Source organism: Pseudomonas sp. CBC3 (assembly GCF_037967085.1).
Classification (GTDB): Bacteria; Pseudomonadota; Gammaproteobacteria; order Pseudomonadales; family Pseudomonadaceae; genus Stutzerimonas.
The window spans coordinates 399,935-630,620 of the sequence record NZ_JBANEO010000001.1; the positions used below are offsets into that span (position 1 = coordinate 399,935).

Annotated in this window: 187 protein-coding genes, 5 pseudogenes and 1 riboswitch (1 of these 193 only partly in view); of the genes and pseudogenes, 91 read left to right on the plus strand and 101 right to left on the minus strand. The window is 61.5% G+C overall.

Translation table 11 applies throughout. The features are described 5' to 3' along the window. The first annotated feature begins 28 nt into the window (after positions 1–28). Complete coding sequence (locus V6943_RS01885; RefSeq protein ID WP_340552437.1) at positions 29–919, plus strand: metal ABC transporter ATPase; 891 nt, start codon at positions 29–31, stop codon at positions 917–919. A gap of 147 nt (positions 920–1,066) precedes the next feature. Then, positions 1,067–1,894: a hypothetical protein gene (locus V6943_RS01890; protein WP_340552438.1), complete on the plus strand. Its 828-nt coding sequence runs from the start codon at positions 1,067–1,069 to the stop codon at positions 1,892–1,894. A gap of 14 nt (positions 1,895–1,908) precedes the next feature. Here the strand turns inward: V6943_RS01890 and hldE are convergent, their stop codons facing one another. The 3 genes and pseudogenes from hldE to V6943_RS01905 form a co-directional block, all read right to left on the minus strand. Further along, positions 1,909–3,330: a bifunctional D-glycero-beta-D-manno-heptose-7-phosphate kinase/D-glycero-beta-D-manno-heptose 1-phosphate adenylyltransferase HldE gene (gene hldE, locus V6943_RS01895; protein ID WP_340552439.1), complete on the minus strand. Its 1,422-nt coding sequence runs from the start codon at positions 3,328–3,330 to the stop codon at positions 1,909–1,911. Between the two features lie 178 nt (positions 3,331–3,508). Beyond that, positions 3,509–5,320: a lipid A export permease/ATP-binding protein MsbA gene (gene msbA, locus V6943_RS01900; RefSeq protein WP_231752162.1), complete on the minus strand. Its 1,812-nt coding sequence runs from the start codon at positions 5,318–5,320 to the stop codon at positions 3,509–3,511. Positions 5,321–5,581: 261 nt separating this feature from the next. Then, positions 5,582–6,502 (minus strand): annotated as a pseudogene (locus tag V6943_RS01905) (O-antigen ligase family protein); the annotation flags it as partial. Between the two features lie 97 nt (positions 6,503–6,599). Between V6943_RS01905 and V6943_RS01910 the strand changes: the two are divergent. Then, positions 6,600–7,229: a toluene tolerance protein gene (locus V6943_RS01910; protein ID WP_340553011.1), complete on the plus strand. Its 630-nt coding sequence runs from the start codon at positions 6,600–6,602 to the stop codon at positions 7,227–7,229. On the opposite strand, the gene V6943_RS01915 is transcribed toward V6943_RS01910, so the two are convergent. From V6943_RS01915 to glnE, 14 genes and pseudogenes are all read right to left on the minus strand, one after another. After that, positions 7,181–8,302 (minus strand): glycosyltransferase, encoded by a 1,122-nt coding sequence (locus V6943_RS01915; RefSeq protein ID WP_340552440.1) that lies wholly within the window; start codon positions 8,300–8,302, stop codon positions 7,181–7,183. The genes V6943_RS01910 and V6943_RS01915 overlap by 49 nt on opposite strands. Before the next feature lie 30 nt (positions 8,303–8,332). Beyond that, positions 8,333–9,199 carry a DUF6625 family protein gene (locus V6943_RS01920; RefSeq protein WP_445324120.1) on the minus strand — a complete coding sequence of 289 codons (867 nt, stop codon included), beginning with the start codon at positions 9,197–9,199 and terminating at the stop codon, positions 8,333–8,335. Between the two features lie 53 nt (positions 9,200–9,252). Further along, entirely contained in the window at positions 9,253–10,212 is a 960-nt protein-coding gene (locus V6943_RS01925; RefSeq protein WP_340553012.1) for a glycosyltransferase, read from the minus strand. 21 nt (positions 10,213–10,233) lie between these two features. Then, positions 10,234–11,055, minus strand: coding sequence for a hypothetical protein (locus V6943_RS01930; protein ID WP_340552442.1), 822 nt, complete (start codon positions 11,053–11,055; stop codon positions 10,234–10,236). Positions 11,056–11,230: 175 nt separating this feature from the next. Next, positions 11,231–12,349: a glycosyltransferase gene (locus tag V6943_RS01935; protein WP_340552443.1), complete on the minus strand. Its 1,119-nt coding sequence runs from the start codon at positions 12,347–12,349 to the stop codon at positions 11,231–11,233. Continuing rightward, positions 12,303–14,088 (minus strand): annotated as a pseudogene (locus V6943_RS01940) (carbamoyltransferase family protein). The gene V6943_RS01935 and the pseudogene V6943_RS01940 overlap by 47 nt, the downstream one beginning before the upstream one ends. Before the next feature lie 99 nt (positions 14,089–14,187). Further along, positions 14,188–15,627 carry a lipopolysaccharide kinase InaA family protein gene (locus V6943_RS01945; RefSeq protein WP_197444950.1) on the minus strand — a complete coding sequence of 480 codons (1,440 nt, stop codon included), beginning with the start codon at positions 15,625–15,627 and terminating at the stop codon, positions 14,188–14,190. A gap of 112 nt (positions 15,628–15,739) precedes the next feature. After that, positions 15,740–16,477, minus strand: a complete 738-nt coding sequence (locus tag V6943_RS01950) for a lipopolysaccharide kinase InaA family protein (RefSeq protein WP_197444949.1) — start codon at positions 16,475–16,477, stop codon at positions 15,740–15,742. Then, positions 16,474–17,286 (minus strand): lipopolysaccharide core heptose(I) kinase RfaP, encoded by an 813-nt coding sequence (rfaP, locus tag V6943_RS01955; protein WP_197444948.1) that lies wholly within the window; start codon positions 17,284–17,286, stop codon positions 16,474–16,476. Before rfaP ends, V6943_RS01950 begins: the two co-directional genes overlap by 4 nt. After that, entirely contained in the window at positions 17,283–18,404 is a 1,122-nt protein-coding gene (locus V6943_RS01960; RefSeq protein ID WP_197444947.1) for a glycosyltransferase family 4 protein, read from the minus strand. The genes rfaP and V6943_RS01960 overlap by 4 nt, the downstream gene beginning before the upstream one ends. Further along, entirely contained in the window at positions 18,404–19,405 is a 1,002-nt protein-coding gene (gene waaC / locus V6943_RS01965) for a lipopolysaccharide heptosyltransferase I (RefSeq protein ID WP_181099699.1), read from the minus strand. The genes V6943_RS01960 and waaC overlap by 1 nt, the downstream gene beginning before the upstream one ends. Continuing rightward, positions 19,406–20,440 carry a lipopolysaccharide heptosyltransferase II gene (gene waaF / locus V6943_RS01970; protein ID WP_340552445.1) on the minus strand — a complete coding sequence of 345 codons (1,035 nt, stop codon included), beginning with the start codon at positions 20,438–20,440 and terminating at the stop codon, positions 19,406–19,408. It abuts the gene before it with no gap. A gap of 81 nt (positions 20,441–20,521) precedes the next feature. Further along, entirely contained in the window at positions 20,522–21,445 is a 924-nt protein-coding gene (ilvE, locus tag V6943_RS01975; protein WP_131649638.1) for a branched-chain-amino-acid transaminase, read from the minus strand. 45 nt (positions 21,446–21,490) lie between these two features. Beyond that, the gene (gene glnE / locus V6943_RS01980; RefSeq protein ID WP_340552446.1) at positions 21,491–24,436 is read right to left on the minus strand and encodes a bifunctional [glutamate--ammonia ligase]-adenylyl-L-tyrosine phosphorylase/[glutamate--ammonia-ligase] adenylyltransferase; all 2,946 of its coding nucleotides are present in this window, start codon (positions 24,434–24,436) and stop codon (positions 21,491–21,493) included. A 275-nt stretch (positions 24,437–24,711) separates the two neighbouring features. Here glnE and aceE point away from each other — a divergent pair, with 275 nt between their 5' ends. Both aceE and aceF read left to right on the plus strand, forming a co-directional pair. Next, on the plus strand, positions 24,712–27,357 hold the full coding sequence (aceE, locus tag V6943_RS01985; protein ID WP_131649636.1) for a pyruvate dehydrogenase (acetyl-transferring), homodimeric type: 2,646 nt from the start codon (positions 24,712–24,714) through the stop codon (positions 27,355–27,357). 27 nt (positions 27,358–27,384) lie between these two features. Beyond that, on the plus strand, positions 27,385–29,382 hold the full coding sequence (aceF, locus tag V6943_RS01990; RefSeq protein ID WP_340552447.1) for a dihydrolipoyllysine-residue acetyltransferase: 1,998 nt from the start codon (positions 27,385–27,387) through the stop codon (positions 29,380–29,382). 117 nt (positions 29,383–29,499) lie between these two features. On the opposite strand, the gene V6943_RS01995 is transcribed toward aceF, so the two are convergent. After that, the gene (locus tag V6943_RS01995) at positions 29,500–30,027 is read right to left on the minus strand and encodes a hypothetical protein (protein ID WP_197444942.1); all 528 of its coding nucleotides are present in this window, start codon (positions 30,025–30,027) and stop codon (positions 29,500–29,502) included. A 109-nt stretch (positions 30,028–30,136) separates the two neighbouring features. Between V6943_RS01995 and V6943_RS02000 the strand changes: the two genes are divergently transcribed. Next, the gene (locus V6943_RS02000) at positions 30,137–32,806 is read left to right on the plus strand and encodes a putative bifunctional diguanylate cyclase/phosphodiesterase (RefSeq protein WP_197444941.1); all 2,670 of its coding nucleotides are present in this window, start codon (positions 30,137–30,139) and stop codon (positions 32,804–32,806) included. A 98-nt stretch (positions 32,807–32,904) separates the two neighbouring features. Further along, positions 32,905–33,552 (plus strand): peptide-methionine (S)-S-oxide reductase MsrA, encoded by a 648-nt coding sequence (gene msrA, locus V6943_RS02005; RefSeq protein ID WP_340552448.1) that lies wholly within the window; start codon positions 32,905–32,907, stop codon positions 33,550–33,552. 408 nt (positions 33,553–33,960) lie between these two features. Here msrA and V6943_RS02010 read toward each other — a convergent pair whose 3' ends face one another. From V6943_RS02010 to bioB, 9 genes are all read right to left on the minus strand, one after another. Continuing rightward, complete coding sequence (locus tag V6943_RS02010) at positions 33,961–35,739, minus strand: acyl-CoA dehydrogenase C-terminal domain-containing protein (RefSeq protein ID WP_340552449.1); 1,779 nt, start codon at positions 35,737–35,739, stop codon at positions 33,961–33,963. Between the two features lie 156 nt (positions 35,740–35,895). Beyond that, positions 35,896–37,200, minus strand: coding sequence for a GGDEF domain-containing protein (locus V6943_RS02015; RefSeq protein WP_340552450.1), 1,305 nt, complete (start codon positions 37,198–37,200; stop codon positions 35,896–35,898). A gap of 288 nt (positions 37,201–37,488) precedes the next feature. Beyond that, the gene (locus V6943_RS02020) at positions 37,489–39,294 is read right to left on the minus strand and encodes a phenylacyl-CoA dehydrogenase (RefSeq protein WP_340552451.1); all 1,806 of its coding nucleotides are present in this window, start codon (positions 39,292–39,294) and stop codon (positions 37,489–37,491) included. Between the two features lie 322 nt (positions 39,295–39,616). After that, positions 39,617–39,871, minus strand: a complete 255-nt coding sequence (locus V6943_RS02025; protein WP_131649628.1) for a hypothetical protein — start codon at positions 39,869–39,871, stop codon at positions 39,617–39,619. A gap of 90 nt (positions 39,872–39,961) precedes the next feature. After that, the gene (bioD, locus tag V6943_RS02030; RefSeq protein ID WP_340552452.1) at positions 39,962–40,651 is read right to left on the minus strand and encodes a dethiobiotin synthase; all 690 of its coding nucleotides are present in this window, start codon (positions 40,649–40,651) and stop codon (positions 39,962–39,964) included. A gap of 1 nt (position 40,652) precedes the next feature. Further along, positions 40,653–41,474: a malonyl-ACP O-methyltransferase BioC gene (gene bioC / locus V6943_RS02035; RefSeq protein WP_340552453.1), complete on the minus strand. Its 822-nt coding sequence runs from the start codon at positions 41,472–41,474 to the stop codon at positions 40,653–40,655. Then, the gene (locus V6943_RS02040; RefSeq protein ID WP_340552454.1) at positions 41,471–42,193 is read right to left on the minus strand and encodes an alpha/beta fold hydrolase; all 723 of its coding nucleotides are present in this window, start codon (positions 42,191–42,193) and stop codon (positions 41,471–41,473) included. The genes bioC and V6943_RS02040 overlap by 4 nt, the downstream gene beginning before the upstream one ends. After that, the gene (gene bioF / locus V6943_RS02045) at positions 42,186–43,367 is read right to left on the minus strand and encodes an 8-amino-7-oxononanoate synthase (protein WP_340552455.1); all 1,182 of its coding nucleotides are present in this window, start codon (positions 43,365–43,367) and stop codon (positions 42,186–42,188) included. The genes V6943_RS02040 and bioF overlap by 8 nt, the downstream gene beginning before the upstream one ends. An 84-nt stretch (positions 43,368–43,451) precedes the next feature. Then, the gene (gene bioB, locus V6943_RS02050; protein ID WP_340552456.1) at positions 43,452–44,507 is read right to left on the minus strand and encodes a biotin synthase BioB; all 1,056 of its coding nucleotides are present in this window, start codon (positions 44,505–44,507) and stop codon (positions 43,452–43,454) included. A 93-nt stretch (positions 44,508–44,600) separates the two neighbouring features. Here bioB and V6943_RS02055 point away from each other — a divergent pair, with 93 nt between their 5' ends. Further along, positions 44,601–45,311 carry a ComF family protein gene (locus tag V6943_RS02055; RefSeq protein ID WP_340552457.1) on the plus strand — a complete coding sequence of 237 codons (711 nt, stop codon included), beginning with the start codon at positions 44,601–44,603 and terminating at the stop codon, positions 45,309–45,311. A gap of 179 nt (positions 45,312–45,490) precedes the next feature. After that, positions 45,491–46,465, plus strand: a complete 975-nt coding sequence (locus V6943_RS02060) for a serine/threonine protein kinase (RefSeq protein WP_340552458.1) — start codon at positions 45,491–45,493, stop codon at positions 46,463–46,465. A gap of 339 nt (positions 46,466–46,804) precedes the next feature. On the opposite strand, the gene V6943_RS02065 is transcribed toward V6943_RS02060, so the two are convergent. Further along, on the minus strand, positions 46,805–47,644 hold the full coding sequence (locus V6943_RS02065) for a 23S rRNA (adenine(2030)-N(6))-methyltransferase RlmJ (RefSeq protein WP_340552459.1): 840 nt from the start codon (positions 47,642–47,644) through the stop codon (positions 46,805–46,807). Positions 47,645–47,775: 131 nt separating this feature from the next. On the opposite strand from V6943_RS02065, the gene V6943_RS02070 reads away from it, so the two are divergent. Beyond that, positions 47,776–48,819: an NAD(P)H-dependent flavin oxidoreductase gene (locus V6943_RS02070; protein ID WP_340552460.1), complete on the plus strand. Its 1,044-nt coding sequence runs from the start codon at positions 47,776–47,778 to the stop codon at positions 48,817–48,819. A gap of 88 nt (positions 48,820–48,907) precedes the next feature. Beyond that, entirely contained in the window at positions 48,908–49,402 is a 495-nt protein-coding gene (locus tag V6943_RS02075; protein WP_340552461.1) for a sterol desaturase family protein, read from the plus strand. 145 nt (positions 49,403–49,547) lie between these two features. On the opposite strand, the gene V6943_RS02080 is transcribed toward V6943_RS02075, so the two are convergent. The 5 genes from V6943_RS02080 to fni are packed head-to-tail and all read right to left on the minus strand — an operon-like array spanning position 49,548 to position 55,514. Next, positions 49,548–50,474, minus strand: coding sequence for a phytoene/squalene synthase family protein (locus V6943_RS02080; RefSeq protein WP_340552462.1), 927 nt, complete (start codon positions 50,472–50,474; stop codon positions 49,548–49,550). After that, the gene (locus V6943_RS02085) at positions 50,471–51,976 is read right to left on the minus strand and encodes a phytoene desaturase (protein WP_340552463.1); all 1,506 of its coding nucleotides are present in this window, start codon (positions 51,974–51,976) and stop codon (positions 50,471–50,473) included. The genes V6943_RS02080 and V6943_RS02085 overlap by 4 nt, the downstream gene beginning before the upstream one ends. Next, positions 51,973–53,136, minus strand: a complete 1,164-nt coding sequence (gene crtY, locus V6943_RS02090; protein ID WP_340552464.1) for a lycopene beta-cyclase CrtY — start codon at positions 53,134–53,136, stop codon at positions 51,973–51,975. The genes V6943_RS02085 and crtY overlap by 4 nt, the downstream gene beginning before the upstream one ends. Further along, positions 53,129–54,418, minus strand: a complete 1,290-nt coding sequence (locus V6943_RS02095; protein ID WP_340552465.1) for a glycosyltransferase — start codon at positions 54,416–54,418, stop codon at positions 53,129–53,131. The genes crtY and V6943_RS02095 overlap by 8 nt, the downstream gene beginning before the upstream one ends. A 46-nt stretch (positions 54,419–54,464) precedes the next feature. Next, positions 54,465–55,514, minus strand: a complete 1,050-nt coding sequence (gene fni, locus V6943_RS02100) for a type 2 isopentenyl-diphosphate Delta-isomerase (protein ID WP_340552466.1) — start codon at positions 55,512–55,514, stop codon at positions 54,465–54,467. Positions 55,515–55,629: 115 nt separating this feature from the next. Between fni and V6943_RS02105 the strand changes: the two genes are divergently transcribed. From V6943_RS02105 to V6943_RS02175, 15 genes and pseudogenes are all read left to right on the plus strand, one after another. After that, positions 55,630–56,532, plus strand: coding sequence for a polyprenyl synthetase family protein (locus tag V6943_RS02105; protein ID WP_181099655.1), 903 nt, complete (start codon positions 55,630–55,632; stop codon positions 56,530–56,532). Between the two features lie 118 nt (positions 56,533–56,650). Further along, positions 56,651–58,453, plus strand: coding sequence for an acyl-CoA dehydrogenase C-terminal domain-containing protein (locus tag V6943_RS02110; protein WP_181099653.1), 1,803 nt, complete (start codon positions 56,651–56,653; stop codon positions 58,451–58,453). Between the two features lie 234 nt (positions 58,454–58,687). Beyond that, positions 58,688–60,433: a potassium/proton antiporter gene (locus V6943_RS02115; protein WP_131649610.1), complete on the plus strand. Its 1,746-nt coding sequence runs from the start codon at positions 58,688–58,690 to the stop codon at positions 60,431–60,433. Between the two features lie 109 nt (positions 60,434–60,542). After that, positions 60,543–63,833: a mechanosensitive channel MscK gene (gene mscK, locus V6943_RS02120; RefSeq protein WP_340552467.1), complete on the plus strand. Its 3,291-nt coding sequence runs from the start codon at positions 60,543–60,545 to the stop codon at positions 63,831–63,833. A gap of 84 nt (positions 63,834–63,917) precedes the next feature. After that, on the plus strand, positions 63,918–65,378 hold the full coding sequence (gene selO, locus V6943_RS02125) for a protein adenylyltransferase SelO (RefSeq protein WP_340552468.1): 1,461 nt from the start codon (positions 63,918–63,920) through the stop codon (positions 65,376–65,378). A 283-nt stretch (positions 65,379–65,661) separates the two neighbouring features. Next, positions 65,662–66,180 carry an Hcp family type VI secretion system effector gene (locus V6943_RS02130; protein WP_003284174.1) on the plus strand — a complete coding sequence of 173 codons (519 nt, stop codon included), beginning with the start codon at positions 65,662–65,664 and terminating at the stop codon, positions 66,178–66,180. 190 nt (positions 66,181–66,370) lie between these two features. Beyond that, positions 66,371–68,533, plus strand: coding sequence for a type VI secretion system Vgr family protein (gene tssI / locus V6943_RS02135; protein ID WP_340552469.1), 2,163 nt, complete (start codon positions 66,371–66,373; stop codon positions 68,531–68,533). Then, on the plus strand, positions 68,530–69,330 hold the full coding sequence (locus V6943_RS02140; RefSeq protein WP_340552470.1) for a DUF4123 domain-containing protein: 801 nt from the start codon (positions 68,530–68,532) through the stop codon (positions 69,328–69,330). The genes tssI and V6943_RS02140 overlap by 4 nt, the downstream gene beginning before the upstream one ends. Continuing rightward, complete coding sequence (locus V6943_RS02145) at positions 69,327–73,136, plus strand: toxin VasX (RefSeq protein WP_340552471.1); 3,810 nt, start codon at positions 69,327–69,329, stop codon at positions 73,134–73,136. The genes V6943_RS02140 and V6943_RS02145 overlap by 4 nt, the downstream gene beginning before the upstream one ends. 18 nt (positions 73,137–73,154) lie before the next feature. Continuing rightward, positions 73,155–74,222: a hypothetical protein gene (locus tag V6943_RS02150; RefSeq protein WP_340552472.1), complete on the plus strand. Its 1,068-nt coding sequence runs from the start codon at positions 73,155–73,157 to the stop codon at positions 74,220–74,222. A gap of 260 nt (positions 74,223–74,482) precedes the next feature. Next, complete coding sequence (locus V6943_RS02155) at positions 74,483–74,659, plus strand: hypothetical protein (RefSeq protein WP_340552473.1); 177 nt, start codon at positions 74,483–74,485, stop codon at positions 74,657–74,659. Next, positions 74,646–75,563, plus strand: coding sequence for a hypothetical protein (locus V6943_RS02160; protein ID WP_340552474.1), 918 nt, complete (start codon positions 74,646–74,648; stop codon positions 75,561–75,563). Before V6943_RS02155 ends, V6943_RS02160 begins: the two co-directional genes overlap by 14 nt. Positions 75,564–76,212: 649 nt before the next feature. Then, a pseudogene (locus V6943_RS02165) lies at positions 76,213–76,460 on the plus strand (transposase); the annotation flags it as partial. Between the two features lie 299 nt (positions 76,461–76,759). Next, entirely contained in the window at positions 76,760–78,631 is a 1,872-nt protein-coding gene (locus tag V6943_RS02170) for a di-heme-cytochrome C peroxidase (RefSeq protein ID WP_340552475.1), read from the plus strand. A 56-nt stretch (positions 78,632–78,687) separates the two neighbouring features. Then, on the plus strand, positions 78,688–79,836 hold the full coding sequence (locus tag V6943_RS02175; RefSeq protein WP_340552476.1) for a catalase family protein: 1,149 nt from the start codon (positions 78,688–78,690) through the stop codon (positions 79,834–79,836). A gap of 37 nt (positions 79,837–79,873) precedes the next feature. Here V6943_RS02175 and V6943_RS02180 read toward each other — a convergent pair whose 3' ends face one another. The 7 genes from V6943_RS02180 to V6943_RS02210 form a co-directional block, all read right to left on the minus strand. After that, positions 79,874–81,070 (minus strand): hybrid sensor histidine kinase/response regulator, encoded by a 1,197-nt coding sequence (locus V6943_RS02180; RefSeq protein ID WP_340552477.1) that lies wholly within the window; start codon positions 81,068–81,070, stop codon positions 79,874–79,876. Positions 81,071–81,073: 3 nt separating this feature from the next. Next, positions 81,074–81,676, minus strand: a complete 603-nt coding sequence (locus V6943_RS02185) for a chemotaxis protein CheB (RefSeq protein WP_340552478.1) — start codon at positions 81,674–81,676, stop codon at positions 81,074–81,076. Next, positions 81,673–82,491, minus strand: coding sequence for a CheR family methyltransferase (locus V6943_RS02190; protein WP_131649598.1), 819 nt, complete (start codon positions 82,489–82,491; stop codon positions 81,673–81,675). The genes V6943_RS02185 and V6943_RS02190 overlap by 4 nt, the downstream gene beginning before the upstream one ends. Position 82,492: 1 nt before the next feature. Continuing rightward, the gene (locus tag V6943_RS02195) at positions 82,493–86,005 is read right to left on the minus strand and encodes a response regulator (protein ID WP_340552479.1); all 3,513 of its coding nucleotides are present in this window, start codon (positions 86,003–86,005) and stop codon (positions 82,493–82,495) included. Between the two features lie 386 nt (positions 86,006–86,391). After that, complete coding sequence (locus tag V6943_RS02200; protein WP_131649596.1) at positions 86,392–86,550, minus strand: YqaE/Pmp3 family membrane protein; 159 nt, start codon at positions 86,548–86,550, stop codon at positions 86,392–86,394. 387 nt (positions 86,551–86,937) lie between these two features. Then, positions 86,938–87,159, minus strand: coding sequence for a hypothetical protein (locus V6943_RS02205; protein ID WP_131649595.1), 222 nt, complete (start codon positions 87,157–87,159; stop codon positions 86,938–86,940). Continuing rightward, complete coding sequence (locus tag V6943_RS02210) at positions 87,159–87,992, minus strand: MBL fold metallo-hydrolase (RefSeq protein ID WP_340552480.1); 834 nt, start codon at positions 87,990–87,992, stop codon at positions 87,159–87,161. Before V6943_RS02210 ends, V6943_RS02205 begins: the two co-directional genes overlap by 1 nt. A 213-nt stretch (positions 87,993–88,205) precedes the next feature. Between V6943_RS02210 and V6943_RS02215 the strand changes: the two genes are divergently transcribed. From V6943_RS02215 to V6943_RS02225, 3 genes are read left to right on the plus strand one after another with little or no spacing between them, the layout of a single operon-like run. Beyond that, positions 88,206–89,582 (plus strand): NfeD family protein, encoded by a 1,377-nt coding sequence (locus tag V6943_RS02215; protein ID WP_340552481.1) that lies wholly within the window; start codon positions 88,206–88,208, stop codon positions 89,580–89,582. Between the two features lie 3 nt (positions 89,583–89,585). Then, on the plus strand, positions 89,586–90,347 hold the full coding sequence (locus V6943_RS02220; protein WP_445324102.1) for a slipin family protein: 762 nt from the start codon (positions 89,586–89,588) through the stop codon (positions 90,345–90,347). 14 nt (positions 90,348–90,361) lie between these two features. Further along, positions 90,362–90,859 carry an LEA type 2 family protein gene (locus tag V6943_RS02225; protein ID WP_340553014.1) on the plus strand — a complete coding sequence of 166 codons (498 nt, stop codon included), beginning with the start codon at positions 90,362–90,364 and terminating at the stop codon, positions 90,857–90,859. Positions 90,860–91,019: 160 nt separating this feature from the next. Here V6943_RS02225 and treF read toward each other — a convergent pair whose 3' ends face one another. Next, positions 91,020–92,645: an alpha,alpha-trehalase TreF gene (treF, locus tag V6943_RS02230; RefSeq protein WP_340552482.1), complete on the minus strand. Its 1,626-nt coding sequence runs from the start codon at positions 92,643–92,645 to the stop codon at positions 91,020–91,022. After that, positions 92,642–93,409, minus strand: coding sequence for an SDR family NAD(P)-dependent oxidoreductase (locus tag V6943_RS02235; protein WP_340552483.1), 768 nt, complete (start codon positions 93,407–93,409; stop codon positions 92,642–92,644). Before V6943_RS02235 ends, treF begins: the two co-directional genes overlap by 4 nt. 190 nt (positions 93,410–93,599) lie before the next feature. Here V6943_RS02235 and rarD point away from each other — a divergent pair, with 190 nt between their 5' ends. Next, positions 93,600–94,493: an EamA family transporter RarD gene (gene rarD / locus V6943_RS02240; RefSeq protein WP_340552484.1), complete on the plus strand. Its 894-nt coding sequence runs from the start codon at positions 93,600–93,602 to the stop codon at positions 94,491–94,493. A 29-nt stretch (positions 94,494–94,522) separates the two neighbouring features. On the opposite strand, the gene V6943_RS02245 is transcribed toward rarD, so the two are convergent. Continuing rightward, on the minus strand, positions 94,523–95,041 hold the full coding sequence (locus V6943_RS02245; protein ID WP_340552485.1) for a glycine cleavage system protein R: 519 nt from the start codon (positions 95,039–95,041) through the stop codon (positions 94,523–94,525). A 274-nt stretch (positions 95,042–95,315) separates the two neighbouring features. Between V6943_RS02245 and V6943_RS02250 the strand changes: the two genes are divergently transcribed. From V6943_RS02250 to V6943_RS02285, 8 genes are all read left to right on the plus strand, one after another. After that, entirely contained in the window at positions 95,316–97,496 is a 2,181-nt protein-coding gene (locus tag V6943_RS02250) for a malate synthase G (RefSeq protein ID WP_340552486.1), read from the plus strand. A 188-nt stretch (positions 97,497–97,684) separates the two neighbouring features. After that, the gene (locus V6943_RS02255; protein WP_340552487.1) at positions 97,685–99,619 is read left to right on the plus strand and encodes a putative nucleotidyltransferase substrate binding domain-containing protein; all 1,935 of its coding nucleotides are present in this window, start codon (positions 97,685–97,687) and stop codon (positions 99,617–99,619) included. Beyond that, a complete protein-coding gene (locus V6943_RS02260) occupies positions 99,616–100,320 on the plus strand; it encodes a 3'-5' exonuclease (RefSeq protein WP_340552488.1) in 705 nt (234 codons plus the stop codon). Before V6943_RS02255 ends, V6943_RS02260 begins: the two co-directional genes overlap by 4 nt. Before the next feature lie 131 nt (positions 100,321–100,451). After that, positions 100,452–100,970, plus strand: coding sequence for an RNA polymerase sigma factor (locus tag V6943_RS02265; RefSeq protein WP_340552489.1), 519 nt, complete (start codon positions 100,452–100,454; stop codon positions 100,968–100,970). Beyond that, positions 100,967–101,953, plus strand: a complete 987-nt coding sequence (locus tag V6943_RS02270; protein WP_340552490.1) for a FecR family protein — start codon at positions 100,967–100,969, stop codon at positions 101,951–101,953. The genes V6943_RS02265 and V6943_RS02270 overlap by 4 nt, the downstream gene beginning before the upstream one ends. A 127-nt stretch (positions 101,954–102,080) precedes the next feature. Continuing rightward, positions 102,081–104,540 (plus strand): TonB-dependent siderophore receptor, encoded by a 2,460-nt coding sequence (locus tag V6943_RS02275; protein WP_340552491.1) that lies wholly within the window; start codon positions 102,081–102,083, stop codon positions 104,538–104,540. Positions 104,541–104,601: 61 nt separating this feature from the next. Further along, positions 104,602–105,723 (plus strand): PepSY-associated TM helix domain-containing protein, encoded by a 1,122-nt coding sequence (locus V6943_RS02280; RefSeq protein WP_340552492.1) that lies wholly within the window; start codon positions 104,602–104,604, stop codon positions 105,721–105,723. Continuing rightward, positions 105,720–105,935 carry a hypothetical protein gene (locus tag V6943_RS02285; RefSeq protein ID WP_340552493.1) on the plus strand — a complete coding sequence of 72 codons (216 nt, stop codon included), beginning with the start codon at positions 105,720–105,722 and terminating at the stop codon, positions 105,933–105,935. Before V6943_RS02280 ends, V6943_RS02285 begins: the two co-directional genes overlap by 4 nt. Positions 105,936–105,970: 35 nt before the next feature. Here the strand turns inward: V6943_RS02285 and V6943_RS02290 are convergent, their stop codons facing one another. The 4 genes from V6943_RS02290 to rloA2 all read right to left on the minus strand — a co-directional run bounded on the left by V6943_RS02290 (position 105,971) and on the right by rloA2 (position 109,790). After that, positions 105,971–106,492: a hypothetical protein gene (locus V6943_RS02290; RefSeq protein WP_340552494.1), complete on the minus strand. Its 522-nt coding sequence runs from the start codon at positions 106,490–106,492 to the stop codon at positions 105,971–105,973. 100 nt (positions 106,493–106,592) lie between these two features. Further along, on the minus strand, positions 106,593–108,362 hold the full coding sequence (locus V6943_RS02295; protein WP_181099607.1) for a sodium:solute symporter family protein: 1,770 nt from the start codon (positions 108,360–108,362) through the stop codon (positions 106,593–106,595). A 6-nt stretch (positions 108,363–108,368) separates the two neighbouring features. Then, on the minus strand, positions 108,369–108,632 hold the full coding sequence (locus V6943_RS02300) for a DUF4212 domain-containing protein (RefSeq protein WP_045163945.1): 264 nt from the start codon (positions 108,630–108,632) through the stop codon (positions 108,369–108,371). Between the two features lie 648 nt (positions 108,633–109,280). Beyond that, positions 109,281–109,790, minus strand: a complete 510-nt coding sequence (gene rloA2, locus V6943_RS02305; RefSeq protein ID WP_340552495.1) for a retropepsin-like aspartic peptidase RloA2 — start codon at positions 109,788–109,790, stop codon at positions 109,281–109,283. A gap of 182 nt (positions 109,791–109,972) precedes the next feature. Between rloA2 and dbpA the strand changes: the two genes are divergently transcribed. After that, positions 109,973–111,352 carry an ATP-dependent RNA helicase DbpA gene (dbpA, locus tag V6943_RS02310; RefSeq protein ID WP_181099605.1) on the plus strand — a complete coding sequence of 460 codons (1,380 nt, stop codon included), beginning with the start codon at positions 109,973–109,975 and terminating at the stop codon, positions 111,350–111,352. Between the two features lie 71 nt (positions 111,353–111,423). Here dbpA and V6943_RS02315 read toward each other — a convergent pair whose 3' ends face one another. Continuing rightward, entirely contained in the window at positions 111,424–112,902 is a 1,479-nt protein-coding gene (locus tag V6943_RS02315) for a PhoX family protein (protein ID WP_131649572.1), read from the minus strand. A gap of 195 nt (positions 112,903–113,097) precedes the next feature. Here V6943_RS02315 and yccS point away from each other — a divergent pair, with 195 nt between their 5' ends. Further along, positions 113,098–115,284 (plus strand): YccS family putative transporter, encoded by a 2,187-nt coding sequence (gene yccS, locus V6943_RS02320; RefSeq protein WP_131649571.1) that lies wholly within the window; start codon positions 113,098–113,100, stop codon positions 115,282–115,284. Here the strand turns inward: yccS and V6943_RS02325 are convergent. Further along, on the minus strand, positions 115,275–116,033 hold the full coding sequence (locus V6943_RS02325) for a substrate-binding periplasmic protein (RefSeq protein ID WP_340552496.1): 759 nt from the start codon (positions 116,031–116,033) through the stop codon (positions 115,275–115,277). The genes yccS and V6943_RS02325 overlap by 10 nt on opposite strands. A gap of 152 nt (positions 116,034–116,185) precedes the next feature. Between V6943_RS02325 and V6943_RS02330 the strand changes: the two genes are divergently transcribed. Continuing rightward, a complete protein-coding gene (locus tag V6943_RS02330) occupies positions 116,186–117,370 on the plus strand; it encodes a BaiN/RdsA family NAD(P)/FAD-dependent oxidoreductase (RefSeq protein ID WP_131649569.1) in 1,185 nt (394 codons plus the stop codon). A gap of 31 nt (positions 117,371–117,401) precedes the next feature. Here V6943_RS02330 and V6943_RS02335 read toward each other — a convergent pair whose 3' ends face one another. From V6943_RS02335 to V6943_RS02355, 5 genes are all read right to left on the minus strand, one after another. After that, entirely contained in the window at positions 117,402–117,590 is a 189-nt protein-coding gene (locus V6943_RS02335) for a hypothetical protein (protein WP_131649568.1), read from the minus strand. Positions 117,591–117,647: 57 nt separating this feature from the next. After that, the gene (locus V6943_RS02340; RefSeq protein WP_131649567.1) at positions 117,648–118,022 is read right to left on the minus strand and encodes a hypothetical protein; all 375 of its coding nucleotides are present in this window, start codon (positions 118,020–118,022) and stop codon (positions 117,648–117,650) included. Between the two features lie 320 nt (positions 118,023–118,342). Further along, a complete protein-coding gene (locus V6943_RS02345; protein WP_131649566.1) occupies positions 118,343–118,816 on the minus strand; it encodes a hemerythrin domain-containing protein in 474 nt (157 codons plus the stop codon). A 128-nt stretch (positions 118,817–118,944) separates the two neighbouring features. Beyond that, the gene (locus tag V6943_RS02350; RefSeq protein ID WP_197444910.1) at positions 118,945–119,223 is read right to left on the minus strand and encodes a DUF3509 domain-containing protein; all 279 of its coding nucleotides are present in this window, start codon (positions 119,221–119,223) and stop codon (positions 118,945–118,947) included. Between the two features lie 202 nt (positions 119,224–119,425). Next, the gene (locus tag V6943_RS02355) at positions 119,426–120,046 is read right to left on the minus strand and encodes a class I SAM-dependent methyltransferase (RefSeq protein ID WP_340552497.1); all 621 of its coding nucleotides are present in this window, start codon (positions 120,044–120,046) and stop codon (positions 119,426–119,428) included. Between the two features lie 241 nt (positions 120,047–120,287). Here V6943_RS02355 and V6943_RS02360 point away from each other — a divergent pair, with 241 nt between their 5' ends. After that, positions 120,288–120,665 (plus strand): response regulator, encoded by a 378-nt coding sequence (locus tag V6943_RS02360; RefSeq protein WP_340552498.1) that lies wholly within the window; start codon positions 120,288–120,290, stop codon positions 120,663–120,665. 247 nt (positions 120,666–120,912) lie between these two features. Here V6943_RS02360 and fba read toward each other — a convergent pair whose 3' ends face one another. The 7 genes from fba to V6943_RS02395 all read right to left on the minus strand — a co-directional run bounded on the left by fba (position 120,913) and on the right by V6943_RS02395 (position 128,243). After that, a complete protein-coding gene (gene fba, locus V6943_RS02365; RefSeq protein WP_340552499.1) occupies positions 120,913–121,977 on the minus strand; it encodes a class II fructose-bisphosphate aldolase in 1,065 nt (354 codons plus the stop codon). A gap of 183 nt (positions 121,978–122,160) precedes the next feature. Next, the gene (locus V6943_RS02370; RefSeq protein ID WP_340552500.1) at positions 122,161–122,493 is read right to left on the minus strand and encodes an MliC family protein; all 333 of its coding nucleotides are present in this window, start codon (positions 122,491–122,493) and stop codon (positions 122,161–122,163) included. A gap of 27 nt (positions 122,494–122,520) precedes the next feature. After that, positions 122,521–122,715, minus strand: coding sequence for a hypothetical protein (locus V6943_RS02375; protein WP_131649561.1), 195 nt, complete (start codon positions 122,713–122,715; stop codon positions 122,521–122,523). 91 nt (positions 122,716–122,806) lie between these two features. Then, a complete protein-coding gene (locus V6943_RS02380) occupies positions 122,807–123,970 on the minus strand; it encodes a phosphoglycerate kinase (protein ID WP_340552501.1) in 1,164 nt (387 codons plus the stop codon). 49 nt (positions 123,971–124,019) lie between these two features. Next, positions 124,020–125,066, minus strand: a complete 1,047-nt coding sequence (epd, locus tag V6943_RS02385; protein WP_340552502.1) for an erythrose-4-phosphate dehydrogenase — start codon at positions 125,064–125,066, stop codon at positions 124,020–124,022. 166 nt (positions 125,067–125,232) lie between these two features. Further along, positions 125,233–127,230, minus strand: coding sequence for a transketolase (gene tkt, locus V6943_RS02390; protein WP_340552503.1), 1,998 nt, complete (start codon positions 127,228–127,230; stop codon positions 125,233–125,235). 92 nt (positions 127,231–127,322) lie between these two features. Further along, a complete protein-coding gene (locus V6943_RS02395) occupies positions 127,323–128,243 on the minus strand; it encodes a LysR substrate-binding domain-containing protein (RefSeq protein ID WP_340552504.1) in 921 nt (306 codons plus the stop codon). Between the two features lie 164 nt (positions 128,244–128,407). Between V6943_RS02395 and V6943_RS02400 the strand changes: the two genes are divergently transcribed. From V6943_RS02400 to V6943_RS02435, 8 genes and pseudogenes are all read left to right on the plus strand, one after another. After that, complete coding sequence (locus V6943_RS02400; RefSeq protein WP_340552505.1) at positions 128,408–129,304, plus strand: TauD/TfdA family dioxygenase; 897 nt, start codon at positions 128,408–128,410, stop codon at positions 129,302–129,304. Continuing rightward, complete coding sequence (locus V6943_RS02405; protein ID WP_340552506.1) at positions 129,301–129,903, plus strand: LysE family translocator; 603 nt, start codon at positions 129,301–129,303, stop codon at positions 129,901–129,903. Before V6943_RS02400 ends, V6943_RS02405 begins: the two co-directional genes overlap by 4 nt. A 79-nt stretch (positions 129,904–129,982) precedes the next feature. Beyond that, the gene (locus V6943_RS02410) at positions 129,983–130,984 is read left to right on the plus strand and encodes an ArsR/SmtB family transcription factor (RefSeq protein WP_340552507.1); all 1,002 of its coding nucleotides are present in this window, start codon (positions 129,983–129,985) and stop codon (positions 130,982–130,984) included. A 14-nt stretch (positions 130,985–130,998) separates the two neighbouring features. Beyond that, the gene (gene metK / locus V6943_RS02415; protein WP_340552508.1) at positions 130,999–132,189 is read left to right on the plus strand and encodes a methionine adenosyltransferase; all 1,191 of its coding nucleotides are present in this window, start codon (positions 130,999–131,001) and stop codon (positions 132,187–132,189) included. Positions 132,190–132,390: 201 nt separating this feature from the next. Beyond that, positions 132,391–134,301 (plus strand): PAAR domain-containing protein, encoded by a 1,911-nt coding sequence (locus V6943_RS02420; protein WP_340552509.1) that lies wholly within the window; start codon positions 132,391–132,393, stop codon positions 134,299–134,301. 2 nt (positions 134,302–134,303) lie between these two features. Continuing rightward, entirely contained in the window at positions 134,304–134,942 is a 639-nt protein-coding gene (locus V6943_RS02425; protein ID WP_340552510.1) for a DUF2931 family protein, read from the plus strand. A 14-nt stretch (positions 134,943–134,956) separates the two neighbouring features. After that, positions 134,957–135,603: pseudogene (locus tag V6943_RS02430) on the plus strand (DUF2931 family protein). After that, complete coding sequence (locus tag V6943_RS02435) at positions 135,597–136,253, plus strand: DUF2931 family protein (protein ID WP_340552511.1); 657 nt, start codon at positions 135,597–135,599, stop codon at positions 136,251–136,253. Before V6943_RS02430 ends, V6943_RS02435 begins: the two are co-directional and overlap by 7 nt. A 71-nt stretch (positions 136,254–136,324) precedes the next feature. On the opposite strand, the gene V6943_RS02440 is transcribed toward V6943_RS02435, so the two are convergent. From V6943_RS02440 to V6943_RS02450, 3 genes are all read right to left on the minus strand, one after another. Further along, positions 136,325–136,894 carry a DUF2780 domain-containing protein gene (locus V6943_RS02440; protein ID WP_340552512.1) on the minus strand — a complete coding sequence of 190 codons (570 nt, stop codon included), beginning with the start codon at positions 136,892–136,894 and terminating at the stop codon, positions 136,325–136,327. Positions 136,895–136,959: 65 nt separating this feature from the next. Next, positions 136,960–137,721 (minus strand): ABC transporter permease, encoded by a 762-nt coding sequence (locus V6943_RS02445; RefSeq protein WP_340552513.1) that lies wholly within the window; start codon positions 137,719–137,721, stop codon positions 136,960–136,962. Then, positions 137,718–138,647 (minus strand): ATP-binding cassette domain-containing protein, encoded by a 930-nt coding sequence (locus V6943_RS02450; protein WP_181099571.1) that lies wholly within the window; start codon positions 138,645–138,647, stop codon positions 137,718–137,720. The genes V6943_RS02445 and V6943_RS02450 overlap by 4 nt, the downstream gene beginning before the upstream one ends. Positions 138,648–138,997: 350 nt before the next feature. On the opposite strand from V6943_RS02450, the gene ligB reads away from it, so the two are divergent. Together ligB and V6943_RS02460 are read left to right on the plus strand one after the other, a co-directional pair. Continuing rightward, positions 138,998–140,668, plus strand: coding sequence for an NAD-dependent DNA ligase LigB (gene ligB, locus V6943_RS02455; RefSeq protein ID WP_340552514.1), 1,671 nt, complete (start codon positions 138,998–139,000; stop codon positions 140,666–140,668). Positions 140,669–140,723: 55 nt separating this feature from the next. Then, positions 140,724–141,101: a DUF1090 family protein gene (locus V6943_RS02460; RefSeq protein ID WP_340552515.1), complete on the plus strand. Its 378-nt coding sequence runs from the start codon at positions 140,724–140,726 to the stop codon at positions 141,099–141,101. A 29-nt stretch (positions 141,102–141,130) separates the two neighbouring features. On the opposite strand, the gene V6943_RS02465 is transcribed toward V6943_RS02460, so the two are convergent. Further along, entirely contained in the window at positions 141,131–141,577 is a 447-nt protein-coding gene (locus tag V6943_RS02465; protein ID WP_197444896.1) for a c-type cytochrome, read from the minus strand. Positions 141,578–141,644: 67 nt separating this feature from the next. Further along, positions 141,645–142,079 carry a hypothetical protein gene (locus V6943_RS02470; protein WP_181099560.1) on the minus strand — a complete coding sequence of 145 codons (435 nt, stop codon included), beginning with the start codon at positions 142,077–142,079 and terminating at the stop codon, positions 141,645–141,647. A 239-nt stretch (positions 142,080–142,318) separates the two neighbouring features. Continuing rightward, positions 142,319–142,469: riboswitch (S-adenosyl-L-homocysteine riboswitch) on the plus strand. A gap of 22 nt (positions 142,470–142,491) precedes the next feature. Here V6943_RS02470 and ahcY point away from each other — a divergent pair. The 3 genes from ahcY to V6943_RS02485 all read left to right on the plus strand — a co-directional run bounded on the left by ahcY (position 142,492) and on the right by V6943_RS02485 (position 146,889). Further along, positions 142,492–143,901, plus strand: coding sequence for an adenosylhomocysteinase (ahcY, locus tag V6943_RS02475; protein WP_197444895.1), 1,410 nt, complete (start codon positions 142,492–142,494; stop codon positions 143,899–143,901). Positions 143,902–143,986: 85 nt separating this feature from the next. Continuing rightward, entirely contained in the window at positions 143,987–144,838 is an 852-nt protein-coding gene (metF, locus tag V6943_RS02480; RefSeq protein ID WP_197444894.1) for a methylenetetrahydrofolate reductase [NAD(P)H], read from the plus strand. Between the two features lie 236 nt (positions 144,839–145,074). Then, the gene (locus tag V6943_RS02485; protein ID WP_181099555.1) at positions 145,075–146,889 is read left to right on the plus strand and encodes a DEAD/DEAH box helicase; all 1,815 of its coding nucleotides are present in this window, start codon (positions 145,075–145,077) and stop codon (positions 146,887–146,889) included. A gap of 99 nt (positions 146,890–146,988) precedes the next feature. Here the strand turns inward: V6943_RS02485 and adeC are convergent, their stop codons facing one another. The 5 genes from adeC to V6943_RS02510 all read right to left on the minus strand — a co-directional run bounded on the left by adeC (position 146,989) and on the right by V6943_RS02510 (position 154,088). Beyond that, the gene (adeC, locus tag V6943_RS02490; RefSeq protein WP_340552516.1) at positions 146,989–148,416 is read right to left on the minus strand and encodes an AdeC/AdeK/OprM family multidrug efflux complex outer membrane factor; all 1,428 of its coding nucleotides are present in this window, start codon (positions 148,414–148,416) and stop codon (positions 146,989–146,991) included. After that, a complete protein-coding gene (locus V6943_RS02495; protein WP_340552517.1) occupies positions 148,413–151,550 on the minus strand; it encodes an efflux RND transporter permease subunit in 3,138 nt (1,045 codons plus the stop codon). The genes adeC and V6943_RS02495 overlap by 4 nt, the downstream gene beginning before the upstream one ends. 24 nt (positions 151,551–151,574) lie before the next feature. Then, positions 151,575–152,702 (minus strand): efflux RND transporter periplasmic adaptor subunit, encoded by a 1,128-nt coding sequence (locus V6943_RS02500; protein ID WP_340552518.1) that lies wholly within the window; start codon positions 152,700–152,702, stop codon positions 151,575–151,577. Positions 152,703–152,935: 233 nt separating this feature from the next. Beyond that, positions 152,936–153,511 carry a YceI family protein gene (locus tag V6943_RS02505; RefSeq protein ID WP_340552519.1) on the minus strand — a complete coding sequence of 192 codons (576 nt, stop codon included), beginning with the start codon at positions 153,509–153,511 and terminating at the stop codon, positions 152,936–152,938. A gap of 22 nt (positions 153,512–153,533) precedes the next feature. After that, on the minus strand, positions 153,534–154,088 hold the full coding sequence (locus tag V6943_RS02510; protein ID WP_340552520.1) for a cytochrome b: 555 nt from the start codon (positions 154,086–154,088) through the stop codon (positions 153,534–153,536). Between the two features lie 167 nt (positions 154,089–154,255). Here V6943_RS02510 and V6943_RS02515 point away from each other — a divergent pair, with 167 nt between their 5' ends. After that, on the plus strand, positions 154,256–155,662 hold the full coding sequence (locus tag V6943_RS02515) for an adenosylmethionine--8-amino-7-oxononanoate transaminase (RefSeq protein ID WP_340552521.1): 1,407 nt from the start codon (positions 154,256–154,258) through the stop codon (positions 155,660–155,662). Between the two features lie 97 nt (positions 155,663–155,759). After that, positions 155,760–156,476: a 16S rRNA (uracil(1498)-N(3))-methyltransferase gene (locus V6943_RS02520; protein ID WP_340552522.1), complete on the plus strand. Its 717-nt coding sequence runs from the start codon at positions 155,760–155,762 to the stop codon at positions 156,474–156,476. Positions 156,477–156,549: 73 nt separating this feature from the next. Here V6943_RS02520 and V6943_RS02525 read toward each other — a convergent pair whose 3' ends face one another. The 8 genes from V6943_RS02525 to pilG all read right to left on the minus strand — a co-directional run bounded on the left by V6943_RS02525 (position 156,550) and on the right by pilG (position 169,681). Then, positions 156,550–157,020 carry a chemotaxis protein CheW gene (locus tag V6943_RS02525; RefSeq protein WP_131649533.1) on the minus strand — a complete coding sequence of 157 codons (471 nt, stop codon included), beginning with the start codon at positions 157,018–157,020 and terminating at the stop codon, positions 156,550–156,552. Continuing rightward, entirely contained in the window at positions 157,017–158,069 is a 1,053-nt protein-coding gene (locus V6943_RS02530) for a chemotaxis protein CheB (protein WP_181099544.1), read from the minus strand. The genes V6943_RS02525 and V6943_RS02530 overlap by 4 nt, the downstream gene beginning before the upstream one ends. Beyond that, positions 158,062–165,225 (minus strand): Hpt domain-containing protein, encoded by a 7,164-nt coding sequence (locus V6943_RS02535; RefSeq protein WP_340553015.1) that lies wholly within the window; start codon positions 165,223–165,225, stop codon positions 158,062–158,064. The genes V6943_RS02530 and V6943_RS02535 overlap by 8 nt, the downstream gene beginning before the upstream one ends. Before the next feature lie 11 nt (positions 165,226–165,236). Then, positions 165,237–166,103: a CheR family methyltransferase gene (locus V6943_RS02540; RefSeq protein ID WP_131649531.1), complete on the minus strand. Its 867-nt coding sequence runs from the start codon at positions 166,101–166,103 to the stop codon at positions 165,237–165,239. Positions 166,104–166,162: 59 nt separating this feature from the next. After that, positions 166,163–168,211: a methyl-accepting chemotaxis protein gene (locus tag V6943_RS02545; RefSeq protein ID WP_131649530.1), complete on the minus strand. Its 2,049-nt coding sequence runs from the start codon at positions 168,209–168,211 to the stop codon at positions 166,163–166,165. Between the two features lie 78 nt (positions 168,212–168,289). Next, positions 168,290–168,826, minus strand: coding sequence for a chemotaxis protein CheW (locus V6943_RS02550; RefSeq protein ID WP_340552523.1), 537 nt, complete (start codon positions 168,824–168,826; stop codon positions 168,290–168,292). Between the two features lie 38 nt (positions 168,827–168,864). Further along, a complete protein-coding gene (gene pilH, locus V6943_RS02555) occupies positions 168,865–169,230 on the minus strand; it encodes a twitching motility response regulator PilH (protein ID WP_045163991.1) in 366 nt (121 codons plus the stop codon). Between the two features lie 43 nt (positions 169,231–169,273). After that, entirely contained in the window at positions 169,274–169,681 is a 408-nt protein-coding gene (gene pilG / locus V6943_RS02560) for a twitching motility response regulator PilG (RefSeq protein ID WP_131649528.1), read from the minus strand. Positions 169,682–169,916: 235 nt separating this feature from the next. Here pilG and gshB point away from each other — a divergent pair, with 235 nt between their 5' ends. From gshB to V6943_RS02595, 7 genes are all read left to right on the plus strand, one after another. Further along, the gene (gshB, locus tag V6943_RS02565; protein WP_181099542.1) at positions 169,917–170,867 is read left to right on the plus strand and encodes a glutathione synthase; all 951 of its coding nucleotides are present in this window, start codon (positions 169,917–169,919) and stop codon (positions 170,865–170,867) included. A gap of 159 nt (positions 170,868–171,026) precedes the next feature. Beyond that, entirely contained in the window at positions 171,027–171,926 is a 900-nt protein-coding gene (locus V6943_RS02570) for an energy transducer TonB (RefSeq protein WP_340552524.1), read from the plus strand. Between the two features lie 135 nt (positions 171,927–172,061). Beyond that, positions 172,062–172,631 carry a YqgE/AlgH family protein gene (locus V6943_RS02575; RefSeq protein WP_131649525.1) on the plus strand — a complete coding sequence of 190 codons (570 nt, stop codon included), beginning with the start codon at positions 172,062–172,064 and terminating at the stop codon, positions 172,629–172,631. Beyond that, positions 172,628–173,056 (plus strand): Holliday junction resolvase RuvX, encoded by a 429-nt coding sequence (ruvX, locus tag V6943_RS02580; RefSeq protein ID WP_340552525.1) that lies wholly within the window; start codon positions 172,628–172,630, stop codon positions 173,054–173,056. The genes V6943_RS02575 and ruvX overlap by 4 nt, the downstream gene beginning before the upstream one ends. A gap of 20 nt (positions 173,057–173,076) precedes the next feature. Beyond that, the gene (pyrR, locus tag V6943_RS02585; RefSeq protein WP_181099538.1) at positions 173,077–173,589 is read left to right on the plus strand and encodes a bifunctional pyr operon transcriptional regulator/uracil phosphoribosyltransferase PyrR; all 513 of its coding nucleotides are present in this window, start codon (positions 173,077–173,079) and stop codon (positions 173,587–173,589) included. Between the two features lie 8 nt (positions 173,590–173,597). Next, positions 173,598–174,614: an aspartate carbamoyltransferase catalytic subunit gene (locus V6943_RS02590; protein WP_181099536.1), complete on the plus strand. Its 1,017-nt coding sequence runs from the start codon at positions 173,598–173,600 to the stop codon at positions 174,612–174,614. Then, positions 174,614–175,885 (plus strand): dihydroorotase, encoded by a 1,272-nt coding sequence (locus V6943_RS02595; protein WP_340552526.1) that lies wholly within the window; start codon positions 174,614–174,616, stop codon positions 175,883–175,885. The genes V6943_RS02590 and V6943_RS02595 overlap by 1 nt, the downstream gene beginning before the upstream one ends. 46 nt (positions 175,886–175,931) lie before the next feature. Here the strand turns inward: V6943_RS02595 and V6943_RS02600 are convergent, their stop codons facing one another. After that, entirely contained in the window at positions 175,932–176,330 is a 399-nt protein-coding gene (locus tag V6943_RS02600) for an NINE protein (protein WP_131649520.1), read from the minus strand. 162 nt (positions 176,331–176,492) lie between these two features. Here V6943_RS02600 and V6943_RS02605 point away from each other — a divergent pair, with 162 nt between their 5' ends. Both V6943_RS02605 and V6943_RS02610 read left to right on the plus strand, forming a co-directional pair. Then, positions 176,493–177,704: a putative DNA modification/repair radical SAM protein gene (locus tag V6943_RS02605; RefSeq protein ID WP_340552527.1), complete on the plus strand. Its 1,212-nt coding sequence runs from the start codon at positions 176,493–176,495 to the stop codon at positions 177,702–177,704. After that, positions 177,704–178,555 carry a TIGR03915 family putative DNA repair protein gene (locus V6943_RS02610; protein WP_340552528.1) on the plus strand — a complete coding sequence of 284 codons (852 nt, stop codon included), beginning with the start codon at positions 177,704–177,706 and terminating at the stop codon, positions 178,553–178,555. Before V6943_RS02605 ends, V6943_RS02610 begins: the two co-directional genes overlap by 1 nt. Positions 178,556–178,664: 109 nt before the next feature. Here the strand turns inward: V6943_RS02610 and V6943_RS02615 are convergent, their stop codons facing one another. Both V6943_RS02615 and pilT read right to left on the minus strand, forming a co-directional pair. Next, entirely contained in the window at positions 178,665–179,810 is a 1,146-nt protein-coding gene (locus V6943_RS02615; RefSeq protein ID WP_340552529.1) for a PilT/PilU family type 4a pilus ATPase, read from the minus strand. A gap of 86 nt (positions 179,811–179,896) precedes the next feature. Further along, entirely contained in the window at positions 179,897–180,931 is a 1,035-nt protein-coding gene (gene pilT, locus V6943_RS02620) for a type IV pilus twitching motility protein PilT (RefSeq protein WP_014851216.1), read from the minus strand. Positions 180,932–180,997: 66 nt separating this feature from the next. On the opposite strand from pilT, the gene V6943_RS02625 reads away from it, so the two are divergent. From V6943_RS02625 to V6943_RS02670, 10 genes are all read left to right on the plus strand, one after another. Next, positions 180,998–181,711 (plus strand): YggS family pyridoxal phosphate-dependent enzyme, encoded by a 714-nt coding sequence (locus tag V6943_RS02625; RefSeq protein WP_340552530.1) that lies wholly within the window; start codon positions 180,998–181,000, stop codon positions 181,709–181,711. Positions 181,712–181,723: 12 nt separating this feature from the next. Continuing rightward, positions 181,724–182,551, plus strand: a complete 828-nt coding sequence (gene proC / locus V6943_RS02630) for a pyrroline-5-carboxylate reductase (protein ID WP_181099526.1) — start codon at positions 181,724–181,726, stop codon at positions 182,549–182,551. A 9-nt stretch (positions 182,552–182,560) separates the two neighbouring features. Beyond that, positions 182,561–183,151 (plus strand): YggT family protein, encoded by a 591-nt coding sequence (locus V6943_RS02635; protein ID WP_197444891.1) that lies wholly within the window; start codon positions 182,561–182,563, stop codon positions 183,149–183,151. Positions 183,152–183,270: 119 nt separating this feature from the next. Beyond that, positions 183,271–185,232 carry a dynamin-like GTPase family protein gene (locus V6943_RS02640; RefSeq protein ID WP_340552531.1) on the plus strand — a complete coding sequence of 654 codons (1,962 nt, stop codon included), beginning with the start codon at positions 183,271–183,273 and terminating at the stop codon, positions 185,230–185,232. 79 nt (positions 185,233–185,311) lie between these two features. Then, entirely contained in the window at positions 185,312–186,451 is a 1,140-nt protein-coding gene (gene metX, locus V6943_RS02645) for a homoserine O-succinyltransferase MetX (protein WP_197444889.1), read from the plus strand. Positions 186,452–186,460: 9 nt separating this feature from the next. Beyond that, complete coding sequence (metW, locus tag V6943_RS02650) at positions 186,461–187,060, plus strand: methionine biosynthesis protein MetW (RefSeq protein ID WP_181099518.1); 600 nt, start codon at positions 186,461–186,463, stop codon at positions 187,058–187,060. Positions 187,061–187,086: 26 nt separating this feature from the next. Beyond that, positions 187,087–187,509: a DUF4426 domain-containing protein gene (locus tag V6943_RS02655; protein WP_181099516.1), complete on the plus strand. Its 423-nt coding sequence runs from the start codon at positions 187,087–187,089 to the stop codon at positions 187,507–187,509. After that, on the plus strand, positions 187,506–188,102 hold the full coding sequence (rdgB, locus tag V6943_RS02660; protein WP_197444888.1) for an RdgB/HAM1 family non-canonical purine NTP pyrophosphatase: 597 nt from the start codon (positions 187,506–187,508) through the stop codon (positions 188,100–188,102). The genes V6943_RS02655 and rdgB overlap by 4 nt, the downstream gene beginning before the upstream one ends. Next, positions 188,099–189,310, plus strand: a complete 1,212-nt coding sequence (gene hemW / locus V6943_RS02665; RefSeq protein ID WP_340552532.1) for a radical SAM family heme chaperone HemW — start codon at positions 188,099–188,101, stop codon at positions 189,308–189,310. Before rdgB ends, hemW begins: the two co-directional genes overlap by 4 nt. A 9-nt stretch (positions 189,311–189,319) precedes the next feature. Beyond that, the gene (locus V6943_RS02670; RefSeq protein ID WP_131649508.1) at positions 189,320–189,643 is read left to right on the plus strand and encodes a DUF3392 domain-containing protein; all 324 of its coding nucleotides are present in this window, start codon (positions 189,320–189,322) and stop codon (positions 189,641–189,643) included. A 682-nt stretch (positions 189,644–190,325) separates the two neighbouring features. On the opposite strand, the gene V6943_RS02675 is transcribed toward V6943_RS02670, so the two are convergent. The 5 genes from V6943_RS02675 to V6943_RS02695 form a co-directional block, all read right to left on the minus strand. Next, on the minus strand, positions 190,326–191,663 hold the full coding sequence (locus V6943_RS02675) for a DUF1329 domain-containing protein (protein ID WP_181099514.1): 1,338 nt from the start codon (positions 191,661–191,663) through the stop codon (positions 190,326–190,328). Between the two features lie 154 nt (positions 191,664–191,817). After that, a complete protein-coding gene (gene trmB, locus V6943_RS02680; protein WP_219232631.1) occupies positions 191,818–192,489 on the minus strand; it encodes a tRNA (guanosine(46)-N7)-methyltransferase TrmB in 672 nt (223 codons plus the stop codon). 100 nt (positions 192,490–192,589) lie between these two features. Further along, the gene (locus V6943_RS02685; protein WP_340552533.1) at positions 192,590–193,384 is read right to left on the minus strand and encodes a thiazole synthase; all 795 of its coding nucleotides are present in this window, start codon (positions 193,382–193,384) and stop codon (positions 192,590–192,592) included. A gap of 83 nt (positions 193,385–193,467) precedes the next feature. Next, positions 193,468–193,668 (minus strand): sulfur carrier protein ThiS, encoded by a 201-nt coding sequence (gene thiS, locus V6943_RS02690; protein WP_131649504.1) that lies wholly within the window; start codon positions 193,666–193,668, stop codon positions 193,468–193,470. Between the two features lie 102 nt (positions 193,669–193,770). Beyond that, entirely contained in the window at positions 193,771–194,145 is a 375-nt protein-coding gene (locus V6943_RS02695; protein WP_131649503.1) for a DUF423 domain-containing protein, read from the minus strand. A 71-nt stretch (positions 194,146–194,216) separates the two neighbouring features. Here V6943_RS02695 and mtgA point away from each other — a divergent pair, with 71 nt between their 5' ends. Next, a complete protein-coding gene (mtgA, locus tag V6943_RS02700; protein WP_131650022.1) occupies positions 194,217–194,927 on the plus strand; it encodes a monofunctional biosynthetic peptidoglycan transglycosylase in 711 nt (236 codons plus the stop codon). 180 nt (positions 194,928–195,107) lie between these two features. Next, positions 195,108–197,663, plus strand: coding sequence for a hybrid sensor histidine kinase/response regulator (locus V6943_RS02705; protein WP_340552534.1), 2,556 nt, complete (start codon positions 195,108–195,110; stop codon positions 197,661–197,663). A gap of 83 nt (positions 197,664–197,746) precedes the next feature. On the opposite strand, the gene rpoH is transcribed toward V6943_RS02705, so the two are convergent. The 4 genes from rpoH to ftsY form a co-directional block, all read right to left on the minus strand. Further along, positions 197,747–198,601 carry an RNA polymerase sigma factor RpoH gene (gene rpoH / locus V6943_RS02710; protein ID WP_131649501.1) on the minus strand — a complete coding sequence of 285 codons (855 nt, stop codon included), beginning with the start codon at positions 198,599–198,601 and terminating at the stop codon, positions 197,747–197,749. Between the two features lie 111 nt (positions 198,602–198,712). Continuing rightward, positions 198,713–199,723, minus strand: coding sequence for a permease-like cell division protein FtsX (gene ftsX, locus V6943_RS02715; RefSeq protein ID WP_340552535.1), 1,011 nt, complete (start codon positions 199,721–199,723; stop codon positions 198,713–198,715). Further along, positions 199,720–200,391: a cell division ATP-binding protein FtsE gene (gene ftsE, locus V6943_RS02720; RefSeq protein WP_131649499.1), complete on the minus strand. Its 672-nt coding sequence runs from the start codon at positions 200,389–200,391 to the stop codon at positions 199,720–199,722. The genes ftsX and ftsE overlap by 4 nt, the downstream gene beginning before the upstream one ends. After that, positions 200,388–201,695, minus strand: a complete 1,308-nt coding sequence (gene ftsY, locus V6943_RS02725; RefSeq protein ID WP_340552536.1) for a signal recognition particle-docking protein FtsY — start codon at positions 201,693–201,695, stop codon at positions 200,388–200,390. The genes ftsE and ftsY overlap by 4 nt, the downstream gene beginning before the upstream one ends. Before the next feature lie 236 nt (positions 201,696–201,931). On the opposite strand from ftsY, the gene V6943_RS02730 reads away from it, so the two are divergent. From V6943_RS02730 to V6943_RS02745, 4 genes are read left to right on the plus strand one after another with little or no spacing between them, the layout of a single operon-like run. Further along, on the plus strand, positions 201,932–203,287 hold the full coding sequence (locus V6943_RS02730; protein WP_340552537.1) for a M16 family metallopeptidase: 1,356 nt from the start codon (positions 201,932–201,934) through the stop codon (positions 203,285–203,287). After that, the gene (locus tag V6943_RS02735; RefSeq protein ID WP_131649496.1) at positions 203,280–204,812 is read left to right on the plus strand and encodes a M16 family metallopeptidase; all 1,533 of its coding nucleotides are present in this window, start codon (positions 203,280–203,282) and stop codon (positions 204,810–204,812) included. The genes V6943_RS02730 and V6943_RS02735 overlap by 8 nt, the downstream gene beginning before the upstream one ends. Continuing rightward, positions 204,812–205,405 carry a 16S rRNA (guanine(966)-N(2))-methyltransferase RsmD gene (gene rsmD / locus V6943_RS02740; protein WP_131649495.1) on the plus strand — a complete coding sequence of 198 codons (594 nt, stop codon included), beginning with the start codon at positions 204,812–204,814 and terminating at the stop codon, positions 205,403–205,405. The genes V6943_RS02735 and rsmD overlap by 1 nt, the downstream gene beginning before the upstream one ends. 37 nt (positions 205,406–205,442) lie before the next feature. Next, positions 205,443–206,462, plus strand: a complete 1,020-nt coding sequence (locus V6943_RS02745; protein WP_131649494.1) for a hydrolase — start codon at positions 205,443–205,445, stop codon at positions 206,460–206,462. Positions 206,463–206,488: 26 nt separating this feature from the next. Here V6943_RS02745 and V6943_RS02750 read toward each other — a convergent pair whose 3' ends face one another. From V6943_RS02750 to V6943_RS02780, 7 genes are all read right to left on the minus strand, one after another. Next, a complete protein-coding gene (locus V6943_RS02750) occupies positions 206,489–207,496 on the minus strand; it encodes a glycosyl hydrolase family 8 (RefSeq protein ID WP_340552538.1) in 1,008 nt (335 codons plus the stop codon). 16 nt (positions 207,497–207,512) lie between these two features. Continuing rightward, the gene (gene bcsD / locus V6943_RS02755) at positions 207,513–207,983 is read right to left on the minus strand and encodes a cellulose biosynthesis protein BcsD (protein WP_131649492.1); all 471 of its coding nucleotides are present in this window, start codon (positions 207,981–207,983) and stop codon (positions 207,513–207,515) included. Then, a complete protein-coding gene (locus V6943_RS02760) occupies positions 207,980–212,032 on the minus strand; it encodes a cellulose biosynthesis protein BcsC (protein WP_340552539.1) in 4,053 nt (1,350 codons plus the stop codon). Before V6943_RS02760 ends, bcsD begins: the two co-directional genes overlap by 4 nt. Further along, complete coding sequence (bcsA, locus tag V6943_RS02765; RefSeq protein ID WP_340552540.1) at positions 212,029–216,408, minus strand: UDP-forming cellulose synthase catalytic subunit; 4,380 nt, start codon at positions 216,406–216,408, stop codon at positions 212,029–212,031. Before bcsA ends, V6943_RS02760 begins: the two co-directional genes overlap by 4 nt. A 15-nt stretch (positions 216,409–216,423) precedes the next feature. After that, positions 216,424–217,209, minus strand: a complete 786-nt coding sequence (gene bcsQ, locus V6943_RS02770; protein ID WP_131649489.1) for a cellulose biosynthesis protein BcsQ — start codon at positions 217,207–217,209, stop codon at positions 216,424–216,426. Continuing rightward, positions 217,200–217,655, minus strand: coding sequence for a hypothetical protein (locus tag V6943_RS02775; RefSeq protein WP_131649488.1), 456 nt, complete (start codon positions 217,653–217,655; stop codon positions 217,200–217,202). The genes bcsQ and V6943_RS02775 overlap by 10 nt, the downstream gene beginning before the upstream one ends. 184 nt (positions 217,656–217,839) lie before the next feature. Continuing rightward, on the minus strand, positions 217,840–218,502 hold the full coding sequence (locus V6943_RS02780) for a TetR/AcrR family transcriptional regulator (RefSeq protein WP_131649487.1): 663 nt from the start codon (positions 218,500–218,502) through the stop codon (positions 217,840–217,842). A gap of 129 nt (positions 218,503–218,631) precedes the next feature. Here V6943_RS02780 and V6943_RS02785 point away from each other — a divergent pair, with 129 nt between their 5' ends. From V6943_RS02785 to V6943_RS02805, 5 genes are all read left to right on the plus strand, one after another. After that, positions 218,632–220,062 (plus strand): coniferyl aldehyde dehydrogenase, encoded by a 1,431-nt coding sequence (locus V6943_RS02785; protein ID WP_131649486.1) that lies wholly within the window; start codon positions 218,632–218,634, stop codon positions 220,060–220,062. Between the two features lie 11 nt (positions 220,063–220,073). Continuing rightward, the gene (locus V6943_RS02790) at positions 220,074–220,601 is read left to right on the plus strand and encodes a twin-arginine translocation pathway signal protein (RefSeq protein WP_131649485.1); all 528 of its coding nucleotides are present in this window, start codon (positions 220,074–220,076) and stop codon (positions 220,599–220,601) included. 32 nt (positions 220,602–220,633) lie between these two features. Next, complete coding sequence (locus V6943_RS02795) at positions 220,634–222,229, plus strand: GMC family oxidoreductase (protein WP_340552541.1); 1,596 nt, start codon at positions 220,634–220,636, stop codon at positions 222,227–222,229. Positions 222,230–222,323: 94 nt separating this feature from the next. Further along, positions 222,324–222,806, plus strand: coding sequence for a pantetheine-phosphate adenylyltransferase (gene coaD, locus V6943_RS02800; protein WP_131649483.1), 483 nt, complete (start codon positions 222,324–222,326; stop codon positions 222,804–222,806). A 137-nt stretch (positions 222,807–222,943) separates the two neighbouring features. After that, entirely contained in the window at positions 222,944–223,195 is a 252-nt protein-coding gene (locus V6943_RS02805; RefSeq protein ID WP_131649482.1) for a YfhL family 4Fe-4S dicluster ferredoxin, read from the plus strand. A gap of 119 nt (positions 223,196–223,314) precedes the next feature. Here the strand turns inward: V6943_RS02805 and V6943_RS02810 are convergent, their stop codons facing one another. Both V6943_RS02810 and mutM read right to left on the minus strand, forming a co-directional pair. Then, positions 223,315–223,656 carry a multidrug transporter gene (locus tag V6943_RS02810; RefSeq protein WP_131649481.1) on the minus strand — a complete coding sequence of 114 codons (342 nt, stop codon included), beginning with the start codon at positions 223,654–223,656 and terminating at the stop codon, positions 223,315–223,317. A gap of 112 nt (positions 223,657–223,768) precedes the next feature. Beyond that, the gene (gene mutM, locus V6943_RS02815; RefSeq protein WP_340552542.1) at positions 223,769–224,581 is read right to left on the minus strand and encodes a bifunctional DNA-formamidopyrimidine glycosylase/DNA-(apurinic or apyrimidinic site) lyase; all 813 of its coding nucleotides are present in this window, start codon (positions 224,579–224,581) and stop codon (positions 223,769–223,771) included. 180 nt (positions 224,582–224,761) lie between these two features. Between mutM and V6943_RS02820 the strand changes: the two genes are divergently transcribed. Together V6943_RS02820 and V6943_RS02825 are read left to right on the plus strand one after the other, a co-directional pair. Next, positions 224,762–225,301, plus strand: coding sequence for a type 1 glutamine amidotransferase domain-containing protein (locus V6943_RS02820; protein ID WP_340552543.1), 540 nt, complete (start codon positions 224,762–224,764; stop codon positions 225,299–225,301). Positions 225,302–225,647: 346 nt separating this feature from the next. Further along, positions 225,648–226,844 (plus strand): class I SAM-dependent rRNA methyltransferase, encoded by a 1,197-nt coding sequence (locus V6943_RS02825; protein WP_340552544.1) that lies wholly within the window; start codon positions 225,648–225,650, stop codon positions 226,842–226,844. A gap of 206 nt (positions 226,845–227,050) precedes the next feature. Here V6943_RS02825 and V6943_RS20345 read toward each other — a convergent pair. Continuing rightward, positions 227,051–227,123: pseudogene (locus V6943_RS20345) on the minus strand (sigma 54-interacting transcriptional regulator); the annotation flags it as partial. 440 nt (positions 227,124–227,563) lie between these two features. On the opposite strand from V6943_RS20345, the gene ilvD reads away from it, so the two are divergent. Further along, on the plus strand, positions 227,564–229,402 hold the full coding sequence (gene ilvD / locus V6943_RS02835; protein WP_340552546.1) for a dihydroxy-acid dehydratase: 1,839 nt from the start codon (positions 227,564–227,566) through the stop codon (positions 229,400–229,402). Between the two features lie 332 nt (positions 229,403–229,734). Then, a protein-coding gene (locus V6943_RS02840; protein WP_181099471.1) for a nucleobase:cation symporter-2 family protein crosses the window boundary here: on the plus strand, positions 229,735–230,686 show its 5' portion. It continues 590 nt past the right edge of the window; only the first 952 of its 1,542 coding nucleotides appear in the window; its start codon is at positions 229,735–229,737; the stop codon falls past the right edge of the window.

Genomic DNA, 230,686 nt, shown 5'->3' on the forward strand with positions numbered 1-230,686 from the left:
TACGGCCGCCTACGTCAGGAGGAGCCGAATGCCGCGCGTGTTGATCCGCAAGAACCCGAGCACGTTCAAAACCCTGCCATTGCTCGTCGAGGCCAGCCCCGAAGGCTTGCGGTACCAGAGCCTCGGGCGGCCGCTCAATTTCAGCGAGATGCTCGAGCGCCGCCGCCCCGTGGTCGTTGACGATCCGAGCCGCTTCGATATCGAACTGGCCAACCTCGGAGTGTCGGTACGCCTAACGCTTTGCTGGCAGGGGCGGGAGTATTGGGTACTGGTGCGCCAGCAACGCCAGGACCGCGGCGACGTCGTGCTCAAGTTGATTTCCGGTTACGTGCCAGCTCATGAGCTCAGCCTGCCGCTGCTGACCGCGATTCACGAAGTCGCTGAAGAATGCCTGCTGGAAACGCCCGAAGGCTGGCTCGCCGGGCGGTTTGGCGATACCTGGCTGCCCGCACCTTACCAAGGCAGCCTGCGTTATCGCGAGGCGGTGCATTTCAATCTGGCTTCGTTATCCGGCTCGGCCAAACCGGTGCAATGCGGCCAGATGACCTTGATGGAACGCCCGCGGGCCTATGTCCATCTGCCAACCGCTTCCCTGCAGTTGATCTATGACATGCGCCTCGATCTGCCAAAGGAAACCCGCGAACTCAGCCTGTTTCATGTCGACGAGCGGCTCGAGGGCGACAAGCTGGTCGCCCAACTGGACCGTAGCCGGCCCGACCTCTATCTGGTCCCGCTGCATGAAGGCCAGCCGCAGGAGCAGCTCTTGCAACTGCGCAACGGCCAACTCACCACGCTAGGCACGCGGGGACTATGGCTAGCCGAGAGCTTTACGCAGCAGGAGGGCTGGGTGGTTCGCGATGAGCGCATCCGCTGGAGGGAATGGTGTCATTCAATAATTTCCAGTGGAACAGCAGGCTGAAAAATCAATTGAAAACTCAGTAAACAGAAGCCCTGCTGATTGTATTTTCACCGTCCGTCGTGCCAAAGGTACGATTTGTTTATTTCGTTACGTATACTTCCATTTCGCCATCACTACATATACGCGCTACGCTTCCAAGGATAGAACATGCGAAAAGCCGCCCGGCTCGCTGGCAAGTTTCCCCTTCAAGTCAATCTGGGTGCGATCAGACTCTTCACTGCGCAGGCACCTTCCACCGAGCTAAAAGCCGCCCTACAGCGTGCTTTTCGTGAATTGGCTTCCAACAATCGTTCGCGGTCAACCCTTGAGGTCCAGCATCCCGAAAACCGCCTGTTCATCAAAAGCTCGCGCCTTACCGGCTTTCAGTCACGTCTGCGTACGACGCTTGGTATTGAACGACGAAAGGGCGGATTGGATTGGGAAGTTGCCGAACTGCTTAACACCATCAGAGCGGAAGAGTTACAAGCGCCGACTGCCCGGCTTCTGGGTTTTGCCTACCGCAAGCAGCTTGGCTTGGTAAGTAATGTCTCGCTGATATTCGAGTTTTTGGAACATTATCTTCCTAGCCATCAGTGGCTAGGACAGCAGGATCCGGTGCCCTTTCTGAGGAACTGCTTCACACTGTTCCGCGAGCTGCATGAGAAGCGGATTTATCATCTCGATTTGTGGGCGGGCAACGTCATGATCAATTCCCGCCATGAAACACTTCGAGTCATCGACTTCGAAAATTGCCTACATGGAGCCACTGAACACGAACCTGAAGTGCTGGGCTTCATGTACGGCCATTTTTTTCAGCGAGAAATCAACCAGTATGTCGACGAGCCCACCTATGACCGCCTGGTCGACGAGGTCATGCCCAAGCTCTGTATTGATCCGGCTCGCTTCAGGCACACCTATGTCATCAGCAAGCATGAGAAGATCGGCCGCAAGGAGCGTCGCCTACTACACAGCCACGGCGTGCTAGTAACAGGCTGACCGATGCCTGGCTATCAACGAGTACGTATTTTCTCGACGATCGCCGTGGTCGAGCTGTTCTCGACCAGCCCCAGCACCTTCACCTCCCCGCCATAGGCGGTGACCAGATCCGCCCCGACCACCTGATCCACGCCGTAGTCGCCGCCCTTGACCAGCACGTCCGGTCTGACCTTGGCGAGCAGCTTTTCCGGCGTGTCTTCGGCGAAGCAAACGACCCAGTCGACAGCACCGAGGCCTGCCAGCACGGCCATGCGCCGATCGACCGAATTGATCGGCCGGCCCGGCCCCTTCAGGCGACTCACCGAGCCGTCATCGTTGACCGCAACGACCAGTCGATCGCCCTGCGCGCGGGCCTGCTCCAGATAGGTCACATGACCGGCGTGCAGAATGTCGAAGCAGCCGTTGGTGAAAACGATCTTCTCGCCTTCGGCGCGGGCGTCCTCGATCGCGGTGAGAAGTTGCTCGAGCGTCATCACCCCGCGCTCTGAACCCTCCTCGCGCTGCACGGCACGGCGCAGCTCAGGCGCACTGATGCAGGCGGTGCCCAGCTTGCCAACCACGATACCGGCGGCCAGATTGGCCAACGCCACGGCCTGCGGCAGCTCCTCCCCCGCAGCGATGGCTGCCGCCAGGGTCGAAATGACGGTATCGCCAGCTCCGGTGACATCGAACACCTCACGTGCGCGCGCCGGCAAATGCAACGGAGAGTGCTCCGGACGCAGCAGCGTCATGCCATGCTCGCCTCGGGTTACGAGCAACGCATCAAGCTCCAGCTGTTGCATGAGCTCAGCGCCCTTGGCCACCAGTTCGACTTCGTCAGCGCATCGCCCAACGATGGCCTCGAACTCGCCGAGATTCGGCGTAATCAGCGAGGCGCCACGATAGATTTCGAAATCCTTGCCCTTGGGATCGGCCAGCACCGGAATGCCACGGCGGCGAGCAGCCTCGATCAGCGCCTGATGATTCTTCAGCGCGCCCTTGCCGTAATCGGACAGCACCAGCACTTTGGCGCCAGCCAGCAATCCTTCGACATCCTCGAGCAATGCTCCCGCATCGGTTTCGAAGGCTTCCTCGAAGTCCATGCGCAGCAGTTGCTGATGGCGGCTCATCACCCGCAGCTTGACGATGGTCGGCTGATGCTCGATGCACTGGAAATGCACTTGCACACCGGCTGCCGCCAGACTGTCGGCCAGACTTTGGCACGCTTCATCTTCACCGGTCACCCCCACCAGCGCAGCCGGAGCGCCCAGCGCCGCGATGTTCAGCGCGACGTTGGCCGCACCACCGGGACGGTCCTCGATCTGCTCGACCTTGACCACCGGCACCGGCGCCTCCGGCGAAATCCGCGACGTGCCGCCATGCCAGTAGCGATCGAGCATGACATCGCCCACTACCAGAACGGGGGCTTGGTCGAAACGGGGCATGGACAGTTTCATGAGGGCTCCGGGGCGGAAGAAAAAACGCTGCAAAGCATAGCAGCATGGGACTGGCGAATTCTTGCCGTAAACACAGGGAGAGCATGGCGATTGCAGAGCGTTGCGGACCTGCGGCGCAGTGAACCGGCCGAACCTGACAGACCTTGGCCTGCGTCATTCGGCAGGTCCACCGTTCAGCCTAGGCCTCATCCTTGAACTGTGTTGCGTGCAACCTGGCATAGGCGCCATTGGCCACAAGCAATTCGGCATGCGTGCCACGCTCGACGATACGCCCCTGCTCCATCACCAAAATGAGATCGGCCTTTTCGATGGTACTCAGGCGGTGCGCTATCACCAGCGTGGTGCGCCCCGTCATCGCATGATCCAGCGCACCCTGGATGTGCCGCTCGGATTCGGTGTCCAGCGCCGAGGTCGCCTCGTCCAGAATCAGTACCGGCGCGTTCTTCAACAGCGCACGGGCGATGGCCAAGCGCTGACGCTGGCCGCCGGACAGCAGTACGCCATTTTCTCCAACTTGGGTCTGGTAACCCTCAGGCATCTGCTCAATGAATTCATCGGCGTAGGCGTCGCGGGCCGCACGCTGGATATCTTCCAGCGGTGCGCCGGCCAGATCGCCATAGGCGATGTTATTGGCAACCGTGTCGTTGAACAGCGTGACCTGCTGAGTGACCAACGCGATATGCCGGCGCAGATTGCGCAGCCTGTAACTTTGAATATCCGCTCCATCCAGCAAAATCTGCCCTTGATCATGGTGATAGAAGCGAGGAATCAGATTCGCCAGGGTCGACTTGCCGCTGCCAGATCGTCCGACCAGCGCCACCATCTGCCCCGGCTCCACCGAGAAATTGATATCATGCAGCACCTGCTTATCGGTGCCGGGATAAACGAAACTCAGGCCACTGACGTCGAGACGCCCATTGACCCGATCACGCTCAAGCGTACCGCTATCGATTTCCTGGGCCTCGTCCAACTGTTCGAAAATGCTCTCTGCACCAGCCACACCCTTTTGAATCGTCGAACTGACTTCCGAAAGCTGCCGGATCGGTTTTGGCAACAGACCCGCCAGCGTGATGTAGGCCACCAGATCGCCCGCCGATGCATCCCCGCGCAACAACAGAACCAAGAACATTAGCAGCGCCATCGCACTGTAGATAACCAACTGCAGGGTTGGCGTATAGACCGCGTTAGTCTTGACCATGCGCAGCTGCTTGGCGGTGTTATCCGTGCTGGCGCCGAAGAAGCGATGCTGCTCGTAGCTCTCGCCGCCAAAACTGCGCACGACTCGGTAGCCCTGAATGGTTTCGGAAGCGACATGGGTGACATCACCCATCGCGACCTGAATCTTCTTGCTCTGCTTGCGGAATTTCTTGCTGGCGCTGGAAACCATGACACCAATGACGGGAAGAATCGCCACCATCACCATGGTCAGCTTCCAGTTCATCCAAAGCAGCGTGCCAAATAGGAAAATGACTGTCATGCCTTCTCGCACCACAACCTTGATCGCATCGGTCGCTGCACCGGTGACCATCGTCACGTTATAGGTGATACGCGAAATCAGATGGCCGGAGTTGTGGCTGTCGAAGTAGCGATTGGGCAGCGTCAGCAGGTTGTTGAACAGCGCGACGCGCAAGTCATGAACCAGGCCCAGCGAAACCTTGGCTAGAAAATAATTGCCGAAAAATGAGCCAATGCCCTGCATCAACGCAATGAGCACGATCAACAACGGCACGGCCTGCAGGAGCTTCAGCTCGGCCAGCCATTCCAGCTCTTTCAGGTGAGGCACCTGGGCGAAAAAGCTAGCATCCGGGTTATTCAATCCATCGACGAAGAACTTGAGGATGTAGCCCAGCATCGGCTGGGTGGAGGCGAAAAGGAGGAAGCCGAGAAGGCTGATTGCGAATAGCCCCCAATAGGGGAGCACGTAGCGCAGCAACCTCAGGTAGATGCTTAGACTTGAAGCCGTGTCGGCCTTCAGGGGTGAGCCACTCATAGGAGAATGCAACTCATATGTCGAAGGGCGGAAATGGTAGCACAGTGAGGTAGCCGACCCTGCCCTCAGCCCCAGCGCTAGACCCACCGGCAGCCAAGTCAAGAACCACTCGGGGCGAGGAGAGTCCCACAGGTTCGCGCCATCGAACAATAGCGCCATTGTGCTGAACAACAGCATACCCAACAACACGCTACCAAGAGTCGTTGACCGCTCCTGTATCGCGATGACAAAGCTGCGACCCCAGATTGCCAACCAAAGCACGAGACCGGGAAGTCCAAGCTCTAAAGCCACATGGGTAAACAGGTTATGAGTATGGTCGAACATGCGCCCCAAGGCTTCGACTTGGTACTCGCTCCCCAACCCTAAACCCAGCCAGGGCCGATCAGCGACCATTCCTAGGCTTGCAGCGAAGATTTCGGGGCGATAAGAGGTGCCTCTAGCGACCACATAGTTGCCAAATAACCAGTAACCGACGGCAGCCACCAAAAGTAGCAAGACGGCCGCGATCAAACCGGCCCGTCCAACCCGCCAAACAGGCATCAACAGCACACTGGCCAGCAGGGCAACCCATACACCACGGCTCTGTGTCATCACGATGAACGTAAAAAGCGCCAACAAACCGGCCGCCCAGACCACCCGCAGCGCAGTCCGCCTGGGTGGCAAACAGAACCACCAGATCAGCGCCATGCCAAATACATAGCCGCCAATAATCGGATGATCGAGCAGGCCGAACCCCTGCGCCCGCCATGCCCAGGGCTTCGCCTCGAGCCCATAGCGCTGTATCAACGCGGCCAGCGCAGCAAGTGCCAGACCGAAACCAGCCCACCGCAGGACAGAGACGACACGCGATGGTGTCTGCCCTAGGCAAACCAAACCCAGTAGGAAAAACAGCACATAAAACAGTCGTTTGGCTTCGCGCGCAGGCTCCTCGGCAGCACTCCAGAACACGCTGATTGCAGCCCACGCGACCAATGCAAACAATGCCGCCACAAGCGGCTTTTCCTGCCGCCAGAGGTCGAGTAGCAATGCGCGATAAGACCAGGACGACCAGATAGCTGGAATCCAGAACAGAACAATCAAGCCTTGTTGGTAAAGCTTAGCCGTCGAAATCCACGTTATACCAAGCAAAAACCAGAGCAAACCCAGCGTCAGCCAGGCCAGCCCTATGCGACGGCTATCCATATTACCCCTTCGGAAAACAGCAAAATGCGCCAGTATCAGCGATGTTAGAATGCACGCCCTGCTCGACGTTCGTACACTGCTTAAGGCCCTCTCCACAATGCACGTAAGCCAATTATGCCAGCGAGACTTGCAACAGCTCACCCATAATGCGGCCGTTCTCGAGGCGGATGGCCTGGGCCCTAAAGTCCTGCAGCTTGAGAACGGTCAGTTTCTAAAAATCTTTCGTCGTAAGCGCTGGCTATCCTCAGCACTTTTACGTCCTTACTCGCGCCGCTTCGCCAATAACGCCGAACGCCTCCAGGCTCTTGGCATCGCCACGCTGAGCGTCCAGGCGCTATACGAGCTTCCCGACAAGTCGGCCAGCGCGGTGCTCTACGCCCCGCTGCCAGGCAATTCGCTAACTCAGCTCGCCAAGCAGCCTGAATTCAGCTGGACGCCGATCTTGCCTGAACTGATCCGCTTCGTACGCGAGTTGCACCGCAAGGGCATCTACTTCCGCTCGCTGCATCTGGGCAATATCGTCCTCACCCCGCACGGTTCGCTGGGGCTGATCGATATCGCCGACATGCGCTTCCTGGGTCGATCGCTACCTAATCACATGATCCGACGCAACCTGGCGCACTTCAGCCGATACTTGGAACGTGAAAAATTTCAGAACGCCTTTCCGTTTTCGCAGTTCTACGATGCTCTGACCGGGTCCGAGTCTTCGGTCAGCAGTTCCGCGTAACTGTTGCAGAACTGCTCCCAGGCGACCTCCGGTGCGAGCTGATGATCCTGCTCACCGGCGAGTGATCGCCGATCCGAATCGAGTACGTGCTCAATAGCCGCGACCCAGCCGGACACATCGTTCGGCGGGACGTAAATGCCTCTGAGCCCCAACTGCTCGACGAAGACTGGCAGATCACTGGCCACAACCGGCACATGCGCCATCACCGCTTCCTGCAAAACCAAACCCAACCCCTCGCTGCGGGACGGGATCAACATCACGTCGAACGCCTGGTACAGCTGTGCAGCGTCCTGGCGATGCCCCGCCAGCGTCACCATTCGCTCCAGGCCCAGGCACCGGATACGTGACTCTAGTTCCGATCGCTGCTCCCCGTCGCCCACAAGCACCAGGTGGATGTCCGTCCGCGTGCGCGACAACTCTCTCAGTACATCGAGCAACGGCAGAAAGCCCTTTTCCTCGACCAGCCGTCCGACCGCGCCCAAGACAATGCATGCGCTATCAACGCCCAACCTCATCCTGGCTTCGTCGCGGGAAATCAGTGCCTGCTTGAATGTGTGCGGATTCATCGCTGTTCGCGTAGCGGATACTGTTCTCCCCAGCTTCGCGCCCAGGGATTCGGCGAGCGCCTCGGACACCGCGACCAGTTTCAGGCGAGGCGCGGCAATCGTGCCGAACAACCTCGAATCGCTCCGGCGTATGCGGCTCTGCCCGTGGAACACTACAACGACCTGGAGCTCCGGGTTCAGTCTTGCCACCACCGGAATGATCAGCCGCGCCACGCCAATGCCATCGAGCAACAACGCTTTTGGACTGACCCGCTCGATCTCGCGGGCGAGGCGCCGCTGCAGCCACCACTGCAAGAGCTTCCAGACACCTCGGCCTTTGAGCGCCTTCGCGCTCAACCGCCAATGCAGCGTTTGCCCACAACCCGGATCCCTCGCAGCCTCTCGGCCCATCAGCATCCAGGTGTGGACCTCACTCTTATCAGCCACGAGGGAAAGGATCTGCTCATGCACCTGATGGATCGAGGCATGCGCCTTGCCGGAAGACCACACGATACTGACGATGCTCAAGCCGAGTACTCCAGCATGATGGCTCCGGGATTAAAGCGAGTCATCGGTACCCGCTCTCCGCTCGGTAGCGGCAAACACGCCGTCAGGCGTGCGAAACCCTTGCTCGGTAACGCACCACGATGGCCTAGCGGCGAGATCCTGAGGTTGCATCAGCAAATCCGGGGAACGGCCGGACCACTTGGCGTTCTTCCAGGTTATGAAGTGGAAATAGGGGAAATCTCGCGCACCATCCCGGTTGTTGGTCAGCCGCCCATCGTTCCATATCCAGCAGTCGGGGAAATCGAAGCCACCGCTGAGCCATGGAACCCGCGCGTGCGGCGTGCTGAACGCCTCGTTGAATTCACTGCATCGACGCCACGGATTGAAGCGATCGGCCACCCGCCGAAGCGCCTCGGGCCAGTTTTTTCGTCGAATGAACAATCGACTGAATGCCGCTTCGTCGAATGCGCGGTGCTCGGGATTTTCGAAACAGGCCTGCCAGCCGGGAACGCGCATGAACGCTTGGCGCATGCGCTCGTTATTGCGCAGCAAACACAAATGCCCCGAAACGCGACGTGCGTGGGTAGACAGTAGATCGTATCGTGCGAGCCGCTCCTCGGAAAAATAGCCGCGCAGGTCACCGTAGACGAGATCGATATCGCTGAACCCCCAGAAGCCGAAGCCATCCAGATACTCGGCGTGGATATGCCCTAACGCAGGCTTGATATCGCAGAGCTTGTAAGGATTGGTCGGCTTGAAGCATATGCCCAGACGCTCGCTGACCAATTGACAGTAGTCAGCAAACGAAATCGGTACGATCCGTACGTTATCCGGAAGGTCGTCTGGCGTTCCGCAATCGCTGAAAAAGAGCCAGTCGATATCGGCGTTCCGCTTGCAGGTCTGCAGGAAAAACGGCATCCAGAACGGCCATCGGCCGAAATAGGGAATCAGCAAGCGAATACGTGATTGATTCACTTTAGCCTCCAGTACAGGCGCAGTCGATCCCACAGGCCCATCGGCGGGCGGTCCCGCAACGGCTTATCCAACGACTGGACGATACGCTGCCCGATGCGCGAGAAACTGTACTCCCGCTCCGCCAAGGCCCGACCCGCAGAAGCGATGCGCGCCGCCAGGTCGGGATCCGAACGCAACATCACCAGCTTGCTTCGCAGCTCATCGACACTGCGGTAAAGCACCAGGTTTTCCATATCGACGAAACCCAGCGCCTTGTTTTCCGCTTCGCCCTGATCCCACGCCAGCAATACACAACCGCAAGCCATAGCCTCGAAGTTCTTGATCATGTATTCGCCCATGCCGACGTCGGCACTGACGAAGAAGCGAATACGATTGAGGGTATTGCAATAGTCTTCGCCGGAATTGGTGCGTGTAACGACCAGATCTTCGACTTTTGCCAGCTCATCGAGTAACGCCTTGCGCTCGCTATAGGCGCCGCTTTTGGTGCTGCCGACGAAGGCCAGCTCGATATCTCGCTCCTGCCTCAGATCGCGCAGCGATGTCTGGTCGTAACCCTTGGGGACGAAGACTGCATCGAAACCTTCCTGGCGAAGCCGCTCGCTGACCATGAAACCAGAGCTGATTACACGCACCCACGGCAAGCGCCGATAGTGTGCGCTGAACTTCCCGGTGTATTTGCAGGTGATGTAGTTCTGATAAGCGTCGTGCTCCAGTATCACCAGATTCGGCACACTGCGAATGAAGCCAACTTGCCGAATCTCCTGCTTGAAGCGCACGAAGAACACAATGCGGTTATACCCTTGCGGGTTTACGCTCTCGGCGAAGTAGCGCTTCAAATTGGCCTGTTCATTACGACTCAGCCACCGAGTGTCGCATTCACAATTTTGCGCAATACTTTCATACAAGCGGTCAAGCATGACGCGCTGTTCTTTTTGCACAAGTAGCAGAACTTTCAGCATTGGACGGTCTTCCATAAATCAGCCAAGCGTACCGCCCTGCCGATACCGTAGTTTGTCGAACTGCGAGCGCAAACGCGCCATCGGCAGCACGAAACGACTCTCTCGACGACCCATGGAATGCTTGGATGAGAAAGTTTCCTCGACCAACTCCCCACTCAGTCGAACCCGAGATGCCCGCATGTCAAGTGTGCGCACCAAAGCGCCAGCCTGGCCCACGGAGAAACGCAGCAACCGTTCGGCATGCAGACCACGCTGCTCCTGCAGACAGAAAGAAATCATAAGCTCTGCACGACGACCGTAAGCGGCATAGACGTCACGACCGCAAACAGCAAAACGATCGTTCAGACCGTTCCACCATTGCCAATGGGGGATGTAGACCGCGCGGCGGTCTGATGCACAGGCGTTGAGCACGAACCTGGGCAGGGCATCGTGATAGAGCAGATCGGGACGTACGAAAAGCACGACGTCAGGATCAAACCCATCGACCAGCGCAGTTACCGCATGCAAAGAGTTCAACTGATGTATCAGGTTGGACAAGGATTTGAAATCGTCCCGCCATACATCTCCGTGTTGCTTGATCTCGTCGAAATCCCAGCGTTTCAGGCAGGCGCCAGCTTCCTCAAGGCGACCGTCCATACGAGCGAAAGGCAGATAATTGGACTCGCCAATGAAACCGTTCTCCCCAGACCTCGGGTTATTGACCAGCTGGGGCTCGTAAAGGTGGTAGTAAGACCGCACCTGCGCATTGCCTGGCAGGTGCTGATAGATGTTCTGCTCAATAGAGGGAAAGCAAATGGAACTGTTGCGGGGAATACCGAAAAATGCGACTGCTATTTTCATGCATTATTCAACGCGTAAGGCCGCATACTGCGCAGCGCTAGATCCATACTCAACGGCACGTTGCAGGCACAGTCGCAGATCTGGCTATACGCTGGCGAAGTTAAAGAAGCATGGCGCTGCCGTCTAGTAACTTTCGATTGTTTGAAACCTCGGTCAGCAGGCGTGCAATTGTCGATCATCCGTGAAAGAACCCTTTCGACAATATCGCATTGAAATCACGCTGCGCACGTGCATCGGAAAAATGTTCAGTGAGATGCTCGAGAGTTGTGGCTGCCGGTCGGGCCAAACCAGCATCCGGTTGTGCCGCTGCCACCAACTCAGCAGCTAACGCATCGCTGTCCCCCAAAGGAAATACCTTTCCGATGCCCTCCACCACTTCACGCCCACCGCCACAATCGGTGCAGACCACCGGCAGCCCTGCCGCCATGGCTTCAAGCAGCACCATGCCGAATGGCTCGTGGTCAGAGGTCAACGCAAAGAGATCGAACGCTTTGAAGTAGCGCCTACCATGCCGCACTTGTCCGAGAAGTCGCACCTGATCTGCGATATTCAGGTCCTTGGCCAGTTGGCGAAGCGGCACTTCCAACCGGCCGCTACCCATGATCACGAGCAGGCTGCCGGCGGGCAGTTGTGGCAATGCCTGGGCGAAGCCTCGTATCAGGGTGGCCTGATCCTTGTCGGGGTGCAGGCGGCCGGCGTTGCCAACTACCCAGGCATCCGGAGGCAACCGCAGCGCCGTACGGGCATCGAGGCGGGAGACCTGCTCGGCCTGCACGGCGGCGACGTCGATGCGATTGTAAAGGGTTTCGATACGCGCGCTTTCCCAGCTGGGAAGACCAGCACGCATCTCGTCACGCACCGCATTGGAAACGCCGAGCAACAGCAAGCGGGCACGGAAGCGATTGACGAACCAACGTCGCATGGGCCGGCTATAAACGCCGAAGGCATGATGTACGCCAACCACCGGCAGCCCGGTCGCCAGCAACGCAATGTAGATCGGTTTGAACCGATGAGCGATGCATAACCGATAATCTCGCTTGGCCGCGATGCTGCGAAGCCGGCGCATGGCACCGACTTTGAGCCCACGCACATCCTTGCTGTCGTAGCCGAGAAAGATCACCTCATCCGAAGCCGAACCGTGAATGACCTCGTCGCTCGGCGACCCGGTCAGGTAGACGGTACAGACCTTGTACGGCGTGCCTGTGAAAAGCGCGGCGTACTGACGCGCACAATCCAGAAACGGGCCGTCATAGCCATGGCAGAACTGCAAAACCCATGGATCGGACGCTGTCATGCCAGCTTGTCGCCTTTCACAACCAATATATCTTCCATGATCAAATACTGCAGATCCGACCCATAGAACATATTCAATGCATCGGTCGGCGAACAGATCATCGGCTCACCGCGGCGGTTGAGCGACGTATTGAGCGAGACGCCATTACCAGTCAATTTTTCCAGCTCGACCATCAGGTCATACCAGCGCGGGTTGTACTCGCGTTTGAGCACCTGGGCGCGAGAGGTGCCGTCTTCGTGGACGACTTCGCTGACGCGTTCTTTCCACTCTTCATTGACTTCGAAGGTGAAAGTCATGAACGGGCTGGGATGGTCAACCTTTAGCATCTGCTCAGCCACGGTATCGAGCATTGAGGGGCAGAATGGGCGCCAGCGCTCGCGGAACTTGATCTGTTCGTTGATCCGGTCAGCCACGCCCGGAATGCTCGGGCAGCCGATGATGGAGCGCCCACCCAGGGCGCGCGGACCGAATTCCATGCGACCCTGGAACCAGGCCACCGGATTGCCATCGACCATGATTCTGGCGATGCGCTCGGGCACGTCGTCAATCTTCTGCCACACCGGCTGGCTGGGGTGGCGCGCACAGGCGGCAATCACGTCCTCGTTGGTATAGGACGGGCCGAGATAGACATGCTCCATCTTCTCCACCGGCACGCCACGCTGGTGCGAGACGTAGGCGGCAGCGCCGACCGCGGTGCCAGCATCACCGGACGCGGGCTGGACGAACAGTTCCTTCACCTCGGGGCGGGCGATGATCTTCTGGTTGAGCTTGACGTTCAGCGCGCAGCCGCCGGCGAAGGCCATCTTACCGGTCTGCTTGATGATGTCGCCCAGGTAGTAGTCCATCATCTCCAGCGCCAGCTTCTCGAACAGCGCCTGCATGCTGGCGGCGTAATGGATGTAGGGATCGTCGGCGATGTCGCCTTCGCGCTTGGGACCGAGCCAGTCGATCAGCTTGGGCGAGAAGTAGAAGCCCTTGCCCTTTTCCTTGTAGCGACGGAAACCGATGACGTTGGCGTAGTCGGTGTTGATGGTCAGTTCGCCGTTCTCGAATTTCGCCAGACGGGAAAAATCGTACTTAGCCGCATCGCCGTAGGGCGCCATACCCATGACCTTGAACTCGCCGTCGAGCATCTCGAAGCCGAGGTATTCCGTGATCGCACCGTACAGGCCGCCCAGCGAATCCGGATCGTAGAATTCCTTGATCTTGTGGATCTTGCCGTTCTCGCCCCAGCCGAAGAAGGTGGTGGCGTACTCGCCCTTGCCGTCGATGCCGAGGATGGCGGTCTTCTCGGTGAAGCCGGAGCAATGGTAGGCGCTGGAGGCATGGGCCAGGTGATGTTCGACCGGCTGCAGCTTGACCTTCTTCAGGTCGAAGCCGAGCTGCTGCAGGCACCACTGGATGCGCTTCTTATAGCGGTGATAGCGGCGATTGCCCATGAGGATAGCGTCCAGCGCGCGGTCCGGCGCATACCAGTAGCGCTTGGCGTAGTGCCAACGGGCCTTCTCAAAGATGCTGATGGGCGCGAACGGAATCGCCACCACATCGACATCGCTCGGCTTGATCCCGGCCTGCTCCAGGCAGAACTTGGCCGACTCGTAGGGCATGCGATTCTTGGCATGCTTGTCGCGCACGAAGCGCTCTTCTTCGACGGCCGCAATCAGCTTGCCGTCGACATACAGGGCGGCGGAAGGATCATGACTGAGGGCGCCGGAAAGGCCGAGAATCGTCAATGACACGGTTGGAAGCCTCTTAAAAGCAGCTTGAAGCTTGAAGCCGGAAGCTCGAAGCAACAGCGAATATGTCTAGTTCAACCCCGGAGGGCTTTTCTTCCAGCTTCAAGCTTCTGGCTTCAAGCTGTCCTTCGGTAAACGTGCATCCAGTAACCGACATAGCGCTGAGTCGGCTGGCCAGTTGCGCAGAAACCGCGCACGGTCCTTGGCATAGGCGCGGGCGAAGCGGGTATCGCTACTATGTTGCTGCGCAGCGTCCAGGTCGATCAGCGCCCAGCGACCCTGCTCCCAGAACAGGTTGGTGCCTTTCATATCGCCATGGCTGATGCGCTCGCGCAGCATGGCTTCGAATAGCTGATCCAGCGCCACCAATTCGGACTCGGGCGGTGAACTGGAGAGATACGGCTGGAAACGAGCGATTATATCCTCGCCTGCGCTGTATTCGGTAACTAGGTAACTGCGGCGGCGCAGGCCCAGCCAACGCAACTCCAGCATCGCCAGCGGCCGGGGCGTGGCGATGCCGAGAAATGCCAGGCGATTGCCTTCTATCCAGCTGTGCCAAGCGCGGCTCGGCCGCCAGCAACGCCGCAGCCAGTGCGCCAGTCCTTTGATGTTGTAGCGTTTGATGACCAGTTGCCGTCCAGACTGCTCGGCCAGGGCCACGGTCGAACTACCGCCCAGTTTCAGCGCCCGTCCTGCTTCGACAGCCTCATCCGGCGCAGCCAGCAGCTCACGCAGCGCCGGCTCATCCTCACGGCGCAGGACACGCAATTGACCGAGGCTGCGGCTTACGCTGAATAAGGAACAATCACGCCCGAGCTTGCCAAGGTAATCGCGCAACCGCCAACGCCGAACGCTGGCGATTTCTCGCAGCAAGGCTTCCAGCGGCAGCGCATGCTCGCCGTTGACCAAGACGTAATGCACAAGCAACGCCTCGATATGCGGTTCGAGGCTGGCAGGCAGCTGGGCAAAGAAGACGCCAAGGTTCGCCAGCACTTTGTCACGATCAAGCGGTTGGCCCGGTGTCTGCGCCTGCACGCCGCCGCCATCGATGAGATACAGCCGCCCCTCATGGCGCAACAGGTTGTCCAGGTGCAGGTCGCTCTGCCACAGGCCGCGGGAATGCAAGCGCGCCACAGCGCCCAGCGCTTCACCCAGCACCGCCTGCTGCGCATCGGATAACAGCGGCTGTTGCGCCACATCGCGCCAGGCCTGTTCGAGGCTTTCGGCATCGGTGAGGAAGTCGAACAGCAGCCAACCGCCCTGCCCTGCCGCGAACCCCTCGACGAGCAAAGCGGGTGTGGTCATCCCCTGCTCGGCCAGTAACCGTGCGCCTCGCCGCTCACGCTCGAAGTGGCGCTCGGCCTTGCCACCGACCAGCAGTTTGGCCAGCACGTCACGGCCCTGCCATTGCGCCTTGGCGACATAGCGTTGCCCTGGCAATACGCGCATCCACCGCTGCAACGTCAGCTCGCCAGCGGGTAGCGTCACGTTCAAGGGCAAAGCCGGCGAGCGCCCGGCTCGTGCGAGTTCCGTCAGATTCATGAACGCGCGCCCTTGCTTTGCCGATGACTGGCAATACGCTCCAACAAGGAATCGATGACCGGAGCACGGGCATCCTTCTTGAGATAGGCCTCGGCGGGGTTCAGCTCGGCTCTCATTCACGCCCCTCGAAGTACTTGAGCACCTGGTCAATCAACGCGCGGTCAGCCGATACCAGACGCGGGCGTTGCTGGTATTGCAGGTAGAAACGCAGCCGCTGAGTGCGGCTCAGGTGATGCTTGGCGACTTTATCCAGGCAGGCCAGATCCTTGACGATGCGTCGGCGCAGCAGCGGCCCCCGCCAAAAGTCGCCGGACGGACAATCGATCAGAAACAGCTCACCGGCGCCGTTGACCAGCAGGTTGCGCCACTTCAGATCGTTATGGGCGAAGCGATGGTCGTGCAGGGTACGGGTCGCAGATGCCACCTGCCGGCTGATGCGCTCGACCCAGCTCCGGTCGCCCAGGCGTGGGTCGTTGCCTTTGGCCAGCGCCGCCATGTCCAAGGTATCTGGTACTTCCAGGGTGATCAGCGCGCCGCGCGCGAATGCACCAGCGCGGCGTTCCATACCCCAGGCCACCAGCGGCGCCACGGGTATGCCCCAGCGCTCGAAATGCTTGAGGTTTTGCCATTCAGCCTTGACCCGCGGGCGCCCCAGGTAGCGTCGCAGATTCTTACCCGCTGCCCAGTAGCGCTTGATGTAGTAGCGCAGGCCGTCGTATTCGACGCGGATCACCTCGGAGAGCGGGTCGCGCGCGATCGGCTCGCCTTCAAGCGCAAAAACCGTATCCAGACTGGCAAACGCGTGTGCCGCGCCGGCCGTAATGTCGCCGACGACCCGCCAGCCACTCATTGAGCACCCTGCGCGTACTTGCGCTCATAACGGCTTTGAAGCCTGTCCGCCTTGCTTTCCAGCCAACGCAGCAACGGGGCCTCGTCACGCAGAGCCTCGCGCAGCGGACGCTGGAAATAGATCTGCAGAAAACGTAGTTTGTCGCGACGGGTCAGGCCAATGCCCAATGCCGAAAAATATAGCCCGGCCAGATCCTTGTTGCGCCAGCGCCGTGGCGTTTCGCTGCGAGTCTGGGCGCGGTGCAGATCGATCAGCGACAGACGAAAATCCAGGGCCATTACTGGCTTGTCGGTGTGCAGCAGGAAGTGACAGATATAGAAGTCCCGATGATTGACCCCGGCGCGATGCATGGTGCCGGCCATGTGCGCGACTTCGGCGATCAGTGCACGCTTGAGCGGCGGCTCAGGCGGATTCTGCAGCCAATCGGCGCTGTAATCCTCGAGGCTGATCGTCGGCGCCAGCTCCTCGGTGATGATGAAGGAGTGCTGCGCCGCAGGATTTCCACCACGCTCGCCATAAGCCACCGCGGTCATGGTCGGCACGCCCGCTTGATGCAGTCGCTGAATGGCCCGCCACTCTTGCCCGGCGCCCAGTACTGGCGCCTTGGCAGTGCTCAGGTTCTTGAAAATCTCGCCCCAGCCGATCCCGCGGTGGATCTTGACGAAATACCCACGCCCATCGACCTCGGTACGCAAGGTGCGGCGGCCTTCCAGTTCGCGGTAGACCTGGCCCTGCAATTGTTCGACGGCCTCGAACGGGTCACGCCCCGCCCAGAGCGTTTTGAAGGGCTCAGCAAGAATCAGTTTCATGGGCGTTCTGCCAGAATCACGTCGGCCGCCTTCTGCGGCATCGAGTAGAGGTCCGCGGTCTCGGCATAAGCCAACGCATTTTCTGCCCAGCGCCTGCGCTGCTCATCATCAGCCAGCATGTCGGCCAGCAAACGATCTAGATCATCCTGCTTGAACGGGCTCGGCACAACGCGCCCGCAGTCGGCATCTGCGATGTAATGCGCGTAACCGCAGACATCGGTTACCAGCACAGCTAACCCGGCGACCAGCGCCTCCAGCAGCACGGTGCCGGTGTTCTCGTTGTAGGCGGGATGGATCAGCAGGTCGGCGCCCAGAAGAAAACGCGGGATATCGCTGCGACCCTTGAGAAACTCGATCTGCGCAGAAATGCCCAACGTCTTGGCCTGGAGCTGGAAGGTCTTGGGGTCGTCCTGGCCGATAACGAACAGACGAGTGCGCTTTTTCAAGTCGCGAGGGAGTGAAGCCACGGCCTTAAGGCTGCGGTCGAGGCCCTTGGTCTTGAAGCCGGAGCCGATCTGCACCAGCAACAACTCGTCGTACTGCAGTTCGAATTCCTCGCGAAACTCGGCGCGGATTTCTGCGGCGTTGACCGGCGCACGGCGATCCTGAGCAATACCCGGCGGCAACAAATGAAAGCGCTCTGCCGGCGTCGCGTAGTGTTTGACGAATAACGGCTGCTGCACTTCAGAGATCATCAAGATTTCGGTCTTCGACTGTGGCGCAAACACCGCACGCTCGTATTCGGCGAAATGCTTGTAGCGCCCCCAGCGGCGATAGATCGGGTTGCGCAGGGTTTGCGCCTTGTCTTCGAAACAGGGGTCGGCCGCGTAGTAGACGTCCAAACCGGGCATCTTGTTGAAACCGATGACCCGGTCCACCGGGCGCTTCGCCAGATCCTTCTCGACCCAGGCCGTGAAGCGCTCATTGCGCGCGTGATTGAAGAGGGCCTTGACCGGCGCGATCAATACTTCGAAGCCGTCCGGCACCTCGCCTTCCCAGATCATCGCATAGACCCGGATGCCATGGCCGCGACGCTGGCACTCGAGCGCGATGCGCATGAAGTCCCGCTGCAGTCCGCCGAAAGGAAAATACTTGTAAAGAATGAAGGCCAACTGCATCAGTGCATCCCCGATGACCGCAACAGGGCCTTGAGTTCGCTTGCGACGCGCTCGGGCGAGAGGTCGTCGAAGCAGGGTTTATGACGATCGCCTTTGCCGGCATTCGGGCCGCTGGCGCACAGATGTACTTGCGAGCGCCCGTACGCACCGACACGGCCAGGGAGCGTTGGGCCGTAAAGCGAGATGCTCGGCACGTCCAGCGCCGCCGCGAGGTGACCGAGGCCTGTATCGACCGCAACACAGGCCCGCGCACCGGCAACGACCTTGGCAATTCCGCCGAGATTCAGCCGGGGCAGTACCGACACGCCAGCCAAGCCATCAGCGATGCGCTCGGCACGCGCTTTTTCGTCTGCATTGCCCCACGGCAGACGGATCGCCCAACCGAATTCGCTCATCCGCTCGGCCAGTTCGCGCCAGTACTGCTCCGGCCAATGCTTGCTCGGCCAGGTGGTGCCATGCAGGAACAATAAATAGGGGGCCTCGCCCGGCGTCGCCAGCTGGTTACGATCCAGGCCGTAGTCGGCGATCGTCTCGGGCACGGGATAACCGAGCGATTGGGCGAACAATTGGCGTACCCGCTCCAGAGCGTGCTGGTCACGCGGCACAGCGTAGCGGCGATCATAAAAGCGCGAGGCCAGCGGTTCACGTGCAGAGTCACGATCCAGACCGGCAATCGGCGCCTTGACGTAACGTGTCATCCAGGCACTTTTAAGCAAACCCTGGGCATCGATGACTAGATCGTAGCGGGCCTCGCGCAGGCGCGCCTTGAACCGCCGCCACTCACCGGAACGAAGCGTCTGCAGAGGCTGCTTGCGCCAACGGCGAATCGCCACAGGGATGACCTGTGCCACCGCCGGATGCCAGGCGGGGATTTCGGCGAAGCCCTCTTCCACCACCCAATCGAACTGGATGCCGGGAACCGCGCGCTGTGCATCGGTCACCGCCGGGAGCGTATGCACCACGTCGCCTAGCGACGAGGTCTTGATCAGCAACACCCTCACTCAGCGCACCTCGATCGGCTGAGGAATCAGGCGATCCAGCGCCTCGTTCACCCTATTCGGCTCGAGCTCGCGCATGCAGTTGTTGTGGCCGAAGCGGCAGGTGCGCTCGAAACAAGGGCTACAGTCCAGGCCCAGGCGGACGACCTCGACCTGCTCGGACAATGGCGGTGTGAAGGCGGGAGACGTGGAGCCATAGATCGACACCAGCGGGCGGGCGAGCGCGGCGGCCACATGCATCAGCCCTGAATCATTGGAAACCACGGCTTCGGCACAGGACAGCAGATCGATCGCCTCGGCCAAGCTGGTTTCACCCGCGAGGTTCAGCGCCTCTTCGCGCAATCCGGGAATCAGTCGCTGACGGATATCTTCGCCCACGGCGTGATCGTTCTTCGAACCGAACAGCCAGACCTGCCAGCCTTCGCGAATCTTCGCTTCGGCCACCTTGGCGAAATGCTCGGCTGGCCAGCGCTTGGATTCGCCGAACTCGGCGCCTGGACACAGCGCCAGTACCGGCCGATCCATGCGCAGACCAAAGCGTGCCAGCGCCGCATCACGGCTCTCGCTGTCGATGCGCAGCGACGGGTTCGGATAGGGCTTGGGCAGCTCGGCGCCCGGCTCGAAGGCCAGCGCCATGAAGCGCTCGATCATCAACGGATAGCGCTGCTTGTCTAGCTTGCGGATATCGTTGAGCAACCCGAAGCGCATCTCGCCGCGCCAGCCGGTACGCTTGGGAATGCCGGCGAAAAACGGCACCAGTGCCGATTTCAGCGAGTTGGGCAGCAGGATCGCCTGCTCATACTGGCCACGCAGGCTCTGTGCGACCTTGCGCCGGGTCGTCATGTCGAGCACGCCGTGGCCGAGCGGGAAGCTCAGGGCCTGGCGGACCTCGGGCATGCGCTCAAGGATCGGACGACTCCACTCCGGCGCCAGTACGTCGACCTGGCAATCGGGATGGCGCTGTTTCAGGCAGATGAACAGCGTCTGCGCCATCACCATGTCGCCGACCCAGCTGGGACCTACGATCAGAATATTCATAAGCTGGAAGCCATAAGCTTGAAGCTGGCAGCCAGTGCGGGAGTGGTCTTCACTTCCAGCTTCTGGCTTCCAGCTTGCGGCTTACTTGACCAATGTCCGCCATTCGGCATGCGCATCGGTCTTGCCGGACACCAGATCGAAGTAAGCCTTCTGGATGCGCTCGGTGACCGGACCACGGCGGCCGATGCCGATGTTGCGGCCATCGACTTCGCGAATCGGCGTGACTTCAGCGGCGGTGCCGGTGAAGAAGGCTTCGTCGGCGATATAGACCTCGTCGCGGGTGATGCGTTTTTCCACCACCTTGATGCCCAGCTCGTCGGCCAGGGTCAGCACGGTGCCGCGGGTGATGCCGTTGAGGCAGGCGGTGACTTCAGGGGTGTAGATCACGCCGTCTTTGATGATGAAGATGTTCTCGCCCGAGCCCTCGGCGACGTAGCCTTCCGGATCGAGCATCAGCGCCTCGTCGGCGCCGCCGGAGATGGCTTCCTGCAGCGCCAGCATCGAGTTGATGTAGGCGCCGTTGGACTTGGCGCGGGTCATGCTGATGTTTACGTGGTGACGAGTGAAGGAGCTGGTGCGGACCTTGATGCCCTTTTCCAGTGCCTCGTCGCCCATGTAGGCACCCCAGTGCCAGGCGGCGACGATCACGTGGACCTTCAGGCCGCTGGCGCGCAGGCCCATGCCTTCGGATCCGTAGAAGACCATCGGACGGATGTACGCGCTTTCCAGATTGTTCTCACGAACCGCGGCGCGAGTCGCCTCGTTAATCTCTTCTTTCGAGTACGGCATCTTCATGTTCATGATGTGCGCCGAATCGAACAGGCGATCGGTATGCGCCTGCAGGCGGAAAATCGCGGTGCCAGCCGGCGTATCGTAGGCGCGCACCCCTTCGAAGACGCCCATGCCGTAATGCAGGGTGTGAGTCAGCACATGGGTGGTCGCGTCGCGCCACTGAACCATCTCACCGTCATACCAGATCACGCCATCACGATCGGCCATCGACATTGTTGCCACCTCGGAATTCGATAAATGCTCTGTTTGCAGACGAGTTCAGCTGAGCCCCAGCTCGCGCCAAAAGCGCATCACCGCGCGACGCTCGTCATGGAATTGGTCCCCACTCACCACACCGGGAAGCTTCTGCAGTGATTGCCGGTGAGCCACTGCTCGGTAGGCCTTGTAGGCGTCCTGCAGCAACCGAACCTCATCGCCGGTCATCAACCCGGCCTGCTCCAACCCGTCGAGAATGCGGATGTTATCGGTATAGCGCAGCAGTTGCGGATGCTGGTGCGACCACGCCAAAGCCGCGTATTGCACCATAAATTCGATATCCACGATACCACCGGCGTCGTGCTTGAGATCGAACGCGCCCTCTGCCTCGAAGGCCTTGTCAGCCATGCCGGCCTGAGTCGTGCGCGTGCCGAGGTTGTCGCGCATCTTGCTGCGCATCTCGCTGACCTCACGGCGCAGCTGTTCTAGATCACGCGGCCGTGCCAGTACGGCCGCGCGCACCCGCTCGAAATCTTCAGCCAACTGAGAGCAGCCAACCAACACTCGCGCACGAACCAAGGCTTGGTGCTCCCAGGTCCAGGCTTCCTGAGTCTGATAGCGCTCGAAGGCGCCCAACGAGCTCACCAATAATCCGGAAGCGCCGGATGGCCGCAGCCGCATGTCGACTTCATAGAGCTGCCCGGAGGTGGTCTGGGTGGTCAGCAGATGAATGATGCGCTGGCCGAGACGAGTGAAGAATTGCGCGCCATCGATGGGCTTGGCACCGTCGGTTTCGGCATTGGGATCACCGTCGTGGATAAACACCAGATCCAGATCAGAGCTATGGCCGAGCTCGATGCCGCCAACTTTGCCGTAACCGATGATGACGAACGACGGATCGCAGGGCGTGCCGTCAACCCGCTGCGGCTGGCCGTGACGTGCCACCGTGTGCCGCCAGGCAAGGGCCAGCACTTGTTCGAGGGTCGCTTCGGCGAGCCACGTCAAATAGTCGCTGACTTTCATCAGGGGCAAGGTGCCGGCGATCTCCGAAGCCGCCACGCGCAGCCGGTGCGCCAGCTTGAAGTGCCGCAGCGCCTCCATCTGCTGCTCCAGGTCGTCTTCCGGAATCCGCGCCAGACGCTCATGCAGCTCGGCGGCCAACTCCGGCGCCTGCGGCGGACGGAACAGTCGCCCGGCGTTGAGCAGCTCATCGAGCAGCAGCGGAAAACGCGCGATCTGCTCGGCGATCCAGGGGCTGCCCGCGCAAAGTTCCAGCAATCGCTCCAATGCATTGGGGTTTTCTGTCAGCAACACCAGGTAAGCCGAGCGCCGCGCGACCGCCTCAACCAGCGGCAGCACGCGCTCCAGCACCAGGTCCGGATCATCCTGCTCGACCGCCTGCGCCAACAGCCGTGGGATAAATGCATCCAGCCGCTCACGACCCAGGCGCTGCATGGTTCGCACCTGCTGGGCGCTACGTAGCGCGGCGAGGCGCTGGCAAGCAGCCTGACCGTCTCGGAACCCGGCGTCGGTCAGCTGGCGACAAGCGAACTCCTCGTCCCAGTCCTGCTCCCAAAGCGGCAGCCACTCGCCGCCGACCAATGCCTCGCCTTCGGCATTTTCATCCTCGTCAGGGTCAGCGATGACCTGGCGGAAATGCCAGTCGATTCGGTCGCGCCAATGCAGCAGGCGTTCATGAAAAGCCGCCCAGTTGTCGAAGCCGAGCATGAACGCCACGCGGCTGCGGTCGGTCTGGCTGTCCGGCAGCATCTGCGTCTGGCGATCATCGATGGCCTGCAGCGCATGCTCGGTGTAACGCAGAAATTCATACCCTTCGCGCAATTCCTCGACAGCTGCGTGTGGCAGATAGCCCTGTCCGGCCAGGGTTGCCAGCACTTTCAGTAACGGGCGCTGCTGCAGGCTCAGATCGCGTCCGCCATGTATCAGCTGGAAGGCCTGGGCGATGAACTCCACTTCGCGAATGCCACCAGAACCCAACTTGATATTTGCCGCCACGCCCTTGCGACGCACCTCCTGCTGGATGAGCTGCTTCATGCTCCGCAACGCGTCGATGGCCGAGAAGTCCAGGTAACGCCGATAAACGAACGGGCGCAGCATGTCGAGCAGCTCCTTGCCCGCCACCTGATCACCCGCAACGACCCGCGCCTTGATCATGGCGTAACGCTCCCAGTCGCGACCCTGGTCCTGGTAGTACTGTTCAAGCGCATTGAAGTTCAACACCAGCGCGCCGGACGAGCCGTACGGCCGCAAGCGCATGTCCACCCGGAAGACAAAGCCATCGACGGTCGGCGCATCCAGCGCTTTGATCAGACGCTGGCCGAGGCGGAGAAAAAACTCGTGGTTATCCAGCGAACGTTTGGCGCCCACGGTTTCTCCACCCTCGGGATAGCCGAAAATCAGATCTATATCGGAAGAAAGGTTGAGTTCGTGCGCACCCAGCTTGCCCATCCCAAGGACGACCATCTGTTGCGCCTGACCACTGCGCCGGCCGGTCGGCGCCCCGAACTGCTCGCTGTGACGCGCATACAGCCACTGGTAAGCCAGGTCGACGCAGGCGTCGGCCATGTCGGACAGATCGCCACAGGTTTCAGCCAGATCCGCCTGACGGGTCACGTCACGCCAGATGATTCGTACCTGCTGACGATTGCGAAAACGCCGCAGCAGCCTCGCCAGACTGTCCTCGCCTTCGCAGCCGGCGAGCGCCTCGGCGAGCATCGCGCGCATTTCACCGGCCCGCAGCGAGCGCTCCAATAGCCCCGACTCGGCCAGCCCCAGCAGCATTTCGTGATCTCGGCTAACCTGCTCGGTGACGAAGTCACTGGCTGCACAGACTCTGCCGAATGCCTCGCGGCGTTCCGTCGGCCATTTGCCGAAGCGCTCGCCAGCCTGCTCCGACGAGCCGCGCAACGCCGAGAGGAACGTCTCCTCGGCACGGTTGACCAATGGCAGTAGCGGCGTCGGCAATGCAACCAGCGGTGGCAGACTCATGTAAGGTTCCTTTACGCCGTGGTCGGCAGCAGGACAGCGAAAGCGCCAGGCTAGAGCCTTTGAGCGCGAGCCAGCCCGTCAAACCGAGTCGTCGCGGTTGTAGTTTTACTACGAAAGAATGTCATAGGGGGCTGAAACAGTCGCAGTTTTGTAGTAAAACTACAGAGCCCGGCTCTACCCCCGGCAAACATCCAAGAACATAAACGCACCGGCTCACGAAGCCGGCAGCGAAGCAGGCAACCGATTCTGGAAGCCTTTCCGCCCTGGAGCAAGCCATGCAAGATCTCGATCCCGTCGAAACCCAGGAATGGCTGGACGCCCTCGAGTCAGTACTCGATCGCGAAGGTGAAGACCGCGCCCACTACCTGATGACCCGGATGGGTGAATTGGCCACCCGTAGCGGCACACCCCTGCCCTACGGCATCACCACGCCCTACCGCAACACCATCCCCGTCACCCGTGAAGCGAAGATGCCCGGCGACCTGTTCATGGAGCGCCGTATTCGCTCCCTGGTCCGCTGGAACGCGCTGGCGATGGTGATGCGCGCGAACCTGAAGGACCCTGACCTGGGTGGACACATCTCCACCTTCGCTTCCAGCGCGACCCTGTACGACATCGGCTTCAACTATTTCTTCCAGGCCCCGACCGAGGAGCATGGCGGCGACCTGATTTACTACCAGGGCCACGCCTCTCCCGGCATCTACGCCCGCGCCTTCCTCGAAGGCCGCCTGACCGAAGATCAGATGCTGAATTTCCGCCAGGAAGTGGACGGCAACGGCCTGTCGAGCTACCCGCACCCGCACCTGATGCCGGACTTCTGGCAGTTCCCGACCGTTTCCATGGGTCTGGGCCCGATCACCGCGATCTACCAGGCGCGCTTCATGAAGTACCTGGAAAACCGCGGCTTCATTCCGAAAGGCAAGCAGCGCGTCTGGTGCTTCATCGGCGACGGCGAATGCGACGAGCCGGAAACCCTCGGCGCGATCTCCCTGGCCGGACGCGAGAATCTCGACAACCTGGTGTTCGTCATCAACTGCAACCTGCAGCGCTTGGACGGCCCGGTTCGCGGTAACAGCAAGATCATTCAAGAACTGGAAGGCGTGTTCAAAGGCGCCAACTGGAACGTCAACAAGGTCGTCTGGGGCCGCCTGTGGGATCCGCTGTTCGCTGCCGACGAAGATGGCCGCATGCAGCGCCGCATGGACGAAGCGATCGACGGCGAGTATCAGAACTACAAGGCCAAAGACGGCGCCTACGTGCGCAAGCACTTCTTCGGTGCCGACCCTGAGCTGCTCAAGCGCGTCGAGAAGATGTCCGACGAGGAAGTCTGGAAGCTCAACCGCGGCGGCCACGATCCCTACAAGGTCTATGCGGCCTATCACCAGGCGGTCAACCACAAGGGCCAGCCGACGGTCATCCTGGCCAAGACCATCAAGGGTTACGGCACCGGTGCCGGTGAGGCGAAGAACATCGCCCACAACACCAAGAAAGTCGATATCGACAGCCTGAAGATGTTCCGCGACCGCTTCGACATTCCAGTCAACGACTCACAACTCGAAGAGCTGCCGTTCTACCGTCCGGCCGAAGACAGCGCGGAAATGCGCTATCTGCGCAAGTGCCGCGAGAAGCTCGGTGGACATCTGCCGCAGCGCCGGCCGAAGAGCTTCAGCATTCCGACGCCTCCGCTGGAAACACTCAAGGCCGTACTCGACGGTTCCGGCGAGCGCGAAATCTCCACCACCATGGCGTTCGGTCGAATCCTTTCGCAGCTGGTCAAGGACAAGGATCTGGGCAAGCGCATCGTGCCAATCCTTGCCGACGAAGCCCGTACCTTCGGCATGGAAGGCATGTTCCGTCAGTTGGGTATCTACTCCCCGGTAGGGCAGCTGTACGAGCCAGTCGACCGCGATCAGGTGATGTACTACCGCGAAGAGAAAGACGGCCAGATCCTGCAGGAAGGTCTCAACGAAGCCGGCGCCTTCTCCTCGTTCATCGCGGCGGGCACCGCCTATAGCAACTACAACCAGCCGATGCTGCCGGTCTACATCTTCTACTCGATGTTCGGCTTCCAGCGTATCGGCGACTTGGCCTGGGCGGCCGGTGATGCGCAGACGCGCGGCTTCCTGTTGGGCGGTACCGCCGGACGCACCACGCTGAACGGCGAAGGCCTGCAGCACGAGGACGGCCATAGCCACATCCTCGCCAGCACCATCCCCAACTGCCGCAGCTATGACCCTACCTACGGCTACGAGCTGGCGGTGATCATGCATTACGGCATGCACGAGATGATGGAGCAGCAGAAGAGCGTCTACTACTACATCACCGTGATGAACGAGAACTACCAGCAGCCGGCCATGCCGCAGGGTGTAGAGGACGGCATCATCAAGGGCATGTACCTGCTCGAGGAAGCCAAGGGCGACTTCAAGCATCGCGTGCAGCTACTAGGCTGCGGCACCATCCTGCGCGAAGTACGCGCCGCAGTGGACATGCTGGCGAAGATAGGCGTGGGCGCCGACGTCTGGAGCGTCACCAGCTTCAACGAGCTGCGCCGCGATGGCCTGGCCGTGGACCGCTGGAACCGTCTGCATCCGACAGAAGAACCGCGCAAGACCTACGTCGAGCAGTGCCTGGAAGGTCGCGAAGGTCCGGTGATCGCCTCGACCGACTACATGAAGCTGTTCGCCGATCAGATCCGTCAGTGGGTGCCGTCGCGCGAGTACGAGGTGCTGGGCACCGACGGCTTCGGTCGCAGCGATTCGCGCGCCAAGCTGCGCGACTTCTTCGAAGTGGATCGCCGCTGGGTTGCTCTCGCCGCACTCAAGGCACTCGCTGATCGCGGCGCCATCGAACGCAAGGTCGTGGCCGAGGCCATCATCGAGTTCGGTATCGACCCCGATAAGCGCAATCCGCTGGATTGCTGATGCAGCGTGCGCACAGGAGAACCTATTGTGAGTGAAACCATACGCGTACCCGACATCGGCAGCGGTGAGGGTGAAGTAATCGAGTTGTTCGTCAAGGTCGGCGACCGTATCGAAGCCGACCAGAGCATCCTGACGCTCGAATCCGACAAGGCCAGCATGGAAATTCCCGCGCCCAAGGCTGGCGTGGTGAAGAGCCTGAAGGTCAAGATGGGTGATCGGTTGAAGGAAGGCGACGAGCTACTGGAGCTGGAAAGCGAAGGTAGCGAAGAAGCTGCAGCTCCGACTGAAAAGGCCGACGAGCCTGCCGGCGCCGTCAGCGGTGGCCCGGCCGACGAGACTGAAGCACCGACACCGCCGGGTGACGTAAATGCTTCGGCCTCGGCGGAGGAAGGCGAATCCCAAGAAATCAAGGTGCCGGACATCGGCTCCTCGGGCAAAGCCAGCGTGATCGAAATCTCGGTCAAGGCCGGCGATACCATCGAGGCCGAGCAAGCGCTGATCACCCTGGAGTCCGACAAGGCCAGCATGGAGATTCCGTCTCCGGCGGCGGGCGTCGTCGAGAGTATTTCGGTCAAGGTGGGCGACGAAGTCGGCACTGGCGATCTGATCCTGATCCTCAAGGGCGCGGCAACCAGCAAGCCTGCAACTGCAGCCAGCGCGCCGGCGGAAAAGCCCAAGGCGCAGCAATCGGAAGCAGCTGAAGAGTCAGCGGCCGAGCCGGCCGGCGAATCCGTGGAAGAGGTCCGCATTCCGGACATTGGCTCCAGCGGCGCCGCCAATGTCATCGAAGTCATGGTGAAAGCCGGTGACAGCGTCGAGGCGGATCAATCGCTGATCACGCTCGAGTCTGACAAGGCCAGCATGGAAATCCCGGCGCCCAAGGCCGGTGTCGTGGAGTCGCTGTCGATCAAGGTCGGCGACGAAGCCAAGACCGGCGACCTGATCCTGACACTGAAAGTGAAAGGCGCCGCGCCGGCGAAGAAACCCGAGGCCAAACGCGAGGAAGCGGCACCGCAGCAGCAGGCTGTCGCGCCGAACAAGCAGGGCGTGCCAGAAGCCCAGGCGGCCGCAACGGCGCCGCCCGTAGTAAGCGGACCAAGCAAGGCCGGCACAAAGGTGCACGCCGGCCCAGCGGTACGCATGACCGCGCGCGAATTCGGTGTCGAGTTGGCCGATGTCCAGGGCACCGGGCCGAAGGGACGAATTCTCAAGGAAGACGTCCAGGCCTACGTCAAGAACATGATGAGCAAGGCCAAGCAGGCGCCGGTAGAAGGCGCTACGGGCGGAGCGGGTATTCCGCCGATCCCGACCATTGACTTCAGCCGCTTCGGTGAAGTCGAGGAAGTGCCAATGACCCGCCTGATGCAGGTCGGCGCCGCCAACCTGCACCGCAGCTGGCTCAACGTGCCGCACGTGACCCAGTTCGAATCGGCTGACATCACCGAGCTGGAGGCCTTCCGCGTCGCGCAGAAAGCAATCGCGGAAAAGGCCGGCGTCAAGCTGACCGTACTGCCGTTGCTGCTCAAGGCCTGCGCGCACCTGCTCAAGGAACTGCCGGAATTCAATGCCTCGCTAGCCCCCAGCGGCAAGGCAGTGATCCGCAAGAAGTACGTGCATGTAGGCTTCGCCGTCGACACGCCGGATGGCTTGATGGTCCCGGTGATTCGCAACGTCGATCAAAAGAGCCTGCTGCAACTGGCAGGCGAAGCGGCGGAGTTGGCCGAAAAGGCGCGCAACAAGAAGCTTTCACCGGATGCCATGCAGGGCGCCTGCTTCACCATTTCCAGCCTCGGCCACATTGGCGGTACCGGCTTCACGCCGATCGTCAACGCGCCGGAAGTGGCGATCCTGGGTGTCAGCAAGGCAACCATGCAGCCGGTATGGGACGGCAGTGCGTTCCAGCCGCGCCTGATGCTGCCGCTTTCGCTGTCCTATGATCACCGCGTGATCAACGGTGCCGCGGCGGCGCGCTTCACCAAGCGTCTGTCCGAGCTGCTGGCGGACATCCGCACGATGCTGCTGTGATCGTGTGAGTCGAAACAGCCCTGCCATCCGGCGGGGCCGTTCCTTCAAGCTCAGCGCCGAAGCCTCAAGCCCCGAAAGCTTGGGGCTTTTTGTTTTCTACTGCGGCGTTGACGGTTCCTATCCTTTTTGCAGATTGCGGAACAGGAAAGACAAGGCTTTTGCCAGTTCTTCAGCCCCGGCGGGATCACGCAATATGGTCAACCAGGGGTCCCCATCGGCCGGGCTGGTAAAGACGCAAACAATCCCTTGTGGCGGGCATTGATAGCGTAAATAAGGGTCCATTCCGAACACCGAAAAGCTGCTGTTGCGCACAGCGATGTTGCCGGACGCATCTCGCCGCTCTTCGCGGATGCGTAATTCACCCGGCGCGCCCACGCTCAGGCGATAGGACAGATCCTGCGGATTGGCCTGCCCAACCTGATACGCGGCCTTTAGCCCGTGGGTTTCAAGCAAGGCATTGCTATGCGCAAGCAGGGCTTTTCGCTCATCCGATGTAAGATAGAGCGCCTTCAGCTCGGCCAGGTAATTGGCCGATTCATCCGAGCTCAAGGCGGGTGATTCATCAGCTTGCAGCGATACGCTGGTAGTCAGAAGAAGTGAGATCAGCAGTAACTTCGAAAGCCGACTTGTCAGTCCCTGTCGCATGATGCACCCTTGCCGTAATTTAATATTATTTAGCCATCGCCACCGCAAAAATGCTGTCAACAACGGCTAGCGAAGCGGCTCCCGCAGCATACTGGAAGCAAACCGCTCGATGAAAATACATACCGATGCCGCCAGCCGTTTGGCGACCGAGGTTGTGACGCAGTTGCCAGTGCCTTCCAGGCTCGGGATGCTGCGTTTCGAGCGTTTGAACGAGTCCAGCTGGGCGTTGCTCTATCTGGATCCCGCTTGCGAACGTCACCTGGGCCAACCGGCGCACGAGTTATGCTCGCTGATCGACTCACCGTACGCCAGCCTGATGGAACCGGCGACGCGCCTGCACATGCATGACGTCGTCCAAGCACAGCTAAGCGCCCAAGGCCACTACTCCATTCGTTATTGCGTGCATGCGGCGATCGGCTCGCTGGAGCTGCTGGAAATCGGCGAGCCGTGCCAACAGTATGGTCGGGAATTGCTGCGCGGCTACCTGATCGTCGAAGCCTGCTCAGCTGAAGCGACTCCGCAGCTGCAAGACTCCATGCTCAAGCTCTCGGCGGACCTTTATCAGAAAACCTCCGATGTGCATCTAGAGCATCTGATTCGCTCACGCGCGCAACAGAGCCTGATCGTGCGCTTGGCACGGCACCGCTACAACTCGGCCAACCCCCAGCTCGAAGCGGCACAGCTGATCACCCAGGCCGCCAGCGAAGCCTATGGGATCGCCCGAGCGGCGATCTGGCACCTGAACGGTGACCAGCTCGAAGCCGTCGCCATATATCGACGCGACAACGACAGCTACGAGCACCCTCCCACGCTGGATATCGCTGTGTGCCCCCGCTACCTGGAGGCGCTGCACAGCGGTCGAGCGCTCGACGTAGCCAATGTCAACGAAGACCCCCGCACCCGGGAACTCACCGAAAGCCTTTTCAGGCCGCGAAGTATCATTTCCATATTGGATGCGACCATTCGGGTTGGCGGTGAGGTCATTGGCGTGCTCTGTCTGGAGCATTCGGGCAATGCGCGCAACTGGCATGCCGATGAGGTGGCTTTCGTCGGCGAACTGGCCGATCAATACGCGCAGGTGCTGGCCAACCAGCAAAGACTTAGCGCCACCCATACACTGCATCTGTTCAAGCGCGCAGTAGAGCAAAGCGCAAGCGCCTTCATTTTGGTCGACAAGAACGGCGTGGTCGATTACGTCAATCCGAGCTTCACCGCCATCACCCAATTTGCCGCAGAGGAAGTTCGCGGACGTCGCCTCACGGAACTGACCGCACTGGAAAACCTCGGCGAATTGCTTTTCGACACCTCATCCAATCTGGCGAAAAGCAATAGCTGGCAAGGCGAGTTTCGCAGCCGACGCAAGGATCTCGAGCCGTACTGGGGCCAGCTCTCGATCTCTAAGGTGTATGGCGAAAACGGCGAGCTGACCCACTACATCGGCATCTACGAAGACATCACCCATAGCAAGTTGGCGCAGCAACACATCGAACGCTTGGCCTATACCGACAACCTGACCAGCCTCGGCAATCGCCCCTTCTTCATTCGCAGCATCGAAGAGCGCTTCGCCAACGACAAGACTCCGCAGCTGTGCCTGCTGCTGGTGGACATCGACAATTTCAAGCGCATCAATGACAGCCTTGGCCACCAGACCGGCGATAAGCTGCTGGCCAGCCTCGCGCGGCGCCTGCGCAATAGCCTGAGCCGCGATAGCGTGCTGGCCCGCTTCGCCAGCAATGAATTCGCACTCCTGCTCGACGGCATGGACCTCGAAGAAGGCCAGCACCTGGCCAATCAGGTGCTGCGTATTTTGGAAAAGCCGTTGTTCGTCGACAAGCAGCTGATCAGCGTCAGCGGCTCCCTGGGTCTGGCCTGCGCCCCGCTGCACGGCCACGATCCAGAAACCCTGATGAAACACGCCGGCCAGGCCCTGCACAAAGCCAAGGCCAACGGTAAGAATCAGGTGCAGGTATTCACCGAAGCCCTGCATGCCGAGGCCAACTACAAGCTGTTCGTGGAAAACAATCTGCGCCGCGCGCTGGCGCAGAACGAGCTCGAAGTTTTCTACCAACCCAAGCTTTGCCTGCGGACCGGGCGACTGCAAGGGCTGGAAGCGCTGCTGCGCTGGAATCACCCGGAAAAGGGCATGATCCGCCCGGATCAGTTCATCAGCGTTGCCGAAGAAACCGGGCTGATCATCCCGATTGGCAAGTGGGTCGCGCGCGAGGCCTGCCGGATGGGCATAAAGCTCGCGGCGCTGGGCATCGGCGCGCCGCAGATGGCGATAAACCTTTCGCCGAAACAGTTCTCCGACCCTGACCTGGTTGACTCGATTGCCGCCATTCTTTCCGAAGAGCAGCTGCCTCCAGGTTGCCTGGAACTGGAGCTGACCGAAAGCCTATTGCTCGAAGCTACCGAGGAGACACGCCAGCAGCTGATTGGCCTGAAGGCGCTCGGTGTAACGCTGGCGATGGATGACTTCGGCACCGGCTACTCATCGTTGAGCTATCTGAAGAAGTTTCCCATCGACGTCATCAAGATCGATCGAAGCTTCATCAAGGACATTCCCGGCAACCAGGACGATATCGAAATCACTTCTGCGGTGATCGCCATGGCCCGCAACCTCAATCTGAAAGTCGTCGCCGAAGGCATCGAAACCACCGAGCAGCTGACGTTTCTGCGCCATCAGCGTTGCGATATCGGCCAGGGCTACCTATTCGACAAACCCATACCCGGCACCCAGCTCGTCGGCTCGCTCAGCCGTTATCCGCACTGGATCTGAGCCTTTCGTCAGCGTACAGACTGGCGGCAGCGTTTTGGTATTGTCCGCTTGATAGCCTAGGCTCCCAGCAGCTCCTTACTCCAGGCTCGAGGATCATCATGACTCTGCGCTCACAAATTCTTGTTCAAAAACAGGCGCTACCCGATGCCGGACAGGCGCTACCCGGACGTGCCACCGCGGTTCCGGTACCCCAGGCGCATTTCGTCAACGGCAACCCGCTACAGCCACCCTTCCCGGCCCACTTGCAGCAGGCACTGTTCGCCATGGGCTGCTTCTGGGGGGCGGAGCGGCGGTTCTGGGAGCAATTTGGCGTCCGGACCACCGCGGTGGGCTATGCCGGAGGCCACACGCCAAACCCCACGTATGAAGAAGTCTGCTCCGGCCTCACCGGGCACACCGAGGCCGTGCTGGTCGTTTTTGACCCACAGCAAATCAGTTACCGCGAACTGCTCAAGCTATTCTGGGAGGCGCACAATCCGACCCAAGGCATGCGGCAGGGCAACGATATTGGCACCCAGTATCGATCAGCGATCTACTGCCTCGACGAAGCCCAACTGAACGAAGCGCGTGCCAGCGAGGAGCGTTTCCAGGCAGAGTTGACCAGGCATGGGCTTGGCGGCATCACCACGGAGATTGCTGAAGCCCCTGCGTTCTATTACGCCGAGGCTTATCACCAGCAATATCTGGCGAAGAATCCGGGCGGTTACTGTGGGCTGGGTAGCACTGGCGTCTGCATGCCACTCTGAGATTCAAGCATTAATGCCTGAGCGTCACGCAGCATTGCTCGGGCGATGCTTCTTGCCAGTCTTTACGAAAGGCTTCTGCCAAAAAAGAAACCCCGCCGAAGCGGGGCCTTTGCAGACTGAATCCTGACATCCGTGACTTGCGCCTTCCTGGCGTCGTTCCGCTACGCTTCCGTGTTTTCTGTGCGCTTCCCTACGCGGCGTCCATAGCGCAAAAGACTACCGTTCAGCCGAATAAACCTGTAGTAGCCATCTGCACCGCGATTTGTAAGCAAAGACTTACAGAAAACCCTTGCCTAGGTCACTCTGTAAGCTATTGACTACAAACGATGCGGAACTATGACTTGCGTAGTGGCGCCTTGTTCCCAGAGCTGGCTAATTAATTTCATTGTGCCTTTACGGGTTAAGCGTTCAGAACTGCGCTGCGTCGAGCAGATAGAGCGAGTCGCTCCCCGCCCGGACCGATGCGCTCAATGAATGAATACGAGGCAATAAGCGCGCGAAGAAGAAACGTGCCGTGCCAAGCTTGCTGGCATAGAAATCGTCCTGCCCTTCCTTGCCTGATGCTGCACCAGCCATGCGAGCCCACATATAGGCGTACGCGGTGTAGCCGAACACATGCAGATATTCGACCGAGGCGGCACCTATTTCATTAGGGTTGCGCTTGGCGCTATCGAGGACGAACGCAGTGAGCTCATCGAGGTTTTCCAGCGCTGCCTTGAGCGGCGCCACGAATTCGTCCAACTCGGCGCTCGTGGTAGAGCAGTAGCTTCGAATCTCTTCTGCAAAAGCGTTGTAGAGCTCACCGCCGCTGCTTACAACCTTGCGGCCCAGCAGATCCAGCGCCTGGATACCGTTGGTGCCCTCGTAGATCTGAGTGATACGGCAGTCGCGCACCAGCTGCTCCTGGCCCCACTCGCGAATGAAGCCATGACCGCCGAATATCTGCTGGCCATGCACCGTGGTTTCCAATCCCATGTCTGTGAGGAACGCCTTGGCCACCGGCGTCAGCAGCGCAACCTGCGCTTCGGCGCGCTGACGCGCCTCGGCATCCTCGCTGAACTTGGCGATATCCAGCTGCAACGCAACGTAGCTGGAGAATGCGCGGCCACCCTCGTTCAGCGCCTTCATTGTCAGTAGCATGCGCCGAACGTCCGGGTGCACGATGATCGGATCGGCCACCTTGTCCTGCGCGACAGGGCCGGTCGGAGCGCGGCTCTGCACGCGCTCACGCGCATATTCGATGGCGCTCTGGTAGGAACGCTCGCCGGTCGCCAAGCCCTGGATGCCGACGCCCAGCCGCTCGTAATTCATCATGGTGAACATCGCCGCCAGGCCCTTGTTCGGCTCGCCGACCATCCAGCCGGTCGCACCGTCGAAGTTCATCACGCAGGTCGCCGAAGCCTGGATGCCCATCTTGTGCTCGATGGAACCGCAAGAAAGCGAATTGCGCTCGCCCAGCGAACCGTCCCCATTGACCATGACCTTGGGAACGAGAAACAGCGAGATACCACGCGAGCCGGTCGGCGCATCCGGCAGCTTAGCCAATACCAAGTGGATGATGTTCTCGGTCAGGTCGTGCTCGCCGCCGGTGATGAAAATCTTGGTACCGCTGACCTTGTAGCTGCCATCAGCCTGCGGCTCGGCCTTGGTGCGGATGATGCCCAGATCAGTACCGGCATGCGGCTCTGTCAGGCACATCGAGCCGGCCCAGGTTCCGGCATACATGTTCGGCAGATACTTCTGTTTCAGCTCTTCGCTGGCGTGGGCGTAGACCGACAAGCAGGCGCCAGAGGTCAGCATCGGATAGAGGCCGAACGCCAAGCTAGCGGAGTTCATCATTTCTTCGACCTGAGCCGAGATCGCCTTGGGCATGCCCATACCGCCGTAGGCCGGGTCGCCACCCACGCCGACCCAGCCACCTTCGGCATACAGGCGATAGGCTTCGGGATAACCGGCCGGCGTGCTGACCGCGCCATCGGTCCAGTGACAGCCTTCCTCGTCGCCGCTGCGGTTGAGCGGGGCGATGGTATTGGCGGTGATCTTGCCCGCCTCCTCAAGAATGGCATCGGCGGTTTCCGCGTCCACGACCTCAGCCAGCGCTGGCAACGTCTGCCAGAGCTTCGGGGCATCGAAGACTTCATTCAGGACGAATCGCATATCGCGCAACGGTGCTTTGTAATCAGCCATGGGAGAGACCTCGCAGAAAACATGACGCCGGGCCGGTTGGCCGCAGGAGTTTTGCGAGTCTAACTGAAGACCAATCGGCGCCCGAAGCGTCTTAAAGTGACCGACTGGTTCTCATGCTGGCGCCATTGAGGTGGCGTGATTGCGTCGCCACGGCCGCTAGGTATCAGCGGCCGAACGCTTTGCCGTCCGTACCGCGCCACGCCGATTCTCGCCATGCGAGCGAATGCAGTTGCGCCCTGCACTCTTGGCGCTATAAAGCGCCTGATCAGCGCTTTTGATAACTTCCTCCGGGCTGCGCTGCGTGATCAGCCGCTCGGCCACGCCAATGCTGATGGTCACCGAGACTGACGCCGCCGAACTGGCACCACGACGCTGCCGCCCTCGCTCCGCATCCTTTGGCCGATTCGACTTATCCCGTAGCTGCAATGGATAGTCCTCGACCGCCTGCCGGACGGCCTCCAGATGCACCAGACAGTGCTCCAGATCGCGGCCCGGAAACACCAGCGCGAACTCTTCGCCGCCGTAACGATAGGCACGCCCGCCGCCGCCCACCTTGCGCAACCGGCTCGCAACCAGTCGCAGCACCTGGTCGCCGACGTCATGGCCATGGGTGTCATTGAACGCTTTGAAGCGATCCACATCGGCCATGGCGATGACGTAATTGCGCCCCAGCCGCTGTAGCCGTTCGTTGAGCGCCCGGCGCCCGGGAAGGCCGGTCAGCTCGTCACGAAACGCCATCTGGTAGGCCTCCTGCGCGATCGCTACCACCAGCATCAACATCAGCAGGCTACTCATAACATTGAGCGTGCCCGGCCGACTGAACACCTGCGGCAGCATCAGCAGTAACCCGATCAGCGCGACGAACTGAGCCGCATGCACCGGACGCGGACGCCGCAGGTATTGCACCAGCAAGCCAGTCAGCGCCACCAGAAAACCCGGATAGGCCAGTTGGATCAGTGACAACCAGTCCGTCTGCAGGGAGGGCCAACGAATCTCTACCAACCAGTCGAGCGTGGCCTCGGGGAACCGTCGCGCCAAGGCCAGCGCCAACACCGACACGGCAAACAGCACAGCGAGGCGCGCCAAACCGTCTTGCAGCAGATGAGCACGTTCACGCCACAGCGCGTAGAGCCCGTAAAGCGCAGGCGACAGCAGGCTGCAGAGATGAAACGTCAATGCGGCTTCCGGCAATAACGCGCCTGTAAGCCGGTAATGATCGACCTGGGTATCCAGCAAAAAATAGACGAGATAGACCACCAACAACAGAAAGCCCTCGCGGACCCGGGCATAGGCGATACAGAACGCGCCACCGAGCAATAGCAGAACAGTCGGCAGTACGTTGAACAGCGATGTGAAAAACTCGTTGAGATTCGTCTGTCGCGCAGCGATCAGCGAGCCGAATAGCAAGGCCAGCGGTGCATACAGATGACTAACAAGGCGTGCAGCATTCAGGCGAGGCACGACGGCTCCGGCAGATGGTCGCGAGAACCAGGCATTGTGCCATTAACTCGATCAGGCGATCACCTCAGATCGAGCGTGAGCACCTTTTGCTCGGATTGAAAGGCCACCGGCGAAGCAGTGATTCAAGTAACGACGGTAGCGCGTCACGCGGCTATCGGTGGTCTATCCGATCGCTCCACGGCACGCCTTCATAACGACTGCCTTATAAAGGCGAAACCCCGCGATTAGCGGGGTTCGTCATCAGTCTGAGTCCACTGCCAAGGCAACGGATCTCAGCTCAGCACAACCTTAGTACGCCAGCTCGAAGTGAGCCTCGTCCATATCCATCAGGTTGTCAGCACCGGACAGCATGGTTTCGATGTGGGTGCGAGTGCGCGGCAGGATGCGCTGGAAGTAGAAGCGCGCCGTCTGCACCTTGGCGGTGTAGAAACCATCGCTGTCTTCGCCGGCTGCGATCTTCTCGGACGCCAGGCGCGCCATGTCGGCCCAGAAGTAGGCCAGGCAGGCGTAACCGCAGTACATCAGGTAATCCACCGAAGCGGCACCGACTTCTTCGCGGTTTTTCATCGCAGCCATGCCGACCTTCATGGTCAGATCGCCCCACTCCTTGTTCAGCTTAGCCAGCGGCTCGACGAACTGCTTGATCGACTCGTTGCCTTCGTTGGCCTGGCAGAACTTGTGCACGACCTTGGTGAAGCCCTTCAGCGCTTCGCCCTGGGTCATCAGCACCTTGCGGCCCAGCAGGTCGAGTGCCTGGATGCCGGTAGTACCTTCGTACAAGCAGGAGATACGGCTGTCACGTACGTTCTGCTCCATGCCCCATTCGGCGATGAAGCCGTGGCCACCGTAAATCTGCACGCCGTGGTTGGCGGCTTCGAAGCCCACTTCGGTCATGAACGCCTTGGCGATCGGAGTGAGGAACGCCAGCATTGCATCTGCGGCCTTGCGCTGCTCCTCGTCCTGACTGCGCTGAGTGATGTCGACCTGCTTGGCGGCGAAATAGAGCATCGCGCGGTTACCTTCGGCGAATGCCTTCATGGTCAGCAGCATGCGGCGCACGTCCGGATGGACGATGATCGGGTCAGCGGCTTTCTCGGGCGCCTTGGGACCAGTCAGCGAACGCATCTGCAGACGCTCGCGAGCGTACTTGATGCCACCTTGGAAACCGATCTCGGCATGGGCCAGGCCCTGCAGAGCGGTGCCCAGACGCGCGGTGTTCATAAAGGTGAACATGCAGTTCAGGCCCTTGTTCGGCGGGCCGATCAGGAAGCCGGTAGCGCTGTCGAAGTTCATCACACAAGTGGCGTTGCCATGGATGCCCATCTTGTGTTCGAGCGAGCCACAAGACACGCCGTTGCGCTCACCGATGCCGCCGTCGGCGCTCGGCATGAACTTGGGCACGATGAACAGCGAAATGCCCTTGGTGCCTTGCGGCGCATCGGGCAGACGGGCCAGTACGATATGGACGATGTTGTCGGCCATGTCGTGCTCGCCCGCGGAGATGAAGATCTTGGTGCCGCTGATCTTGTAGCTGCCGTCGGCCTGAGGCTCGGCCTTGGTGCGCAGCATGCCCAGGTCAGTGCCGCAATGCGGCTCGGTCAGACACATGGTGCCGGTCCACTCGCCGGATACCAGCTTGGTCAGATAGGTGGCCTGCTGCTCGGGCGTGCCGTGGGCGTGCAGGGTGTTCATCGCGCCATGGGACAGGCCGGGGTACATGCCCCAGGACCAGTTGGCTTCACCGACCATCTCGCTGATGGCCATGCCCAGCGACTCCGGCAGGCCCTGACCGCCATGCTCGACGTCGTGGGCCAGGCTCGGCCAGCCGCCTTCGACGAACTGCTGGTAGGCCTCCTTGAAGCCGGTCGGCGTTTTTACGCCCGACTCGCTCCAGGTGCAGCCTTCGAGGTCACCGACGCGATTCAGCGGGGCGATGACCTGCTCACAGAACTTGGCGCCTTCGTCGAGAATGGCATTGACCATGTCCGGGGTGGCGTCTTCACAACCCGGAAGGCTCTGATAGTGCGCTTCGTAGCCGAGCAGTTCGTCACGTACGAAACGGATATCGCGCAAGGGGGCCTTGTAATCAGGCATAGCGTAAACCTCAGCGGTGGGCTCTTTGATTCAGGTGACCAACCGGCCACTCTTGGTTTGGATAGTGACCGCCACATGGCAGGTCAAACAGGCGTTTGAAACATACGTTTCGCCCTGCGCGATGTCAAGCAGGGGCCAGAACGCCGTTGGTCGGAGCGCCCTACTAATGAGAGTCTAGAAAGAGATGGCCCGTAGGGGCTGTCCATTGCTTGGTCATTTCAAACAAACGACAAGAAACGCCATACCGCGCAGCAACACGGCTCACAGCGAAACAGCAACAGCCCGAGGATGGAAGGATTTCGGAGAGACCGACCGGAGGGAGTCAGGCTTTGGTATTAATTAAAGTGCCAAGCACTTCATCTGCGCTCTGCAACATCCGTGCGCCGGCTTTCGCCGCGTGCTCGCTGACCTTCATCTGGATCAGCTGCTCGGTCAGCTCGACGGCATCGGCGACTGTTTGAGAATTTTCGGCAACCGGCAACGTATCGGCGGCGATCGCAGCGCCGGCATCATCGACGCGCTGCTGGCCGGCCTGGAAAGCGGCCAGACCGGAAGAGAGAAGATTGGAGATCTGCATGTGCGACTTCCAGGCAGTCAATTCGCCATCATTGAAGCAGAGCTGAAGCTCAGCCGCCAGTAACGCATCGTTATAAGCGGACCTGAAGCATCAACAAGCCGGGATGAGCGGCCCGATATCCAGATAGCGCGCAACCTCGGCGGGACACGCCTCGGATAGGTGCGGCACCCGCCCGAGGCAAGGCGCCGGCAACCGCTCGGTCAGCGTGGCGAGGTTTTCCTCCAGCCGCGACGTTGCCGGATCGACGATGTTGGCAACCCAGCCCGCCAACCGTAACCCGTCGCGCTCAATGGCCTCGGCCGTGAGCAAAGCGTGATTGATGCAGCCCAGGCGAACCCCGACGACTAGGATCACCGGCAATCCCAGCTGCACAGCGAGATCGGACAGACTTTCGCGACCGGCCAGCGGCACGCGCCAACCGCCGGCGCCTTCCACCAGCGAGAATTGTGCCTGCAACGCCAATATCTGCCGAACCGGCTTCGCGAGCGCCGCCACGCTTAATTCGACAGCGGCTTCGCGCGCGGCCAGATGCGGCGCAATGGCCGGCTCGAAGGCGAACGGATTGACCTCCTCGTAGCGCAGCGGCAGCGTGCATTCGCCGAGCAACGCCAGCGCGTCGCTGTTGCGCAACCCATCAACGGACATCTCGCACCCCGACGCCACCGGCTTCGCCGCAGCCGTGCTGAGCCCCGCCAGCCGCGCCGCATGTAGCAGCCCGGCGGCGACGGTGGTCTTGCCGACTTCGGTATCGGTACCGGTGACGAAAAAAACCGCGGTCATCTCAGAAATCCTTGCGCAACACGCCGTATACCACCTGATAGGTCGCCGGCAGCCCGCTCGGTGTGCGGAACTGCTCGTACGCATCAATCAATGCGCGAATGCGCGCCCGGCCGGTAAGACGGCCGGAACGACCGGGATTCAGATTGTGCGCACCGAGCGCCTTGAGCTCATGGGTCAGCTGACGCAGCTCGGCGAAGTGCAGCACCTGGGGCTCGACATCGAGCCGGTCCAGCTGCAATCCACTGGCGGCGCAGAGCTGCTGGTAAACCTCCAGGGAACGAAAGCGATTGACGTGGGTAAAACCGTCCACTGCTTGCCAGCTGTCACGCAGCTCCTGCAGGGTGCCGCTGCACAGACTGGTAAAGGCCAGAACGCCGTCTGGACGCAGCACCCTTTTCGCCTCGCTCAGTACGGCGGAAAAATCTTCACACCATTGCAGCGCCAGACTGGAAAAGACCAGATCGACCGATGCATCTCGCAGCGGCAGGCATTCGGCATCGCCGGCAATGAACGCAGCCGCACCGCCTTGAGGCCGTGCATGGCGCAACATACCTTCGGCGATATCCAGCGCGACACCTTCGCTTGTAGAAAAGCGACTCGCCAAAACCCTCGAAAAGTAACCGGTGCCTGCACCCAGATCGAGCCAGCGCGAGGGTTGCAGATCAGTCGGCAACCGTTCGATCAATGCGCTGCCGACGGTGCGCTGCAGCTCGGCCACGGCGTCATAGCTAGCGGCGGCACGGGAGAATGATGCGGCGACCTGGCGTTTGTCCGGCAGGCCGGATGCGGCATTGGCAGGCGCCACCGCAACCCATTCACTCATACAGCGCTGCCTCTGATAAATACCACCATCTCCGCCGCGACATCATCAGCGCGCTCCAAAGCCAGCGCATGGCTCGCGCCTGGAATCATTCTGGTCTCTATTCCGGGCATCCAGCGCCGCAACGCATCGCAGGCGGCCGCCGGAACCAGTGCGTCACCATCGGCGAACAGATGCAGCTGGCGACCAAAATAACCATGCAGGGCCGCGCGCCCATCCAGCTCCGCCAACAACTGCAGGCCGGCGTCCAGCACGGCCGGCGCAGACTCCGACTGGCTGACCAGCAGCTGGCGCGCCAGCGTTCGCGGATCATAACCACCACGGCTGCACAGCGAACGGAAGCGCTTGAGGGTTTCATCTGGATCGAGCCGGAACGCCTCGTGAAAGGCATCGAAGATCGCCGGCTCCATGCCTTCCGGCCATTGTGGGCGGGCGCGGAAGCAGGGGTTACTGGCGATGGTGATCAACCCGCGGCAGGTATCCAGGCGTCGCGCTGCCAGCTGAGCGGCGAGCATGCCGCCCAGCGACCAGCCGGCCAGCCAGCTGTCGTGTGGCACACGCCGGTCGAGCTCATCGAGCCAGGCACTGGTGTCAACCAGCTCGGGCAAGGGTTCGATGATCACATCGAGATCCGGTGCGAGCTCGGTCAGTGCCTCGCACAAAGGCTGCAACGCAGCCGGGCCGAACGCCCATCCGGGCAGCAAAATCAGCTGATCACGCATCCGCTTCAGGCTCCTCGGCCAATCGATTCCAGCATTCGGCCAGGATATCCAGCAGTCGTTCCACCTGCGCCTCGCTGTGCAACGCACTGAAGGTCACGCGCAGCCGCGCACTGCCGACCGGCACGGTGGGCGGCCTGATCGCGCCGACCAGAATGCCGCGCGCCTTGAGCGCAGCGGACAATGCCAGGGCCCGCTCGCTGCTGCCGACCAGAATCGGCTGGATCGGCGTCGGGCTGTCCATCAGAGTCAGGCCGATGTCGGCGGCGCCCTGGCGGAAGCGGGCGATCAGCCGGTTTAGGTGCTCACGGCGCCAGCCTTCACGGCGCAGCAATTCGAGACTCGTGAGCGTTGCACAGGCGACGGCCGGTGGCTGGCTAGTCGTATAGATGTAGGGCCGAGCGAACTGGATCAGCGTCTCGATCAGCTCCTCGCTGCCGGCAACGAAAGCGCCCGCCGTACCGAAGGCCTTGCCTAGGGTGCCGACCAGAACCTGCACGTCATCGATGCCCAGCCCGAAATGTTCGACGATGCCGCTGCCGGTTTTGCCCAGCGGGCCGAAACCGTGGGCGTCATCGACCATCACCCAGGCATCGCGGCGCTTGGCCTCAGCGCACAGCGTCGGCAGGTCGGCCAGATCGCCGTCCATGCTGAACACACCATCGGTGACCACCAGCGTATTACCGCTAGCCTTCTCTAGTCGCTTGGCCAGGCTAGCCGTATCGTTGTGCAGGTATCGGGAAAAACGCGCGCCGGACAGCAGGCCGGCATCGAGCAGCGAAGCATGGTTGAGGCGATCCTCCAGCACCGTATCGCCCTGCCCCACCAACGCCGTGACAGCTGCAAGATTGGCCATATAGCCAGTGGAAAACAGCAGCGCACGCGGCCGTCCGGTGAATTCTGCCAGCGCCTCTTCCAACTCGTGATGCGGCGTGCTGTGGCCGATCACCAGATGCGAGGCGCCACCGCCGACGCCCCATTTCGCCGCGCCCTGCTGCATCGCGGCGATCACCTCGGGGTGATTCGCAAGCCCCAGATAGTCATTGGAACAGAAAGCCAGCAGCCGCTCGCCATCGACGGTCGCTTCCGGCTGCTGCGGTGTTTCCAGCAAGGGTCGTTGGCGGTAAAGATGCTCGGCACGGCGGGCCGCGAGGCGGGATTGCAGGTCAAAGGACATGAATAAGCTCGAAGCTGGAGGCCTGAAGCTGGAAGCGGCGCCGAATCGCTTCACGCTTCCGGCTTAAGGCTTCCAGCTCCGTGTTTATACGACCGCGTTATAGAACAGCTTCGAATCGCGCTGCTCGACCAGCGCCTGCTCGATGGCGGCCTGATGCACTTCGTCATCGTGCTCCTCACGCGCTTCGGGCTGGATGCCCAGGCGCTTGAACAGCAGCATGTCCTTGTCGGCCTGCGGGTTGCCGGTGGTCAGCAGCTTTTCGCCGTAGAAAATCGAGTTGGCGCCGGCGAGGAAGGCCAGGGCCTGCATCTGCTCGTTCATCTGCTCGCGACCAGCCGACAGGCGCACGTGGGACTTGGGCATCATGATCCGCGCCACGGCGAGCATGCGAATGAAGTCGAAGGGATCGACGTCCTGCTCCTCGGCCAGCGGCGTGCCTTTCACTTTGACCAGCATGTTGATCGGTACCGATTCAGGATGCTCCGGCAGGTTGGCCAGTTGGATCAGCAGGCCGGCGCGGTCGTCCAGCGATTCACCCATGCCGAGGATGCCACCCGAGCAAATCTTCATTCCCGACTCGCGCACGTAGCTCAGCGTCTCCAGACGGTCGGCGTAGGTGCGGGTGGTGATGATATTGCCGTAGAACTCAGGCGAGGTGTCGAGGTTGTGGTTGTAATAGTCCAGACCCGCCGCTGCCAGTGCTTTGGTCTGTTCCTGATCGAGCTTGCCGAGGGTCATGCAGGTTTCCAACCCCAGGGCTTTCACGCCCTCGACCATTTTCAATACGTAGGGCATGTCCTTGGCGGATGGATGCTTCCAGGCCGCGCCCATGCAGAAGCGCGTCGAACCGATAGCTTTGGCCTCAGCCGCGGCATCCAACACCTTTTGCACTTCCATCAGTTTTTCTTTATCAAGGCCGGTGTTGTAGTGGCCCGACTGCGGGCAATACTTACAGTCTTCCGGGCAGGCGCCAGTTTTGATCGACAACAATGTCGAAACCTGGACGCGGTTGGCATCGAAGTGCTGGCGATGCACGCCCTGAGCCTGGAAGATCAGGTCGTTGAACGGTTGTTCAAAGAGCGCCTTGACTTCGGCGAGGCTCCAGTCGTGACGGGTAACGGAAGCGGCGGTGGCGCTCATGGGCATTCCTTGTAATTAATAGCGGCTCGGCGGCCTGGCACGGATGCGAAATGGTTAGCCAAGGCGATGTGGCTGTCAACCTGGAAAGGAATCATGGTTTACGACTGGTTAAAGTATGAGCACTACTGCCAACTTTGCGATGAACGCTGCGAAGCCGACCAATCGCTGTGCGCGCCCTGCGAAGCCGATTTGCCTTGGCTCGACGGGCAGTGCTCGATCTGCGCACTGCCGCTACCGGCGTCAGGCCTGATCTGTGGCGACTGCCTCAAACGCTCACCCGCCTTCGATCACGTCGCAGTGCCCTGGCGCTTCGCCTTTCCCGTAGACAGCCTGATCACCCGCTTCAAGCACCAGTCACGCTGGCCGCTGGGGAGATTGCTGGCGGAGCAGCTGACTCGCCATCTGCAACACGCCTACGCCGAAGGTCTGCCGCGTCCCGACGTGCTTCTGCCGGTCCCGCTGGCGCGCAAGCGGCTGCGAAAGCGAGGTTTCAATCAGGCGAAAATGATCGCCGACTGGCTGAGCCCGGCACTGGCGGTCCCGGTCGATATGCAACTGCTGCAACGGGTTCAGGACACTCAATCGCAACAACAACTCGACGCTGCGAGCCGGCGCCGAAATTTGCGACAAGCGTTTCGCCTGGCTGACCAAGAGAGACTCGCCGGACGTCACATCGCAATCGTCGACGACGTACTTACTACCGGCGCCACTGCCGAAGCACTGGCTCGTCTGTTGAAACGCGCCGGCGCTGTGCGAGTCGATGTGTATTGTCTGGCGCGCACGCCGAAGCCGGGGGATACCTGAAACCACGAGCGGAGCGAGCCATGCGCGCGAACCCAGGCTCCGCATGTTTCGTCCTACATGGCACCGCTTTCACGGACAGCCCCTCCCGGCGATTGCGCCAGCCTAGACTTGCGGCAAGCCATGCGGTTGTTTAAAAGCCCGGGTGCAATACACTGACCGGCCCATTCGCGGAGCCGACCATGAGCCATCCCTTCGACACACTCACGCCCGACCTTGTGCTCGATGCCGTGGAAAGTGCCGGCTTCATCAGCGATGCGCGCGTGCTAGCGTTGAACAGCTATGAAAACCGGGTCTATCAGGTGGGCATCGAAGATGACGCACCTCTGGTCGCGAAGTTCTACCGCCCGGGCCGTTGGAGCAACGAGGCGATCCTCGAAGAGCATCAGTTTTCCATGGAACTGGCTGACCGAGAGATACCCGTGGTGGCGCCATTGGAGCGCAACGGCAAAACACTGTTCGAGCATGCCGGCTTTCGCTTCGCACTCTTCCCTCGTCGCGGAGGACGCGCGCCGGAGCCGGGTAATCTCGATCAGCTCTATCGCCTCGGCCAATTACTCGGCCGCATGCACGCGGTCAGTGCCAGCCGTCCGTTCGAACATCGCGAAACGCTAAACGCCCGACACTTCGGACACGAATCGCTGGCGACCTTGCTCGAAGGCAGCTCCGTGCCTAAAAGCCTGCTGCCGGCCTACGAGTCGGTGGCACGCGATCTGTTGAAGCGCGTCGATGAGGTCTTCAACCGCACCGAATTCCAGCCGATCCGCCTGCACGGCGACTGCCACCCCGGCAACATCCTCGCCCGCGACGACGCTTTCCATCTGGTCGATCTGGACGATTGCCGCATGGGCCCATCGGTGCAGGATATCTGGATGATGCTTGCCGGTGAGCGTCACGAGCGGCTCGGGCAACTGTCCGAGTTGGTTGACGGCTACAACGAATTCCATGATTTCGCGCCACGCGAACTACCGCTGATCGAAGCCCTTCGCGCTCTGCGCTTGCTGCACTACAGCGCCTGGCTGGCACGCCGCTGGGACGATCCGGCCTTTCCGATGAGCTTTCCGTGGTTTGGCACGGAGCGCTATTGGGGCGATCAGGTGCTGATTCTGCGTGAGCAGATGTCCGCGCTGCAGGAAGAGCCGTTGAAGTTGTTTTAGCGGGAAGCTGGGCGCACCGTAGGGTTGGGCCGGGCGGCGTCCCGCTTCAACCCACCGAGGCAAGTACGACCTCGTCTTTGGTGGGCTGAAGCCCACCCTACCAAACTGAGTGACTTCCGTAGGGTGTGCTTTAGCGCACCAGATTCACAGACGGCAGCTACGCCGCGGTCAGGCCTCTTCGATCAACCAGTCCGGAACCCGGACGGTGTTCCGCTTCAGTCCACCGAGGCAAAGCACCCGCCTCGTCCTTGGTGGGCTGAAGCCCACCCTACTAGGCTGAGTGACTTCCGTAGGGTGTGCTTTAGCGCACCAGATTCACAGACGGCAGCTACGCCGCGGTCAGGCCTCTTCGATCAACCAGTCCAGCCGCCAGCCGCCCTCGCTCTGCTCCAGCAACTTGGCCAGCCAGGGCAATAGCTCACGCAATTCTTCTTCCAGCCCCCACGGTGGGTTGGCGATGGCCAGGCCCGACCCGTTCAGCCGCAGCGCCTCATCGGTGGGGTGGACGAACAGTTCGGCGCGCAACAGTTTTGGCGCACCGCTACGCGACAGATCCTGATAGAAACGCCTGAGTTGGCGTTCATCCTTGATCGGATACCAGATCACGCCAATGGTCTGGCGCATGCGGCCGAGCGCTTCGGACAGTGCTTGGACACAGCGACTCAGCTCATCGGCCTTCTCGAATGGCGGATCGATCAGCAACACGACGCGCTTTTCCGCGGTCGGCATCAACGCTCGCGGCACATGCCAGCCTTCGCCCAAATGCACCGCTACGCGGCGGTCGCCGGCCATGTTGTCTTTCAGCAGGCGGCCATCTTCGGGGTGTTTCTCGTTGAGCTGCAGACGATCCTGCGGGCGCGTCAGCTGTCGCGCCAGTTCTGGCGAGCCGGGGTAGTAACGCACGGCGCCGTCAGGGTTGAGTGCACGAATCACATCCAGATAAGGCATCGCCATCGCCGGGACATTCTCGGCCTGCCACAGCCGCGCGATGCCCTGCAGCCATTCGCCGGTACGGCTGGCCTGGTCGCCCGCCAGGTCATACAGACCGACGCCAGCGTGGCTGTCGAGATAGGCAAAAGGCGCGTCCTTGCGCGCCAGCAAGGCAAACAGCCGGGACAATACGAGATGTTTGAAGACGTCGGCGTGATTGCCGGCGTGAAAAGCGTGGCGGTAGTTCATCGGGCACTCCTGAAGAGCGCACAGTCTAACTGCGCAGCGACCTGTTTCGCAGGGGGCGCGATACGCCATGCAAAACGACGACAGATGGCTGCTACAGTGGCAACTCCGCCAGCCAGCGCATAGGACCTTCGATGGATATACGCGACCTCTTCCAGATCACGCTGCCAGTCATCCAGGCACCGATGGCCGGATCGCAGAACCATCAGCTCGCTGCAGCGGTATCCGAGGCTGGCGGGCTCGGCTCGATTCCCGCCGGCATGCTCAATGCCGAGACCCTGGATGCCGAACTGACAGCCATGGCCGCGCTGACGCGCAAGCCCTACAACGTTAACTTCTTCTGTCATCAGACGCCGATAGCCGATCCCGCACGCAACGAAGCCTGGCTGGCGCTGCTGGCGCCGTTTCTCGAAGAGCTGCAAATCGACCCGGCGAGCATCCCCAACGGAGCCACGCGCCAACCCTTCGACGCGGCGATGGCCGAGGTGGTCGAGCGGCACCGCCCGCCTGTTGTCAGCTTCCATTTCGGGCTGCCTGCTCACGAGTTACTGCAGCGCGTACAGGCCACCGGCGCGAAGATCCTATCCAGCGCCACGACGCTTGAAGAAGGCCGCTGGCTGCAGGAACAGGGTGTGGATGCGGTGATCGCCCAGGGCGTCGAAGCAGGCGGTCATCGCGGCATCTTTCTCAGCGAAGATATCGACGGCCAGATCGGCACCTTCGCCTTGTTGCCGCGGCTGGTTGGCGCGCTGGACATACCGGTGATCGCAGCCGGAGGGATCGCCGATGCGCGCGGTGTCGCTGCCGCGCAAACGCTCGGCGCGGCAGGCGTGCAGATCGGCACCGCCTATCTGCTGTGTGACGAGAGCCGCGCCAGTCCCTTGCACCGTCAGGCATTGCAGAGTCCCGCCGCGCAGCACACCGTGCTGACCACGCTGTTCACCGGGCGCCCAGCGCGCAGCATGGTCAATCGGATCATTCGCGAACTGGGGCCTCGGCCCGCTGCGGTGCCGGCGTTTCCGCTGGCAGGCAACGCGATCAGTGCGCTGCGGGCCAAGACCGAAAGCCTGGGGATCGATCATTTCTCGCCGCTCTGGGCGGGGCAGAACACCAGCGGCTGCCGTGCCGTTCCGGCGATGCAACTGACCGAGGCGCTGGGGGCCGGCTGGCACCGTTGAGACAGGCCACTGCCAAGCGTCGGCGCCGCACCGGCCGGCGCTGCCCAACGAGTAGACTGGTGCAATCTGCAAAGCGAACGGATCGGATATGACCGTGCTGACCAATACATTGGTATTTCTCGCCACCTTGGCCGGCATGGAGCTGTTCGCCTGGGGGGCGCACAAGTATGTGATGCACGGCTGGGGCTGGGGCTGGCACAAGTCCCACCACGAGCCGCGCAGTGGCTGGTTCGAGAAGAATGACCTGTACGCTGTGGTGTTCGCTGGCGTCGCGATCGTGCTGATCGCGCTCGGCACCGCCGGCTACGGCCCGCTGGAGTGGATTGGCGCCGGCATGACCGCGTACGGCCTGCTGTATTTCGTTGCCCATGACGGGCTGGTTCATCACCGTTGGCCGCTACGCTACGTGCCGCGCAACGGCTACCTCAAGCGCCTTTACCAGGCTCATCGTTTGCACCATGCAGTGGAAGGCAAGGAACGCTGCGTATCCTTCGGCTTCCTTTACGCGCCGCCAGTCGCCGTGCTGAAACAGCAATTGCGCGAATTGCATGACGGACCACTGCGCAAAACAAGCCGCCACTGAAATCGTAGCGAGCGATGGCCAGGCAAGGCGAAGACACTCAGGGCGCGCTGAGAAAACGGAGTTTACGTGCTGCAAATGAGCACTCCGAAGTTGCTTTCAACGCCGCCTAGCCTAGGGCCAGCAGGTTTCAACGGTTGCTTGTAGGCTAGCGCGGACGTCGCCACAAAGAAGCAGGACGCGGCCTGACCGGCATCCGCCGCGAGGCCAGCGCCAGCACGCCACCGCCGAGCAGAAATTGCAGCTTCTGCACCTTGCTAGTCGAGACCCGCGTATCCCAAGCCGCCGCACCGCGCGCTTTCACTTCGATGCCGATCTGCCGGTAAACGCCATGGGCGGTAGCGATCGACCAGGCCGAGCGCAATGGCAGGTCGCGCAACCCCTGGGACGCGGACTGGTAGTAGGGCTCGGCCAGATCGATCAGCCGCGCCGCCAGCATCGCCAACGCAGGCCGGTGCCGTGGCTGGTCGATTTCGTCACTAGGAATTCCCGCTTCGGCCAACCAGTCAGCCGGCAGATAGATACGCCCGATCTGAGCATCTTCGACGATATCGCGGGCGATGTTGGTCAGCTGAAACGCCAGCCCCAGATCGCAGGCGCGACCCAGGGTCGGCTCGGCTTCGGCGCCCATCACCTTGGCCATCATCAGGCCCACCACGCCGGCGACGCGATAGCAGTAGAGCAGCGTGTCGTCGAGGGTCTGGTACTGATAGTCCTGCACATCCATGCGAAAGCCCGCCAGATGCTCCAGCGGGTATTCCCTGGGAATTTGATGACGCTGAATCACCTGCTGGAACGCGGCGAATGCCGGATCGCTCATCGGTTCGCCTGTGTATGCGCGTTCGGTGAGATCCACCAGTTCGGCCAATCGCGCCTCGCCGGTCGAGCGATCACCTTCGACCTGACCATGCCCCAGCGTCTGACCGTCAATCACGTCATCGCAGTGACGGCACCAGGCGTAGAGCATCACCGCGCTCTGGCGGGTGCGCTCGTCGAACAGTCTCGCCGCCGCAGCAAAGCTCTTGGACCCGACGTTGATCGCTTGCGTCGAGTGGTCGATGACCTGATCGTTCATCCGGCAAAGTCCTCAATCATCAATCCGGCTGTAGCTTTGGCCGAGCCCACCACGCCGGGTACGCCTGCGCCGGGATGGGTGCCGGCACCGACGATGTAAAGGTTGGGAACCACGTCATCGCGGTTGTGCGGCCGGAACCAGGCGCTCTGGGTGAGGATTGGCTCCAGCGAGAACGCTGAGCCAAGATGCGCGTTTAGCTCGTCACGGAAATCGTGCGGCGTGAAGATCCGGTGCGTGACCAGATCCTCGCGCAGGCCCGGAATGTAGTGACGCTCGAGGTATTCGAAGATGCGGTCGCGGTACTTCGGCCCCTCCACCGCCCAGTCGATATCGGCCGTGCCTAGGTGCGGCACCGGGGCCAGCACGTAATGACTGGCGCAGCCTTCCGGTGCCAGCGACGGGTCGGTCACACAGGGTGCATGCAGGTATAGGGAAAAGTCGTCGGCCAGGGTTTCGCGTTTGAAAATTTCGTCGATCAACTCTCGGTAGCGCGGACCGAAGCACACGGTGTGATGCTGCAGGTGCTCATGGCGGCGCTTGAGGCCGAAATGGATGACGAACAGCGACATCGAGAAACGCTTGCCGCTCAGCCGCTGCGCCTCGTCACGTCCGCGCTGCTCGTGGCCCAATAACTGCTTGTAGGTATTCACCACATCGGCGTTCGACGCCACAGCATCGGTCTCGAAGCGGCGGCCATCCTGGGTCACCACGGCCTTTGCTCGCCCTCCTACCAGTTCGATGCGAGCGACCTCGGCGTTCAGCTCCAGCGTGCCACCCATATCCTCGAACAGCCGGACCATGCCCTGCACCAGCGCACCAGTGCCACCACGCGGAAACCAGACGCCGCCCTGGCGCTCCAGCGCATGGATCAGCGTGTAGATCGACGATGTTTCGAATGGGTTGCCGCCCACCAGCAGAGAGTGAAAGGACAGGGCCTGCCGCAGCCGGTCGTTCTCCACAAAGCTCGACACCATGCTGTACACGTTGCGCCAGGCCTGCAGCTTGGCCAACTGCGGGGCGACGCCGATCATGCTGCGAAACGACAGAAAGGGCACGGTTCCCAGCTTGACGTAGCCTTCCTCGTACACTGCACGGGAATAGGCGAGGAAGCGTCGGTATCCGGCGACATCCTTGGGGTTCAACGCATGGATTTGCCTGTCCAGCTCCGCCTGGTCATTGACGTAATCGAAGCTGTAGCCGTCTTCCCAGCACAGCCGGTAGAACGGGCTGACCGGCAGCAGCTCGACATAGTCGGCCATGCGCTTGCCCGCGCCGGTGAACAATTCTTCGAGGGCCTGCGGGTCGGTGATCACCGTCGGGCCGGCATCGAAGGTAAAACCCTGGTCGTGATAGACGTAGGCGCGGCCGCCCGGCTTGTCGCGTTTCTCCAGCAGTGTGGTCTGTACGCCGCTACGCTGCAGGCGGATCGCCAGCGCCAGGCCGCCAAATCCGGCGCCGATCACCACGGCCCGCTTGGGTACATCGCCTGCTGGCTCGTTCATCGCTTGTCCTTGTGAAGATTACGGGCGGCCAGCGCGTGCAGCGCCTCGCCCACCGGTACGGGAGGTTTGCCCGAGACGATGCGCAAGCGGTCCCAGGTGGTCAGGGTCGCAGCGTAGAAGCGCTGGATCAGCGGTTCGCGCAGGCGGTAAAAGCGCTGCATTACCGCCCAACGGCGATCGGCCGGGCCAGCCAGAAACAACATGCGATTGAGCAGGCGGAAGAATCCGCGCTGGCGCCATTGCGCCATTGAGTAGTCGCGAATCGCAGAAAACAAACCGCCAGCATCCCAGCGATCCAGCGCGACCAGGTGATCGGCCAAGCGCACCGCATCGGGCAACGAGTAGCCAGTGGTGGGGTGAAACAGCGCCGCCGACAACCCGCTTTGCGGCACACCATGCGCCTCGTCCCAGAACGCCGGCAGATCACCGGACAGCACGATGGGCAACACGCCCTGCTCCTCGCGCAGCCGCTCAGCGATGCGCCAGCCTTTTGCGTCGGCGTAGCGCTCGATGTTGTCGCGTAAGGTGTCGAGTGCGACGGCATCGCCGTCGGCGTAATAGGTGTCCTCGATCAGCAGGTGATCAGCGCTGAGCGGCAGGACGTAGACGAACCGGTAGCCGTCCTGCTGTGCGACGCTGGCATCCATAATGATCGGATGTTGCAGGCCATGGGGTTCATGTAGGCGCAGCTCCTGACCGAGGAACTTCTGAAAGCCCAGCGCCAGCTGGGCGGTCCGGCGCGCGCCGCGCCCATCGATTACCGCGCCGGCTTGCAGGGTGACCCCCGACGCCAGGCGCACCCGTTGTGGCTCAACTTCGGCGACGTCTGTACCCAGACGCACGCGGTCGCCCAGTTCGGCCATCAGGTGCTGATGAAAGCGCCGCGAAAAGATGCTCGCGTAACCGCTGTCCAGCCGCCGCTGAAGGTTGGGAAAGATCACCTCATAAGCCGGCCAGCGATTGTCCACGAGCGGCTCCAACCAGGCCTGTTGCGCGGGCGTCAGGTCGTGTTGGTGAAAGGACCAGGTGTGGTTGCCGCCCAAGGTTTCGCCCTGTTCCAGAATCAGCAGACGCAGGTCCGGACGCTGCTGCTGCAACCGCAGCGCCAACAGCCCGTTGGCCAGACCGCCGCCGACGAGGATCAGGTCCGCATCAGCCATGCTCGGCTCCCTGCACTGCCGGCCACTTAATGCCGAGTGACCGTTCAATCAGCAGCGCCGCTCGCGGCGCACCCCCGGCGGCGCGAATCTCCTCGCCCAGACCTCGCGCACGCTGGGCAAAACCGGGCTCGCGCAACAATCGGCGTAGCGCCTGCACGATACCTCGGCGGCTAGCCAGGCGCGGATCGAGCTTCAGCCCCACGCCCGCATGGACTATCCGCGCAGCAACGCCGGGTTGATCGAAGGCGATCGGTAGCGCCAGGCTCGGCACACCGGCTTCCAGCGCGTCGAGCGCTGTGTTCAACCCTGCATGGGTGATCAGCGCATCGGCCCGCGCCAGCACCGCACGCTGCGGCGCGAAGTCGGTGACCCAGCTGGCGCCGGTCTGTCGCAACTTTTTTTCCTGCCGCACATCGAGGCGGCCGCAGTGGACGATCAGCAGTTGCACCTCGAGCTCGCGGCAGGCCTCGGCAATGCGCGTGAACAGCCCGAAGCGATCACCTTGCAAAGTGCCGAGGGAAGCGAACACAAACGGCAGTCCGCTCACGACGGATAAGTCCAGCGCAGGTTCTTCGGTCAACGCCGAACGCAGCGGGCCGACACCATGAAAGTGGTCTGGCAATCCAATACGCGGGAAGTCGAAGCCGGTGGTGGTCTGACTCAGCTGCAGCAAGGGCGACAGGCATTCATCGAGGCGCTGGCGCGGCGACAGACCGAACTCGGCGGCATAGCGCGCGATCACTGCGGCATGGGCTCGCGTCGCCCGATCGTAAACGCGGCTGCTGTGGTGGTTCAGCTGCTCGCCCCAGGCCGTGGCCCGGTAACGCCAGGGCATCACCGGCAGCGGCACAAACGCTTCGCGGTTGACCGGCAGCGCACAGGCCACCGAGACGAACGGCAGCCCGAGATGCTCAGCCACCAACCCACCAGCAGGCTCCATCTGATCGGCGATGATGGCGTCGGCGCCGATGGCGCGCAGCACCGCTGGCGCCTCTCGACAGTACATTTCGGTCGCGGCGGCCATATCTGCGATGACCCGACGTATGCCCCAAGGGCCGCCAGGACGTGCCGCCCGCTCGATCACTGCCGTGAGCGAGCCAGGCCGATGCGAGCCGACACCGACCTCGGCAAAGCCCAGCTGTGAATGGCGCAACGCGGCAGCGACATCCGCCTGCTGCACGACCGTCACTCGATGCCCGCGAGCAAGCAATTCGGCGGCGATGGCCTCCATCGCGCGCAAATGACTATAGAAAGGCGGTGTGATCACCGCGAAGTGCGTCATCGGAACGCACCTTGCCGGCTGCGAGTGGCCGATCGCTGCGTTCGCATCAGGCGCTAGACGGATCGAAGGCTGGCAACAGCGGCGCCTGCAATAAAGCCGCAAGGTCAGCCGAACCGGTGCAAAAGCAGGCGATGCGCAGCTGCTGGATGAGAACCTGAAAATGCTCGACGACCGCTTGTGGCCCGAGCAGCGCTGCGTCCAGCACGCCGGCTGCCTGGCCAACCAGATCAGCACCGAGGCGAATCGCCTTGGCCGCATCAATGCCGTCACGAATGCCGCCCGACGCGATCAGATGCGCATCCGGACAGGCTCGACGCACCGACGCGATAGCCTGTGCGCTGGGAATTCCCCAACCGGCAAACGCCTGGGCTATGGCGCGCTGTTGTGGATCCAGGGTGCGTTCGGCCTCAACCGCAGCCCAGCTGGTGCCGCCCGCACCGGCTACATCAATGACCGACACGCCTGCATCGAGCAATCGCTGCGCCACGCTCGGAGAAATCCCAGCGCCCACTTCCTTGGCCACCAGCGGAACCGTAAGCCGCGCTGCCAGTGCCTGGATCGCGCTCAACACGCCGCGCCAGTTCCGGTCACCACCCATCTGTACCGCTTCCTGCAATGGATTGAGATGAATGATCAGCGCGTCCGCTTCGATCATCTCCACCGCACGCTGCGCCTCGTCCAACCCATAGCCGGCCACCAGCTGCGCAGCGCCGAAATTCGCCAGCAGCGGAATGGACGGTGCCAGCTGCCTCAATTGCCGCGTCAGCCCTTGATCCGCTCCGGTTTCCAGCGCAATGCGCTGCGAACCGACTGCTAGCGCGATGCCCAGCGCCTCGGCAGCTTCGGCCAGATTACGGTTGATTTGCGCGGCTCGCGCTGCGCCACCGGTCATTGAGCTGATCAGCAAGGGCGCTGCAAGATCGCGTCCAAAAAGCGAACTGCGGATATCGATGTCGTTCAGACACAACTCAGGCATAGCGCAGTGCTCGAATCTTAGTGCGGCGAAGCCGGTATCCGCCTTGGAACAGGCGCGGCGCGGATCTAGAACGATATCCAGGTGTTCGTTTTTGCGTTCCGCGAAAAGATCTTTGCTCATGCAACCGCCTCGCTCGTGACCTTATGTTGACGGACGTGGTCATTAAAAGTGCCAAAACCTGTACAACCAAATCATATTTGTCTAAGTATTCCGAAGAACAATATAGGAGGTCGTCATGGCCACCGTTATGCCCAACTCGCAATTCGACCTCGAGCGAACGCTCAGCGCATTGCGTGCACAGGTCAACGACCGGCTGGCTATATGGCTGCCTCATTGCCCGCTTGAAGACGCCATCGGCACCGCAATGCGTGCCGGCAGCCTGGCGCCGGGCAAACGCATTCGTCCATTGCTGCTGCTTCTGGCTCTCAAAGATCTGCAATATGAAGGATCAGTGGAGTCAGCGCTCGATCTCGGCTGCGCCCTGGAAATGGTGCATGCCGCCTCGCTGTTTCTGGACGACATGCCCTGTATGGATGACGCCGAGCTGCGCCGGGGCCAGCCGACCATCCACAGGCAGTTCGGCGAGGACGTCGCTGTCCTCGGCTCGGTGGCGCTGCTCAGCCAGGCCTTCGGCATAGCAGCCTCCGTCGAAGGCATCGACCCAGCGACACGCACCCGGCTGGTTCGCTTGCTCGCGACGGCGACCGGTGCGCAGGGGCTGGTTCGCGGGCAGTACCAAGATCTGCGAGAAGGTTTGCGAAACCGACCACTCGAAGCCATCGCTCATAGCAATCGACTGAAAACCTGCCCGTTGTTTACCGCTGCGGTGGAATTCGCAGTCCTGCTGGGAGGCGCCAGCGACAGCTGTACACGGCATCTGAACGGTTTCGCCACGGAGCTCGGCATGGCGTTCCAACTGCTCGATGACTTGGCCGACGGGCTTAGCCCGCAGCACAGCGGCAAGGATGCCGGTAAAGATCACGGCAAGAGCACAATGGTCACGCTGCTAGGTCCAGAAGTGGCCCGACAGCATGTCGAAAGGCACCTGACCCGCGCGGGACAGCACCTGATCGATGCCGATATTGGCGATGGCTATCTAGCGCGGCTGCTGGACTATATCGACGTCCGGCCACGCTGAAGCGACATCCGCAAGCCCCGCCACAGACCGCTGTGTCGTTTCATCACTCGAATGTATGGTGCTAGGCAGCCATCTCGCCGTCTCCTTAGACTCCGGCCCATAAAACGGAGGACACCCCATGCCCGAGATGCTGCTTTGCCCACGCAACCTCGCCTTCGAGCTCTACGAAGTGCTCGATGCCGAAGCGCTGACCCGACGCGAACGCTTCGCCGACCACAGCCGCGACACCTTCGACGCCGCCGTGGGTACCGCCCGCCAGATCGCGGAAAAGTATTTCGCCCCGCACAACCGCAAGTCCGACGAGAACGAGCCGCTCTACCAGAACGGCGAGGCGGTGTTGATTCCGGAGGTCAAGCCGGCGGTGGATGCCTTCATCGAGGCCGGATTCCACAACGCCCAGCGCAGCTTCGAGGACAGCGGCATGCAGCTGCCGAACCTGCTGTCGCGGGCCTGCTTCGCGCATTTCCAGTCCGCCAACATCGCCACCAGTTCCTACCCAATGCTGACCATGGGCGCGGCGCATCTGATCGAAACCTTCGGCTCGGACGAACAAAAGCAACGTTTCCTGCAGCCGATGATCGAGGGCCGCTTCTTCGGCACTATGGCGCTCACCGAGCCGCACGCTGGGTCGTCGCTGTCGGATATCCGCACCCGCGCCGAACCAGCCGGCGACGGCACCTATCGCCTCAAGGGCAACAAGATCTTCATTTCCGGCGGCGATCACCCGCTGTCGGAGAACATCGTGCACATGGTGCTGGCCAAACTGCCGGACGCCCCGGCCGGGGTAAAGGGCATCAGCCTGTTCATCGTGCCGAAGTTTCTGGTCAACAACGATGGCAGCCTCGGCCCGCGCAACGACGTGCTGCTTGCCGGGTTGTTCCACAAGATGGGCTGGCGCGGCACCACCAGCACGGCGCTGAACTTTGGGGATAACGGCAACTGCGTCGGTTACCTCGTGGGCGAGCCGCACAAGGGCCTCGCCTATATGTTCCAGATGATGAACGAGGCGCGCATCGGCGTTGGCATGGGCGCCATCATGCTCGGCTATGCCGGCTATCTGTACTCACTGAACTACGCGCGAGAACGTCCGCAGGGCCGACTGCCGGACGGCAAAGACCCCGCCTCGATGCAGGTGTCGATCATCGAGCACACCGACATCAAGCGCATGCTGCTGACGCAGAAAGCCTACGTCGAGGGCGCCTTCGATCTGGGCCTGTATGCCGCGCGGCTAGTGGACGACGAGCACACCGCCGAAAGTGAGGAAGAACGGCGCAACTCCGCCGAGCTGCTCGACCTGCTCACCCCCATCGTCAAATCCTGGCCGTCGGAGTTCTGCCTGAAGGCCAATGAACTGGCGATTCAGATCCTCGGCGGCCACGGCTATACCCGCGAATATCCGGTCGAACAGTACTACCGCGATAATCGTCTGAACCCGATTCATGAAGGCACCCACGGCATTCAGTCTCTGGATCTGCTGGGCCGCAAGCTGATGCAGAACAAGGGCGCCGGCCTGCGCCAGTTGCTTGGGCTGATCCAGAACTGCTGCGCACGCGCCGCCGAATATCCATCGCTGGAGCCGTTGATCGAACCGTTGCAACAGCTGGTTGCGCGCCTGACAGCGGTAACCCAGGCACTGCTGGGCGACCTGATAGCCGGCAAGGTCAATCTGGCGCTGGCCAACTCCGCGCTGTACCTGAAGGTCTTCGGTCACACCGTGATCGGCTGGCGCTGGTTGGAGCAGGCGATTCACGCCGAACAGGGGCTTGCGGCAGGCAATCCGTCCGACGGCGACTTCTACAAAGGCAAGCTGCAGGCCGCACGCTACTTCCTGACCTGGGAAGTGCCAGGTTGCCAGCACGAGCTGAGCCTGCTGGACGCGCGCGACGATACCTGCCTGGCGATGAACGACAGCTGGTTCTAGGTCGATTACCGTTACCGGCGCACCGCACTGGGCGGTGTCGCCGAAGCTCTAGCGACCATTCCGATAAACCGAGACAGAGCTTCAAAGCCAGCCGCCACCATCACGGAACGCTCGATGAATGCCTCTTAGCACAAGGGGCATTTTTTTTGACAGCCCGTCAAATCATCGGGTTAGAATCGCTGGCATGTCCCGTGCATAAACTGCCGGGAAACTCGCTTTCCTCGGAGACCACACTTGGACGTCGGCAACATCAACCACCTTTTTTTCGTCGGTGCCCTGTTGGTTGCTGCCAGTATCCTGATGAGCTCTTTGTCCGCGCGCCTGGGCGTGCCGATCCTGGTCATCGTCCTCGGTGTCGGCATGCTGGCTGGAGTCGATGGTATCGGCGGCATCGTCTTTGAGGACTACCGGCTCGCCTTCATCATCAGCAACCTGGCACTCGCGGTGATTCTGCTCGACGGCGGCATGCGAACCCGCAAGGCCACCTTTCGCGTCGCGCTCTGGCCGTCGATGTCGCTGGCCACGCTCGGGGTGGCGATCACCGCCGGCCTGACGGGCGTAGCGGCCGCCTGGCTGTTCGACCTGCGCCTGATCGAGGGCCTGTTGATCGGCGCCATCGTCGGCTCCACAGATGCTGCGGTGGTGTTCAACCTGCTCAACGGCAAAGGCCTCAACGAACGCGTCGGGCCGACACTGGAAATCGAATCGGGCACCAACGACCCGATGGCGATGTTCCTCACCGTAACCCTGATCGGAATGATCGCGTCGGGGCAAACCTCATTCAGCTGGACCGTTCTGGTCAGCCTGATCCAACAGTTCGGCATCGGCATTCTGCTTGGCCTGACCGGTGGTTGGCTGTTGCAGCAGCTGATCAACCGCCTCTCCGTAGCCGATGGCCTTTATCCACTGCTCGCGGTCAGTGGCGGCATCATGATTTACGCCTTATCCGGCGCGGCGGGCGGCAGCGGGATCATGGCGGTATACGTCTGCGGTTTGCTGCTGGGCAACCGTCCGATTCGCAACCGCTACGGCATTCTGCATATGTTCGACGGCTTGGCCTGGCTCAGCCAGATCGGTATGTTCCTCGTACTCGGCCTGCTGTTGACACCCAGCGAACTGCTGCCCATCGCCGTTCCCGCCCTGCTGCTGTCGCTGTGGATGATCCTGTTCGCTCGGCCGCTCTCGGTGTTCATCGGCCTGCTGCCGTTCAAGAGCTTCAACCTGCGCGAGCGGATGTTCATTTCCTGGATCGGCCTGCGCGGCGCGGTGCCGGTCATTCTAGCCGTATTCCCGCTGGTCGCCGGCCTGGACAATGCGCAGCTGTTCTTCAATGTGGCGTTTTTCATCGTGCTGGTCTCGCTGCTGTTGCAGGGCACCACGCTCGGCTGGGCGGCCAAGAAGGCCAAGGTCGAGGTTCCGCCTTCACCATCGCCGATTTCACGTACCGGTCTGCAAGTCCACCCCACCAGCCAGTGGGAGCTTTTCATCTATCGTCTGAGCGCCAGCAAATGGTGTGTCGGCGCGGCCCTGCGCGAACTGAAGATGCCCGAAGGGACGCGGATTGCCGCGCTGTTCCGTGGCAGGGCGCTGCTGCACCCGTCCGGCAGTACGCGCCTGCAGGTCGATGACATCCTTTGCGTCATCGGCCATGAAGAAGATCTGCCGGCACTCGGCAAACTGTTCAGCCAGGCGCCGCAACGGGGCCGCGACATGCGGTTCTTCGGTGACTTCATTCTCGAAAGCGAAGCCGAAATGGGCGCTCTCGCTGCGCTGTATGGCTTGAAGCTGGGTGATGTCGATGAGCATCAACAGATAGGCCGCTTCATTACCGAGCGCGTCGGCGGCAAACCGGTCATTGGCGACTATATCGAGTGGAGCGGCCTGACCTGGACCATTGCCGCCATGGAACAGGGGGAAGTCCGCAAGGTCGGACTGAGGTTCCCGGAAGGCGAAAAACCAGGCCCGTCGCTGCAGTTCTGACGAGGCGCCTGGGTCGCGGTCAGGATGGCGGGACGTTCCGATCTATGGACTCGCCGCGGCCATCCGCAGCCCTTAGACTCCGCGCTCGTTCTTCATTTCGATAGTACCCATGGCCTCATTGCGTAACTTGCTGCTGGCGACACTGCTCCTTATCGCCCCGCCCCTTCTCCACGCCGCCCCGACCATCCCAGGGCTTACGGGCAATCAGAGCGCCGGGGAAGAGGCGAAACCCGCGCAACCGAGCAACGATGAACCCGCCAGCCGGTTCGCCGACCAGGCGAGCCAGGCGCAGCAGCGGCTGACCGAACTCAAGGCCGAGCTAGCCAGCGCGCCGAAAGAAATTGCCGAGGCGCAACGTGAGCTGAGCAAGCTCAAGGGCAGCGACACCAGCGAACTGGCGTCGAAGCTGGCCAAGCAGAGCGTCCCTGAACTCGAACAGCGACTGAGCGAACGCGTCGACGAACTCTCGGCCTGGCAAACGGCCCTGACGTCGGCCAATAGCATGATCATCAGCGCGCAGACTCGTCCGGAGCGTGCCCAGGCCGATATCAGCAAATTTCAGACGCGCATCGACGAAATCAACAACCTCCTCAAGACGGGCCGTGAGAGCGGCAAACCCCTGTCCGACGAGCGTCGCGAGCTGCTCAACGCAGAGAAATCGGCGCTCAGTGCGCAGATCGAATTACGTCGCAACGAGCTGGCCAGTAACAGCCTGCTGCAGGACTTGGGCATTGCTCGCCGCGACCTGCTGTCCGAGCGCATCGCGCGCGCCGAACAGGAAACCATGGCGCTGCAGACGGCGATCAACAACAAACGCCGTGAGGAATCGGAGCAGACCGTCGCCGAATTCTCGCTAAAGGCCGAGAAAGCCGGCTCGGACAAACTGCTACCGGCCGAGAGCGCGGAGAACCGCAAACTTTCTGGTTATCTGCTACGCGCCACCGAGCGCCTCAACGACCTGACCCAGGAAAATCTGCAGACTCGCCAGCAGCTCGATACGCTCAATCAGGCCGATCAGGCGCTGGAAGAGCAGATCGCCGTGCTCGAAGGCAGCCTGTTGCTGTCGAAGGTTCTCTACCAGCAAAAGCAGGCGCTGCCACAGCTGAGCCTGAACAAGAACCTGGCGGATGAAATCGCCGATATCCGTCTTTATCAATTCGAGCTGAATCAGCGTCGCGAGCTCAGCGGTAACGTCGAGGCGTATGTCGAACAACAGCTCGCCAGCCAGCCTCCCGACGAGGTAACGCCGGAGCTGCGCAGCGCGCTGCTGGAGCTCGTGCGCACCCGTGGGGAGCTGCTCGATCGACTCAATCACGTGCTCAACGCGCTGCTAAGTGAGTCGATCACACTGCAGCTGAATCAGCGCCAGCTACAAACCAAGGCCCAGGCGCTGAGCGAAACGCTGGACGAGCAGATGTTCTGGATCCCGAGCAATAAGCCGCTGGATCTGGACTGGTTCAAGAACATACCGACCCTGCTCGATCGCCAGTTGCGTGCGATGCCCTGGGGGTCCGCGTTCGACGCGCTCGGCGCCGGACTGGTGGAGCGGCCACTGTTCTTCGTGCCACTGCTGCTGGTGATCGGCGCGCTGCTGTGGCGCCGCAATGCCATAAACGCCAAGCTCGACTCGCTCAGTGCGGACATCGGCCATTTCCGCAACGACAGTCAGTTGCATACACCGCTGGCGCTGATGCTGAACCTTCTATTGGCGCTGCCCGGTGCGCTGTTTCTGGCGCTGTGTGGGTATTTGCTACAGATGGACGGGCGCGGTCAGAACATCAGCCTCGGCGCCGCTTTCTATCAGATGGCGCAGGCCTGGCTCGTGTTCTACAGCGCCTATCGCATGCTCTCGCCCAACCGTGTTGCCGAAACGCATTTCGGTTGGTTCCAGCCGCAGGTAGCCTTCCTGCGCAACGAAATCCGCCGGCTGGGGCTAGTGGTCATGGCGCTGGTGGCGGTCGTGGCGATCGCCGAGCATCAGCCGGGAAGCCTGGTGGATGACGTGATCGGCATCGTGGTCGTCATCACCTGCTACGCACTGATGAGCTGGAGACTGACACGCCTGCTGCTCAAAGGCCCATCGAGCCAGAACGCACCGCCGGTTCGCCGCTTCATAGGCCTGCTGTTCAGCATGCTGCCATTGGCGCTGATCGTGGTGGTGGGCCTGGGGTACTACTACACCGCGTTGAAATTGACCGGCCGGCTGATCGACACGCTCTATCTCTTGCTGGCCTGGGTCGTTGTCGAGGCAGCGCTGATCCGTGGTCTTACGGTGGCTGCGCGGCGTCTGGCATACAAGCGCGCGGTCGCCAGGCGAGAAGCGAATCCCGATGAAACGACCACGCCCCACGAAGACGCCGCCGAGCCCGGTCTGGCGATCGACCAGGTCAACCAACAATCCCTGCGCCTGACCCGGCTGGCCATGTTCGGCCTGTTCTTCGTCGTGCTGTACTGGGTCTGGGCCGACCTTATCAGCGTGGTGTCGTATCTCGATAACGTCACCTTGTATGAATTCACCAGCGGCAGCGGTGAGACCGCCACTACCTCGGCCATCACGCTCAACAATCTAATCGGCGCACTGGCCACGGTGGTCATAACTTTCGCGCTGGCGCGAAATCTGCCAGGGCTTCTCGAGGTCCTGGTGCTGTCCCGAATGCGCCTCGCGCAGGGCAGCGCCTATGCCACCGGCACCTTGCTTTCATACACGTTGGTCGGCATCGGCATCGTCACGACGCTTTCGACGCTAGGCGTGAGCTGGGACAAGCTGCAATGGCTGGTCGCTGCCTTGTCAGTGGGGCTGGGTTTCGGCCTGCAGGAGATCTTCGCCAACTTCGTTTCGGGCCTGATCATTCTGTTCGAAAAGCCGGTCCGCATCGGTGACGTGGTGACCATCGGCCACCTGTCCGGGACCGTCAGCCGCATCCGCATTCGGGCGACGACCATCACCGATTTCGACAACAAGGAAATCATCGTCCCGAACAAGACCTTCGTGACCGACCAGTTGGTCAACTGGTCGCTCAACGACACCGTTACCCGGGTCACCATTCGCATCGGCGTACAGTTCGGTTCCGATCTGGAGGTGGTTCGCAGCCTGTTGTTCCAGGCGGCTCGAGAAAATCCTCGCGTACTCAAGGAGCCCGAGCCACAGGTGTTCTTCCTCAACTTCGGCGAGAGCCGGCTGGAGCATGAGCTGCGCCTGCATGTGCGCGACCTCGCCGACCGCAACCCGGTAATCGACGAGATAAACCGCTGGCTCGACCAGGAATTCCGCACGCGCGGGATCGTAATCGCCTTCCGGCAGCTGGATGTACACCTGAAGAACCCGCCGCCAGCGCTGGAAATCCGGCGGGTCGATAAGGACCAAAATCTCATCGACACACCTGTCAGCGGTCAGCCCTGAGGAACACCCCGACAGACGCGACCTCCAAAATTCAAATGCGCTCGCCCGGCGGGCGCTATCTTTCAAGACAGCGCCGGAGCCAACGTGAAAACCCTCACCGAGCTGCATTTCGATAACCGCTTCGCCCGACTCGGCGACATATTCTCCACCAAGGTGACGCCCCAGCCCCTGGCCGAACCGCGCCTGGTAGTGGCCAGCGAGGCAGCAATGAGGCTGCTCGATCTCGACCCAGCGGTGGCGGACGACCCGCTGTTCACCGAATTGTTCTCCGGCCACAAGCTCTGGAGCACCGCCGAGCCGCGAGCGATGGTCTATTCCGGTCATCAATTCGGCAGCTACAACCCGCAGCTAGGCGACGGTCGCGGCTTATTGCTGGGCGAGGTGGTCAACGATGCCGGCGAGCAGTGGGACTTGCACCTCAAGGGCGCCGGCCTCACGCCTTACTCGCGCATGGGCGATGGTCGCGCCGTACTGCGCTCTTCGATCCGCGAATTTCTCGCCAGCGAGCATCTTCATGCCTTGGGCATTCCCAGCTCACGCGCGCTGTGCGTGACCGGCTCGGATACGCCGGTCTATCGCGAGCGCCAGGAGCGCGGCGCGATGCTGCTGCGCCTGGCGCCCAGCCATGTACGCTTCGGCCATTTCGAATTTTTCTACTACACCAAGCAGCACGACGAACTGAAGCAGCTGCTCGATCACGTCGTCGAATCTCACTTCGCCGATTGCCTGGAACATCCGGAGCCCTACCACTCCTTCTTCCGCGAGGTGCTGCAGCGCACCGCCGAGCTGATCGCCCGCTGGCAGGCCTATGGCTTCTGTCATGGCGTGATGAATACCGACAACATGTCGATCTTGGGCATCACCTTCGATTTCGGTCCCTACGCTTTTCTCGACGACTTCGATGCGCGCTTCATCTGCAACCATTCCGACCACACCGGCCGTTATTCCTACGAGAATCAAGTGCCCATCGCGCACTGGAATCTCGCCGCGCTGGCCCAAGCGCTGACGCCGTTCATCGCCATCGAGCAGCTACGCGAGACGATGGATCTGTTCCTGCCGATCTACGAAGCTGCCTGGCTCGACCTGATGCGCCTGCGGCTGGGCCTGCAGACCGCTGACGACAGCGACAAAGAGCTGGTGCAGCGCCTGCTGCAGCTGATGCAGAGCAGTGCCATCGACTACACAAACTTCTTCCGCGAACTCGGCGAGAGCCCAGCGGAACAGGCCTTGGCTCGCCTGCGTGAGGACTTCATCGATATCAAATCGTTCGACGAGTGGGCTGCAAGCTATCGCAAGCGCACCGAAAGCGAGGATGGCGACCAGCAGGCGCGGCGGACGCGCATGCAAGCCGTCAATCCCAAGTACATCCTGCGCAACTACTTGGCCCAGCAGGCAATCGACGCTGCGGAAGCTGGCGACTACGGTCCGGTGCGTGAGCTGCATGCGGTACTCAGCCGCCCCTTCAATGAGCAACCGGGCATGGAGCACTACGCCAAGCGCCCGCCGGAATGGGGTAAGCATCTGGAAATCAGCTGCTCGTCGTGAGCATGGCGTTGCGCAATATGCTGCGCAGAAGTTCGCTCACCACCCTGATCCCCTCGGCCTCGCGGCCCGTAAACGCTGGGCTGGCGCGCATCTGTGCCAAACCTTGCACAGCGCCGGCAGAAAGTTGCTCAACTTAATGTGAGCCGTCCCGCAGACCAGATCGGGCGCTTGCGATGTGGAGCAATTAACTCTTTGATATGTAAAGAGTTCCCATAACCTGGCACGCGACTTGTACTTCTTTGCCTGCCATTCCGGCATTCAACAAAGGCAAAGGAGAGCACTCATGCCAACACCCGCGTATCTGTCCCTCGAAGGCACCAAGCAAGGCCTGATCACCGCAGGCACTTTCACCGAGGACTCGGTCGGCAATATCTTCCAGGAAGGACATGAAGACCAGATCCTGGTGCAGGCTTTCCAGCACCAGGTCATCATTCCGCGCGATCCACAGTCCGGTCAGCCCACCGGCCAGCGTGTACACAAGCCGCTGATGATCACCAAGGTGTTCGACAAGTCGTCGCCGCTGATTTTCAACGCCCTGACCTCCGGCGAGCGCCTGAACAAGTGCCGCCTGGAGTGGTACCGCACCTCCTCCACCGGTACCCAGGAGCATTACTACACCATCGAACTGGAAGACGCGGTGATCGTCGACGTGCAGTCGCGCATGCCCAACTGCCAAGACCCGAACATGTCCCACTTCACCCATCTGGAAGACGTGTACTTCACCTACCGCAAGATCGTCTGGACCCACGAAGTCTCTGGCACTTCCGGCTCTGACGACTGGCGCACCCCAATCGCTGGCTAACGCGATCGCGGCAAAGCAGGCTTCGGTCGGGCACACCCCGGCTGAAGCCTTTTTGCGAAACAGTAGCGGAAATTCGGATCGCGGCGTCGCAATGCGCGACTCAGCGCACCGCAATGCCGCCAGCGCGTGGTACATCAAGCCCCCGCATGCGCCCTGGCGCACACCATGGACGGATCCAGGAGGAACAAGGATGTTCGCCCCCGCCAACCAGAAGCACTTTTCCCTGCACATCGAAGGCACCGAGCATGACCTTCAAGTGCTTGAGTTCAGCGGCCGAGAAGCCATCAGCCAGCCCTACCGCTTCGAGCTGGAGCTGGTCAGCGAGCGGCCCGACTTGGATCTGGAAAGCCTGTTGCACCAATCCGCGTTTCTGGCATTCACAGCGGATGGCGCCGGCATCCACGGCCAGATCCACCGCGCCGCACAGGGCGAATCCGGCAAACGCCTGACTCGCTATCGGTTGGTCATCGTTCCGAAGCTCGCCTATCTGGCGCACCGGACCAACCAGCGCATTTTTCATCATCTGTCGGTCCCGCAGATCATCGCTCTGGTGCTGGAAGAGCACGGCATTCTCGCCGGCGACGGCCACCGTTTCGACCTTGGCCCAGTGATTTACCCTGCGCGTGACTACTGCGTTCAGTACGACGAAACCGACCTGCACTTCATCCAGCGTCTGTGTGAGGAAGAAGGCATTCACTACCACTTCCGGCACAGCGAAGCCGGCCACATGCTGGTATTCGGCGATGACCAGACGGTGTTCCCGAAACTTGCATCAGTCGCTTACCAGCAGGACAGCGGGCTGGTTGCCGACGCGCCGGTCATCAAACGCTTCGGTGTACGCATCGAGACCCGCACCGGCCGCGTCACCCGCCGCGATTACGACTTCGAGAAACCCCGTCTGACACTGGAAGCTGCCGTTCGAAGCGACGCCCAGCCTGACCTGGAGGATTACGACTATCCCGGCCGCTTCGTCGATCGCGAGCGCGGTAAGCAACTGTCTCAGCGTGTTCTGGAACGGCACCGCCACGATTTCGAACTGGCCGACGGCGAAAGCGATCAACCGCTGTTGGTCAGTGGTCACTTCCTCCCGCTCAGCGAGCACCCGCGTAGTGACTGGAATCAGCTGTGGCTGATCACCGAAGTACTGCATGAGGGCAAGCAACCGCAGGTACTGGAGGAGTCAGCCACCGACGCGTCACGCCCGCACGCACCACCCCCCTCTCCCCTTGGGGGAAAGGGCTGGGGTGAGGGGCTAGGGAGCATTGCCCAACGTTTCGGAGCAGACGCCTTCACCCAAGGCTACCGCAACCATTTCACCGCCACGCCTTGGGCCGTCCCCTTCCGCCCAGCGCTCAAACATCCCAAGTCCCGCATTCTCGGCAGCCAGAGCGCAGTCGTCACCGGCCCCGCCGGCGAAGAAATCCACTGCGACGGTTACGGCCGTGTAAAAGTCCAGTTTCACTGGGATCGCGAGGGCCAAGCCGATGACAAGACGAGCTGTTGGCTGCGTGTATCTTCCAGCTGGGCGGGCGACCGCTACGGCGGCATCGCCATCCCTCGTATCGGCATGGAGGTGCTGGTCACCTTCCTCGAAGGCGACCCCGACCAACCGCTGATCACCGGCTGCCTGTATCACAAGGAAAATGCCGTTCCCTACGACCTCCCAGCGAACAAGACCCGCAGCCTGTTCAAGACCCTCAGCTCGCCCGGTGGCGACGGGTACAACGAATTGCGCATCGAGGATCGCAAAGGCCAGGAGCAAATTTACCTTCATGCCCAGCGCGACTGGGATCAAAACATCAGGCACGACCAGAAAATCCGCGTCGGCCACGAACGCCACGACACCGTCGAGGCCAATAGCCACAGCGAATTCAAAGCCGAAGAACACCGCACCACCCACGCCGACCGCCGCAGCGAAGTCAAAGCCAACGACCACCTGACCGTCGGCAACAACCAGCACGTGAAAATCGGCACCGGCCAGTTCGTCGAGGCGGGTCAGGAAATCCATCTTTCCAGCGGCCTGAAAGTCATTCTCGAAGCCGGCAGCGAACTCACCTTCAAAGCCGCCGGCAGCTTTATCAAACTCGATGCGAGCGGCATCACGATGGTTGGGCCTTTGATCAGAATGAACTCGGGCGGGAGTCCGGGCGCAGGCTCAGGCGCGGCGCCGGTGTTGCCTGGACAGGCGATGCCAGCGGATGCAGATGTGCCAGGCGCACTGCTCAAACAGCGCCTGCGTGAAGAGCTGCCCCTCGTCGAGCTCTGCCAAAAGCCCAAGGGCGGAACGCCTTTGCAATGCCCGCTTACCGACTGCCCATGCCGCAAGGCCATGAATGCCGGGGGCAGCGCATGATGACCGGCCAATGGCTTCTGCTTGAGCGCACGGAGCAACTGCTGCCCGAGCTCTACCGCCTGGGTGAAGCCCCTGACCCGATTCGCTTGTTCGATGACACCGAACTGGCCGAATGTGAGGAAGAAAGTCCTCTTTTGATCAACGCACAGACCAACCCACCCGTGCTGGCCGCCGCACAAAGCCAGCCGAAGGCTTGGCCAGGTTTACTGCTGGAAACAGCAGGCCCAACTGAAGAACTGCTGACCCATCTGCGACAAATCCTATTTATCCGCTTCGACCAGGAACGCCGCGGCGTATTGCGCTACTCCAGACAGCGTACTGCAAGCTATTTCTTTCCAGCCTGTGACCACGAAACACGTCCCACCTGGCTGGGTCCGATACAGCGGCTGAGCTGGTATGGCGGAACCTGGCATGACTGCGCCGATGGCCGTGAGGCCTGGCATCACATCGAAAATCAACAAGCAACGATCTGGCAAGCAGGCGCCATTACGTACGAACAGCGTCTTAGCGCCATGCAGGAGCAAGCTCTGCAACGCCAACGAGGCGAGCACTTTCTCTACCAATGGTGGAAGCAACAGAGCGGAATTCACTTCGAAACGGCCTGGAACTACTTGGCTGGAGGGATGCAGGCCGGCTTCGCTTCCGCCGAGTCGCTGAGCACCTACCTCAATCTGCGCTACGCCAGTCCGCAGGTCGCCCCGCCCGCCACGCTACCGGGCAGCACGGATCAGGAACGCCTCGACGCCCTCGCCCAGCATCTGGCGACGAGCACGACAGACAAGGAAAGCACCGCATGAGCAACAACGTATGCGCCCTGAGCAACGGCGCCGCCTGCGAGGCCGGCAAGCTCATCGTCCAGGTAGTGGGTAAGGACCACCCGAACACCCAGAAGTTGGTCATCTACGACGAAACCAACGCCACCCAACTGGAGTGGCTGACCCAGCAGGACAAACCGGAAATCCAGACCAGTAACACCTTCAGCAGCGTGCTGCACGTATGGGACTGGGAGAGTCAACCCAAGCGCAACCTGTGGCTAGAAATCGCGGCGATCGAAGGCGGGCCGATCCGCCTGCCACTGCATGAGGATATGCGCGTAACGCCTCGCCAACCCGAGCACGCCACCCAGTGGAACCAGATCGTGCCCGTCGTACCCATGGCGGCATTGCCGGGCAGTAAGAGCCGCTATGACCTCGGTACGCCGGTAAGCCTGCGCAGCGGCTATTTGTATGTGTTCTATCGGAACGGGCTCTGGCGTGAATTGGAAGTGCGCGTCAAGGACGACAAAACCACCTACCACGACGTTCACGTAGCGCGTTATCGGCTAGGCAAGACGTTCAAGGGCGGGCCGCGCATAGCCACCGGTCAAGCCTTGGACGACATCTGGTTACCAGCGCAGTGGAACGACACCCAGCGCAGCGATGTGCAACTGTGTTTCTCCGAGGTACAACTCAGCGCCGCTCGTCTCAAACGCCTGGAGTCGGATAAGGGTTTACGCAGACAGCGCTGCCAAAGCCCGGACTTGCGGGTGTCACAGCGGGGGTTCAAGCGCCTATTCGAGGGGCAGCCAGGCGGAAAGGAGATGCTCGAGGCCTTTGCCGCATTCGATGTCCGCGACTACGCCAACCAGAACGCCGTGGGCAAGGCGCGAGTGGTGCGTCTTAACCTCGAGATCAACGCGTTCCCGGTATGCGTGGCAGCACCTCAGCGTGCGCGTGAGCCAGGGTATGAGCGGTTGCTGAATCACCCGGGCCGCTATATCTGCGACCTCAGCGGGCAGTTCCCGGTGCAGAGCAAACAAGCCGCGCAAACCTACCTCGACAGCTGTGAACAGGGCGTACCGCAAAACGCTACTCGCTTGCTCGAACTCGAGGCCTGGAGCGACTGCCTGGCGACGCTCGTCCACGCCAAGCGGCCGGCCGGTAGCGATAAAGGCCCCCCTCCGAATGGCGCGGCGCTCTGGCAGGCCCAAGAGGCGAAAACCGATGTGCTGAGCACGGCGCGTAGTCGGCAGCTCTGTGCCGTATTGCTGGATGACGCCATGCACCGCATGCGCCACCTGCTGTCGCGAATCACTCGTCTACAAGACACCCTGGCGCTGTGCGCACAGCGAGCGATGCTGCACACCAACCACGGCAGTGCCTTGCTGCTGCAACAATTGGTCGTGCCGCAGAGCCTGCAGGGACAGCGCAACCCTTTGCACCGGGCGCTGGAAAAGATCAACGAACAAGGCAAGCGGGACATCAACCGCTACACCGCAACGCCAGAGCGCATCATGCTGTGGCGCGAGCTCGCCTACATGCAGGACTGCCTGAGCGAATACCTCGACAAAGCCGACTACCAGCAAACCCTCGCCGACCACCTGAGCCTGGATGGCTTCGACTATCTGGCCGCCTCGTTCGCCGTGACCGACCTGCTGGCGGCGCTCGCCGCCAGCCCTGCGCAGTACGATCCGCTGGCAGTGAACAGCGATCTGACCGATGCCCTCAAGGGCTACAGCCTTTACAACCCGAAGGCCAGCCAAGGGCAGATATTTCTCAGCAAGCTGGCCAACAACCCCCAGCACCCCTTGCATGGCATGCTCTGGCCGACCGAGGATCTGGATGCCCTTTACGCCCCCTACAAGACGCCGGCAAAGGAAGAAAACCAGGGTGACGGGCGTTTTCGGGCCACGGAACTGGCCCAGTTCGAAACCCGGGGCGTGCCCGCGGCCAAGCCGGGCGACACACTGGATGCCAGCGTGCTGATCGGCCTGATGGCCTCCGGTAGCCTGAACAGTAGCCTGACCGTACAGCTCAAGGCGGGGGCCAGTGCCCTGGTCAGCATCTATGAGCGGTTACATGGCGCCATCGATACCGCCCAGGCAGCGGTGGACAATGCCAGCGAAGCGCTGAGGCCCGTGCAGGCAGATGCCAAGGCCAGCGCCCGTACGCACGCGCAAGCCAGCCAGGCGTATGAACAGCAGCGCACTGCGCTCGCCGGCCAGGGCCGACGCATCAATGTGACCCTGCACGGCCGGGGGCTGGGGCTGCTGCGCAGCACCATGCCGCAGTTTTTGGAGGGGGCCGTGTTTGTCCGCCGCGGCCGAGTCAACGTGCGGGAACACTACGTGTTCGGCCTGGAAGACCTGCCGAGCGTGCCCACGACTCGCGCCACGCGCTTCTATGGGGAATACCTGGATGCCGACGGCAAGCTGCTGGCGACCACCAATGGCCGCCAGGCTGCCCGTGCCGGCCTCGAGCAGACTACCGATCATGTACTGGTGGCCATCCCCCGCAACAGCGCCACCGCGCGCATGATCAGCGCCTTGAACCAGCAGTTCCAGCAGGCCAACCGGGCCGCCGCCGAGGCGCAGGTCACCCAGGCCCGCCTAGTGCGTGCCGAGGGCGTGCTGCAGGAGGCGGTCGATGAGCTCTCTGCCCGCAGCGGCTCCAGGGCCTACCGGGCGCTCAACTCCACGCCCTTTTCTGCCGGGGTGCTGATGCTGGAGCTTTGGAATGTACGGGCGGAGTGGAATTCATATCAGGCGAATCTGCAGGAGAAAGGCCAAGCAAGAGCTCGCTGGGGAGTTAGAGGTGCACTCCTTGATACGGTAATAGCCATGGAGGCACTGACCGTCAAATTCGTCAGCAATCAGTCCATTCTGGCTTCGGCGCGCAGGGTGCTGTTTACCGTTTCCGGCGAGGCTGCCGGTCGCATATGGGGCTCCACGCTCGGGCCGAAGTTCGCCAAGCAACTTACCGGCCGCCTGATTGGCCAGACTATTGCGGGTTTTATTTTCCTCGGCCTTAACCTGTACGACGCCTGGTACGCCTGGCAATGGGGCGACGAGGCCATGTGGGGCTATCTGCTGATGGCCGGTGGCAGCGCGGTGGGGGTGGCCGCCGGCTTGTTCCCCGTCACGCCGGTGCTGGGCCTGACGCCATTGGGCTGGGTGGCCCTGATCATGATCGTCGCGGGCGCCGGGGTGGCCTATTGGCTCAGCAGCAGCCCAGTCGAGGACTGGATGGCCAACGGCCCATTCGGCACCGGCGATAAGGCCGCCACCGCGCACCTGCGCGATCCGCAGGAGGCCTTCTATCGTCTGCTCGGCCTGTTCGCCGGCATCCGTATCCAGGTCGGCCCCAACCCTGACTACGAATCCGGGGCCAAGCTGGATGTCAATGCGGTTTTGCCGCATAGCATCCGCACCGCCACTACCCTGGTGCGTATCGAGAGCAACCTGCCAGGGCTGGTCGCGCAACTGGGCAGCCTCAACCTCAAGAGCGAGGTGCGCCTGCGCACCACCACCTCCGCCTCCAGCCACGGCGGCAACGTCGAGACATCGCGGGTTGGCGCCGTCACCAGACCCGTGGCCCAGCGGCTCTGGCCCAACGCTCTGGAGCTCTATTTCAATACGCCAGCAGCCCAACAACATACGGGCCTGGGTTACCTTCATCGCACCAGCTACAGCTGGGCGGTAAAGGCGCAGTTTCGCCTGACCGACTCACGCGGCAAAACCTGGTACTTTCCGGCCCCCTCACCCAAAACACTGGTAGCGGCGAGCGAAGCGAACAGACAACCAGACTTCAGCAACAACGAGCAACCCTTCTGGGCCAGCGAATAAGCTTTGGATACCCCATACGTGACACAAGACAACGCCTACTACGCCAGCACGGCCTATAGCCCGGCCAGCATTCCCGACCAGCCGCCGTCGCGCGAACGCTCCTGGTTGCGCAAGCTCGGCGGCAGCCGCCTCCCCTGGGGCCGCACCCAGGAGGTGGCGCCGGAAAGCATCATGACCGACCCCACCCCCAAGAGCATGCGCTTCTGGGAAGAGTTCGATAAGAAGCGGGAAGAAGAAAAAGCGCTGGGTACCTATAAGAAAAGGCCCATGGAAGGTCTCGATCTGCATTGGGTTTATGACCACGAGCGTTATCGTTATGCGGTCTTATCCAAGCGCTCGCATTTCTGGCTGTATCTATGTGGGGGGGGGCGTTTTCTATTTTATTTAGGGTCAATTCTTACTTTATTTGTTTATCTCGCCGAGCTGAGCATCGTAAAGAACGTATCTTGGTTAGAAACTACGATTTCCTTTATTCCAACAGTGCTAGTGTGTCCCGGTATTCCACTAGCTTGCTGGGGGCTCGGCTCTTTAGTGATCAACCACTTCCCCCACCTATGGTTCAAGCCCTCTCGCGGCCCCCTCTGGGAGCTCAACCGGCGTACCGGCCTGGTCACCCTGTTCGACTACGACAATAACGGTGAGTACAAGAAGAACGGCACCGTCGGCGAGATCACCGCGCCCTTCCACGAGTTCGACGCCTACCTCGCCACCTCGCCGGACCGCCAGGGCCTGCCGATGAACTTTCTTTACCTGGCCCACCGCTACCGCGACATCACCATCAATTTCGCCTCCCTGATGTCGCCGGACCGTATCCCGCAGCCGCCTTTGGCCCTGTGGGACTTTTTCCAGAACTACATGGATGCCAGCCGTCCCCTGCCGGAACTGCCCTGCTTCGAGAAATGCCGCCACCTCGACCCGGTATCCGCCGAGCATGACCGCCAGACGGGCCGCAACCCGCGCTACTGGATCGACATGGACGACGAGACCTTCGCCGAAAAACTCCGGGAGATGGAGGGCCGCATTCGCCTGATCGACACCATGCGCCGACCCAACCTGATGGCGCGGTATGTGGAGTATGTCGATTGATGCTCCCAGCAACCTGCCGGATCTACTGACCCATATGGGTAAAAAGTATCGAGACCCGCTGGCGTCTACGCACTAGCGAAATACGATACTGCGGCAATGGCGAGCCATACCCACCAAGGTTAGTGTGTAACACCCGAGCCGGTGGACCATCAGGTACTGCCCGAAAGCCGCGAGGTCTACCTGATACGCCTCCAGCACGCCGCTGGAGCGGCGATCCGTGCGATACCAGCGCTCATCACGAATGGCAGGTACGGGCACAATTGCGCCTGGCGCTGGATACCGGTGAAAAAGACTGCCGGCCCGGCGCACTCCTCTGGCTATTCCCAGCACCGCCGATCAGAAACAGCAAGGTGTATGCAACCAAGGCACCAGCCGCAAACTTCAACCAGACCGACGTTCCGTTCTGGGCCGATGAGAAGACCCATGCCGAATCCTGAACCATTTTACCGCCCCGGTGCCTACAACCCGGAACAGACTCCTGACCAGCCGCCAGCGGAAAAACAACCCTGGCTACGCCGCTTTGGCAGCGTGCGCCTGCCCTGGGGGGGTACTCAGGACATGCTCCCGTCATGTGTACTGATAAATATCAAACCAGCCGATTTACGTTATCAGGAGGAGCTCGACAGGATTAGAGACGGACAGAGAAGTCGTGGCGAATATATACCCAAACCGTTTGAGCATATTGACCTTCACGACCGACTGAATAACGAGAAAATTCGCCACGCTCAGGCCCCAGCAAGCTCTAAATTCTGGCTTTACATGCAGATACTTGGAAAGGGTTTCTCGTATATATTAATCCCACTCATGCTGTTATCAGCATTAGTGGTAACTGACTACTCAAGCAATGAGTGGAAAACAGACATTTTAGATATGCTTCTGGGACTTAGCACATATCTATTTCTGCCATTACTGAGCCTCTGGGGTCTAGGCTGGCTTGTAATCAATCACTTCCCCAAACTCTGGATCAAACCCTCCAGAGGCCCACTCTGGGAATTTAACCGCCGTACCGGGCTGGTCACCGTCTTCGATTACGACAATAACGGCGAATACAAGAAGAACGGCACCATCGGCGAAAAGGTCGCGCCCTTCTACGAGTTCGATGCCTATATCACCACTACACCGGATCGTCAGGGCCTGCCTAACAACGTGCTGTGCATCGTCCATCGCTATCGGGATATCTGGATCAATATGGCCAACTTCGTCGGTGCCAGCGGCAGCACCTCCGTGCCCTGCGCACTCTGGGACTACCTGCAGAACTTATATGGATATCAGCAAACCTCTGCCGGACACCCCGGAGCTGGAAGCCTTCCGCCACCTCGACCCCACTACCGCCGAACATGATCACCAAACCAACCGTGAACCCCGCTACTGGCGCGATATGGACGATGAAACTTTCAAGGCCAAGGTGCGCGAAATGAACGAACGCATCCCCCAGATCGACACCTTCAGTCGTCCCAACCTGATGGCGCTGCATGTGAGCTATAGGGGTTGAACAACAGCCGAAAATAAATCTGTCCTCTTTCCGCTACCTGCCTGGCGCTTCTCCCCAGTCCACGAAGGGCTACACGCGTTTTATAACGCCCGAGAACGCATGCGCCGCCGCTATCGAAGGGTGAGGTCGGCAGATGGTACGTGCTCGGTTGGTACCTTTACCAAATGATCACCCTATGGACGTTGCCCTTTCATCTCACCGAATGGGACGTCGGTCGGGTCAGGCGCATGCACCAGCAGAATATCCCCGAAGCCATGCCCGCCTGGTCGCAGCCCTACCATCCGATCAATGGGCCAGGCCCGAGGAACTGCAAGGCCAGAGCCGGCAGGTGGCGGCCCTAAGCCAACGCGACCCGCAGCGCTCGATCATCGATATCTTTGCCGAGGTGCAACGAAGCCCCTCCCCTGCCCGTACGGATTGATCCTGGGCACCCGCGATGGCCCAATCGATGGGCATACACAAGGTAGGGCGGTGAACGAGCGCCCCAAAGACAGACATATCGAAGTGCTCGGCCGAGAGCGGGGTCGTCGTTGGAGCGTCGAGGAAAAGGTCACCATAGTTCGCAAGAGCCTGGAGCCGGGGCAAAGCGTTTCCGTCGTGGCTCGGCGCAACGGCACCAACCCCAACCAGTTATTTCAACGGCGCAAGCTTTATCAGGACGGCAACCTGTCGACGGTCAGTGCCGGTGAGGCTGAGGTACGGCTTCGAAGATGGCCGATGCGATGAAGCAGATCCGCGAGCTGCAATGCGCCGTAGAGTCGCCCAGCAGAGATTAGAAATTTTCAGCCCTTTCAAGACCTCCCGTAGAGATGCGGTAGAACCCTCCGGAGAAAATTGAACCATTACACGCTGGCAAGCCTGAGCCAGCGCTCAGAACCGCCCGGCAAAGGCCCAGCCGGATGACGTACTCTTTTAGCAGATCGAAACCAGCAAGCTCCATATTTCGCGCCCAAACATAAGAACGCTACGGACGGCCTGGCATATTGCTATTAAGCCAAGGGATTGGCATAAAGCGTGACTGCCTTAACTACATGGATGTTCACCCATGCAACTGCTCCGCCGCGCCCTGCTCGGGCTTTTATTGCTAGTAGCCTTGTTCGCGGGCATTGGCGCGTATTTTGTTGCCTACCCTAACCTGCCCGCTTACCAACAGCCCGAGCAGCTTCACTATCTCAACCAGTGGAGCGAGGCAGATCGGCAGACCTTTTACTACACGCCGCAAGGCACACAAGTTAAGGGCTTAAGGTACGAATGGTTTCAAGCGCTTGAAAAGCCATTCGGACGAGGAAAGCTCGCCGCGCCGGACTATCTGGCCAGGTTCGGTTTTCTTGTGGACCCGCAGCAGCAACCCTCCCCACGCAATCCGGCCAACCTTCCCGTTGGCTTTGCGCGACACGAAGACAGCGAAACCGGTATCGCTTATCTCGATATAAGTTGTGCAGCGTGCCATACGGGTGAGCTGCGCCACCGTGGCCAGGCCATCCGTATCGATGGCGGAGCGGCACTACACTCGCTTGCCTCGACGGTACCCACATTGCGTGGTGGAGCGTTCGGCCAAGCGCTGGGAATGAGCATGGCCGCAACTTACTACAATCCGCTCAAGTTCAAACGGTTCGCGCTTGAAGTCCTGGGCGATAACTATGCAAGCGACCGCGAACAACTGCGTATCGACTTCAAGCGGGTGCTGGATCGGTTGCTCAGCACAGCTTTCAACGACTGGCATCGAGGCCTGTATCCAACAGAAGAGGGTTTCGGTCGTACCGATGCATTCGGACGTATCGCCAATACTGTGTTTGGCGATGCAATCGATGCGGATAACTATCGGGTCGCCAACGCACCGGTCAGCTATCCGCAGGTATGGGATATCTGGAAGTTCGACTGGGTTCAGTGGAACGGCTCAGCCATGCAGCCAATGGCGCGCAATATCGGCGAAGCATTAGGCGTAGGCGCGCCGCTGCGTCTGCTGCATGAAGATGGCAGCCCATTAACGCTCGACGAACGCTACCCATCGAGCGTTCGGGTGCACGACCTTGATAAGTTGGAGCAGACGCTCAAACGCCTGCAGCCGCCGCGCTGGCCCGAAGAGGTGTTGGGCAAGGTTGATATCGAAAAGGCCAGTCTCGGCCGAGCACTGTTCGAGGAAAATTGCGCCTATTGCCACGCAGCCGCTCCCAAGCCCGTGGGCGAGCGCTTTGCTGCAAGCAGGGACCCCGAATGGCGTATGCGAATCGTACCAACCGACGTCATAGGCACCGACCCCACCACCGCCGACAATATTGCTGACCATCGCTTCGATGTCAGCCAATTAGGCTGGACGCAGGACGAGCTGAAAGCACTAGATGTCAGGCTCTTTAGCGCCTCGTCAGGGGAAGTGGACCTACAAAAGATATCCAGTGCAAAAGGGCTGGCTTACATCACGGCCTATGTCGAACAGCGCGCATACCGTGACGCCGGTATTCATCCGGACGAGCGCGCGAGCATGGACGGGTTCGGACTACCTATCGGCGTCCAGGAGATACGCGGTTATAAAGCCCGCCCCCTCAATGGCATCTGGGCCACACCGCCTTTTCTGCATAACGGTTCGGTCGCGAACCTGTTCGAATTGTTGTCGCCAGTGGCCGAACGGCAGGATCAGTTTTGGGTGGGCACCTTCGAATACGACACCAAGCGCCTCGGTTTTGAAACCGGTGCTTTTCCCGGTGGCTTCCTGCTCGACACCTCGATTACCGGCAACAGCAACCGTGGCCATGAGTTTCGTGCTGGCTGCCGCGGGCAGGGTGTCATCGGGCGCGCCCTGCTACCTCACGAACGCTGGGCTCTGATCGAGTACCTGAAAGTGCTGGGCGACGATCGGTTCGAGCCGCACCTACAAGATCTGCCAGCCAAAGCATGGGCACCGGGCCCCAACTGCGGGTAACGCCACGGACCGCAGCGCTGCTGCTCCCATACTGGAACGATCAAAGGGACTTCACCATGCTCAAAAAATTCTGGCTCTGTCTGGGCGACTGGCTCGGCAAAATCCTATTGTTGGCTCTGGCCGTAGGCCTCGGCGGCTGGCTGATCGGCAGCCTGTTCTATAGCTGGAAATTTTCCGGCCCGGTGTCACTCGAGGAACAGATTCCTGTCACCGAAAAAGCGGACACGCAGGCCATTATTGCTGACGCAATCCGGGTCGTCGAACAGCACCGGGACAACACTCGGGTGCTGCGCGACGCGCACGCCAAAGCGCATGGTTGCCTCAGGGCGGAGGTTTCCGTCCGCGGGGACATCGACAGCGACCTACAGCATGGCGTCTTCAGCCAACCCGGACATAGCTGGCAGGCCTGGGTAAGGCTTTCGAACGGCAATGCTTATCCTCAGTTCGATCGCGTTCGTGATGCGCGAGGCATGGCGATAAAGTTGCTCGACGTACCGGGACAGAAGTTGACAGCGAACCCGGCTCACGCCGCTGAGCAGGATTTCGTCATGTTTAATCACCCCGCATTCTTCGTCCGCGACGTAGCCGAATACCGGAGCAATTTCGCTGCTCAGGCCGAGGGCAAGAAAGTGCTGGCATTCTTCCCAGGCTGGGATCCCCGTCACTGGGAAATCCGCCATCTGGCGATTGCGCTGAAAACCCTATCGCCAGCGCCCGACAGCCCTGTGGCGACCACCTACAACTCGGTGGCGCCGTTCAAGCTTGGACCGCTGAATATCAAATACCGAGTGATACCTGCGCCGGAGAACTGCCCGGCTTACCAATTACCCGAACAGAACCGCGACCTACCCAACTTCTTGCGCAACGCGCTCTACCAGCAGCTTTCGCTCGACCAGACGCCCGCCTGCTTTACCTTGCAGGTACAACGGCAGAACGCCGATTTCTACATGCCTATCGAGGATCCCAGCGTTGAGTGGGACGAGGCGATCTCCGCTTTTGAGTCCGTCGCGGATATCCGCCTTCTCGCTCAGGATTTCGACAGTCCGGCGCAGAATATCGACTGTGACAATCTGTCCTTCAACCCCTGGCATTCGCTACCTGAGCACCGGCCAATAGGCGGCATCAACCGCTTGAGGAAAGCAGTGTACGAAGCCGTTAGCGCGTACCGTCTGGACCGCAACGGCGCGCTCCGAGCTGTCTACTAGTACCGCAGCTTGGAGTTGAATGGGCGTTGGGCCGGCTTTAGGCCTCATCGCTCAACGGCAGCAAGACTCTAAATAGCGCGCCATTGCCCTCTTCGCTTTCGACCTGAATGCGACCGTCATGCGCCTTGACGATCTGTTCGGCAATAAACAGCCCAAGCCCCAGTCCGGCGCTGCTTTCGCTGCCTTCGGCGCGTTCGAACTGGCAGAAGATTCTTTCGAGACTCTTCTGGCTGATGCCGATGCCCTGATCGCGCACTTCGATACAGGCAGTCACCGGAGTCGCGCTGACGTTGACCTGCACAGGCTTGCCGGCGCCGTAGCGCATTGCGTTAGTCAGCAGGTTCGCCAGCACCTGTTCGATGCGGAATTCGTCCCAGACGCCGACGATCGGCTCCGGTCGCTGAAACAGCAGCGTGCAACCGCTGGCTTCCATCTGCGGCGCGAAATTCTCGACGACGCTAGCGACCAGCTTGCCCAGATCGAGGCGGTCGGGGCGGATCGACAGTTTGCCGGTGCGAATGCGCGAGACATCGAGCATGTCGTCGATCAGACGGATCAGGCTGCGGATCTGCCGCTCGTCCTTGTCGACCATCTGCCGCAGCTTGTCGTCGCTGAACGCGGCGAAATTGTTCCGCCCCAGCTGCAGCTTGCGCAGCTGGACTTCGAGAATGAGGGTATTGAGGGGCGTTTTCAGCTCGTGGGAGACGATCGACATGAAGTCGTCGCGCATGCGCACGGCGTCTTCTAGTTCGGCCTTGGTGCTGCGTAGCTGATCGAGCAACACTTCCTGCTCGCGGCGGCTGCGCTCGAGCGCTTCGAGCTGACGCGCCATCCGCTTGCGGTTGCGGTAGAGATCGACGAATACACTGACTTTGCTACGAACCGCATGGGTATCGAGCGGCTTGTGCATGAAATCCACCGCGCCGCTCTCGTAGCCCTTGAAGGCGTAATTGAGTTCGCGCCCGGCGGCGCTGACGAACACGATAGGGATCTGCTTGGTGCGCTCGGTACCGCGCATCATCTCCGCCAGCTGGAAACCATCCATGCCAGGCATCTGCACGTCGAGAATAGCCAGTGCGAACTCATGCTGAAGCAACAGTTCGAGTGCCTGTTCCGCCGATTCGGCCTGATGCACGCGAACCCCCGGGTTCCTGAGAATGGCATCCAGTGCCAGCAGGTTTTCCGGCAGGTCATCGACGATCAGTAGGTTCGCTTCATCGGTATGGTCGGGCATGGGTCACTCCAGTTCACGCAACAGTCGATGAATATCGCGCAAGGGCAAAATGTAATCCGGCGCAAAGCGCTGGAGTGCGGCCAAAGGCATGGTCTGAACCTCGGCTTCGCCAGGGTCCTGAACGATGGTCATGCCGCCGGCCCGCTTGATCGCTTCGAGGCCTGCCGCGCCGTCTTCGTTGGCGCCGGTCAGCAGGATACCGGCAACGCGCTCGCCCCAGGCATCGGCGGCCGATTCGAACAAGACATCGATCGAGGGACGAGAAAAGTGCATCGCCTCGTCCTGGCTGAGCGATAGCGTCAGGTCCGCTTCCACCAGCAGGTGATAGCCGGGCGCGGCGAAATACAGCGTCGCTCCGCACACCGGCTCCTTGTCGTCCGCTTCCTTGACCCGCAGCGCGGTCTTACGCTGGAAGATCTCGACCAGTTGTGTCGGCCCGTACGGCGGCACGTGCTGGACCATCAGCAGCGGCTGGCGAAAGTCTCTCGGCAGGCCGTCAACCAAGGCACTGAGCGCAGCCAGACCGCCCGCCGAGGCGCCGATCACTATGGCATCGATGGCCCGCGCAGGTGATTTGCCTGAAACATCTCGGGTCGCGAACGTCATAGCTTGCGGAAGATCCGTTGTGGCTTGTCGAACGCCTCGTAACGGTCGGCATGACCGGAGAACTCGACGGTTTCCTTGCTACCCAGGCCGAGAAAGCCGCGATGGCAGAGGGATTCGTGGAACAGGCCAAAGGCCCGATCCTGCAGCGGCTTGTTGAAGTAGATCAGCACGTTGCGGCAGGAAATCAACTGGGTCTCGGCGAAGACGCTGTCGGTCGCCAGGCTATGGTCGGCAAAGGTCACCTGGTCCTTCAAGGTCTTGTCCATGATCGCCGAGTCGTAGGCGGCCGTGTAGTAATCGCTGAGGCTGCGCTTGCCGCCGGCGCGCTGGTAGTTGGTCGTGTACTGCTGCATGTCGCCAATATCGAAGATACCCTGGCGTGCCTGTTCCAGCGACCGTGGGTTGATATCGGTGGCGTAGAGAATGGTGCGTTCCAGCAGGCCCTCCTCCCTGAGCAGGATCGCCATCGAGTAGACCTCTTCGCCGGTGCTGCAGCCGGCGATCCAGATCTTCAGCGACGGGTAGGTGCGCAGCACCGGGACCACCTGCTCGCGCAGCGCCAGGTAATAACTCGGGTCGCGGAACATCTCGCTGACCGGGATCGTGAGGAACTGCAAGAGCTCCATGAAGGCTTGCGGATCGTAGAGAATCTTGCGCTGCAGCTCTGAGATGCTTTCGCATTGCATCTGCTTCAATGCCAGCAGCACCCGGCGCTTGAGCGAAGCGCCGGAATAGTCGCGGAAATCGTAGCTGTAGCGCAGATAGATGGCTTCGATCAGCAGCTTCAGCTCGATGGCCTGATTGCGGTGAGGCATGTCACAACAGCTCCACTTTAGGTAGCCATACACGAATCAGCGAGAACAGGCGATCAAGCTCGATTGGCTTGGCCAGGTAGTCGTTGGCCCCGGCGCGCAAGCAGCGGTCCTGATCGTTGTTCATCGCTTTAGCGGTGACCGCGATGATCGGCAGCTTGGCGAAGCGCGAATCCTTGCGGATCTCCTGCATCGCGGTAAAACCGTCCATCTCCGGCATCATGATGTCCATCAACACCAGATCGATATCGGTCACACTCTGCAATTGAGCGATGGCCTCGTGACCGTTGCGGGCGATCTCGATCAGCGCGCCCTTCTGTTCCAGCGCACTGGTCAGTGCGAAGACGTTACGCACATCGTCGTCGACCACCAGAATCTTGCGTCCCTCGAAGGCCTTCTCGCGGCTGCGCACGCTTTTCAGCATCTTCTGCCGCTCCGGCGCCATGTCCGATTCGACCTTGTGCAGGAACAGCGTGACTTCGTCGAGCAGCCGCTCCGGCGACCGAGCGCCCTTGATGATGATCGAGCGCGAGTATTTCATCAGCGACGCTTCTTCATCGCGCGTCAGGTTGCGCCCGGTGTAGACGATGACTGGCGGGAAGGAGCAGATGTCCTCGTGAGCCATGCGCTCGAGCAGTTCATGGCCATCCATGTCCGGCAGCTTGAGGTCGATGATCATGCAGTCGTAGAGCGTCGAGCGCAGCAGTTCGAGAGCCTTCGCGCCGAACTCCACCGCCGTGATCTCCACATCGATATCTTCGATCAGCCGCGACACGCTTTCACGCTGGCGGGCGTCGTCCTCGACCAGCAGGATGCGCTTGACCTTCTGCGCCAGCTTCGCTTCCAGCCGGCCGAATACTTTCTTGAGGTCGTCGCGGGTGGTGGGTTTAGTGGCGTAGCCGATGGCGCCCATTTGCAGGGCGGCCTCCTTGCGGTCTTCCACGGACACGATATGCACCGGGATATGCCGCGTGACAGGATTCTCCTTGAGCCGCTCAAGCACGGTCAGACCGGAATGATCGGGCAGTCGCATGTCCAGCAAGATGGCATCAGGGCGGTACTGCACGGCAGTGTCGAAACCGTGATCGGCGCTCTGCGCGATCAGACAGCTGTACTTCAGCTCGTGCGCGAGGTCGCGGAGAATGCAGGCGAACTGCGGCTCGTCTTCGATCACCAGCACCGAGCGTCCGAATGGAAGGGCGTCACGGTCGTCGGCCAGAGCCGGCACGCTCGGCTCCTGCGCGCGTAGCGGCGCGGCCGGCGAAGGCACGGCCTGGACAAGCGCCATGGACATCGATGCGGCAGACGCTTCGATCGGCGCGGCGGCAGGCAATTCCGGCTCCTGAACAGCCACCGGGGCGCTGTAGTTTTCTGGGACGATCAGCGTGAACAGGCTGCCTGCGCCCGGCTCGCTGCTCACCTCGATGGTGCCGCCCAGCAATTGGGCGAGTTCGCGAGAAATCGACAGGCCCAGGCCAGTGCCGCCATAGCGGCGATTAGTGGTGCCGTCGGCCTGACGGAACGCCTCGAAGATCACATCCTGCTGATCGACCGGAATGCCGATCCCCGAATCACGCACGGCGAAGGCGACCTGACCATCGCCATGGCGCATCACATGCAGCTCCACCGAGCCCTTCTCGGTGAATTTGAAGGCATTCGACAGCAGGTTCTTGAGAATCTGCTCCAGTCGCTGTCGGTCCGTGTAGAGGCTCGATGGCAAGTCTTCGGCCAGTTCGACCTGGAACTGCAGCGACTTTTCCAGCGCCTGCGCGAGAAACAGGCTCTTCAGCCCGTCGATCATGCGTGTCAGAACGAGCAGCTCAGGCCGCACGTCGAGCTTGCCGGCTTCAACTTTGGAGATGTCGAGAATGTCGTTGATCAGGTTGAGCAGATCGTTGCCTGCCGAATAGATCGAGCGCGCGAACTGCACCTGATCGTCGCTCAGATTGCCTTCGGGATTATCGGACAGCAGCTTGGCGAGAATCAGTGAGCTGTTGAGCGGCGTGCGCAGCTCGTGCGACATGTTGGCGAGGAATTCCGACTTGTAGCGACTGGCGCGCTGCAGCTCGTCGGCACGCTCTTCGAGCATCAGCTGCACTTCATGCAGGCGATTGTTCTTCAGATCCATCTCATCGCGCTGACGCGCCAGCTCTTCGGAATGCTCGGCGAGCTGCTCGTTGGTCTGTTCCAGTTCGGCCTGCTGCTCTTCCATGTGCGCCTGCGATTCACGCAGGGCGTTGGATTGCTCTTCGAGCTCCTCATTGGCGGCGCGCAGTTCTTCCTGTTGCACCTGCAGTTCTTCGTTGAGCTGCTGGGTCTCGGCCAGCATACGCTGCAGGCGCTGGCGATAGCGCGCGGCCTCGATGGCCGAACCGATGCTTTCGCTGACGCGCCGCAGTAACTCGCTGTCTTCTTCGTGCAGGGGCCGCAGGAAGCCGATCTCCAATACGGCATTGAGCATGCCGCTGTCTTCCACGGGAACGATCAATACCGATCTGGCGTCGGTGTTGCCCAACGCCGAAGTGACCTTCATATAACCGGGCGGCACGCTGTCGAGCGCCATCGCCCTACGCTCCAGCGCCGTTTGTCCGACCAGCCCTTCGCCGATTTCCAGCGTCCGGTCACCGTGCAGCTTGTCCTTGTCCCAGCCGAACTCCGCGACCCGCTGCAGCTTGCCGTCCTGCGTCACGTAGAGCGCTCCGACCGCCACGTCGAGGTAACGCGAGAGGAAGCTCAGAACGTTCTGCCCCAGCGTCGGCAGCGCCTGCTCACCGATCATCGACTCGCTGAGCTGGGTCTGGCCGGTGCGGTACCAGGCCTGCTTCTCCAGCGCCGCGGCATGCGCCTGTTGTTGCTCCAGTGATTTGGCATAGCTGTCCGACAGATTGATCAGGTCGCGGCGCCCGAAGTAAACCAGCAGGCCACTGAACACCAGGCTGAACAGCAGAAAACCGCCGATCAGAACCGTAGTGACCACTTCCGACGTGTCGGTAAGCTCGGTGCGAGTCTGACGTTCATAGGCAATGAAGTCGTTGAGCAGCCGACGCTGCTCCTCCTTTAGGTCCAGCCCGCGCTTGCTGCGTACGTACTCGGTCACGGGCTCGTTCCGTGCACGACGCTCAATGGCTTCTTCGGCATATCCGAGCCACTGTCCATGAAGTTGCTTCATACGCTCGACACGACCCAATTGCACCGGGGTATCGCTCGCGTACTCCTCGAGCCGGTTCATCAGGTCGACGAATGCGGGCAGCTCTTTTCGGTAAGGCTCGAGAAAAATCTCCTCGCCGGCGATGAGATAGCCACGCATGGAGGCTTCCATATCGCCTGCGACTTTCAGCATGTCGTGCGCGTAGGCAACGCCATGAACCGAGCGCTCGACCCAATGGCTGACGTTCAACAGGTAATAGACGATGGCGCTGAAGAAGAATGCGCTGAGAAATCCGAAACCAAGGGGCACGGCCACATTGCGGTTGAGGATGCGCCTGAAGTTTTCTCGATTGATGAAAGAGTCGCCCATTTGGTTTCCTTCCCGGGTGCTGGCGCGATGACCGATACCCACAGCAGCGCGGGCAGCTGCGTCGCTAGCAAGCGAACGCTCCACATCCCGTCAAGTTCAAAGGTGATTCGCGCGAGATAGGCTCACGCAGCAAGTCGACCGGGGACTTTACACCGCTGCGGTTGCGAGCACAAAAAACCCGGCTGAATGGCCGGGTTCAGACCGTCCTGCGGGGCAAGGGTTCGTTTCACTCGCGCCAGAACGATTCATCCGGCCCGTAATAACTCCCGAGTCGGCTCTCGCTGGAGGTTGTTCGACGTAACCAGGCGACGCGGAAGGCGCGCCCTTGAGGACGAAGCGTCCGGCGCCTGCGCCAAGCTGAGCCGGACCGTTCTACCGCAACGCCATCAGCGCCGCGCGATAATCCAGACCGCGTGGATGATGCCTGGAATGTAGCCCAACAGCGTCAGCAGGATATTCAGCCAAAAGGCTCCACCGAAGCCGACTTGTAGAAACACCCCCAAAGGAGGCAGAAGTATCGCGATGATGATTCGGATCAGGTCCATGTGTGTCCCCTCGGGTCTGTGCAGGCTGAAAGCTCACTTGAATCGACCTGATCACGCCTTGGGGGTTCCTTCGGTCTCCGGCGCACAAGCGCAGCAGCAAGCGGAGGGAACGGCAACCGCCGTCGATGGACAGCGGTTGTCAGAACCGAGTGCGGCCGTTTGAGCCGCAGGGGCGCCTACAGGCACCGATAGGGAAGAAACGCAACAGGCGGCGTGGTTGGCCAATCGTTGCGATACGCATCACCTTGTGGGCGGTACGCATTGCCAAACGGCTTCGCTTAGCCTGCTAACTATTACAGAAGCGGCGCAGGCGCTCCATACGCAGAAAGTCGAATCCTTGCGAATGGGCTGGAACTGGCTCCATTTCCATCTGCCAGCGGATCAAGGTCAGTCCTCGGTCGGCGGCGCTCCAGATCGGTCTCGGCGTTTGCGACGAATGTTGATCCACGACAGAACGGCCAGCGCCACCATCAAGCCAGCCATGTTGAAGTTGCCTACCAGCATGTAGCCCAGCCCCGCGATTGTGCAGGTCACCAGTCCGACCCAGCGGACGTACTTCATCATGGCGCCTACCGGTCCGCCCAAGCGCTCTTCGTCATGTCGCGACATCAACCCTGCCTCGCGCGCATGCGTTCCAGTTCCTTGGCGTCGTGGCTGCAGAACAGCGTCACCTCGCCCTTGTGTTCCAGCGACAAGGTCCAGAGTCGATGCTGATTGGACAGGCGCGCCGGACGGTCGACTTCCATCATGCGCTGGTACAAACGCAGGCCCGGCGTGCAGTAACGCTCGGTCTGACCCACTTCGTCGCGGTAGAAATAGGCGTCACCGGCGTGCAACAGCCAGCCGTTGTCGGTCTGCAGCGCGACGCCTGCATGGCCGTGGGTATGGCCGGTCAGCGGGATGAGCAAAAGCTCTGGCGGCAGCCCGCGCAGCTCTTTGACGGCCTGGAAACCGAACCAGTTCTCGCCGCCTGGCTCGTAGAACTGCCAGTTGCGCACCTCGTCCCATTGCCGATGACGGTAGCGCCGATGGCCAATGAAGCTGTGGGTCGAGCGCGCCGCATCCATTTCACGCTGCAGCACGTGGACCTGGGCCTCGGGGAAATCCTCGAGGCCACCGGCGTGATCGAAATCCAGATGAGTAAGCAGGATGTGCCGAACGTCTTCGGGCTTGAAACCAAGCTGGCGCACCTGCTCGAGCGCCGTGAAGCGACGCTCGAACTTGATGTTGTTGAAGGCGATGAAGAACTGGCTGAGGCGCTTGCGCGGCTCCAGCACATCGCAGCTGCCAAAGCCGGTGTCGACCAGCACCAACCCGTGCTGCTCGGTCTCGATCAACAGGCAGTGACAGACCAGGCTGGCGGTCAGCCCATCGCTGAAACCATCGAACAGCTTGCCGCCCACCGGGCACATGCAGCCGCAGTTGAGATGGTGAATACGCATGGAAGACTCCTCATGGAGCGGGCCGGCGCGGCAAACCCGCGCGGATATCAGCCTCGGTTGAATTGTGAGGCCCGATGGCGCCCGAGAGTTCAGACGCCGGTCTCTTGCGGACGATCCGACGTCGTGACGGGAACCTCGCGTCAACTGGACTACCCTCTCTGGTAGTGCCGCGATACCTCGTCGCGCCATCGTCGATTCGGGAGGATCACGCCGATGCGACGCCCCATTGATCGATTGGCCTGGCTGCTGACGCTCCTGACAATATGGCTGGGTATCGTCGGGACGACGCTGGCTGCGGCTCCGGTGACGGTGCTGCGGGTCGACGGCGTGATCGGTCCGGCCAGCGCCGACTACATCACCAGCGGCATACAGCGCGCCGCGCAAACCAATGCGCAGCTGTTGGTGCTGGAGCTGGACACACCCGGCGGGCTGGACAGCTCGATGCGCGCCATCATCAAGGAAATCCTCGCCAGCCCCGTTCCGATCGCTACCTATGTCACGCCCAGTGGTTCGCGCGCGGCCAGCGCCGGCACCTATATGCTCTACGCCAGCCATATCGCCGCGATGGCCCCGGGCACCAACCTCGGCGCCGCCACGCCGGTGCAGATCGGCGGCTCGCCAGGCAGCCCGTCCGAGCAGCCGCCAGACGCCGAAAAGCCTGATTCCACCGACGGCGGCGATGCCATGAGCCGCAAGCAGGTCAACGACGCCGCTGCGTATATCCGTGGCCTGGCGCAGCTGCGCGGGCGCAATGCTGAATGGGCGGAACAGGCGGTGCGCGAGGCGGTGAGCCTGTCGGCCAGCGAGGCACTGGAGCTTAAGGTGGTCGATTACGTTGCCACCGATCTGGATGACCTGCTCGGCAAACTCGACGGCAAAACTATCCAGACCAGCGCTGGCGAGCGAAGGCTACAGACCGCCAACGCAACGCTCGATCACTACGAACCGGACTGGCGGGTGCGCTTGCTGGCCGTAATCACCAACCCCAGCGTGGCGCTGATCCTGATGATGATCGGCATCTACGGATTGATATTCGAATTCTCCAATCCGGGCACGACCGGCGGTGGCGTGATCGGCGGCATCTGCCTGCTGCTGGCGTTGTATTCCTTGCAGCTGCTGCCGGTGAACTACGCCGGGGTAGCGCTGATTCTGCTGGGCCTGGGCTTCATGATCGCCGAGGCGTTCGCGCCCAGTTTCGGCGTGCTCGGCCTGGGCGGTGTCGCCGCATTCGTCACCGGCTCGGTAATCCTGATCGATACCGAGGTGCCGGGCTACGGTATTCCCCTGACCTTGATCGGCACCCTGGCGGTGGTCAGCGCGCTGCTGGTGTTCGCCATCGTCAGCATGGCGCTCAAGGCGCGCCGGCAGCGCGTGGTCAGCGGTGATGCCGAGCTGATCGGTAGCCTGGCGCCGATCAGCCGCGTTCAGGCGGCCGACCCGGCTTGCGGCTGGGTGCTGCTGCAGGGCGAGCATTGGCAGGTCCGCAGCGCGGCTCCCTTGCATCTGGGTCAACAAGTCCGTGTCGTGGCGAGACACGGGCTGCAACTGGACGTCACCGCGGCCGACGCGCCGCCAATCGAGGAGAGGTGAACCATGGGTTTTGAAATGAGCTTCATCGCGGTGCTAGTGCTGTTTTTCGCGCTGCTCGCATCGACCTTCCGCATCTTGCGCGAATACGAGCGTGGCGTGGTGTTCCAGCTAGGGCGCTTTTGGAAGGTCAAGGGGCCGGGGCTGATCATGGTCATTCCCGGCATCCAGCAGATGGTCCGGGTCGATCTGCGCACCCTGGTGCTGGACGTGCCGACGCAGGACGTGATCTCGCGCGATAACGTCTCGGTCAAGGTCAATGCGGTGGTTTACTACCGCGTGCTGGATGCCGAGAAGGCCATCATTCAGGTAGAGGATTACCATTCGGCAACCAGCCAGCTGGCCCAGACCACCCTGCGCGCCGTGCTCGGCAAGCACGATCTGGACGACATGCTGGCCGAGCGCGAACAACTCAACAACGACATCCAGCAAGTGCTCGATGCGCAGACCGACGCCTGGGGCATCAAGGTGGCCAACGTCGAGATCAAGCACGTGGATCTGGACGAATCGATGATCCGCGCCATCGCCCGCCAGGCCGAGGCGGAACGTGAGCGGCGGGCCAAGGTCATTCATGCTGAGGGCGAGCTGCAGGCGTCGGAAAAACTGATGCAGGCTGCAGAGATGCTTGGCCGCCAGCAGGGCGCGATGCAGTTGCGCTATATGCAGACCCTGAGCAACATCGCTGGCGACAAGAACTCGACTATCGTCTTCCCGCTGCCCATGGAGCTGTTGCAGGGTCTGGGCAATCTCACCAAGAAACCCGAGTGAACCACCCTATGCGCATGCGCCGAATCGTACCCGTTACTGCCTTGCTGTCGGTCCTCATGCTCGTGCTTAGCCTGGCCGGCTGCGCGGCGCTCAGTCCGCGCGACCCGCTCAACGTCCAGGTAGCCGGTATCCAGCCGCTGCCCGGTGAGGGTTTGGAGCTGCGCATGGCGGTCAAGCTGCGAGTGCAGAACCCCAACGACATGGCGCTGGAGTACAACGGCGTGGCGCTCGATCTGGAAATCAACGGTCGACGCCTGGCCAGCGGTGTCAGCGATGAGCGCGGCAGCGTGCCACGCTTCGGCGAAACCGTACTGACCGTTCCGGTGACCATTTCGGCGTTCTCCGCCGCGCGACAAGCGCTGGGGCTGGCCGAGGACATCGGCATGGAGGAGGTGCCCTACGTGCTGCGCGGCAAGCTCGCCGGTGGGCTTTTCGGTACGCAGCGGTTCGTCGAGAAGGGGACGCTGGATCTGTCGGGGGCGCTGGCTAATCCCTATCGACGGGCGCCCTGACATTCAGGTCGGCTACAAAACAAAACCCACCGCACCGTTTTTGTTGGCGGCGCGCCCTCGCGACCAATGTAGGCGCCAGCCTACTAACAGAATCAGAGCGTCGAGGCCGAGCCTGAGCCCGCACCGAACCTCACGGCGAACTAGGTCGCCGCTTTAGTCTTCAGCCTGTATCTCCCGCCGAACTGGCCCACTCCGGCCGGCACTGCCCCGCCCGACAACGATGGACTTCGTGGGTCGGGTCTTCTTGCATCAGCTTGCGGGTCACGCCATTGGTCCAGCCGAAACCGTCCTGCAGAGGATATTCCCCACCGGTCGCATGTTCGACGCAAGGCCGCAGCACATACTTTTCCACCAGTTTGCTTTCCCGTTCGAAGAGGTGCGAGACAATGCTCAGCCAGCGCTCTTCGATTTGCAGCGCCAGCGCCTCGTGACCGTAGGCTTGCAACCCACGAATCCCCATCCACTGCAGCGGCGCCCAGCCGTTGGGGCGGTCCCATTGCTCGCCGCTGTCGCCAATCTCGGTCGTTGACAGCCCGCCCGGCGCGAGCAGCCGTTCGCGCACGATGTCGGCAACGCGCGCCGCCTGTTCGGCGCTGGCCAGTTGCACGAACAGCGGCGTCAACGTCGCGGCTGTGAGGTTGCCGCGCGGTTTCTGCAGCGTCCAGTCGTAATCGAAATAGGCGCCGCTCTGCTCGCTCCACAGGTAGCGATCGATAGCCTGCAGGCGCGCCTCGGCACGTTGGCGGAATTCCTCGGCGCAGCCGTGCTGCTTCATGTCACTCAGGCGGGCGATCTGCCGTTCGAGCTTGTAGAGAAAGCAGTTGAGGTCCACCGGAATGATGTTTGTGGTGCGAATGCTCGATAACCGCTGCGGGTCGCCCAGCCAGCGCGAACTGAAATCCCAGCCCGATTCGGCGCCGGCGCGCAGGTCGCGGTAGACCTCATGCGCCGGCCGGCTCGATGAGCGCGCGGTCTCGACGTCTTCGAGGTAGGACTCCTCGCGTGGCGTGTCACGGTCATCCCAGTAACGGTTGAGTACGCTGCCATCGGCCAGGCAGACGCAGCGCCGATGCGCCTCACCGGGGCGCAGATGTTCGCCACCCTCGGTCCAGAAGGCATATTCCTTGCGCAGCTGTGGCAGGTAATCGCTGGCGCGATGCACGCCGGTGTCTTCGAACAGATCGATCATCAGCGCGAACACCGGCGGCTGCGAACGGCTCAGGTAATAGGAGCGATTGCCGTTGGGCACATGGCCGTACGTGTCGATCAGGTAGGCGAAGTTGTCTGCCATCGAACGCAGCAGCTCGCAATGCCCACTCTCGTCCAGGCCGAGCATGGTGAAGTAGGAATCCCAGTAATACAGCTCGGTAAAACGCCCGCCCGGCACTACGTAGTCGTGCGGCAGCGGCAGCAGTGACGAGAATTCCGGGTGCTGGCGTGGATGGCGGGTCAGAACAGGCCAGAGCCGATCGATGTGCTCGCTCAGACTGTCGTTGGGGTTGGCGACGAACTCGCTCGCCGGCAATTCGAACACGCTGAAGTGCTCGCGCACAAAGGCGCGCAGATCGAAATCGGGAGCGCCGGAGCGTGCGCGATAGGCCTCAAGAATGCGCTCGGGATGCTGGCGCGGCGCGCAGTCGACGAAGGTCTTGCTGTCGGGGAACACGCGCTGCGTCTGCACCGCCACGAAGAGTTCCTGATAACGATCCGCCGGGGTCAGGGTATCGGCGGCGGAGACCGCATGCGTGTCGTAATCGAAGGGGCCTTTGTGATCGATATCGGTCATTGCTCGCTGTAATTCCATAGCAGCCCGCCGTCTATCACCAGCGTGGTGCCAGTGATGTAATCGGCCTCGTCGGAGGCAAGGAAAGCCACCGCGCCCGCCACATCGCGTGGCTGGCCGAGGCGGCCGGAGGGGATGTTTTCCAGCAGGCCGGCGAGTTTTTCCGGCTGGTTCATCAGCGAGCGATTAATCGGCGTCTCGATCGCACCCGGCGCGACGTTATTAACGGTGATACCCAACGGCGCCAGTTCGATCGCCAGGTTGCGCATGAGCATTTTCAAACCGCCCTTGCTGGCGCAATAACTGGTGAAGTTGGGGAATGGCAACTCCTCGTGAACCGAGCTGTTGTTGATGATGCGCCCGCCCCGCCCTGCGTCGCGCAGGTATCGCGCAAACGCCTGAGCAGTAAAGAACGGCCCGCGCAGATTGACATTCAGTACCTGGTCGTAATCGGCCTCGCTGGCATCGAGAAAGGCGGCATGCTTCTGCACCCCGGCATTATTGACGAGGATATCCAGGCGGCCCATCTGCTCGACCGCTTGCTCGACCAACCGCTGACATTCGGCGACCACGCCGACATCGGCAGAGATGAAGCAGGCACGCCGGCCTTGCGCGCGGATATGTTCGAGGGTCTCCCGAACGTCGTCGTCATCGTGCCGTCCGTTGATGACCAGATCGGCCCCCGCCTCCGCCAGGCGTACGGCGATACCGCGACCGATGCCCTGCGAGCCACCGGTAACCAATGCAACCTTGTCGTGCAAATTCATCGCAGACCTCATGTGGCTATCGGAGCGCAACGACGCCCCTGAGTCGTTCAGGTGAGACGGGTTGCGGTCGGCTGCGTTCAACCTGTGTGTTTGCCAATTGCTTCAACGGCGCGACCATCGCAGCGGCAGACAAAGGGCCTGCCGCAGGCGCAAAATGTCCGGCTCTCCGTTGCTCCGTTACAGGACCACCATGGCCACCGCCGATCTGCGTAAAGGGTATTTGCTGGGTCTGACGACCTTCTGCATCTGGGGCATGTTCCCGCTCTACTTCAAATCCATCGAGCAGTACGCGGCGCTCGAGATCGTTACCCAGCGCGCCATCTGGTCGGCGGTGTTCGGCACGCTGGTGCTCATGCTCTGGCGGCATCCGGGCTGGTGGCAGGAGCTGCTGGCGCATCCGCGCCGAATCGGCGTGCTGATGATTTCCAGTGTATTGATCGCGACCAACTGGCTGATCTACGTGTGGGCGGTCAACAACGATCACATGCTCGAGGCGAGCCTGGGCTACTACATCAACCCACTGGTAAACGTACTGCTCGGCTTGATCGTGCTGCGTGAACGACTGCGTCCGCTGCAGTGGCTTGCCGTCGCCATGGCGGCGACCGGCGTGCTGCTGCAGCTGGTCACGCTCGGCGACTTTCCTGTGGTCGCGATCGTGCTGGCGCTGAGCTTTGGCAGCTACGGCCTGTTGCGCAAGCAGGCGCCGGTGGCGGCGCTGCCTGGTCTGGTGGTGGAAACCTGGCTGCTGCTGCCGGTCGCCCTGATCTGGCTGTTTTTCTTTGGCAGCGGGCCGACCACCGAATGGTCGTTCTGGACCGAACCCCAGGCACTGTGGCTGGTAGCAGCCGGCCCGGTCACCCTGCTGCCGCTGTTGTGCTTCAACGCCGCGGCACGTCATCTGCCCTATTCGACCCTCGGATTTTTGCAGTACATCACTCCGACACTGTTGCTGATCCTCGCGGTGTGGGTGTTCAACGAGCCCTTCCCTGCCGACCGCCAAGTGGCGTTCATCTGCATCTGGGCCGGGCTGGCGGTGTACAGCTATGACGCCTGGCGGCTGATGCGCAGGAGCGTTGAAGCCTGAGGCGACGCATGCGCCCGTGTAGTTAGCGGTCAGTCCGCCGACTGCAATTTCAGCTCCACCATCAGATCGTCGGCCAGGGTTTCCAGGTGCTGCTGCAACGCTTCCAGCGACAGCTCGGTCGGCACCGCCAGGCGCGCATCGGCATGAAATAGCAATTCGTTGGTCATCGGCGCGGGCAACACATCGGTGTCCAGGCTTTCCAGGTTGACGCCGTGCCCCGCCAGCAGTCGGGTGATGTCGCGAACGATGCCGGGACGATCATTGCCCACCAGTTGCAATTGGATCATCCGCCAGCTGCGCTCGGGCTCTTCGCCGCTGTGCGCGAACACCACGCGGATGCCTTGATGCTCCAGCTGCTGCAACGCGGCGATCAGGTCGGCATGCGCTTCGGCCGGCACCGCAACCCGTAGAATCCCGGCGAACTGCCCGGCCATGCGCGACATGCGGCTCTCCAACCAGTTGCCGCCATGCCCAGCGATGCAATTGGCGATACGTTCGACCAGCCCCGGCTGATCTTCGGCGATGACTGTCAGGACGAGATGGTCCATGTCTGGCTCCTCTTCAGTTGGTTCGTGCGCTACCGGCGAATGCCCAGTGCGCCTGAGCGTGAGTCGTGCACCCATGGAGCCCGGTTCCATAGGTATAGAACAAGGTGCCGGTTTCGCCGCTTTAGCACGGCCAAAATGATCTCTAATGCCGAGCCGTCGACCTGGGCTGACCAAGCGCAACGAACTGCTTTTCCGAACGGCTTCCTGTAGTATCCGCCGACCCGGACTACAAGAAGAATCGTCCGAAGATTTGAAGAACCAAGTGAGGCGAGTAATGACTGAGCGCGTTCAAGTCGGTGGCCTGCAGGTCGCCAAAGTCCTGTATGACTTCGTCAACAACGAAGCGATCCCCGGTACTGGCGTCGACGCCGCGGCCTTCTGGGCCGGCGCCGACAGCGTCATCCATGATCTGGCGCCGAAAAACCGCGCTCTGCTGGCCAAGCGTGACGCACTGCAGGCGAAAATCGACGCCTGGCACCAGGCTCGCGCCGGTCAGACTCACGACTTCGCCGCCTACAAGACCTTCCTGCAGGAAATCGGCTACCTGCTGCCCGAAGCCAAAGACTTCCAGGCCACCACCCAGAACGTCGACGAAGAAATCACCCGCATGGCCGGCCCGCAGCTAGTGGTGCCGATCATGAACGCACGCTTCGCGCTGAACGCAGCCAACGCCCGCTGGGGTTCGCTGTACGACGCCTTGTACGGTACCGACGCCATCTCCGAAGAAGATGGCGCCACTAAAGGCCCAGGCTACAACGAGATTCGCGGCAACAAGGTCATCGCCTACGCCCGCGCCTTCCTCGATGAAGCCGCAGCACTGGAAAGCGGCTCGCATGCAGACTCCACCGGCTACCGCATCGAAGGCGGCAAGCTGGTCGTCGCCCTGAAAGACGGCAGCACCACCGGCCTGAAAGACCCGCAGCTGCTGCTCGGCTTCCAGGGCGACGCCAGCGCGCCGATCGCCGTACTGCTCAAGCACAACGGCATCCATTTCGAGATCCAGATCGACCCGGCCAGCCCCATCGGCCAGACCGACGCCGCCGGCGTGAAAGACATCCTGATGGAAGCGGCGCTGACCACCATCATGGATTGCGAAGACTCCATCGCCGCCGTCGATGCGGACGACAAGACCATCGTCTACCGTAACTGGCTCGGCCTGATGAAGGGCGATCTGGTCGAGGAGCTGGAAAAAGGCGGCAAGCGCATCACCCGCGCGATGAACCCCGACCGCGTGTACAGCAAGGCCGATGGCAGCGGCGAGCTGACCCTGCATGGCCGCTCCTTGCTGTTCATCCGTAACGTCGGTCACCTGATGACCAACGACGCCATCCTCGACAAGGAGGGCAACGAAGTGCCGGAAGGCATCATGGACGGCCTGTTCACCAGCCTCGCCGCCATGCACAACCTCAAGGACAACACGACCCGCAAGAATACCCGCACCGGCTCGGTCTACATCGTCAAGCCGAAGATGCACGGCCCGGAAGAAGTGGCCTTCGCTACCGAGCTGTTCGGTCGCGTCGAGGACGTGCTCAAGCTGCCACGCAACACCCTGAAGGTCGGCATCATGGACGAGGAGCGTCGCACCTCGATCAACCTCAAGGCCTGCATCAAGGAAGCGCGCGAGCGCGTGGTGTTCATCAACACCGGCTTCCTAGACCGCACCGGCGACGAGATCCACACCTCCATGGAATCCGGCCCGGTGGTACGCAAGGCCGCGATGAAAGGCGAGAAGTGGATCAGCTCCTACGAGGACAACAACGTCGACGTCGGTCTGGCCTGCGGCCTGCAGGGCAAAGCGCAGATCGGCAAGGGCATGTGGGCCATGCCCGACCTGATGGCCGGCATGCTGGAGCAAAAGATCGGCCACCCGATGGCCGGCGCCAACACTGCCTGGGTCCCCTCGCCGACCGCCGCCACCCTGCACGCCATGCACTACCACAAGGTCGACGTGTTCGCCCGTCAGGCCGAACTGGCCAAGCGCAGCAAGGCCTCGGTGGACGACATCCTGACCATCCCGCTGGCCAAAGAAACCAACTGGAGCGACGAGGAAAAGCGCAACGAGCTGGACAACAACTCGCAAGGCATCCTCGGCTACATGGTGCGCTGGGTCGAACAGGGCGTCGGTTGCTCCAAGGTCCCGGACATCAACGATGTCGCGCTGATGGAAGACCGCGCCACCCTGCGCATCTCCAGCCAGCACGTGGCCAACTGGATGCGCCACGGCGTGGTCACCCAGGAACAGGTCGTCGAAAGCCTCAAGCGCATGGCGCCGGTGGTTGACCGCCAGAACGAAGGCGACCCGCTGTACCGCCCGATGGCGCCGAACTTCGACGACAGCGTGGCCTTCCAGGCCGCGCTGGAGCTGGTTCTCGAAGGCACCAAGCAGCCCAACGGCTACACCGAGCCGGTCCTGCACCGCCGCCGCCGCGAATTCAAGGCCAAGAACGGCCTGTAACTCGCAAGCCCGCACCAAAGAAACCGCCTTCTGGGCGGTTTCTTTTTGCATGAGAAAACCAGCAACACCCTCATCGAATCAGCCGACGCCCGCAGCCCGCTGCTTCCCCTCGGCGACTAGACTTACGTCCAATGTGCCCTTCCGGACGCACAGCCCACCATTGGCCGCTTGAAAAATGGAAGCGAACCATGAGCAAAGCCGATGCCTTCGCCGAGGCAGGCAAGACTGCCGTGCTGCAGAACATTCACGGGACCATGGAATTTCTGCGCAAGTATCCGCCGTTCAATCAGATGGAACCGGGTCACCTCGCCTATCTGGTCGAAAACTGCCAGCTGCGCTTCTACAGTGAAGGCGACTGCATCATTTCGCCCGATGATGGCATCGTCGAGCACTTCTATATCGTCAAGCAGGGTCGCGTTCACGGCCAGCGACCGCATTCCAGCAAGTGCGGCACCGAAACCACCTTCGAAGTGATCCTCGGCGAATGCTTCCCGATGGCCGCGCTGATGGGTGAGCGCGCAACCCGCACCGGTCATTTCGCCGCCGAGGACACTTTCTGTTTTCTGCTGAACAAGCCGGCCTTCATCAAGCTGGTGTCCAAATCCGCCGCGTTTCGCGACTTCGCCATGCGCGGCGTGAGTAGCTTGCTGGATCTGGTCAACCAGCAGGCGCAGATGCGTGCGGTGGAAAATCTCGGATCTCAATATTCGCTGGAAACCGGAATCGGTGAGCTGGCCTTGCATCATCCCGTTTCCTGCCTGCCCTCGATGCCGCTGAATGAAGCGGTCGCCCTGATGCATGAACACAATGTCGGCAGCATCGTGGTGACCGACGCGGACCTCCACCCCCAGGGCATCTTTACGCTACGCGATCTGCGCCGCGTTATCGGTACCGGCACGATCGATCTGTCGATGCCGATCGCCCAGTTCATGACGCATGACCCGTTCCATCTGCCGCCGGACGCATCTGCATTCGACGCTGCGATTGCCATGACCGAGCGGCACATCGGCCATATCTGTGTGGTGGAGAACGGCTTGCTGCGCGGCGTCATTTCCGAGCGCGATCTGTTCTCGCTGCAGCGCGTCGATCTTGTTCATCTGGCGCAGGCCATTTCTCATGCCGATAGCGTCGAGACGCTGGTGATCATTCGCAGCCGTATTCAGCAATTGGTGGACAACATGCTGGCGCACGGCGCCTCGTCCACCCAGATCACCCGCATCATCACGCTGCTCAACGATCACTCGGTCTGCCGGGTGATCGAGCTGGCCATCGACGCGCTGGGCAATCCAGGCGTCCCCTTTACTTGGCTGTGTTTCGGCAGCGAGGGCCGGCGCGAGCAGACGCTGCATACCGACCAGGACAACGGCATTCTTTTCGAAGCCGAGGACGCGGCTGAAGCCGCACATATCCGTGGACGACTGCTGCCGCTCGCCGAGCGCATCAACCAGGACCTCGGCACCTGCGGCTTTACCCTGTGCAAGGGCAACATCATGGCTGGCAACCCGCAGCTGTGTTTGTCGCGGCAGGAGTGGCGTCGGCGCTTCAGCTCGTTCATCCGAGAGTCGACGCCAGAGAACCTGCTCGGCAGTACCATCTTCTTCGACCTGAGAGCGGTCTGCGGCTCCAGCGATGGCTGTGAGCGGCTGCGCAGCGACCTGCTCGACGAGATTGCAGAAAATCGGCTGTTTCAGCGGATGATGGCCGAAAATGCGTTGCGTCACCGACCACCAGTAGGCCGGTTCCGTGACTTCGTCATGACCCGCAAAGGCGACGGCAAGGCGACGCTGGATCTCAAGGTGCAGGGCCTGACGCCCTTCGTCGATGGTGCCCGGCTGCTGGCGTTGGCCAATGGTATCGCCAGCACCAATACGCTCGACCGGCTGCGGCAGCTGGTGGAAAAGCAGGTCATCGACGAAAAAGACGGCGCAGCTTACGAAGAGGCCTACCATTTCATCCAGCAGACGCGCATGCAGCAACACCAGCAGCAGGCACGCGAGGGGCGGCCATATTCCAACCGGCTCGACCCTGACACCCTGAACCACCTAGACCGTCGTATCCTGCGCGAATCCTTCCGTCAGGCCCAGCGCCTGCAGAGCAGCCTGACCCTGCGTTATCAGTTATGAACATGCCTTGGTTCAACATGCGTGGTCCGGTATTGGACCTTGAACAGCTGCAGCGACGCGACCGGCTACCCGTGCCGGCGACGCCCGCTACCTGCCCACTCAGTGAAACGCGTCTGGTGGTGCTGGACCTGGAAACCAGCGGGCTGGATATGCGCCGCGACATCGTTCTGTCCATTGGCGCGGTTGTCATCGAGAACGGCGGTATCGACCTGGGCCAGCAGTTCGAGTCGACGTTGCTGCGACCGGCTCAGAAAATCAGCGAGAGCGTACTGATTCACGGCATCGCGCCGAGCGAGTTGGAAGCCGGCGAAGATCCCGCCGAAGCGTTGCTGGATTTCATGGAGTTCGTCGCTGACAGCCCGATTCTGGCGTTTCATGCCGGTTTCGATCAGCGCATGCTGGCTCGCGCGCTCAAGCAGACGCTCGGCCACAAATTGCGTCATCCGTTTCTCGACGTGGCCGAACTCGCGCCGATGCTGTGTCACGACAATCGACCGCGACAGAACGGGCTGGATGACTGGTGCAGTCGTTTCGGCCTGCAAGTGCTGCAGCGTCACCATGCCAGCGCCGACGCGCTCGTAACGGCCGAGCTGGCGCTGATCCTGCTCAGTAAGGCGCGCCGGCAAGGACTGGATAGCTTGGCGGCGCTGAATCAGCGGCTGACTAATTGGCGTCGGCGCCAACAGGCGCAATTGATGTAGCACCGCCGCACACGAATCTCTCCGGATCCGCCGCGTAACCGATAGCCAGTCGTTGCACCGATGACGGCAACTTGCGATCATGCTGCGAATAGTTCTCGTTACCGGCCAATCCAGGCCTCGGAGCGTTCGTCTTGTCGGCGGGTGAATCGTCCAATCAACTTTTTGTAGGCACGCTATATCGCGACCACCGTGATTGGCTGCTCAGCTGGCTGCGGCGCTACCAGACCTGCCCGCATCGCGCCGAGGACATGAGCCAGGATGCCTTTCTGCGTCTGCTCAAACGCAATGACCTGGGTGAGGTTCGCGAGCCACGTGCGCTGCTGGCGACGATTGCCCGCGGCCTGCTGATCGACCATTTCCGCCGCAATGCGCTGGAGCGCGCCTACCTCGATGAACTGGCGCTCCAGCCTGAAGAAACGCAACCCAGCGCCGAGGAGCAGCTGCAGATCATCGAGGCGCTGCGCGAGGTGAATGCGCTACTGGGTCACCTGTCCGCGAAGGCGCGCGCGGCGTTCTTCTACAACCGCTTGGACGGCCTGACACATGCCGAGATAGCCCAGCGCCTCGGCGTGTCGGTCCCGCGCGTACGACAGTATCTGGCCCAGGCGCTGCGCCAGTGTTACATCGCCGTCTACGGCGAGCCGACATGAGCTCGGACCGCACACCGGTATCGGCCCGTGTTCTCGATGAGGCTATCGCCTGGCAATTGCGCCTGGGGGACCACGCGGCGAGCATGCAGCTCGACGCCGAACTCCAGCGCTGGCTGAACCAAAGCGCCGAGCATGCCAAGGCTTGGGCGCAGCTGGGGGGTATCGATCGGCGTCTGGGAACGATCAACTCGCCAAGCGCCAGGCGCGCCCTGCAGCGCAATGCCGCGACCAAACGGCAGCATGCCGTTAGCCGCACGCTTCTGGGGTTGGTCTTGCTCGGCTCACTAGGTATCGGCCTTGCGCTTCAGGCGCGCCCGCTGCCGGTCTGGCTCGCCGACGCAAGCACCGGCGCAGGCGAGCAGCACAGCCTTACGCTGGATGACAACAGCCGCATCCAGCTGAACAGCCGCAGCGCACTGGACATCCACTTCGACGAGCGGCGACGCGGACTGTTCCTGCATCAGGGAGAAGTGCTAGTGGAAACGGCGCCGGGAAGCGACCCGCGACCGTTCATCGTGGAAACCGCACAGGGCGACCTTCGAGCGCTGGGTACGCGCTTCATCGTTCGCCGCGAAGGCAATGCCACTCGGCTGATCGTGCTGCGCTCGGCGGTCGCCGCGCATCCAGACGACGGGCAAACGGGCCGCACCATAGGCGCTGGCGAACAGGTGCTGATGCATCGCAATCGCCTCGGAGAAAGTTCGGCCGCACCCATCGCAGCAGATGCCTGGAGCCACGGCATGCTGGTGGTCGATGACCTGCCGCTGGGCGAACTGCTGAAAAAATTGGGCGAATACCGCCGCGGTTATCTCGGTCTCGATCCGAGCCTCGAGTCCCTGCGCATCAGCGGCAGCTTTCCGCTGCATGACACCGACCGGGCCCTGGCGGCCCTTCCGCCCAGCCTTCCGGTGCGGATCGAACGCCACACCGACTGGTGGATAAAGGTGGTCCCGGCCGAGCCGGCGACTGTCCCCAGCAAGTAGCCCATGGCATCCACGCCAGATGCGTGGATGCCCGAACGAAAAAATTCTTATTTGCCCCTATCACTTTTTCGTTCTGCTTCGGCTTGGTGAATGACTGAGACACATTCCTATTCGGGAGCAATTCACAATGCCGTCACTGACTCCGCTGTTTCGCCCCAGCCTGCTGGCCATTGCCATCGCGTTCGCGCCTTCGCCGCTGCTGGCGCAATCTGCCGTCGACGGTGCCGTTGTCCGTGACGAAACGCGCGATTACTCACTCCCTACCGCGCCCCTTGCCACCACGCTCAACCGTATTGCCGCAGAGGCCGGGCTGGTGCTGAGCATTGATCCGGCACTGACCCGCGACCGCATGGCCGAACCGGTACAAGGCCGCTTCGATAGCCAGGGCGCGCTGCGAGAAGCCCTGCGGGGCACCGGTCTGGAGCTGCGCCAGAGTGCGGCGGGGAGCTATAGCTTGCAGCGCACGCCAGCCGGCGCAAGCGCCGCAGTCGTGCTGCCAGAGATTTATGTCAGCGGTGAAAGAAACTTCGAAACGGCCTGGGGGCCAACCGATGGCTACGTGGCCAGGCGCACGGCCGCCGGGAGCAAAACCGACACACCGATTCTGGAAATGCCCCGCTCGATTTCGGTCATCACCCGCGAACAGCTCGATGACCGCCAGAATCTGAACCTCAACGATGCACTGCGCTATACCGCAGGGGTCATGAGCAGTGGCTACGGCTCCGATACGCGTACCGACTGGCTGAAAGTGCGCGGCTTCGTCCCAACTCAGTTTCTTGATGGCCTGCCGCTACCGGTTGGCTCTTTCGCTAACCCCAAGATCGAACCCTGGAATCTGGAACGTATCGCGGTGCTGCGCGGCCCGGCGTCTTCCGTCTACGGCCAGACGCCGCCCGGCGGCATGCTGGACATGGTCAGCCGCCGCCCCGAGGCCGAGCGCAGCCACGAGATCGAGTTGCAGGCAGGTAGCAACGAGCACAAACAGATCAGCTTCGATACCACGGGAGCGCTCGACGAGGACGCTCGATTTCTGTATCGGCTCAGCGGCACGGTGCGCGACAGCGACACCGCTATCGACCACATTCCCGACAAGCGCTACAACCTGGCACCCAGCCTGACGTGGAACATTGGCGATGACACGCATCTGACCTTCATCTCGCAGTACACCCGCGACGATACCGGCATTACGGGCCAGTTCCTGCCGCTACAAGGCACCAAGCTGCCCTCGCCGGCCGGCAAGATTTCACATCACAAAAACCTCGGCGAGCCGGATTGGGATTTCTACGACCGCACCTACTACGCGCTGGGCTATGCGTTCGATCACCGCTTCAACGATGTCTGGCAGTTCCGTCAGAACCTCCGCTACACCAAGAGCGATCTTGAATTCCAGGCCGTGAACGTCGGCACCTTCAACACAGTCGATGCCGCCGGAAACGTCAATCGTGAAGCTGGCATCGTCAATGAGGATGTCAGCCAGTTCGCGGTGGACAACAATTTCCAGGCCGATTTTCAGACCGGCGCGCTATCTCATACGCTGCTGCTCGGTCTCGATCACCAACGCTCAAACACGAATTACCAGTGGCTCTACGGCGGCTCCTATCTCTATGACCAGAACGGCAACATCATTGGAACCAACGTGCCGCCAATTAACGTCAACAACCCGGTGTACGGCCAAGACATGTCCAATGTCAGCTACTTCGCGCTGCAGGACTTCAACCAGAAGATTCGCCAGACTGGCCTCTACATCCAAGACCAGATCGCTCTCGACAACTGGCGCCTGACGCTTGGCGGACGCCAGGATTGGATTCACGTCAGCACCAAGTTCAACAACCTGAGCGGCATCACCGACACCCAGCGGGACACCGCCTTCAGCGGCAACGCGGGTCTGAGCTACGTTTTCGACAACGGCCTGACGCCTTACGTCTCCTACACCGAATCGTTTCAGCCTGCCCAGGGCGCCAACGTCAACAGCACAAACTCTTTTGAACCGACCGAAGGCCGTCAGTACGAGGTCGGTATCAAGTATCAGCCAACCGGGATCAACGCCCTGTTTACCGCCGCGGTCTTCGATCTGCAGCAGCAGAACGTCAACGTCACCGAAGGCAGCATCACCCGTCAGATTGGCGAGCTGCAAGTACGTGGCCTGGAGCTGGAGGCGACTGCGGATGTAACCGAAAGCCTGAAACTGGTGGGTTCGTACACCTACATGGACACGGAAATTATCAAGGGGGCGGACGACGGCAACCGCATGCAGCAGGTTCCGCGTAATCAGGCAACCGCCTGGGCCGACTACACCTGGCGCAACGGGCTGCTAGACGGATTCGGCATTGGCGCCGGGGTCCGCTATGTCGGCGATACCTACGGCAATACGGCCAATACCTATCTCGGCCATGTTGGCTCCTACACCGTTTACGACGCGTCCCTGCACTACGATCTGGGGCGCCTGGACAGCGGCTTAAATGGCCTCTCGGTTGCACTCGACGCGAAGAACATCTTTAACAAAGACTATTTGTCCACCTGTGACGGCTTCTGGTGTTACTACGGCGACGAACGCAACGTGGTCGCCAGCATCAACTACCAGTGGTAATCCACTGAAAGGCAGAAACAAGGGCTGCTCCGATGAGCGGCCCTTCGCATTCGGAAGAGTTATGAAAAGCACCACCATCCGCCGCTGGTCCTTCGTCCACACGTGGACCAGCCTGATCTGCACCCTGTTCCTGTTGCTGCTGGCCATCACCGGCTTGCCGCTGATCTTTCATCACGAGCTGGAACACCTGCTAGGCGAAGCGCCGGAGTTGCGGGAAATGCCCGCCGATACGCCACACCTCGACCTGCAGCAGCTGGTCGCCGCAGCCAAGCAGCATCGACCGGACGAAGTGGTGCAGTACCTGGGATGGGAAGCGGATGAGCCGTCCGGTGTGGTCGCCATCATGGCCGCGACCGCCGGCACCGAGCCGAACAGTTCCTACACATTCATGCTCGACGCCCGAAGCGGTGAGGCGGTGGCGATGCCGGCGGCCAATGGCGGCATCATGATGTTTTTCTTGCGCATGCATGTGGACATGTTCGCCGGTCTGCCGGGCAAGCTGCTGCTGGCGTTCATGGGCGTGTTGTTCGTAACCGCGATCGTTTCGGGCGTGGTGCTCTATGCACCCTTCATGCGTCGGCTGCGCTTCGCCGAGGTGCGTCACGACCGCTCGCGGCGCACCCGCTGGCTGGACCTGCACAACCTGATCGGCATCGTCACCCTGACTTGGGCATTGGTGGTCGGCGTCACCGGCGTGATCACCGCAACGGCGGACCTGTTGATCGCCGCCTGGCGCAATGAATCGCTCGCCGCCATGATCGAGCCCTATCGCGATGCGCCGCCGCTCGAGCGCCGAGCGCCCGCAAGCGATCTGCTGACCATCGCCGGAAGGGCCGCGCCGGGCATGGTGCCGGACTTCATCGCCTTTCCCGGCACACGCTTCTCCAGCGAGCATCACTACGCGGTGTTCATGGTCGGTGCCACGCACCTGACCTCGCACCTGTGGACACCAGTCCTGATCGATGCGCAGACGCTCCAGGTCACCGCGGTTGGCAGCCGCCCCTGGTATATGGATGCGCTGTCGCTGTCCTCGCCGCTGCACTTCGGCGACTACGGCGGACGGCCAATGCAGATTCTCTGGGCGGTGCTGGACGTGCTGACGATCATCGTACTCGGCAGTGGGCTCTACCTATGGCGGGTACGACGCCGCGGCGCGACAACGACGCGCGAGGTGACGGCATGAGTTGGCGCCAATCGACTTTCCTGCTGCCCAGCCTCATCGCCCTGCTCGGTATGGCCGGACTATTCGCCGCGCTGTTGGGTGATGGCTGGTGGGATACCTTGGCCTGGCTCGGGTTGGGCGCGCAGGCGGGACTGGGGCTGTGGCCCCTGCTACCCGGCCGCGGAAGCCGAACCGGTAGCGAAAGGATCACCCCGCCGCGCCAGCAGCCCTGACCGCTATAGCAGGCGGCATCGCTGGCATGGAGTGATCAGGAGTGATCGGCTGTGCAAACGGCCTGGTAAAGCGGCGCAGCCACGTCCAGTTCGGTCATGGTTTCAAACTTCGCCTGACCTTCCTCATTCAGCCGGAACATCACCTTCTCGGTGCAAAGCGCCTGGTAATTCGCGCTTTTCACCGTAGACATCAGATGGTGCTTTTCAAAGCGATACAGGGTGAAACGAGCGATGGGACCCTTGCTGGTCTCTTCGATCTGCGCGTTCGCGCCATCGAGTACCGTATAGACCAGTGGCATCGGAAACTTGATGGTCCAGGGGCGCCAGAACATCTCGCCTTGTTCACTCGATACCACAACGGAGCCCTGCGGCAGGCGCGCTTGCTTGGTATCGAACCAGGTGTATTCGTAATGGATGGTGTAGCCGAGCATGCCCAGACCGGCGAACGCCGGGATGATCCACTTCGGCAGTCGTTTACGAGTCAGGCTGCGCAGCAGCAGCGCGACCCCCGCACCCGCCACTGCGGCGACGATTGCAGCGATTAGATGCCAGATCATATGAATCTTCCTTAAATAAAGTCGGGCTTCCAAATGGAAGCCCGACTTATATCTCAACCATGGGCCAGATTCTAAACCCAACTTCTGGTCGAACTGTTACTTAGTGATCAAGCGCAACGCCAGCACCTTTCGGAGTACGAACGCTTTCCACCAGATCCTGGATTTCCTGCGGCGGAGCCTCAGTGGCCATAGACACAGCGTAAGCAACTGCGAAGTTCAGTACCGCTCCGATGGCGCCGAAGGCCTGCGGAGAGATGCCGAATATCCAGTTGTCAGGCGTGTTGGCGATGGACGCAGTGCCTGGGATGAAGAACCAGCCCAGGTACAGGAAGATGTACACGCTAGTGCTCACCAGACCAACCAGCATGCCAGCAACGGCACCCTTGCTGTTCACGCGCTTGGAGAAGATCCCCATCATCAGCGCTGGGAACAGGCTCGCTGCAGCAAGACCGAACGCTAGCGCCACCACCTGTGCCGCGAAGCCCGGCGGGTTCAGCCCCAGCCAGGTAGCCAGGATGATTGCTGCGGTCATGGATAGACGCGCCGCCATCATCTCGTTCTTCTCGCTGATCTTCGGATTGATGATCGTCTTGATCAAGTCGTGACTGATGGCAGAAGAGATTGCCAGCAGCAAGCCCGCTGCTGTCGACAAGGCTGCCGCGATGGCACCCGCAGCGATCAGACCGATAACCCAGCCCGGCAGGTTGGCGATTTCCGGGTTGGCCAGCACGATGATGTCGTTGTTGACGACCAGCTCGTTACCGTTCCAACCACGCTCTTGGGCAGTGGGGGCGAAGGTAGCGTTGGTGTCGTTGTACATCTGGATACGACCATCGCTGTTCTTGTCTTCCCAAGTGATCAGACCGGTTTGTTCCCACGTCTGGATCCAGCCCGGACGCGCTTCGTACTGAATCGCTTCAGCCTGCGGGCCTTCCGGATAGATGGTATCGACAAGGTTCAGACGAGCCATGGACGCAACGGCCGGAGCAGTCAGGTACAAGAGGGCGATGAAGATCAGCGTCCAGCCAGCCGACCAGCGAGCATCAGCTACTTTCGGTACGGTGAAGAAGCGGATGATGACGTGCGGCAGACCAGCGGTACCGATCATCAGCGACAGGGTGAACAGGAACATGTTCAGCTTGTTGTCGACATCAGCAGTGTAGGCAGCGAAGCCCAGGTCCTGAACGACAGTATCCAGCTTGTCCAGCAGCGGCATACCGGATTCGACGTGAGTGCCGAACATGCCGAACATCGGGATCGGGTTGCCAGTCAGTTGCATGGCAATGAACACGGCCGGAATGGTGTACGCGATGATCAGCACCACGTACTGCGCCACCTGGGTATAAGTAATGCCCTTCATGCCACCGAATACCGCATAGGCGAACACGATCGCAGCGGCAATCCAGATACCGGCGGAGTTGCTCACTTCGAGGAAGCGGGAGAAGGCCACGCCAGCACCGGACATCTGGCCGATTACATAAGTGACGGAGATCAGAATCAGGCAGATAACCGCGACCAGGCGCGCGCCTCGGCTGTAGAAGCGATCACCGATGAAGTCAGGTACGGTGAACTTGCCGAATTTGCGCAGATAGGGCGCCAGCAACATTGCCAGCAGCACGTAGCCACCGGTCCAACCCATCAGGTAGACCGAAGTGGCATAACCACCGGAAGCGATGATCCCCGCCATGGAGATGAACGAAGCCGCAGACATCCAGTCAGCCGCTGTCGCCATACCGTTTGTTACAGGATGGACGCCACCGCCAGCTACATAGAACTCTTTGGTCGATCCAGCTCGGGCCCACACCGCAATCCCTATATATAGGAGAAAGGATGCGCCCACGAACAACATGTTAATCCAATATTGACTCATTCTGGCTTACTCCTCGACCCCAAATTCCTTGTCCAGTTTGTTCAACCGCCACGCGTAGTGGAAGATGATCAAAATGAACGTAATGATGGAACCTTGCTGAGCGAACCAGAACCCCAGATCTGTTCCGCCGACCGGTATACCGGACAGCAACGGGCGCAAGAGGATAGCAAAGCCATATGAGACGAGAGCCCAAACCACAAGGCTCCATGTTATGAGGCGAACGTTCGCCTTCCAGTACGCAGCAGCATTTTCTTTATCGGCGTCGGCCATTGACGTTCTCCGTCTTATTTTTATTACGAGTGAGAGGAACCACATCGTGAATCTAGCAAGGATGGGTTCTGAAAAGAAAGCCCCGACTTTAGTCTGACGAACGCTACCGAATGCCATCTAAACCGCTGAATTACGGCATTCCGTACAGGCTTTCATAGCTGAACAAACTGTCGCTCGATAGCGTTCAATCCTCGACGTGACAGTCCGACGCTCGATGTCCCGCTACGACCGGGGATAAACCAGCCCCCCTTGCCAACGCGAACAGCACCCGGTCACCCCCGGCGGCTCGAAACTACCAACCTTTAATCGAACATAAAAGCGCGCCAATCATTCCTGCTCTTGATTACATCCAATCAAAGCAGCATGAATAATCAGATATGAACTTCAATACGTTAAATTTAAAATCTAATACAAGCCTTAAATCCAGACACTTAAATTAAGAATCATATTAATCAAATGAAATAAACAATTTAATATCGAAAACAAAATCCAGCCTTCCGACAATGCAACGCATAGTTATGGCTATTCTGTTTTTTAAGCTTTGCACTTAAAGAAAGGCGGACAAATGCAATTCAGAACGTGTTCCCTGACAACTACTCATCAGCTCGTTCTTACGCATATCCGCCATCAGATGCATGTGCATGCGTCTTAGCAGGTCGGTCGCCCTGCCGTGTACTTATCGGCCGGATCGATCGCGGCGTTCAGGTCGCGGATGGTTTGGGCCCCGATCAGTAGCGGATAGCTGAAGTGGGTACGATCGGTGAGATTCACCTCAGCCTCGCGCAGCTGGTCGCCGATGCACAGCTGCATGCCAATGAGTGGCCGCTCCGCACGTGGCGGCTCGCTGTTCGGATCGACCTCAACGCCCTCTTCGGCGCGGGTTTTGATCTGACTGATGCCAATCAGCGGCTGTTCATAAATGGTGTCATCAGCGCCATCGACGGCCAGACGGAAGCGCACCCAGTCCTCACCGTCACGCTGGAACTGCTCGATGTCGCGCGCTGACAGCGATGCGGTCATAGCCCCGGTGTCCATTTTGGCTGGCAGGGTCTTGCCGATTTCTTCGATCTTGATGTGTTCGTAACGCCCATAAAGAGTGGGTTCGGCCGCGAACGCCGGAAGCGCCAACAGACCTGCAAGGAAAAGAACGCGAGACAAAAACAACCTCCTGGAACGAGTCATGGACAAGCTATCGATCGACCACTCGCTGGCTGGGTTCCGTTTGCTTGTCCTACAAAACGTTTCGCCGCGATGGCGGGCCGCCTCGGTGGCACGCTTGATCTCCGCGTGAGCCAGCGGCCTGATAGACTGCAGGCCGATCCCCGCCGAAGACTTTCCCCGTGCCCAGTACCGCATTTTCTTCCCTGCCTCTTTCCGCTGCCATGCTGGCCAACCTTGAGGCCCTCGGTTACAGCGAGATGACCGCGATCCAGGCCCAGAGCCTGCCCGTGATGCTCAAGGGCATGGACCTCATCGCTCAGGCCAAGACCGGCAGCGGCAAGACCGCCGCCTTCGGCATCGCCCTGCTCGAACCACTCAATCCGCGCTACTTCGGTTGTCAGGCTTTAGTGCTTTGCCCGACCCGCGAGCTGGCCGATCAGGTTGCCAAGGAACTGCGCCGGCTGGCGCGCGCGGCGGACAACATCAAGATCCTCACGCTCTGTGGCGGCGTCTCCATCGGCCCGCAGATCGGCTCGCTGGAGCACGGCGCTCACGTCATCGTCGGCACCCCTGGACGTATTCAGGAGCACCTGAAAAAGGGCACGCTGAAACTCGACGGCCTGAACACCCTGGTGCTCGACGAGGCCGATCGCATGCTCGACATGGGCTTTTACGACGCCATCGCGGAGATCATCGAGCAGACGCCAAGCAAGCGGCAAACGCTGCTGTTCTCGGCGACCTATCCTTCAGGCATCAAGCAGCTTTCGGCCACCTTCATGCGCGACCCGCAGCAGGTGAAGGCCGAGGCGCTGCATGACGATTCACAGATCGAACAGCGCTTCTACGAAATCGATGCGGATGACCGAATGGACGCCGTGGTGCGTGTGCTCGCCAGCTTCCGCCCGGAAACCTGCGTCGCCTTCTGCTTTACCAAGCAGCAATGCCAGGAGCTGGTGGAACAGCTCACGGCCAAGGGCATCTCCGCCATGGCGCTCAATGGTGACCTGGAACAACGCGACCGCGATCAGGTGCTGGCGATGTTCGCCAACCGCAGCCTGTCGGTGCTGGTGGCCACCGACGTTGCCGCGCGCGGCCTGGACATCGACGCGCTGGACATGGTGATCAACGTCGAGCTGGCGCGCGATTCGGAAATACATATTCACCGCGTCGGGCGCACCGGACGCGCCGGCAAAAAAGGGATCGCAATCAGCCTGGTGGCGCCCGCCGAAGCCCATCGCGCCCGCGCCATCGAAGAGCGGCAGAAAGCGTCGCTCAACTGGCAGCCGCTGAGCGACCTGAAAGCGCAGCCCGGCGAGCCGCTGCGACCGCCGATGGTGACGCTCTGCATCGGCGCGGGACGCAAGGACAAGTTGCGCCCTGGCGACATTCTGGGTGCGCTGACTGGCGATGCGGGCATCCCCGGCACCCAGGTCGGCAAGATCGCGATCTTCGATTTCCAGGCGTTTGTCGCCGTCGAGCGCGACGTCGCCAAACAGGCGTTGAATCGCCTCAACGCTGGGAAGATCAAAGGGCGGTCGTTGAAAGTCAGACAGCTTTAAGCCGGAAGCCGGAAGCAAGCAGCTCTGACTTCCAGCTTCCGGCTTCAAGCTTTCAGCTTCAGCTGCCTCTCTTACAACGACCCGCGCGCCCAGGGACCCCAGATGGCGAAGGTGATGCCCGGGGTCTGGATGTTGACGAACAAATAGCGCCCGGTCGGATCGAAGCACGCCCCGCAGAATTCCCTGTTGCGGTAGTCGCCCCCTGAGACCTGCTTACCCGTCGCCGCGGCTTGCACATCATCGAACACCACGTTGTTCTTGGCGAAGATGTAAGCCTCGCCCGCCGTGGTCAGACCCAGCAGCCGCTCACCGAAGCCGAACGCATCCTGCACGCCACCGCCATCTTCACAGAGCAGCAAACCGCCGCGCGGGCTGACGGTGATGTTGTCCGGGTTGTTGGCGATTTCGGCATCGGTGGACGCGAAAATGCAGGTCAGACGATCACTGACCAGATCGTGCATCCATACCGCGCCGCGACCATAGCCAGCGCGACCCTGGGCGTCGGTGCCGGCGCTGGTGTCGACGATGAACAGCTTGCCTTCGCTGTACCAGATGCCTTCGCCGCGGCTCATGCTCAGGCCGCCGGCCTGGCGTGCCTGGGCATAGGGGCCGCTTCCTTCAGGCTGCGGATCAAGGTCAGGATTCGACACTTCGACCCATTCCAGCTGGTAGCTGTCGCCCTGCTTCGGCGCGTGCAGATCGACCAACGCGCGATTACGGACGCGTGCCGCCTGCAGGATGCCTCCGGCCGCCAGTGAGCCGGGTTGCTGGCTGGCATCGGTGGGAATGTAGCGATAGTAACCGGAGCGATTGCGGGAATCTTCGGTCAGGTAGACGTAGCTGTTGCGGGGATCCACGGCCACCGCCTCGTGGGCGAAGCGGCCCATCTGCACGATCGGCTGGCCGGTGGTCAGCGCAGGGTCGGCGGTGACTTCGAACACATAACCGTGGGCACGGCCACCGACGCTGCGGTAATCCTCGGTGGTTTCCTCACATGACAGCCAAGTGCCCCACGGCGTTACGCCGCCAGCGCAATTGGTGCGCGTGCCGCCAAGGCTCGGCATGGTGCGTACCGCATCGTCGATGCCATGGGAGAAATACAGATTGGTGGTGCCGCCGGCGGGACGCTGGCCGTTGGCAAGGGTAATGCCGTCGTAGATTCCATCGGCCTCGATCAGCTTGCCGGTGCCGGCTTCATGGTTGCGCACCAGAACAATCTCCGGGCCGTTGTGCCCGCGACGGACGTCGATAACGCCCATGCCGTCATGCGAACCGGGCACCGGCTGGCCGTTTTCCATCAGATCGCCGGTCCAGGAGAAGCTCCTGTACTGGAAGCCATCGGGTAGCTGCAGCAGTTCCAGACCCGTGCTCAGATCCTTGGTGGGGCGCAGCGGGCCGTAGCTGCTGCGGACCAGGCCAGCACCGCGGCCCTGCGCATTGCGCGCGGCAAAAGCTTCCAGGGTCCCGAGAAACGGCGTGGTGGCGACTACGGCGGCGATAGCGCCACCCTTGAGCAGGCTGCGGCGGCTGGCATCATGTTCACGGTTCATGCGTTGTCCTCTTTTATCGTAATGGGTGGAGGGGCCGCATGAATAAAGCCAGCGAAATACGGCAGAACCATGACCAAGCGATGGCGTTCCGGTGATGCGGGACGGACGGACGGACGGTATAAGCTTTGCCATGGTCGCCGTGACGTCCGAACGCTTCGGGCGTCCAAATAGCTTCTCAGTCGGGTCCGAACGTCCATGCGCTCACCATCGCTCAGCCATTCCCTACGCCGCCTCTGGGCGCTGGAGAAATTCGGCTACAGCCTGCGCGTGCTGATTGCGCTGGCCGGCAGCATGGGCCTGAGCTGGCACCTCGGGCAGCCGTCGATGGCCATCCCGCTGTTTCTCGGCGTGATTGCCAGCGCTCTGGCTGAAACCGACGACAGCTGGTTCGGTCGGCTCTCGGCTTTAATGGTCACGCTGCTGTGTTTCAGCGTCGCCGCCGCCTCGGTGCAGTTGCTATTCCCGTACCCGCCGCTGTTCGTCGGCGGCATGGCCGTGGCTGCATTCGTGCTGGTGATGCTGGGCGCGCTGGGCGAGCGCTACGCGACCATTGCCCAGGCCACGCTGATTCTGTCCATTTACAGCATGATCGCCGCTGATCAGCGCGACGGTGCTGATCTCGACTCCTGGCGAGGACCCTTGCTGCTGCTCGCAGGGGCGACTTGGTACGGATTGCTGTCGGTGCTCTGGAACGCCCTGTTCTCGCATCAGCCGGTGCAACAGAGCCTGGCCAGGCTGTATCGGGAACTGGGTCAGTATTTCAAGCTCAAGGCCACGCTGTTCGAGCCGGTGCGCCAACTCGATGTGGAGGAGCGCCGCCTGCAGTTGGCGCAGCAGAACTGTCGGGTGGTCAGCGCGCTGAATGCCACCAAGGAAACCCTACTGCACCGCCTCGGTAACGGTCGTCCTGGCGTCAAGATCAGCCATTACCTCAAACTCTATTTCCTCGCCCAGGACCTGCACGAGCGCGTCAGCTCCTCGCACTATCCCTACCAGGCGCTGGCCGAGGCCTTCTTCCACAGCGACGTGCTGTTCCGCTGCGGCAGGCTGCTGCGCCTGCAGGGCATCGCCTGCGCCGAACTGGCCAAGGTCATTCAGCTGCGCCAGCCTTTTCGCTACAGCGAAGCCAATGCCCAGGCACTGGGCGATCTGGAATCGTCGCTGGAACACTTGCGCATGCAGAGCAATCCGGCCTGGCGCGGGCTGTTGCGCTCGCTGCGAGCGCTGTCGAGCAACCTGTCGACAATGCAGCGCCAACTCGCCAGTGCCAGCAACCCCGATGCCCTGGAAGGCGAACAGGACAGCAGCCTGCTGGACCGCGAGCCGCAATCGTTACGCGACGCCCTCGCCCGCATCCGCTTGCAGCTGACGCCCACCTCGCTGCTGTTCCGTCATGCCTTGCGCATGAGCCTGGCATTGGTGTGCGGCTACGCGGTGCTGCACGCGATCCACCCGGAACAGGGTTACTGGGTGCTGCTGACGACGGTGTTCGTCTGCCAGCCGAACTACGGCGCGACACGGATCAAGCTGGTGCAGCGCGTGACCGGCACTATGCTCGGGCTGGTGGTGGGCTGGGCGCTGTTCGATCTGTTCCCGAGCCAGCAGATCCAGGCGCTGTTCGCCGTGGTCGCCGGCGTGGTGTTCTTCGCCACACGTAGCAGCCGCTATACCCTGGCGACGGCGGCGATCACCTTGCTGGTACTGTTCTGCTTCAACCAGGTCGGCGACGGCTACGGGCTGATCTGGCCGCGGCTGGTCGATACCCTGCTGGGCAGCCTGATCGCCGCGGCGGCAGTGTTCCTGATTCTTCCGGACTGGCAGGGTCGCCGGCTCAATCGGATGGTTGCCAATACCCTCAGCCGCAGCGCGGATTACCTGCGTCAGATCATGCGCCAGTACGAGAGCGGCAAACGCGACGATCTGGCGTACCGGCTGGCCCGACGCAACGCGCATAACGCTGATGCCGCGCTGTCGACCACGCTGTCGAACATGCTGCTGGAGCCCGGCCATTTCCGAAAGGATGCCGAGACCGGCTTTCGCTTTCTGATTCTCTCCCACACGCTGCTCAACTATCTGTCAGGGCTGGGCGCACACCGCGAAAGCCTGCCCGACGATGCCCGCGACGACATGCTCGAACGTGCGGCGCAGCAACTGGCGAGCAGCCTCGACGAGCTGGCGACGGCCCTGCAAACCAACCAGCCAGTGGCGGTCTACAGCGATGAGGAAGAAGCGCTCGCGCAACAGCTCGAACAGGCCTCCGAGGACCAGGACGATGCACACCGTCTGCTACAGACCCAGCTGGGTCTGATCTGCCGCCAGCTCGCGCCGCTGCGCAGTATGGCCAGCCACCTGGTGCGCCAGGCGCCGCCGGCTCAGGGCTGAGGCAACGCTTCGGGCGCAGGCAGCCCATGGCGGAGAAAGATCGCCGCATAGCTGCCTTCTTTTTCCATCGCCGCGATCTCGCGATTGAACGCTGCGAGGATCGCCGCCTGCTGCGGATGGCTGTTGCGTACCGCCAGCGACAAATCGCGCAGGCTGAATTCACCCGGCACGAACGACAAGGCGTCGCTTACCTGCTTCAGTTCGCGGCGGAAATGGAACAGGGCGGTGCGCTCATCTTCCAGCGTCAGATCGACGCGCCCGACCAGCAGCATCCTCGCCGCCTGCACGAAGTTCGCGACGTACCCCTTGTTCAGGCACGAATCGTTTTCCAGCTCCTCGCTATAGCCATAGCCGCGGCTCAGCGCAACGGGATAGACCGCAAGACTGGCGAGGCCGTCATAGCGAATGTCACTGTCGCGTCGCTGCACCCAACGCATGCGATTGGTCAAAAAAGGCTGTGAGCGGCGCACATAATCAGCTCGGTTGAGGGCCGGCCAACCATTGACCATGTCGTAGCTGCCAGTCTTCAGCCCCAGCAGAGCGCGCTCCCAGGGCACCTCGATGTATTCGATCCGGTAGCCCGCACGGCCAAGCGCAGTGCGGATGAGCTCGACCGACAAACCATCCTCGGGCAGACGTCGATCCGTATAAGGCGGCCAAGCGTTGCCAGCCAGACGCAGCACGTCGGCCGAAAGGGACGTGCTCGCCAGCAGCAATGCCAACCATAGAAGACGGCTTGAATCTTTCATGGACTTCTCGCCCCTCATAGCGAAGCGCCATTACTCATAGCAAAGCACACGGTGAACCGATTGCCATGTTCGTCTCGTCGGCTGTCCCAAGCCCAGGCTGCAGTAGCCCGGCGGCAGGAGTACCATCTCGCGTTTTCGAGTCGAGGTGAGCGGTGTTGCAAACGGATGTGGTGGTAATTGGCGCGGGGGCTGCCGGACTGATGTGCGCTTTCACGGCGGCGGCACGCGGCCGCCGCGTTCTGCTGCTCGACCATGCCAACAAGGCCGGCAAGAAAATTCTCATGTCCGGCGGCGGACGCTGCAATTTCACCAATATGTACACCGAGCCGGCCAACTTCCTCTCCGGCAATCCGCATTTCTGCAAATCCGCTCTGGCGCGTTATACCCAATGGGATTTCATCGAGATGGTCAGCCGTCATGGCGTGCCCTATCACGAGAAAAAACTCGGTCAGCTGTTTTGCGACAACAAGGCCAGCGACATCCTCGACATGTTGCTCGAGGAGTGCCGACAAGCGGGCGTCGACCTTCACCTGAATACGAGCGTGCAGTCGGTCGAACGCAACGAGGACGGCTATCGGTTGCAAAGCGATGCCGGCGAACTGGCCTGCCAATCGTTGGTGATCGCGACAGGCGGGCTGTCGATTCCGACGCTCGGCGCCAGCGGTTTCGGCTATCAGATTGCGCGTCAGTTCGGCCACAGCGTACTGCCGACTCGCGCCGGCCTGGTGCCATTCACCATCACCGAACCGCAGCTCAAGGGGATGTGCGAAGCCCTGTCGGGCACCTCGGTCGAGGATTGCCTGGTCAGCTGCAACGGCCAGAGTTTCAAGGAAAACATCCTGTTCACCCATCGCGGACTTTCCGGGCCGGCGATTCTGCAGATTTCCTCGTACTGGCAGCCGGGCGATGTCATCGAAATCAACCTGTTGCCGCACCTGAACCTCGTCGACTGGCTGGACGAACAGCGCCGTGAACGCCCCAATACCGAGTTGAAAACGCTGCTCGGCGAGCTGTTCACACGCAAGATGGCGGGGCTGCTGGCCGAGCATTGGTTCATTTCCAGGCCGCTGAAGCAGTACAGCCCGGCTGAACTCGAAGACGTGGCGGAAAAGCTCGGCAACTGGCAACTGGTCCCGGCCGGCACCGAAGGCTATCGCACCGCGGAGGTGACATTGGGTGGCGTCGACACGCGCGAAGTGTCGTCGAAGACCATGGAGTCGCAGAAGGCACCGGGCTTGTACTTCGTGGGTGAAGTGCTGGATGTTACCGGCCATCTCGGCGGTTTCAATTTCCAATGGGCCTGGGCATCCGGCTATGCGGCGGCCCAGTACGTGTAGCAGCTCGCTCAGCCGCAGCGTACGAGCCCTGTCATTCGTTGGCCATATTCGAAGGTGGCGAAATCTCGCGCGGCCCGGCCGGGTCGGTGGCCGTGTTCTGGTATTCCTGTTGATTTTCGCTGGTGTTATCCATTGCCGACGGCTCTTCGTCCGGCGAGCAGGCGCTCAGCATCAGCGCAACAGGTAGCGCAGCGGCGACGGCGATATATTTCGTCTTCATCCAAACCTCCAGCAGAGCGCCTCGCCAAGCTCGCGAGGCGCCGTTGAATTTAAAATCTTACTGGGACGCACCCGTACCGGTGCCGGTGGGATTGGGCGCGGTGCCGGCACCCGACTCGGTGCCCAGACCGCTGCCGTTGTCGGCCGGTGCGGTGTTCATGCCATCCGAATTACCCGTTCCAGTTGTGACGCCGGTTCCGGTGCCGGTTTCCGCGCCGGCGCCCGTACCGGTTCCGGTAGTGCCCGGCCCTGCACCCGTTCCAGCGCCAGTTCCGGTAGCAGGCGGTGTGGCAGCTGGCGGCGTAGTTGCAGGAGCCGCAGGCTGCTCGGTTGCAGGTGGCGGCGGGGTCTGTTCGCGCTCAAGATCCTCATCCGGGCCGCAGCCGACCAGCAGCAGACCTAGAACAGGGGCAGACAAGTAAGCAAGACGCATGGATAACCCTCCAGAAAGATGAAAGCCGACTAACAAGCCGGAGATAGGACAAATCAATCCTTCTGAAACTGACCTTTCACAAGGAGGAGAGTGCCCACGCAACCCCGCAGACTGGGCGTCAACCGCTCAACGGTATCGGTCCTGCCATGCATATCCAGCACGCTAGCGTATAAAACGAAGGCTCTGATTGATCTCAGTCGATGCTTTGCGGCCGTTCGGCCTGGCTATCGAGCCGATACGTCAACCGGCGCGACAGTTACCTGCGCGCCGGTTGGGTGTGAACAATGTGCCGAGGCGTTGCGCCCCCGGTACGAAATACGTCAAGCCGCTTTGCTGGCAACGAATTCCTTCTTCAGGCGGTCTCGGAGTTCGCTCATCTGCTTACCCATCTCTTCCAGCCTGGCCTCGTCGAACAGCTCGCGCGCCTGGGGAAACATTTCCGATTCCTCTTCCTCGATGTGATGCTCGAGCAGCTCCTTGCACACTTTCGCGCGGCCGGAGAACTCAACGCTCCCCGGATCGGTCACCTTGAGATCAGGCAGCACGAGGGAATCCACAGCGCGGTGCTCCTCCTTGGCCTCGTAATACATTTTCAGCTCTTCCTTTCCACCCGCTTCCTTATAGGCCGGGTAGAGAATCTGCTCTTCGAGCTGGGTGTGGATGGTCACTTCCATCTCAAGTTTTTGCAGCAGGTCGGTACGAGTCTTTACCGCACGCTCTGTGCTCTCGGTCAGGCGCGTCAGGATGTCCTTCACTCGTTCGTGGTCTTCAATCAACAGGTCAATGGCATTCATGTGGGATTCCTCATCACTTAAACGGCTTGCTGCACCCGGACTCTTCTGATCCGGTAGGTTCGCCTGCGCCAGATCGCGCAGTGCTTATCCGAAGGTGGGCCCACTACACGGCGGGCCCAACGATCGGTTCAGGCGTAATCGTAGGTCGGCAGCCCAGTGCGGCTCTGGCTCTGCAACCGGGCGATGGCAGGCGACATGCCAGCCTCCAGCGCCAGGTCGCGGCGGATCGAGCTGATGACCCATTCCAGCTGAATATTGGTCTGGGTCTGACCCTTGGAAAGAGCGCGCTTGATGATGTCCCGATCATCGTTACGCAGCGTCAAGAGAAGCCCCCCATCCGGACGAGGGGTGGTGAGTACTTCGAACTCAGGAAACGCGGCAGAGAGAGTTTTTTCAGCGGCGATCATTATTGTGTACTCCGGTTATGGTCCAGCTTCCTTAACTAGAGCAGCGTTCATGCCAACCGGGACAGATCACGAAACCCACGAAATTCAGTGACTTGCGTCACATAATAGCGTTTTGGATGCATGCAAAACGCATGAAGCCAAGCTTCACGACATGCATTCTGCGTTACGGATGAACAACCGCCGCTTGCCGCTGTCCGCCACTTCAGCCCTTGCGCCAGACGCTGGCAAGCCACGGTTGCCGTTCGCGAGGCAGACCTGCCGGCCGGTAATAATGATCGAGCTCGATGAAGCCCGCCGACTGCAGCAATTCCCGCCAGGCTGGCCAGTCATACCAAGTGCCATAACGCGCACCGCTCCAGCCCTCCTGATTGTTGCCGCGCGGATTGGAGGTGAACAGCACGCCACCGCCGCGAAGCGCGGCATGCAACTTCAACAGAACCGTGCTGATTTCACGGCTGGGAAGATGAAACAGCACCGCATTGGCAAAGATGCCGTCGAACGCTTCGGCGGGCAGGTCCAGCTGCAGGAAGTCCTGGTGCAGCACCTCGCAACCGCTATCGACCCGCGCCATGCGCACGAAGGGTTCAGCGCCGTCCAACCCGACGGCGATATGGCCGAGCGATGTGAATGTCCTGAGGTCTCGCCCCGGACCGCAACCCAGGTCGAGAATGCGAAAAGGCGGTTCGCCGTGGATGTTTCGCAACAATGCATCGATATTCTGGCTGACGTCGTGGTCGCGCGTGCCCTCGCGAAACGCCTCGGCATTGGCACGATAGTCATCCAACGTCCGATCAGCGATGGTCCGGGTGTCTTCATTGGTCATGGTGGGCTTCCGAAGTAACTGACATGAGCCGTGGGCTTCTCCAATAGAGGTTCGTACCATAGTTCAGTACTCTGCTGGGCATGCACCGACAAACACTCGACTGGATCAGCCGATTGCCAGTGCACTCATGAACTTGCGGAGCGCCGTCGTGCTCCAAGTGCTCGTCTCGCGCCGGAACCATCACTGGCCTGACACAAAATACGTTCACAAGCTATTTTCACAAGAATCGAGAATCACCCCGATGAGCCAAGCACCAACCAAAGTTGTCCTGCTCGTTGAGGACGAACCCCACATTCTCGGCCTGTTGTCTGACTATCTAGCAGGGGAAGGCTACAAGGTTCTGGAGGCGGCGGATTCCGCCCGAGCTTTCGAGATTTTGGCAACCAAACCGCGACTGGACCTGCTGGTAACCGATTTCAGACTGCCCGGTGGAGTTTCAGGCGTGATGATCGCGGAACCGGCAATCAAGTTGCGGCCCGATCTGAAAGTCATCTTCATCAGCGGTTATCCGATCGAAATCCACGAGTCAGGAAGCCCCATCGCCCGCTCCGCTCCGATCATCGCAAAGCCCTTCTCGCTCGATAATCTGCACAGCCAGATTCAGCAACTATTGGACTAAGGATTCTCCATCTAACGCTCAGCGTAGCCGGTGTCTGAGTCGTACTCCAAAGACAAGTGCGCCTGGTAGTACCGGGCAAGGCAAAAGCTTCGCCCCGGGGGCGGGCCTCCCGCAAACCTCATAAGAGGCGCGACCCGCGACAATTGCGTCGGCCGGTACAACGCTTAACAAACAAAACCCCGCCAAGGCGGGGTTTGTTATTTCGAGCCCACTTCAAGCGGGCCCTTGTTCAGTCGTTAGCGCCGACTCAGTTGACCTTGGGGTCCAACTCGCCGGAAGCATAACGCTGGAACATGCCTTCCAGGGAGATCGGCTTGATCTTCGAGGCATTGCCAGCGGTGCCGAAGGCTTCGTAGCGCAGAATGCAGATGTCACGCATGGCCGCGACGGTCTTGGCCAGGTACTTGCGCGGATCGAATTCGGCGGGGTTCTTCGCCATGAACTCGCGGATCGCACCGGTGGATGCCAGGCGTAGGTCGGTGTCGATATTGACCTTGCGCACGCCATATTTGATGCCTTCGACGATTTCCTCGACCGGCACGCCGTAGGTTTCCTTGATGTCACCACCGTACTCATTGATGATTTTCAGCCACTCCTGCGGAACGGAGGAGGAGCCGTGCATCACCAGGTGCGTATCGGGAATGCGCTGGTGGATTTCCTTGATGCGCTGGATCGACAGCGTGTCGCCAGTCGGCGGCTTGGTGAACTTGTAGGCACCGTGGCTGGTGCCGATGGCGATGGCCAGGGCGTCCACCTTGGTCTTCTTCACGAAATCGGCGGCTTCTTCCGGATCGGTCAGCAGCTGGCTGTGATCCAGGGTGCCTTCGGCACCGACGCCGTCTTCTTCACCGGCCATGCCGGTTTCCAGGCTACCCAGGCAGCCCAGTTCGCCTTCCACCGATACGCCGCAGGCGTGGGAAAAAGCAACGGTCTGCTGAGTGACACGCACGTTGTATTCGTAATCGGACGGCGTCTTGCCGTCTTCACGCAACGAGCCGTCCATCATTACCGAGCTGAAGCCCAGCTGGATCGAGCGCTGGCAGATATCCGGGCTCGTGCCGTGGTCCTGGTGCATGCACACCGGGATATGCGGGAATTCTTCGAGCGCCGCCAGGATCAGGTGGCGCAGGAAGGGGGCGCCAGCGTATTTGCGGGCACCGGCAGAAGCCTGGACGATCACCGGGGAGTCGGTCTTATCGGCCGCTTCCATGATGGCTCGCATCTGCTCGAGGTTGTTCACGTTGAAGGCCGGCACGCCGTAGCCGAACTCGGCGGCGTGGTCGAGCATCTGGCGCATGCTGATGAGTGCCATGTTTTCCTTTCTCCCGGTTTGGGTCGTTTATTCGTTTAAAGCCTGCCGCAGGGGCGGGCGCTGTTCAAGCACCGCGCGGTAAGGCGCGGCATTGTAGTGGCGGACGGCTCAAAAACCATCAGTTCTGGCGAAACGCCGCAAATCGCTCCATGCCGACCCGCTGCGTAGGGGCGTCTCGGCATCTCAAATGGTGATCAGCGAAGCGCTGCAGCCATGGGCCAGCAGCTTGTCGTCGGCGGTCCGAAAGACCAACGCCTGGTTGCCTTTGTCGTGGAAAGCCACCACACCGTCGCTATAGAAAGCACCACGAGTGGCAGGTTCCTTGCGCAGCCGGTGAACCTGCTCGCTATCGCCGATCTTCAGCTCCATCGTTTGGCGACTGTCATCGGCGTAGCGCCAGGCGATGTTCTGTTGGCTCTGGCATTTCCAGCGAACGAAGGGTGCGTCGGGGCCGGACTGCCAGTGACCGCAACCACCGAGCAGCAGTGCGGCAAACGGGATATACAGGCCTTTCATCGCTTCTCCTTGCTTGGCTGCATCGGCTCAGGGGCAATCCTGAACGTCCGCAGCGGTTCCAGCGGTTGGATCGCCGGTGCTTTGCATCTGCACCCGCTGATCGTTCTGTGCAGTGGGACTTTCGATTGGTGGCGGGTCGATCACTTCGCAAAGCGAATCCGGCGCGCCACCGGCACAACCGGCCAAGCCAAGACAGCAAACAGCTAGAGCGGCATAACGCATGGTAAGTCTCCATTCCGTGCTCAGACAAAACAGAGACCTCATCAAGCTCCAGGGGTTGCCTTGGTGTTTCGCTTGTTATGCCTGACGAGCGCTACTGTGCGGCTCGCTGCTCGAGGATTTCCACCGCGGGGAGCACCTTACCCTCGACGAATTCGAGGAAGGCGCCGCCGCCGGTGGAGATGTAGGAAATCTTCTCGCTCACACCATATTTGTCGATGGCCGCCAGGGTGTCACCGCCGCCCGCGATGGAGAATGCCGGGCTTTCAGCGATGGCCTCGGCCAGCACCTTGGTGCCGTTGCCGAACTGATCGAACTCGAATACCCCAACCGGGCCGTTCCAGAGAATGGTTTTCGAGGACTTGAGCAGCTCGGCGAAATTGGCCGCGGTCTGCGGGCCGATGTCCAGAATCATGTCGTCGTCGGACACATCGGCAGCGGCTTTTACCGTGGCCTCGGCGTCCTCGGCGAAGGCCTTGGCTACCACCACGTCCACCGGCAGCGGCACGCTGACTTTGGCCGCGATGGCCTTGGCGGTGTCCACCAGATCGGCTTCATACAGCGACTTGCCCACCGGGAAGCCCGCTGCGGCCAGGAAGGTATTGGCGATGCCGCCACCGACGATCAGCTGGTCGCACACCTGGCTCAGGCTGTTCAATACATCGAGCTTGGTCGAGACCTTGGAACCGGCAACGATGGCGGCCATCGGCTTGGCCGGGCTCTTCAGCGCCTTGCCCAGCGCATCGAGTTCAGCGGCCAGCAGCGGACCGGCACAGGCGACCTTGGCGAATTTGGCCACGCCATGGGTCGAGCCCTGGGCGCGGTGAGCGGTGCCGAAGGCGTCCATCACGAAGACGTCGCACAGTGCCGCGTACTTTTGCGCCAGCTCGTCGGTGTTCTTCTTCTCACCCTGGTTGAAGCGCACATTTTCCAGCAGCACCAGCTCACCGGCCTTGACCTCGACGCCGTCGAGGTAATCGCGGACCAGCGGGACTTCGCGGTTCAGCGCCTTGCTCAAATAGTCGGCGACCGGCTTGAGACTGTCTTCCCCGCTGAACACGCCCTCCTCCGGGCGGCCCAGGTGCGAGCAGACCAGCACCGCCGCGCCCTTTTCCAGCGCCAGCTTGATGGTCGGCAGCGAGGCCAGGATGCGCGCATCGCTTTTCACCGCGCCGTCCTTCACCGGCACGTTGAGGTCTTCGCGGATCAGCACGCGCTTACCCTGCAGGTCGAGGTCGTTCATCTTCAAAACGGTCATGTCGATCTTCCTTAAAAGTACGAAACAGCGAAATTCAAGACGCGGCCCGCTAGGGGCGATGAGCCACGCGCAGATAGTGTTCGGCGACGTCCAGCATACGGTTGGCGAATCCCCATTCGTTGTCGAACCAGGCCAGCAGATTCACCAGCCGCGGCCCGGAGGCTCGCGTCAGGCTGCCATCGACGATCGCCGAATGCGGGTCGTGATTGAAGTCGCAGCTGGCATGGGGCAGCTCGGTGTACGCCAGCAATCCCTTCAACGGGCCGGATTCGGCGGCCTCGCGCAGCACCCGGTTGATCGCCTGGGCGTCCGTGTCACGGGACGTCTGCAGGGTGATATCCAGGCAGGACACATTCACCGTCGGCACCCGAACGGCTTTGGCCTGAATCCGTCCAGAGAGTTCCGGCAGCAGCCGTTCGATTCCCTTGGCCAATCCGGTGGACACCGGAATCACAGACTGGAAGGCCGAGCGCGTGCGGCGCAGGTCGTCGTGGTGGTAGGCGTCGATCACCGGCTGGTCGTTCATCGCCGAGTGGATGGTAGTGATGGAGGCGTACTCGATGCCCACCGCGTCGTTGAGCAGTTTCAGCAACGGCACACCGCAGTTGGTGGTGCAGGAGGCATTTGAAACCAGCCGTTCGGCGCCGGTCAGCTGCGTGTGGTTGATGCCCATCACTACGGTGGCATCGACATCCGCAGCACCCGTCATCGGCTGGGAAAACAGCACGCGCGGCACGCCGGCATCGAGAAAACGCTGGCCGCTGGCTCGGGTGTTGTAGGCGCCCGAACATTCCAACACCAGGTCCACGCCCAGCACCGACCAGTCGATAGCCTCCGGCGTAGACTCACGCAGCACCTTCACGCAGTCGCCATTGAGGTGCAGACAGTCCCCGTCCACGCTCACCTCGCCGGGAAAGCGCCCATGGGTGGAGTCGAAGCGGGTCAGGTATTCCAGGCTGGCCATGTCGGCCAGGTCGTTGAGGGCAACGATCTGAAAATCGAATGCGGCATCACGTTCGTAGAAGGCGCGCAGCACACAACGGCCGATACGGCCGTAGCCGTTAAGCGCGATGCGGTAAGAGGGAGTTCGGGACATTCGCGGCTCGTCTCTGGGCGAGCTGGGAGCTGGAGCCGGAAGCTGGAAGTACTCATGCCGCTGGCACTTCCACCATCCAGCCGTAACCTCTCAGCTGCTGTGATCCCTTAAGCCTGATCCGGCTGCTTTTATTCAAGCCTCCAGCTTCAGGCTTCCAGCTGACTCGTTAGTCTTCCAACAGCTCTTCGGCAACCGCGAGAACGTTATCGACGGTAAAGCCGAATTCCTCGAACAGCTGGCCGGCCGGGGCCGACTCGCCGTAGGTGGTCATGCCGATGATTTGGCCTTCGAGGCCGACGTACTTGTACCAGTAGTCCGCATGCGCCGCCTCGATGGCGATGCGCGCGCCGACTTCCACCGGCAACACCTGCTGCCTGTAGGCCGCATCCTGGGCGTCGAACACGCTGGTGCAAGGCATGGAAACCACGCGCACCTGACGGCCTTGGGCGGCCAGCTTGTCGGCGGCTTCGACCGCAAGGCTGACTTCCGAACCGGTGGCGATCAGGATCAGCTCCGGCTCGCCTTCGCAGTTCTTCAGGATGTAGCCGCCGCGGGCGATGGCTGCCTCGGTTTCGTTGTCGCGTACGTGATAGGGCAGGTTCTGGCGCGAGAAGATCAGCGCGCTCGGGCCGTCCTTGCGCTCGACGGCGTGCTTCCAGGCGACCGCGGATTCGACGGTGTCGGCCGGGCGCCAGGTGTCCAGATTCGGCGTGGTGCGCAGACTGGTCAGTTGTTCGATCGGCTGGTGAGTCGGGCCGTCTTCACCGAGACCGATGGAGTCGTGGGTGAAGACGTAGATCACCCGCTGCTTCATCAGCGCCGACATGCGCACCGCGTTGCGCGCGTATTCCATGAACATCAGGAACGTCGCGCCGTAGGGGATCAGGCCGCCGTGCAGGGCGACGCCGTTCATGATGGCGGCCATGCCGAACTCGCGCACGCCGTAGTACATGTAGTTGCCCGAAGCGTCCTCGGCGACCACCGGCTTGCAGCCCTTCCACAGGGTCAGGTTGGAGCCGGCCAGGTCCGCCGAGCCGCCGAGCAGTTCCGGCAGCAGCGGGCCGAAGGCGTTCAGGCAGTTCTGGCTGGCCTTGCGGCTGGCAATGGTCTCGCCCTTGGTGGCCACTTCGCGGATGAATTCGCTGGCTTTCTCGGCGAAGTCGGCGGGCAGTTCGCCGGCCATGCGCCGCTTGAATTCAGCGGCCAGCGCCGGGAATTCAGTTTCGTAGGCGGCGAAGCGCTTGTTCCATTCGTTTTCGGCGTCGGCGCCCTTCTGCTTGGCATCCCACTCGGCGTAGATCTCGGCGGGAATTTCGAACGGGCCATGCTTCCAGCCCAGCGCTTCGCGGGTCAGGGCGATTTCGGCGTCGCCAAGCGCGGCACCGTGGGATTCTTCCTTGCCCTGCTTGTTCGGCGAGCCAAAGCCGATGATGGTCTTGCAGCAGATCAGCGTCGGACGGTCGCTCTTGCGCGCGGTCTCGATGGCCATCTGAATTTCGTCGGCGTCGTGACCGTCGACATTGCGGATCACCTGCCAGCCGTAAGCCTCGAAGCGGCGCGGGGTATCGTCGGTGAACCAGCCATGCACTTCGCCATCGATGGAGATGCCGTTGTCGTCGTAGAACGCGGTGAGCTTGTTCAGCCCCAGGGTGCCGGCCAGCGAGCAGACCTCATGGGAGACGCCTTCCATCAGGCAGCCATCGCCGAGGAACACGTAGGTGTTGTGGTCGACGATTTCATGGCCGGGCTGGTTGAACTGCGCCGCCATGACCTTCTCCGCCAGAGCGAAGCCCACGGCGTTGGCCAGACCCTGACCGAGCGGGCCGGTGGTGGTCTCGACGCCGGCGGTGTAGCCGAACTCGGGATGGCCAGGGGTCTTGCTGTGCAGCTGACGGAAATTCTTCAGGTCGTCGATGGACAGGTCGTAGCCGGTCAGGTGCAGCAGCGAATAGATCAGCATCGAGCCGTGACCGTTGGACAGCACGAAACGGTCACGGTCGGCCCACAAAGGGTTGGTCGGGCTGTGTTTCAGGTGGTCGCGCCAGAGCACTTCGGCGATGTCCGCCATGCCCATCGGGGCACCGGGATGGCCGCTGTTGGCTTTCTGCACAGCATCCATGCTGAGGGCGCGGATGGCATTGGCTCGCTCACGACGGCTGGGCATCGCTGAATCTCCTGCGGGGGTAGTACGTGAAAAAGGCCGCCATTTTCCCCTTTCGCGGGATGGGGGGCAATGACTGATGCGCGCTGCGCGTTCTAGTCGAGCAGACTGACGCCACAGCTTCCGGCATCCGGCAGATGCCGTAGCAGGTAATCCTTCATCCGAGTGAGCGTTTCCGGGGTTTCGCCGGTCACCGGCCAGACCAGATAGTAGCTATCGCCGGAGCGCACCGCCTGCTCGAACGGCAGCGCCAGCGTGCCCTTGTGCAGCTCCGCACCGACCAAGGCGAGATCGCCGATGGAGACGCCATGCCCCTGCGCTGCGGCGGAGATGCCCAGTTCCAGCGTGTCGAACAGCTTGCCCTGCTGCCACGCGATCACGTCGATCAGCCCGACCCGCTGCAGCCAGCGCCGCCAGTCGCGGCAGTCACGCGAGGGATGGATCAACTCGGCGGACGCCAGCTGGGACGCGGTCCAGCATCCGTCACCGAGGATGTCCGGTGAACACACGGGCACCAGCCATTCATCGAACAACTTCACGCGGTTCCAGTCAGCCGGGAAACCGCCGTGTCCGAGCAGAATCGCGCAATCGAACGGCTCGTTATGAAAATCCACCGCGTCCAGGTCCATCCAGGCACTGGTGAGCTGTACCTGATTCTGCGGGTGGGCTAGCTGGAATGTTTCCAGCGCACCCAGCAACCAGCGCATGGTCAGCGTCGACGGGGCCTTCAGCCGGAGCGCGTTCTGCTGTCGATTGACCGCGATGCAGGCGTTTTCGATGGTGCGAAAGCCCACCTTGAGTTCCTGCGCCAGCATCCGCCCCGTGTCGGTCAGCGCCAGCTTGGAGCCGCGCCGGTCGAAGAGCTGACAACCGAGGTTCTCCTCGAGTGCCTTCACATGCCGGCTGACCGCGCTCTGCGTGATGCACAGGCTTTCAGCCGCCTGGGTGAACGAGCCGAATCGCGCCGCCACTTCGAAAGCTCGCAGCGCATACAGGGGAGGCATCCGCACTGTCATGCCGCCCCACTCCGGCATGAGTAAAACTCATGACAGCCGGCCCTTTTTTCCATTTTTCAACCCTCCGAACCCCACCAATACTGCGCCAGCAGCCGAGCCAACAGTGCGATGGCTTCGGCTCACAAGCGTGGCGTATGCCGTAGAAAACCGCAGGGAAGAATGACATGTCCAATCGCAACTTTGACCTACTTTTGTCTGCCGCCATCCGTAACGGGGGACTGGGCCAGGAGCAGATTGCGCAGATTCTCGATTTCAAGGTGTTCGGCAACCCGCAGGGTTTTCTACGGCTGCAAGGCATGGAGATAGGCGATATCCCGCCGACACCTCAATCCCGCGCCGACGTGCACAAGCCGGACGAGCGCAGCGAAAAGCTGCTGCTGCAAGCCACCGCCCTGCTGGGTGACCCGATCGGCTACGTGCAGGAATCCGGCGGCTGCATCGTCAACAACCTCTTCCCGCAGCCGACACAATCGCGCGCCGCCAGCTCGGACAGCTTCGATACCGAGCTCGACCTGCATACCGAAAACGCCTTTCATGCGATCCAGCCGGACTACCTGCTACTGCTTTGCCTGCGCCAGGATCCTACAGCGCAAGCCATTACCTACATCGCTTCGGTCGATCGCATCCTTAAGCACCTGAGCTACGAGCAGCAGGCTTTCTTTCTCAACGAGCCCTACAACTTTTTCTCTGATTACGGCCCAACCGAGAAGAACCAGCGCATCGACATCAATAAACATCAGACCGTGCTGTACGGCGACCCCGATGCGCCCTTCTTTCGCTTCGATCCCCAGTTCATGGTGGCCTACAGCGACCGCGCGCAGCACTCGCTCGATGCGTTGCGCCGCATCGCCTGGGACGTCGTCGAGCCGGTACGGCTAGCCCGCGGCGATCTGCTGATCATCGACAATCGACGCACCGCGCACGCGCGCAGCCCCTTCCCAGCCCGCTTCGATGGCAGCGACCGCTGGATGCAGCGCACCTTCGCCAGCTGCAACCTGGCTTTCTACACCGAAAAATTGGGCCGCCAATCACGCATCTTCGAGCTGGTGACCGAGCTATGAGCGCCACTTACTTAGCCTTTGCCGCCGCGGTCACCTTGCTGATCGCCTCCCCAGGGCCAGTGGTCGCGCTGGTCATCGCCGATGCGCGGCGCAGCTGGCCGGCCTGGACCATTCTCGGCGGCGTGCTCTCTGCTCAGCTTCTGTTGATCGCCGCCCTGGTACTGATCTATCTGGCGCTCGATCTGAAGCCGGCCATTCTTGAATGGGGCCAGGTACTCGGTGGCCTCTATCTGATCTGGCTCGGCGCGGATGGCCTGTGTGGCGGCGATGACGAAAAACCGAAACAGGGGCGGCCACACGCGCATTACTTCTGGCGTGCGATGGCGGTAGGCTTGTCGAACCCCAAGGACATCCTGTTCTTTCTCGCGTTTCTGCCGGGGTTCATTCTTCCCGCGCAACCCTTCGCGCCCCAGGCCGCAGCACTGATCATCATCTGGGCATTGGTCGATGTGTCCATTCTGGTCGCCTACAGCCTGGTATCACGTCGCCTGTCCAGTCACGACAAACTGCAGCGGGTACTCGACCTGCTACCGAGCTTCTTCCTGCTCGGCCTCGGGTTGGTGTCGTGCGCAATGGGCATTAACAGCCTGGTGAGCTGAACAGCCGGCTTGTCCAATATCAAAACTTTTTGATACTGCCATTGCTGGACGAAAAACGACCGACTAGACTGCGCGACTTATGAGCCTGCGCATCCCCCGGATTTCCTTCGACGACAGCGATCAGCTCGCCGCCCTGTGCAAGGCCGGCGGCGACTCGTTGCGGCTGAATGTGTTGCGGGCGCTGGCCAGCGATTCGTTCGGCGTACTGGAGCTGGCGCAGATCTTCGCCACCGGCCAGTCCGGCATCAGCCATCACCTCAAGGTGCTGAGCCAGGCCGGTCTGCTGGCGACACGACGTGAAGGCAACGCCATCTTCTATCGTCGCAGCCTGCCCCAAGGCGAATCTCTCGGCGGCAAGCTGCATGCCGCCCTGCTGGAGGAAGTCGATCAACTGATGTTGCCAGTCGACGTGCAGGCTCGGATTAGCGCGGTGCATGCCCAGCGCAGCGCCGCCAGCGAAGACTTTTTCACGCGCATGGCTGGCAGCTTCCAGGCACGCCAGGATTTGATCGCCGGACTGCCGCAATACCGCGATAGCGTGGTGGCGCTGCTCGATGCACTGAACTTCGCGCCGACTGCGACCGCGCTGGAAGTCGGCCCCGGCGATGGCAGTTTTCTACCGGAGCTGGCCGCACGCTTCGCGCGGGTGGTCGCTGTCGACAACAGCCCGGCGATGCTCGAACTGGCGCGCACACGTTGCGAAGAAGAGGCGCTGGACAACGTCGAATTGAAACTCGCCGATGCTTTACAGGACGAATGCCCATCGGCCGATTGCGTCGTGTTGAACATGGTTCTGCATCACCTGGCCGCGCCGGGTGATGCACTCAAGCAACTGGCGCGGCTGGTGAACGCGGGCGGCAGCCTGCTGCTCACCGAGCTGTGCAGCCACAATCAGAGTTGGGCCAGGAAGGCCTGCGGCGATCTCTGGTTGGGCTTCGAACAGGACGATCTGGCCCGTTGGGCCGATGCCGCGGGGCTCACGCCCGGCGAGAGCCTCTACATTGGCTTGAAGAACGGTTTTCAGATCCAGGCCCGGTACTTTTCCCGGCCCGCCACTGACAGCCGACTCACCCACCGGTAATTAGGAACCGATAGATGAGCGAATATTCGATTTTCACCTCCGAGTCCGTGTCCGAAGGGCACCCGGACAAGATCGCCGACCAGATTTCCGATGCGGTGCTGGACGCAATCATCGCCGAAGACAAGCACGCCCGCGTGGCCTGTGAAACCCTGGTCAAGACCGGTGTGGCGATCGTCGCCGGCGAAGTCACCACCAGCGCCTGGGTCGACCTCGAGCAGCTGGTGCGCGACGTCATCATCGACATCGGCTACAACAGCTCGGAAGTCGGCTTCGATGGCGCCACCTGCGGCATCATCAACATCATCGGCAAGCAGTCGGTGGATATCGCCCAGGGTGTCGACCGCTCCAAGCCTGAAGACCAGGGCGCCGGCGACCAGGGCCTGATGTTCGGCTACGCCAGCAACGAAACCGATGTACTGATGCCGGCCCCGATCCGCTTCTCCCACGCCCTGGTCGAGCGCCAGGCCGAAGCGCGCAAGAACGGCCTGCTGCCGTGGCTGCGCCCGGATGCCAAGAGCCAGGTCACCTGCCGTTACGAAGGCGGTAAAGTCGTAGGCATCGACGCCATCGTCCTCTCCACCCAGCACAACCCCGAGGTCAAGCATTCCGACCTCAAGGAAGCGGTGATGGAGTTGATCGTCAAGCACGTCATCCCGGCCGAATTGCTGCACAAGGACACTCAGTTCCACATCAACCCGACCGGCCAGTTCATCATCGGCGGCCCGGTAGGTGACTGCGGCCTGACCGGGCGCAAGATTATCGTCGACACCTACGGCGGCATGGCCCGTCACGGCGGCGGAGCCTTCTCCGGCAAGGACCCGTCCAAGGTCGACCGTTCGGCGGCCTACGCCGGCCGCTACGTGGCCAAGAACATCGTCGCCGCAGGCCTCGCCGAGCGCTGCGAAATCCAGGTCTCCTACGCCATCGGCGTGGCCCAGCCGACCTCGATCTCGATCAACACCTTCGGCACCGGCAAGCTCAGCGACGAGAAGATCGTAGCCCTGGTCCGCGAGCATTTCGATCTGCGTCCCTACGCGATCACTACCATGCTCGACCTGCTGCACCCGATGTACAAGGCTACCGCGGCCTACGGTCACTTCGGTCGCGATCCTTATGAAATGACAGTCGGTGGCGACACCTTCACCGCATTCACCTGGGAAAAGACCGACAAGGCCGACGCACTGCGCGCGGCTGCCGGACTGTAAAGCAGCGGCAAGCTGTAGGCCTCATGCTGCAAGAAAGCCCCGCCAGCCCTGTGCTGTACGGGGCTTTCTTTTTTCGCTGCGCAAGTTCTGGCACGGCCGGGGCACAGGCTGCGAACCAGCCCATAAAAAATAGAGCGTCGTTTGCGCTCGCTATTGCCTTGCGGCAAGGTGCCGGCTCGCATACCGATAAGGAGATTGGTCATGTCCGGCAAACCTGCCGCCCGCCTCGGTGATCCTACGGCCTGCCCAAAGACTGGGCACGGTAATAACCCCATCGCCACCGGCTCACCCGACGTATTGTTCGATAGCTTGCCCGCCGCTCGCCTGGGTGATGCCACTGGTTGTGGTAGTGCGCTATCGGGCAACCTCATCCCCGGCGTGTTGATCAACGGCAAACCGGCCGCCACGCTAGGCAGCGTGGGCGCTCACGGCGACGTGATCGTTGGCGGCTCCGGAACTGTCGTCATCGGCAACGCTTCAGTCTCGGCACCTTTTACACCGCCTGCACCCCTGAACCTTCAGCCAGCAGCGCAAGCCCAGGCCTTCGATACGACCACATCGCTGCGCTCACCGCATCCGCCGCAACCGACTCCAAGCCAGGCCCGAGCGCTGGAGCAAGCAGCTCCTGGCCGCGATGCTCCGCAAGGCCTGGAAGAAGAGGAGGAAGAGGAAGAACTCGACCGCCGCCAGGCCGTCACCCTGCGGATCGGCGTGTTCTTCGACGGCACCGGCAACAACGCCAGCAATAGCGCTATTGGCGCGCAGTGCCGAGCCTCGGATATCGGCTTCGGCGAAGAAGAAGCGTTGGCGATCGTGCAGCGCTGCGAAGCTCACCAGCTCGATCCGGATAGCAGCTATGGGAACGATGTAAGCAATATTTGGCGCTTGTATGACTTGTATCGGGACGATTCCGGCCAGCCATTACCTTCGGATGCAGAAAATGCGAGCCTGCGTGTCTATGTGACGGGCATCGGCACTACAAGCGGAGAACCCGATACTCTTCCTGGCCTGGTGTTCGGACGCGGTGCTACAGGTGTACTCGCTAAGGTCGATGAAGGCCTGGCCTTGCTCGAAAAGGCAATGATCCGTTTCAGTGAGGAAAATCCCGAAGCGATACTGGTCAAGTTGGAGCTCGATATCTTTGGCTTCAGCCGCGGTGCCGCAGCCGCTCGGCATTTTGCCAATCAGATACTCAAGCGCGACCAAGGGCCGCTAGGCCAAGTGCACCGTGCCGGCAAACTGGGCCTGAAACCCGACGTCGACTGGGGCAGTGATGTCCTCATTAACTTCATCGGACTGTTCGACACCGTAGCGGCGCTGGGTTATTGGGACGACTGGGGCAACCCGGGTGACGCCGTTAATAGCGGCATCGATCTCTACCTCGCACCCGATGCCGCTCGGCAAGTGGTGCATCTGGTCGCACGCGACGAGTACAGGCGCAACTTCGCTCTCAATCAGGTCTCGCCGCCACATAAAGAAATCGTTTTGCCCGGTGCCCACTCGGACCTGGGCGGCGGCTACCAGGAGCAGGCCAGCGAGCGACTCTACCTGACCCGCCCGCGACGTAACCGGGTTCGCCTGGATAGCGACCCCTACCGCACTCCGGCCTACCAAGAAGCGCAGCGCGATGTCGTACTTGCCCGCGATGCCGATCTTATCGACCCGCAGGATCGCACGGCCAGGCTGGACGTGGATGTCTGGGAACAGCTGCCGCCTTTTGGCAGCCGCGACGACAAGATGAAGTACGTACTGGCCGCACCCCGCCTGGAGCGCACGGTTTACGGGCATCTTTCGCGGGTGTATTTGAGGGTCATGCATGTGCTGGCGACGGAGGCCGGTGTTCCGCTCGACTTCATCGACGAACACGACAGCAGGCTTTCTCTGCCCGCCGAGCTTTTATGTATCAAAGACAAGCTTCTGGCCTCGGCCAGAAGCGGCAACGGCGCGCTTGATGCCGAAGAGGAACGTTTGCTGCGCCAGCGCTACATCCACCTGTCTGCCAACTGGAACGCCACCTTAGGACGCGGGAGCAGCCGGTTCGAAGTGCTTTTTGTAAACGCCCCCGGCAAGCGTGAACGGACCCGCCATGCCGACACGCCTTTGGAGAAATAACGTTGAGAGCGTCAGTGTTTGTTCTGTTTTTCCTATTACTTGGTGGCTGCGCTGGCGCCGACAATAATCCAGGCGACTTGCCCTACAAATACTGGCGCCTTGGTTTCCTGGCTCCGGACTATATGGAGGTCTGGGTTGAAACCGCCCACGCTGAAGATATTCGCGGTAAAACTTTTTTCCATGTAGGTAGCGGAATAGTTGCCGTTCGGACTCCGCCAGAAGAAAAAGGCAATCCTGCAGGTTGGGGCAAACGCTTCGGCTGGGGCGCCGGCCGCCACGTCAATGGTGCCGATCTACCCAGGCGCATCTACGTGCGTTGGCAATCCATGGCCGAGCCACAGACCTACCGGGTAATCCTTGATATTCCTGAACGAGCGCGGCAGTTGATGAGCGAACGCCTCGCCCCTCCCTGCCCCGCCAGCGAATACCGCGAAGCCCTCACCTTGGGGCTTGCTCCCGGCGGTGTGGTCAGGGGCTGGGTCATGAGTACCTGCGGCCGGCCCATCGAAGTGCTGCGAGCCCAGGCGGAAATCGAGCCCAAGGGGCCTTACGAAGGAACCTCCCAGGGAAGCCACCGGCCGCTTTCGGAAACGTCCAAAGCCTATATTGAAAAACACGGCATCCCCTACGGATCATGGTGAGCAGGCAGGCGATCATGACGGCACACCGGCTATCGCTCATCGCCATCTTCCTGCTGCTTGACGGCTGCGCCGGTTCCGAAAGAAATCCCGACAACCTGCCCTACAAATATTGGCGCCTGGGCTTTCTCGCTCCGGACCATATGGAAGTCTGGGTGGAAACCGCCAATGTGGAAGATATTCGCGAACACAAATTCTTCCACGTAGGCAGCGGCATAGCTGCCGTTCGCACGCCATCTGAAGGCAAAGGAAATGCTGCCGGATGGGGCAAACGCTTCGGCTGGGGCGCGGGCCGCCACGTTAACGGGGCGGACCTGCCCAAGCGCATCTATGTACGCTGGCAGTCGCTCGCTGAGCCACAAACCTACCGGGTCACCCTTGAGATTCCGCTGCACGCACGGCAATTGATGAGTGAGCGGCTCGATCCGCCTTGCCGCACCAGTGACTACCGCCATGCCCTGGCGCTGGGGCTGGCCCCTGGCGGTGTGGTAAGAGGCTGGGTAATGAGCACCTGCGGTGGTCCCATCGAGATTCTACGCGCTCAGGCGGAAATCGAGCCCAAAGGGCCATCCCAAGGCAAGACCGAGGGCCGATACGCACTGCCGTTAGAGCCTGAATCCAAAGCCTACATAGAAAACACGGCATTCCTTACGGATCATGGTGAGCCTGATCATGCGCGGCCTACCGCTCACCCTTGCTCTTCTGCTTCTCTCCAGTTGCGCCAACCCCGACCAGTACGCCGGCAACCTGCCCTATCCTTATTGGCGCCTGGGCTTTCTTGCTCCGGACTATATGGAAGTCTGGGTGGAAACCGCCGATGTGGAAGATGTCCACGGCAACCGCTTTTATCGTATGGGTGGTGGGACGGCATCGATCGCCAAACCAGCAGATGACAGCGGGAACGCCGCAGGCTGGCGTAGCAATTTAGGCTGGGGCGCGGGCCGCCACGTTAACGGAGCCGAGCTACCCAGGCGCATCTATGTACGCTGGCAGTCGCTCGCGGAGCCACAAACCTACCGGGTCACTCTTGAGATTCCTGAGCGTGCGCGGCAATTGATGAGTGAGCGGCTCGACCCGCCCTGCCGCACCAGTGACTACCGCCATGCTCTGGCGCTGGGGCTCGCCCCTGGCGGTGTGGTCAAGGGCTGGGTGATGAGTACCTGCGGCGGGCCCATCGAAGTGCTGCGGGCTCAGGCGGAAATCGAGCTCAAAGGACCATCCCAAGGCAAGACCGGCGGTCGGTACGCATTGCCGTTAGAGCCTGAATCCAAAGCCTACATAGAAAAACACGGCATCCCTTACGGCTCTTGGTAGCTCACACTCTGTGGAACGAAAAAGCCCCGCCGGCAATGCCAAGCGGGGCTTTTTACCCTGGCGGATGCGAATCAGGCGCCGCCGACGCCCCAGATGCCGCTCAGGCTCTGCAACAGCGAGCCGCCCACTCCTTGACTGCCCAAATACTGCAGCAGAATCGGCGCGAACTGACTAACCATGCCGGCATCCATGCCCAGCGCGGAGAATGCCTGGTTGACGTCGCCCAGACTCTGCACGTTGTCCACCGCGGCGGCCGTCTGCGCATTGACACCGGTATCCGACTGACCCAGCAGTCCAGTCAGCGCACCCAGTTGGCCGAGCTGATCCAGCCCGCTGTCGCCGGTGAGTTTGTCGATCCCCGGCACGGATTTGGCCAGCTGGGCGTAATCGTCGCTGCCCAACTGCTGTTTTGCCAGCTGCAACAGCGCACCGCTGCCGCCCAATGCCTGGGTGGGCGTGACGTCCAGCTCGTCGAGCTGACCGATAAGGTTAAGCGCCTGGCCCTGCGACGAGTTCTGCGTGGCGCCGTTGCCGGTGATGCCCGAAACCGCCCGAGCGGCCTCGCCAAGATCGAAGGCGGTGGCCGAGCCGGCAGCCAGACTGAGAGCGACCAGAGCGGCGAAAGAAGGAATGAATTTCATGTTTGCCTCGAAATGAAGGGGGCATCGCCATGTTACCGGCGATGCGGGTCGGTAAGCGTTGCGAGTCAGTTCTTCAGCCGGTAACCCGTCCGGAATATCCACCACACGGCCAGCAGACAGGCCACGAGAAAGCCACAGATCATCGCCAGGCTGATGCCGACGCCAATGTCAGAGACACCGTAGAAGCTCCAACGGAAACCGCTGATCAGGTAGACCACCGGATTGAACAGGGTGATCTTCTGCCACAGCGGCGGCAGCATCTCGATCGAATAGAAGCTGCCGCCGAGAAAGGCCAACGGCATGACGATCAGCGACGGCACGATCTGCAGCTTTTCCCAGCCGTCAGCCCAGATGCCGATGATGAAGCCGAACAGACAAAAGGTCACCGCCGTGAGCACCAGAAATAGCGCCATCATCAGCGGATGCTGGATCTGATAATCGACGAACAGCCGCGCGGTGACCAGAATCACCAAGCCAAGAATGATGGACTTGGTCGCAGCCGCGCCGACGTAGCCGATGACGATCTCCAGATAGGAAACCGGCGCCGACAGGACCTCATAGATGGTCCCGGAATAGCGCGGCATGTAGATGCCAAACGAGGCATTGGAAACACTCTCCGTAAGCAGCGCCATCATGATCAGGCCGGGAATGATGAAAGCACCGTACGGGATACCGTGCATGGCTTCCATCCGCGAACCAATCGCCGAGCCGAACACCACGAAGTACAGCGAAGTGGAGATGACCGGCGTGGCGATGCTCTGCAGCAACGTACGCCAGGTGCGCGCCAGCTCAAATAAGTAAATGGCGCGGATTGCATGGAAGTTCATGTGCGGCTTCCCTTTACCAGGTTGACGAAGATTTCTTCCAGCGAGCTCTGACTCGATTGCAGATCCTTGAAATCGATCCCGTGTGCCGCGAGACGCCTGAGCAGATCGGCGATGCCGGTGTCCTCGTGCTGGGCATCGAAGGTAAAGACCAGTTCGTTGCCGCCGTCGATCAACTCCAGCGGATATCCAGCCAGCTCCGCCGGGATTTCTGCCAGCGGCCGTTGCAGATGCAGCGTCAACTGCTTCTTGCCGAGCTTGTGCATCAGGACGTGCTTGTCCTCGACCAGAATGATCTCGCCCCGGCTGATCACGCCGATGCGATCGGCCATTTCCTCCGCCTCTTCGATGTAGTGCGTGGTGAGGATGATGGTCACGCCGCGCTCACGCAGACCGCGAACCATCTCCCACATGTCCCGGCGCAGCTCGACATCGACGCCTGCGGTGGGCTCGTCGAGAAAAAGAATACTCGGCTCGTGGGACAGCGCCTTGGCGATCATCACCCGGCGCTTCATGCCGCCGGACAGCTCGATGATGCGCGCGCTTTTCTTGTCCCACAGCGACAGGTCGCGCAGCAGCTTTTCCAGATAGGCATCGTCCGGCGCCTTGCCGAACAGGCCGCGGGAGAAGCGCACCGTGGCCCAGACACTCTCGAAGCCTTCGTTGAACAATTCCTGCGGAACCAGACCGATCTTCGAGCGGGCTTGGCGGTAATCGCCAATGATGTCGTAACCATCGACGAGCACCCGCCCGCTACCGGGATTGACGATGCCGCAGATGATGCTGATCAACGTGGTCTTGCCCGCTCCGTTGGGCCCGAGCAGGGCGAAGATTTCGCCCTTGCGAATGTGCAGATCGATCTGCTTGAGCGCCGGATGCCCGGACGCATAAGTCTTGCTCAGCTGTTCGATGGAGATCACGGGTTGCACGGACTGATAACTCCATAAGGATTGACCGGCAATTGTAAGCGCAACTGGTTAGCTCGCTCATTAACCAGATGCTGCGTGGGCTGCGAGGTGATCGCCGGCAGCGTCTGACAGCCATCATAGACAGGAGCCGGACTGGCGAAACCGCGCCATATCGCGCTGCGGACCCACACATTGGAGTGACTTGCGGCACGGTTTGATCGGCCGAGGTCCGACTGCCGAAGACTTTAAGCAGAAATTGTTTACCATGCGCCAGCACCGCCGCCGAGCACAGCGCGACCACGATCTAGTGAGTTGCCAGCCATGCCAAGCGGCTTACCCTGCATTTTTCAATCGAGCAAGGATGCTCCGCCATGTCACGCCTGATCGCGTTAACCCTGCTTCTTTTGACGTCCGCCGTACAGGCCAACTGTCCGGACTGGTCCGAATCACGGGCCACCAACGAGCTCACTGCGCTGACCCAGCAGCTTCGGCTATGGGACGACGCCTATCACGGGCGTGGCATCTCGCTGGTGGACGATGAGCTCTACGACCAATCCCGCAGTCGGTTAAGGGCATGGCAAGCCTGCTTTCCGGGGATCGCCACGGACGCTTCGGATCCGCTGGCCAATAGCGCCGGCCCCATTGAGCACCCCGTTGCTCAGACGGGGCTCACCAAACTGGCCGACGCGGCCTCGGTGCTGGCCTGGATCGAAGCGCGCAACGGCTTGTGGATCCAACCGAAAGTCGATGGCGTCGCGGTCACGTTGCACTACCGGAACGGCCGCCTCGTCCAAGCCATCAGTCGCGGCGATGGCAGCCATGGCCAAGACTGGACCGAGCGGGCCCGGCAACTACCAGCGATACCGCAAAGCCTGGCGAGCGATGGCGAGCTGATTCTGCAAGGCGAGCTTTACTGGCGTCTCGATGCGCATATCCAGATGCAGGCTGGCGGTGTCGGCGCGCGCGGCAAAATTTCCGGCGCCATGGCACGCCAGACCATCGACGACAGCATTGCGGCGCAGATTGGGCTGTTCGTTTGGGACTGGCCGAACGGGCCGGCACGGATGCAGACGCGCCTAGAGGGGCTCTCAGCCCTTGGCTTCAAAGCAAGCGCGGAACTGACCCAGCCAATCGGCGACCTGGCGCAAGCCGAGCGTTGGCGTAATCGCTGGTACCGTTACCCGCTGCCCTTCGCTACCGATGGCGTCGTGCTGCGCCAGGGCACGCGGCCGAACGGCACACGTTGGCAAGCTCAACCGCCGCACTGGGCGGCCGCCTGGAAATATCCGCTTCGCACCGCCCTGGCGCAGGTTCGGCAGGTGCAGTTCACGATCGGCCGCAGCGGCCGAATCACGCCGATTCTGCAGATCGAGCCGGTCCGGCTGGATGATCGCCACATCACCCGCGTCAGCCTCGGCTCCCTCGAACGCTGGCGTGCGGACGACATTCAGCCTGGCGATCAGGTCGCGATCAAGCTCGCCGGACTGACGATTCCACAGCTGGATTCAGTCGTCTTGCGTGCGCAACAGCGGCAGGTGATCAAGGCGCCCGACCCCGCCAACTACCACTGGCAAAGCTGCTGGAACGCCAGCCCTGGCTGCGATCAGCAGTTCGTTGCCCGACTCGCCTGGCTGAGCGGCAAAAAGGGCCTGGACCTGCCGCGCCTTGGGCCGGGCACATGGAAGGCGCTGGTCGATGCAGGCGCGCTTCACGAACTGCTCGGCTGGCTCGATCTCGACGAGGCCGATCTTCATCGGATCCCTGGCATCGGCAAAACCAGCGCCGAAGCACTGATGGCCAGTTATCGACTCGCGCGCGAACGCCCATTCGCCGCCTGGCTGCGAGCAATCGGTCTACCGCCAAGCGGCGGTGCTTTCATCGAGACGGATTGGGAAACCCTCGCGGCCCGAAGCACCGCACAATGGCAGGCCGAGCCCGGAATCGGCGTCACCCGCGCCAACCAGTTGCATGCATTTTTCCGGGAGCCGGAAGTCGTCAAACTGCGTGATCGGCTACGCAACGCCGGGATAGCCGGTTTCTGACGGCACTTAGCCGGCTCGACTCAGTCAGAAGATCAACAATAAGAAAGGAGTTCCCATGTTCCGGCGAAGCATTCTCTCGCTGCTGCTCTTCGGCCTTTGCACTACGCAGCCATCCATTGCAGCACCGCAACCGGCGGAAGCCTGCCGTGACGCGCGCAAAATCCTTGGCGAGCAGATTCAGGATGCCCGCCTCAAGGGCGAGGACGCTCATCGCCGGGCGCTCGAAGAGCGCGTGACGAGCCTTAATGAACGCTGCCGCGGCATGGTCCCGATCCAACCCAACCATGCAGAGGTGGAACGGGCGACTCGACTAGCCAGCGAGCGGGAAGCGCAGCTGCGCGAAGCGCTCGGAACGGGTGATGCGCAAATGATTGAACTGCATAAACGACGCCTGGATCAGGCTCGGGAAGAGCTCGAAGCGGCCAAGCGCTGAATGCAAAAGAGGCCTGATCAAGGCCCGTATCAATACGCACGAAACTCCTTGTGGCAAGCCTCGCAGGCATCCTCCACACGCTGAAAAGCCGGCGTGACGCTCTCGGTGGTCAGCGGCTTCTGAGCCGTCGCGGCGACCAGCGCGGCGGTATGCGCTTCCAGCTCGCGGGCCAGTTGATTGAAACGCTCTTGCTTGTGCCAGACGTCCTCGCGAGCATCGCTCTGCTCTTCCTTGACCTCCGGATAATGCTGCCAGGGTTGCCGCGACAGCTCGTCCAGCTTTGCCGCGCCGCTGGTAAAGCTCTGCGAATCGAACGGCAGCCGGCCTCGCAGCATGCCGCCAAGGTCTTCCTTGGTATCGAGCATCTGCTGATAAATGGCCTTGCGCTTGCCGAGCGGCGAGTCGGGATCGATGCGATCACAGCCGGCCAATGCGAAAACGGCGACCAGCAACACACTCAACGGGATCAGCTTCATGGTTCAACCACTCGAAACACGACGGCTGGCGATTATCCCCGCAAGCGGCTGTTTCACCAAACGTCCGCTACTGCGACCATTCACCGCCCGCGCTTTCGCAGTCGATCTTGGCCTGCGCGCGATCAGTCGATTCGTAGTTGTATGTCACGATGCGCGCGTCTTCAGGCAGGGTCGTTGGCGCTGGCGAGCCGTCCGCCTGCGTACCAGTGGCGCGTTCGTTGGCCAGCGTCTCCGGCGTGATCGCTGCGGTGCATACACCGAAATGGCCAGACGGGCAGCTGTCGCGGATTTCACGCTGGGAATTCTTAACCGCCTCGGTGTCACTGCAAACCCAGTCAAGGGCTTCAACATCCAGCCCCTGGAATTCGAAGCACTTTTCGGTGACCACCGGCGGCGGCACGGCGCCCGAGGTTTCGGCTTTGACATAACAGGAATTGGCCGCCACTGGCAGGCTCAACGCAGCGATAGATGCAAGCAGAACAGAACGGAACAAGAGGTTCATGTTGGCAGCTCCTGTAGATCGTCGCCCGGCGAGGCTCACCGAACCTTCAGGTTCGACCACCGTGGTCCTGATGGAGTTCGGCAAACGGACGGCGCATCGGCGCGCGAGCCATGTATCGAATCGCGCTATGGGGCCAAGAACCCCGCCAGCATGCGCCGCGCCGGGCTTGGGATTACTCGCGGTCGCGGCTATAATCGCCGGGTTTCACGCGGTCGACACTGTTCGACCGTGCCCGCCACCTGTCCGAGGGGCGCTGCAGCAGGTTTTGATAACTGTTTGGATCTTGCAAGCCACGCTGTTTACCTGGCGCGCCGCAGCAGATCCAATCAAGCATCACCTGTCAGGCTCGGATGGGGCGTTAACCATACGCATCAACGGCGCCCATTCGCACAAAACGAATGGAGAACTCTTCATGAGCGCTGTCATGACGCCTGCCGGTTTCACTGATTTCAAGGTCGCCGACATTTCTTTGGCTGACTGGGGTCGCCGCGAGATCATCATCGCCGAATCGGAAATGCCCGCACTGATGGGCCTGCGCCGCAAGTACGCCGGCGAGCAGCCGCTCAAAGGCGCGAAGATCCTCGGCTGCATCCACATGACCATCCAGACTGCCGTACTGATCGAGACGCTAACCGCCCTTGGCGCCGAAGTACGCTGGTCCAGCTGCAATATCTTCTCTACCCAGGACCAGGCCGCTGCAGCCATCGCCGCCGCCGGCATCCCGGTATTCGCCTGGAAAGGCGAGACCGAAGAAGAATACGAATGGTGCATCGAGCAGACCATCCTCAAGGACGGCCAGCCTTGGGACGCCAACATGATCCTCGACGACGGCGGCGATTTGACCCAGATCCTGCACGATAAATTTCCGCAGGCGCTCGAGCGCATCCACGGCGTTACTGAGGAAACCACCACTGGCGTGCATCGCCTGCAGGACATGCTGAAGAAAGGCACCCTGAAGATCCCGGCGATCAACGTCAACGACTCGGTCACCAAGAGCAAGAACGACAACAAGTACGGCTGCCGTCACAGCCTCAACGACGCCATCAAGCGTGCCACCGACCATCTGCTGTCGGGCAAGCAGGCGCTGGTGATCGGCTACGGTGACGTAGGCAAGGGCTCGGCGCAGTCGCTGCGCCAGGAAGGCATGATCGTCAAGGTCTCGGAAGTCGACCCGATCTGCGCCATGCAGGCCTGCATGGACGGCTTCGAGCTGGTCTCCCCGTATAACAACGGCATCAATGACGGCACCGACGCCTGTATCGACGCCGCTCTGCTGGGCAAGATCGACCTGATCGTCACCACGACCGGCAACGCCAACGTCTGCGACGCGGGCATGCTCAAGGCGCTGAAGAAGCGCGCCGTGGTCTGCAACATCGGTCACTTCGACAACGAGATCGACACCGCCTTCATGCGCAAGAACTGGGCCTGGGAAGAGGTCAAGCCGCAGGTGCACAAGATCCACCGCACCGGCGCCGGCAGCTTCGATGCACAGAACGACGACTACCTGATCCTGCTCGCCGAAGGCCGCCTGGTGAACCTGGGCAACGCCACCGGTCACCCGAGCCGCATCATGGACGGCTCCTTCGCCAACCAGGTGCTGGCGCAAATCCACCTGTTCAACGAGAAGTTCGCCGACCTGCCGGTCGTGGAAAAGACCAAGAACGTCACCGTCATGGTCCTGCCGAAGAAGCTCGACGAGGAAGTCGCGGCTGAAATGGTCCGTGGCTTCGGCGGGGTGATCACCCAGCTGACGCCGAAGCAGGCCGAGTACATCGGCGTCGAGGTTGAAGGGCCGTTCAAGCCGGACAGCTATCGGTATTAATAGCTGGAAGTTGGAAGCCAGAAGTAGTCGGGGAGTTCCCGCTGCTTTGGCTTCCAGCTTCAGGCTTCAAGCTTGGTAAAAATAAATGACTTCTCTGAATCGCCCCTCCATCAGCTTCGAGTTCTTCCCCACCAAGACCGAAGCCGGGCATGAAAAACTGTTGGCCACCGCACGGCGACTGGCCGAGTACAAGCCGGACTTCTTCTCCTGCACCTATGGCGCTGGCGGCTCGACCCGCGATCGCACGCTGAACACCGTATTGCAGCTCGACGGCGAGGTGAAGGTGCCGACGGCGCCGCACCTGTCCTGCGTGGGCGACAGCAAGCAGGAGCTGCGCGAGCTGCTGAATCTCTACAAGGAAGCAGGCATCAAACGCATCGTCGCGCTACGGGGCGACCTGCCGTCGGGCATGGGCATGGCCAGCGGCGAGCTGCGCTACGCCAACGAACTGGTGGAATTCATTCGCGCCGAAACGGGCGATCACTTCCACATCGAAATCGCTGCCTACCCGGAGATGCATCCGCAGGCGCGCAATTTCGAGGACGACCTGGCCAACTTCGTGCGCAAGGCCAAGGCCGGCGCGAGCAGTGCCATTACCCAGTACTTCTTCAACGCTGACTGCTACTTCTACTTCGTCGAGCGGGTGCGCAAGCTGGGTGTGGAGACGCCGATCGTGCCGGGCATCATGCCGATCACCAACTACAGCAAACTGGCGCGCTTCTCCGACGCCTGCGGCGCGGAAATCCCGCGCTGGGTGCGCAAGCAGCTGGAGTCCTATGGTGATGACATGCCCAGCATCCAGGCCTTCGGCGAGCAGGTCATCAGCGAGATGTCCGAGAAGCTGCTCGCTGGCGGCGCGCCGGGTCTGCACTTCTACACGCTGAACCAGGCCGAGCCGAGCCTGGCGATCTGGGACAACCTCGGGCTGTCCCGCTGATCACTTCGCCAGCTCCCTGCGAAACAGGGAGCTGGCCAATGAACCTGCGAACTGCCACACTGTCCCACCAATGCGGCGTTAACAAGCTCTGTTATACTCCGCGTTTCCGCCAGGCTTACGTCCGGATGTCGGCATTCTCCCAAATGCGACAGGACCGGACGGGATCGCACGCCAGTCGCGATTCGGGCCAGGCATGACCATCCCGGGGCTTCGCCCTCTACAAGACAGGATTACTCATGTCCTTTGCTTCCCTCGGTCTCTCCGAGGCTTTAGCCGGTGCCGTCGAGGCCGCTGGCTATACCCAGCCTACACCAGTGCAACAGCGGGCCATTCCCGCCGTGTTGCAAGGACGCGACCTGATGGTCGCCGCACAGACAGGCACCGGTAAGACCGGTGGGTTCGCCCTTCCTGTACTCGAATTGCTGTTTCCCGGCGGTCATCCAGACCGGGAACACCGCCACGGACCGCGCCAACCCCGCGTGCTGGTGCTGACACCGACCCGCGAACTCGCCGCGCAGGTGCACGACAGTTTCAAGGTCTACGCCCGCGATCTGCCGCTGAAAAGCGCAGTAATCTTCGGTGGCGTCGGCATGAATCCGCAGGTCCAGGCTATCGCCAAGGGCCTCGACGTGCTCGTGGCTTGCCCGGGCCGCCTGCTCGATCTGGCCAACCAGAAGGCCGTTGATCTCGGCCACGTGGAAATCCTCGTCCTCGATGAAGCCGACCGCATGCTCGACATGGGCTTCATCCATGACGTCAAGAAGGTGCTGGCCAAGCTGCCCGCCAAGCGGCAGAACCTGCTGTTCTCGGCAACCTTCTCCAAGGACATCACCGACCTGGCCGGCAAGCTGCTGCACGAGCCGGAGCGCATCGAGGTCACGCCGCCGAATACCACGGTCGAGCGCATCGAGCAGCGCGTGTTCCGCATCGCCTCCAGCCACAAGCGCGCGCTGCTTGCGCACCTGATCACTCAGGGCGCCTGGGAACAGGTGCTGGTGTTCACCCGTACCAAGCATGGCGCCAACCGCCTTGCCGAATACCTCGACAAGCACGGTCTGCCGGCTGTCGCGATTCACGGCAACAAGAGCCAGAACGCTAGGACCAAGGCACTGGCTGACTTCAAAGCCAATCAGGTAAGAATTCTGGTCGCCACCGATATCGCCGCTCGCGGCCTGGATATCGATCAGCTACCACATGTGGTCAACTTCGAGCTGCCCAACGTCGAGGAGGACTATGTCCACCGCATCGGCCGTACCGGCCGTGCCGGACGCAGCGGTGAGGCTATTTCGCTGGTCGCGCCGGACGAGGAAAAGCTGCTCAAGGGCATCGAGCGGATGACCAAGCAGAGGATTCCGGATGGCGACCTGATGGGCTTCGACGCGAGCACCATCGAGGCGGAAAAACCCGAAGTGCGCGAAGCGCGTCAGCCGCGACCAGCACGCAGCGGCGAGCGCAAGCCGCGTGCAGCCAAGGCGGCCGAAACCAGTGCTGAGCCAAAAGACCGTGAGCGCAACCGCCGCGGTCGGAACAAACCGCGCAACGCCAATGCCAGCCAAGGCTCGGCGACAGCAGAGGCCGCCACTACACCGGCCAATCGTCCTCCGCGCCTGCCCAGTGACCGTGATCCAGAAGTGTTTCTCGATGACGATCTGGACAACTTCGGCAATCGCGTCGATTACGTCAGCCCTTACCAGAACAAACAGGGCCGTGGCCGCCGCCCGGGCGCTCCCGCGCAACCCGGCACCGGCCAACCTCGTGCTGCGGCAGGGCCGCGCGGCGGCGGTGCGGGCTCGCCAGGCGCCGCCAGCAAAGGCAAACGGAAGCCAGGCCAACCCCGCGGCGAAGGTCAACCACGACGCAAGAACGAAGGACGTCGGATCGACAACGATAGCCGTGCCCGTCAGGATGTCGCGGCCAAGCCGAAGGAAAAGCAGCCAGTGATCATCCATAAGGAATCGAAACTCGATCGATTGCCAAGCGTGGAGCAACTGGATCAGCTTCCGACAAAGCCCCGCGGCGAGAAGCCCGCGTTGCTGACCCGCAATCGCTGATTCGGGACGCTAAACAAGAACGCCGCCCTTCGGGGCGGCGTTCTTGTTTGTACAGCGGTGGGTAGGTGTCCGGCGGGCGCTGGCGCCCACCGAAGACGATCAGCCTTCGCCGGGAATCGGCTCGGCTTGCACGTCCCAACCGCCACCCAATGCCTTGAACAGATTGACCTCGCTGATCATCTGCGCCAGACGATCAGCGATGTACTGCTGCTGCACGTCGAACAGCTGGCGCTGAGCGTCGAGCAAGGTCAGGTAGCTATCCACGCCGGTGCGGTAACGTCGTTCCGCCAGGCGGAAATAATCTTCACTGGTATCCAGCAAGTCACGTTGAGCCTGGACCTGACGGGTATAGGTCGCCTGGGCGGCCAAGCCATCGGACACCTCACGAAATGCGGTCTGGATGGCCGTCTCGTACTGTGCAACCTGGATGTTACGGCTGATTTCCGCGTAATCGAGATTGGCGCGCAACTGCCCGGCATTGAAGATGGGCACACTGATGCTCGGCGAGAACGTCCAATAGCTGGAGCCACCATCAAACAAGCCGGATAGCTCGCTGCTCGCCGTACCCGCCGCGCCGGTCAGGCTGATACGCGGAAAAAACGCCGCTCGGGCCGCGCCAATATTCGCATTTGCCGCCCTGAGCTGACGCTCGGCCTGAATGATGTCGGGACGCTTGTAGAGCAGGTCGGAAGGCAGGCCGATTGGCAGCACCGCCAGTTGCTCGCGTTCCAGATCGCCGGCAGCCGGAAGGCCGACGGGAATGTTCTGACCGAGAAGCAGGGTCAGCGCGTTACGGTCCTGAGCGACCTGGCGGGTGTACTGTTCGATGCGCACCCGCGCCGTATCCACCGCACTGCGGGCCTGGCTGAGCTCAAGCGCCGAAGCGACGCCCACATCGAAGCTGTGCTGCGTCAATCCGAGGCTCTGCTCGTAGGTCTTCAGCGTGTCGCGGCTGACCTGAAGCAGGGCCTGATCAGCCTGCAGGGTCAACCAGGCGTTGGCGACACTGGCGATCAGGCTGATCTGCGTGCTGCGCTGCGCCGCTTCGGTCGCGAAGTATTCCTGCAGCGCCTGCTCACGCAGGCTGTCGAGACGGCCAAACAGATCCAGCTCCCAGGAGACGCCGAACGTCGCGCTGTACTGACTGCTGATGCCGCTCTGCCCGGTCTGGTTGAGATCGCCAGGTGTACGGGTGCGACTGCCGCTACCGTCGGCACTTACCAGCGGCAGCAGATCGGCGCGCTGGATGCGATACAACGCGCGATAAGCGTCGACGTTAAGTGCCGCGACCCGTAGATCACGGTTATTTCCCAGCGCCACTTCGATCAGCTGGCGCAGCGCGGGATCGCGGAAAAACGCTTCCCAGCCCAGATTGATCTGCTCCTGGGTCGCAGCAGATGTGCCCTCATAGGCTTCGCCTTCCGGCCAGCTGGCCGCCGTGGGCGCATCAGGGCGCTGATATTCGGGAATCAACGAGCAACCACTAAGCGCTGTCAGCAGTGCCAGGGCCAATACCGACTTGTTCATTGCGCATCTCCCTTCGGTTCTTCAGTAGCGTTTTTTTTACGCTCGCCCAGTGAAGACACCAGAACATAGAACAGCGGCACCCAGAAAATGACCAGCACCGTAGCCGTCACCATGCCGCCGATGACACCCGTACCGATAGCATGCGAACTGCCAGCGCCCGCACCGCTCGCCAACGCCAGCGGTACCACGCCAAGGGTGAAGGCCAGCGAGGTCATGATGATTGGGCGCAGGCGCATGCGGCATGCCTGGACCGCCGCATCGAAGCGACTCATGCCTTGTTCGTGCAGATCCTTGGCGAACTCGACGATCAGAATCGCGTTCTTCGCGGTCAGACCGATGGTCGTCAGCAGACCCACCTGAAAGAACACGTCATTGGACAAACCGCGGCCCAGGGTCGCAAGCAGTGCGCCGATGACACCCAGCGGGACCACCAGCATCACCGCGAACGGAATCGACCAGCTTTCATAGAGCGCCGCCAGACAGAGGAACACCACCAGCAGCGACAGCGCGTAGAGCGCCGGCGCCTGATCGCCGGACAGGCGCTCCTCATAGGACAGTCCCGTCCAGGACACACCTACGCCTGACGGTAGCTGTTGCGCGAGGCGCTCGACCTCGGCCATCGCGTCACCCGTACTGTAACCCGGGGCCGCCTCACCGAGGATCTCCATCGCCGAAACGCCGTTGTAGCGCGACAGCTTGGGAGAGCCATAAACCCATTTGCCGCTACCGAACGCGCTGAACGGCACCATTTCGCCTTGATCGTTGCGCACGAACCACTTGTCAAAGTCCTCCGGCCCCATGCGCGAAGGCGCCGCGCCCTGCATGTAGACCTTCTTCACCCGACCGCGATCGATGAAGTCGTTGACATAGCTCGACCCCCAGCCAATCGACAGTGCGCTGTTGATCTGGTCCAGGGAGATACCCAGCGTCCGGGCCTTCTCGTCATCGATCAGCAGCTGATACTGCGGCTCGTCGTTCAGGCCGTTCGGGCGTACCGCCTGCAGCACGGGGCTCTGCGCAGCCATCCCGAGGAACTGATTGCGCGCAGCCATCAGGGCTTCATGACCAAGGCCGGCACGGTCCTGGAGGAAGAAGTTGAAGCCGGTGGCATTGCCGAGCTCCATGACCGCAGGCGGCGCGAAGGCGAACACCTGTGCATCACGATAAATGGCGAAATGCTGCTGGGCGCGCTGCGCCAGAGCGAAGACGCTGTCCTCGGCGTCCGGACGCTCGTCCCAGGGCTTGAGTCCGATGAACGCCAATGCCGAATTCTGGCCGCGGCCGGCGAAGTTGAAGCCGGTGACGGTAAACACCGAGTTGACCACTTCACTTTCTTCGGTCAGCAGGTATTCGCGCATCGCATCGACGGTCTGCTGGGTACGCTCGGCGGTCGAGCCCACCGGCGTCTGCACCTGGGCAAACAGCACGCCCTGATCTTCGTCCGGCAGGAACGCGCTGGGCAGACGACTGAACAGCACCGCCAGCGCCGCAACGATGACCAGATACAGAATGATGAAGGGAATCTTGCGCTTCAGTACCGCAACGACTCCCTTCTCGTAGCGATTCACGCCGCGATCGAAGGTGCGGTTGAACCAACCGAAGAAGCCGCGCTTTTCGTGATGATGGCCCTTCTCGATCGGCTTGAGCATGGTCGCGCAAAGCGCTGGAGTGAAAATCAGCGCAACCAGTACCGACAGGGTCATCGCGGAGGCGATGGTGATCGAGAACTGTCGGTAGATGACGCCCGTAGAGCCGCCAAAGAAGGCCATCGGCAGGAACACGGCCGAAAGGACCAGACCGATACCGATCAGCGCGCCCTGGATCTGGCCCATGGATTTGCGTGTCGCTTCCAGCGGCGACAGCCCCTCCTCGGCCATTACCCGTTCGACGTTTTCCACCACGACGATGGCGTCGTCCACCAACAGGCCGATCGCCAAAACCATGGCGAACATGGTCAGGGTATTAACGCTGAAGCCGAACACTGCCAGCAGGCCGAACGTACCCAGCAGTACCACCGGCACCGCCAGCGTCGGAATCAACGTCGCGCGGAAATTCTGCAGGAACAGATACATCACCAGGAACACCAGCACGATGGCTTCGAACAGGGTGTGCACCACGTTGGTAATGGACGTCGAGACTACCGGGGACGTGTCGTACGGATAGACGATTTCCATCCCTGCGGGGAAGAACGGCTGCAAGTCACTGATGGTCTGGCGCACCGCTTTGGCGGTATCCAGCGCGTTGGCGCCGGTGGCCAGTTTGATGCCGATACCGGCAGCCGGCATGCCGTTATAAAGCGCGGTGATGGCGGCGCGCTCGGCGCCCAGCTCGACTCTGGCAACGTCTTTCAGGCGAACCTGAGAACCGTCGCCGTTGACCTTCAGCAGAATTTCGCGGAACTGCTCGGGCGTTTGCAGCCGTGTCTTGCCGATGATGGTAGCGCTCAGTTGCTGCCCGGGAACCGCCGGCAATCCACCAAATTGACCGGCGGAGACCTGTACGTTCTGGGTGCGGATCGCATTGGCGACGTCGGTCGGCGTGAGCTGGAAGTTGTTCAGCTTGGCCGGATCCAGCCAGATGCGCATGGCGTACTGCGAACCGAACACCTGGAAGTCGCCTACACCATTGGTACGCGACAAGGGGTCCTGGATGTTGGAGACGATATAGTCGGCCAGGTCGCTCTGGTTCATGCTGCCGTCCGCCGAGACGACGCCGACCACCATCAGGAAGTTTCGAACGGCCTTGGTTACGCGGATGCCCTGTTGCTGCACTTCCTGCGGCAGCAGGGGCGTGGCGAGCTGCAGCTTGTTCTGCACCTGAACCTGGGCGATGTCCGGATCGGTGCCCTGGTTGAAGGTAATGGTGATCGTCATGCTGCCGTCGGAGTTGCTCTCCGAGGAGATGTAGCGCAGACCGTCGATACCGTTCATCTGCTGTTCGATGACCTGCACCACGGTGTCTTGGACCGTCTGTGCCGAGGCGCCGGGATAGCTCACGGAAATGCCGACCGCAGGTGGAGCAATGCTGGGGTACTGGTTGACCGGAAGACCCAGGATCGCCAGCCCCCCGGCGAGCATGATCACCAGGGCAATTACCCAGGCGAAGATGGGACGATCGATAAAGAATCTGGACATTAGGTGATAATCCTTGGCTCAGCCTTACTGGGCTTGTGGCTGGGCAGACGCAACGTTTGAAGCTGGCACGACTTTGACTTCGATACCAGGCTGAATGAACTGCAGCCCCTCGGTTATCAGGCGATCACCGGCATTCAACCCTTCATTGATCAACCAGCGATTACCAACGGTACGAGAAGCCACGACCTGGCGGAGCTCGACCTTGTTGTCCGCGTTGACGACCAGTGCCGTCGCATTGCCATTGGGCGTACGGGTAATGCCCTGCTGCGGCGCCAGGATGGCTTCGCTTTTCACCCCAGCGACCAGCTGCGCATGGACGAACATGCCGGGCAGCAGCACTTTGTCGGGGTTTGGGAACACGGCGCGAAGCACCACGGAACCGGTGCCGGCATCCACGGATACTTCAGAAAATTCGAGCGTGCCTTCGTGGCTGTACTCGGTGCCGTCTTCCAGCGTCAGCGTCACCTTGGCGGCGTTCTCACCGGCTTTTTCCAAGCGGCCTTCCGCCAGATCGCGGCGCAGATTGAGCAGTTCCCGGGCCGGCTGGGTCACATCGACATAGATTGGATCCAGTTGCTGGATGATCGCCATCTCCTGAGCCTGGCCATTATTCACCAGCGCACCCTCAGTAACAGCCGAGCGGCCTATGCGTCCCGAAATCGGTGCCAGCACCTTTGTATAGCGCAGATTGATGCGCGCCTGTTCCAGATTGGCTTCGGCTTGCAGGCTGGCCGCCCGCGCCTCGTCGTAGGCCTGCTTGCTCACCGCTTGCTCTTCGACCAGCAACGCGTAGCGATCGGATAGCGACTTGGCAGAGGCCAGGCTGGCCTGGGCACTCTTGTATGCAGCCTGATAGACCGAATCATCGATCTGGTAGAGCTGCTGTCCGGCCTTGACGTCACGGCCCTCGGTGAACAAGCGCTTCTGAATGATCCCATCTACCTGAGGTCGAACTTCAGCGATACGATAGGGTTGAGCCCGACCGGGCAGCTCGGTAGTCAGCGCAAAAGATTCCGCCTCGAGCGTCACCACTCCGACTTGAGGCGTCTCCTGCGCGGCAGGTGCCGCAGCCTGTTCGTCCTGGCAGCCTACGAGCAGTGTTGCCACGGCGAAAAGAGAGATCAGTGCAGCGCTGGCCGACTTGATGGACATTGGGAACCTCGTTGAACAGGCAAACCAGGGAAGCGGGCGCCCCTGGGCCAGATAATGATGGCAGAATGCGGCGAATATACTTACATGCACGACTGTTTGTAAATAGCGATAGTGCTTTAACCCCGGCTACAGCAGCCCATACAAGTTACCTGTAACCTGCTTCTGGCCGCCCCGCACGCTGGCCGGAAAAGCAAAACGCCGGCTTGCGCCGGCGTTGGTTTACACGCGCTCTATTACTGACGAACACCTTCGACCGAGATGATCAGATCCACGGTCTGCGATGCCGGACCCAGGTCCATCTTGATGTCGAAATCTTTCAGTTTCAAGGTCGTGGCACCTTCGAAACCCGCGCGATAGCCGCCCCATGGATCCTTACCTTCACCAATGAACTTGGCAGCGATCACGACCGGCTTGGTCACGCCATTAAGGGTCAGGTCGCCCGTGATATCGGCAGTACCTTCGCCAGTCGACTTCACCGAAGTGGACTCGAAGGTCGCGGTCGGGTGCTCGGAGACATTGAGGAAGTCTTCGCTGCGCAGGTGCTTGTCGCGCTCGGCATGGTTCGAGTCGACGCTGGCGGTCTGCAGAGTCACCTCGACCTTGCTGGCTTCCGGCTGCGCGGCATCGAAGCTGAAGCTGCCCTCGAAATCCTTGAAGGTGCCCCATAGCCAGCTGTAGCCAAGGTGGCTGATTTTGAAATTGACGAAGGCATGCTGGCCTTCCTTATCGATCACATAGTCGGCGGCCATCGCCTGTCCGGCGAAAAGCATCGAACCCAGGGCAAGTGCAGCAAAGGTTTTCTTGAGCATAGGAATTCTCCTTTGAGTGAGATTAGTCATCGGCGCGGCCGAACATCCGTTTCAGAGTCGGATCGCGATCGATGAAGTGGTGCTTGATTGCCGCCAGGGCATGCAGACCGGAAAAGATCAGCAGGCCCCAGGCCAGATATTCATGAACCAGGCCGGCGATATCCTCCTGTTTCGGAATCGAAGTGATCAGCGCCGGCACCTCGAACCAACCGAATACTCCGATTGGTCGCCCATCGGCAGTGGAAATCAGGTAACCGGAAATCATCAGGGCGAACAAACCGATATAGAGGACGCCATGTCCCAACTTCGTCGCAAGACGTGTCATACGGCCATGGCTCTGCAACGGAGCGGGGCCGTCGCTGACGAATCGCCAGATGACCCGAACCACCATCAGAGCAAGCAGCAATAGTCCGACACTTTTGTGAATATCCGGAGCGGTGCGGTACCAGCTGCTGTAATAGGTCAGCCCGACCATCCAGTAACCCAACGCGAACAATCCAACCATGGCAATCGCAACCAGCCAATGCAGCAGGATGCTGACGAGGCCATAGTTGGTGGATGAGTTTCGCCATTGCATCGACGGGTCTCCGGAATTGAGGTGAGACAAGCCTAACGAGTAACCGATCGAAGTAGAGCGTATTTTTTCGTTGCAAAATATCGAACGGGTTGATGTTTCCCACCGCCTCCCTAAAGCCGGCATTACTTCTGCTAGGCTGCGCCGTCTCACCTGTACGAGGAACGATGATGAGCCTGAACGACAGCTGGATGCAGCGCGACCTTGCCGTTCTCTGGCACCCCTGCACCCAGATGAAGGATCACGAACAGCTGCCCCTGATTCCGATCCGGCGCGGCGATGGCGTCTGGCTGGAAGACTTCGACGGCAAGCGCTACCTCGACGCGGTCAGCTCCTGGTGGGTCAACGTGTTCGGCCACGCCAACCAGCGCATCAATCAGCGCATCAAGGATCAACTCGACCAGTTGGAGCACGTGATGCTCGCCGGGTTCAGCCATCAACCGGTGGTCGAACTGTCCGAGCGACTGGTACAGATCACGCCGCCTGGCCTCGATCGAGTGTTCTACACCGACAACGGCTCGACCGGCATCGAGGTGGCGCTCAAGATGAGCTTCCACTACTGGCGCAACAGTGGGCAGCCGAACAAGCAGCGCTTCGTCACCCTGACCAACAGTTACCACGGCGAAACCGTTGCGGCGATGTCCGTGGGCGACGTCGCGCTGTTCACCGACACTTATAAACCGCTGCTGCTGGACACCTTCAAGGTACCAAGCCCCGACTGCTATCTGCGCCCCGACGGCATGAGCTGGGAAGAACATTCACGCAACATGTTCGCGCACATGGAGCAGACCCTGGCCGATCATCACCGTGAAATCGCGGCGGTGATAGTCGAACCGCTGATTCAGGGCGCGGGCGGCATGCGTATGTACCATCCGATCTATCTGCAGCTGCTGCGCGACGCTTGCGATCGCTACGATGTGCACCTGATCCACGATGAGATCGCCGTCGGCTTCGGACGCACCGGAACCATGTTTGCCTGCGAACAGGCCGGCATCACGCCCGACTTCTTGTGCCTGTCCAAGGCGCTCACCGGCGGCTACCTGCCGATGGCCGCCGTGCTGACCACCGACAAGTTGTATCAGGCGTTCTACGACGATTACTCGACGCTGCGCGCCTTCCTCCATTCGCATACCTACACTGGCAACCCCCTGGCTTGCGCCGCGGCGCTGGCGACCCTGGATATTTTCGAGCAGGACCGGGTGATCGAAGCGAACAAAACGCTGGCGGCGCGCATGGCAACGGCCACCGCGCACCTGGCCGATCACCCGCAGGTTGCTGAAGTCAGACAGACCGGCATGGCCGTGGCTATCGAGATGGTCGCCGACAAAGCCAGCAAGACGCCCTATCCGTGGCAGGAACGTCGCGGCCTCAAGGTCTACCAGCACGCTCTGCAGCGCGGCGCCCTGCTGCGCCCACTCGGTAGCGTCGTGTACTTCCTGCCGCCCTACACCATCACCGAAGAGCAGATCGACTTCCTCGCAGAAGTCGCCACCGAGGGCATCGACATAGCCACTCGGGCCTCGGTCAGAGTGGCCGTGGCGCCCGGCGCTCCTGCGAACTTTCACGATCCGGGCTGACAGCAGCGACAAGCCCGAGTGGCAAGCCAAGCACTGCGAGCAGGACGGCAGATGCTTTAAACTTGCCGCTCCCAACTTACCGCTCGCAGCTGCTCTCATGCGCCTATCCCGCTTCTTCGTCGACACCCCGCTCTCCCTCGGCCAGCACGAACTGCCCGAGGCCCAGGCCCATTACATCGGTCGGGTGCTGCGCCTCTCGCCGGGCGCGGCCGTGCAATTATTCGACGGCAGCGGCCGGGAGTATCAAGGCGTACTGGTCGAGGTGGGCAAGAAGCAGGTGCGGGTAGAGCTGCATGAACAACTCGTCGGTTTACCCGAATCGCGACTGCGGATTCACCTTGGCCAAGGCCTGTCGCGTGGCGAGCGGATGGACTGGGCGATCCAGAAGGCCATCGAATTGGGCGTCGCGGAAATCACCCCTATTGTCAGCGAGCGCTGCGAAGTGCGGCTGAAAGATGAGCGGGCCGACAAGCGCCTGGCTCACTGGCGCCAGATCGCCATCAGCGCTTGCGAACAGTGTGGGCGCTCGGTCATTCCAGTGATCCATCCACCCGCGCCACTTGCACAATGGCTCGCCGTGGAGGCCGAGCTGAAGCTGGTCCTGCATCCTGTCGCCGAACCACTGGCAAGCCATGAACAGCCAGACTCTCTGGCATTTCTGATCGGCCCTGAGGGGGGACTGAGCGATACGGAAGTCGAGCAGGCGCGCGCTGCCGGGTTCCATCCTGCCCGCCTCGGCCCCCGCGTGCTGCGCACCGAAACCGCACCGGTCGTCGCCCTGAGCGTAGCGCAGCAGTTGTGGGGGGATTTTTAAGCTGCAGCTGCAAGCTGTTCAGCGCCATCTACTTGAAGCTCACGGCTTGAAGCTCACCGCTGCTTTTATAGCGTCAGACCAACCCCGCATCAGCCAGCTTCTGCTCCAGCGCGACCAGGTCCGGAATTCTCGCCTGTACGTCGCCGAGGTTCACCACGTCCAGCTCCAGCGGAGCCGGCACGATGTCCGAACGCGCCAGGCTCGGGTCAACCTTGACCGAGCGAGGGATGCCCTGCACCAGCAACGCAATGAATCTCACATGATCACGTCCGCCCACGGCGTTGAGTACCGCCACCCGAGCCCGCGATCCCGTTTCCGGTTGGCCATCGGACGCCGCCTCGAACGATAGTAGCGGCAGAGTCAAATCTCGCCACGACACCTGTCCGAGAAACCAGGCCGGGGCGTCCTGGGCTGGCTGCGGCGCGCGATAAGGGATCAGCTCGGCAACGGCGACGTTAGGTAACAGTAGCGTCCGGTCGGCCAGTGGCACCAAAAGACCGGTGATGCTGGCGGGCGTATCCTGAGCGATAGCGGATTGACTCATAAGTTATCCATTTGCAAAGCCGCAACGGGCGGGCGAGCCTGCTGCAAAAAATGATTGACCAGCGCTTGGGCCAGTTCGCGTGGGTCGCCGCTGAACGAGCTGTAGCCGCCTTCGCGAAGGCTGTCCGGCATGCTGGAGCAAACGCAGGAATCGGCACGCTGGGTCCAGACACGGCCACCCTGACGTAGTACATAAGCCGCCGCGGCGTTGCCATCGCTGCCCATGCCGCTAAAGGCGATCACGCCGCAACGGCTGCCGAACTGCTGCGCCAGATTGAGCATCATCTGATCGATGGAAGGGCTGTAGGGCTCGGGCCAGCTACGGCCACTGAGCAGCATGGCGCCATCCCTGTCGAAACCCATTTCCTGACCGATGGGCGCTACCACGACTTCGCCGCAGCGAATCGAGTCGCGCTGCCGGCTCTGGTTGACGCTCCATTGGCTGTGCCGTCCGACTACTTGCGACAGTGCCGACTCGAAACTGGCCTCGATGTGCTGGGCGTAGACGAAACCAACGGGCAAGCCTGCCGGTAGCGCATCGAGAAAGGCCTTTACCGCCTCAGGTCCACCTAACGAAGCCGCCAGCAACCAGACCTCTTGGGCCGGTTGGCCCGCTACCGGATTGGCATTTGCCAAGGCCGCGGGTAATTCCAGGCAAGCGGGACGCTCCGCATCCCCACGCAGCCCTTCAAGACGAGGGCCGACGACCCTCGACGGATCACCGACAAGTCGCTTCAGCTTGCCGAACAAGCGCCGCTCCCAACGCGGATAGTGCTCGGAATGACGCTCTGGCGCATGGCCTTCGCCGAACAGTACTGGACAACTGTCCCGCTCGAGCAGGGCGTTGACCAGCGGCGAATCTTCCGTCTGCGCCAGATCAACCAGCCACAAATCGGCTTCCACCGCTGTCAGGTCCGCATCTTCCAGCCGTGCTGGATCGCTGTTCAGCACCACTTGGTATCCGTTGGCACTCAAGGCTTGCTGCAGCACATGGCGCTGCAACGAAGTATCGGCGATCACGCCGATGCGTGCCGCGGTAACGTCACTCATGACGCGTGACCAGTTGCTGGATGGCCTCGAGTAGCAGGGATTCCTGATACGGCTTGCCCAGATACTCGTTTACACCGATGCCCATTGCTCGATCCCTGTGCTTTTCACCGGTTCGCGAGGTAATCATGATGATCGGCAGATCCTTCAGCTGCTCATCGTGACGCACCAGGGTCGCCACTTCGAAACCGTCCATCCGCGGCATTTCGATGTCCAGCAGCATGATGTCCGGCTTGCGTTCCTGCAGCTGCGTGATCGCATCGACACCATCCTTGGCAGTCATGACGTTCATGCCGTTGCGCTCGAGCAAGCGGCTGGTGACCTTGCGCACGGTAACCGAGTCGTCGACGACCATGACCAGCGTCGGTCGATCGACTTCGGTCTCGACCGGCTCGTCATTGCTCAGCAACCGAAGCGGTTGTTGCTGCGTGAGCAGATGCGCATGCAACACACGGATGGTCGCGAGCAAGTCGAGAATCACCACCACGCGACCATCACCCAGAATGGTCGCACCGGAGATGCCCGGAACCGTGGCGAATTGCGGGCCAAGACTCTTCACCACGATCTCGCGGGAGCCGGCGAGGCTATCGACCTGTACCGCCACGCTGTGCTCGTTCGAGCGCACCAGAATCACCGGGAGAGGCAGGCTCTGACCAACCAGCTTGGGTCGCTGTCCGTTATTCAGCAGCTCGCCGAGATAACGCAGCTCGTATGTCTGACCTGCGTACTCGAAGCGCGACGCGCCCGGCTGGTAGTAGGCCTCCAGCTCGTATGGCGACACACGCACGATACCCTCGATCGTGTTCAGCGGGATTGCATAAAGGTCTTCGCCGGAATACACCATCAGCGCCCGGTTGACCGATACGGTGAATGGCAGGCGGATCAGAAAGCGCGTGCCACTGCCAAGCGTCGACTCGATGCTCATGGAGCCGCCGAGCTGTTTGACTTCCGAGTGCACCACGTCCATGCCGACACCGCGGCCGGATATCTGCGTTACCTGTTCGGCAGTGGAGAACCCTGCCTCGAGGATGAACTGCAGGATCTCATGGTCCGACAGATCATTACCGGGCACCATCAGGCCCCGCTCCAACGCCTTGCGTCGCACGGCTTCCAGATTGATACCCGCGCCATCGTCGCTCAGCGAGAGAACGATGTCGCCGCCTTCGCGCGTCAGATCCAGACGGATGTTGCCCTGTTCGGGCTTGCCTGCGGCCGCGCGCTTAACCGCGGTTTCGATACCGTGATCTACGGCGTTACGCAGCATGTGCTCAAGCGGCGCAACGATCCGCTCGAGAACGCTGCGGTCCATCTCCCCCGTTGCGTTGCCGACGTGGAATTCAACCTGCTTGCCCAGTTCACCGGCGACCTGCCGAACGATTCGACGCAAGCGCGGCACCAGTCGGTCGAAGGGCACCATGCGAGTGCGCATGAGTCCTTCCTGGAGTTCCGTATTTACCCGTGCCTGCTGCAGCAGCAAGGTTTCAGCATCGCGATTACGCGCGGCCAGGGTTTCCTTTAGATCCAGCAAGTCGGAAGCCGACTCGAACAAGGCGCGGGAGAGCTGCTGGAGCTGCGAGTGGCGGTCCATTTCAAGCGGATCGAAATCGTCGTAGCCCGCGCGCTCTGCCTCGGCCTGATAACGGCTGAGAATTTGCGCCTGGGTTTCGGTATCCAACCGCCGCAGCTGATCGCGAACCCGCTCGATGGTGGCTTCCATTTCGCTCAGCGTGAAACCGACGTCACTGACTTGCTGCTCGACCCGACCGCGGAAAATGGATGTTTCGCCGGCCAGGTTGACTAGCCCTTCGAGAAGCTCGGCCGGTACTTTGACCAGTTCCTGCGGCGCGCGACGTGATGCGGCATCCAGCGCCGCCTGTTCGGCCTTGCGGACGAACGGCAGTACCTTGGCTGGTGCATTGGTTGTCGGCGCCTGCACGCTGGCGGCGACGATCGGTGTTTCGAGCACGATAACCGAGGACTGCGGCTGATCTTCTTCAACACCTTCCGGCATTTGCTCAGTGAAAACGACGTCAGGCTCGCTCGACAACCGCGAACGCATCGATTCGACTTCCTTGAGCAACCCGTCGTAGCCGCCCTGTACATCAAGAAACAAGTTGTCCGTCCAGGACTCGCCCTGCAGCTGCGCCTCACCGAGCCTGTGCTCCAGGTCGTGCGCCATATCACCCAGGCGACCTTGAGCCGCCAGCCGCGCGCCACCCTTCAGCGTGTGTAGAACGCGCATCATGTCGGCCAAGGGCGCTACGCCATCACGCGTGGCTTCCCAGCGTCCCAGGGCGGACTCCATCTCTTCCAGCAGCTCATCGGCTTCTTCGACGAAGATATCCAGAATCTCGGCTTCGGCGGCGTCCTGAGCCGAGGTCAAGGAGACACTGCTGGGCATGCTTAATTGCTCTTCCGGGTTCGCCCGGAAGCGCCGGATCGTTTCAATCAGATCCAACCCGCTCGGCAGTTCGCGATAGGCACGCACCGCATCGAGCATCGCCGCCAACCGGTCGTGGCAACTCTGCAGCAAAGTGAACAGGGACGGACTTGCCCGGTAACTACCGGCGCACAGCCCCTCGTATAGATACTCCAGCTCATGCGCAAGATCACCGATCTCACGGATGTCCGCCATTCGCGCGCCACCTTTGAGGGTGTGCAGATCCCGTTGTAGCGCTTCGACTTCGTACGTATTGTCGACGTCCTCCATCCAGCGCTGTAGCGATGCTCCGGCGCGTTCGATGATGTCGAAGCCTTCCTCCAGGAAGATCTCCGCCAGCTCAGGGTCACGCTCTTCCCAACTCTCTGCTGCTGTCTTGACGGGCTCCGCCATCTCTGTCGGCACCTGTTCCTCGGCAGTCTCGAACTGCTCGGGGTCCAGCTCATTGGCCGCGAGTTGCAACGCGTCCTCGTCCGAAATTTCGGGTTCGAAAGCGAAGGCTTCGTCCGATGGAGCTTCGGTTTCAACCTGACCGATATCCATGTCGGCCGTCGCATCGGTCCGATCCGCCGGCTCACTGGCCGAAAGCAGGAAGCCATCCGCGGGGAGTTCCGGCAGCTGATCCTCACCCGTGACTACCAGTTCTTCGCGCGTGAAAGCACCACTTTCGAACGTCGGCGTAACGCCTTGCCGATAGGCTCGAATATGCCCGATTAGCTCCGCAGCGGCGTCCATCGGCCTGCGTGCTTGCAGTTGTTCCAACTGCACCGCCAGATGATCGTGACTGCGCTGCAGCAGCGCGGCAAGATCGTCCGCATACACGTAGCGACCATCCGAAAGCCCTTCATAGAGGGTTTCAAGCTCATGGGCCAAATCGCCGATCGGACGGATCTCAGCCATCCGCGCGCCACCCTTGAGGGTGTGCAGATCTCGCAATAGAGCAGATAGTGCCAATTGGTTAGTGGGGGTACCCAGCAAGCGCTCCAGCGCACCACCGGCACTTTCGAGCAGGTCGACCGCCTCATCGAGGAAGATGTCGACCATTTCCTCATTCAGGTCGTCCTCAACCAAGGATGTGTCGAGAGGCCAGGCTTCAGCTTCAGCTTCAGCTTCAGCTTCAGCTTCGGCAATATGCTCGGCGGCACTCTCGATAGCGGAAGGCGAGGCGGCGGCTTCCACTTGCATGTCATCAGCAGGGATTTCGTATGCGTGCGGGTCGATCGCCTCGGCGAGCAATTCTTCGAGACGGGCGACCAGTTCAGGCTGACCGGTAACCTGCAGACCGGCGGCAACCTGATCCATCATGCCAACCAGCGCCTCGTGAGCCTGCTCGACGTCATCAAAGAAGCGCCCGCTGATCGCGAGACGACCATCCTGTACTACGGCATACAGATTCAGCAGCACCTGACATAGCGCATCGATCTGCGGCAAGTCGGCCATTTGCGCACCACGGCCGAGCGTCGTCAGCTCTTCGAGCAGCGCAGTTAACTCTTGGCGCTCGGCAGGATGCTCGCGCCAGCGCTGCAACAGGTCTTCGGCATCCAGCAGGATGTTCATGCCTTCCGAGAGAAAGAGCGAGATCATGCCCGGATCCCGCGGCTCGCCCTGATCGTTGTCACCACGCTCGCTGGCAGCGTCCAGCCGAGCCTGATGCTGCGCATGGACTCGGGTGATGAACTCACTGGCCCCATCGATGGGCGCCAGCGGGTCGCGCTCAAGGTTCTCCAGCCCATGACGCAACAGCTGCTCCGCAGCGTGCAGCAATTCCGCCTCGGCCAGATCCATTGGAATCAGGTTGGCCTTGAACTCCTTAACCATTTTTTCCAGTGGAGTGGCAATCTCCGCCACTGGCAAGATCCCGGCCATGTGCGCGCTACCCTTGAGGGTATGCAATGCTCGCTGCAAAGCGTCGGTGACCGGCTGAGGCAGGCGTTGCGCACAGTCGGCGAGGAAGTCGACCAGCGTACCGAGATGGGCTTCCGCCTCGTTACGAAAGATCTCCAGCAACTGCGGATCGAGCATTTCTTTAGCTGCAGATTCCGGAGCCGGTGACTCATCGAGCGCTACGCCACCCTGCGGACCAGGGTCGATCGGCTGACCCTTAGCGAGCGCGTGGGCGTCGGCCGCTAACCGATCGACATCGTCGCGCTGACGCTGTGCCTTCGCTGCAAATTCTTCGACCAGCGCCGGCATCAGCGCGACCACATCGGCCACAAGTTTCTTCACGGGCTCACTGGCGTCGATGCTTCGGTCGAGAACTCGATTGAGCAGATTTTCCACCGACCAGGCGAGCTCGCCGATGATCAGTGCACGCACCATGCGTCCGCTGCCCTTGAGGGTATGGAAGGCTCTCCGCACTTCACCGAGCGCGCTCTTTTCGGTGGTATCGACGCACCAGCGTGGCAGGTGCTCGTCGATGGTTTCGAGCACTTCGGCTGCTTCCTCGATGAAGACTTCGAGCAGGTCTTCGTCGACCGGCTCCTCATCCTCAGGCGGTGGCAGCAAGCTTGGCGGAACGTTCTGTGCCGGAGGATTGATCGAGACGACCGGCGCAGCCATGACGTCTTCCATGCTCAACGCCGGTTCGACAGCCGTCGGCTGCTCCATCAGCTCAGGCAGGATCACCTCTGGGATGTCGAGCTCTGCCATTTCGGCTTCGCTCCACTCCACCCCATAGCTGAGCGAGTCGCCGGCAGTCTGCTCGTCAACCAAGAGATCGTTGCTATCAGGAATGTTTTCCGGGGAGGACGCAAGCTCGGCGGTCTCGCCCGGCAGGTCGGCGACTTCGGGCTCGGCTAGATCCTCGGCAGAAGCTGCTCGTTCTTCGCCACTCCAATCGACGGCCGGCCAGGTAACGTCTGACAGTTGCCCATCAATCGATGCCTGTATCAGGGCATCGCCCTGACCCGACGGTTCATCTGCCAGCACATCCACCGCAGGTTCGGGCAACAGTATTTCGATTTCATCCAGCGGATCGGACAAATCGAGGTCCGCTTCACGACTGAATTCGTCGCGGGTATTCGGCATTGACTGCTCTCGCAGCGGATAGCCCAGCGTCTGCAGGCTCTCTTCGGCCACGTCGAGAATGAGATCGCCTTGCGAACCGCGATCCTCGCTAAGGCGCTCTAGGTAATATTCAACGCTGGTGATGGCATCGGCGAGCGTATCCAGACTCTGCCAGTCGGGGATCGCCTGTGGCTCGAGCAATTGCTCCTGAATATAGCGATTGCAGGCATCCAGCAAAGCAGCGGCCCGTGCAAGCGGGACCATCGCAAGCCCACCTCGTGACTGGGTCAGTAGTTCCGGCACGCGAGCCAGGTGCTGGTGATTCCACTGGGACGCGATGAATTCGATGATCGCATCCTTGGCCTGCTCGAGCCCCGTGCGCGCTTCGCGGATGACCAGTTGGTGGATCTGCGCGACATCCGTTGTCGGAAGATGACTTTCCTCTCGCCGTTCTTCGGGCGTGCCACCGACCATTCCAGACAGCGTCGCCTCGACGTACAGCAGCGCCCCCGCGACATCCATCAGCGCCGCATCGTCAGGCTGCTGCTGCCCTTGCATCAAGCTTTCGATCACCCCGATCTGATCGAGAATGATCCGGCGTGGCTGACCGAACCCCAACACCGCAAGCGTGTCGGCAATCTGCTTGAGCGGCGGCTGTAGCGCGCCAAGCTCGGTCACGCCCATGCGATCGCTGCGCACGAACAGATCCAGGCTGTCTTTTACCCGCACCAATTCTTCGCATAGCGCCGCTACAACCGAACGCATGGCGCCGCGATCCGGGCCTGACAGCTGTGCGCGCTCTTCATCGACTACAGTGCTGTCGGGCAGCGCATCGTCCAGGCTGTACTCGGCTTTCAAGGCCTGGATGCGCGGGGACTGGGTTGGCGCCTTGGCTATATAGAAAAGTAGATTTTTGGTCAGCTCGTCAGGTGCAGCCTGGTTGATACCATCGGCGCCTTGCGCGACAAGCCGCTTGAGTTCCTTGTCGACTTGGCGCAGCAGGTTTCGGACCGTGGTGCCGTTGACGACCGCGCCACTGGCCATCCCCTCGACCACACCCGATGCGACCCGCCACAACGCGCCCAGCGGGGCATCCTTGCAGAGCATTTCCAGGCGCGCGAACACCCGCGCCATATATCCCAGATTGGTAGGCAGGTCCTGGTTACGGATAACCCCGACCAATGCGACTTGCAGCATCTGCCGCAGTTTACGAAGCAGTCCTGGTAGATCGGCGGTTTGCCGCTGGGCCAGAAACTCATCCGCAAGCGCCGGTGCTCGGACAGTCATATTGGGCGAGAACAGGCTGGTCTCCGACAACAGCTTCTCGCCGCGCGCGGCACGCAGGTCGTTGAGCAACGGAAGCACGACCATCGGCAGGTCACGACGGGCGCTCTGAATACGGTCGAGGTACACCGGCATCTGCAGAATGGCCTGCATCAGCACTTCTAGCGCTTCGGTCTGGCTGGCGACGCGCTCATCCAGCAAGGCACTGGCAAGCTGCTCCATTTCTTCGGCAAGCAGCGCAGCACCGTAGAACTCGACCATTTGCAAGGTGCCGTGCACCTGATGCACATAGGTCAGGCAGAAGCGCATCCGTGTCGAGTCCTGTGGGTTTTCGACGAACGCTTCCAAGGCCTGCCGCGCCTGCTTCAGCGTTTCGGCAATTTCGCCCTTCACCCACTCCAGGGCGACATAATCGTGCCGATCACCCATAGCGACTCCGCTCATAAACATTTCCGGGTAAAAGCCAAAACCTGACTATCAGCCACCGGCACCAGCTCCGGGTGCTGCCAGCCGACTACCTCTCCCGCACCGATGACCAGCAACCCTCCCGGCGCCAGGCGCTCGGCCAGACGATTGAGGATTTCGCGGCGGCGCCAGCGACGGAAGTAAATCAACAGGTTCTGACAAAAGATGACGTCCATATTGGACATGGGCGCGCCGGCCAGCTCCAGCACGTTAAGCCTGGCGAAGCACACACGTGCCGCCAAGCCGGGTAACACTTGAAAACGATCATCCGGTAGCAACTGGAAATACCGTTCGCGCAGGTCTGAGGCCAGGTGCTCGAGTCGACGATGACTGTAGAAGCCATCCCGCGACCGTGCCAAGGCGCTGAGGCTGATATCGGTGCCGATCACGCCGTATTGCGCCTCGTCGCCGCTGCGTGTCAGCGCCTCGGCAGCACAGATCGCCAACGAGTAAGTTTCCTCACCGCTTGCACAACCTACGCTCCATAACGACCAGGGCTGCGCATCGTTGCGCACGTCACAGCGTTGCTGCATGTAGCGCGAAAGCAGCGCAAACGAAGGCGGGTGGCGAAAGAAGCGGGTTTCCTGCACCGTCAGGCGGTCCATCAGGGACGACCACTCCACCGCACCCCGTGGGCCATCGGTAACCTGACGATAGTAGCTGGCGTAATCAGCCACACCGACTTCGCGCATACGGCTGCTCAGGTTCGCTTGCAGGAATGCTCGTCGTTGCTCCGTGACCACCATGCCGGAGCGTTCTTCGAGCAACGCCTGCCAATCATGGAACTCCGCTGACGACATATCGGCCAAGGGTCTCAGTGACCAGTCAACGCTTGGCTGCATGCCCTGCCCCTCACTCATGAACGTTCACGACAGCCGTCATCCGGCTGCCGTGTTCTCAATCAGGCCTGTTCCTGTGTTTCCGGCAAGGTAAAGCCGGAAACCGAATGCCGCATTTCGTTGGCCATCTTTGCGAGATTACCAATGCTCTTCGCGGTCGCGGTGGTGCCTGACGAGGTTTGCGAGGTGATTTCCTGGATGACGTTCATGGTGTTGGAAATATGACCGGCCGAAGACGCCTGCTGGCGAGCGGCATTGGAAATATTCTGGATGAGTGCCGCGAGGCTCCTGGATACCTTCTCGATCTCCTCCAGCGCGACACCGGCGTCCTGTGCCAGGCGAGCGCCTCGTACCACTTCGGAGGTCGTCTGCTCCATGGAGATAACGGCTTCGTTGGTGTCGGTCTGAATGGTCTTGACCAGCGCTTCGATCTGCTTGGTTGCAGCGGATGAACGCTCAGCAAGACGCTGTACTTCGTCCGCAACCACCGCGAAGCCTCGACCCGCGTCGCCGGCCATGGACGCCTGGATGGCGGCGTTAAGTGCGAGGATGTTGGTCTGGTCGGCAATGTCGTTGATCAGACTTACGATGTCACCGATCTCCTGGGAGGACTCACCGAGACGTTTGATCCGCTTGGAGGTGTCCTGAATCTGCTCACGGATGTTATCCATGCCGGTGATGGTGTTGTGAACGACCTCGTTACCCTTGTTGGCAATAGCTACCGAGCGCTCCGCTACCGCGGACGACTCGGCGGCGTTAGCCGAGACCTGGTCAATCGAGACGGCCATTTCGTTGATGGCCGCCGAGGCCCCGGCGATTTCCTGGGCCTGATGCTCGGACGCCTCGGCCAGGTGCATCGCGGTCGCCTGGGTCTCCTGCGCCGCACCCGACACCTGAACGGCTGTCTGGTTGATTGTCTCGACCAGATCACGCAGCTGGTCAATGGAGTAGTTGATCGAGTCGGCGATGGCGCCGGTAAAGTCTTCGGTAACCGTAGCGGCCACCGTAAGGTCACCGTCAGCCAAGTCGCCGATTTCGTCGAGCAGACGCAGAATCGCGGTCTGGTTACGCTCGTTCTTTTCCGCTGTCTCAGTCAGACGACGGCGCGTTTCCTGCACCATGACCAGACCGATCAGCAGAATCGACGCAAGGGCCAGCGCACCGAGAACATAACCGGCGAGAGTATTGACGTAACGGGCGTCGGCACGCTCTTGTAGGCCCTGGGTCAGCACGGAAGTCTTTTCAAGCAGCGTCTGCGAAACCTCGAAGATGCTGTTCGACGATTCGCGCACCTGGAACAGTTCAGGTGAGGTTTCGAGGATCTCGTCCACCGAGCCGGAAACGAACTGGAACAGCTCGGAAATCGCGGCCAGACGATCCAGCGCCTCGACATCGTTGACACGGGTGATGCCCATGGCTTCATTGCCTTCGAGCATCGCCGTGAGTACACGACCGAACAGGCTGGCATCACGACCGAACATGTCGGCGGCCTGAACCGAATCCTGGTCACCAGACAGCACCTTGTTCACCGAGCCCAGAATACGTTCCGCAAGCAGCGACTGACGCTGAGCAACCGAAACCTGAGCCGCCGGCGCACCACTCTCGAGAAGAATATCGACGACCTCTTCGTACTCAACCTGCAGCTGTGGAATGGTTTCGGCGAGGGTCGCGGCGACCTGATGCAGCGACAGTACGGTTTGCTCGCTGGCGAGGATCGCGTCGGTGTTCTGCCGCAACGTATCCCAGTCCTGCTGTACCGTGGCCACTTCTGCCTGGAGCGACTGCGGAACGGCGGGTAGGCCGATACGGTCGTCACCTTCGGACAGATAACCCCAGCGCTGGCTGAAGTCGTTTCGTGCATCTTTCAGCGAGGCGAACGCTTCCGGCGTACCGGCGGCCGCTTCCACCGCGTTCTTCGCGATGCGCTGAGACAGAACTCGCAGCTCACCTGCGTGTCCTATGTATTCGTTGTCATAGTCGGCCTGGGTATTGATGTACGCGAAGTTCACGAACAACAGCACCATCGACACGATCAGAAGGATAAACAGCCCGGCGATCAACGTATTGCTACGCACCCCTGCCAGCAATGCTTTTGCGTTCATTTTTTTCATTTTTCCGGCCCCCGCCTGGACCACCCGTACGTTTCCTTCCAAGAACCAAAAGGCCGGCATCAGCCGACCCCACCTAAATCAATACGCCACGTCCAGAAATGTCTGGTGCGCGGCAAGCGCGTGCGGACTGAAGACCAGCCAGGGCTGCTCACGCTGAAAGACACCATGAATAAAGGGCTGAATCGACGCCTCGACCGGGGGCAATTGCTCGGAGAAGGCATCTACCGGGAAATATTGCATGCCGAACACTTCATCGACCGTCAGTCCCGCAAACACTTCCCGGTGATCGACCACCAGCACGCGCCGCTGTTTGCGCAGCGCCGACAATTCCAGGCCGAAATAACCGCACAGATCCATGATCGGCAATAGCCTGCCGCGCACGTTCGCCACACCCTTGACCCAGGTTTTCACACCGGGCAGCAAGGTATAGCGTGGCTCATGGAGTATTTCGCCGACCTCCCCCATCGGAGCAACGAACAGTCGCCCCCCCATCCGAAAACCGATACCAGCCCAGGTCTGAATGGCTTCCTGCTGCGAAGGCAGCCCAGCGGCCATTGCGCGACAACGAGCATCAATATCCAGGAGTCGCTGAAACGGCGTAGGCGTATCCGACATTACTGGCAACATCCCTTGTTCGAATTGCAAACCGCCGACTAACCGGCGAGTACCGCGCTCAGGGTCTTCAGCAGTGTCGCTTCATCTACCGGTTTGGTCAGATAATCCTTGGCGCCTTGACGCTTGCCCCAGACCTTATCGGTTTCCTGATCCTTGGTCGTCACAATGATCACCGGAATGTGACTGGTTTCAGCATCTTTGGTCAGTTGGCGAGTAGCCTGAAAGCCATTCAGGCCAGGCATGACGATGTCCATCAGAACCGCATCGGGTTTTTCCTGACGAGCGAGCGCTACGCCATCGGCGCCGTTTTCGGCCTTCAGAACGACATGACCATGCTTCTCCAGCATGGCCGTCAACTTGTACATCTCGGTCGGCGAGTCATCAACAATCAGAACGCGAGCCATGATTTCTCCACGGAAAGGCTTCAGCGGCACACAGGGCCGAACTTCAGGATACTTGCTCTATCGGTGCGAAATCAGGCACGTGAGCCTTGATAGCACCGAGCAACTCTTCTTTGCTGAAAGGCTTGGTGAGGTATTGGTCCGACCCCACAATCCGCCCTTTGGCCTTGTCGAACAGGCCATCTTTGGAAGACAGCATGATTACCGGCGTGGACTTGAACGAACTGTTGTTCTTGATCAGCGCGCAAGTCTGATAACCATCAAGCCGAGGCATCATGATATCGACGAAAATGATGCGTGGGCGGCTATCCGCTATCTTGGCGAGCGCATCGAAGCCATCCACCGCCGTGATCACATCACAACCTACTTTCTTCAGCAGCGTTTCGGCGGTGCGACGAATCGTTTTCGAATCGTCGATCACCATGACCTTCAAGCCCTCGGAGTGCTGTTCCATTTCGCCCTACCATCGCCTCGGTGAGTCGTAGTTTATCGTTATGTCAGTGCGCTAGAGGCCCTGCCATCGATGGGCTGCACCCAATCGCCGGACCTTTTTAGCACACTCCTCAAATGCAAGCCATCCGCCACCGTAGCAGCGGGATTTTCCTTGACCCAACGCACATCCACCGCCAATCTGCGTCGACATTTCAGCCTCGGCAGCCCTGTTCTGCCCCCTCGTTGGAGATCATCACATGACTGTTCGCGTCGGGATCATCATGGACCCAATCGCGCAGATCGCATTCAAGAAGGACAGCTCCCTGGCCATGCTGCTGGCAGCCCAGGCTCGCAGCTGGACGATCTACTATATGGAGCAGCGCGACTTGTACCAGCTAGGCGGCGAAGCGCGCGCCCGCATGCGCCCGCTCAAGGTCTTCAACGATCCCCAGCACTGGTACGAAACCGGCGACGAGCTTGACATCCCTCTCGCTGAACTCGACGTCATCCTGATGCGCAAGGACCCGCCTTTCAACAGCGAGTACGTATACGCGACCTACCTGCTGGAACTCGCTGAACAAGCCGGCACGCTGGTAGTGAACCGACCGCAGAGCCTACGTGATTGCAACGAGAAGTTCTTCGCTACCCAATTCCCGCAATGCACGCCGCCAACGCTTGTCAGTCGACGGTCCGACATTCTGCGGGAGTTTGCCCGCGAGCAGCGTGACATCATTCTCAAACCACTGGATGAAATGGGCGGCGCCTCGATTTTCCGTCACCGCGAAGGCGACCCCAACCTTTCAGTGATCCTCGAAGTGCTGACTGAACACGGCAACCGCCAGATCATGGCGCAGCGCTACATCCCGGCCATCAAGGACGGCGACAAGCGAATTCTGATGATCGATGGCGAGCCGGTGCCCTACTGTCTGGCTCGCATTCCGGCAGCCGGCGAAACCCGCGGCAATCTCGCCGCTGGCGGGCGCGGCGTCGCACAACCGCTATCCGACCGCGACAGGGAGATCGCAGCCATCGTCGGGCCAGAGCTGCGCAAGCGCGGGCTGCTGTTCGTCGGGCTGGACGTGATCGGTGACTTCCTCACTGAAATCAACATCACCAGCCCGACCTGCATTCGCGAGATCGACAATGCGTTCGACACGCGCATAGCGGAACGCCTGATGGATGCGATCGCCGGAAAGCTGAAGCGCTAAAAGTTGGAAACTGGAAATGCAGGGGCTGCCAGCTCTTTCCTTCCAGCTTCAAGCTTCTAACCGCTTTTCTATGACCGAGCTATCAGCTTTGAGTTTGAAGCTTGCGGCCTCAAGCTCAAAGTCGGCAGACTGCGCGCACCTCTAGCCGACCGACATTCGATGAACGCCGCTACACGCCAACCCCTCCCTGCCAACACCGGCGTTCGTCCGGCGGATCGTCTCGGCTTCACGATATTTCTCGCAGCCGTACTGCACGCAGCCTTGATCCTTGGCCTTGGCTTCTCCCTGAGCGAACCGAAGCAGATCAGCAAGTCGCTGGAAATCACTCTCTCCACCTTCAAAAGCGAAGAAAAACCCAAGGACGCCGATTTCCTGGCTCAAGATAACCAACAGGGCAGCGGCACCCTGGAACACAAGGCATCTCCGAAAACGACCGAGCAGGCGCCGTTCCAGGACAACCAGGTGCGCAAGGTCACGCCGGCCGCCTCGCCGCCACCAAGCAACCGGAGCGAGGCACCGGTAAAGACCGCCGTATCAACGCGCGCGCCGCAGCCGGACAAGACCCCGACCAAGCCGCAGAAGAACGAGCCGCAACCGCAGGCACAGCCGGCACCGGTCTTTGACAGTTCGCAACTGAGCGCTGAAATCGCCAGCCTTGAGGCAGAGCTCGCCCAGCAGGTCGAGCAATATGCCAAACGGCCGCGCGTCAGCCGCCAGAACAGCGCGGCCACCATGCGTGACATCAGCGCCTGGTATCGCGATGAATGGCGCAAAAAAGTCGAGCGCATCGGCAATCTCAACTACCCCGACGAAGCGCGTCGTCAAAGGATCTACGGTAGTTTGCGCATGCTGGTGGTGGTTGACCGCAACGGTACCGTGCAGGAGCTTCGGGTGCTTGAGTCGTCGGGGCAGGCGGTGCTCGACGAGGCCGCCATGCGCATCGTCAGGCTCGCAGCACCGTTCGCGCCCTTCTCGGGAGAGCTCGCGCAGAAATTCGATCAGGTGGAAATTATCAGAACCTGGCGTTTCGAGCGCGGCGACCGCCTGTCGAGCCAATAAGCCGCAAGCGGCCAGGAGTAGCGACTGGCCCCGAACGGCTGCCAGGCTTCCGCTTTACCTGAAGCTCGCCGCTTGAAGCTTATCGCTGCTTTTTGAAGCTTGAAGCCGCCGCGTCGAAGCCCGAAACTAGCCCGCATGAAAAACGCCAAGACGTCCTATCTCAAGCATCATTTCCTGATTGCCATGCCGCACATGGCGGACCCTAATTTTGCCCAGGCATTGATCTATCTGGTGGAGCACAATCGGGACGGCGCGATGGGCCTCATCATCAATCGCCCAAGCGGATTGAACCTGCTCGACATACTGGAACAGTTGCGCCCGGATGAGCCCGCCGACCCTGCGAGCCAACAGGTAACGGTCTTCTCAGGCGGGCCGGTACAAACTGATAGAGGCTTCGTGCTGCATCCGGCCGATGCTCAGTTTCAAGCTACGCTCGGCCTCGGTCAGCTAGGGGTCACCACCTCCCAGGACGTGCTCTTCTCCATAGCCGACGGTTACGGCCCCAAACAGCATTTCATCGCCCTCGGCTACGCAGGTTGGGAGCCAGGCCAGCTGGAGGCTGAGCTGATCGACAATGCCTGGCTGAGCTGTCCGGCACAACCACACATTCTCTTCGACCTGCCTTACGATCAGCGCCTGAATGCAGCCGCCGCATCGCTGGGTGTCGACCTCGGCCTGCTTAGCACACAGGTGGGCCACGCATGAGCACCCTGCGTCTGTTGCTGGGTTTCGATTACGGTACTAAACAGATCGGCGTCGCGGTCGGCCAGGCCGTTACCGGCCAGGCGCGCGAACTCTGCGTGCTCAAGGCGCAGAATGGCGTGCCCAACTGGTCGCAGATCGAGGCGTTGCTGCGCGAGTGGCAGCCGGACGCGCTGGTGGTGGGCCTGCCGCTGAACATGGATGGCAGCCCCAGCGAAATGAGCGATCGTGCGGAAAAGTTCGCCCGGCGCCTCAATGGCCGCTTCAATCTGCCAGTGCATACCCACGACGAGCGCCTGACGACTTACGAAGCCAAAGGCGAACGCCTGCGCAACGGACAGCAAGGCGGTTATCGCGAGCGTCCTGTCGACGCCCTGGCCGCGGCGCTTTTGCTCGAAGGCTGGCTGTCCGCGCAGCAAACCGCCTGAGCCGCCATCAAGGAGAACCCATGACATTGCCGAACCCCGATCAGCTACTGCCCGAAATGGCCGCAGCGCTGGATCGACACCTCACCAGGCACGGCATAACCGAGCCCCATTTCATCGGCATCCACACTGGCGGCGTATGGGTTGCTCAGGCGCTTCTGGACCTGCGCGGCCAGCAGGAAGCGCTCGGCGTTCTGGACGTCTCTTTTTATCGCGACGATTTCACCCAGAACGGTCTGCATCCGCAGGTTCGCCCATCGGCGCTGCCATTCGAGATCGAAGGCCAGCACTTGGTGCTGATCGATGACGTGCTGATGAGCGGCCGCACCATTCGCGCCGCGCTCAACGAGCTGTTCGACTATGGCCGGCCCGCCAGCGTCAGTCTGGTTTGCCTGCTGGATCTCGACGCCCGTGAATTGCCTATCCGGCCAGATGTGGTTGGCGCGACGCTATCCTTGGCGCCCGATCAACGGATCAAGCTGCTCGGTCCGTCGCCGCTCGCTCTTGAGCTACAGACCCTCGTTTCCGCCCAATGAGATCTTCGATGACGCCTCTCGACGCCAAGCGCCCGCTACAGCTGAACGATAACGGTCAACTGCGCCATTTTCTGTCGCTGGACGGCCTACCGCGCGAACTGCTGACTGAAATACTCGACACGGCCGACTCCTTTCTCGAAGTCGGCGCCAGAGCGGTCAAGAAGGTTCCGCTGCTGCGCGGCAAGACCGTCTGCAATGTGTTTTTCGAAAACTCCACGCGCACGCGCACCACCTTCGAATTGGCGGCTAAACGCCTGTCCGCGGACGTGATCACGCTGAACGTCTCGACCTCGTCGACCAGCAAGGGCGAAACCCTCACCGACACCCTGCGTAATCTTGAAGCCATGGCGGCCGACATGTTCGTCGTGCGCCATGCGGACTCAGGCGCGGCGCACTTCATTGCCGAGCACGTCTGCCCCGATGTTGCGGTCATCAATGGCGGCGACGGGCGCCACGCGCACCCGACCCAGGGCATGCTCGACATGCTCACCGTCCGTCGACACAAGGGCGACTTCGAAAAACTCTCCGTAGCGATCGTCGGGGACATCCTGCATTCGCGCGTCGCTCGCTCGAACATGCTGGCATTGAAGACATTGGGCTGCCCAGACATCCGCGTCATCGGCCCGAAAACCCTGCTGCCGGTGGGGCTGGAGCAATACGGGGTCAGCGTTCACCATGACATGAACGAAGGGCTGCGCGACGTCGATGTGGTGATCATGCTGCGCCTGCAACGCGAGCGCATGCAGGGCGGCCTGCTGCCCAGCGAGGGCGAGTTCTACCGGCTCTACGGGTTGACCACGCAACGCATGGCGCTGGCCAAACCGGACGCCATCGTCATGCATCCGGGGCCGATCAATCGCGGCGTGGAAATCGAATCGGCGGTAGCCGACGGTGCCCAGTCGGTGATTCTCAATCAGGTGACCTACGGCATCGCTATCCGCATGGCGGTACTGTCCATGGCGATGAGCGGCCAAACCGCGCAACGCCAGCTCGAAAACGAATATGCCGCCGAGGAGCAGAACTGATGCCAACCCAGATCCTCGGTGCTCGGCTGATCGACCCCGCCAGCGGTCGCGATGAGATCACCGATATCTACTGTACAGACGGCAAGATCGCTGCCATCGGCCAAGCGCCGGCAGGCTTCGAAGCCGCACATACGATCGACGCCCAAGGGCTGGTAGCCGCCCCCGGCCTCGTCGACCTGTCCGTCGCCCTACGGGAGCCGGGTTACAGCCGTAAGGGGAGTATTGCCAGCGAGACCCTCGCGGCCACCGCCGGCGGCATCACCAGCCTGTGCTGTCCGCCCGCAACCAAACCGGTATTGGACACCGCCGCCGTGGCCGAGCTGATTCTCGATCGGGCGCGCGAGTCCGGCCACGCCAAGGTCTTTCCGATTGGCGCCCTGACCCGCAACCTGGCCGGCGAACAGCTGTCGGAACTGGTCGCGCTGCGCGATGCAGGCTGCGTGGCCTTCGGCAACGGGCTGACCAACTTCACCAGCAATCGCAACCTCAGCCGCGCGCTGGAATATGCGGCGACCTTCGACCTCACCGTCATCATCCATTCCCAGGACAACGACCTGGCCGAAGGTGGATTGGCGCATGAAGGCCCCAGCGCGGCATTTCTCGGCCTGGCCGGCATTCCCGAAACGGCGGAAACCATTGCGCTGGCCCGCAACCTGTTGCTGGTGGAGCAGTCCGGCGTACGCGCCCACTTCAGCCAGCTCACCACCGCTCGCGGCGCACAGATGATTGCCGATGCCCAGGCGCGCGGCCTGCCGGTCACCGCCGATGTGGCGATGTATCAGCTGATCCTGACCGATGAAGCGTTGCACGGTTTTTCCAGCCTGTACCACGTACAGCCGCCATTGCGCAGCACGGCCGATCGTGACGGCCTGCGCGAAGCGGTCAGGTCCGGCGTGATCTCAGCCATTTCCAGTCATCACCAACCCCATGAAATAGATGCCAAGCAGGCCCCATTCGGCGAAACCGAGCCCGGCATCAGCAGTGCGGACATCCTTCTGCCACTGGCGCTGACATTGGTGGAAGATGGCCTGCTGGACCTGCCGACTCTGCTCGCCCGCCTGAGCCACGGCCCGGCTAGCGCCCTGCGGCTACCCGCTGGACGCCTGGCTGTCGGCGAGGCAGCGGACCTAGTGCTGTTCGATCCGCACAGCTCGACCCTCGCGGGCGAGGCCTGGTATTCGAAAGGCCGCAACTGCCCCTTCATCGGCCACTGCCTGCCGGGCGCGGTGCGCTACACCCTTGTCGACGGCAGGGTCAGCTATCAGATCTGAAGCCTGAAATCGGAGGCTCGACTTTTTTGTCCAGCCTCCGGTGCGCTTATCGATTCTTTTCTACGTTACGCACCGAGACCTGATCATTCAGCGTCCAGAAATCGTAGAGCACGCCGAGGAAGAACAATCCGCCCGTGCACAGGTAGATGATCCCTGTGATCCATTTGCCCTGATACATCCGGTGCACGCCGAATACGCCGAGAAAGGTCAGCAGGATCCAGGCAATCGTGTAATCGATCGGTCCCGGCTGAAAGCGCATGTCGGCCTCGCGGTCCATCGAGGGAATCAGGAACAGGTCGATGATCCAGCCGATGAAGAACAGGCCGAGCGTGAAGAACCAGATGGTTCCGGTGACCGGCTTGCCGTAATAGAAGCGGTGGGAACCGAGAAAACCGAATATCCACAGGAGATAGCCGATCAGGGTGCTATGAGTGTTCTGCCGCATCTGAGCCTCGCTGTCTGTTTAGCAGGCCGTTGAAGCACCTGCGTTGGCATTGCATGTCGAGCTTATCCGATTCGCTGCACTCGAACCTTCTGCCGAGCGGAGGTTGCCGGATGAAGCGGTCGTGATACTGTATGCACGAACAGTATATCGACGCTTCTTATCATGCAATTGATCGACAAACTCAGCGTTCTGGCTGACGCCGCGAAATACGACGTGTCATGTGCCAGCAGCGGCGCGCCAAAACGCAGCTCGAAAGGCCGCAGCGGGCTTGGCGCCACCGATGGCATGGGCATCTGTCACAGCTTCACCCCCGATGGCCGCTGCGTAGCCTTGCTGAAGATCCTACTGACCAATTTCTGTCTGTACGACTGCCAGTACTGCGTAAATCGGCGCTCCAGTGACGTACCACGTGCGCGTTTCACGCCAGAAGAGGTAGTGACGCTGACGCTCGATTTCTACCGGCGCAACTGCATCAGCGGTCTGTTTCTCAGCTCCGGAATCATTCGCTCGGCCGACTACACCATGGAGCAGCTGAACCGCGTGGCTAAACTGCTACGCGAGGAGCACGAGTTTCGCGGCTACATCCATTTGAAAACCATCCCGGATGCCGATCCGCTGCTGATCGCCGAGGCTGGCCGCTACGCCGACCGGCTCAGCGTCAATATCGAGCTGCCTACCGAAAGCAGCTTGATCCGTCTGGCGCCGGAAAAGCAGGTAGTGACGATCAAACAGGCCATGCATTCGATCCATCAGGGCGAGACCGAAGCGCAAGCAGAAAAGCGCGCACCGCGCTTCGCCCCGGCCGGGCAAAGCACGCAGATGATCGTCGGCGCCGACGCCACCGACGACAGCACGATTCTCCACACGGCTCAGTCGCTATATGGCGACTTCCGCCTGCGGCGCGTCTATTACTCGGCATTCAGTCCGATTCCGCACAGCCCCAAGACCGTGCCGTTCGAAGCGCCGCCGCTACTGCGCGAACATCGACTGTATCAGGCCGACTTTCTCATGCGCGGTTATGGCTTCCGGGCCGGCGAGCTACTCGCTGGCCCAGGCAATCTGCCGCTGGACATCGACCCCAAGCTCGCGTGGGCGCTGTCCAACCGCGAGCACTTTCCTGTCGATCTGAACCGCGCCGAGCCGTCGCTGATCGCACGTATCCCCGGTATCGGAATATTCAGCGCCAAACGTCTGGTCGCCCTGCGACGGCAAAAACGCATCCGGTTCGAAGATCTGACGCGGCTGCGCTGCTCGCTGGAAAAGGCCAAACCCTTCGTCATCACTCAGGACTACCGGCCGCCGCTGGCGTACCGCGAGTCCGCAGCCTTGCGCCAGCAGTTCAGCGAAGGTCCCCAGCAGATGGCGCTGTGGTGATGCGCCAGGTGCGTTTCGACGGCAGCTTCGATGGCTGGCGCGCCGCTGCCCGCGCCCTGCTTGGCTCGGGCGTAGCGCCTCATGAGGCTGAATGGTTGAGCGGCGACGCCCCAGGCAGTCTGTTCGAATTTTGCGACGCTTCCCCCGAGCCGACCGAGCCGTCACTGCCCATCCGTATTTCGCGGCAGCTGTTGGACGAATTGGAAAGCGCAGCGCAATTTCGCAGCGCCGACCGCTGGAGCCTGCTGTATCGCATTCTCTGGCGGGTCGCCAAGGGCGATCAGATAGCCAGGCTCGCCGGCGATGTCGATGGCAGCGAACTGCATGCGCGGATCAAGGCGGTACGCCGCGAAGCTCACCATATGCACGCCTTTCTCCGCTTCAGCCCTCTGAATAGGGAACGCGCTCCAGACTATGTGGCCTGGTTCGAACCCGCACACGACATCCTGCTCAGTGCGGCACCACACTTCGCCGAGCGCATGGGCCTGCATTCATGGCTGATCGCGACGCCGGATGACGCGGTGCTATGGGATGGCCAGAACATGCACTACGCCAACCCCTGCCCGCCCATCTGGCGACAGCTGGCGCAAGACGCACCAGATGCCGGCGCCGAGTTATGGAAGGCATATTACGAAAGCACCTTCAACCCGGCTCGACTCAATCGAGAGGTGATGCGAAGCAACTTGCCGGTGCGCTTCTGGAAGAACCTGCCGGAGGGGCCGCTGATTCCGCGACTGATGAGCCGCGCCCGAGCTGGCGCCCAATGTGACGGCCAGGCAGAACGCGTCGCCAACCAGCCGGGCAAGCGTATCGGCCCGCAAAAACTAGCTGCGTTGCCAATACATCGTTAAAACAGCCTCGGTTGTGAGCCCAGCCAGACTGCTCATTTAGACCACTTCGCGTCTTCGGCTGTTTTTGCCTCGTCTTGCCTGCCTCGCTTACGTTTTTGCAACGATTTTTTTAGCGGAAGCTGCGTCCCGGATCGTCATTGCTGACCTCCAACGTCAGCCCCTGGGAGACGCTGCTCAGGTGTTCACCATCGGTTTCCGAGCCCAGCTTGATCATCAGGCGCAGGTCGTTGGACGAGTCGGCGTGCAGCAGGGCGTCTTCGTAGGTGATTTCGCCCTGTACATAAAGGTTGTAGAGCGCCTGGTCAAAGGTTTGCATGCCCAGATCGGTGGAACGCTTCATCAACGACTTGAGTTCGTGCACCTCGCCCTTACGGATCAGATCGGCGGCCAGCGGCGTGTTGATCAGCACTTCGATGACCGCGCGGCGGCCCTTGCCGTCAGGCGTCGGGATCAGTTGCTGGGCGACGATAGCCTTGAGGTTCAGCGACAGGTCCATCCAGACCTGCTGCTGCCGGTCGGCGGGAAAGAAGTTGATGATCCGGTCCAACGCCTGGTTGGCGTTGTTGGCATGCAGCGTCGCCAGGCAGAGGTGGCCGGTTTCGGCGAAGGCGACCGCATAATCCATGGTCTCGCGGGTCCGCACCTCACCGATGAGGATCACATCCGGCGCCTGGCGCAGAGTGTTCTTCAATGCCACGTCGAAGGAATCGGTATCGATCCCTACTTCACGCTGGGTAACGATGCAGCTCTGATGCTGATGAATAAACTCGATGGGATCTTCGATGGAAATGATGTGGCCGCTGGAGTTCTTGTTGCGGTAGCCGATCATCGCAGCCAGTGAGGTGGACTTGCCGGTGCCGGTGGCGCCGACGAAGAGCACCAGGCCGCGCTTGGTCATGGCCAGCTTCTTCAATACCTCCGGCAGCTTCAGATCTTCGAGCGTCGGGATATTCGTTTCGATGCGGCGCAGCACCATCCCCGCCAGGTTGCGCTGATAGAAGGCACTGACGCGGAAACGACCGATGCCCCGCGCACTGATGGCGAAGTTGCATTCGTGGTTTTCGGCGAACTCGCGGCGCTGCTGCTCGTTCATGACCGCATGCACGGTTTCGCGAGTCATCTCTGGCGACATCGGCGTTTTGTTCACCGGCATGATCTTGCCGTTGACCTTCATCGAAGGTGGCACACCAGCGGTAATGAACAGATCGGAGCCGCCCTTTTCCACCATCAGGCGCAACAGTTTCTCGAATTCCATTGTCGTTCTCGTATTCGTCGGGCGAAACCGCATTGAAGCAAATCGGCAGGCCGGCGTTTATGGCCGAACGAACCGCCTATGAAAGATTAGAAGTTTTCCGGCTGCTTGGCCTTTTCCTTGGCGCTGTCGCGCGAGATCAGCCCTTTTGCCAGCAGCCCCTTGAGGCAGGAGTCGAGCGTCTGCATACCCAGCGAACCGCCGGTCTGGATCGAGGAATACATCTGCGCCACCTTGTCCTCGCGGATCAGGTTCCGGATCGCCGGAGTACCGATCATGATTTCGTGGGCCGCCACCCGGCCGCCACCGACCTTCTTCAGCAGCGTCTGGGAAATCACCGCCTGCAGCGACTCCGAAAGCATCGAGCGGACCATCGACTTCTCTTCCGCCGGGAATACGTCGACCACGCGGTCGATGGTCTTGGCCGCCGAGGTAGTGTGCAGGGTGCCGAACACCAAGTGGCCGGTTTCCGCAGCGGTCAGCGCCAGCCGGATGGTCTCCAGGTCACGCATTTCACCCACCAGGATGATGTCCGGGTCTTCTCGCAGTGCCGAACGCAGTGCTTCGGAGAAGCCCAGGGTGTCGCGATGCACCTCACGCTGGTTGACCAGGCACTTCTTCGACTCGTGAACGAATTCGATCGGATCCTCGATGGTGAGGATGTGGTGATACTTGGTGTTGTTCAGGTAATCGAGCATCGCCGCCAGGGTAGTGGACTTACCCGAACCGGTCGGCCCGGTGACCAGCACCAGTCCGCGCGGCACATCGGTGATCTTGCGAAAGACCTCGCCCATCCCCAGGTCCTCCATGGTTAGCACCTTGGAGGGAATGGTCCGGAACACCGCGCCGGCGCCGCGGTTCTGGTTGAAGGCGTTGACCCGGAAGCGTGCCACGCCTGGCACTTCGAACGAGAAGTCGGTCTCGAGGAACTCTTCGAAATCCTTGCGCTGCTTGTCGTTCATGATGTCGTAGATCAGCGCATGTACCTGCTTGTGGTCCATCGCGGGCAGGTTGATCCGACGGACATCGCCATCAACGCGGATCATCGGCGGCAAGCCGGACGAAAGGTGCAAATCCGACGCACCCTGCTTGGCACTGAAGGCCAGCAGCTCTGTGATATCCATGGGACTCCCCAATTACAAGCAAGCAGGTAGAATGCCGCGCAGACCCTAAGGTGGCAGGCGCAGGTAATGTCCACGATAGCGAACAATATTGCAAAGGTCGCAGCGCGCATCCGTGAGGCGGCGCAAGCTGTAGCGCGCGATCCCGACGAGGTGCGTCTGCTGGCGGTGAGCAAGACGCAATCGGCCGAGGCCATCCGCCAGGCCAGCGACGCCGGGCTGCACGATTTTGGTGAGAATTATCTTCAGGAAGCCTTGCAGAAACAGACCGAGCTTGCCGAGCTTCCTCTCACCTGGCACTTCATCGGGCCGATCCAATCGAACAAGACCAAGCAGATCGCCGAGCGCTTCGACTGGGTCCACTCGGTGGATCGCCTGAAAATCGCGCAGCGTCTCTCCGATCAGCGCCCCGAGTCGCTGCCGCCCCTGAACATCTGCCTGCAAGTCAACGTCAGCGGCGAAGCCAGCAAGTCCGGCTGCGAACCGCAGGACGTGTCAGAGCTGGCCCACGCCATTGCCGTCCTGCCTCGCCTGCGTTTGCGGGGGCTGATGACGATCCCCGAACCGACCGATGACCCAACCGAGCAGCGCGCCGTGTTCGCCCGCCTGCGTCAGCTGCAGCACGAGCTCGGCCTCGATCTCGACACCCTCTCAATGGGCATGAGCCAGGACCTGGAGGCCGCCATTACCGAGGGCGCCACCTGGGTCCGCATCGGTACCGCTTTGTTCGGCGCCCGCGCTTATCCTTCGCAGACAGCGACGAACGCCCCTTCGCATGAATAAAGGAAACCCCGTATGAGCACCCCCCGTATCGCCTTCATCGGCGCCGGCAACATGGCCGCCAGCCTGATCGGCGGGCTGCGTGCCCAGGGCATTCCAGCCGCATCCATTTGCGCCAGCGACCCTGGCACCGACAAACGTGACGAGCTGGCAGCGACCCATGGCGTCGAGGCCTTCGCCGACAACGGCCAGGCGCTGACTGGAACCGATGTCGTCGTGCTCGCGGTCAAGCCGCAGGTGATGCAGGCTGTCTGTCGTGACCTGGCCGCGCACCTGCAACCGAACCAGCTGATCGTATCGATCGCCGCCGGCATCAACTGCGCAAGCCTGCAAACTTGGCTCGGCGAGCAAACGCCACGGGCAATCGTGCGCTGCATGCCGAATACTCCGTCGCTGCTGCGTCAGGGCGTTAGCGGTCTTTATGCCAACGCTCAGGTCAGCGATGCACAACGGCAGCAGGCCGAGCATTTGCTGTCGGCAGTGGGTCTGGCGCTCTGGCTGGACAAGGAAGAACTGATCGACGCCGTGACCGCGGTTTCGGGCAGCGGCCCGGCCTATTTCTTTTTGCTGATCGAAGCCATGACCGCCGCTGGTGAACAGATGGGCCTACCTCGCGCCACTGCGGCTCAGCTGACCCTGCACACCGCGCTGGGCGCCGCGCGAATGGCCTGCGAAAGCGATGTAGAAGCCGCCGAATTGCGTCGCCGGGTCACCTCACCGAACGGAACTACCGAAGCGGCGATCAAAGCATTTCAAACGAGCGGCTTCGAGGCCCTGGTACAACAGGCGATGAACGCAGCCGCACGACGCTCAGCCGAGCTCGCTGAACAATTGGGCAAATAAGGAACCTTCATGTCACAACTCTCGCAAGCCCTGATCCTGATCGTCCAGACGCTCGGCAGCCTCTACCTGCTGATCGTTCTGTTGCGCTTCATCCTGCAGTTGGTCCGGGCTGATTTCTACAATCCGCTGAGCCAGTTCATCGTGCGCGCCACGCACCCGCTGCTGAAGCCGTTGCGCCGGGTGATCCCCAGCGTCGGCGGGCTCGACCTATCCTCACTGGTGTTGGCCATCGTGGTTCAAGTGCTGCTGATGGCCGCAATCCTGATGCTGGCCTACGGCACCATCGGTAACCCGCTGCAGCTGCTGGTCTGGGCGATCATTGGCGTCACCGGGCTGTTCCTCAACATCTTCTTCTACGCCTTGATCATCAGCGTGATCCTGTCCTGGGTAGCGCCCGGCAGCCACAACCCCGGCGCGCAACTGGTCAGCCAGATCGTCGAACCGGCGCTCGCCCCCTTCCGCCGCCTGCTGCCCAACCTTGGCGGCTTGGATATTTCGCCGATTTTCGCGTTTCTCGCGATCAAGCTGATCGACATGCTGGTAATCAACAACCTGGCGATGATGACGCATATGCCCAACATCCTCCGCTCGCTGATCTGAGGCGCAACCGCTCAATCGCCTCATACGGCCTTTGAGCGTCAGTTCACAGCGGCTCGATTGACCTGTACCGGCCTGCGGGGATAATCGCCCGATCACGCCTTTCTGGAAGCACGACGATCATGGAACGACTCGACCGACAGGTGGATGCTTACGTCAACTGGAAGCGCGATCTGGTCCGCGAGATCACTCGCTACCGCAGTTGGCTGGCTCACAACCGCCTCACCTCGGAGGCGGTCGACTCCAGATTGGAGCGTGCGCTGAAGCTGCTGCGGACCGACCACATCACCCTGGCCTTCGTCGGGGAGTTCTCTCGCGGCAAGACCGAGCTGATCAACAGCCTGTTTTTCTCGGGATACGGCCAGCGCATCCTGCCTTCGCGCGCCGGCCGTACCACCATGTGCCCGACCGAGTTGTTCTTCGATCCACGCGCGGAGGGGTCCTATATCCGTCTGCTGCCGATCGAGTCGCGCCTGGACGACAACAGCATCGCCCAGCTCAAGCGTACGCCGCGCTTCTGGCAAAGCATTGCACTGAATCCGGACGACCCGGACGCCATGGTGGAAGCGTTCAGCCAGGTCGCCTCGACCAAATCGATGCCCGTCGAGCATGCCATTCAGCTCGGCTTCCATCCCGCCTCACTGGAGGATTCGGAGGTTGCCGGCGAAGTGATGGTGCCGGCCTGGCGGCACGCCATGGTCAACTTCGACCATCCTCTGTTGCGCCAAGGTTTGCGCATTCTCGATACGCCTGGCCTCAATGCCCTGGGCAGCGAGCCAGAACTCACCCTGTCAATGCTGCCGAATGCGCAGGCGGTGATCTTTCTGCTGTCGGCCGACGCAGGCGTCACCGCCAGCGATATGGGTATCTGGCAGCAGCACATCAGTCAGCTCGATGACAGCAAGCGTAATCGCCTGTTCGCCGTGCTCAACAAAATCGACGTCCTCTGGGACGACGTATCCGGCAGCTCCTTCGTCGAGGATGCGATTCGGCAGATGCAGATCAGCACCGCCCAGCAACTGGGTATCGCTGTTGAAGACGTGTTACCACTCTCGGCCAAGCAAGCGCTGCTGGCCAAGATCCGCGACGACCAGGCATTGCTGGAGCGCAGCCGGCTAGCGACGCTGGAGCACTTACTCTGCGAACGCATCCTCGCGCAGAAGGAGCACCTGCTGGAGCAGCAAGTGGTCCGCCAGGTGCTCGCCCTGCTGCACAACAGCCAGCAGATCCTTACCCAGCGCCTGGCCAAGGTCCGCGAACAGGGCGAGTTACTCGACAATCATCGTCAGGATAACGGCCAGCTCCTCTTAGAGCTCACCGCCCGTACCCGTCACGATCATAACCAGCACCACAAACGCCTGCTCCAGCTGAAGACCAACCAGCACTTGCTGCAACGTCAGGGCGATTTGTTACGCGGCACCGTGCGTGCCGAGCGCCTGGAAGAGCACCTGACACGCCTGCGCCGCAGCCTCACTGGCAGCCTGACCACGCTCGGCATCAATCTCAGCATCCTGCATTTCTTCCGCTCGGTAGAGCAGGACCTGGGCGCCCTTGAGCAGGAAGCTGCGCTGGCGAACAAAATGGTGACGGCGATCTATCGCCGCCACAATGAGGCAAACCCGCTGCATGGTCTGGATGCGCCGCTGTTCCGCCTGGCCCCTTATCAGCAGGAGCTGAAGGGTTTGCAGAACAAGGCCGATCAGTTCCGCCTGCAACTCAAGACGCTGCTCACCGAACAGCGCACCCTGACGCGACGCTTCTTTGCCACGCTGGTGCAGGAGGTCATCGGCCTGCACCAACGCCTGCGCCAAGAGGCCGAACACTGGGCTGGCGAAGCCCTGATGCCGCTGATGCAACACTCGCTGGAACACAAGCAACAGCTCGAAGCCCACATGCTGCGCCTCAAGAGCCTGGCACAGGACGGCCAGCAGGCCAGCCAGCGCGGTCGACTGCTCGCACGCTACATCCTTGAGCTGGAGCAGCAACTGGCCCAGGCCGCGGAGATGTTGCGATTGCTGCGCCGCCCAGCGCCGATCAGACGCCAGAGCAAGGTCGTCAGCCTGACCAGCGCCATTCCGGGTTGAGCGGCGTTGCGATTGAGGATGAATTGAAGCGCGCTTACCTTTAGACTTTGCCGCCTTCTTTTCGCAAGAGCCAGGCTCGATGCCCACTGACATACCAGCCGATTCCGTTGGTCTGGTGAGCCCGCAGGTCGCGCATTTCGCCGAACCACTGGTGCTCGCTTGCGGCCGCACCTTGGCCGATTACCAACTGATCTACGAAACCTACGGTGAACTGAACGCTGCGCGCAGCAATGCCGTGCTGATCTGCCATGCCCTTTCCGGCCATCACCACGCCGCCGGCTACCACAGCATGGACGATCGCAAGCCGGGCTGGTGGGATTCATGCATCGGGCCCGGCAAGGCCATCGACACCAATCGCTTCTTCGTCGTCAGCCTGAACAACCTCGGCGGTTGCAACGGCTCGACGGGGCCGAGCAGCCTCAATCCGCTGAGCGGCAAACCCTACGGCGCCGATTTCCCGGTCGTGACCGTGGAAGACTGGGTCAACAGCCAGGCGCGCCTGGCCGATGTGCTGGGCGTCGAGCAATGGGCCGCTGTGGTTGGCGGCAGCCTCGGCGGCATGCAGGCGCTGCAGTGGAGCATCAGCTACCCCGAGCGGATTCGTCACTGCGTGGCGATAGCCTCGGCACCCAAGCTGTCGGCACAGAACATCGCGTTCAATGAAGTGGCGCGTCAGGCCATCCTCTCCGACCCGGAGTTTCACGGCGGCCATTTTCAGGAACAGAACGTGATTCCCAAGCGTGGGTTGATGCTGGCACGCATGGTAGGCCACATCACCTACCTGTCCGATGACGCCATGGGTACCAAGTTCGGCCGCGGACTGAAGAGCGAAAAGCTCAACTACGATTTCAACAGTGTGGAATTCCAGGTCGAGAGCTACCTGCGCTACCAGGGCGAGGAATTCTCGGGCCGATTCGATGCCAACACCTACCTGCTGATGACCAAGGCGCTGGATTACTTCGACCCAGCCGCCGCGCATGACGATGATCTGGCTACGACGCTGGCCGGCGCCCAGGCCGATTTCTGCGTGATGTCCTTCACCACCGACTGGCGCTTCTCGCCGGAACGTTCGCAGGAAATCGTCAACGCCCTGATGGCGGCACGCAAGAACGTCTGCTACCTGGAAATCGACGCCCCGCAAGGCCATGACGCGTTTCTGATTCCGATCCCACGCTATCTGCAAGCCTTCCGCGGTTACATGAACCGCATCGCCGTATAAGGAACCGACATGCGCGCCGATCTGGAAATCATCCAAGACTGGATTCCCGCCGGCAGCCGGGTACTCGACCTTGGCTGCGGCAACGGCGACCTGCTGGCCTGGCTGCGCGACCACAAGCAGGTCAGCGGCTATGGCCTGGAAATCGACCCGGACAACATCGCCGCCTGCGTCGAGAAAGGCGTCAACGTCATCGAGCAGGACCTCGACAAAGGCCTGGGCAACTTCGCCAGCGACAGCTTCGACATGGTGGTTATGACCCAGGCCCTGCAAGCCGTTCATTACCCCGACCTGCTGATGAAGGAAATGCTGCGCGTGGGTCGCGAATGCATCATCACCTTCCCCAATTTCGGCCACTGGCGCTGCCGCTGGTACCTGGCCAGCAAGGGCCGCATGCCGGTCTCGGAGTTCCTGCCGTACACCTGGTACAACACGCCCAACATCCACTTCTGCACCTTCGAGGATTTCGAGCGGCTGTGTCAGGAGCGCGGCGCGCGGGTGCTTGAGCGCCTGGCAGTCGACCGCGACCATAAGCATGGCTGGGCGAGCCGTCTGTGGCCGAACCTGATCGGCGAGATTGGTATCTACCGCGTCACCGGACCGAACAGATGACCCGCTTCAATGATGGAGGAAACACCATGAAACGCAGCCTCATCGGCCTTCTGGCGCTGCTGCTGACGATGCCGGCCTGGGCCGAGCGCAAGCACAGCTTTGGCGAGTACGACATCCATCACATCGCCTTCAACTCGGGCTTCCTGCAGCCGGACATCGCGGCGGCGGCCGGCCTGGTGCGCAGCAAAACCCAAGGTGTGGTCAACATCTCGGTGCTCAAGGCCGGCAAGCCGACGGTGGCGCTGGTCAGCGGTACGGTCAAGAACCTCCTGGGCCAGGATCGGCCACTGACGTTCAAGCAACTCAAGGAAGGTGACGAAGCCATCTACTACCTGGCCCAGTTCCCATTCGACTCGCGCGAGACGCTGCGCTTCGCCCTGACCGTGCAGCCCATGGGGGCCGATCCGGTCAGCTTTACCTTCAACCAAGAATTCTTCCCTGACGAATGATGCCCCTCAAAGAACTGGTGCTGGCCAGCCACAATGCCGGCAAGCTCAAAGAACTCCAGGCCATGCTGGGCGACGCCGTGCGCGTGCGCTCGGTAGGGGAATTCAGCGATGTGGAACCGGAAGAAACCGGCCTGTCATTCATCGAGAACGCGATCCTCAAGGCGCGCAACGCCGCGCGCGTGTCCGGCCTGCCGGCACTGGCCGACGATTCCGGGCTGGCGGTCGATCACCTCGGCGGCGCGCCCGGCATCTACTCCGCGCGCTATGCCGGCGGCCAGGGCGATGCGGCGAACAATGCAAAATTGCTGGACGCCCTGAAAGAAGTGCCCGATGCCGGGCGCGGCGCACAGTTCGTCTGTGCCTTGGCGCTGGTCAGGCATGCCGACGACCCGCTGCCGATCATCTGCGAAGGCCTCTGGCACGGCCGCATCCTCCATGAAGCGCGTGGCGATCAGGGCTTCGGCTACGACCCGTTGTTCTGGGTGCCCGAACGCGGCTGTTCCAGCGCCGAGCTGACGCCCGCCGACAAGAACCAGCTCAGCCACCGCGCCCGCGCCATGGCGTTGCTCAAAGCGCGGCTGGGGATTGCATGAGCGGAGCTGGAAGCTCAAAGCTGGAAGCTGGAAGCCAACGCACGGATAACTTCCAGCTTCGGGCTTCCGGCTTCGAGCTGCCGCCCTTGGCGGCCTACGTCCATATCCCCTGGTGCGTGCGCAAGTGCCCGTACTGCGACTTCAACTCCCACGCTGCCGGGCCGCAGTTGCCGGAAGATGAATATGTCTCGGCGCTGCTGGCCGACCTCGAGGAGGATTTCGATCAGATCCAGGGCCGCCGGCTTGGCTCGATCTTTTTCGGCGGCGGCACGCCCAGCCTGTTTTCCGCCCAGGCGCTGGGCAGGATTCTGGAAGGGCTGGAGCGTCGCGTCGGCTTTGCCGAGGACATCGAAATTACTCTGGAAGCCAATCCGGGTACTTTCGAGCAGGCCAAGTTTCGCGATTACCGCCGTCTCGGGATCAATCGCCTGTCCATCGGTGTACAGAGCTTCCAGCCCGCCAAGCTGAAGGCCCTGGGTCGCATCCACGATGGCGACGAAGCCATCCGTGCCGCAGACATGGCGCGCGCCGCCGGTTTCGACAACTTCAACCTGGACCTGATGCATGGCTTGCCCGAGCAGAGTCTGGAAGATGCCCTGAGCGACCTGCGCACCGCCATCGCCCAGCAGCCGACGCACCTGTCCTGGTACCAGCTCACCGTCGAGCCGAACACCGAGTTCTGGAGCAAACCGCCGCAACTGCCCGAGGACGATACCCTCTGGGACATCCAGGAAGCGGGCCAGGCGGTGCTCGCCGAACAGGGCTACGCCCAGTACGAAACCTCGGCCTACGCCCAACCCGGCCGCCAGGCGCGGCACAACCTCAACTACTGGACCTTCGGCGACTTCCTCGGCCTCGGCGCGGGTGCCCACGGCAAGATCAGCCGGGGCGACGGACGCATCCTGCGCAGCTGGAAAACCCGCCTGCCCAAGGACTATCTCGACCCAACCAAGCGCTTTCGTGCCGGTGAGAAGCAGCTACAAGCCGAGGAATTGCCCTTCGAATTCCTGATGAATGTGCTGCGCCTCACCGACGGCGTGCCGGCGCTGTTGTTCACTCAGCGCACCGGTTTGCCACTGGGGCAACTGGCCGATGCCCGCCGCGAAGCCGAAGCACGTGGCCTGCTGGCCGCCGACCCGCAGCGGCTGGTCGCAACGCCCAAAGGCCAGCTGTTTCTCAACGACCTGCTGCAACTCTTTCTGACCTAAGGACCCTGGATGGATCTCGTACTCGACCTAATCGCCACCCTCTCGCGCTGGAGCCGCGGCCATCTGTTCGATATTTCCTTGGCGATCATGGCTACGCTTTTTGTGCTCTTCGGGCCGGCGCTCAATGCCTGGGTGCAGAAGAACATAGGCGGGCTGAATTTCATCCTGCGTACGTTGGCGTTCGTAGTGTTCTGCGCGGTCGTTTATGGGCTCGGCATCGTTTATCTCAGCCCCTGGCTGGCCAAGGGGTTGGCGCAATTCAACAATTACACCCTGGCGCCGGTGTTGATTCTGGTGTTGTTCATCATTGGGGTGGTGGCTGATCGTAATTAGGAAGCGCTGCGGGCTCTTCCATGGCCTGCTGCACGGTGCTTCGTCAGATTTATCCAGCTGCCTGAAACATAGGTTTCGTCCTGCTGGGCGAGTTTCTTTTGGCAATCGCCCGGATGGCCGGCCCCGCCAAAAGAAACCAAAAGGTCTTGCCCCTCCATCCGGCCCCGGCTACGCCGGGGTTCGTTCGCTCCATCGTCGCTTCAGGGGGCCGGCTTACAAGGGCCATCCATGGCCCTTGTAAGCCTCTCGCGGCATCCATGCGGCTCGCTCCCTTACGCAACGATGGCGCTCACCCTGCTGAAAGGGGCGGTTGGTGTTGCCTGGCAGACCGTGCAGAGGAAAAGCAAAGCGTTTTCAAAAACCTACAGGCTACTCGGATTTCTTCCCCTTCAGGAAGCCGAACGCAGGCGTTGCGTAGGAGGTCGCGAGACATGGACGCCGAGCGAGAAACGAAGGGACAGGGGCGTCCCTTCGTGACGTGCCTCCGGAGCGGCACCGGAGTGAGGGAAGTCTGGTCGCAACGCGACCAGACCCGGATGTAGGGGTGGCCTTCTTTTGGTTACTTTTTCTTGGCCAAACAAGAAAAAGTGACGCGCCGTGCAAGGCGCAACCTGTAGTCCCCCGCCGAGGAAAGCGTTGTGGCTCCACACAAGCCCAACGCCGTCAAAAAACTGCTCTTTTACTAATTACCCCCTCTCCTCAACGCCGCAGGCGAGAAGTCCCGAGGGCTGAGCCTGACGTCGAAGTCGTACATCGGCTCGTTGTTATCCAATCCGTCTACGAAGTAGTTACCGTCCTTGAAGTGATACAGCGTCTCCAGCGTGCTGGCGAACATTGGCACTTCGTAGTAGCTGATCGGATGACTTTCCTGCAGCCCGATCAACTCGGCATTTTCGTCGAACAGATCCACCGCCAGAATCTGCCAGCTGTCTTCATCGACATAGAACCGGCGCATGTCATACGGATGGCTGAAACCCTTGCGCAGGGTCGCTTCGACGATCCATACGCGATGCTGTTCATAGCGCAGCAGCTCGGGGTTCAGGGTGCGCGCGCCGACAATCGAATCGTAAGGGATGCCTTGCTGGTGAACCGCGTAGCTGTTGTACGGCACCAGCATCTCGCGCTTGCCGACCAGCTTCCACTCATAGCGATCCGGCGCGCCATTGAAGGAATCGACCACGTCAGCGGTAGCCAAGCCGCTCGTGTCCGGCTGCAGCGAGTCGTAGGCCAGCGAAGGCAGGCGCCGTACGCGGCGGTCGCTCGGGCTGTAACGCCAGGCCTTGCGGATCGCCAGCACCTGATCCAACGGGTCCTGCACGACCAGCGAGGTGCCGGAGAGCTTCGCAGGCGCGGTGACCCGGTATTTGTAATAGAGCAGCGTGTTGTCCAACTGCGCCTGGTCCATACCCTCGCGGTTGTAGACGTAATAAACGTGCCGATCCCGCTTGATCAGACTTGCCCGGCCGTTGATCACCACGGCCTGGTTATTGATCATGTGGGTTTGTTCGCCCTTGTAATGCACGGCGTGGTTCCAGATCACTTCCATACCGTCTTGCGGTATCGGGAAGGGGATACCAGATACAGCGCCCTTGATGCCGTTGCCGTTGGCGATCAGCTCGGCAGAAACGGCATTGGCACGCGTCTCGTCATAGATACGCTGTGGCGCCGAGGCGCTGCGGCGTGACGGGAACACGCGTAGATGAAAGTCCGGATACCGCTCGACCAGCGCACGGAGGCCTTCCGGCAACAGTGCGGCATATTCGGCGGCATTGCTGCTGTCGACCCGGTAAAGCACCGGATCAGCGGCATAGGGATCAGGATGGTGCATCCCGACGGAGTAGCTGTCGGGCGCCTGGACTCCACCGGTCCAGGCCGGAATCGTGCCGGCGGCATTGGCGGCGCGCTCGGCACCCAGCGGGGTAAGGTCCTGACCCAGGCGGGCGGCCTGAGCCTCGTCCACCTTGGCCTGGGCCTGGCTGGCACAGGCCGCCAGCAGCAGAATTCCGAATTTTCTGTACATCGCTTTGCTCCTTGCCGCGCAACGGGTGCGCTGCATGTAACGGCCTCTGCCGGCAGACAGGGCTCTCATTAGGTGTTGGGGAGATCGAGCCTTCCTGGCGTTGCGTTCTTTTCAGTTCTTCCGTGGCCGTTTGATACGACTCTAGTATTGGCGATCAGCCGATGCGCTCGAACTTGAGATCCCAGACGCCGTGGCCCAGGCGCTCACCGCGGCGCTCGAACTTGGTCGTAGGGCGCTCTTGAGGGCGCTCGACGTATTGCTCGTTTACGGCCTGGTTGCGATAGCCAGGCGCGATACTCATGACCTCGAGCATGTGCTCGGCATAGGCTTGCCAATCGGTTGCCATATGCAATACGCCACCGATCCTCAGTTTCTGCCGTACCAGCTCGGCGAATGCCGGCTGGACAATGCGCCGCTTGTGGTGACGACTCTTGTGCCAGGGATCGGGGAAAAACAGCAGAACCCGGTCCAGGCTCGCGTCGGGCACGCATTCACGCAGCACTTCCAGCGCATCGCAACTGTAGACCCGCACGTTATTCAGGTTTTGTGACAAAAGCCCGTTTAATAGCGCGCCGACACCCGGCGAATGCACCTCGACCCCGATGAAATCCTGCTCAGGCGCCGCCGCAGCCATCTCGAGCGTCGAATGGCCCATGCCGAAGCCGATTTCGAACGTGCGTGGCGCCTGTCGGCCGAAGACCTGGTCGAAATCGCGTAGACCATCGGCCAGCTCCAGACCGAATTGCGGCCAGCCCTGGTCCAGGCCGCGCTGCTGGCCTTCGGTCATGCGACCGGCACGCATCACGAAGCTTTTAATGGTGCGCATGCGCCGTTGGCCGTCGGCCGGGGTAGAAGTGTCACTCATGAACGAACCTGCGGAGAGAAGCCGCGCAGTCGGGCGAGTGCGCGGCGGAATACGGGGAGAATTAGCGGATCAGACCTTCCAGAGGCGAAGAGGCGCTGGCATAGAGCTTCTTCGGCATGCGTCCAGCGAGATAGGCCAGCCGCCCGGCGTCGATCGCGTACTTCATGGCTTCAGCCATCAGCACGGGATTCTGCGCATGGGCGATAGCGCTGTTCATCAACACCGCCTCGCAGCCCAGCTCCATGGCGATGGTCGCATCGGACGCCGTACCGACGCCGGCATCCACCAGCACCGGCACCTTGGCCTCTTCGAGGATGATGCGCAGGTTGTAGGGGTTGCAGATACCCAGGCCAGTGCCGATCAGCCCCGCCAATGGCATCACCGCGATGCAGCCCATCTCGGCCAGCTGGCGCGCGATGATCGGATCGTCGCTGGTGTAAACCATGACGTCGAAACCATCCTTGACCAGCACTTCGGCGGCCTTGAGGGTTTCAATGACGTTGGGGAACAGCGTCTTCTGGTCGGCCAGCACTTCCAACTTGACTAGCTTGTGGCCGTCCAGCAGTTCGCGGGCCAGGCGGCAGGTACGCACTGCCTCGTCGGCGTCATAGCAGCCGGCGGTGTTCGGCAGGATGGTGTAGCGATCTGGCGAGATAACGTCGAGCAGATTGGGCTCGTCCGGGTTTTGGCCAATATTCGTGCGGCGCACCGCGACGGTGACGATCTCGGCGCCGGACGCCTCGATGGCGGCGCGTGTCTCTTCGAGATCCTTGTATTTGCCGGTGCCCACCAGCAAGCGCGACTGATAGGTGCGGCCTGCGAGCGTAAAGGGTTTGTCGTGCGGAACTGGGCTCATGGGACCATCCTGTTCAGACGTAATGAAGCGAAAAATACGCCGCTGCACGGGCGACGTCCGGGAATATCAATATGGCGGGCTCGTCAGCCGCCACCAATGGCATGCACGACTTCGACCTGATCACCTTCGACCAAGAGAGTTGCGGCATGCTGGCTGCGCGGTACGATGTCTCGATTGAGCTCGACCGCCAGCCGGCGCCCAGTCAGTTCCAGGCGTTGCAGCAGATCGGCCACCGACTGACCGTCAGGGAGCTCGTAGCGCTCGCCGTTCAACTGAATGTGCATAGTGATCGCCACCATAGCCAAGGGGCCCGCATTCTAGCCCGATCGACCCGGCGCACCAAGGCGCCAAGCGCCGCCATTCATCTGCCATCACAAGGCCGTTTTTCAGCCGCGAAGATTCCAGGCCGCAAGCATCAAACAGATCCATCCCGCCAGAAATGCCGTCCCACCGATGGGCGTGATGATGCCCAGCTTACTCATACCCGTCAGAGTCAACAGGTACAAACTGCCGGAGAACAGCAGGACGCCGAGCGAGAATAAACCGCCCGCGGCAGTCAGCAGGCGACTCGGTGCATGCAGGGCGAGCAGCGCAACCCCGAACAACGCCAGGGCATGAATCAGCTGGTAGTGCACGCCGGTCTGGAACACGGCGAGGTAGTCGGCGCCGAGGCGGGACTTCAAGCCATGCGCGGCGAAGGCGCCCAGCGCCACACCGGTCAGTCCAAAAAAGGCGGCAATTAGGAGATAGACGCGAATCATTCGGCAGCTTCCGGTCAGGGTGTATGGCGGTCGCTATAATGCCCGTTCCCTCTGGTTGCGACTATGTCCACATGCTCCGAGCCCTGCTGCGCCGACTCATCAAACTGCTGCTCTGGCTAGCCGCGCTTTCCGTGCTGCTGGTGCTTGCCCTGCGCTGGGTTCCGCCGCCGGTCACCGCGCTCATGATCGAGCGCAAGATCGAATCCTGGAGCAATGGCCAGAGTATCGACCTGCAGCGCACCTGGCGGCCCTGGAACGTACTGCCAGACGATCTGAAGATGGCGGTGATCGCTGCCGAAGATCAGAAGTTCGCCGAGCATTGGGGCTTCGATATCGCCGCCATTCGCGCCGCGTTCGCACACAACGAGCGCGGCGGCTCCCTGCGCGGTGCCAGCACGCTGAGTCAGCAGGTGGCCAAGAACCTGTTTCTCTGGTCCGGGCGAAGCTGGGTACGCAAGGGCTTCGAAGTCTGGTTCACCGGGTGGATCGAGCTGCTGTGGCCGAAACAGCGAATTCTGGAGGTCTACCTGAACAGCGTGGAATGGGGCAACGGCATATTCGGCGCCGAAGCGGCTGCGCAGCACCATTTCGGGACTAGCGCTGCAAATCTCTCGCCCACCCAGGCCAGCCAGCTGGCCGCTGTGCTGCCTAACCCGCGCGAGTGGAACGCCGGCCGTCCCGGTCCGCACGTCCGCCAGCGTGCCGGCTGGATTCGCCAGCAGGTTCGCCAGTTAGGCGGCAGTCACTACCTGAACGGACTGCAAGAATCAGGCGCACGCTGAGATTCGATCATCGTGCAAGGCGTCACCGAGCTCGGCTGACGGAGTGTTATGGCAGGGCGCCATCGCAACGAGTAATCTGCAGCCAACATGTTGCGAGATGCAGGGGGAAGGCTGTCAGGTAGACGGCCCCATGCAGTAACCTCTCGCTCGATTCGCCCCTGAACGCATGGCAGCGACAGCATGAGCGCAACCGGATACAGCACGCCCCTCGACGGGGTGCGGCAATTTTTCAATTGGCGAAACAGCGTTGCCTGGCTCGTTCTGGTATTCACGCTGCTCGTGCAATTAGTCATCCTGCAGCATCTGCGCAGCAACGAAACGAGCGCGGCCATCACCCAGTTCGAGTTTCTGGTGGAGAAAACAACCGAAGCCATCGGCAAGCGGCTGATCAACCATGAGCAGATCCTGCTGGGTGCCGCTGCGCTGTTCGACACCAGCGGCGATGTTTCACGCGAGCAGTGGCGCCTTTATAACGAACATCTGCAACTGGCCAAGCGTTATCCCGGCATCCAGGGAGTAGGCTTCGCCAAGGCGGTGCTGCCGGAGCAGCGGACCGCCCATATAGAGAGCGTTCGCAAGGAAGGCTTCGCCGATTACGACATTCATCCTCCTGGCGAACGCCCGCTTTATACACCCATCGTTTATCTCGAGCCGTTCGCTGACCGCAACCTCGCCGCATTCGGCTATGACATGTTTGCCGAACCGGTACGCTGGCAAGCCATGTCGACAGCCGCCGAAACCGGGCAGACGCGCCTCACCGGCAAGGTCAAGCTGCGGCAGGAGACCCATGGCGAGGTGCAAGCCGGGGTACTGATGTATGTCCCGGTGTACCGTCAGGGTATCCCCATCGATTCGCCGGAACAGCGGATGCAGGCGCTGCGCGGGTTCGTCTACAGCCCCTATCGGATGGACGACCTGATGCGCGGAATCCTCGGCGTGGCCGATCCGAATATCAGCCTGCGCATCTACGCCGGTCCGCAAGAGCAGGCCGAACAGCTCATCTTTGCCAGCCGCAATCAGCCGCGTGCCGAAGCCCCACGATACAGCCAGACCCTGCGGCTGGACCTGTATGGGCAAACTTGGACCCTGAACCTGCAAAGCCTGCCGGAGTTCGATGCCTTCTTCCATGGCAACGACGGGTTGGTGATCGGCCTCGGTCTCGGCTTCAGCATGCTGCTGTTCCTTCTCACCTCCTCACTATCGCTTAGACGCAGCCGTGCCGAGGCGCTGGCCCAGCAGATGACCGAGCATATCCGGGAGAACAAACGCGCCCTTCAACTAAGCGAAGAGCGCTTGAGCCTTGCCCTCAAAGGCAGCAACGACGGGCTCTGGGATCTGAATCTGGAAGCCGATACCTTCTATGCCTCGCCACGCGCCTGGCACATGCTCGGCTATCGTCCCGGCGAGCTGCATTCGGATCTGAAGCTCTGGGAAAGGGTCATGGCGCCCGACGACCTGCTTCCGGCAAAAAAACAGCTGGCGCAGACCATGCTCTCGGCAGTCGATCACTTCACGACCGAGCTGCGTTTCCAGCACAAGAGCGGCAAGCTGGTTCCGGCCCTGATCCGAGGCTACATCCAACGCGACCGAAACGGGCAGCCGCTGCGCATCAGCGGCACCAGCATGGACCTGACCGAACACAAACGCATCGAGCAGATGAAGGACGAGTTCGTCTCGACCGTCAGCCACGAGCTGCGCACCCCATTGACCTCTATCAGCGGCGCCCTGGGCCTGGTGACCGGCGGCGCCCTGGGCGACGTTCCGCCGGGCATGGAGCAGATGCTGGAGATCGCTCATCGCAACAGTTTGCGCCTGGGTCATCTGATCAACGATCTGCTGGACATGGAAAAGATCACGGCAGGCAAAATGGTCTTCGACATGCGCGAGCACTCGCTGTGCCGGCTGCTGGAAGAGGCCCTGGCCAGCAACCAGGCCTTTGCCACTCATTTCGGCGTGAACTGCGTATTACGCGATGCCCCTCAGATCAACGTCTGGGTCGATGGGCTGCGTCTGCAACAGGTGCTGACGAACTTCCTGTCGAACGCGATCAAATACACCCCGGAAGGCGGCGAAGTAACCCTGCACTGCAATCTGACCGAAATCGGCCAGGTTCGCGTCAACGTCACGGATCAGGGGCCGGGCATCCCGCCGGGCTTCCAGAACCGCGTGTTCGAAAAGTTTGCCCAAGCGGACGCCTCCGACAGCCGCCAACAAGGCGGCACAGGCCTGGGACTCGCCATTACCAAAGAGTTTATCGAGCGCATGGGCGGCCGGGTCGGCTTCGATACTGAACAGGATCTCGGCACGACCTTCTGGTGCGAATTGCCGATACTCGAATCGACCACATCTACAGTGGATCAGGGCCAACCACGTCTGCTGGTAATCGAAGACGAACCGGACACCGGCCGACTGCTGCATCTGATGCTGCGGGATGCCGGTTACGCGGTTGATCGGGTGCAGAGTCTGCATACAGCACGAAGCAAACTCGCCAGTGTTCGCTATGAGGCAATGACCCTCGACTGGCATCTGCCCGATGGGAGCGGGCGCGAGCTGATCGACGAGGTTCGCGCCAATCCCGACACGCAAGATCTTCCGATCATCGTGATAACGGCGGCCAGCCGGTTCGAGCAGAGCGATACAGATACCGGCATCACCTGGCTACACAAACCCATCAGCGCGGCACAGCTGCTGATTGCGGTTACCGACAGCCTGGAACGCTTGCAACATCGCCCATGAGCCGCGTCAAGAACACGCAAGTACCGGTTCGACAGATATAAAAAAGGCGCTGCAGTTGCAGCGCCTCGGGAGCAGCCATGTGATCAAGCCTGAATGGAACCCTTGAGCTTGTTCATCGCGTTCTTTTCCAGCTGGCGAATGCGCTCGGCAGAGACGCTGTACTTGGCCGCCAGATCATGCAGGGTGGCCTTCTCTTCGCTCAGCCAGCGTTGTTGCAGAATGTCGCGGCTGCGCTCATCCAGGGTTTCCAGCGCCTCGTGCAGGCTGGAATTGGAACTGTCGCTCCAGTCGGCATCCTCGAGCTGACGCGCCGGATCGTAACGATGATCTTCGAGATAATGCGCTGGCGACTGATAGGCACTGTCGTCATCAGCATCGGCTGACGGATCGAATGCCATGTCGTGACCCGTAAGGCGACTCTCCATCTCCCGCACTTCGCGCGCTTCGACACCGAGGCTATCGGCAACCCGCTCGACTTCCTCGTTGCTCAGCCATGCCAGGCGCTTCTTCTGACTACGCAGATTGAAGAACAGCTTGCGCTGCGCCTTGGTGGTGGCGACTTTGACGATGCGCCAGTTGCGCAGAATGAATTCGTGAATCTCGGCCTTGATCCAGTGCACCGCAAAGGACACCAGGCGCACACCCATTTCCGGGTTGAAACGCTTGACCGCTTTCATCAGGCCGACATTGCCTTCCTGGATCAGGTCGGACTGGGCCAGCCCATAGCCGGAATAGCTGCGGGCGATATGGACGACGAAGCGCAGGTGGGCAAGCACCATCTGACGTGCGGCCTCGAGATCCTGATGGTAGAACAGGCGCTCTGCCAGGTCGCGTTCCTGCTCGACCGTAAGCAGCGGAATGCTGTTGACCGTCTGCACGTAGGCCTCGAGATTTCCTCCCGGGACCAGGGCTTGAACAGGTTGCAGATTAGTAGTCATGCAGATCCTCCAATAATGAAGCTGCAGCAGTTTAGCACTGCCGGGTCAGACTGCAAGCCTATGGAAAAGTTCCCTTACAGCCCTACAAAAACCTTTAAAATCAACAAGTTATCAGCGCGGCGCAAGTTCGCTCAAATGCCTCGCCACCGCCAGCCAGGCACCGACGTAACCCAGCAGCAAGGCGCCGAGAACCAGCGACAGACCATCTTCGACCGGCACCCCGGCCAGGCCGAAATCACTGCCATACAGGCCGGCCAGCCCCACTACCGCCTCGTTCAGCCAGCCCAGCCCGTAAGCCAGCAGCAGCCAGGCGATCAGCCCGGCGCCCAATCCGTACAAGGCGCCCATGTAAAGGAACGGGCGCCGTACATAACCGTCGGTGCCGCCGACCAACTTGACCACTTCGATCTCGGTGCGGCGATTTTCGATATGCAGGCGAATGGTGTTGCCGATCACCAGCAGCAGGGTGGCGATCAGCAGCAACGTTAGGCCGAAGACGAAGCGGTCGCCCAGCTTCAGAATGGCTGTTAGGCGCTCGACCCAGAGCAGGTCCAGCTGCGCCTGCTCGACGCCTGGCAGTTCCGCCAGACGCTGACGCAACGCTTCGAGATTGTCGCGATCGATCTCGCTGGGCGTTACCAGAATCACGCCGGGCAGCGGGTTTTCCGGTAGTTCACGTAGCGCCTCGCCAAGACCCGAAAGCTGCTGGAATTCCTCCAACGCCTGCTCACGGCTGATCCAGCTGGCTTCCGACACGCCCGGCATCGTCAGGATCTCTTCGCGCAACGCGCTTCCTTCTTGCGCGTCCACGTCCAGTTGCATGAACAGCGAAATCTGCGCCGCCCGCTGCCATGACCCGCCGAGCCGCTCGACGTTGTCCAGCAGCAGCGCCAGCCCCATGGGCAGGCTCAGCGCGACGGCCATGACCAGACAGGTGAAGAAACTTCCAATCGGTTGCTTGATCAGCCTGCCGACGCTGTCGACCATGCTGGCGCGATGGCTTTCCAGCCAGGCGTGGAACAGCGTTTTGAAATCCGGCTCGTCATCTCTCGGCTGCTCGGGCTTGCTCCGCACGCCACCGGCGCGTTCGGCCGGGTTCGGATTGTTCTCGGGTGCGCTCATCGGGCGGCCTCCCCATCGCCGATCAGGCGGCCACGCTGCAGGGTGAGCATGCGATGGCGCATGCGGGCGATCAGCGCCAGGTCGTGACTGGCGATCAACACGGTGGTGCCGAGTTTGTTGATATCTTCGAACACGCCCATGATTTCCGCCGCCAGGCGCGGGTCGAGGTTACCGGTGGGCTCGTCAGCCAGCAGCAGCGCCGGGCGGTGTACAACGGCGCGGGCGATGCCGACACGTTGTTGCTGGCCGGTGGACAGGTCCGATGGATATTGCAGCGCCTTGTCCTTCAGGCTGACCCGCTCTAGCGCAGTCATTACCCTCTGGCCGATCTCGCGCTTGTTTAGGCCAAGAATCTGCAGCGGCAGCGCAGCGTTGTCGAACACGGTGCGGTCGAACAGCAGCTGGTGGTTCTGGAACACCACGCCGATCTGCCGGCGCAGAAAAGGAATCTGCGCATTGCTGATGCGCGACAGGTCCTGCCCAGCCAGCAGCAGCTTGCCGCTGGTGGGTCGTTCCATCGCCAGCAGCAGGCGCAGCAGGGTGCTCTTGCCGGCGCCGGAATGGCCGGTGACGAACAGGAACTCGCCGCGCTGCACCTGAAAGGACAGTTCGTGCAGCCCGACATGACCGTTGGAATAGCGCTTGCCGACTTGGTCGAAACGGATCATGACGGCGGATTACCTGCGCTCGCTCCCTTCTCGGCGAACAGCGCACTGACGAAGGCATCCGCCTCGAAGGCGCGCAGGTCGTCGATGCCCTCGCCCACCCCGATATAGCGAATCGGCGTGCCGAACTGCTTGGCCAGCGCGAAGATCACCCCGCCCTTGGCGGTGCCGTCGAGCTTGGTCAGCACCAGCCCGGTGAGCTCCACCGCCTGGTTGAACTGCTTGGTCTGATTGATGGCGTTCTGGCCGGTACCGGCATCGAGCACCAGCAGCACTTCGTGCGGAGCCGTCTCGTCCAGCTTGCCCATGACCCGGCGGACCTTTTTCAGCTCCTCCATCAGGTTGTCCTTGGTGTGCAGGCGGCCGGCGGTGTCGGCGATCAGCACATCGACGCCACGGGCCTTCGCGGCCTGTACGGCATCGAAGATCACCGAGGCGGAATCGGCGCCGGTGTGCTGGGCGATCACCGCGATATTGTTGCGCTCGCCCCAGACCTGCAACTGCTCCACGGCGGCAGCACGGAAGGTGTCGCCAGCGGCGAGCATGACCTTCTTGCCTTCGAGCTGCAGCTTCTTGGCCAGCTTGCCGATGGTGGTGGTCTTGCCGACGCCATTGACGCCGACCACGAGGATCACGAAGGGCTGCTTGCCGGGCTCGATCCGCAGCGGCTGCTCGACCGGCTTGAGCAGGCCGGCCAGCTCTTCCTGCAGTGCCTTGTACAGCGCGCCGCTGTCGGCCAGTTCCTTGCGCGAGACGCGGCGGGAAAGGTTCTGCATGATCGCCGTGGTGGCCTCGACGCCGACGTCGGCGGTCAGCAGGCGGGTTTCCAGTTCGTCCAGCAGATCGTCATCGATGGCCTTCTTGCCCAGGAACAGGCTGGCCATGCCTTCGCCGATACTGGCGCTGGTCTTGGACAGACCCTGTTTGAGGCGGGCGAAGAAGCCCAGCTTGGCCGGTACTTCTTCCGCAACGGGAACCAGTACCGGCTCGACGGCGATTTCAGCGAGCGCCGGGGCTTCCGGCACCTCCATGGATTCATCGAGTTGCGCTACCGGCTCGGGCTCGGGCTGAGACGCGACTTCCGGCTTGATTTCCGGTTCGGCGGCGGGCTCGGGCTGCTCGGCCTCGACCAGCTGCTCTTTGGCCTGCTCAGCGGGTTCACCTGCGAACGGCTGGCTGTCTTCCAGCGGCTCGGATGGAGGCGGTTCGGCGGCTGGGGTCTGCGGCTTCTTGCGCAACCAGCCGAACAGGCCTTTCTTCTCGCCGGCCTCGGCCGGCGCCTTCTTATCGTCGTTGGAACCAAACATGGAGAAGATTTTCTCAAGAGGGCGAAACGCCGGCGGCCACGCCACCGGCCAGACGGGGGCTATCCTAGCACCGCGCAACCGACTGCGCTAAGCGTGGCCATCGGACCTGGAACATCGCGACGCAGTTCGAATCTCCTGACACTTTGCCCCGATCACGGCGCGCCAGTACCATGCCCGCGTGTTTCCGCCTGCCAGCGCCATCACGGCGGGATTCATTCCTGAACGAGTCTTTCACTATGTCTCCGATGCTACGACGCGCCGCCGCTCTGCTACTCGCCGCTTTTTACTTGCCGCTGGTCACCGCAGCCGACGCTCAGCCAACCCACGAATTCTTTCTGGACAACGGTCTCAAGGTGATCGTCCGCGAGGACCATCGCGCCCCCGTGGTGGTGTCCCAGCTCTGGTACAAGGTCGGCTCCAGCTACGAATCGCCCGGGCAGACCGGCCTTTCCCACGCGCTGGAACACATGATGTTCAAGGGTAGCCGCAAGCTCGGCGCTGGCGAGGCGTCACGCATCCTGCGCGAGCTCGGCGCCGAGGAAAACGCCTTTACCAGCGACGACTACACCGCCTATTACCAGGTGCTGGCACGCGATCGCCTGGCGGTGGCCTTCGAGCTTGAGGCCGACCGCCTGGCCAGCCTCAAGCTGCCGGCCGACGAATTCGCTCGCGAGATCGAGGTAATCAAGGAAGAACGCCGGCTGCGCACCGACGACAAGCCCAGCTCGCTCGCCTACGAGCGCTTCAAGGCCATGGCCTACCCCGCCAGCGGCTACCACACGCCGACCATCGGCTGGATGGACGACCTCGAACGCATGACCGTAGAGGAACTGCGCGCCTGGTACGAGGCCTGGTACGCCCCCAATAACGCCACCCTGGTGGTGGTCGGCGACGTGACGGCTGATGAGGTGCGCACGCTGGCCGAGCGTTATTTCGGCCCGATCGAGAAGCGCCCCATCCCCAGCGCCAAGCGTCCGCTGGAGCTGGACGAACCCGGCGAACGCCGCCTGACCCTGCACCTCAACACCCAGGTGCCGAGCCTGATGATGGCTTTCAACACGGCCAGCCTGGCGACCGAAACAGATAACCCGCGGCAGATCCATGCGCTACGCCTGATCACCGCACTGCTCGATGGCGGTTACAGTGCCCGCCTGCCGAGGCAGCTGGAGCGCGGCGAGGAACTGGTGAGCAGCGCCTCGGCCTGGTACAACGCACACGCTCGCGGCGACAGCCTGTTCGTGCTCAGCGCCGCGCCCAACGTGCAAAAGGGCCGCACCCTCGAAGAGGTGGAGGCGGGCCTCTGGCAGCAGCTCGAACAGCTCAAGCAGACCGCCCCCACGACAGAAGAGCTCGAGCGAGTCCGCGCCCAGGTCATTGCCGGCCTGGTCTACGAGCGCGACTCCATCACCCAGCAGGCCACTACCATCGGCATGCTGGAGACCGTGGGCCTGTCCTGGCGCCTGATGGACGAGGAGCTCAGCGCCTTGGAGGCGGTGACGCCGGAAGATATCCAGCATGCCGCCCGCACCTATTTCACCCGCTCGCGCCTGAGCGTCGCCCATGTTCTGCCCAAGGAGACCCGCGATGAGTGATCGCACCCTATTGCGTCGCGGCCTGCTCGGCCTGGTCCTGCTCGGCACCCTGGGGCTGGCCGCCTGCGGCAGCGAAACCGGCGATACCGCTGCGGTCATCCCCCCGGCGAAGAACGTCGCGACACCCGCCGAATCCGGCCAGGCCATCGCCAAGGCCGAGCAGGACGAAACCCGCCTGGAGTCGCTTGCCGAACTGGGCGACCAGCCCTTGCCCCGTCGCGAGTTGGATATCCAGAGCTGGCAGACCGAAGGCGGCGCCAAGGTGCTGTTCGTCGAAGCCCGTCAGCTACCGATGTTCGACCTGCGCCTGACCTTCGCCGCCGGCAGCAGCCAGGACGGCGCCACACCCGGCCTGGCGATGTTGACCAACGCCATGCTCAACGAAGGCATCAAGGGCAAGGATGTCACCGCCATTGCCGAAGGCTTCGAGGATCTGGGCGCCGACTTCGGCAACGGCTCCTACCGTGACATGGCGATCGCCAGCCTGCGCAGCCTGAGTGCAGCGGGCAAACGCCAACCAGCGCTGGAACTGTTCAGCCAGGTGGTCGGCCAGCCGACCTTCCCAGAGGATGCGCTGCAACGCATCAAGAACCAGATCCTGACCGGCTTCGAGTTCCAGAAGCAGAACCCCGGCAAGCTGGCCAGTCTGGAGCTGTTCGAGCAGCTGTACCAAGACCATCCCTACGCACACCCCAGCGAAGGCACGCCTGAATCCATTCCCGGCATCGACACCCCGCAGCTGCGCGACTTCCACGCCAGGGCCTACACCGCCGGCAATGTGGTGATCGCGCTGGTCGGCGACCTCAGCCGCGAAGAGGCCGAGGCGATCGCCGCGCAGGTGTCTGCCGCCCTGCCCCAAGGCGCCGCGTTGCCGCCACCGCCCACGCCGCAGCAGCCCGCAGCCACGCACGAGCACATCGACTTTCCGTCCAACCAGACCCACCTGCTGCTGGCGCAACTCGGCATCCCCCGTGGCCATCCGGACTACGCTGCGCTCTATCTGGGCAACCAGATTCTTGGCGGCGGCGGCTTCGGTACCCGGCTGATGGAAGAAGTACGTGAAAAGCGCGGCCTGACCTACGGCGTCTATTCGGGCTTCAGTCCCATGCAGACCAACGGCCCTTTCATGATCAACCTGCAGACCCGCGCCGAACTGGCCGATGGCACGCTGCAGCTGGTGCAGCGACTGGTCGCGCAGTTCCTCGAAGATGGCCCGACCCAAGCCGAGCTGGAGCGCAGCAAGCGCGAGATCGCCGGCAGCTTTCCGTTGTCTACCGCCAGCAACGCCGACATCGTTGGCCAGCTGGGCAGCATTGGCTTCTACGACCTGCCGCTGACCTATCTCGAAGACTTCATGCAACAGGTCCAGGCGCTGTCGGTCGAAGAGGTCAGAACAGCGATGAACGAACACCTCGACGCGGACGGTTTCGTCATCGTCACGGCGGGCCCGGAGGTGGAGCAGAAACCATTGCCGCCACCTAGCGACAAGCCCCTCGAGCAACCCAGCAGCGTTCCGGAGCATTGATGGCCAACCCACCCATTCGCCCGTCCGCCCATGGCGGCCAGGGCCAGCTGCGCATCATCGGCGGCGAATGGCGCAGCCGGCGCTTCGGTTTTCCCGACGCCGAAGGCCTGCGCCCGACGCCGGATCGGGTGCGCGAAACGCTGTTCAACTGGCTCGCGCCTTATATGTCCGGTGCCCGCGTGCTCGATCCGTTCACCGGCAGCGGCGCGCTCTATCTCGAAGCCTTGTCGCGCGGCGCCAGCATGGCGCTGGCGCTGGACGTGAATGCCAACGCCATCGCCAGCCTGCGCAAGCATCTGGATACGCTCAAGTGTGGCCAGGGCCAGTTGCTGCAGAGCGATGCCTTGCGCTATCTGGAAACCCAGTCGCCAACGCCCTTCGACCTGGTGTTCCTCGACCCGCCGTTCAACAAGAACCTGCTGCAACCGACGTGCGAGCTGCTGGAAAACAAAGGTTGGCTAGCCGACCACGCCTGGGTCTATACCGAAAGCGAAGCCGTGCCATCGAGCCTCGGCCTGCCCGGCAACTGGCGGCTGCACCGGGAAAAGAAGGCCGGCACGGTGCATTACGCGCTATGGGAGCGCAACGCCTGAACTGGCTGATCGTTATCTCCACCTGTCGCACCCGAGCATGACCACCACGCACCCGCACACCCGCTGCTGTACCGCCAGCGACGAAACCTTTACGCCGGCCCGGTGGCTGCCGGGCGGTCATCTGCAAACGCTATGGAACCCCTGTTGCCGTCGCGCCACCAAACTATCCCGCCAGCGCGAGCGCCTGTGGTTGGCCGATGGCGACTTCATCGACCTCGACTGGCATGGCCCGCACGATCCGACGGCGCCTCTGGTGCTGATCCTGCACGGCCTGACCGGCTCGTCCAACTCGCACTATGTGCTGGGCCTGCAACGGCAACTGGCCGAGCGGAACTGGGCCAGCGTCGCCGTCAACTGGCGCGGCTGTTCCGGCGAACCGAACCTGCTGCCGCGCGCCTATCACTCCGGCGCCAGCGACGACCTGACCGAAGTCGTCGCCCATCTGCAGGCCATACGGCCACTGGCGCCGCTCCATGCGGTCGGCTATTCATTGGGCGGTAATGTGCTGCTCAAGTATCTCGGCGAAACCGGAAGCACGACGCCGCTGCACAAAGCCGTGGCGGTTTCGGTGCCGTTCCGGCTGGACCAGTGCGCCGACCGCATCGGCATCGGCTTTTCGCGCGTGTACCAGGCGCATTTCATGCGTGAGATGGTGGCGTATGTGAAGGACAAACAGCGCCTTTTTACCAGCCTAGGCAACGCCGAACATCTATCGACACTCCAACGCCTCGGCTCGTTGCGAGGCATGCGCACCTTCTGGGATTTCGACGGCCGCTTCACTGCGCCGTTGCACGGCTATAGCGATGCCAGCGACTACTACCGGCGCGCTTCGAGCCGCTACTTTTTACCCGACATCAGCATCCCGACCCTGCTGATCCAGGCCGAGGACGACCCCTTCGTGTTCCGTCACAGCGTGCCCGAGCCGGCCGAACTCTCGGCCACCACCACGCTGGAGCTGCACCGCAGCGGCGGCCACGTCGGCTTCGTCGAAGGCTCGCCGACCAGGCCGCGCTACTACCTGGAGCGGCGGATACCGGGATGGCTGTCCGGCTGTTGATCAACTGACAGGGGACGCCCCATCCGTTAGTTGTCAGTCTTACAGCCGCCGCCGGCAAGCTGCGCAAGCAGATACAGGGAAGCCGAATAGTAGTCTTCCGTGCCTACCGGAGATGCAGGCGCGGGCGCGCCTGTCAGATAAGCATGAATGGCTGCCACGCCCGTGGATATCGGATACGGCGCAACCGACCCATCGTCAAGGTTTATCCATGCCGGTGGCCGCTGTTTGCCTTCGCTGCGCCAGAAGCGGTCGAACGGCTTGAGCAGGTCGGGTTCCTTCGCATCGACGCCGCCCCAGCGGTAGTACAGCGGGATTCGCACCGCATCGAAACTGAAACGCTCAGGCCAACCACCGGCTGGATACGGACGGCCGCGATCCGGCAATAGCAGCCAATCCGGCGGCAGATCGTACTTTCCGAACCGCGCCAGCTTGAGCAAACGCGGCGCATCGTTGAGCAGGTCTTTCCAGGGGCCCCGATGGTCGACGCGGTCGAACTCAACGAATGCCGGTATAACCAGATAGGAAAGGTTGATGACCGTTCCAGCCGGCTGATCGAACCCCTCGATTCCCGCCAATAGCGTGGTGTAACCCTGAATGCGCCGGACCAATCGCCGGGCGACCGCCTCGCGGATTTCAGCCGACCTCTGCAATAGCTCGGCATCGCCCCAACGCTGACCGGCGCGTAGCAAGGCCCAGGCGATCAGCACATCACCATCGCTCGCATCGTTAAGATCCGCGATTGGCGGCGTCCCGTTCGGATCGTAGCGCCACGCGAACAGCGCAACGTCCTGGCGGCGAAGCGTCGAGTCGGTCCAGCGCCAGAGCCGATCGAAGGCGTCCCGGTCGTCTGCCGAAACGGCAAACAGCATGCCCCAGCCTTGCCCTTCGGAGTGGCTGACGTGGCCGTTACCGGTATCCTCGATGCGCCCGTCGGGTGCCATGAAGCGTTGGCGGTACTGATCCCAGTCTGCTGGGCAGAGTTTTTCCACCGCGCCATACGCCAGGGGACAACACAGGCTGACGCCAAGCAGCATGGCTGCAATCCAGCGTCTAGGCGCCATGGCAGCGGAACACCAACGCCATTTCGACCTGTTCCGTACAGCTGACCCTCAACGGCGCACCTTCACCGAGCACCACCAGCCAGGCCTCATACAGGCCTTCCAGCAACGCCGCCATCGCTGCTTGCCATTGGCTGGAGCCGCCGCCCGCACCGGGATATGCGCCGTGGGTCAGCGTCAGGCTTCTTCCATCGGTGGTCAGGGTTACCCAGCCCCAGTCCATGCCGAGCCATTGGTTGTTGATAGCCTCTTCGAGTGCTTCGAGCGTGCTCGCGCTCGGCGTTCCAAGCTCGTTGGCCATACGGCGACCTACATGGCGCATGAACGCACAACCATCGTGCTCGCCCGCCGAATCGAACATTTCTCCGACCAGCGCCTGCAGCATGGGAAGGCCCTGGGCACTGCCGCGCTGCTTGGCCAGGTACGCCAGGCTGCGTGTTTCGATTGGGTTAGCCGAGGTCAAGGCAGTTTCTCCAGGTTGTGTTTGATGTAGATCGAGCCGGTGGTCTCTTTGTACTCACCGAAACTGTCATAGCCCAGCGCACCGCCAACCTTGGTCTGATCGCCGAGCTTGTATTCGAGTTTGCCGCGCAGGTTGACCGCCATACCGCTCTCGCTTTGCCCGCTGTATCGGCTCTGTACCTGGACGCTGTTGTCGGTGACATACTCGCTGACCACCGCCTGCACTGCCTCCAGCGCGCCCTGCATTTCGGAGTCGTTGGGGAAATAATCGGCGCTGTCCTGACTGTAGGACTGGTAACCCAGCGCGCCACCAACCTGCATGTCCCAGCGCTTGCCGAACGACTGCGTCCACTGCACCGGCAGCGAGACGCCCACGTAGTTTTCCGGACTGAAATAACCGCCATGACCCGAGGTATAAAAACCAAGGTTCTTGTCGAAGCTCATCCAGTCCAGACCAACCCCGACTTGCAGCTGGCGATCCTGTTCCTGAATCGGCCGGACGTAGATACCGCTACTGAAACCCAGGCCGGTGTTGTCGACGACGTTTTTCCCGGCGTAACGATCGGCCTTGCCGCCGACATAGAACCCCGCGCTGCCGTTATCGTAGCTGTACTGTATGCCGGCGCCGGTGCGCGTTACGGCCCCCCATTCCTTGCCGGTCAGCGGGTCCTTCGAGCCCGCATAGGACAGCAGGCTGTCGGTGACCGCGCGGCGATGGACGTCAATGTCCAGCCGGCCATTCTGGCCCAACTTCGGCGATACCTTGATCCCACCGACGATATTGGTCTGGCTGAAGCCCAACGGCGTGGTGCCGATGTCTGCGCTGATCAGATCTCCCTTGTAGGCGAGATTGAGGGCGACGCCAGCCTCGTTCTGCGAGCCGGGTTTATAGCTGTCCAGCAGCTTTTCCGGCGTGTTCGCAAGCAGATTGTTGCGAACTGCCGTGGCGTCCTCGATTGACAAGCCTTCGGCGATCAGCCCCTGTTGAATGCCTGATGCCATCTCCTCGCGGCTGGTGGACAGCAGCTCGGCACGCTCCTGAGCGGTGAGCGCTCGGTTTTCGCTCTGGAACACCTGTTGGGTGCGTACTTGCAGCCGTGTCTGGTAATCCGTTTCGACAGCCAAGCGGAAGGCACTGGCCGAGCCGTTGACGAGACCCGCCGGGATAGCATGACTGCCAAAGCGGGTTGCCGCCGAATCGCTGGCCGTACCCGCACTGAGGCTCACCGGCGTCGCCGTCACTTCCAGTCGCCCCGACTCCAGCGGCACGGTGGAAAGCGTCATCGGTGCCGAGAATTCGGTGAGTTTGCTCAGGCCTGCCTCGCCATCGCGGGCACGCAGCTGGCCACCGACGGAAACGAACGATGCGGTCTGCTCACGCACTTGAGTCAGAGCGTTGTCGATATCACGTAGCAGCGGGTCGCCCACCGGCGCCGATTGCGTGGCGGCACCGGCGAACGGCTGGCGCTGCAGATAAGCGGGCAGCGAGCTGTCGACCGCCGCCAGCGAATAGGCTGAAGGGTCGCTGGCCTTGCGGAAGGGATTGGTCTGGACGAATGGCCGGGCGCCCTGAGCCAGCAGCAGCGAACCCTGCCCCGCCAACCGCCGTTGTTGCTGCCGCTGAGCGTTTTCCAGCAGGATGCGCGCTTGCTGATGCTGCCCCTTAGCCTGGGCAACACGCGCACGCAGGAACAGCCGGCGCGGTTCGTCCATGCCAGTGGCGGACGCGAGCAACGCATGGGCGCGGTCGGGCTGCTTGTTGCCAAGCGCCGCATTGACGCCGCCTTCGATGGCTTCCGCGTGGTTCGGCTGGCGCTGCAGGACGTGGTTGTACACGCTCGCCGCTGCCGGATACATCTTGCCGTCGTTGTACAACCGCCCCATCGCCAGCAGCAGCTCGTCGTTAGCCGGCGAGACGTTGATGCGCGCCATCAGGGTGTCGTAGGCGCCCGCGAAGTCGCCTTGCAGACGCTGATTATCGGCTTGGGTAATGGCCAGCCCATCGCGCAGCTGATCGATGCTGGCCTGGTCCTGCGCGGTAAGTTCGCCGCGCTGGGCGAGCCTCCTCATCAGCACATCGGCCTCGGCGCTCTGACCGGTCTTGCCCAGCACGGCGAGATGGCCCAGATAGCCTTGCACCGGCCCGTCGACGGTGTCGGACAAATCGTCACGCACCAGACTCAACGCCAGTCCCGGCTCGCCGAGATCGGCCAGAGCCTCGGCAATCCTTCCTCGGGCCGCCAGATCCTTTGGTGCATTGTCGTACAGCTCACGCAGCGCCTGGCGGGCAACGACTGGGTTCCCGGTGCTCGCCTGCTGGCGTGCGGTTGCGATGCGTTCGTTGACCGCCACGCGCTGCTGCAGCTCGCGCATTTCCAGGGTCTGCTGCACGGGCGGAACCTGCGCGAGCAATTCGGACGCCTCGTCCCAGCGCGACTGCTCGCTTGCCAGCAGCGCCGCCGCATGGCGCGATTCGGCGTCGGGTCGCTGGCCGAGTGGCGCCATCATCCGCTCCGCCTGTTCGGCTTCGCCCTGTACGTTCAGCAAACGCGCATAGGCCAGCCGAACCCAGGGATCGGCTGGCGCCATCGCAAGCGCCTCGGCGTAGAGTTGAGCCGCGCCGTCGACATCGCCGTTTTTTTCCAGCGATTCGCCGCGTTCGCGCAGCGCCTGGGCCTCTATTCGCTCAACCGAAACCAGACTCTGCTTGGCCAGTGCAGGCGTGCTACGCAGAAGTTGCGCAGCGCCTTGAATATTCCGTTGGCCCAGGAGGCTGTTGTACAAGCCGAGCTGGCTCGCGGAATCGTTCGGCGAAGCCTGCAGATTCTGCCGATAGACGGCCTCGGCCTCGGCCGGCCGTTCATCGCGCAAGAGCAACTCGCCCAAAAGCAGATTCGCCGTCCTGCGTTGATCCGCCGTGCCTGGTTTCAGTTGCCGGACCTGCTTTTCGGCCCCTGCGATGTCACCTGTATCGCGTGCTTTGCGTGCATCGGCCAGTCGGCTATAGAAATTCGCATCGCGCAGGGCCGCGGCCCATTGCTGCTTTTTCTTGGGCGCCAGCTTGATGGCCTTGCTCAGGCTGGCAGCGGCCTGCGCGTACTGCTGATTGCGCAGCTGCACGACGCCAAGCCCGCCCCACGCGTCGGCGTCCTTAGGGTTCTTGCTGATCGCTGCCCTGAAGTTCGCCAGCGCGGTGCCTGTCTCGCCCTTGCTCAACGCAGTGAAACCCGCACCCCGTTCCTGGCCCTGCTTGGCCGTCTGGGCCCGCGCTATAGCCGCTTCGTACTGTTGGCCAATCTCCTGATCCTGCGGATTAGCCGCCATGTACTGCTCGTAGCGCGCGCGGTCCGCTTCAGTCGGCGAGAGCCAGAGCAGCGCCTGACGCCAGGCGCCGCTCGCCGATGCGGAAGCCGGCGCAAGCTCGGCGAGCCGCTCGATGCCTTGACGGCGAGTCTCTTCGCGATAAGTCAGTGCCCGGGCGTAGGCGAGTTGCACGCCGGCATCGGTGGGCTGATCTTCGGCCAGGCGCTTCAGGCCCTCCACGCCTTCCTTCCAGGATGCCGCATCGCCGGCGAGAGTCTGGTAGTACTCCGAAGCAAGATCCGGCGACGGAATGCCGCCGTTCAGCAGCGCGCGATAACCTTTGATCGCTTCCTGCGTACGGCCACGGCTGGCCAATTGGCGCACCGCAGCGAGCGCCCGGTCGTCTATCTGTGCGCGGCGGTCGGCGCTGTTCAGGCTGGCCAAATAATGACTATCGGGGCTGGCAGCTCGGAGGCGCTCGATCCATTGCTTCCGCGCCTGCTTGTCCTGCGCGTAGAGCGCCATGCGATACAGCGCTTCTTCGGCATTCGGACGCACCAGCAGCGCGCGATCCAGCACCTGACGCGCCATTTCCAGTCGATTGCGTTCGTGCCAGAGATCGGCCTGCTGCATCAGCACGGAAAAGCCATCGTTCGGCGCTGGCGCGGTCTGGGACCAGCCCAGCACCGGCAACAAGCTGCAGAAGATGGCAAGGGACAGCGGACGTGGCCGAAACCGACTCATCATGATTGCTCCCGGCGAGCCGCACGGGCACGCAGCAGAGGATAAAGACAGGCGGCCGCCACGGCAGCGGCGATCAGCAGCATGAACATCAATAAGAAGGGGCGCTCACTGAAGAGCCAGCGCGCGTATTTGTTGAGGGGAAGCGTGCCGTAGGTGAGTTGCTGGCCGACTCGATAGCTCATGACCCGATTGTTGCTTTCGAACACGGCGAGGTCACCCCGAATGTCAGTGTTCAGCTGGGCATTCTCGAGCCGCTGCACCGCATCCGGCAGCCACTCCTGACGACTCGCCAGCAGCATGACCATGATCCGCGTGTCATCCACGGGGGATGCAGCGCTTAGCAGCCCCTGAAAATTCTGATAGCCGGAGAGCGTCCGGTCGGCGGCATCGGTTTCCCGCCCCCAATCGCCCTTGGCCAAGGTGATCGCGCGCTCCAGCGGACTCTGCTCCCGCACCCGCAAATGCGCGTCTTCGCGGCGAAACGCCGACTTCGCCAGCAGCGGGTCGACTTCGAGCCGCGCGCCGATCTGGCCGACCACCAGCAGATCCTTTCCCTTCATCGTGTCGCTCAGCTGACTGCCGAGCTGCACGCGCAAGCCGCGCGCGGGATAGCCGCTGGCATTGCCAAAGCGGCCGGCCAGTTCCAGCAAGGCTTGCAACTCGGACTCCGCAGGCGATTTCGGCAGGATCGCCAGGGTCTCTGACAGGTCGGCCATGCGCGTGAACGGAAAACCCGCGCCGACGAAAAAGGAGAGGTTGGGCAGCTGCGCGAAGTGGTAGGTCTTGGAAAGATCGATCGTCGAGTCGCCCTCGATGGCCGAATAGGCAGCGTCCGGCAGGCTGCTACCGCACTCCGAGGTGTCGCCGTAATCCAGGTTGAAATAGAAGTCGAGCCGGTTCTGCCCGTAGATCAGATAGGCGGGAATCGGCACCACGATTTCTTCCAGCCGCGAGGGATAGCCAAGCCGCTGTTTGGCCTTTTCGAACAGTCCGGGCTTGAGCACCGGCAGCGAGGTCAGGTAGTTGTCGTTCAGGGCGATATCGAGGCGCGACTTCGAGGCATCGAACCACTCGCCCTCCGGGAAGCGGTAATGCAGGCGCAGCGGGATATTGCCGTTGCGCCAGACGAAGGTATCGGGCGCCGCGCGGAAGTCGATGGTCATCTGCCCAGGCATGAGGCTGGTACTGGTCAGCGCGCCCTCCTCCGTCAGCTGCGCCAGCGGCACAGGCTCATCCGTGCGCAACCAGGCGGGCGCGTCGAACGGCACTCTGGGTGCAACCGGACGAGCCTGTACCCGCGCGCGATCGCCGGTCAGGCCCTGGCTCTGCAACGTCAGCACGTCGACGGCGACTTTCAGCTCGTTGGCATCGCGCCCCAGCACGAGCAACAACTTGGACAGAGGCTGGCGGGGGTTGTCGATCACCGCCAGCGTCGGACCTTCGATCACTGGCAATTCGATCCCATCGGGCAGTGCACCGGCGGTCGCGATCAAGATGGCGTTGGTGGTCGGCAGCTCGTCGTAATGGACAGGAAAACGCGCGCTGCGGTAGCCGGCCTGCGCACCGAAGTACGAAGCGACCGCCGCAGCACTTTCGGCCATGGCGGCGTTTGGCTCGGCACCGAAGATGAACGGCAGCGTGACGATGCCCTGGCTGGCAGGGTCGAAGAACGGCTGCGGCAACGCGGCCAGGTCGTTGACCATTGGCAGCGGCTGCGTGACCAGTTCGATCGCTGAACTGCGGCTGAGTGTCGCCCAGAGCGCCGGGTTGAACGGATTCTCGCACTGGTCCGAATAATGGGCGCGCAGGCGAAAAATCAAGCGGTTGTAGGGCAGCATCATCATTGGATCGAGCGGCACTTCGAGGCTCTGACCGGACGCGGTATCCGGCGTGAGCGCAACGCGCTGGATCAATTCGCCGTTGAGCAGGACTTCCAGGTCGCTAGTTTCCGGCAGCAGCCGGTCCGAGTGGCTCATGGTGAGCTTCAGGCGCGCTTCGGTGACCAGATCCTGCTGGCTGACGGAAAACGGGACGTTCAACTCACCGCGCATCCCACGAATGGAGGGATCGCTGGCAAAGCCCAGTTTGCCAAACGTCAGCGTCTCCACCCGGGTCGGTACGCTAAACACCGGTACAGGTAGCTCAACGGTCTCTGCCTGCGGCGCGGGAAGATCGGGCAATGGCGAAACCTGCGCGAGCGTAGTGTTCGGCGCTATCACCGACGCCGCCGTGAACACGGCCACCAGAACCATGGCGGCGGCATTCGATACGGGCCGTTCAAGGGGTTTCGCGCTTTCACCGGACGCATACTTTTTGCGTCGTCGGAGCAAAGGAGAAATCGCGGTTCTGACGACCAGTAACAGCGAGCGCAGCGGCCGGTCTCGGCCTGGTGATTCGAGCGGCAACCATGCATCCGCCCGGCCCATGATGATACGAACGAGTTCGCGTCGCTGAGCGATTCCAGGCGCCTGGAAGTTGAGGCGCAAGATGCCGGGCTCTGCGCCGGACACTTTCACTTCGAAGATCTGGGAACGTTCGCCATAAGTTATTTCGGCATACTCGACCACCTCGGTGAGCATTTCCTCCGTCGGCAATGCCAGGCGCATTCCGCCCATCGAGATATCTTCGGTAGTCGTTTGCAACGTGCGGCCGTTGTCCAGATGCAGCACGACCGGCAACTTGATATCGATCCGAATCGTTTCCCGTACCTGACGCTTTTCGTGTGCAACGGCGATGGCAGCGAACAACAGCACCAGGCTGAACAGGGCCCAGGCAATGTTCAGAGCCAGTACGTAGGGGTTTGGCGCAATGGTGGCGAGCCAGAAGTACCGTACGCAGCCGAGCGCGATCCCGAGCAACAAAACGGCGGCAACGATGATATGAGGCCGCACGATGCGCGCATCGAAGTAATCCTTGTCCAGCAGATCGCCTTTGTCCGTCACGTTGAATTTGCCGCGCTTCGGGCTGAATAGCGTGACGAGCGTCGGCAAGACAATGTGAAAACAAAGGACCGTCTCGTATATCTCGCCCCAGAAGGTGTAACGGTGCTTACCCTGGATACGGGTATTGGTGATGATCGCGACGGCCAGATGCGGCAACGCATAGACGAAAATGGCGGCAGCCGACGAAAAGATGATGTTCTGGTCCAGCAGCAGATACGCGAGCGGAGCCGTCAAAAAGACGATGCGCGGCAGGGCGAATTGAAAGTGCAACATCGCGTTCAGGTAGCAAAGCCGCTGCGGCAACGACAACCCGCGCCCCAGCAGCGGATTGTCCAGACGCATGATCTGTGTCATTCCGCGCGCCCAGCGAATGCGTTGTCCTACGTGCAGGACAAGACGCTCTGTCGCCAACCCCGCTGCGAGCGGTATTCCAAGAAATGCGGTATTCCAGCCCTTACGCTGGAGTTTGAGCGCCGTATGGGCATCTTCGGTCACGGTTTCCACCGCGAACCCATTGGTATCTTCCAGCGCTCGGCGGCGAATGACGGCACAGGAGCCACAAAAGAATGTGGCATTCCAGAAGTCATTACCCTTTTGTACGGGCCCGTAAAAGAGCTCGCCCTCGTTGGGCACCTTGCGACCCGCCGAAAGGTTCCGCTCGAACGGGTCGGGGGAATAGAAGTGGTGCGGCGTCTGGATCAAGGCCAGCTTCGGGTCGTCCAGAAATGCGCCGACTGTGGCCTGCAGAAAAATCTGCGTCGCCACGTGGTCGCAATCGAAGATGCAAATCAGCTCGCCGTGGGTCTTCGCCATGGCGTGATTCAGATTGCCGGCCTTTGCATGGTTATTGTCGGACCGGGCGATATAGCCGACACCCGCCGCTGCGGCGAATGCGCCGAATTCAGGGCGTTTGCCGTCGTCGAGAATGTAAATGCTCAGCTTGTCACGCGGGTACGCCAGGTTCTGCGCGGCGAGCACGGTGTCCTGAACGACGCTCAGGCTCTCGTTGTAGGTCGGGATATAGACATCGACGGTCGGCCAGAGCGAAACATCCTCCGGCAACGGCGCAATACGGCGCTCCAGTGGCCATGCGGTCTGGATGTAGCCAAGGATCAGGATGACCAAGGTGTAAATCTCGGCCAGATAGAGCCCGAATCCGAGGAAGGTTTCGAGCCCATTGCCGAACACCAGCGTTTCGGTCGTGCGCCAGTACATGTATCGCAGCGAGACGGTGACCGAGATGACGATCATCACCAACGTCATCAAGCGGCTGCGCATCCTGCCCAGCACGAGTGCGGCACCGATGGTGGTGACCATCAGCAGGGCCTGCATTTCCAACGCCATCGGAACGACGACGACCAGACCCAGAGCGGCGAGCGAGCAGCACAGCACCAGGTTAGCCAGGACTTGCCTGGCCAGGCCAATTTCGTGCGACATGGATTAAAACCTTCCTTAGTTCCGGTGAGCCTGACGGTGGGCCTGGCTATGCTCGAGTCGTTGCGCCAAACGACGAGCTATCTGGTCGATGTCGTGCGCTGACGCCGCGGCAGGCTCGAAGGTAAAGACGGTTTGCTGCGTAGCAAGGGCCTCGGCGAGCGCCTCGTCACGGTGAACCATGCCCAGCACCTGGCTTCCAAGCCTCGCACGAAGAAACTCGGTTACGTCCTGATTGAGTCGCCGACGCCTGTCTACCTGATTGACGATATATCCAACCGAGCTCAGGTCGTTTCGCGAATAACGGTAGAAGTCGCCCTGCTCGATCTTCGGCAACTGGGATATCGATCCCGAATCCGCCAGCAATACGGCGACCCGATAATCGGCGATGCGATCCAGCGCATCGAGTGCCGCGGTCGGCCCCGGAGGCGTGTCCGCTATCACCATCAAACCGGGGACCGCCAGAAAGTCACGCAGCCCCTCCGCGAGTACGTTGGGATCTTCACGAAGATGCCGTTCGAAAAGCTGCGTCGCTTCCGCCGAGCAATCGCCATAAGGCAACACGCGAATTCCGCTCTGCGTGGTCAGGCTGAGCCGGCTCCAATTGGGCTGGTGTGGCGCATGAGCGACATAACCACGGTCGTCGTTGAGCGCAATGCCCAAATGTAGACGAAGCGCGTTCTGCACGTCGAAATCGATGATGACGACCGGATGACCAAGACGCTGCAAGGCAAAGGCGAGGTTAGCAGCCAGGGTCGTTTTACCAACGCCCCCTTTGGGCGAGGTTATGCAGATCAATGGCATCGGCTAATAGCCTTCAATAGCTGTACCAGGTCGGTATGCTGTGCTTCTGGCGGTGGATTAATGATCGTTTTACGGAACAGATGGCCAAAGCTTGGCTTTGCATCGTTCGCTTCGGCCGTTGGCCGTTGCACTGTAACGGTCGATTTCTCAGCGATTGGCTCCGGGACGATTGGCGCCTCGGCAACCATGCGCAGCGGCGGCATGCCGACGGACGTCAACATGGACCAATCAGCCTCACGCGCGATGGGGATGGGTTGGTTCGGCGGCTGGGCACCCGGCACGTCCGTGCTGGGAGCGGCATTAGCTGGATCCACGCTGCGAGAGACGGCGTTCAACAAACTCCAGTCGCTGGAGCCCGCATCCATCGAGGCGCCAAACTCGCGGAATTCGACGTTGCCACCGGTAAGCTCATTGAGACGTCGAATATCTGTGTCACGTCCGCTCATTTACATTTCTCCCAAACCATAGACAGCGCACAAACGCGTAGCCGAACGAGGCGATATCTCGCCCTGCGGCTGCGGCACTGCTATCAGTCTGAAAAGAACGTGCCACCACGCTAGTTTGATGGTGGCGCCATGCCATTATCAATGAATTTTTGTGATCATGATCAAGTCTGCCGACTGACGGCATTCAGACAAGTGAAGACATCGGTGCGTATAGCTGCCGGTAGAGCGCTTCGATCGACGATCGAGCATCTGCTGTCACGTAACCATCCTCGAGTGCCAGCAGCTGAAAGATGCCTCGGCGCAGGGACTCCCTGTTCAGCGCCTGGTTTGGCGCGCCGTCGGCGGTGCAGAGAAAGCGCACCCAGGACGTCATGATGATCCAGGCGTTGACCGACAGCGCCTCCACCTGACGCGGCGTCATGGCGAGGATCCTGGCGTCGACGAAGCCCTGATAGATCCGCTGCGCACTCAACAGATGGCGCCTGGCGAAGAGGCGATAGCGCTCGGCCAGCTGCTCATCGCTGCCCAGCAGATGTTCCAGATCCTGATGCATGAAGCGGTAATCCCACATCGCCGAGAGCAAGGCTTCGAGATAGAGGGTCTTGTCATCAATAGTCAGCGCGCGACCTACCGGCAGCTGCAAAAAACCATCGACATCCGCCTCATAGCGGCCAAACAGCTCGGCGATGATCATCTGCTTGTTGCGGAAGTGGTAATAGAGGTTGCCTGGCGAAATACCGAGATGCGCGGCGATATGGTTGGTGGTCACGCTGCGCTCACCCTGGCTGTTGAACAGCTCCAGGCTGGCCTCGAGGATGCGTTCGCGGGTATTGGGTTTTGCAGGCATCTGCGGCTCATCCGTCGTGCTTGAAGCAGAGGCGCAAAGATACCCCCGACGCCGCGTGCAAGCACCTCGATTGACAGACTAGAGCAATAACTCTAAAACATTCCGACCCTGCCCATATCGGACGTCGCCATGCCTGCCACTGTCGCCTATCTGGACCCGACACAATCCGAGATCGAACGCCTGCAGCCGCTGTTCGAGCGTCAACGCAAGGCATTCCAGGCCTATCCCAGCCCTGGCGCCGAGGATCGCCTGCAGTGGCTGGAAGCGTTGCACGATCTGCTCGCGCACCATCAGCAGCCACTGATCGAGGCCATCAGCGAGGACTTCGGCAACCGCTCGGCGGATGAAACGCGGCTGGCAGAGATCATGCCCAGCCTGCACGGCATTCGTTACGCCAAGCGCCGGCTGCGCCGCTGGATGAAGCCTTCGCGCCGCAGCGTCGGCATGGCGTTTCAGCCGGCCAGCGCACGGGTGGTTTATCAGCCGCTCGGCGTGGTCGGCATCATCGTGCCCTGGAACTATCCGCTGTATCTGGCCATCGGTCCGCTGATCGGCGCGCTGGCGGCGGGCAATCGGGTGATGGTGAAGATGAGCGAAGCCACTCCGGCGACGGGGCGGCTAATAAAGAAGCTGCTGGCGCAGATCTTCCCCGACGAGCAGGTCGCGGTGATCCTCGGCGAAGCCGATACGGGCATCGCCTTCTCGCAGCTGCCCTTCGACCACCTGCTGTTCACCGGTAGCACCAGCGTTGGGCGGCATGTGATGCGCGCCGCCGCGGAAAACCTGACGCCCGTCACGCTCGAACTGGGCGGCAAATCGCCCGCCATCGTCTCGGCCGAGGTACCGCTGGCCGACGCCGCCGAGCGTATCGCCTTCGGCAAGACGCTCAATGCTGGCCAAACCTGTGTCGCCCCGGATTACGTGCTGGTTCCACGGCAGCGTATCGAGGGTTTCGTCGATGCCTATCGAGAGGCCGTACGGCGTTTTTACCCGCAGCTGGCGGACAACCCTGACTACACCTCCATCATCAATCCGCGTCAGTACGCCCGGCTGCAGGGTTATCTGGACGATGCCCAAGCCAAGGGCGCCCGCGTGCTGCCGCTGTTCGAGCAAGGCCAGCAACGACGCATGCCGCACTGCATGGTGCTCGGCGTCAGCGATGACATGCAGCTGATGCAAGATGAGATTTTCGGCCCTTTGCTGCCCATCGTGCCCTACGACGACCTTGATCAGGCGCTTGCCTACATCAACGCCCGCCCCCGCCCGCTGGCGCTCTATTACTTCGGCTATGACAAGGCCGAGCAGCGCCACGTGCTGCGTCATACCCACTCCGGCGGCGCCTGCCTCAACGACACGCTGCTGCATGTCGCACAGGACGATCTGCCGTTCGGCGGCGTCGGCCCGTCCGGCATGGGCCACTATCACGGACACGAGGGATTTCTGACCTTCAGCAAGGCCAAGGGCGTTTTCGTCAAGCAGCGCTTTAACGCTGCGCGGCTGATTTATCCCCCGTACGGCAGAGCGCTGCAAAAACTGATCTACAAGCTCTTCGTGCGCTGAGCCCGCCACCGATGACAACCACGACCCGCCGCAGCCTGCTCAAGGTCGGCCTGTTCGGTAGCGCCGCGCTGGCCGGCGCCGGCCTGCTCGGCAGCCTCCCCGGTTGCAGTGCCGAGCGTCCGGCGAGTGGCTTCATACAGCTGCGCGACAGTGATCTGCCGATGCTGCGTCGCCTCACACCTGTGGTGCTGGAGGGCGCGATACCAGTGCCGGATACCGCCCGCGCCGTCACGAGCACCCTGGCGAGCCTCGACCAGGGGCTGGCGCACCTGCCACCTGCCGTATCGAAACAGGTCCAGCAACTGTTCGATCTGCTCAGCCTCCCGCTCACCCGGGGCCCGCTGACCGGGATCTGGGGCGGCTGGGGACAGGCGCAGGACACCGAAATCCAGGCGTTCCTGCAGCGCTGGGAGAACAGCTCGCTGGACCTGCTGCGACAAGGCTGCGCCTCGCTGCAGCAGATGATTCTGATGGCCTGGTACGGCCGTGTGGAATCTTGGGCGCACTGCGGTTACCCCGGGCCGCCCAGTATCTCGTGATCGATTGAATCCACCGTTATCAAGGAGCAGAGATGCCGGTAGCCGATCCCTTTGCAGAAGGCCTCGCCCGAGGTTGGAACGTCCGTGACGGCTCACGGCTCGAGCAGGACATTACCCTCGAGGCCGATATCGCCATCGTCGGCAGCGGCGCGGGCGGCGGCACCAGTGCAGAAATCCTCAGCGCGGCGGGCTTCAAGGTCCTGCTGATCGAGGAAGGCCCGCTTCGCAGCAGTCGTGACTTCGACATGCAGGAACCGGCGGCGTACGCCTCGCTCTATCAAGAGGCGATCGGCCGCACCAGCAAGGACGGCGCCATCACCATCCTGCAAGGACGCGCCGTCGGCGGCTCGACCTTGGTGAACTGGACGTCGAGCTTCCGTACCCCGACGCAGACACTCGAACACTGGGCTCGCGAACACGCCGTCAAAGGGCTTTCGCCCGAGACGCTGGCGCCCTGGTTCGAACGGATGGAGCGACGGCTGGGCGTCGAGCCCTGGCAACTGCCGCCGAATGCCAACAATCAGGTGATCCGCGATGGCTGCGAGGCCCTGGGCTACAGCTGGGCGGTGATTCCGCGCAATGTGCGCGGCTGCTGGAACCTCGGCTATTGCGGCATGGGCTGCCCGACCAACGCCAAGCAATCGATGCTGGTGACGACCATTCCCGCGAGTCTGGATGCCGGTGGCGAGCTGCTTTATCTCGCGCGCGCCGAACGACTCGTCGTGGAAAGGGAGCGGGTCACCGCCCTCGAATGCTTGGCTTTGGATTCACGCTGCATTGCCCCTACCGGACGCAAGATCCGCGTTCGCGCACGCCACTACATACTCGCCGGCGGCGGCATCAATACCCCGGCGATTCTGCTGCGTTCGGATGCCCCCGACCCACACCAACGCCTCGGTAGACGCACCTTCCTGCATCTGGTGAATTTCTCCGCCGCGCAGTTCGATAAGGTCATCAACCCTTTCTATGGCGCGCCGCAATCGGTCTACTCCGATCAGTTCCAGTGGGACGACGGCACCGGCGGTCGCATGTCCTACAAGCTCGAAGTGCCGCCCATTCATCCAGCCCTGGCCGCCACGCTGCTGGGCCGTTTCGGTGTCGACAACGCCTTGCGCATGCAGCAGCTGCCGCACACCAACGCCATGCTTGCGCTGATGCGCGACGGCTTCCATCCAGACAGCGCCGAAGGTCAGGTACAGCTGCGCAGCGACGGCTCACCCACACTCGACTATCGGATGACGAGCTATACCTGGGACGGTATCCGCCGCGCCTACCACAGCATGGCGGAGATCCAGTTCGCAGCCGGCGCCAAGGCGGTGCTACCGCTGCACAACGACGCCATTTACGCGAACAGTCTTGGACAAGCGCGCCAGATCATCGACGCGCTGAGCCCGGAGCTGTACCGCACGCGACTCGGCAGTGCCCACGTCATGGGCGGCTGCGCCATGGGTGAAGACCCGCGTCAGGCGGTGACCGACAGCCTCGGCCGGCACCATCAGCTGGACAATCTCTCGATTCACGACGGCTCGCTGTTTCCCACCAGCATCGGCGCCAATCCGCAGTTATCGATCTACGCCCTGACCGCCAAACTCTCCAGCCAGCTGGCCGATCGCCTGAAAACAGCCTGACCGCCGCTCTGCCAAGGCCATCCGTTTTGATGCTTTACGCTGCCGTTACCGAGCCGCTACCATCCAACCCCCACGCATGCGTCAGGACGCCGCGATGAATCGAGTGCTGTATCCGGGAACCTTCGATCCGATCACCATGGGCCACACCGACCTGGTCGAACGCGCCTCACGCCTGTTCGACGAGGTGATCATTGCGGTCGCTGCCAGCCCAAACAAGAACCCCCTGTTCCCGCTGGAGCAGCGCGTGGCACTGGCGCAAGAAGTCACTTCGCATCTGTCGAACGTCAAGGTGATGGGCTTCTCCACGTTGCTGGCGCACTTCGTCGCCGAGCAGAAGGCCAACGTCCTGCTACGCGGTCTGCGTGCGGTCTCCGACTTCGAATACGAGTTCCAACTGGCCAACATGAACCGCCAGCTCGTTCCGGATGTGGAAAGCCTTTTCCTGACACCGTCAGAGAAGTTTTCCTACATTTCCTCGACGCTGGTGCGCGAAATCGCCCGGCTCGGCGGCGACGTCTCGAAGTTCGTTCATCCGTCCGTGATGAAGGCGCTGACCGAGCGCTACGCCTCGCGCTAAGGCATCCCAGATTTCGGGAGACGGACGATTAGCGACCGAAGGGTGATCACTGCCGCGTGCACCGGGCGAGCCGATGCGGCAAAATTGCGCGTCGTTTTTACCTGCGCTGCGGTCATGCCGCAGCTGGAGCTAGTTGGATGTCCCTGATAATCACCGATGACTGCATCAACTGCGACGTGTGCGAGCCCGAGTGCCCGAACAGCGCGATTTCCCAGGGCGAGGAAATCTACGTCATCGACCCCAACCTCTGCACCGAATGCGTCGGCCATTACGATGAGCCGCAGTGCCAGCAGGTTTGCCCGGTTGACTGCATTCCCCTCGATGCGAGCAATGTCGAAAGCAAGGCCGAGCTGATGCAGAAATACATGATCATCACCGGCAAGGCCTGATCACCCAGCCGCTCGCAATTTTTTACTGCTCAACGCAACACGGCTTCGCACGCGGTAACGCGGCGAAGCCGTGGGGAAAAAGCAAAGCGGACCGAGGCCTCGATCCGATGGCAGCGCGATCAATCCTGGCGGTTGTAACCGACGCGGGTACAACCCAGGCAGCGGGCGAAGGCCGCAGCACCGGGCTCGACCACCAGCGCCTTGCCGGTTTCCTTGATGCCGCCGCCCATGGCGGTAAATGGCAGGCTGACGACGAACAGGCCGGCACCGACGACGGTCGCCGCGATCAATAGAGGCCGCGCAATCAGCAGATCGCCGACGATCGAAAAGGCTTTGGGCGCTTCAACGGTATACATGGGATCGCCGCTGGCGTTCTGCTGCACCGATTGCGCCTGAGCCGGCATCGTCAGCAGGCCAGTGGTCAGGGCCAGAGCAACAGCGGTGGAACGAAACAGATTCATGGTGTGGTCCTTCAGCTGGGCGAAACGAGGCAGATGATTGTTGTGGCGGTCACTATAGCAGCGGCCGGCCGTTGTTGATCGTGAACGCCGTCAATGCCTGCGCAGCCGCCGGTCATCGCTGACAGCGGCCGCAGTAGACACTGGCCCGCTGACCCAGCCGGATCTCACGCAGGGTCGAACCGCAAGTTTTGCAGAAATCCCCGCCACGGCCATAGACGAATAGCTCCTGCTGAAAATAACCGGGTTTACCGTCGCCACCGACGAAGTCGCGCAATGTCGTGCCGCCGCGCTCGATGGCATGAGCGAGCACGCGCTTGATCTCGGCGGCGAGCTTCAGATAACGCGCCCGCGAAACGGCACCGGCAGCCCGCCGTGGGTCGATCCCGGCGGCAAACAATGCCTCGCTCGCATAGATGTTGCCGACGCCCACCACCACCGCGTTATCCATGATGAACGGCTTGACCGCCATGCTGCGCCCGCGTGACATCTGGAACAGACGATCGCCATCGAACACATCATCGAGTGGCTCCGGACCGAGATTGGCAAGCAGCGCATGGCTCAGCGGCTCATCGCTCCAGAGCAGAGCACCGAAACGTCGCGGATCGGTGTAGCGCAGCGCCATGCCGGACTCCAGGACGATATCGACGTGCTCGTGCTTGCCCACAGGTAGATCTGCCGGAACCAGCCGCAGGCTACCGGACATCCCCAGGTGAGCGATCAAGGTGCCCACCTCGGCCTTTATCAGCAGGTACTTGGCTCGGCGCTCGATCGCTTCGATGCGCTGGCCGGACAGCCGCACATCGAGATCTTCCGGGATCGGCCAGCGCAGCCGCCGCTCGCGCACGATGACACGGCTGACGCGTTGACCTATGAGATGTGGCGCGATGCCACGGCGAGTGGTTTCGACTTCAGGTAGTTCAGGCATGGCTATCGGGCAGATCGAGGACCGCCGAATCCTAGCATGGCGGTAGAGCGGCGGGCTTCCGGCTGCGAGCAAATCAGCCGAACGGATGGCGCAAGGCCATCAGCGAATAGGTGCGAACTTTGGCTGAGCTCATGGTCGGATTTCAAGTAGACAAAATCAAACCGACCAGGAGGAAACCAAATGACCGAGTCCCTGAAAGGCAAACGTGTGGCGGTTCTGGTGACCGACGGTTTCGAGCAAGTCGAGCTGACCGGCCCGAAGGAAGCGCTGGAGAAGGCCGGCGCGACCGCCGAGATCATTTCATCGTCCAATGGCGAAGTAACCGGCTGGAACCACACCACACCGGCGACCAAATTCCATGTCGACAGGACCTTCGACGCCATCCGCATGGAAGATTACGACGCACTGCTGTTGCCCGGCGGGGTGGTGAACTCCGACACGATCCGCACCGACGAAATGGCCCAGGAACTGGTGCGCGATGCCGCACGGGCGAACAAGACCATCGCGGTGATCTGCCATGGCGCCTGGCTGCTGGCCTCCGCCGGTCTGGTCAAGGGCAAACGCATGACCAGTTGGCCTTCGCTCACCGACGACCTGAAAAACGCCGGTGCCGACTGGATCGATGAGCAGGTGGTGGTCGACGGACACCTGATCAGCAGTCGCAAGCCGGACGACATCCCGGCATTCAGTAAGGCACTGATCGAGGCGCTAGCAGCATAAGAGCCGTTTGAGGCTGAAGGCTTGACGAATATCTGCACAGTACTCGTCCAGCTTCCAGTCTCGTAGGGTGGGCTTCAGCCCACCAAATACGATGCGGGCGGGGCTGAATGAATCCGGTGCGCTAAAGCACACCCTACGGACGTCGCTACAGCCTGGAAGATGGCCGGGCCGCGTTCCGCTTCAGCCCACCAACGCGATCTAGCGGATCGCCGCTCATGCCCTGCCAGGCCCTGCCCACCCAGAGCCGCTTAGGCGACAGCCGATCCAGACATAGCCTTGGCTTTTAACCAGAAGCTTGCAACCTGCCACTCCTATACAATGCCCGCATTTTTCCGGGAGCCCTCCGATGACCCTGCCCAGCCTGCGCCTCAAAGCCAACGCCGATCGCCGCCTGCGCGCCGGTCATCTGTGGGTTTACAGCAACGAGGTGGATACCGCTGCCACGCCGCTGAACGGCTTCGCCGCCGGTGACCAGGCGATTCTCGAGGCCGCCGGCGGCAAGCCGCTGGGCATCGTCGGTGTGTCGCCGAACAACCTGATCTGCGCCCGCGTGCTGTCGCGCGACCTCAAGCACAGCCTGGACAAGTCGCTGCTGGTACATCGCATTCAGGTTGCACTTTCCCTGCGCGAGCGCCTGTTCGATCAGCCTTGCTACCGCCTGATCTACGGTGATTCGGACCTGCTGCCAGGCCTGGTGGTGGACCGCTTCCATGATCATCTGGTGGTGCAGCTGGCTTCGGCGACCATGGAGCGCAACAAGGATGCCGTGCTCGAAGCGCTGGTCCAGGTGCTCAAACCGCGTGGCGTGCTGTGGAAGAACGACTCCAGCGCCCGTGATGCTGAGGGCCTTGAACGTTACGTCGACACCGCCTTCGGCGTGGTGCCGGAGTGGGTCGCGCTGGAAGAGAACGGCGTGAAATTCGAAGCGCCGGTGCTGCAAGGCCAGAAGACCGGCTGGTTCTACGACCACCGAATGAATCGCGCGCGCCTGGCGCCCTACGTCAAGGGCAAGCGGGTGCTCGATCTGTTCAGCTACATCGGCGGCTGGGGCGTACAGGCCGCGGCCTTCGGTGCCAGCGAGGTGTTCTGCGTCGACGCCTCGGCCTTTGCGTTGGATGGCGTCGAGCGCAATGCCGCGCTCAATGGCGTGGCGGAGAAGATGACCTGCGTCGAGGGCGATGCCTTCGAGGCGATGAGGGAACTGAAGAACGCCGAAGAACGTTTCGACGTGGTCATCACCGATCCGCCTGCCTTCATCAAGCGCAAGAAGGACCTGAAGAACGGCGAGGCCGCCTATCGCCGCCTTAACGAAACCGCGATGCGCCTGCTCAACAAGGACGGCATCCTGGTCAGCGCCAGCTGCTCGATGCATCTGGAGGAAGACAACCTGCAGAACATCCTGCTCGGCAGCGCCCGTCATCTGGATCGTAATATCCAGCTGCTCGAACGTGGCAGCCAGGGCCCGGATCATCCGGTCCACCCGGCAATTCCCGAGACGCGCTATATCAAGAGCCTGACCTGCCGGTTGCTGCCCAACGCCTGATCGCTCCGCACAATGATGGCGCCTCGGCTTTGTAGAGGTGCGCATAGCGCACCCTAATTCGAGTCATGCTGGGGATCGGAAGTGATGTTCGCTTCACGGCTGCGATCCGTTGGGCTTGATGGAATACCAATAGCCTCTCAACGTCGGCGAACACTCACCCTTCCTGACGTACTCACCGCGGTCGATCCGGTGGCAATTCGTGCAGCAGCTGGCGACCACTTCTTTGCCGCTGCCGGTCTCGCCGGCGATCAGCACGTCCACTTCGGTATCGGCGATGTGAGCGGATGGTCCGCCGCAGCATCGTCGTCGCCGCTGAGAAGGCGAACTCGACAAGGAGCAAATGGCCAAAGCCCTGGGCCGCCCCGGCAAGACGCCTGCCGTACCGGCAGCAGCGCCAGCACAAGCACCAGACGCACTGTCACAAACGGCCTGATCGCCAACTGCCCGCCACGACGCCCGACTTGCTCGGGTGTCGTGCTATATGTTCAACGCGCTGCCATTCACGAGCAGTAGACGACCATGCCTTTCGCCACCGCGCTGCCTGGGCTTAGAATCACCGTTCCTGCCCCACCTCAGGCGGACTCAAGAGCCTGGCCGAAGCAGCGGCGATCCCGCCTGACCATCCGGCCCCGCCCCGACAGACATCCACTCCGTTTGCCTCGGGCGAGCAGCACGCTCACCATACGCACAACCTGACCAGCCTTTGCAGGACGATTGCCATGCCTGATTACCGCTCGAAAACCTCCACGCACGGCCGCAACATGGCCGGTGCCCGCGCGCTGTGGCGCGCCACTGGCATGAAGGATGAAGACTTCAAGAAGCCAATCATCGCCATCGCCAACTCCTTCACCCAGTTCGTGCCTGGCCACGTGCACCTGAAAGATTTGGGCCAGCTGGTCGCCCGCGAGATCGAGAAGCACGGCGGCGTCGCCAAGGAATTCAATACCATCGCGGTCGATGACGGCATCGCTATGGGCCACGACGGCATGCTTTATTCGCTGCCATCGCGCGAGATCATCGCCGACTCTGTCGAGTACATGGTCAATGCCCATTGCGCCGACGCCATCGTCTGCATCTCCAACTGCGACAAGATCACCCCCGGCATGCTGATGGCCGCCCTGCGCCTGAACATCCCGGTGGTATTCGTCTCCGGTGGCCCGATGGAAGCCGGCAAGACCAAGCTGGCCAGCCACGGCCTGGATCTGGTCGACGCCATGGTCATCGCCGCCGACGAAAGCGCATCCGACGAAAAGGTCGCCGAGTACGAGCGCAGCGCCTGCCCGACCTGCGGCAGTTGCTCCGGCATGTTCACCGCCAACTCGATGAACTGCCTGGCTGAAGCCCTGGGCCTGGCCCTGCCCGGCAACGGTTCGACCCTGGCCACCCACAGCGACCGCGAACAACTGTTCCTGCGCGCCGGCCGTACCGTCGTCGAGTTGTGCCAGCGTTATTACGGTGAAGGCGACGAGTCGGTGCTGCCGCGCAACATCGCCAGCCGTCGCGCGTTCGAGAACGCCATGACCCTGGACATCGCCATGGGTGGCTCGACCAACACCATCCTGCACCTCTTGGCCGCCGCCCAGGAAGCCGAGGTCGACTTCGACCTGCGCGCCATCGACACGCTGTCGCGCAAGGTGCCGCAGCTGTGCAAGGTCGCACCAAACATCCAGAAGTACCACATGGAAGACGTGCACCGCGCCGGCGGCATCTTCTCCATTCTCGGCGAGCTGGCCCGTGGCGGCCTGCTGCACACTGACGTGCCGACCGTGCATAGCAAGACGCTGGCCGATGGCATCGCCCAGTGGGACATCACCCAGACTCAGGACGAAGCCGTACACACCTTCTTCAAGGCAGGCCCGGCCGGCATCCCGACGCAGACGGCCTTCAGCCAGTCGACCCGCTGGGAGACGCTGGACCTGGACCGCGCCGAAGGCTGCATCCGCAGCGTCGAGCACGCCTACTCGCAGGAAGGCGGCCTGGCCGTGCTCTACGGCAACATCGCGCTGGATGGCTGCGTGGTGAAAACCGCGGGCGTGGATGAATCCATCCACGTGTTCGAGGGCACCGCGAAGATTTTCGAAAGCCAGGACAGCGCCGTGAAGGGCATCCTCAATGACGAAGTGAAGGCCGGCGATATCGTGATTATCCGCTACGAAGGCCCGAAAGGCGGTCCCGGCATGCAGGAGATGCTCTACCCGACCTCGTACCTCAAATCCAAAGGACTGGGCAAGGATTGCGCGCTGCTCACCGACGGCCGTTTCTCCGGTGGCACCTCAGGCCTTTCCATAGGCCATGCTTCGCCGGAAGCAGCCGCAGGCGGCGCCATCGGCCTGGTGCGCGACGGCGACAAGGTACTGATCGATATTCCCAACCGCAGCATCCAGTTGCAGGTCAGCGATGAAGAGCTGTCCCACCGCCGCATCGAGCAGGACAAGAAGAGCTGGAAGCCGGCTCAGCCTCGCGCACGCAAGGTGACCACGGCGCTCAAGGCCTACGCCCTGCTCGCCACCAGCGCCGACAAGGGCGCGGTGCGCAACAAGGCGATGCTGGAAGACTAACCGCTACGCCGTTACCGTTATCGAGCCCGGCCTTGTGCCGGGCTCGTCATTTTCGCGGAGCCAGCACAAGGCTGGAAAACTCCCCTCGTCGTTTTTGCCAACATCCTCCGCTCAGCTGCCAAAACAGCCATCTGCCGCTGCCACTCGTCGTTTCGTATTCGTTGCTCTCTTCGTGAAGATCTCTAGTGCCGTATTTAAACGACCTGATTGCCGTTGATAGACGCACAATGATGACAAACTGAAGAAAACACAGATGTATACAAAATCCTGGTAATCCTGGTAACTAATTGTCTACATTAGGGGTACAAGAACAACAGCCAGAAAGGATCACCATGACAGTCTCATCCGTCAGCACCCCGTCGGAGAAGCGTCCAGAGGACGAGAACCTCGGCGTTGGTGCCAACCTGGCCTATGGCCTACAACATGTCCTGACCATGTACGGAGGCATCGTTGCGGTGCCGCTGATCGTCGGTCAGGCAGCCGGTTTGTCGCCGGCCGAAATCGGTCTGCTAATCGCCGCTTCGCTGTTCGCTGGCGGTGCGGCCACTTTGCTGCAAACGCTCGGCCTGCCGTTCTTCGGCTGCCAGCTGCCACTGGTACAGGGCGTATCTTTCGCGGGCGTGGCAACGATGATCGCAATCATCGGAAGCGATGGCGCCGGGGGGCTTCCGGTGGTGTTCGGCGCGGTAATTGCCGCCTCGCTGATCGGTTTGCTGATCACGCCGGTGTTTTCGCGCATCACCAAGTTCTTCCCGCCATTGGTAACCGGCATCGTCATCACGACGATTGGCCTGACCCTGATGCCAGTCGCGGCGCGCTGGGCGATGGGTGGCAACAGTCAGGCACCGGATTTCGGCAGCATGGCCAATATCGGCCTGGCGGGCTTCACCCTGGCGTGCGTGCTGCTGCTGAGCAAACTTGGCAGCGCCACTATCTCTCGTCTGTCCATCCTCCTGGCGATGGTGGTCGGTACCGTCGCCGCCGTGTTCTTCGGCATGGCTGACTTCTCCGGTGTACTGGACGGGCCGGTCGTGGCCCTGCCGTCACCGCTGCATTTCGGGGCACCGGTATTCCAGTTTGCCGCGATCCTGTCGATGCTGATCGTGGTCATCGTCACGCTGGTGGAAACCTCCGCCGATATCCTCGCGGTCGGCGAAATCATCGACACCAAGGTCGACTCCAAGCGTCTGGGCGACGGCCTGCGTGCGGACATGATTTCCAGCAGCCTGGCACCGATCTTCGGCTCCTTTACCCAGAGTGCCTTCGCCCAGAACGTGGGCCTGG

What these genes read in the sequence shown, in the direction of transcription:
- V6943_RS02610 (WP_340552528.1), top strand. Translation starts at nt 177,704, where the DNA reads ATGCGCCAGGTGCGTTTCGACGGCAGCTTCGATGGCTGGCGCGCCGCT.
- V6943_RS02570 (WP_340552524.1), top strand. Translation starts at nt 171,027, where the DNA reads ATGAACGCCGCTACACGCCAACCCCTCCCTGCCAACACCGGCGTTCGT.
- V6943_RS02175 (WP_340552476.1), top strand. Translation starts at nt 78,688, where the DNA reads ATGCTCAAAAAATTCTGGCTCTGTCTGGGCGACTGGCTCGGCAAAATC.
- V6943_RS02080 (WP_340552462.1), bottom strand. Translation starts at nt 50,474, where the DNA reads ATGAACGATCAGGTCATCGACCACTCGACGCAAGCGATCAACGTCGGG.
- V6943_RS02300 (WP_045163945.1), bottom strand. Translation starts at nt 108,632, where the DNA reads ATGGCCGACGCCGATAAAGAAAATGCTGCTGCGTACTGGAAGGCGAAC.
- adeC (WP_340552516.1), bottom strand. Translation starts at nt 148,416, where the DNA reads ATGAACAAGTCGGTATTGGCCCTGGCACTGCTGACAGCGCTTAGTGGT.
- V6943_RS02285 (WP_340552493.1), top strand. Translation starts at nt 105,720, where the DNA reads ATGAGTTGGCGCCAATCGACTTTCCTGCTGCCCAGCCTCATCGCCCTG.
- metW (WP_181099518.1), top strand. Translation starts at nt 186,461, where the DNA reads ATGCGCGCCGATCTGGAAATCATCCAAGACTGGATTCCCGCCGGCAGC.
- V6943_RS02130 (WP_003284174.1), top strand. Translation starts at nt 65,662, where the DNA reads ATGCCAACACCCGCGTATCTGTCCCTCGAAGGCACCAAGCAAGGCCTG.
- V6943_RS02400 (WP_340552505.1), top strand. Translation starts at nt 128,408, where the DNA reads ATGTCCAATCGCAACTTTGACCTACTTTTGTCTGCCGCCATCCGTAAC.
- V6943_RS01930 (WP_340552442.1), bottom strand. Translation starts at nt 11,055, where the DNA reads ATGAAAATAGCAGTCGCATTTTTCGGTATTCCCCGCAACAGTTCCATT.
- V6943_RS02530 (WP_181099544.1), bottom strand. Translation starts at nt 158,069, where the DNA reads ATGAGTGACGTTACCGCGGCACGCATCGGCGTGATCGCCGATACTTCG.
- glnE (WP_340552446.1), bottom strand. Translation starts at nt 24,436, where the DNA reads ATGAGTCTGCCACCGCTGGTTGCATTGCCGACGCCGCTACTGCCATTG.
- V6943_RS02640 (WP_340552531.1), top strand. Translation starts at nt 183,271, where the DNA reads ATGGAACGACTCGACCGACAGGTGGATGCTTACGTCAACTGGAAGCGC.
- V6943_RS01885 (WP_340552437.1), top strand. Translation starts at nt 29, where the DNA reads ATGCCGCGCGTGTTGATCCGCAAGAACCCGAGCACGTTCAAAACCCTG.
- V6943_RS02070 (WP_340552460.1), top strand. Translation starts at nt 47,776, where the DNA reads ATGGATATACGCGACCTCTTCCAGATCACGCTGCCAGTCATCCAGGCA.
- V6943_RS02170 (WP_340552475.1), top strand. Translation starts at nt 76,760, where the DNA reads ATGCAACTGCTCCGCCGCGCCCTGCTCGGGCTTTTATTGCTAGTAGCC.
- V6943_RS02180 (WP_340552477.1), bottom strand. Translation starts at nt 81,070, where the DNA reads ATGCCCGACCATACCGATGAAGCGAACCTACTGATCGTCGATGACCTG.
- V6943_RS02445 (WP_340552513.1), bottom strand. Translation starts at nt 137,721, where the DNA reads ATGAACTTCCATGCAATCCGCGCCATTTACTTATTTGAGCTGGCGCGC.
- mtgA (WP_131650022.1), top strand. Translation starts at nt 194,217, where the DNA reads ATGCTCCGAGCCCTGCTGCGCCGACTCATCAAACTGCTGCTCTGGCTA.
- ftsE (WP_131649499.1), bottom strand. Translation starts at nt 200,391, where the DNA reads ATGATCCGTTTCGACCAAGTCGGCAAGCGCTATTCCAACGGTCATGTC.
- V6943_RS02590 (WP_181099536.1), top strand. Translation starts at nt 173,598, where the DNA reads ATGACGCCTCTCGACGCCAAGCGCCCGCTACAGCTGAACGATAACGGT.
- V6943_RS02605 (WP_340552527.1), top strand. Translation starts at nt 176,493, where the DNA reads ATGCAATTGATCGACAAACTCAGCGTTCTGGCTGACGCCGCGAAATAC.
- V6943_RS02250 (WP_340552486.1), top strand. Translation starts at nt 95,316, where the DNA reads ATGACTGAGCGCGTTCAAGTCGGTGGCCTGCAGGTCGCCAAAGTCCTG.
- tssI (WP_340552469.1), top strand. Translation starts at nt 66,371, where the DNA reads ATGTTCGCCCCCGCCAACCAGAAGCACTTTTCCCTGCACATCGAAGGC.
- V6943_RS02635 (WP_197444891.1), top strand. Translation starts at nt 182,561, where the DNA reads ATGTCACAACTCTCGCAAGCCCTGATCCTGATCGTCCAGACGCTCGGC.
- V6943_RS01995 (WP_197444942.1), bottom strand. Translation starts at nt 30,027, where the DNA reads ATGCGACAGGGACTGACAAGTCGGCTTTCGAAGTTACTGCTGATCTCA.
- V6943_RS02040 (WP_340552454.1), bottom strand. Translation starts at nt 42,193, where the DNA reads ATGCGTGATCAGCTGATTTTGCTGCCCGGATGGGCGTTCGGCCCGGCT.
- V6943_RS02775 (WP_131649488.1), bottom strand. Translation starts at nt 217,655, where the DNA reads ATGAGCGGACGTGACACAGATATTCGACGTCTCAATGAGCTTACCGGT.
- coaD (WP_131649483.1), top strand. Translation starts at nt 222,324, where the DNA reads ATGAATCGAGTGCTGTATCCGGGAACCTTCGATCCGATCACCATGGGC.
- msrA (WP_340552448.1), top strand. Translation starts at nt 32,905, where the DNA reads ATGACTCTGCGCTCACAAATTCTTGTTCAAAAACAGGCGCTACCCGAT.
- V6943_RS02355 (WP_340552497.1), bottom strand. Translation starts at nt 120,046, where the DNA reads ATGACCAATGAAGACACCCGGACCATCGCTGATCGGACGTTGGATGAC.
- V6943_RS02790 (WP_131649485.1), top strand. Translation starts at nt 220,074, where the DNA reads ATGACAACCACGACCCGCCGCAGCCTGCTCAAGGTCGGCCTGTTCGGT.
- V6943_RS02805 (WP_131649482.1), top strand. Translation starts at nt 222,944, where the DNA reads ATGTCCCTGATAATCACCGATGACTGCATCAACTGCGACGTGTGCGAG.
- pilH (WP_045163991.1), bottom strand. Translation starts at nt 169,230, where the DNA reads ATGGCTCGCGTTCTGATTGTTGATGACTCGCCGACCGAGATGTACAAG.
- metX (WP_197444889.1), top strand. Translation starts at nt 185,312, where the DNA reads ATGCCCACTGACATACCAGCCGATTCCGTTGGTCTGGTGAGCCCGCAG.
- V6943_RS02105 (WP_181099655.1), top strand. Translation starts at nt 55,630, where the DNA reads ATGGCCACCGTTATGCCCAACTCGCAATTCGACCTCGAGCGAACGCTC.
- fba (WP_340552499.1), bottom strand. Translation starts at nt 121,977, where the DNA reads ATGGCACTCATCAGCATGCGCCAGATGCTCGACCACGCCGCCGAGTTC.
- V6943_RS02485 (WP_181099555.1), top strand. Translation starts at nt 145,075, where the DNA reads ATGTCCTTTGCTTCCCTCGGTCTCTCCGAGGCTTTAGCCGGTGCCGTC.
- V6943_RS02110 (WP_181099653.1), top strand. Translation starts at nt 56,651, where the DNA reads ATGCCCGAGATGCTGCTTTGCCCACGCAACCTCGCCTTCGAGCTCTAC.
- V6943_RS02600 (WP_131649520.1), bottom strand. Translation starts at nt 176,330, where the DNA reads ATGCGGCAGAACACTCATAGCACCCTGATCGGCTATCTCCTGTGGATA.
- mutM (WP_340552542.1), bottom strand. Translation starts at nt 224,581, where the DNA reads ATGCCTGAACTACCTGAAGTCGAAACCACTCGCCGTGGCATCGCGCCA.
- V6943_RS02260 (WP_340552488.1), top strand. Translation starts at nt 99,616, where the DNA reads ATGAACATGCCTTGGTTCAACATGCGTGGTCCGGTATTGGACCTTGAA.
- metK (WP_340552508.1), top strand. Translation starts at nt 130,999, where the DNA reads ATGAGCGAATATTCGATTTTCACCTCCGAGTCCGTGTCCGAAGGGCAC.
- V6943_RS02670 (WP_131649508.1), top strand. Translation starts at nt 189,320, where the DNA reads ATGGATCTCGTACTCGACCTAATCGCCACCCTCTCGCGCTGGAGCCGC.
- V6943_RS02540 (WP_131649531.1), bottom strand. Translation starts at nt 166,103, where the DNA reads ATGCAGCCAAGCGTTGACTGGTCACTGAGACCCTTGGCCGATATGTCG.
- V6943_RS02000 (WP_197444941.1), top strand. Translation starts at nt 30,137, where the DNA reads ATGAAAATACATACCGATGCCGCCAGCCGTTTGGCGACCGAGGTTGTG.
- bioB (WP_340552456.1), bottom strand. Translation starts at nt 44,507, where the DNA reads ATGAGCGCCACCGCCGCTTCCGTTACCCGTCACGACTGGAGCCTCGCC.
- V6943_RS02435 (WP_340552511.1), top strand. Translation starts at nt 135,597, where the DNA reads ATGGTGAGCCTGATCATGCGCGGCCTACCGCTCACCCTTGCTCTTCTG.
- V6943_RS02025 (WP_131649628.1), bottom strand. Translation starts at nt 39,871, where the DNA reads ATGCAGATCTCCAATCTTCTCTCTTCCGGTCTGGCCGCTTTCCAGGCC.
- V6943_RS02210 (WP_340552480.1), bottom strand. Translation starts at nt 87,992, where the DNA reads ATGCGTATTCACCATCTCAACTGCGGCTGCATGTGCCCGGTGGGCGGC.
- aceE (WP_131649636.1), top strand. Translation starts at nt 24,712, where the DNA reads ATGCAAGATCTCGATCCCGTCGAAACCCAGGAATGGCTGGACGCCCTC.
- V6943_RS02820 (WP_340552543.1), top strand. Translation starts at nt 224,762, where the DNA reads ATGACCGAGTCCCTGAAAGGCAAACGTGTGGCGGTTCTGGTGACCGAC.
- V6943_RS02730 (WP_340552537.1), top strand. Translation starts at nt 201,932, where the DNA reads ATGTCTCCGATGCTACGACGCGCCGCCGCTCTGCTACTCGCCGCTTTT.
- V6943_RS02225 (WP_340553014.1), top strand. Translation starts at nt 90,362, where the DNA reads ATGCGCCGAATCGTACCCGTTACTGCCTTGCTGTCGGTCCTCATGCTC.
- V6943_RS02705 (WP_340552534.1), top strand. Translation starts at nt 195,108, where the DNA reads ATGAGCGCAACCGGATACAGCACGCCCCTCGACGGGGTGCGGCAATTT.
- V6943_RS02280 (WP_340552492.1), top strand. Translation starts at nt 104,602, where the DNA reads ATGAAAAGCACCACCATCCGCCGCTGGTCCTTCGTCCACACGTGGACC.
- V6943_RS02075 (WP_340552461.1), top strand. Translation starts at nt 48,908, where the DNA reads ATGACCGTGCTGACCAATACATTGGTATTTCTCGCCACCTTGGCCGGC.
- thiS (WP_131649504.1), bottom strand. Translation starts at nt 193,668, where the DNA reads ATGCACATTCAGTTGAACGGCGAGCGCTACGAGCTCCCTGACGGTCAG.
- proC (WP_181099526.1), top strand. Translation starts at nt 181,724, where the DNA reads ATGAGCACCCCCCGTATCGCCTTCATCGGCGCCGGCAACATGGCCGCC.
- V6943_RS02550 (WP_340552523.1), bottom strand. Translation starts at nt 168,826, where the DNA reads ATGTCGGATACGCCTACGCCGTTTCAGCGACTCCTGGATATTGATGCT.
- metF (WP_197444894.1), top strand. Translation starts at nt 143,987, where the DNA reads ATGACTTCTCTGAATCGCCCCTCCATCAGCTTCGAGTTCTTCCCCACC.
- V6943_RS01945 (WP_197444950.1), bottom strand. Translation starts at nt 15,627, where the DNA reads ATGAATCTGACGGAACTCGCACGAGCCGGGCGCTCGCCGGCTTTGCCC.
- rsmD (WP_131649495.1), top strand. Translation starts at nt 204,812, where the DNA reads ATGGCCAACCCACCCATTCGCCCGTCCGCCCATGGCGGCCAGGGCCAG.
- V6943_RS02085 (WP_340552463.1), bottom strand. Translation starts at nt 51,976, where the DNA reads ATGAACGAGCCAGCAGGCGATGTACCCAAGCGGGCCGTGGTGATCGGC.
- V6943_RS02460 (WP_340552515.1), top strand. Translation starts at nt 140,724, where the DNA reads ATGTTCCGGCGAAGCATTCTCTCGCTGCTGCTCTTCGGCCTTTGCACT.
- rarD (WP_340552484.1), top strand. Translation starts at nt 93,600, where the DNA reads ATGGCCACCGCCGATCTGCGTAAAGGGTATTTGCTGGGTCTGACGACC.
- V6943_RS02545 (WP_131649530.1), bottom strand. Translation starts at nt 168,211, where the DNA reads ATGAAAAAAATGAACGCAAAAGCATTGCTGGCAGGGGTGCGTAGCAAT.
- V6943_RS02735 (WP_131649496.1), top strand. Translation starts at nt 203,280, where the DNA reads ATGAGTGATCGCACCCTATTGCGTCGCGGCCTGCTCGGCCTGGTCCTG.
- V6943_RS02615 (WP_340552529.1), bottom strand. Translation starts at nt 179,810, where the DNA reads ATGGAATTCGAGAAACTGTTGCGCCTGATGGTGGAAAAGGGCGGCTCC.
- crtY (WP_340552464.1), bottom strand. Translation starts at nt 53,136, where the DNA reads ATGGCTGATGCGGACCTGATCCTCGTCGGCGGCGGTCTGGCCAACGGG.
- V6943_RS02195 (WP_340552479.1), bottom strand. Translation starts at nt 86,005, where the DNA reads ATGGGCGACTCTTTCATCAATCGAGAAAACTTCAGGCGCATCCTCAAC.
- V6943_RS02760 (WP_340552539.1), bottom strand. Translation starts at nt 212,032, where the DNA reads ATGATGAGTCGGTTTCGGCCACGTCCGCTGTCCCTTGCCATCTTCTGC.
- V6943_RS02215 (WP_340552481.1), top strand. Translation starts at nt 88,206, where the DNA reads ATGCGACGCCCCATTGATCGATTGGCCTGGCTGCTGACGCTCCTGACA.
- V6943_RS02095 (WP_340552465.1), bottom strand. Translation starts at nt 54,418, where the DNA reads ATGACGCACTTCGCGGTGATCACACCGCCTTTCTATAGTCATTTGCGC.
- V6943_RS02465 (WP_197444896.1), bottom strand. Translation starts at nt 141,577, where the DNA reads ATGAAGCTGATCCCGTTGAGTGTGTTGCTGGTCGCCGTTTTCGCATTG.
- tkt (WP_340552503.1), bottom strand. Translation starts at nt 127,230, where the DNA reads ATGCCCAGCCGTCGTGAGCGAGCCAATGCCATCCGCGCCCTCAGCATG.
- V6943_RS02780 (WP_131649487.1), bottom strand. Translation starts at nt 218,502, where the DNA reads ATGCCTGCAAAACCCAATACCCGCGAACGCATCCTCGAGGCCAGCCTG.
- V6943_RS02350 (WP_197444910.1), bottom strand. Translation starts at nt 119,223, where the DNA reads ATGATCGCCGCTGAAAAAACTCTCTCTGCCGCGTTTCCTGAGTTCGAA.
- waaF (WP_340552445.1), bottom strand. Translation starts at nt 20,440, where the DNA reads ATGAATATTCTGATCGTAGGTCCCAGCTGGGTCGGCGACATGGTGATG.
- V6943_RS02160 (WP_340552474.1), top strand. Translation starts at nt 74,646, where the DNA reads ATGCCGAATCCTGAACCATTTTACCGCCCCGGTGCCTACAACCCGGAA.
- V6943_RS02520 (WP_340552522.1), top strand. Translation starts at nt 155,760, where the DNA reads ATGCGCCTATCCCGCTTCTTCGTCGACACCCCGCTCTCCCTCGGCCAG.
- V6943_RS02395 (WP_340552504.1), bottom strand. Translation starts at nt 128,243, where the DNA reads ATGACAGTGCGGATGCCTCCCCTGTATGCGCTGCGAGCTTTCGAAGTG.
- V6943_RS02270 (WP_340552490.1), top strand. Translation starts at nt 100,967, where the DNA reads ATGAGCTCGGACCGCACACCGGTATCGGCCCGTGTTCTCGATGAGGCT.
- bioC (WP_340552453.1), bottom strand. Translation starts at nt 41,474, where the DNA reads ATGAGTGAATGGGTTGCGGTGGCGCCTGCCAATGCCGCATCCGGCCTG.
- V6943_RS02500 (WP_340552518.1), bottom strand. Translation starts at nt 152,702, where the DNA reads ATGTCCATCAAGTCGGCCAGCGCTGCACTGATCTCTCTTTTCGCCGTG.
- V6943_RS02575 (WP_131649525.1), top strand. Translation starts at nt 172,062, where the DNA reads ATGAAAAACGCCAAGACGTCCTATCTCAAGCATCATTTCCTGATTGCC.
- V6943_RS02325 (WP_340552496.1), bottom strand. Translation starts at nt 116,033, where the DNA reads ATGAAAGATTCAAGCCGTCTTCTATGGTTGGCATTGCTGCTGGCGAGC.
- pyrR (WP_181099538.1), top strand. Translation starts at nt 173,077, where the DNA reads ATGACATTGCCGAACCCCGATCAGCTACTGCCCGAAATGGCCGCAGCG.
- V6943_RS02235 (WP_340552483.1), bottom strand. Translation starts at nt 93,409, where the DNA reads ATGAATTTGCACGACAAGGTTGCATTGGTTACCGGTGGCTCGCAGGGC.
- V6943_RS02525 (WP_131649533.1), bottom strand. Translation starts at nt 157,020, where the DNA reads ATGAGTCAATCCGCTATCGCTCAGGATACGCCCGCCAGCATCACCGGT.
- rdgB (WP_197444888.1), top strand. Translation starts at nt 187,506, where the DNA reads ATGATGCCCCTCAAAGAACTGGTGCTGGCCAGCCACAATGCCGGCAAG.
- V6943_RS02470 (WP_181099560.1), bottom strand. Translation starts at nt 142,079, where the DNA reads ATGAACCTCTTGTTCCGTTCTGTTCTGCTTGCATCTATCGCTGCGTTG.
- V6943_RS02200 (WP_131649596.1), bottom strand. Translation starts at nt 86,550, where the DNA reads ATGGACCTGATCCGAATCATCATCGCGATACTTCTGCCTCCTTTGGGG.
- V6943_RS01935 (WP_340552443.1), bottom strand. Translation starts at nt 12,349, where the DNA reads ATGACAGCGTCCGATCCATGGGTTTTGCAGTTCTGCCATGGCTATGAC.
- V6943_RS02745 (WP_131649494.1), top strand. Translation starts at nt 205,443, where the DNA reads ATGACCACCACGCACCCGCACACCCGCTGCTGTACCGCCAGCGACGAA.
- V6943_RS02625 (WP_340552530.1), top strand. Translation starts at nt 180,998, where the DNA reads ATGTCCACGATAGCGAACAATATTGCAAAGGTCGCAGCGCGCATCCGT.
- V6943_RS02785 (WP_131649486.1), top strand. Translation starts at nt 218,632, where the DNA reads ATGCCTGCCACTGTCGCCTATCTGGACCCGACACAATCCGAGATCGAA.
- V6943_RS02345 (WP_131649566.1), bottom strand. Translation starts at nt 118,816, where the DNA reads ATGAATGCCATTGACCTGTTGATTGAAGACCACGAACGAGTGAAGGAC.
- mscK (WP_340552467.1), top strand. Translation starts at nt 60,543, where the DNA reads ATGGCCTCATTGCGTAACTTGCTGCTGGCGACACTGCTCCTTATCGCC.
- V6943_RS02360 (WP_340552498.1), top strand. Translation starts at nt 120,288, where the DNA reads ATGAGCCAAGCACCAACCAAAGTTGTCCTGCTCGTTGAGGACGAACCC.
- V6943_RS02685 (WP_340552533.1), bottom strand. Translation starts at nt 193,384, where the DNA reads ATGAGCCCAGTTCCGCACGACAAACCCTTTACGCTCGCAGGCCGCACC.
- V6943_RS02595 (WP_340552526.1), top strand. Translation starts at nt 174,614, where the DNA reads ATGCCAACCCAGATCCTCGGTGCTCGGCTGATCGACCCCGCCAGCGGT.
- hemW (WP_340552532.1), top strand. Translation starts at nt 188,099, where the DNA reads ATGAGCGGAGCTGGAAGCTCAAAGCTGGAAGCTGGAAGCCAACGCACG.
- V6943_RS02010 (WP_340552449.1), bottom strand. Translation starts at nt 35,739, where the DNA reads ATGGCTGATTACAAAGCACCGTTGCGCGATATGCGATTCGTCCTGAAT.
- V6943_RS02375 (WP_131649561.1), bottom strand. Translation starts at nt 122,715, where the DNA reads ATGCGTTATGCCGCTCTAGCTGTTTGCTGTCTTGGCTTGGCCGGTTGT.
- ruvX (WP_340552525.1), top strand. Translation starts at nt 172,628, where the DNA reads ATGAGCACCCTGCGTCTGTTGCTGGGTTTCGATTACGGTACTAAACAG.
- ilvE (WP_131649638.1), bottom strand. Translation starts at nt 21,445, where the DNA reads ATGTCGATGGCCGATCGTGATGGCGTGATCTGGTATGACGGTGAGATG.
- epd (WP_340552502.1), bottom strand. Translation starts at nt 125,066, where the DNA reads ATGTCCCGAACTCCCTCTTACCGCATCGCGCTTAACGGCTACGGCCGT.
- yccS (WP_131649571.1), top strand. Translation starts at nt 113,098, where the DNA reads ATGCGCTCACCATCGCTCAGCCATTCCCTACGCCGCCTCTGGGCGCTG.
- V6943_RS01920 (WP_445324120.1), bottom strand. Translation starts at nt 9,199, where the DNA reads ATGCCGTTTTTCCTGCAGACCTGCAAGCGGAACGCCGATATCGACTGG.
- gshB (WP_181099542.1), top strand. Translation starts at nt 169,917, where the DNA reads ATGACTGTTCGCGTCGGGATCATCATGGACCCAATCGCGCAGATCGCA.
- V6943_RS02315 (WP_131649572.1), bottom strand. Translation starts at nt 112,902, where the DNA reads ATGAACCGTGAACATGATGCCAGCCGCCGCAGCCTGCTCAAGGGTGGC.
- V6943_RS02675 (WP_181099514.1), bottom strand. Translation starts at nt 191,663, where the DNA reads ATGTACAGAAAATTCGGAATTCTGCTGCTGGCGGCCTGTGCCAGCCAG.
- pilG (WP_131649528.1), bottom strand. Translation starts at nt 169,681, where the DNA reads ATGGAACAGCACTCCGAGGGCTTGAAGGTCATGGTGATCGACGATTCG.
- V6943_RS02065 (WP_340552459.1), bottom strand. Translation starts at nt 47,644, where the DNA reads ATGAACTACCGCCACGCTTTTCACGCCGGCAATCACGCCGACGTCTTC.
- rfaP (WP_197444948.1), bottom strand. Translation starts at nt 17,286, where the DNA reads ATGAAACTGATTCTTGCTGAGCCCTTCAAAACGCTCTGGGCGGGGCGT.
- V6943_RS02205 (WP_131649595.1), bottom strand. Translation starts at nt 87,159, where the DNA reads ATGTCGCGACATGACGAAGAGCGCTTGGGCGGACCGGTAGGCGCCATG.
- treF (WP_340552482.1), bottom strand. Translation starts at nt 92,645, where the DNA reads ATGACCGATATCGATCACAAAGGCCCCTTCGATTACGACACGCATGCG.
- V6943_RS02795 (WP_340552541.1), top strand. Translation starts at nt 220,634, where the DNA reads ATGCCGGTAGCCGATCCCTTTGCAGAAGGCCTCGCCCGAGGTTGGAAC.
- V6943_RS02420 (WP_340552509.1), top strand. Translation starts at nt 132,391, where the DNA reads ATGTCCGGCAAACCTGCCGCCCGCCTCGGTGATCCTACGGCCTGCCCA.
- ligB (WP_340552514.1), top strand. Translation starts at nt 138,998, where the DNA reads ATGTCACGCCTGATCGCGTTAACCCTGCTTCTTTTGACGTCCGCCGTA.
- bioF (WP_340552455.1), bottom strand. Translation starts at nt 43,367, where the DNA reads ATGTCCTTTGACCTGCAATCCCGCCTCGCGGCCCGCCGTGCCGAGCAT.
- V6943_RS02245 (WP_340552485.1), bottom strand. Translation starts at nt 95,041, where the DNA reads ATGGACCATCTCGTCCTGACAGTCATCGCCGAAGATCAGCCGGGGCTG.
- ilvD (WP_340552546.1), top strand. Translation starts at nt 227,564, where the DNA reads ATGCCTGATTACCGCTCGAAAACCTCCACGCACGGCCGCAACATGGCC.
- hldE (WP_340552439.1), bottom strand. Translation starts at nt 3,330, where the DNA reads ATGAAACTGTCCATGCCCCGTTTCGACCAAGCCCCCGTTCTGGTAGTG.
- V6943_RS02495 (WP_340552517.1), bottom strand. Translation starts at nt 151,550, where the DNA reads ATGTCCAGATTCTTTATCGATCGTCCCATCTTCGCCTGGGTAATTGCC.
- V6943_RS02505 (WP_340552519.1), bottom strand. Translation starts at nt 153,511, where the DNA reads ATGCTCAAGAAAACCTTTGCTGCACTTGCCCTGGGTTCGATGCTTTTC.
- V6943_RS02810 (WP_131649481.1), bottom strand. Translation starts at nt 223,656, where the DNA reads ATGAATCTGTTTCGTTCCACCGCTGTTGCTCTGGCCCTGACCACTGGC.
- V6943_RS02535 (WP_340553015.1), bottom strand. Translation starts at nt 165,225, where the DNA reads ATGGGTGATCGGCACGATTATGTCGCCCTGGAGTGGGTGAAGGGCGAA.
- ahcY (WP_197444895.1), top strand. Translation starts at nt 142,492, where the DNA reads ATGAGCGCTGTCATGACGCCTGCCGGTTTCACTGATTTCAAGGTCGCC.
- ftsX (WP_340552535.1), bottom strand. Translation starts at nt 199,723, where the DNA reads ATGAGCGCACCCGAGAACAATCCGAACCCGGCCGAACGCGCCGGTGGC.
- bcsQ (WP_131649489.1), bottom strand. Translation starts at nt 217,209, where the DNA reads ATGCCATTGATCTGCATAACCTCGCCCAAAGGGGGCGTTGGTAAAACG.
- V6943_RS02290 (WP_340552494.1), bottom strand. Translation starts at nt 106,492, where the DNA reads ATGATCTGGCATCTAATCGCTGCAATCGTCGCCGCAGTGGCGGGTGCG.
- V6943_RS02055 (WP_340552457.1), top strand. Translation starts at nt 44,601, where the DNA reads ATGGTTTACGACTGGTTAAAGTATGAGCACTACTGCCAACTTTGCGAT.
- V6943_RS02190 (WP_131649598.1), bottom strand. Translation starts at nt 82,491, where the DNA reads ATGCCTCACCGCAATCAGGCCATCGAGCTGAAGCTGCTGATCGAAGCC.
- V6943_RS02825 (WP_340552544.1), top strand. Translation starts at nt 225,648, where the DNA reads ATGACCCTGCCCAGCCTGCGCCTCAAAGCCAACGCCGATCGCCGCCTG.
- V6943_RS01890 (WP_340552438.1), top strand. Translation starts at nt 1,067, where the DNA reads ATGCGAAAAGCCGCCCGGCTCGCTGGCAAGTTTCCCCTTCAAGTCAAT.
- V6943_RS01950 (WP_197444949.1), bottom strand. Translation starts at nt 16,477, where the DNA reads ATGAGTGGCTGGCGGGTCGTCGGCGACATTACGGCCGGCGCGGCACAC.
- V6943_RS02405 (WP_340552506.1), top strand. Translation starts at nt 129,301, where the DNA reads ATGAGCGCCACTTACTTAGCCTTTGCCGCCGCGGTCACCTTGCTGATC.
- V6943_RS02750 (WP_340552538.1), bottom strand. Translation starts at nt 207,496, where the DNA reads ATGCTGCTTGGCGTCAGCCTGTGTTGTCCCCTGGCGTATGGCGCGGTG.
- V6943_RS02185 (WP_340552478.1), bottom strand. Translation starts at nt 81,676, where the DNA reads ATGACGTTCGCGACCCGAGATGTTTCAGGCAAATCACCTGCGCGGGCC.
- bcsA (WP_340552540.1), bottom strand. Translation starts at nt 216,408, where the DNA reads ATGTCGCACGAAATTGGCCTGGCCAGGCAAGTCCTGGCTAACCTGGTG.
- V6943_RS02380 (WP_340552501.1), bottom strand. Translation starts at nt 123,970, where the DNA reads ATGACCGTTTTGAAGATGAACGACCTCGACCTGCAGGGTAAGCGCGTG.
- V6943_RS01910 (WP_340553011.1), top strand. Translation starts at nt 6,600, where the DNA reads ATGCACGTAAGCCAATTATGCCAGCGAGACTTGCAACAGCTCACCCAT.
- V6943_RS02340 (WP_131649567.1), bottom strand. Translation starts at nt 118,022, where the DNA reads ATGCGTCTTGCTTACTTGTCTGCCCCTGTTCTAGGTCTGCTGCTGGTC.
- V6943_RS02695 (WP_131649503.1), bottom strand. Translation starts at nt 194,145, where the DNA reads ATGATTCGCGTCTATCTCCTAATTGCCGCCTTTTTTGGACTGACCGGT.
- V6943_RS01960 (WP_197444947.1), bottom strand. Translation starts at nt 18,404, where the DNA reads ATGCAGTTGGCCTTCATTCTTTACAAGTATTTTCCTTTCGGCGGACTG.
- V6943_RS02510 (WP_340552520.1), bottom strand. Translation starts at nt 154,088, where the DNA reads ATGCAATGGCGAAACTCATCCACCAACTATGGCCTCGTCAGCATCCTG.
- V6943_RS02370 (WP_340552500.1), bottom strand. Translation starts at nt 122,493, where the DNA reads ATGAAAGGCCTGTATATCCCGTTTGCCGCACTGCTGCTCGGTGGTTGC.
- pilT (WP_014851216.1), bottom strand. Translation starts at nt 180,931, where the DNA reads ATGGATATCACAGAGCTGCTGGCCTTCAGTGCCAAGCAGGGTGCGTCG.
- V6943_RS02220 (WP_445324102.1), top strand. Translation starts at nt 89,586, where the DNA reads ATGGGTTTTGAAATGAGCTTCATCGCGGTGCTAGTGCTGTTTTTCGCG.
- V6943_RS02275 (WP_340552491.1), top strand. Translation starts at nt 102,081, where the DNA reads ATGCCGTCACTGACTCCGCTGTTTCGCCCCAGCCTGCTGGCCATTGCC.
- bioD (WP_340552452.1), bottom strand. Translation starts at nt 40,651, where the DNA reads ATGACCGCGGTTTTTTTCGTCACCGGTACCGATACCGAAGTCGGCAAG.
- V6943_RS02655 (WP_181099516.1), top strand. Translation starts at nt 187,087, where the DNA reads ATGAAACGCAGCCTCATCGGCCTTCTGGCGCTGCTGCTGACGATGCCG.
- ftsY (WP_340552536.1), bottom strand. Translation starts at nt 201,695, where the DNA reads ATGTTTGGTTCCAACGACGATAAGAAGGCGCCGGCCGAGGCCGGCGAG.
- V6943_RS02060 (WP_340552458.1), top strand. Translation starts at nt 45,491, where the DNA reads ATGAGCCATCCCTTCGACACACTCACGCCCGACCTTGTGCTCGATGCC.
- V6943_RS02255 (WP_340552487.1), top strand. Translation starts at nt 97,685, where the DNA reads ATGAGCAAAGCCGATGCCTTCGCCGAGGCAGGCAAGACTGCCGTGCTG.
- fni (WP_340552466.1), bottom strand. Translation starts at nt 55,514, where the DNA reads ATGAGCAAAGATCTTTTCGCGGAACGCAAAAACGAACACCTGGATATC.
- rpoH (WP_131649501.1), bottom strand. Translation starts at nt 198,601, where the DNA reads ATGACTACTAATCTGCAACCTGTTCAAGCCCTGGTCCCGGGAGGAAAT.
- V6943_RS02515 (WP_340552521.1), top strand. Translation starts at nt 154,256, where the DNA reads ATGAGCCTGAACGACAGCTGGATGCAGCGCGACCTTGCCGTTCTCTGG.
- trmB (WP_219232631.1), bottom strand. Translation starts at nt 192,489, where the DNA reads ATGCGCACCATTAAAAGCTTCGTGATGCGTGCCGGTCGCATGACCGAA.
- V6943_RS02335 (WP_131649568.1), bottom strand. Translation starts at nt 117,590, where the DNA reads ATGAAGACGAAATATATCGCCGTCGCCGCTGCGCTACCTGTTGCGCTG.
- V6943_RS02140 (WP_340552470.1), top strand. Translation starts at nt 68,530, where the DNA reads ATGATGACCGGCCAATGGCTTCTGCTTGAGCGCACGGAGCAACTGCTG.
- msbA (WP_231752162.1), bottom strand. Translation starts at nt 5,320, where the DNA reads ATGAGTGGCTCACCCCTGAAGGCCGACACGGCTTCAAGTCTAAGCATC.
- V6943_RS02020 (WP_340552451.1), bottom strand. Translation starts at nt 39,294, where the DNA reads ATGCCTGATTACAAGGCCCCCTTGCGCGATATCCGTTTCGTACGTGAC.
- V6943_RS02145 (WP_340552471.1), top strand. Translation starts at nt 69,327, where the DNA reads ATGAGCAACAACGTATGCGCCCTGAGCAACGGCGCCGCCTGCGAGGCC.
- V6943_RS02410 (WP_340552507.1), top strand. Translation starts at nt 129,983, where the DNA reads ATGAGCCTGCGCATCCCCCGGATTTCCTTCGACGACAGCGATCAGCTC.
- V6943_RS02440 (WP_340552512.1), bottom strand. Translation starts at nt 136,894, where the DNA reads ATGAAATTCATTCCTTCTTTCGCCGCTCTGGTCGCTCTCAGTCTGGCT.
- V6943_RS02295 (WP_181099607.1), bottom strand. Translation starts at nt 108,362, where the DNA reads ATGAGTCAATATTGGATTAACATGTTGTTCGTGGGCGCATCCTTTCTC.